This window comes from Thioalkalivibrio sp. HL-Eb18, assembly GCF_000364985.1.
Classification (GTDB): Bacteria; Pseudomonadota; Gammaproteobacteria; order Ectothiorhodospirales; family Ectothiorhodospiraceae; genus Thioalkalivibrio.
In genome coordinates this window covers 1-225,473 of record NZ_KB822960.1, presented here as the reverse complement: position 1 = coordinate 225,473, position 225,473 = coordinate 1, and the positions used below count along the sequence as shown (strand labels likewise).

222 protein-coding genes, 1 tRNA gene, 2 pseudogenes and 1 riboswitch (1 of these 226 running past the window's edge) are annotated in these 225,473 nt (G+C 66.8%); of the genes and pseudogenes, 113 read left to right on the top strand and 112 right to left on the bottom strand.

All coding sequences use genetic code 11. From position 1 onward, the window contains the following. Both rhuM and F813_RS0101115 read left to right on the top strand, forming a co-directional pair. Positions 1 to 523, top strand: the 3' portion of a protein-coding gene (gene rhuM, locus F813_RS0101120) for a RhuM family protein (RefSeq protein ID WP_017925243.1). It extends 491 nt beyond the left edge of the window; the window shows 523 of its 1,014 coding nt (coding positions 492-1,014); its start codon lies beyond the left edge, outside the window; it ends in the stop codon at positions 521 to 523. Positions 524 to 582: 59 nt separating this feature from the next. Further along, positions 583 to 1,353 (top strand): SDR family oxidoreductase, encoded by a 771-nt coding sequence (locus F813_RS0101115; protein WP_017925242.1) that lies wholly within the window; start codon positions 583 to 585, stop codon positions 1,351 to 1,353. Between the two features lie 115 nt (positions 1,354 to 1,468). Here F813_RS0101115 and F813_RS0101110 read toward each other — a convergent pair whose 3' ends face one another. After that, complete coding sequence (locus F813_RS0101110; RefSeq protein ID WP_017925241.1) at positions 1,469 to 2,470, bottom strand: c-type cytochrome; 1,002 nt, start codon at positions 2,468 to 2,470, stop codon at positions 1,469 to 1,471. Between the two features lie 12 nt (positions 2,471 to 2,482). After that, positions 2,483 to 3,145: a cytochrome c gene (locus F813_RS0101105; RefSeq protein ID WP_017925240.1), complete on the bottom strand. Its 663-nt coding sequence runs from the start codon at positions 3,143 to 3,145 to the stop codon at positions 2,483 to 2,485. A gap of 326 nt (positions 3,146 to 3,471) precedes the next feature. Here F813_RS0101105 and F813_RS0101100 point away from each other — a divergent pair, with 326 nt between their 5' ends. Further along, positions 3,472 to 4,017, top strand: coding sequence for a glycine cleavage system protein R (locus tag F813_RS0101100; protein ID WP_017925239.1), 546 nt, complete (start codon positions 3,472 to 3,474; stop codon positions 4,015 to 4,017). 174 nt (positions 4,018 to 4,191) lie between these two features. On the opposite strand, the gene F813_RS0101095 is transcribed toward F813_RS0101100, so the two are convergent. The 5 genes from F813_RS0101095 to F813_RS0101075 all read right to left on the bottom strand — a co-directional run bounded on the left by F813_RS0101095 (position 4,192) and on the right by F813_RS0101075 (position 9,293). Further along, positions 4,192 to 5,676 (bottom strand): RimK family protein, encoded by a 1,485-nt coding sequence (locus tag F813_RS0101095; RefSeq protein ID WP_017925238.1) that lies wholly within the window; start codon positions 5,674 to 5,676, stop codon positions 4,192 to 4,194. After that, on the bottom strand, positions 5,669 to 6,838 hold the full coding sequence (locus tag F813_RS0101090) for a GNAT family N-acetyltransferase/peptidase C39 family protein (RefSeq protein WP_017925237.1): 1,170 nt from the start codon (positions 6,836 to 6,838) through the stop codon (positions 5,669 to 5,671). Before F813_RS0101090 ends, F813_RS0101095 begins: the two co-directional genes overlap by 8 nt. Positions 6,839 to 6,917: 79 nt before the next feature. Next, positions 6,918 to 7,508, bottom strand: coding sequence for an RQC-minor-1 family DNA-binding protein (locus tag F813_RS0101085; RefSeq protein WP_012983596.1), 591 nt, complete (start codon positions 7,506 to 7,508; stop codon positions 6,918 to 6,920). Positions 7,509 to 7,549: 41 nt separating this feature from the next. After that, a complete protein-coding gene (locus F813_RS0101080) occupies positions 7,550 to 8,521 on the bottom strand; it encodes a hypothetical protein (protein WP_012983597.1) in 972 nt (323 codons plus the stop codon). Positions 8,522 to 8,624: 103 nt separating this feature from the next. Beyond that, a complete protein-coding gene (locus F813_RS0101075) occupies positions 8,625 to 9,293 on the bottom strand; it encodes a haloacid dehalogenase type II (protein ID WP_012983598.1) in 669 nt (222 codons plus the stop codon). 120 nt (positions 9,294 to 9,413) lie between these two features. Here F813_RS0101075 and F813_RS0101070 point away from each other — a divergent pair, with 120 nt between their 5' ends. The 11 genes from F813_RS0101070 (at position 9,414) to F813_RS0101020 (ending at position 21,501) form a co-directional block, all read left to right on the top strand. Then, the gene (locus F813_RS0101070) at positions 9,414 to 9,734 is read left to right on the top strand and encodes a BolA family transcriptional regulator (protein WP_017925236.1); all 321 of its coding nucleotides are present in this window, start codon (positions 9,414 to 9,416) and stop codon (positions 9,732 to 9,734) included. Positions 9,735 to 9,738: 4 nt separating this feature from the next. Further along, positions 9,739 to 10,950, top strand: a complete 1,212-nt coding sequence (locus F813_RS0101065) for an alkaline phosphatase family protein (RefSeq protein WP_017925235.1) — start codon at positions 9,739 to 9,741, stop codon at positions 10,948 to 10,950. 61 nt (positions 10,951 to 11,011) lie between these two features. Beyond that, on the top strand, positions 11,012 to 11,314 hold the full coding sequence (locus F813_RS0101060) for a hypothetical protein (protein ID WP_017925234.1): 303 nt from the start codon (positions 11,012 to 11,014) through the stop codon (positions 11,312 to 11,314). A 25-nt stretch (positions 11,315 to 11,339) separates the two neighbouring features. After that, positions 11,340 to 15,854, top strand: coding sequence for a DEAD/DEAH box helicase (locus F813_RS0101055; RefSeq protein ID WP_017925233.1), 4,515 nt, complete (start codon positions 11,340 to 11,342; stop codon positions 15,852 to 15,854). Positions 15,855 to 16,133: 279 nt separating this feature from the next. Continuing rightward, the gene (aroQ, locus tag F813_RS0101050; protein ID WP_012983603.1) at positions 16,134 to 16,577 is read left to right on the top strand and encodes a type II 3-dehydroquinate dehydratase; all 444 of its coding nucleotides are present in this window, start codon (positions 16,134 to 16,136) and stop codon (positions 16,575 to 16,577) included. A gap of 7 nt (positions 16,578 to 16,584) precedes the next feature. Then, positions 16,585 to 17,031 (top strand): acetyl-CoA carboxylase biotin carboxyl carrier protein, encoded by a 447-nt coding sequence (gene accB, locus F813_RS0101045; protein ID WP_017925232.1) that lies wholly within the window; start codon positions 16,585 to 16,587, stop codon positions 17,029 to 17,031. A gap of 32 nt (positions 17,032 to 17,063) precedes the next feature. Next, on the top strand, positions 17,064 to 18,413 hold the full coding sequence (gene accC / locus F813_RS0101040) for an acetyl-CoA carboxylase biotin carboxylase subunit (RefSeq protein WP_012983605.1): 1,350 nt from the start codon (positions 17,064 to 17,066) through the stop codon (positions 18,411 to 18,413). Further along, entirely contained in the window at positions 18,410 to 19,291 is an 882-nt protein-coding gene (gene prmA, locus F813_RS0101035) for a 50S ribosomal protein L11 methyltransferase (RefSeq protein ID WP_012983606.1), read from the top strand. The genes accC and prmA overlap by 4 nt, the downstream gene beginning before the upstream one ends. A gap of 78 nt (positions 19,292 to 19,369) precedes the next feature. After that, positions 19,370 to 20,107 (top strand): DUF3426 domain-containing protein, encoded by a 738-nt coding sequence (locus F813_RS0101030; RefSeq protein WP_012983607.1) that lies wholly within the window; start codon positions 19,370 to 19,372, stop codon positions 20,105 to 20,107. A 60-nt stretch (positions 20,108 to 20,167) separates the two neighbouring features. Continuing rightward, entirely contained in the window at positions 20,168 to 21,160 is a 993-nt protein-coding gene (dusB, locus tag F813_RS0101025; RefSeq protein WP_017925231.1) for a tRNA dihydrouridine synthase DusB, read from the top strand. A 2-nt stretch (positions 21,161 to 21,162) separates the two neighbouring features. Then, positions 21,163 to 21,501 (top strand): helix-turn-helix domain-containing protein, encoded by a 339-nt coding sequence (locus F813_RS0101020; protein WP_017925230.1) that lies wholly within the window; start codon positions 21,163 to 21,165, stop codon positions 21,499 to 21,501. A gap of 64 nt (positions 21,502 to 21,565) precedes the next feature. Here F813_RS0101020 and F813_RS0101015 read toward each other — a convergent pair whose 3' ends face one another. Next, positions 21,566 to 22,345, bottom strand: a complete 780-nt coding sequence (locus F813_RS0101015) for an inositol monophosphatase family protein (RefSeq protein ID WP_012983610.1) — start codon at positions 22,343 to 22,345, stop codon at positions 21,566 to 21,568. Positions 22,346 to 22,475: 130 nt separating this feature from the next. Between F813_RS0101015 and F813_RS0101010 the strand changes: the two genes are divergently transcribed. Further along, positions 22,476 to 22,793: a DUF2322 family protein gene (locus F813_RS0101010; RefSeq protein WP_012983611.1), complete on the top strand. Its 318-nt coding sequence runs from the start codon at positions 22,476 to 22,478 to the stop codon at positions 22,791 to 22,793. 58 nt (positions 22,794 to 22,851) lie between these two features. Here F813_RS0101010 and F813_RS0101005 read toward each other — a convergent pair whose 3' ends face one another. From F813_RS0101005 to F813_RS0100990, 4 genes are read right to left on the bottom strand one after another with little or no spacing between them, the layout of a single operon-like run. Then, positions 22,852 to 23,439 (bottom strand): histidine phosphatase family protein, encoded by a 588-nt coding sequence (locus tag F813_RS0101005; protein ID WP_012983612.1) that lies wholly within the window; start codon positions 23,437 to 23,439, stop codon positions 22,852 to 22,854. Beyond that, positions 23,436 to 24,002, bottom strand: a complete 567-nt coding sequence (gene ampD / locus F813_RS0101000; RefSeq protein ID WP_012983613.1) for a 1,6-anhydro-N-acetylmuramyl-L-alanine amidase AmpD — start codon at positions 24,000 to 24,002, stop codon at positions 23,436 to 23,438. The genes F813_RS0101005 and ampD overlap by 4 nt, the downstream gene beginning before the upstream one ends. After that, positions 23,999 to 24,325 (bottom strand): co-chaperone YbbN, encoded by a 327-nt coding sequence (locus tag F813_RS0100995; protein WP_081601268.1) that lies wholly within the window; start codon positions 24,323 to 24,325, stop codon positions 23,999 to 24,001. Before F813_RS0100995 ends, ampD begins: the two co-directional genes overlap by 4 nt. 31 nt (positions 24,326 to 24,356) lie before the next feature. Continuing rightward, positions 24,357 to 24,515, bottom strand: a complete 159-nt coding sequence (locus F813_RS0100990; protein WP_012983615.1) for an entericidin A/B family lipoprotein — start codon at positions 24,513 to 24,515, stop codon at positions 24,357 to 24,359. 451 nt (positions 24,516 to 24,966) lie between these two features. Between F813_RS0100990 and F813_RS0100985 the strand changes: the two genes are divergently transcribed. Further along, positions 24,967 to 27,021, top strand: coding sequence for a UvrD-helicase domain-containing protein (locus tag F813_RS0100985; protein WP_196793812.1), 2,055 nt, complete (start codon positions 24,967 to 24,969; stop codon positions 27,019 to 27,021). 256 nt (positions 27,022 to 27,277) lie between these two features. Here the strand turns inward: F813_RS0100985 and F813_RS0100980 are convergent, their stop codons facing one another. Beyond that, complete coding sequence (locus tag F813_RS0100980) at positions 27,278 to 28,999, bottom strand: potassium/proton antiporter (protein ID WP_017925227.1); 1,722 nt, start codon at positions 28,997 to 28,999, stop codon at positions 27,278 to 27,280. On the opposite strand from F813_RS0100980, the gene F813_RS0100975 reads away from it, so the two are divergent. Next, positions 28,998 to 30,038: a lipid A deacylase LpxR family protein gene (locus F813_RS0100975; RefSeq protein ID WP_017925226.1), complete on the top strand. Its 1,041-nt coding sequence runs from the start codon at positions 28,998 to 29,000 to the stop codon at positions 30,036 to 30,038. The genes F813_RS0100980 and F813_RS0100975 overlap by 2 nt on opposite strands. A 6-nt stretch (positions 30,039 to 30,044) precedes the next feature. Here F813_RS0100975 and F813_RS0100970 read toward each other — a convergent pair whose 3' ends face one another. Next, on the bottom strand, positions 30,045 to 30,971 hold the full coding sequence (locus F813_RS0100970; protein WP_017925225.1) for an MBL fold metallo-hydrolase: 927 nt from the start codon (positions 30,969 to 30,971) through the stop codon (positions 30,045 to 30,047). 169 nt (positions 30,972 to 31,140) lie between these two features. On the opposite strand from F813_RS0100970, the gene F813_RS0100965 reads away from it, so the two are divergent. The 3 genes from F813_RS0100965 to dut all read left to right on the top strand — a co-directional run bounded on the left by F813_RS0100965 (position 31,141) and on the right by dut (position 33,636). Beyond that, entirely contained in the window at positions 31,141 to 31,746 is a 606-nt protein-coding gene (locus tag F813_RS0100965) for a DUF502 domain-containing protein (RefSeq protein WP_017925224.1), read from the top strand. A 200-nt stretch (positions 31,747 to 31,946) separates the two neighbouring features. Next, a complete protein-coding gene (coaBC, locus tag F813_RS0100960) occupies positions 31,947 to 33,194 on the top strand; it encodes a bifunctional phosphopantothenoylcysteine decarboxylase/phosphopantothenate--cysteine ligase CoaBC (protein WP_017925223.1) in 1,248 nt (415 codons plus the stop codon). Continuing rightward, the gene (gene dut / locus F813_RS0100955) at positions 33,175 to 33,636 is read left to right on the top strand and encodes a dUTP diphosphatase (RefSeq protein ID WP_017925222.1); all 462 of its coding nucleotides are present in this window, start codon (positions 33,175 to 33,177) and stop codon (positions 33,634 to 33,636) included. Before coaBC ends, dut begins: the two co-directional genes overlap by 20 nt. Positions 33,637 to 33,654: 18 nt before the next feature. Here the strand turns inward: dut and msrA are convergent, their stop codons facing one another. The 13 genes from msrA to def all read right to left on the bottom strand — a co-directional run bounded on the left by msrA (position 33,655) and on the right by def (position 47,898). Then, positions 33,655 to 34,290 carry a peptide-methionine (S)-S-oxide reductase MsrA gene (msrA, locus tag F813_RS0100950; protein WP_017925221.1) on the bottom strand — a complete coding sequence of 212 codons (636 nt, stop codon included), beginning with the start codon at positions 34,288 to 34,290 and terminating at the stop codon, positions 33,655 to 33,657. Between the two features lie 11 nt (positions 34,291 to 34,301). Continuing rightward, a complete protein-coding gene (locus tag F813_RS0100945; RefSeq protein ID WP_017925220.1) occupies positions 34,302 to 35,462 on the bottom strand; it encodes a PQQ-dependent sugar dehydrogenase in 1,161 nt (386 codons plus the stop codon). Between the two features lie 25 nt (positions 35,463 to 35,487). Next, complete coding sequence (locus F813_RS0100940; protein ID WP_017925219.1) at positions 35,488 to 36,330, bottom strand: DNA-formamidopyrimidine glycosylase family protein; 843 nt, start codon at positions 36,328 to 36,330, stop codon at positions 35,488 to 35,490. 15 nt (positions 36,331 to 36,345) lie between these two features. Beyond that, a complete protein-coding gene (locus F813_RS0100935; RefSeq protein ID WP_017925218.1) occupies positions 36,346 to 37,323 on the bottom strand; it encodes a lysophospholipid acyltransferase family protein in 978 nt (325 codons plus the stop codon). Next, positions 37,320 to 37,658, bottom strand: coding sequence for a tetratricopeptide repeat protein (locus F813_RS0100930; RefSeq protein WP_017925217.1), 339 nt, complete (start codon positions 37,656 to 37,658; stop codon positions 37,320 to 37,322). The genes F813_RS0100935 and F813_RS0100930 overlap by 4 nt, the downstream gene beginning before the upstream one ends. Before the next feature lie 40 nt (positions 37,659 to 37,698). Then, positions 37,699 to 39,153, bottom strand: a complete 1,455-nt coding sequence (locus tag F813_RS0100925; protein WP_017925216.1) for a TrkH family potassium uptake protein — start codon at positions 39,151 to 39,153, stop codon at positions 37,699 to 37,701. 13 nt (positions 39,154 to 39,166) lie between these two features. Beyond that, positions 39,167 to 40,546, bottom strand: coding sequence for a Trk system potassium transporter TrkA (trkA, locus tag F813_RS0100920; RefSeq protein ID WP_017925215.1), 1,380 nt, complete (start codon positions 40,544 to 40,546; stop codon positions 39,167 to 39,169). A 57-nt stretch (positions 40,547 to 40,603) separates the two neighbouring features. Further along, positions 40,604 to 41,983: a sigma-54 dependent transcriptional regulator gene (locus F813_RS0100915; RefSeq protein ID WP_012983630.1), complete on the bottom strand. Its 1,380-nt coding sequence runs from the start codon at positions 41,981 to 41,983 to the stop codon at positions 40,604 to 40,606. Beyond that, positions 41,980 to 44,190, bottom strand: a complete 2,211-nt coding sequence (locus tag F813_RS0100910; protein ID WP_038059917.1) for an ATP-binding protein — start codon at positions 44,188 to 44,190, stop codon at positions 41,980 to 41,982. The genes F813_RS0100915 and F813_RS0100910 overlap by 4 nt, the downstream gene beginning before the upstream one ends. 280 nt (positions 44,191 to 44,470) lie before the next feature. Further along, positions 44,471 to 45,040, bottom strand: coding sequence for a DUF4390 domain-containing protein (locus F813_RS0100905; RefSeq protein ID WP_012983632.1), 570 nt, complete (start codon positions 45,038 to 45,040; stop codon positions 44,471 to 44,473). Positions 45,041 to 45,043: 3 nt separating this feature from the next. Continuing rightward, complete coding sequence (gene rsmB / locus F813_RS0100900) at positions 45,044 to 46,399, bottom strand: 16S rRNA (cytosine(967)-C(5))-methyltransferase RsmB (RefSeq protein WP_012983633.1); 1,356 nt, start codon at positions 46,397 to 46,399, stop codon at positions 45,044 to 45,046. Positions 46,400 to 46,402: 3 nt separating this feature from the next. After that, a complete protein-coding gene (gene fmt, locus F813_RS0100895) occupies positions 46,403 to 47,365 on the bottom strand; it encodes a methionyl-tRNA formyltransferase (RefSeq protein WP_012983634.1) in 963 nt (320 codons plus the stop codon). Then, entirely contained in the window at positions 47,365 to 47,898 is a 534-nt protein-coding gene (gene def / locus F813_RS0100890; RefSeq protein ID WP_012983635.1) for a peptide deformylase, read from the bottom strand. The genes fmt and def overlap by 1 nt, the downstream gene beginning before the upstream one ends. Positions 47,899 to 48,042: 144 nt before the next feature. Here def and F813_RS0100885 point away from each other — a divergent pair, with 144 nt between their 5' ends. The 10 genes from F813_RS0100885 to ubiA all read left to right on the top strand — a co-directional run bounded on the left by F813_RS0100885 (position 48,043) and on the right by ubiA (position 58,706). Next, entirely contained in the window at positions 48,043 to 49,212 is a 1,170-nt protein-coding gene (locus F813_RS0100885) for a LysM peptidoglycan-binding domain-containing protein (protein WP_017925212.1), read from the top strand. Positions 49,213 to 49,240: 28 nt separating this feature from the next. Beyond that, positions 49,241 to 50,374, top strand: coding sequence for a DNA-processing protein DprA (gene dprA / locus F813_RS0100880; protein WP_017925211.1), 1,134 nt, complete (start codon positions 49,241 to 49,243; stop codon positions 50,372 to 50,374). Next, positions 50,371 to 50,856, top strand: a complete 486-nt coding sequence (locus tag F813_RS0100875; protein WP_017925210.1) for a DUF494 family protein — start codon at positions 50,371 to 50,373, stop codon at positions 50,854 to 50,856. The genes dprA and F813_RS0100875 overlap by 4 nt, the downstream gene beginning before the upstream one ends. Before the next feature lie 141 nt (positions 50,857 to 50,997). Then, the gene (locus F813_RS0100870) at positions 50,998 to 53,553 is read left to right on the top strand and encodes a DNA topoisomerase I (RefSeq protein WP_017925209.1); all 2,556 of its coding nucleotides are present in this window, start codon (positions 50,998 to 51,000) and stop codon (positions 53,551 to 53,553) included. Further along, complete coding sequence (locus F813_RS0100865; protein WP_026148085.1) at positions 53,540 to 54,145, top strand: L-threonylcarbamoyladenylate synthase; 606 nt, start codon at positions 53,540 to 53,542, stop codon at positions 54,143 to 54,145. Before F813_RS0100870 ends, F813_RS0100865 begins: the two co-directional genes overlap by 14 nt. A gap of 17 nt (positions 54,146 to 54,162) precedes the next feature. Further along, complete coding sequence (gene hemF, locus F813_RS0100860) at positions 54,163 to 55,092, top strand: oxygen-dependent coproporphyrinogen oxidase (protein ID WP_017925207.1); 930 nt, start codon at positions 54,163 to 54,165, stop codon at positions 55,090 to 55,092. Positions 55,093 to 55,114: 22 nt separating this feature from the next. Next, positions 55,115 to 56,131: a porphobilinogen synthase gene (hemB, locus tag F813_RS0100855; protein ID WP_017925206.1), complete on the top strand. Its 1,017-nt coding sequence runs from the start codon at positions 55,115 to 55,117 to the stop codon at positions 56,129 to 56,131. Continuing rightward, on the top strand, positions 56,128 to 56,976 hold the full coding sequence (gene aroE, locus F813_RS0100850) for a shikimate dehydrogenase (RefSeq protein WP_017925205.1): 849 nt from the start codon (positions 56,128 to 56,130) through the stop codon (positions 56,974 to 56,976). The genes hemB and aroE overlap by 4 nt, the downstream gene beginning before the upstream one ends. Before the next feature lie 104 nt (positions 56,977 to 57,080). Then, positions 57,081 to 57,746: an OmpA family protein gene (locus tag F813_RS0100845; RefSeq protein WP_017925204.1), complete on the top strand. Its 666-nt coding sequence runs from the start codon at positions 57,081 to 57,083 to the stop codon at positions 57,744 to 57,746. A 90-nt stretch (positions 57,747 to 57,836) separates the two neighbouring features. Next, a complete protein-coding gene (gene ubiA / locus F813_RS0100840) occupies positions 57,837 to 58,706 on the top strand; it encodes a 4-hydroxybenzoate octaprenyltransferase (protein WP_017925203.1) in 870 nt (289 codons plus the stop codon). A gap of 5 nt (positions 58,707 to 58,711) precedes the next feature. On the opposite strand, the gene F813_RS14580 is transcribed toward ubiA, so the two are convergent. Next, positions 58,712 to 59,464, bottom strand: a complete 753-nt coding sequence (locus F813_RS14580; RefSeq protein ID WP_255324789.1) for a ComF family protein — start codon at positions 59,462 to 59,464, stop codon at positions 58,712 to 58,714. 36 nt (positions 59,465 to 59,500) lie between these two features. On the opposite strand from F813_RS14580, the gene F813_RS0100830 reads away from it, so the two are divergent. The 6 genes from F813_RS0100830 to F813_RS0100805 all read left to right on the top strand — a co-directional run bounded on the left by F813_RS0100830 (position 59,501) and on the right by F813_RS0100805 (position 64,977). After that, positions 59,501 to 59,959, top strand: coding sequence for a hypothetical protein (locus tag F813_RS0100830; protein WP_017925201.1), 459 nt, complete (start codon positions 59,501 to 59,503; stop codon positions 59,957 to 59,959). Continuing rightward, entirely contained in the window at positions 59,956 to 60,951 is a 996-nt protein-coding gene (bioB, locus tag F813_RS0100825) for a biotin synthase BioB (RefSeq protein WP_017925200.1), read from the top strand. The genes F813_RS0100830 and bioB overlap by 4 nt, the downstream gene beginning before the upstream one ends. A gap of 12 nt (positions 60,952 to 60,963) precedes the next feature. After that, complete coding sequence (locus F813_RS0100820) at positions 60,964 to 61,716, top strand: methyltransferase domain-containing protein (protein ID WP_017925199.1); 753 nt, start codon at positions 60,964 to 60,966, stop codon at positions 61,714 to 61,716. 10 nt (positions 61,717 to 61,726) lie between these two features. Further along, entirely contained in the window at positions 61,727 to 62,908 is a 1,182-nt protein-coding gene (gene bioF, locus F813_RS0100815) for an 8-amino-7-oxononanoate synthase (RefSeq protein WP_017925198.1), read from the top strand. A gap of 121 nt (positions 62,909 to 63,029) precedes the next feature. After that, positions 63,030 to 63,608, top strand: a complete 579-nt coding sequence (locus F813_RS0100810; protein WP_017925197.1) for a glycine zipper domain-containing protein — start codon at positions 63,030 to 63,032, stop codon at positions 63,606 to 63,608. 145 nt (positions 63,609 to 63,753) lie between these two features. Next, positions 63,754 to 64,977 (top strand): DUF418 domain-containing protein, encoded by a 1,224-nt coding sequence (locus tag F813_RS0100805; protein ID WP_017925196.1) that lies wholly within the window; start codon positions 63,754 to 63,756, stop codon positions 64,975 to 64,977. Positions 64,978 to 64,998: 21 nt separating this feature from the next. Here the strand turns inward: F813_RS0100805 and radC are convergent, their stop codons facing one another. Further along, complete coding sequence (gene radC / locus F813_RS0100800; protein WP_017925195.1) at positions 64,999 to 65,670, bottom strand: DNA repair protein RadC; 672 nt, start codon at positions 65,668 to 65,670, stop codon at positions 64,999 to 65,001. A gap of 189 nt (positions 65,671 to 65,859) precedes the next feature. Continuing rightward, positions 65,860 to 67,713 (bottom strand): dihydroxy-acid dehydratase, encoded by a 1,854-nt coding sequence (ilvD, locus tag F813_RS0100795; RefSeq protein ID WP_017925194.1) that lies wholly within the window; start codon positions 67,711 to 67,713, stop codon positions 65,860 to 65,862. 82 nt (positions 67,714 to 67,795) lie between these two features. Here ilvD and F813_RS0100790 point away from each other — a divergent pair, with 82 nt between their 5' ends. The 3 genes from F813_RS0100790 (at position 67,796) to argA (ending at position 70,003) form a co-directional block, all read left to right on the top strand. Continuing rightward, complete coding sequence (locus F813_RS0100790) at positions 67,796 to 68,068, top strand: heavy-metal-associated domain-containing protein (RefSeq protein WP_017925193.1); 273 nt, start codon at positions 67,796 to 67,798, stop codon at positions 68,066 to 68,068. A gap of 15 nt (positions 68,069 to 68,083) precedes the next feature. Beyond that, entirely contained in the window at positions 68,084 to 68,554 is a 471-nt protein-coding gene (locus F813_RS0100785; RefSeq protein ID WP_017925192.1) for a DUF192 domain-containing protein, read from the top strand. Between the two features lie 78 nt (positions 68,555 to 68,632). Next, complete coding sequence (gene argA, locus F813_RS0100780; protein ID WP_081601266.1) at positions 68,633 to 70,003, top strand: amino-acid N-acetyltransferase; 1,371 nt, start codon at positions 68,633 to 68,635, stop codon at positions 70,001 to 70,003. Between the two features lie 27 nt (positions 70,004 to 70,030). Here argA and F813_RS0100775 read toward each other — a convergent pair whose 3' ends face one another. Both F813_RS0100775 and dksA (F813_RS0100770) read right to left on the bottom strand, forming a co-directional pair. Continuing rightward, positions 70,031 to 70,909 carry a sterol desaturase family protein gene (locus tag F813_RS0100775; RefSeq protein WP_017925190.1) on the bottom strand — a complete coding sequence of 293 codons (879 nt, stop codon included), beginning with the start codon at positions 70,907 to 70,909 and terminating at the stop codon, positions 70,031 to 70,033. A gap of 23 nt (positions 70,910 to 70,932) precedes the next feature. Next, the gene (gene dksA / locus F813_RS0100770; protein ID WP_012983659.1) at positions 70,933 to 71,358 is read right to left on the bottom strand and encodes an RNA polymerase-binding protein DksA; all 426 of its coding nucleotides are present in this window, start codon (positions 71,356 to 71,358) and stop codon (positions 70,933 to 70,935) included. A gap of 141 nt (positions 71,359 to 71,499) precedes the next feature. On the opposite strand from dksA (F813_RS0100770), the gene F813_RS0100765 reads away from it, so the two are divergent. Genes F813_RS0100765 through murU form a run of 3 tightly spaced genes read left to right on the top strand, consistent with a single transcriptional unit; the run spans position 71,500 to position 73,972 of the window. Continuing rightward, positions 71,500 to 72,297 (top strand): phosphodiesterase, encoded by a 798-nt coding sequence (locus F813_RS0100765; RefSeq protein ID WP_017925189.1) that lies wholly within the window; start codon positions 71,500 to 71,502, stop codon positions 72,295 to 72,297. Beyond that, positions 72,294 to 73,280 carry an aminoglycoside phosphotransferase family protein gene (locus F813_RS0100760; protein ID WP_017925188.1) on the top strand — a complete coding sequence of 329 codons (987 nt, stop codon included), beginning with the start codon at positions 72,294 to 72,296 and terminating at the stop codon, positions 73,278 to 73,280. The genes F813_RS0100765 and F813_RS0100760 overlap by 4 nt, the downstream gene beginning before the upstream one ends. Further along, entirely contained in the window at positions 73,280 to 73,972 is a 693-nt protein-coding gene (gene murU, locus F813_RS0100755) for an N-acetylmuramate alpha-1-phosphate uridylyltransferase MurU (protein WP_017925187.1), read from the top strand. The genes F813_RS0100760 and murU overlap by 1 nt, the downstream gene beginning before the upstream one ends. Here murU and F813_RS0100750 read toward each other — a convergent pair. Genes F813_RS0100750 through F813_RS0100740 form a run of 3 tightly spaced genes read right to left on the bottom strand, consistent with a single transcriptional unit; the run spans position 73,957 to position 75,848 of the window. Continuing rightward, on the bottom strand, positions 73,957 to 74,442 hold the full coding sequence (locus tag F813_RS0100750; RefSeq protein ID WP_017925186.1) for a DsrE family protein: 486 nt from the start codon (positions 74,440 to 74,442) through the stop codon (positions 73,957 to 73,959). The genes murU and F813_RS0100750 overlap by 16 nt on opposite strands. A gap of 40 nt (positions 74,443 to 74,482) precedes the next feature. Then, complete coding sequence (locus tag F813_RS0100745; RefSeq protein WP_017925185.1) at positions 74,483 to 75,295, bottom strand: hypothetical protein; 813 nt, start codon at positions 75,293 to 75,295, stop codon at positions 74,483 to 74,485. Next, the gene (locus F813_RS0100740; protein ID WP_017925184.1) at positions 75,288 to 75,848 is read right to left on the bottom strand and encodes an RNA polymerase sigma factor; all 561 of its coding nucleotides are present in this window, start codon (positions 75,846 to 75,848) and stop codon (positions 75,288 to 75,290) included. The genes F813_RS0100745 and F813_RS0100740 overlap by 8 nt, the downstream gene beginning before the upstream one ends. A gap of 145 nt (positions 75,849 to 75,993) precedes the next feature. On the opposite strand from F813_RS0100740, the gene F813_RS0100735 reads away from it, so the two are divergent. The 3 genes from F813_RS0100735 to F813_RS0100725 are packed head-to-tail and all read left to right on the top strand — an operon-like array spanning position 75,994 to position 78,898. Beyond that, the gene (locus tag F813_RS0100735) at positions 75,994 to 76,437 is read left to right on the top strand and encodes a hypothetical protein (RefSeq protein WP_017925183.1); all 444 of its coding nucleotides are present in this window, start codon (positions 75,994 to 75,996) and stop codon (positions 76,435 to 76,437) included. Between the two features lie 2 nt (positions 76,438 to 76,439). Next, the gene (locus tag F813_RS0100730) at positions 76,440 to 77,876 is read left to right on the top strand and encodes a glutamate--cysteine ligase GCS2 (RefSeq protein WP_017925182.1); all 1,437 of its coding nucleotides are present in this window, start codon (positions 76,440 to 76,442) and stop codon (positions 77,874 to 77,876) included. An 8-nt stretch (positions 77,877 to 77,884) separates the two neighbouring features. Beyond that, positions 77,885 to 78,898 carry a M14 family metallopeptidase gene (locus F813_RS0100725; protein ID WP_017925181.1) on the top strand — a complete coding sequence of 338 codons (1,014 nt, stop codon included), beginning with the start codon at positions 77,885 to 77,887 and terminating at the stop codon, positions 78,896 to 78,898. 46 nt (positions 78,899 to 78,944) lie between these two features. On the opposite strand, the gene F813_RS0100720 is transcribed toward F813_RS0100725, so the two are convergent. The 5 genes from F813_RS0100720 to F813_RS0100700 all read right to left on the bottom strand — a co-directional run bounded on the left by F813_RS0100720 (position 78,945) and on the right by F813_RS0100700 (position 82,978). Next, positions 78,945 to 81,179, bottom strand: a complete 2,235-nt coding sequence (locus F813_RS0100720; RefSeq protein ID WP_017925180.1) for a hypothetical protein — start codon at positions 81,177 to 81,179, stop codon at positions 78,945 to 78,947. Positions 81,180 to 81,388: 209 nt separating this feature from the next. Continuing rightward, positions 81,389 to 81,598 (bottom strand): hypothetical protein, encoded by a 210-nt coding sequence (locus F813_RS0100715; RefSeq protein WP_017925179.1) that lies wholly within the window; start codon positions 81,596 to 81,598, stop codon positions 81,389 to 81,391. 144 nt (positions 81,599 to 81,742) lie between these two features. Then, positions 81,743 to 81,819: transfer RNA gene (locus F813_RS0100710), tRNA-Met, on the bottom strand. A gap of 64 nt (positions 81,820 to 81,883) precedes the next feature. Next, positions 81,884 to 82,189 (bottom strand): ferredoxin, encoded by a 306-nt coding sequence (locus F813_RS0100705; protein WP_017925178.1) that lies wholly within the window; start codon positions 82,187 to 82,189, stop codon positions 81,884 to 81,886. Between the two features lie 54 nt (positions 82,190 to 82,243). Further along, complete coding sequence (locus F813_RS0100700; RefSeq protein ID WP_017925177.1) at positions 82,244 to 82,978, bottom strand: YdiY family protein; 735 nt, start codon at positions 82,976 to 82,978, stop codon at positions 82,244 to 82,246. 106 nt (positions 82,979 to 83,084) lie between these two features. On the opposite strand from F813_RS0100700, the gene F813_RS0100695 reads away from it, so the two are divergent. Then, positions 83,085 to 84,269 carry a (Fe-S)-binding protein gene (locus F813_RS0100695; protein ID WP_017925176.1) on the top strand — a complete coding sequence of 395 codons (1,185 nt, stop codon included), beginning with the start codon at positions 83,085 to 83,087 and terminating at the stop codon, positions 84,267 to 84,269. Between the two features lie 55 nt (positions 84,270 to 84,324). Beyond that, positions 84,325 to 84,963, top strand: a complete 639-nt coding sequence (gene coq7 / locus F813_RS0100690; RefSeq protein WP_017925175.1) for a 2-polyprenyl-3-methyl-6-methoxy-1,4-benzoquinone monooxygenase — start codon at positions 84,325 to 84,327, stop codon at positions 84,961 to 84,963. A gap of 31 nt (positions 84,964 to 84,994) precedes the next feature. Here coq7 and F813_RS0100685 read toward each other — a convergent pair whose 3' ends face one another. The 3 genes from F813_RS0100685 to F813_RS0100675 are packed head-to-tail and all read right to left on the bottom strand — an operon-like array spanning position 84,995 to position 89,712. Continuing rightward, a complete protein-coding gene (locus F813_RS0100685) occupies positions 84,995 to 87,166 on the bottom strand; it encodes an HAD-IIB family hydrolase (RefSeq protein WP_017925174.1) in 2,172 nt (723 codons plus the stop codon). A 13-nt stretch (positions 87,167 to 87,179) separates the two neighbouring features. After that, complete coding sequence (locus tag F813_RS0100680) at positions 87,180 to 88,577, bottom strand: glycoside hydrolase 100 family protein (protein ID WP_017925173.1); 1,398 nt, start codon at positions 88,575 to 88,577, stop codon at positions 87,180 to 87,182. Between the two features lie 58 nt (positions 88,578 to 88,635). Then, positions 88,636 to 89,712 carry an EAL domain-containing protein gene (locus F813_RS0100675; RefSeq protein ID WP_017925172.1) on the bottom strand — a complete coding sequence of 359 codons (1,077 nt, stop codon included), beginning with the start codon at positions 89,710 to 89,712 and terminating at the stop codon, positions 88,636 to 88,638. A gap of 106 nt (positions 89,713 to 89,818) precedes the next feature. Here F813_RS0100675 and msrB point away from each other — a divergent pair, with 106 nt between their 5' ends. Then, a complete protein-coding gene (gene msrB / locus F813_RS0100670) occupies positions 89,819 to 90,214 on the top strand; it encodes a peptide-methionine (R)-S-oxide reductase MsrB (protein ID WP_017925171.1) in 396 nt (131 codons plus the stop codon). Between the two features lie 54 nt (positions 90,215 to 90,268). Beyond that, a complete protein-coding gene (locus tag F813_RS0100665) occupies positions 90,269 to 91,468 on the top strand; it encodes an MFS transporter (RefSeq protein WP_017925170.1) in 1,200 nt (399 codons plus the stop codon). 67 nt (positions 91,469 to 91,535) lie between these two features. On the opposite strand, the gene F813_RS0100660 is transcribed toward F813_RS0100665, so the two are convergent. From F813_RS0100660 to gshA, 4 genes are all read right to left on the bottom strand, one after another. Continuing rightward, on the bottom strand, positions 91,536 to 94,694 hold the full coding sequence (locus F813_RS0100660) for an efflux RND transporter permease subunit (RefSeq protein ID WP_017925169.1): 3,159 nt from the start codon (positions 94,692 to 94,694) through the stop codon (positions 91,536 to 91,538). Further along, positions 94,691 to 95,845 (bottom strand): efflux RND transporter periplasmic adaptor subunit, encoded by a 1,155-nt coding sequence (locus F813_RS0100655; protein ID WP_017925168.1) that lies wholly within the window; start codon positions 95,843 to 95,845, stop codon positions 94,691 to 94,693. Before F813_RS0100655 ends, F813_RS0100660 begins: the two co-directional genes overlap by 4 nt. A gap of 76 nt (positions 95,846 to 95,921) precedes the next feature. Beyond that, a complete protein-coding gene (locus tag F813_RS0100650; protein WP_017925167.1) occupies positions 95,922 to 96,938 on the bottom strand; it encodes a glutathione S-transferase family protein in 1,017 nt (338 codons plus the stop codon). 142 nt (positions 96,939 to 97,080) lie between these two features. Further along, the gene (gene gshA, locus F813_RS0100645) at positions 97,081 to 98,667 is read right to left on the bottom strand and encodes a glutamate--cysteine ligase (protein WP_017925166.1); all 1,587 of its coding nucleotides are present in this window, start codon (positions 98,665 to 98,667) and stop codon (positions 97,081 to 97,083) included. A 147-nt stretch (positions 98,668 to 98,814) separates the two neighbouring features. Here gshA and budA point away from each other — a divergent pair, with 147 nt between their 5' ends. From budA to F813_RS0100610, 7 genes are all read left to right on the top strand, one after another. Then, a complete protein-coding gene (gene budA / locus F813_RS0100640; protein ID WP_012983687.1) occupies positions 98,815 to 99,627 on the top strand; it encodes an acetolactate decarboxylase in 813 nt (270 codons plus the stop codon). Positions 99,628 to 99,751: 124 nt separating this feature from the next. Continuing rightward, the gene (locus F813_RS0100635; protein ID WP_012983688.1) at positions 99,752 to 100,639 is read left to right on the top strand and encodes a helix-turn-helix domain-containing protein; all 888 of its coding nucleotides are present in this window, start codon (positions 99,752 to 99,754) and stop codon (positions 100,637 to 100,639) included. 285 nt (positions 100,640 to 100,924) lie between these two features. Then, positions 100,925 to 102,028: a class I SAM-dependent methyltransferase gene (locus F813_RS0100630; RefSeq protein ID WP_012983689.1), complete on the top strand. Its 1,104-nt coding sequence runs from the start codon at positions 100,925 to 100,927 to the stop codon at positions 102,026 to 102,028. Positions 102,029 to 102,048: 20 nt separating this feature from the next. After that, positions 102,049 to 102,411: a group 1 truncated hemoglobin gene (locus F813_RS0100625; RefSeq protein WP_012983690.1), complete on the top strand. Its 363-nt coding sequence runs from the start codon at positions 102,049 to 102,051 to the stop codon at positions 102,409 to 102,411. A 19-nt stretch (positions 102,412 to 102,430) separates the two neighbouring features. Continuing rightward, complete coding sequence (locus F813_RS0100620; RefSeq protein ID WP_012983691.1) at positions 102,431 to 102,913, top strand: DUF302 domain-containing protein; 483 nt, start codon at positions 102,431 to 102,433, stop codon at positions 102,911 to 102,913. Positions 102,914 to 103,091: 178 nt separating this feature from the next. Continuing rightward, positions 103,092 to 103,511, top strand: coding sequence for a hypothetical protein (locus F813_RS0100615; RefSeq protein WP_012983692.1), 420 nt, complete (start codon positions 103,092 to 103,094; stop codon positions 103,509 to 103,511). Positions 103,512 to 103,607: 96 nt separating this feature from the next. After that, on the top strand, positions 103,608 to 105,293 hold the full coding sequence (locus F813_RS0100610; protein WP_017925164.1) for an alpha/beta-hydrolase family protein: 1,686 nt from the start codon (positions 103,608 to 103,610) through the stop codon (positions 105,291 to 105,293). Here the strand turns inward: F813_RS0100610 and F813_RS0100605 are convergent. Continuing rightward, positions 105,290 to 105,706, bottom strand: a complete 417-nt coding sequence (locus F813_RS0100605) for an ABZJ_00895 family protein (protein ID WP_017925163.1) — start codon at positions 105,704 to 105,706, stop codon at positions 105,290 to 105,292. The two genes, F813_RS0100610 and F813_RS0100605, sit on opposite strands and share 4 nt — an antisense overlap. Positions 105,707 to 105,800: 94 nt before the next feature. Continuing rightward, positions 105,801 to 106,166 (bottom strand): hypothetical protein, encoded by a 366-nt coding sequence (locus F813_RS0100600; RefSeq protein WP_012983695.1) that lies wholly within the window; start codon positions 106,164 to 106,166, stop codon positions 105,801 to 105,803. 168 nt (positions 106,167 to 106,334) lie between these two features. Between F813_RS0100600 and F813_RS0100595 the strand changes: the two genes are divergently transcribed. From F813_RS0100595 to fliL, 3 genes are all read left to right on the top strand, one after another. After that, positions 106,335 to 106,982: an outer membrane protein gene (locus tag F813_RS0100595; RefSeq protein WP_012983696.1), complete on the top strand. Its 648-nt coding sequence runs from the start codon at positions 106,335 to 106,337 to the stop codon at positions 106,980 to 106,982. 307 nt (positions 106,983 to 107,289) lie between these two features. Continuing rightward, positions 107,290 to 108,126: a zinc-dependent peptidase gene (locus F813_RS0100590; protein WP_017925161.1), complete on the top strand. Its 837-nt coding sequence runs from the start codon at positions 107,290 to 107,292 to the stop codon at positions 108,124 to 108,126. Then, positions 108,123 to 108,521, top strand: coding sequence for a flagellar basal body-associated protein FliL (fliL, locus tag F813_RS0100585; protein ID WP_012983698.1), 399 nt, complete (start codon positions 108,123 to 108,125; stop codon positions 108,519 to 108,521). The genes F813_RS0100590 and fliL overlap by 4 nt, the downstream gene beginning before the upstream one ends. 119 nt (positions 108,522 to 108,640) lie before the next feature. Here the strand turns inward: fliL and F813_RS0100580 are convergent, their stop codons facing one another. Next, a complete protein-coding gene (locus F813_RS0100580; RefSeq protein ID WP_012983699.1) occupies positions 108,641 to 108,937 on the bottom strand; it encodes a hypothetical protein in 297 nt (98 codons plus the stop codon). A 75-nt stretch (positions 108,938 to 109,012) separates the two neighbouring features. After that, positions 109,013 to 110,911, bottom strand: coding sequence for an ABC-F family ATP-binding cassette domain-containing protein (locus F813_RS0100575; protein ID WP_017925160.1), 1,899 nt, complete (start codon positions 110,909 to 110,911; stop codon positions 109,013 to 109,015). A 259-nt stretch (positions 110,912 to 111,170) separates the two neighbouring features. Between F813_RS0100575 and F813_RS0100570 the strand changes: the two genes are divergently transcribed. Further along, positions 111,171 to 112,094: a GGDEF domain-containing protein gene (locus F813_RS0100570; protein ID WP_017925159.1), complete on the top strand. Its 924-nt coding sequence runs from the start codon at positions 111,171 to 111,173 to the stop codon at positions 112,092 to 112,094. Between the two features lie 19 nt (positions 112,095 to 112,113). On the opposite strand, the gene F813_RS0100565 is transcribed toward F813_RS0100570, so the two are convergent. Together F813_RS0100565 and F813_RS0100560 are read right to left on the bottom strand one after the other, a co-directional pair. Continuing rightward, positions 112,114 to 113,055: a hydrogen peroxide-inducible genes activator gene (locus F813_RS0100565; protein ID WP_017925158.1), complete on the bottom strand. Its 942-nt coding sequence runs from the start codon at positions 113,053 to 113,055 to the stop codon at positions 112,114 to 112,116. Continuing rightward, positions 113,052 to 113,405, bottom strand: a complete 354-nt coding sequence (locus F813_RS0100560) for a DUF3301 domain-containing protein (protein WP_012983703.1) — start codon at positions 113,403 to 113,405, stop codon at positions 113,052 to 113,054. The genes F813_RS0100565 and F813_RS0100560 overlap by 4 nt, the downstream gene beginning before the upstream one ends. A 60-nt stretch (positions 113,406 to 113,465) precedes the next feature. Between F813_RS0100560 and F813_RS0100555 the strand changes: the two genes are divergently transcribed. From F813_RS0100555 to F813_RS0100540, 4 genes are all read left to right on the top strand, one after another. Beyond that, a complete protein-coding gene (locus tag F813_RS0100555; RefSeq protein WP_012983704.1) occupies positions 113,466 to 114,299 on the top strand; it encodes an inositol monophosphatase family protein in 834 nt (277 codons plus the stop codon). Positions 114,300 to 114,325: 26 nt separating this feature from the next. Continuing rightward, a complete protein-coding gene (locus F813_RS0100550) occupies positions 114,326 to 115,693 on the top strand; it encodes an adenylate/guanylate cyclase domain-containing protein (protein ID WP_017925157.1) in 1,368 nt (455 codons plus the stop codon). Next, complete coding sequence (locus F813_RS0100545; protein WP_017925156.1) at positions 115,693 to 116,835, top strand: hypothetical protein; 1,143 nt, start codon at positions 115,693 to 115,695, stop codon at positions 116,833 to 116,835. The genes F813_RS0100550 and F813_RS0100545 overlap by 1 nt, the downstream gene beginning before the upstream one ends. Positions 116,836 to 116,916: 81 nt before the next feature. Then, the gene (locus F813_RS0100540) at positions 116,917 to 118,131 is read left to right on the top strand and encodes a TraB/GumN family protein (protein WP_012983707.1); all 1,215 of its coding nucleotides are present in this window, start codon (positions 116,917 to 116,919) and stop codon (positions 118,129 to 118,131) included. Position 118,132: 1 nt separating this feature from the next. Here the strand turns inward: F813_RS0100540 and F813_RS0100535 are convergent, their stop codons facing one another. The 4 genes from F813_RS0100535 to F813_RS0100520 form a co-directional block, all read right to left on the bottom strand. Next, a complete protein-coding gene (locus F813_RS0100535; RefSeq protein ID WP_012983708.1) occupies positions 118,133 to 119,131 on the bottom strand; it encodes a zinc-binding dehydrogenase in 999 nt (332 codons plus the stop codon). A gap of 72 nt (positions 119,132 to 119,203) precedes the next feature. Next, positions 119,204 to 119,719, bottom strand: a complete 516-nt coding sequence (locus F813_RS0100530; RefSeq protein WP_051048340.1) for a Slp family lipoprotein — start codon at positions 119,717 to 119,719, stop codon at positions 119,204 to 119,206. After that, on the bottom strand, positions 119,700 to 120,272 hold the full coding sequence (locus tag F813_RS0100525; RefSeq protein ID WP_017925154.1) for a Slp family lipoprotein: 573 nt from the start codon (positions 120,270 to 120,272) through the stop codon (positions 119,700 to 119,702). The genes F813_RS0100530 and F813_RS0100525 overlap by 20 nt, the downstream gene beginning before the upstream one ends. Before the next feature lie 36 nt (positions 120,273 to 120,308). After that, the gene (locus F813_RS0100520; protein WP_017925153.1) at positions 120,309 to 121,190 is read right to left on the bottom strand and encodes an HDOD domain-containing protein; all 882 of its coding nucleotides are present in this window, start codon (positions 121,188 to 121,190) and stop codon (positions 120,309 to 120,311) included. A gap of 159 nt (positions 121,191 to 121,349) precedes the next feature. Between F813_RS0100520 and F813_RS0100515 the strand changes: the two genes are divergently transcribed. Next, positions 121,350 to 122,129 (top strand): dienelactone hydrolase family protein, encoded by a 780-nt coding sequence (locus tag F813_RS0100515; RefSeq protein WP_017925152.1) that lies wholly within the window; start codon positions 121,350 to 121,352, stop codon positions 122,127 to 122,129. An 82-nt stretch (positions 122,130 to 122,211) separates the two neighbouring features. On the opposite strand, the gene F813_RS0100510 is transcribed toward F813_RS0100515, so the two are convergent. The 6 genes from F813_RS0100510 to F813_RS0100485 form a co-directional block, all read right to left on the bottom strand. Continuing rightward, positions 122,212 to 123,507 carry a response regulator transcription factor gene (locus F813_RS0100510; RefSeq protein WP_017925151.1) on the bottom strand — a complete coding sequence of 432 codons (1,296 nt, stop codon included), beginning with the start codon at positions 123,505 to 123,507 and terminating at the stop codon, positions 122,212 to 122,214. A gap of 143 nt (positions 123,508 to 123,650) precedes the next feature. Continuing rightward, entirely contained in the window at positions 123,651 to 125,204 is a 1,554-nt protein-coding gene (locus tag F813_RS0100505) for a bifunctional GNAT family N-acetyltransferase/carbon-nitrogen hydrolase family protein (protein WP_017925150.1), read from the bottom strand. Between the two features lie 42 nt (positions 125,205 to 125,246). Next, positions 125,247 to 125,570, bottom strand: a complete 324-nt coding sequence (locus F813_RS0100500) for a hypothetical protein (RefSeq protein ID WP_017925149.1) — start codon at positions 125,568 to 125,570, stop codon at positions 125,247 to 125,249. Beyond that, positions 125,567 to 125,959 carry a PH domain-containing protein gene (locus F813_RS0100495; protein ID WP_017925148.1) on the bottom strand — a complete coding sequence of 131 codons (393 nt, stop codon included), beginning with the start codon at positions 125,957 to 125,959 and terminating at the stop codon, positions 125,567 to 125,569. Before F813_RS0100495 ends, F813_RS0100500 begins: the two co-directional genes overlap by 4 nt. 108 nt (positions 125,960 to 126,067) lie before the next feature. Then, a complete protein-coding gene (speD, locus tag F813_RS0100490) occupies positions 126,068 to 126,877 on the bottom strand; it encodes an adenosylmethionine decarboxylase (protein WP_012983717.1) in 810 nt (269 codons plus the stop codon). A gap of 111 nt (positions 126,878 to 126,988) precedes the next feature. Beyond that, entirely contained in the window at positions 126,989 to 127,417 is a 429-nt protein-coding gene (locus F813_RS0100485; protein ID WP_017925147.1) for an OsmC family protein, read from the bottom strand. Between the two features lie 222 nt (positions 127,418 to 127,639). Between F813_RS0100485 and crp the strand changes: the two genes are divergently transcribed. Then, positions 127,640 to 128,278 (top strand): cAMP-activated global transcriptional regulator CRP, encoded by a 639-nt coding sequence (gene crp, locus F813_RS0100480; RefSeq protein WP_012983719.1) that lies wholly within the window; start codon positions 127,640 to 127,642, stop codon positions 128,276 to 128,278. A 92-nt stretch (positions 128,279 to 128,370) separates the two neighbouring features. Here crp and trpC read toward each other — a convergent pair whose 3' ends face one another. The 13 genes from trpC to F813_RS0100415 all read right to left on the bottom strand — a co-directional run bounded on the left by trpC (position 128,371) and on the right by F813_RS0100415 (position 139,783). After that, positions 128,371 to 129,186: an indole-3-glycerol phosphate synthase TrpC gene (gene trpC, locus F813_RS0100475; RefSeq protein WP_017925146.1), complete on the bottom strand. Its 816-nt coding sequence runs from the start codon at positions 129,184 to 129,186 to the stop codon at positions 128,371 to 128,373. After that, positions 129,183 to 130,217 (bottom strand): anthranilate phosphoribosyltransferase, encoded by a 1,035-nt coding sequence (trpD, locus tag F813_RS0100470; RefSeq protein ID WP_017925145.1) that lies wholly within the window; start codon positions 130,215 to 130,217, stop codon positions 129,183 to 129,185. The genes trpC and trpD overlap by 4 nt, the downstream gene beginning before the upstream one ends. A gap of 77 nt (positions 130,218 to 130,294) precedes the next feature. Beyond that, positions 130,295 to 131,488, bottom strand: a complete 1,194-nt coding sequence (locus F813_RS0100465) for a multidrug effflux MFS transporter (protein WP_017925144.1) — start codon at positions 131,486 to 131,488, stop codon at positions 130,295 to 130,297. After that, positions 131,485 to 132,078: an aminodeoxychorismate/anthranilate synthase component II gene (locus F813_RS0100460; RefSeq protein WP_017925143.1), complete on the bottom strand. Its 594-nt coding sequence runs from the start codon at positions 132,076 to 132,078 to the stop codon at positions 131,485 to 131,487. Before F813_RS0100460 ends, F813_RS0100465 begins: the two co-directional genes overlap by 4 nt. A 114-nt stretch (positions 132,079 to 132,192) precedes the next feature. Beyond that, positions 132,193 to 133,680, bottom strand: coding sequence for an anthranilate synthase component I (trpE, locus tag F813_RS0100455; protein WP_017925142.1), 1,488 nt, complete (start codon positions 133,678 to 133,680; stop codon positions 132,193 to 132,195). A 92-nt stretch (positions 133,681 to 133,772) separates the two neighbouring features. Then, entirely contained in the window at positions 133,773 to 134,456 is a 684-nt protein-coding gene (locus F813_RS0100450) for a phosphoglycolate phosphatase (RefSeq protein ID WP_017925141.1), read from the bottom strand. Between the two features lie 25 nt (positions 134,457 to 134,481). Beyond that, positions 134,482 to 135,171 carry a ribulose-phosphate 3-epimerase gene (rpe, locus tag F813_RS0100445; protein WP_017925140.1) on the bottom strand — a complete coding sequence of 230 codons (690 nt, stop codon included), beginning with the start codon at positions 135,169 to 135,171 and terminating at the stop codon, positions 134,482 to 134,484. Between the two features lie 181 nt (positions 135,172 to 135,352). Further along, the gene (locus F813_RS0100440) at positions 135,353 to 135,676 is read right to left on the bottom strand and encodes a c-type cytochrome (RefSeq protein WP_012983727.1); all 324 of its coding nucleotides are present in this window, start codon (positions 135,674 to 135,676) and stop codon (positions 135,353 to 135,355) included. A 134-nt stretch (positions 135,677 to 135,810) separates the two neighbouring features. Then, positions 135,811 to 136,476 carry an energy-coupling factor ABC transporter permease gene (locus F813_RS0100435; protein WP_012983728.1) on the bottom strand — a complete coding sequence of 222 codons (666 nt, stop codon included), beginning with the start codon at positions 136,474 to 136,476 and terminating at the stop codon, positions 135,811 to 135,813. A 2-nt stretch (positions 136,477 to 136,478) separates the two neighbouring features. After that, positions 136,479 to 137,096 (bottom strand): class I SAM-dependent methyltransferase, encoded by a 618-nt coding sequence (locus tag F813_RS0100430; RefSeq protein ID WP_017925139.1) that lies wholly within the window; start codon positions 137,094 to 137,096, stop codon positions 136,479 to 136,481. After that, a complete protein-coding gene (locus tag F813_RS0100425; RefSeq protein ID WP_017925138.1) occupies positions 137,093 to 138,256 on the bottom strand; it encodes a 5-(carboxyamino)imidazole ribonucleotide synthase in 1,164 nt (387 codons plus the stop codon). The genes F813_RS0100430 and F813_RS0100425 overlap by 4 nt, the downstream gene beginning before the upstream one ends. Next, positions 138,253 to 138,768: a 5-(carboxyamino)imidazole ribonucleotide mutase gene (gene purE, locus F813_RS0100420; protein ID WP_017925137.1), complete on the bottom strand. Its 516-nt coding sequence runs from the start codon at positions 138,766 to 138,768 to the stop codon at positions 138,253 to 138,255. The genes F813_RS0100425 and purE overlap by 4 nt, the downstream gene beginning before the upstream one ends. Positions 138,769 to 138,871: 103 nt before the next feature. Next, positions 138,872 to 139,783, bottom strand: a complete 912-nt coding sequence (locus tag F813_RS0100415) for a fructosamine kinase family protein (protein WP_017925136.1) — start codon at positions 139,781 to 139,783, stop codon at positions 138,872 to 138,874. A gap of 71 nt (positions 139,784 to 139,854) precedes the next feature. On the opposite strand from F813_RS0100415, the gene F813_RS0100410 reads away from it, so the two are divergent. Continuing rightward, positions 139,855 to 140,235 carry a group III truncated hemoglobin gene (locus F813_RS0100410; protein ID WP_012983733.1) on the top strand — a complete coding sequence of 127 codons (381 nt, stop codon included), beginning with the start codon at positions 139,855 to 139,857 and terminating at the stop codon, positions 140,233 to 140,235. A 915-nt stretch (positions 140,236 to 141,150) separates the two neighbouring features. On the opposite strand, the gene F813_RS0100405 is transcribed toward F813_RS0100410, so the two are convergent. From F813_RS0100405 to rpmE, 9 genes are all read right to left on the bottom strand, one after another. After that, positions 141,151 to 143,211, bottom strand: coding sequence for a transglycosylase SLT domain-containing protein (locus tag F813_RS0100405; protein WP_026148081.1), 2,061 nt, complete (start codon positions 143,209 to 143,211; stop codon positions 141,151 to 141,153). Between the two features lie 142 nt (positions 143,212 to 143,353). Beyond that, positions 143,354 to 143,896 carry a pseudouridine synthase gene (locus tag F813_RS0100400; RefSeq protein ID WP_038059911.1) on the bottom strand — a complete coding sequence of 181 codons (543 nt, stop codon included), beginning with the start codon at positions 143,894 to 143,896 and terminating at the stop codon, positions 143,354 to 143,356. Further along, positions 143,896 to 144,558, bottom strand: a complete 663-nt coding sequence (locus F813_RS0100395) for a DUF1007 family protein (protein WP_017925133.1) — start codon at positions 144,556 to 144,558, stop codon at positions 143,896 to 143,898. The genes F813_RS0100400 and F813_RS0100395 overlap by 1 nt, the downstream gene beginning before the upstream one ends. Then, on the bottom strand, positions 144,555 to 145,502 hold the full coding sequence (locus tag F813_RS0100390) for a 5'-3' exonuclease H3TH domain-containing protein (RefSeq protein WP_017925132.1): 948 nt from the start codon (positions 145,500 to 145,502) through the stop codon (positions 144,555 to 144,557). The genes F813_RS0100395 and F813_RS0100390 overlap by 4 nt, the downstream gene beginning before the upstream one ends. Beyond that, the gene (mdh, locus tag F813_RS0100385) at positions 145,486 to 146,409 is read right to left on the bottom strand and encodes a malate dehydrogenase (RefSeq protein WP_012983739.1); all 924 of its coding nucleotides are present in this window, start codon (positions 146,407 to 146,409) and stop codon (positions 145,486 to 145,488) included. The genes F813_RS0100390 and mdh overlap by 17 nt, the downstream gene beginning before the upstream one ends. 115 nt (positions 146,410 to 146,524) lie before the next feature. After that, entirely contained in the window at positions 146,525 to 147,745 is a 1,221-nt protein-coding gene (locus tag F813_RS0100380; protein ID WP_017925131.1) for a malic enzyme-like NAD(P)-binding protein, read from the bottom strand. Between the two features lie 72 nt (positions 147,746 to 147,817). Next, positions 147,818 to 148,675, bottom strand: a complete 858-nt coding sequence (locus tag F813_RS0100375) for a M48 family metallopeptidase (RefSeq protein WP_012983741.1) — start codon at positions 148,673 to 148,675, stop codon at positions 147,818 to 147,820. Then, positions 148,672 to 149,496, bottom strand: coding sequence for a hypothetical protein (locus F813_RS0100370; protein ID WP_012983742.1), 825 nt, complete (start codon positions 149,494 to 149,496; stop codon positions 148,672 to 148,674). The genes F813_RS0100375 and F813_RS0100370 overlap by 4 nt, the downstream gene beginning before the upstream one ends. A 322-nt stretch (positions 149,497 to 149,818) precedes the next feature. Then, entirely contained in the window at positions 149,819 to 150,022 is a 204-nt protein-coding gene (gene rpmE / locus F813_RS0100365; RefSeq protein ID WP_012983743.1) for a 50S ribosomal protein L31, read from the bottom strand. A gap of 337 nt (positions 150,023 to 150,359) precedes the next feature. Between rpmE and rimO the strand changes: the two genes are divergently transcribed. Genes rimO through bioD form a run of 3 tightly spaced genes read left to right on the top strand, consistent with a single transcriptional unit; the run spans position 150,360 to position 153,358 of the window. Continuing rightward, positions 150,360 to 151,721, top strand: a complete 1,362-nt coding sequence (rimO, locus tag F813_RS0100360) for a 30S ribosomal protein S12 methylthiotransferase RimO (RefSeq protein WP_017925130.1) — start codon at positions 150,360 to 150,362, stop codon at positions 151,719 to 151,721. 27 nt (positions 151,722 to 151,748) lie between these two features. Further along, positions 151,749 to 152,645 (top strand): phosphoribosylaminoimidazolesuccinocarboxamide synthase, encoded by an 897-nt coding sequence (locus tag F813_RS0100355; protein WP_017925129.1) that lies wholly within the window; start codon positions 151,749 to 151,751, stop codon positions 152,643 to 152,645. Further along, a complete protein-coding gene (gene bioD / locus F813_RS0100350; protein ID WP_017925128.1) occupies positions 152,642 to 153,358 on the top strand; it encodes a dethiobiotin synthase in 717 nt (238 codons plus the stop codon). Before F813_RS0100355 ends, bioD begins: the two co-directional genes overlap by 4 nt. Here bioD and F813_RS0100345 read toward each other — a convergent pair. The 6 genes from F813_RS0100345 to tkt form a co-directional block, all read right to left on the bottom strand. Next, the gene (locus tag F813_RS0100345; RefSeq protein WP_012983747.1) at positions 153,286 to 154,089 is read right to left on the bottom strand and encodes a lipid-binding SYLF domain-containing protein; all 804 of its coding nucleotides are present in this window, start codon (positions 154,087 to 154,089) and stop codon (positions 153,286 to 153,288) included. The genes bioD and F813_RS0100345 overlap by 73 nt on opposite strands. A gap of 91 nt (positions 154,090 to 154,180) precedes the next feature. Next, positions 154,181 to 155,245, bottom strand: coding sequence for a class II fructose-bisphosphate aldolase (gene fba, locus F813_RS0100340; protein WP_012983748.1), 1,065 nt, complete (start codon positions 155,243 to 155,245; stop codon positions 154,181 to 154,183). Positions 155,246 to 155,314: 69 nt separating this feature from the next. Further along, positions 155,315 to 156,745 carry a pyruvate kinase gene (gene pyk / locus F813_RS0100335; protein WP_017925127.1) on the bottom strand — a complete coding sequence of 477 codons (1,431 nt, stop codon included), beginning with the start codon at positions 156,743 to 156,745 and terminating at the stop codon, positions 155,315 to 155,317. Between the two features lie 37 nt (positions 156,746 to 156,782). Further along, the gene (locus F813_RS0100330; RefSeq protein ID WP_012983750.1) at positions 156,783 to 157,961 is read right to left on the bottom strand and encodes a phosphoglycerate kinase; all 1,179 of its coding nucleotides are present in this window, start codon (positions 157,959 to 157,961) and stop codon (positions 156,783 to 156,785) included. Between the two features lie 138 nt (positions 157,962 to 158,099). Next, positions 158,100 to 159,098: a type I glyceraldehyde-3-phosphate dehydrogenase gene (gene gap / locus F813_RS0100325; RefSeq protein WP_012983751.1), complete on the bottom strand. Its 999-nt coding sequence runs from the start codon at positions 159,096 to 159,098 to the stop codon at positions 158,100 to 158,102. A 49-nt stretch (positions 159,099 to 159,147) separates the two neighbouring features. After that, positions 159,148 to 161,148, bottom strand: a complete 2,001-nt coding sequence (gene tkt / locus F813_RS0100320; RefSeq protein ID WP_017925126.1) for a transketolase — start codon at positions 161,146 to 161,148, stop codon at positions 159,148 to 159,150. Positions 161,149 to 161,506: 358 nt separating this feature from the next. Here tkt and metK point away from each other — a divergent pair, with 358 nt between their 5' ends. From metK to F813_RS0100300, 4 genes are all read left to right on the top strand, one after another. Then, complete coding sequence (metK, locus tag F813_RS0100315; protein ID WP_012983753.1) at positions 161,507 to 162,679, top strand: methionine adenosyltransferase; 1,173 nt, start codon at positions 161,507 to 161,509, stop codon at positions 162,677 to 162,679. Between the two features lie 32 nt (positions 162,680 to 162,711). Further along, a riboswitch (S-adenosyl-L-homocysteine riboswitch) is annotated at positions 162,712 to 162,793 on the top strand. 19 nt (positions 162,794 to 162,812) lie between these two features. After that, positions 162,813 to 164,225 (top strand): adenosylhomocysteinase, encoded by a 1,413-nt coding sequence (gene ahcY / locus F813_RS0100310; protein WP_012983754.1) that lies wholly within the window; start codon positions 162,813 to 162,815, stop codon positions 164,223 to 164,225. 95 nt (positions 164,226 to 164,320) lie between these two features. Next, a complete protein-coding gene (gene metF / locus F813_RS0100305; protein ID WP_012983755.1) occupies positions 164,321 to 165,175 on the top strand; it encodes a methylenetetrahydrofolate reductase [NAD(P)H] in 855 nt (284 codons plus the stop codon). 6 nt (positions 165,176 to 165,181) lie between these two features. Then, a complete protein-coding gene (locus F813_RS0100300; RefSeq protein WP_012983756.1) occupies positions 165,182 to 165,949 on the top strand; it encodes a 16S rRNA (uracil(1498)-N(3))-methyltransferase in 768 nt (255 codons plus the stop codon). Between the two features lie 17 nt (positions 165,950 to 165,966). Here F813_RS0100300 and F813_RS0100295 read toward each other — a convergent pair whose 3' ends face one another. Beyond that, a complete protein-coding gene (locus F813_RS0100295; RefSeq protein WP_017925125.1) occupies positions 165,967 to 166,458 on the bottom strand; it encodes a hypothetical protein in 492 nt (163 codons plus the stop codon). Beyond that, positions 166,455 to 171,131: pseudogene (locus F813_RS13470) on the bottom strand (Hpt domain-containing protein); the annotation flags it as partial. The pseudogene F813_RS13470 and the gene F813_RS0100295, both read right to left, overlap by 4 nt. Positions 171,132 to 171,221: 90 nt before the next feature. Here F813_RS13470 and F813_RS13465 point away from each other — a divergent pair. Continuing rightward, positions 171,222 to 172,253, top strand: a complete 1,032-nt coding sequence (locus F813_RS13465) for an IS110 family transposase (RefSeq protein WP_012983403.1) — start codon at positions 171,222 to 171,224, stop codon at positions 172,251 to 172,253. Between the two features lie 256 nt (positions 172,254 to 172,509). On the opposite strand, the pseudogene F813_RS0100280 reads toward F813_RS13465, so the two are convergent. The 5 genes and pseudogenes from F813_RS0100280 to F813_RS0100260 form a co-directional block, all read right to left on the bottom strand. Then, positions 172,510 to 173,358 (bottom strand): annotated as a pseudogene (locus tag F813_RS0100280) (Hpt domain-containing protein); the annotation flags it as partial. A gap of 15 nt (positions 173,359 to 173,373) precedes the next feature. Continuing rightward, positions 173,374 to 175,452 carry a methyl-accepting chemotaxis protein gene (locus F813_RS0100275; protein WP_038059901.1) on the bottom strand — a complete coding sequence of 693 codons (2,079 nt, stop codon included), beginning with the start codon at positions 175,450 to 175,452 and terminating at the stop codon, positions 173,374 to 173,376. Between the two features lie 35 nt (positions 175,453 to 175,487). Continuing rightward, positions 175,488 to 176,066 (bottom strand): chemotaxis protein CheW, encoded by a 579-nt coding sequence (locus F813_RS0100270; RefSeq protein ID WP_012983760.1) that lies wholly within the window; start codon positions 176,064 to 176,066, stop codon positions 175,488 to 175,490. Beyond that, on the bottom strand, positions 176,063 to 176,428 hold the full coding sequence (locus F813_RS0100265; protein ID WP_012983761.1) for a PleD family two-component system response regulator: 366 nt from the start codon (positions 176,426 to 176,428) through the stop codon (positions 176,063 to 176,065). The genes F813_RS0100270 and F813_RS0100265 overlap by 4 nt, the downstream gene beginning before the upstream one ends. A gap of 38 nt (positions 176,429 to 176,466) precedes the next feature. Further along, entirely contained in the window at positions 176,467 to 176,886 is a 420-nt protein-coding gene (locus F813_RS0100260) for a PleD family two-component system response regulator (RefSeq protein WP_017925122.1), read from the bottom strand. 193 nt (positions 176,887 to 177,079) lie between these two features. Between F813_RS0100260 and gshB the strand changes: the two genes are divergently transcribed. The 11 genes from gshB to F813_RS0100205 all read left to right on the top strand — a co-directional run bounded on the left by gshB (position 177,080) and on the right by F813_RS0100205 (position 186,012). Next, a complete protein-coding gene (gshB, locus tag F813_RS0100255; RefSeq protein WP_017925121.1) occupies positions 177,080 to 178,021 on the top strand; it encodes a glutathione synthase in 942 nt (313 codons plus the stop codon). A gap of 18 nt (positions 178,022 to 178,039) precedes the next feature. Continuing rightward, a complete protein-coding gene (locus F813_RS0100250; protein ID WP_017925120.1) occupies positions 178,040 to 179,092 on the top strand; it encodes an FAD:protein FMN transferase in 1,053 nt (350 codons plus the stop codon). Further along, positions 179,089 to 179,463: a NusG domain II-containing protein gene (locus F813_RS0100245; RefSeq protein ID WP_012983765.1), complete on the top strand. Its 375-nt coding sequence runs from the start codon at positions 179,089 to 179,091 to the stop codon at positions 179,461 to 179,463. Before F813_RS0100250 ends, F813_RS0100245 begins: the two co-directional genes overlap by 4 nt. Before the next feature lie 7 nt (positions 179,464 to 179,470). Then, on the top strand, positions 179,471 to 180,016 hold the full coding sequence (locus F813_RS0100240; RefSeq protein WP_017925119.1) for a Gx transporter family protein: 546 nt from the start codon (positions 179,471 to 179,473) through the stop codon (positions 180,014 to 180,016). Further along, on the top strand, positions 179,991 to 180,929 hold the full coding sequence (locus F813_RS0100235; protein ID WP_017925118.1) for an energy transducer TonB: 939 nt from the start codon (positions 179,991 to 179,993) through the stop codon (positions 180,927 to 180,929). The genes F813_RS0100240 and F813_RS0100235 overlap by 26 nt, the downstream gene beginning before the upstream one ends. A gap of 47 nt (positions 180,930 to 180,976) precedes the next feature. Then, complete coding sequence (locus tag F813_RS0100230; RefSeq protein ID WP_012983768.1) at positions 180,977 to 181,555, top strand: YqgE/AlgH family protein; 579 nt, start codon at positions 180,977 to 180,979, stop codon at positions 181,553 to 181,555. 18 nt (positions 181,556 to 181,573) lie between these two features. Then, complete coding sequence (gene ruvX / locus F813_RS0100225; RefSeq protein WP_017925117.1) at positions 181,574 to 181,966, top strand: Holliday junction resolvase RuvX; 393 nt, start codon at positions 181,574 to 181,576, stop codon at positions 181,964 to 181,966. Beyond that, positions 181,963 to 182,487 carry a bifunctional pyr operon transcriptional regulator/uracil phosphoribosyltransferase PyrR gene (gene pyrR / locus F813_RS0100220; RefSeq protein ID WP_012983770.1) on the top strand — a complete coding sequence of 175 codons (525 nt, stop codon included), beginning with the start codon at positions 181,963 to 181,965 and terminating at the stop codon, positions 182,485 to 182,487. Before ruvX ends, pyrR begins: the two co-directional genes overlap by 4 nt. Further along, complete coding sequence (locus F813_RS0100215) at positions 182,484 to 183,506, top strand: aspartate carbamoyltransferase catalytic subunit (RefSeq protein WP_017925116.1); 1,023 nt, start codon at positions 182,484 to 182,486, stop codon at positions 183,504 to 183,506. The genes pyrR and F813_RS0100215 overlap by 4 nt, the downstream gene beginning before the upstream one ends. Continuing rightward, entirely contained in the window at positions 183,503 to 184,798 is a 1,296-nt protein-coding gene (locus F813_RS0100210; protein WP_012983772.1) for a dihydroorotase, read from the top strand. Before F813_RS0100215 ends, F813_RS0100210 begins: the two co-directional genes overlap by 4 nt. Positions 184,799 to 185,106: 308 nt before the next feature. Next, a complete protein-coding gene (locus tag F813_RS0100205; protein ID WP_017925115.1) occupies positions 185,107 to 186,012 on the top strand; it encodes a dihydroorotate dehydrogenase electron transfer subunit in 906 nt (301 codons plus the stop codon). A gap of 65 nt (positions 186,013 to 186,077) precedes the next feature. Here F813_RS0100205 and F813_RS0100200 read toward each other — a convergent pair whose 3' ends face one another. The 3 genes from F813_RS0100200 to F813_RS0100190 are packed head-to-tail and all read right to left on the bottom strand — an operon-like array spanning position 186,078 to position 189,474. Then, positions 186,078 to 187,196 carry a PilT/PilU family type 4a pilus ATPase gene (locus F813_RS0100200; RefSeq protein WP_017925114.1) on the bottom strand — a complete coding sequence of 373 codons (1,119 nt, stop codon included), beginning with the start codon at positions 187,194 to 187,196 and terminating at the stop codon, positions 186,078 to 186,080. Positions 187,197 to 187,223: 27 nt separating this feature from the next. Beyond that, positions 187,224 to 188,396, bottom strand: a complete 1,173-nt coding sequence (locus F813_RS0100195) for a PilT/PilU family type 4a pilus ATPase (protein WP_017925113.1) — start codon at positions 188,394 to 188,396, stop codon at positions 187,224 to 187,226. A gap of 43 nt (positions 188,397 to 188,439) precedes the next feature. Beyond that, a complete protein-coding gene (locus F813_RS0100190) occupies positions 188,440 to 189,474 on the bottom strand; it encodes a type IV pilus twitching motility protein PilT (RefSeq protein WP_012983776.1) in 1,035 nt (344 codons plus the stop codon). A gap of 143 nt (positions 189,475 to 189,617) precedes the next feature. On the opposite strand from F813_RS0100190, the gene F813_RS0100185 reads away from it, so the two are divergent. Together F813_RS0100185 and proC are read left to right on the top strand one after the other, a co-directional pair. After that, complete coding sequence (locus F813_RS0100185) at positions 189,618 to 190,331, top strand: YggS family pyridoxal phosphate-dependent enzyme (protein WP_017925112.1); 714 nt, start codon at positions 189,618 to 189,620, stop codon at positions 190,329 to 190,331. Positions 190,332 to 190,345: 14 nt separating this feature from the next. After that, on the top strand, positions 190,346 to 191,164 hold the full coding sequence (gene proC, locus F813_RS0100180; protein ID WP_017925111.1) for a pyrroline-5-carboxylate reductase: 819 nt from the start codon (positions 190,346 to 190,348) through the stop codon (positions 191,162 to 191,164). Positions 191,165 to 192,040: 876 nt separating this feature from the next. Here proC and cysQ read toward each other — a convergent pair. The 3 genes from cysQ to F813_RS0100165 are packed head-to-tail and all read right to left on the bottom strand — an operon-like array spanning position 192,041 to position 194,198. Next, positions 192,041 to 192,874, bottom strand: a complete 834-nt coding sequence (gene cysQ, locus F813_RS0100175) for a 3'(2'),5'-bisphosphate nucleotidase CysQ (protein WP_017925110.1) — start codon at positions 192,872 to 192,874, stop codon at positions 192,041 to 192,043. A 57-nt stretch (positions 192,875 to 192,931) separates the two neighbouring features. Beyond that, a complete protein-coding gene (nudE, locus tag F813_RS0100170) occupies positions 192,932 to 193,477 on the bottom strand; it encodes an ADP compounds hydrolase NudE (protein ID WP_017925109.1) in 546 nt (181 codons plus the stop codon). A 7-nt stretch (positions 193,478 to 193,484) separates the two neighbouring features. Next, positions 193,485 to 194,198 carry a hypothetical protein gene (locus F813_RS0100165; RefSeq protein WP_017925108.1) on the bottom strand — a complete coding sequence of 238 codons (714 nt, stop codon included), beginning with the start codon at positions 194,196 to 194,198 and terminating at the stop codon, positions 193,485 to 193,487. Between F813_RS0100165 and F813_RS0100160 the strand changes: the two genes are divergently transcribed. Then, positions 194,197 to 194,970, top strand: coding sequence for an HAD family hydrolase (locus F813_RS0100160; RefSeq protein WP_026148078.1), 774 nt, complete (start codon positions 194,197 to 194,199; stop codon positions 194,968 to 194,970). The two genes, F813_RS0100165 and F813_RS0100160, sit on opposite strands and share 2 nt — an antisense overlap. Here the strand turns inward: F813_RS0100160 and F813_RS0100155 are convergent. Then, on the bottom strand, positions 194,963 to 195,202 hold the full coding sequence (locus F813_RS0100155) for a hypothetical protein (RefSeq protein ID WP_017925106.1): 240 nt from the start codon (positions 195,200 to 195,202) through the stop codon (positions 194,963 to 194,965). The genes F813_RS0100160 and F813_RS0100155 overlap by 8 nt on opposite strands. Continuing rightward, positions 195,199 to 195,852 carry a 7-cyano-7-deazaguanine synthase gene (locus F813_RS0100150; protein WP_017925105.1) on the bottom strand — a complete coding sequence of 218 codons (654 nt, stop codon included), beginning with the start codon at positions 195,850 to 195,852 and terminating at the stop codon, positions 195,199 to 195,201. The genes F813_RS0100155 and F813_RS0100150 overlap by 4 nt, the downstream gene beginning before the upstream one ends. Positions 195,853 to 195,896: 44 nt before the next feature. On the opposite strand from F813_RS0100150, the gene F813_RS0100145 reads away from it, so the two are divergent. Both F813_RS0100145 and F813_RS0100140 read left to right on the top strand, forming a co-directional pair. Further along, a complete protein-coding gene (locus tag F813_RS0100145) occupies positions 195,897 to 196,370 on the top strand; it encodes a TerB family tellurite resistance protein (RefSeq protein WP_017925104.1) in 474 nt (157 codons plus the stop codon). A gap of 15 nt (positions 196,371 to 196,385) precedes the next feature. Then, positions 196,386 to 197,048, top strand: a complete 663-nt coding sequence (locus F813_RS0100140; RefSeq protein WP_017925103.1) for a sulfite exporter TauE/SafE family protein — start codon at positions 196,386 to 196,388, stop codon at positions 197,046 to 197,048. Positions 197,049 to 197,078: 30 nt separating this feature from the next. Here the strand turns inward: F813_RS0100140 and F813_RS0100135 are convergent, their stop codons facing one another. The 4 genes from F813_RS0100135 to ppsA form a co-directional block, all read right to left on the bottom strand. After that, complete coding sequence (locus tag F813_RS0100135; RefSeq protein ID WP_017925102.1) at positions 197,079 to 197,531, bottom strand: DUF4426 domain-containing protein; 453 nt, start codon at positions 197,529 to 197,531, stop codon at positions 197,079 to 197,081. A 141-nt stretch (positions 197,532 to 197,672) separates the two neighbouring features. Then, positions 197,673 to 198,236, bottom strand: a complete 564-nt coding sequence (locus tag F813_RS0100130) for a YggT family protein (protein WP_012983788.1) — start codon at positions 198,234 to 198,236, stop codon at positions 197,673 to 197,675. A 108-nt stretch (positions 198,237 to 198,344) separates the two neighbouring features. After that, positions 198,345 to 199,169 (bottom strand): pyruvate, water dikinase regulatory protein, encoded by an 825-nt coding sequence (locus F813_RS0100125; protein WP_017925101.1) that lies wholly within the window; start codon positions 199,167 to 199,169, stop codon positions 198,345 to 198,347. A gap of 3 nt (positions 199,170 to 199,172) precedes the next feature. Then, positions 199,173 to 201,533, bottom strand: a complete 2,361-nt coding sequence (gene ppsA, locus F813_RS0100120) for a phosphoenolpyruvate synthase (RefSeq protein WP_017925100.1) — start codon at positions 201,531 to 201,533, stop codon at positions 199,173 to 199,175. Positions 201,534 to 201,685: 152 nt separating this feature from the next. On the opposite strand from ppsA, the gene F813_RS0100115 reads away from it, so the two are divergent. The 10 genes from F813_RS0100115 (at position 201,686) to F813_RS0100070 (ending at position 211,005) form a co-directional block, all read left to right on the top strand. After that, positions 201,686 to 202,180 (top strand): ATP-dependent zinc protease, encoded by a 495-nt coding sequence (locus tag F813_RS0100115; RefSeq protein ID WP_017925099.1) that lies wholly within the window; start codon positions 201,686 to 201,688, stop codon positions 202,178 to 202,180. Continuing rightward, on the top strand, positions 202,177 to 203,727 hold the full coding sequence (locus tag F813_RS0100110; RefSeq protein ID WP_017925098.1) for an inactive transglutaminase family protein: 1,551 nt from the start codon (positions 202,177 to 202,179) through the stop codon (positions 203,725 to 203,727). Before F813_RS0100115 ends, F813_RS0100110 begins: the two co-directional genes overlap by 4 nt. A gap of 1 nt (position 203,728) precedes the next feature. Then, positions 203,729 to 204,769: an alpha-L-glutamate ligase-like protein gene (locus tag F813_RS0100105; RefSeq protein ID WP_017925097.1), complete on the top strand. Its 1,041-nt coding sequence runs from the start codon at positions 203,729 to 203,731 to the stop codon at positions 204,767 to 204,769. An 84-nt stretch (positions 204,770 to 204,853) separates the two neighbouring features. After that, positions 204,854 to 205,321 carry a transcriptional repressor gene (locus F813_RS0100100; protein ID WP_017925096.1) on the top strand — a complete coding sequence of 156 codons (468 nt, stop codon included), beginning with the start codon at positions 204,854 to 204,856 and terminating at the stop codon, positions 205,319 to 205,321. A 328-nt stretch (positions 205,322 to 205,649) separates the two neighbouring features. Beyond that, positions 205,650 to 206,162 (top strand): DNA-deoxyinosine glycosylase, encoded by a 513-nt coding sequence (locus tag F813_RS0100095; RefSeq protein WP_026148077.1) that lies wholly within the window; start codon positions 205,650 to 205,652, stop codon positions 206,160 to 206,162. A gap of 137 nt (positions 206,163 to 206,299) precedes the next feature. Then, on the top strand, positions 206,300 to 207,628 hold the full coding sequence (locus F813_RS0100090; protein ID WP_017925094.1) for a hypothetical protein: 1,329 nt from the start codon (positions 206,300 to 206,302) through the stop codon (positions 207,626 to 207,628). 82 nt (positions 207,629 to 207,710) lie between these two features. Then, the gene (locus F813_RS0100085) at positions 207,711 to 208,646 is read left to right on the top strand and encodes a metal ABC transporter substrate-binding protein (RefSeq protein WP_017925093.1); all 936 of its coding nucleotides are present in this window, start codon (positions 207,711 to 207,713) and stop codon (positions 208,644 to 208,646) included. 89 nt (positions 208,647 to 208,735) lie between these two features. Continuing rightward, complete coding sequence (locus F813_RS0100080; RefSeq protein WP_017925092.1) at positions 208,736 to 209,344, top strand: ATP-binding cassette domain-containing protein; 609 nt, start codon at positions 208,736 to 208,738, stop codon at positions 209,342 to 209,344. Further along, on the top strand, positions 209,334 to 210,104 hold the full coding sequence (locus F813_RS0100075) for a metal ABC transporter permease (RefSeq protein WP_017925091.1): 771 nt from the start codon (positions 209,334 to 209,336) through the stop codon (positions 210,102 to 210,104). Before F813_RS0100080 ends, F813_RS0100075 begins: the two co-directional genes overlap by 11 nt. A gap of 40 nt (positions 210,105 to 210,144) precedes the next feature. Beyond that, entirely contained in the window at positions 210,145 to 211,005 is an 861-nt protein-coding gene (locus tag F813_RS0100070) for a class I SAM-dependent methyltransferase (RefSeq protein WP_017925090.1), read from the top strand. A gap of 253 nt (positions 211,006 to 211,258) precedes the next feature. On the opposite strand, the gene folE2 is transcribed toward F813_RS0100070, so the two are convergent. Continuing rightward, positions 211,259 to 212,203 (bottom strand): GTP cyclohydrolase FolE2, encoded by a 945-nt coding sequence (folE2, locus tag F813_RS0100065; protein WP_081601264.1) that lies wholly within the window; start codon positions 212,201 to 212,203, stop codon positions 211,259 to 211,261. A 115-nt stretch (positions 212,204 to 212,318) separates the two neighbouring features. On the opposite strand from folE2, the gene dksA (F813_RS0100060) reads away from it, so the two are divergent. The 12 genes from dksA (F813_RS0100060) (at position 212,319) to F813_RS14475 (ending at position 225,291) form a co-directional block, all read left to right on the top strand. Continuing rightward, positions 212,319 to 212,720, top strand: a complete 402-nt coding sequence (dksA, locus tag F813_RS0100060) for an RNA polymerase-binding protein DksA (protein WP_012983802.1) — start codon at positions 212,319 to 212,321, stop codon at positions 212,718 to 212,720. A gap of 63 nt (positions 212,721 to 212,783) precedes the next feature. After that, a complete protein-coding gene (gene zigA, locus F813_RS0100055; RefSeq protein ID WP_017925088.1) occupies positions 212,784 to 214,040 on the top strand; it encodes a zinc metallochaperone GTPase ZigA in 1,257 nt (418 codons plus the stop codon). Next, positions 214,037 to 214,684, top strand: coding sequence for a DUF1826 domain-containing protein (locus F813_RS0100050; protein WP_012983804.1), 648 nt, complete (start codon positions 214,037 to 214,039; stop codon positions 214,682 to 214,684). The genes zigA and F813_RS0100050 overlap by 4 nt, the downstream gene beginning before the upstream one ends. Positions 214,685 to 214,898: 214 nt before the next feature. After that, a complete protein-coding gene (locus F813_RS14290) occupies positions 214,899 to 215,351 on the top strand; it encodes a hypothetical protein (RefSeq protein WP_155995106.1) in 453 nt (150 codons plus the stop codon). A gap of 4 nt (positions 215,352 to 215,355) precedes the next feature. Further along, complete coding sequence (locus F813_RS0100040; RefSeq protein WP_017925086.1) at positions 215,356 to 216,315, top strand: YafY family protein; 960 nt, start codon at positions 215,356 to 215,358, stop codon at positions 216,313 to 216,315. A 250-nt stretch (positions 216,316 to 216,565) separates the two neighbouring features. Next, entirely contained in the window at positions 216,566 to 217,675 is a 1,110-nt protein-coding gene (locus tag F813_RS0100035) for a sugar-transfer associated ATP-grasp domain-containing protein (protein WP_017925085.1), read from the top strand. A 90-nt stretch (positions 217,676 to 217,765) separates the two neighbouring features. After that, on the top strand, positions 217,766 to 218,173 hold the full coding sequence (locus F813_RS0100030) for an HIRAN domain-containing protein (protein WP_012983808.1): 408 nt from the start codon (positions 217,766 to 217,768) through the stop codon (positions 218,171 to 218,173). A gap of 116 nt (positions 218,174 to 218,289) precedes the next feature. After that, complete coding sequence (gene cas1f / locus F813_RS0100025) at positions 218,290 to 219,267, top strand: type I-F CRISPR-associated endonuclease Cas1f (RefSeq protein ID WP_012983809.1); 978 nt, start codon at positions 218,290 to 218,292, stop codon at positions 219,265 to 219,267. Next, on the top strand, positions 219,264 to 222,632 hold the full coding sequence (cas3f, locus tag F813_RS0100020) for a type I-F CRISPR-associated helicase Cas3f (RefSeq protein WP_017925084.1): 3,369 nt from the start codon (positions 219,264 to 219,266) through the stop codon (positions 222,630 to 222,632). The genes cas1f and cas3f overlap by 4 nt, the downstream gene beginning before the upstream one ends. An 86-nt stretch (positions 222,633 to 222,718) precedes the next feature. Beyond that, a complete protein-coding gene (csy1, locus tag F813_RS0100015) occupies positions 222,719 to 223,993 on the top strand; it encodes a type I-F CRISPR-associated protein Csy1 (RefSeq protein WP_012983811.1) in 1,275 nt (424 codons plus the stop codon). Beyond that, entirely contained in the window at positions 223,986 to 224,954 is a 969-nt protein-coding gene (gene csy2, locus F813_RS0100010; RefSeq protein ID WP_017925083.1) for a type I-F CRISPR-associated protein Csy2, read from the top strand. The genes csy1 and csy2 overlap by 8 nt, the downstream gene beginning before the upstream one ends. A 16-nt stretch (positions 224,955 to 224,970) precedes the next feature. Continuing rightward, positions 224,971 to 225,291, top strand: coding sequence for a type I-F CRISPR-associated protein Cas7f/Csy3 (locus F813_RS14475; protein WP_231289533.1), 321 nt, complete (start codon positions 224,971 to 224,973; stop codon positions 225,289 to 225,291). Here F813_RS14475 and F813_RS13460 read toward each other — a convergent pair. Next, positions 225,182 to 225,473, bottom strand: a 292-nt coding sequence (locus F813_RS13460) for a transposase (RefSeq protein WP_038059897.1), incomplete at its 5' end; no start/stop codon positions are given. The two genes, F813_RS14475 and F813_RS13460, sit on opposite strands and share 110 nt — an antisense overlap.

The window sequence follows — 225,473 nt, the reverse complement described above, 5'->3', positions numbered from 1 at the left end:
CGACATCGTCGCCCGCTACGCCCAGACCTTCCTGCTGCTACAGCGCTACGACGAGGGTCTGCTGACCGAGCCCAGGGCCGAGAGCGGAGGGACACTGCCAACACCCGAAGAGGCGCGCGGCGCCCTCGCCACGCTCAAGAAAGACCTGGTCGCAAAGAAACAGGCAACCGAGCTCTTCGCCCAGGAGCGCGGCGATGGCTTCGAGTCGCTACTGGGCAACCTGGACCAGTCCGTATTCGGCGAACCGGCCTACCCCACGGTGGAGTCCAAGGCGGCGCACCTGCTGTACTTCGTGATCAAGAACCACCCGTTCTCCGACGGCAACAAACGCAGCGCCGCCTACCTGTTCGTCGACTTCCTGCATCGCAATCAGCGCCTCATCAGCCCAGCCGGCGAGCCCGTGATCAACGATGTAGGCCTGGCCGCCCTGACCCTGCTGGTGGCGGAATCCGATCCCGACAACAAGGAAACGATGATCCGCCTGATCATGAACATGCTCGCGCACGAGACCGAAACCGCATGACTCACGTCGCCCCGCCCACCGCGCCAACCGTGAGCAGCTAGACTCACCCGTGACCTTCCATGTCTGAGCACACTCCCCATCAAAGTGACTCTCGGGTCGCGCTGGTCACCGGCGCGGCGCGCGGGATCGGGCTCGGCATTGCCGAGCGCCTGGTGAGGGATGGCTGGCAGGTGGTGCTGGCCGATATCGATGGTCCCGAGTGCGAACAGGCCGCCGCACGTCTGGGCCCCGTCGCCCGGGCCATCACGCTGGATGTCCGCGACGAGGAACAGGTCCGCGAGGCCATTCGGCATACGGAGGAATGGCACGGCGGCCTCGATGCCCTGGTGAACAACGCCGGCATCAGCGACCCGCACTCCGGGCCAGTGGAAGAGCTGGAGCTGGCCGACTGGCAGCGCTGGCTGGATACCAACCTGACCGGTGCCTTCCTGCTCGCCAAGCACGCCCTGCCCCTGCTGCGTCGCCGCCATGGGGCCATCGTGAACATCAGCTCCACGCGCGCCCTGCAGTCGGAACCGGATACCGAGGCCTACGCCGCCAGCAAGGGCGGGCTGGACGCCTTCACCCACGCCCTGGCCATCAGTGCCGGACCCGACGTCCGCATCAACGCCATCCGCCCCGGCTGGATCGACACCCGCAGCCCCGACCCGCAACAGGCCCAGCTGCTATCCGCACAGGACCACGCCCAGCACCCGGCCGGGCGCGTCGGCGAGCCCGCCGACATCGCCGCGCTCACCGCCTTCCTGCTCGGCCCGGAGGCCGGCTTCGTCACCGGCCAGATCTGGACCAGCGACGGCGGCATGACCCGCCGAATGATCTACGCCGACTGACCTCCCCCGAAAGCAGCACGGCCCAGCCCCGAAGGCGGAAACGAAAACGCCCCGAAACGACGAGCGTTCCGGGGCGCTGTTGCCCTCCCGGCGAACCGGCCTGGGGAGAACTGCCTCAGTCAAAGGTTCGTGCGCGGAGGATCTCCGGACGCAGGAAGTCCTTCTCGCCAGTATTGTCGTGATCCCCGAGCAGGTGACCATCGTGCTCGCGCACGGTCCCGTAGAGGGTGTGGCCGTGGAAATTGGCGTGCTTTTCGCGGGTCTCGTGGACATCGCCGGTGTAACGCGGATCCTGCGGACGTTCATGACTGTTCATGTAGAACGCCACGTCCCAAGCCTCCTGGTCACTGAGCGAGTTCGGCTGCCCCAGTGGCATATTGTGCTTGATGAAGGCCGCCGCGGTGTTGATCCGTGACATCCCGGCACCCCAGTTGAAGGAGCCATCGCCCCACAACGGCGGGAAGACCACCTGGCCGTCCTGCTTCAGGCCCTGACCATCGTCGGCGTGGCAGATCGCACAGCTCTGGGCATAGACCTCCTTGCCGCGCTCATAGGAAGGCTCCTGTTCCGGCTCGTCCAGCGATCCATATCCCCGACCGTAGATCTCCTGATCCGGGTACATCGGCGCATCCTTGGCCATCCACTGCATGTACGCCGTGATCGCCAGCATCGTATCGCTGCCGTACTCCGGCGGCTTGCCATTCATCGAGTAGGTAAAACAGCCAACCACGCGTTCCTCAAGGCTGTTCACCTGCCAGTTCTTTCCGCGGTAGTCGGGCAGCGTGATGGCGGCCGGCCACAGGGCGCCGCTGAACGGCTGGCGCCCCGCGTCCATATGGCAGCTGGCACAGTTCATGTCGTTGAATACGTGCTGGCCACGCAGTTGCTGGGTATCGACAAAGAGGTCGTGCCCGCGCCGGATCACGTCCTGCAGCTCCGGATGCAGACTGGACTCTTCCAAATCCTTCAGGGTCGGCGGGATATGGACAAGCTGGTGATCTTCCGGCTCGGCATAGCCGAGGTCGAAAAGGGGCTTGTACTCGTCCCAGGCGGCGGTCGCAGCACCCGCCATCAGAACAACCGCCCCGGTACCCAGGGTGAGCTTGCGAATGGTCATGTCCGTACTCCCTTATTCCGACGTTACGCGCTGACGGGCCAGCCAGGCGGAAACCGCCCGGATATCCTCATCACTCATGCGCTTGGCAATGGCTGCCATCAGGCCCTGCGGGTCGTTGTCGCGCTCGCCCTCCTGCCATTGATGCAGCTGGTCGGCAATGTAACCGGCATGCTGACTCGCAATGCCTGGAAAGCTGTCACCGGCCCCGGCATTGCCCGGCCCGTGACAGCTCTGGCAGCTGACGATGTACTGGTTCCAGTCCCCTCGCAGCGCCAGTTCCTCGCCACGCGCCAGGGTGGCCTCATCGACGTCTTCGCCGCCCTGTGCCTCGGTAACCGGGAGCTGGGCGTAGTACGCAGCCACATCGGCAATACCCTGGTCATCCAGCATGTTGGCGAACGGGGCCATGGTGCTGCTCTCGCGGCGATCTTCCTGGTAGTCCTTCAGTTGCCGCGCGATGTAGCCCTCCGGCAGGCCGGCCAGTCGCGGCCAGGATTCCCCGTTAGGGATGTTCTGCCCGGAACCGTCCGCCTGGTGGCAGGAAACACAGGTCTGCGTCAGCCCTTCCCCGCGCTGCGGATCGCCCTCGAGCCCGTCTACTGCCTGTACCGTCGAGGCGCCCATCCCGAAACCGAGAACGAGGGCCAGGCTTCCGGCAAGCTGCTTGTTCGTCATATCGCGTTATCCTTAATCATGGTCCTGATGGTGTTACTGCATCGAAAGCGGCCGCCCCAAGCCTGCCCGATAAGCTAACAACACAATAAAAGAATATTCGAACAATGGGTTTTTAGACAGGCCGGCCGCCACAGAATCGCCAGTTTGTTGATATCGATCAACTCGAGGCCTTCCTGCCTCCCAGCCGGTCGATCCAGCGCCGGCTACCAGCGTCCTCGAAAGTCAAAGGTTCCGGTTTCGTCATCGCGACATACCCGTATACCCGCCGGCCGGAACCATGCCGTAGGATGACCCTACTGACTGGGAATGGCACAGGGAGTACTCGCATGAAGACTTCGGTGATTCTGACGGTGATCGGGCCGGACCGGCCGGGGCTGGTGAGCGCGGTGGCGGCCAAGGCGCGGGTGGCTGGCGGCAACTGGCTGGAGAGCCGGATGGCGCAGCTGGCCGGGCAGTTTGCCGGGGTGGTACTGCTGGAGGTGGAAGCCGAGGCGGCCGACGGGCTGGAGGCCGCGCTGCGCGACCTGGAGGGCGACGGGCTGCAGGTGCATATCCAGCGCGGCAGCGAGCTTCCGACGGCTGCGCGGCACACCGTGATGCTCGACCTGATCGGGCATGACCGGCCGGGGATCGTGCAGGACATTACCGCCGTGCTTTCGCGCCACGGCGTCAGCGTCGAAGCGCTGGACACGGCCTGCGAGCCGGGCTCGATGACCGGCGAGCCGATGTTTCGCGCGAAGGCTCGCCTGGGTGTCCCCGAGGGCCTGGACCTGCACACTCTGCAGGACGACCTGGAGGCCCTGGCCAACGAACTGATGGTCGACCTCGAACTCCACGACCCGCTGCAGGAACCGCCCGAGGCCGTGGCCTGACCGCCTCCCGACGCGGGTAGGCACCATCCTTCAGTCGTAGGGTGCCGTTGAACGCAGCGAAACGCACCACTCCCTGCGCGGCCCGACCCCCGATGCGATTCGCTTCGCTCATCGCATCCTGCGACGCGGCGACTGGCGGACTCTCGTTACCAATCAGCGCTTCTTTGAATCAGCTCAGGGTGCGGCGCGGTGGCGGCGCACGGCGTCGAGGCGGCGGACGAAGTCCTGCATCAGGGTGGTGTAGAGCGCGTCGCCGAGGATCTTGTCCTCGATGCCGGCGTCGAGGTTGGGGTTGTCGTTCACCTCGATCACCATCACGCCGCGCGGGGTCTGCTTGAGGTCGACTCCGTAGAGGCCGTCGCCGATCAGGTTGGCGGCCTTGACGGCCGTCTTGACCACCACGGCGGGCACGTCCGCCAGGGCCTGGGTGCGGAAGCCGCCCTCGCGCGGGCCGCCCTTGGCGTCGTGATTGACGATCTGCCAGTGCTTGCGCGACATCAGGTATTGCGAGGCGTACAGCGGCTGGCGGTTGAGCACGCCGATACGCCAGTCGAACTCGGTGTAGACGAACTCCTGGGCGAGGATCAGATCGCTCTCTTTCAGCAGGCGCCGGGCGATGGATTCCAGCTCGGCGCGGTCGTTCGCCTTGAACACGCCGCGCGAGAAGCTGCCGTCCGGGATCTTGAGCACCACGGGATAGCCGATCTGCTCCTCCGCACGCAGGATGGTCTCGCGGTTGAGGATCACCGTCCTGGGCGTCGGCACGCGATGGGCGGCGAGGCGCTCGGCCAGGTAGACCTTGTTGGTGCAGCGCAGGATGGAGTCGGCGTCGTCAATCACCACCATGCCTTCGGCCTCGGCCTTGCGCGCGAAACGATAGGTGTAGTGGTCGATCGCCGTGGTCTCGCGGATGAACAGGGCGTCGAACTCCGCCAGCCGGGGCAGATCACGTGCCTGGATCAGCTCGACATCCATCCCCTGCTCCTGCCCGGCGCGGGCGAAACGCTTGAGCGTGGCCGGCGTGGACGGGGCCATCGCCTCGTCCGGGTTGTGCAGGATGGCCAACTCGTAGCGCGCGCTGCGTGCCCCGCGGCGGCGCCGCCAGGGTTTGGAGAGGTAGCGCTCCAGCGCGGCGAAGAAGGCCGGCTCCTGCTCGGGCTCGAGCGCGTTCAGCGCGAACGGGCGCAGGGCGTGAATCTGCCAGCGCCCCTGCCGCCGGAACTCCACCCGGAACATGGGCGCGGGGAACAGGGCGAAGAGCTGCGCGGCGATCTCCTGCAGCGCCGGCTCGTCGCACTGGCCGAACAGCACGGTCAGCTCCAGCCGCTCGGGCTGCGCGGCCTGGCGGCTGCGGCCCAGCACGCGCGCCACGCGCTCGTCCAGCTCCCCGGTATCCAGGCTGTAGATGGACTTGCGCGACAGGTCCTGCAGGGTGCGCACGCTGGGGATCACCCGATGCCCGCGCGCCTCCGCCAGCAGCGAGCCGTAGTAGCCGGCCGACAGGTAGCGCTGGCTGCGGCACAGGTTGATCACCCGCAGGGTGGCCGGGTCGTCGGCGGCCGGGCCGCGCAGGTAGTCGTCGATGGCCATCACCAGCAGGTCGGGGAAGTGCGGCTTCCAGTCCGCCCGGCGCTCGACCAGGATGCGGTGCTCAGGCATGCGCCACCCCTGGCGTCTTGCGTGGGCCGATGATCACCGCCGCCTGCAGCCCCGCACGGCCGTAGCGCGCCATGCGCTCGAAGTCCGCACGCGCGATCGGCATGTTCACCGAATCCAGCGCGCGCTCACCCTGCTCGGCGTCCACGAACGGGTCGTGCACGTAGACAAAGCGCTCGTCGAAGCCGGTGACCGTGACCCAGTGCGGGAAGCGCTCGGCATAGAGCCGCACGCTGCTGATCAGCACCACCGGCACCCCGCCTTCGGCAGAGCGTGCCGCCAGCATGGCCACGCTCACCGGGCCGTGCACCACCGGCACCCCGAGCTGTTTCAACTCCTCGACCATGTCCTCCTGCACCAGCTGCATCACCTCCTTCTTCTCCGCGCTGCGTACGGAATCCGCGAACGCGACGCCGCGATCGCGCACCAGCAGCTCCACCTCGAACCCGCGATGCGCGGCCGCCAGCGCGAGGCCGTACGGTCCGCAACCGCCATGGCCCGAGGTCATGAAGATCGTGGTGGCATCGCGCCACAGGCGCAACTCCAGGCGCCGATCCAGCTTGAGATCCGGATCGACAGCGCGCATCGCCATCATCAGCGCGGCCGGACCGCAGGTAAACTCCAGCGTCTGCGCGTAGTACGGCGCACGCACCAGCGCTGGATCGGGGCCGGGCGCCAGCGATTTCTGCAAGCGCAGCGCATCCATATGGTCCTCGTAGTAGTCGTCGATGGTGCCGAAGTCGCGATAGCCGAGCCCGCGGAACAACGCCAGACTGGCTGCGTTGTCGCGCCGCACCTCCAGGCGCAGGTCGGTCCGCCCGTGCGCCCGCGCCGCGTCTTCCGCCGCCTCCACCAGGCGCCGGCCCAGCCCCCGACCGCGCGCCCGCGCGCTCACCGCGATCGAGTACAGCCGCGCCAGCGAAGTACCACGGCTGAACAGCAACATCACGTAGCCGAGCAAGCCCTCCCCGCCGGGACCCTCCGCCACCCGCGTGGCCGCATGCCCGCGCGTCAGCAGGTAGCGAAATTGCCGCCGCGAGATCCGATCGACCTCGAACGCCGCATCCTCCAGCGCCACCAGCGCTTCCAGATCCTCCAGCGTAGCCGGACGGATCACGGGCGATTCTGCGGCGGGCGCGACCCGTTGCTTGACCTGCTGGCTCACGCTCCTCTCCCGGCGGCTGCCCGATCTCCATCGTACTCCACGGCCACGCACGGAGTGACGGCAAGCACCGAGAAAAAGGCTACTCGGATCCAGTCGTTCTCGCTGCCTGGAGCTGCGCGATGACCGAACGAATGCGCTGACGAACTTTGCGATAGTCGATCTCCCCCCAGGCCTGCAACAGCGCGATGAAGTCGGGATCATGGGAGGCCTCGACGAGATCCAGCAAGCGCCAGATCATCGACCGGTTGCGATCGCGCAGCATCTCCACCTCGAACGGCGGGCCACGCCGGGCGTTCTCGGCCAGCTGATCGAACAGCTCCCGCGCGCGAACCTCCCGCTCGATGGCCCAGCCTCGGTCCGTGAACACCAGCAAAGGCAAGCGACCGTCGTACTCGATCGCCAGCCAGCCACCCACGATGGCCCGATCGATCCGCGCGAGGGTCTCGTCTTCGGAAAGGGAGCGGTAGAAACCATGCGCAGGGTTGTCATCCAGGCCGAGTTCCAGGACCTTCTTCGCCCGTGATCCCTTCAACACCTTGGCCAGCAGGTTCCGCCCACCGGACATGATCAGGTCGTCCGCCGCGCGGAGGATGGCGCGCAACTCCTCGTCCGAGAGGTCGTCCGAGCAAGGACGCAGTTGCAAGGAGACGCGATGACGGGAACGGCTCATGTCGCCTCAACCTCCAGAAACACCCCGTTTCCCCATTGACCTCAACCTGGGACTTTCCAGGTCACGGCCTGATCATAAAATGCACTCTTGCGGACCTCTCGGGTTCGCTCGAATGCCAGCAGGGAATCGGGCTCGTCCGGATCGTCGCGTTCTTCGATCAGGCCGAAGGGGTGAGCAAACCGCATAAAGCTCCGAAGGGGCCAGACATTACGCAGCACCTCCTGCGCGCTGAAGGGGCCGTCGTATTCGTCCGCCTCGTCCAGCGCCACCGGGAAGGCCCGCTCGAAGGCATCGATATAGAACGATACGGGGCGCCACTCATCGCCAAAACGTGCAAGCAGATACAGAGAAAACAGCGCCCCCTGCTGGACAGTCGACAGGGGCGGATACCCATCCTGGTAAGCCCAGTTGAACTCGCGGGTATGCCAGCGCAGCAGTTCGCGAAAGATTGACGCCCAATCCCCGCGCTCGATTTTCTGTTGCGTCGAGCGGGTCAGTTGCAGCCGCCCGCGGTATTTCCGCCCAAGCCCGCTCATCTGCACCAGCAACCGGGTCACATGCAGTTCCGGGAAATCATCCTCCTTGCGCCGCGACCCGGGGCGCCACTCCGGTTCCAGCCCCGCGGCTTCCACCGCGGCCCACGCATCTGCCACGACTCGAAGCGGAAGATTGCCTTTTGGAGTCAACGGGATGCCGCCCTCGGCACGAATGGTATCCGCCAGCACGCGGAACAACACACTCATCACGGTGGTCGGACATTCCGCTACACCCTCGGCAAAACTCACCAGCTCCGGGTGCTCGAACGGTGAATAAAGGAGTGCCCCCATCTGCTCGGGCGACAAGCCCGCGAAGTCGTCCAGCGGCCGGGCATTCGCCTCGGCGACGGCGGCGGCCACCATCGCATCCCTTTCGGCTCGGTCACCAGGGAAGTCCTGCGCCAGGGACTGCTCGATCGCCGCGACGATCGCGTTCATTTCATCCTCGCGCGGTGGGTTCGTACCGGATTTCTTCATGAATGGATACCTCGCGACGGCGGAGGCTGCCCGGCCGTATATGGATCAATCCTGAAGACAAGGCTAAACCGGATCGCCACTTCCAATCATCCATGCATCGAGACTAACGTAGCACCCCGGCCAGCCCATCGAGGCTGCCGATGGTGGCCGTGGGATCCCCGCCCCAAGGGTCGAACAGACCCTGCCTCGACCGGTCGAGCCATGCCGTGCGCATGCCCATTGCCTGCGCGCCGATCACGTCGAACGGGTTGCCCGAGATCAGCCAGGCATCCGGCGGCGACACATTCGCCCGCTGCAGGAAATGCCGGTACCCGCGCGGGTCCGGCTTGAAGCAGCCGATCTCGTCCACACTGACGAGATCCTCGAAGCGATCCTCCAACCCGGCGTTCCGCAGCAGCCCGCTGACCGTCTCGGCCGTCCCGTTGGAGAACGCAAACAGCCGGTGCCCATCCGCGCGCAGCGCATCCAGGGCCGGTCCCGCATCGGCAAACGCCGGGAGCTCTTGATACCGCCGCAACAACTCCGCCTCCTGCTCCGGTTCGAGCGCGATACCCAGGGCCTCGCAGCAATACTCCAACGCCTGCTCGGTGCAGGTATCAAAATCCGCATACGCCCCCATCAGCCCGCGCCGGAAGGTGTACTCCAGCTGCTTCTCGCGCCAGGCCCGTGCCAGCACCAGCGCCTGCGCGCCGATCCAGCCTTCAAGCGTCGCCGCAACCCCCTGTGTATCAATCAGCGTCCCGTACACATCGAACGCCAGCGTCTGTCGCATGTATCCCCCTTCGCTCCGGTCGCGAGCATGGCGCATCCCGTCCACCACATGGCAGTTCTGGACATCGCTGCCTGGCGGCGAAACACTGCGCGTGTCGAGTTCAATTGTCGGGAAATATCCATGAGCATGCAGGAGACCATTACCCGGAAGCTGGAGGAGCGCTTTGCGCCCGAGCATCTGGAGGTGGTGAACGAGAGCCACATGCACAACGTGCCGCCGGGTTCGGAGTCGCATTTCAAGGTGACGGTGGTGTCCGAGGCCTTTCGTGATCAGAAACTGATCGCGCGGCACCGGCTGGTGAACCAGGCCCTGGCTGACGAGCTGGCCGGCGGCATCCACGCCCTCGCGCTGCACACGCTGGACCCGGACCAGTGGTTCGAGCGCGCCGGCAAGGTCGCCGACTCCCCACCCTGCATGGGTGGCGACGGCGGCAAGGCCTGATCCCTTGCCGCTAACAGAGATCCCCGCGCCCGAATCGGCCGTCGACCACATCCTGCGCGCCCGGCTGGAAGCGCCGGGGCTGATGGACCTGCTCGGCCAGATCGAGGCCAGCCTGAACCCGGCGGCCAGCCACCCGCCACTGCCGGGCATATCCGAGCACCTGGGGGCGGACCGCCACATCGTGCTTTGGCTGATCGACGGCTTTGCCACGCGCTATCGCCGCCATACGCCGCTGCTGGGCGCGGACTACGTGACGGACCTCGAGACCGTGTTCCCCAGCACCACGGCCACCGCGATCAGCAGCATCCTGACGGGCCGCGCGCCCGCGCAGCACGGCCTGCTCGGCTGGCACACCCGCCTGTCCGCCGCCGAGCGCACGCTGACCGTGCTGATGGGCCAGGAGCGCGACCGTGAAGACCGCATCAACACGCTCGGCTACCGCGAGCTGACCGGCCGCGTGCAGCCGGACCGCCTCAGCGACCGGATCGACTGCGGCATGACCTGCATCGGCCCGGAGTGGATCGGCGGCACGCCGTACAACCGAATGATGAACGGGGCCGCGGATTTCATCGGCTTCGAGGACCTGTCCGAGCTGCCAGCGCGGGTGGCCGCGCATGTGAACGCGACGCCAGGGCCGCATTTCACCTACGTCTACTGGCCGGAGCTGGACCACCTGGGCCACGAATACGGCCCGGAGAGCCCGGAGGTAGAGCGCGACCTGAAGCAGCTGGACCTGGCCTACACCGCCACCTGCGCGCAGATCCAGCGCCCGGAGAGCGTGTTCCTGACCACCGCCGACCACGGCATGCGCACCATGGAGCGCCGGCTGGACCTTCGCGAGCACCCGGCGGTCCAGGCCTGTCTGCGCCACCGCCTGACCGGCGAGCCGCGAGCCGCCCTCGCCCACGTACGCGAGGGGCATAACGCGGACTTCCTGGTCGCCCTGCACACCGCATTCGGCGATGACATCGTCGTGGTACCCGCCGCCGACTGGCTGGAACCCGGCGGGCAGGGCCGGACCCTGGGCCACGGCCCGGAGCACCCCGAGCTGCGGGCCCGCGCCGGCGACTACCTCCTGCTGCCCGCGGAGGACGCCTACCTGGTCGACCCGCCGGCCGACGACGAGGGCCCATTCTTCCGCGGTGCCCACGGCGGCCTGTCGCCGGAGGAGCGGCATATTCCCCTGTTTCTTCGGAATATCGGCCAGACGCGGTAAACTGCGGGGTTTGCCCGCGGTCGAATGATCGCGGCTTGCCGTAAACCGATTTCGAGATCCCATGAACGACACCGCCGACCAGACCTACAACAACGCTGCTCAGCACCTGATCGAGCTGGCCAACAAGCTCGCTGATGACGGCCAGGCCGACGAAACCGGCGACGTCGCCGACGGCCTGCTGGCCGGTGCCGTGCACTTCTGGCTGTACAGCCGCCAGCCGTGCGGCGACCCGTTATGCGAGGATTGCGCCCCGTTCGCGGATGCCGAGAGCCGCCTGGCCATGCTGCACGAACTGATCGACGAACTGGCGCGCGACAGCGACTACTTCCACGCCACCACCGACACCACCGTCGGCCACGCCTGACCCGCACGACCGGGCACTCTCGCCGATGCCGGGCTCGCCCTTTCGTCCCGCGACCGACACCTGGTTTGGCGAGGCCTTCGGGCAGGCGACCACCATCCAGTCCCGGGGCTGGCCCGCGATCCGGGCCGGCCGCCACTGCCTGCTGATCGCCCCCACCGGCAGCGGCAAGACGCTCGCCGCGTTCCTGAGCGCGATCGACCGTCTGACCGGCGAGCCCGCACCGGATGCCCGTCGCGGCTACTCGGTGCTGTACATCTCGCCGCTGAAGGCGCTCGCCACCGACATCGAACGCAACCTGCGCGCCCCGCTAACCGGGATCACCCGGACCGCCGCGCGCCTGGGCGAGGCCTCGCGCGAGCCGGTGGTGCACATCCGCACCGGCGACACCCCGCAGGCCGAACGCCGCGCCCAGGCGCGCGAACCCGGCGATATCCTGGTGACCACGCCCGAGTCGCTGTACCTGCTGCTGGGCTCCAAGGCCGCCGAGAATCTCGACTCCATCCACACGGTCATCATTGACGAGGTGCACGCCCTGGCCGGGAACAAGCGCGGCGCGCACCTGGCCCTGTCGCTGGAGCGCCTGGCCGAACGCTGCGACCAGGACCCGCAGCGCATCGGGCTGTCCGCCACCGTGCACCCTGTGGAGGTGGCGCGCGGCTTCCTCGGGGGCGACCGCGAGGTGGACGTGATCGACGCCGCGGAGCCCCCCCGCCTGGATCTGGAGATCCTCGCCCCCGAGGAACCGCCCGCCGAGCACGCACCCGCCACCGTCGAGACACCGGAACCGGCAAGCCCCATCCCGTCCGGCTCCATTCTGGGCGCGGTCTACGGCCAGGGCACAGGGAAGCTCCCGGCGGCCGGTGGCGACCGCGCCGCACGCCTGGAGCCGCGCCTGCTGGCCGCGATCCTGGAGCACCGCTCCACCATCGTGTTCGTCAACAGTCGCGGACTGTGCGAGCGCCTGGTCCAGCGCATCAACGAGGCCTGGCGCGAACAGCAGCCCGAGGACGCCGAAAAGCCCGGAGACCTGGTCGCCGCCCACCACGGCAGCGTGTCCCACGAGCGCCGCGCCGAGATCGAGGGCCGACTGAAGACCGGGCGCCTGCGCGGCATCGTCGCGACCAGTTCGCTGGAGCTGGGCATCGACATGGGCGCGGTGGATCTGGTGATCATGGTCGAATCCCCCGGCGCGGTCGCCCGCGGGCTGCAGCGCGCCGGGCGGGCCGGGCACGGCGTGGGCCAGGTCTCGCGCTCGCTGCTGCTGCCGCGCTTCCGCGGCGACCTGCTCGAATGCGCGGTGATCGGCGAGCGCATGCAGGCCGGCGCACTGGAGCCAATCCATGCCCCGCACAATCCGCTGGACGTGCTCGCCCAGCAGATCGTCGCGATGGTCTGCGAACGCCCGCGCACGGTGGACGAGCTGCACGCGCTGATCCGCCGCGCCGCGCCCTGGCGCGAGCTGTCGCGCGCGCTGCTCGAGGCCACGCTGGACATGCTCTCCGGCCATTACCCCAGCACCGACTTCGCCGACCTGCGCCCCTGGCTCGCCTGGGACCGCGCCCGCGACGCGCTGACCCCGCGCCGGGGCGCGGCGCTGGCCGCGCGCCTGAACGCCGGCACCATCCCCGACCGCGGCCTGTACGGCGTGCATGTCGGCGAGGGCGGCCCCCGCATCGGCGAGCTGGACGAGGAGATGGTGTTCGAGCTGAAGACCGGCGAGAACGTGACCCTCGGCGCCAGCACCTGGCATGTGGAGGCGATCACCCGCGACCGCGTGCTGGTCTCCCCCGCCCCCGGCGAGGTCGGCAAGCTGCCGTTCTGGCATGGCGACGGCCCCGGCCGCCCGATCCAGCTCGGCCAGGCCATCGGCGCCGCCACCGAGCGGCTGGCGCACATGGACCGCGCCGAACGCACGGCCTGGCTCAGGGAACACGCGCCACTGTCGGAGGCGGCGGTCGAGACCCTCTGCGACTACATCGACGAGCAGCGCGAGGCCACCGGGCAGCTACCCTCGGACCGGCGCATCGTGGTCGAGCGCTTCCGCGACGAGGTCGGCGACTGGCGCGTCTGCATCCTGACGCCGTTCGGCGCGCGCGTGCACGCCCCCTGGGCGCTGGCCCTGCAGGGCGCGCTGACCAGCACCTCCGGCTTCGAGGTGCAGGTGATGTACACCGACGACGGCATCGTCCTGCGCCTGGCCGACAGCGAAGACCTGCCTGAACTCGACAGCCTGTTCCCGGACCCGGAGGAGCTGGAGGAGGCCGTCACCCGCGAGCTGGGCCACTCCACCCTGTTCGCCAGCGCCTTCCGCGAGAACGCGGCCCGCGCCCTGCTGCTGGTGCGCAACCGCCCCGGCCAGCGCACCCCGCTGTGGGCGCAGCGGCTGAAGTCGCAGCAGCTGCTGGCCTCGGTACGCGAGTACGCGAGTTTCCCGGTGGTGCTGGAGACCTACCGCCAGGTGCTGGCCGACGTGTTCGACCTGGACGCCCTGCGCGAGATCCTGCGCGGCGTGCAGGAACGGCGCATCCGCGTGCACGAGGTGGAGACGCCACAGGCCTCGCCGTTCGCGCGCAGCCTGGTGTTCGCCTATGTCGCGGCCTACATCTACGAGCAGGACGCGCCGATGGCCGAGCGCAAGGCCCAGGCGCTGACGCTGGACCGCGGCATGCTGGCCGAACTGCTGGGCCAGGCCGAGCTGCGCGAGCTGATCGACCCCGAGGCCCTGGCCGAGCTGGAGGCCGAGCTGGCGCACGCCACCGAGGCGACCCGGGTGCCGGACGCCGACGCCCTGCACGACCTGCTGCGCCGGCGCGGGGACCTGACCGCGAACGAGCTCGCGGCCGCCTGCGCCGAGGCGCCGGGACCGTGGCTGGAACAGCTCGCCCGGTCCCTGCGCGCGGTGGAGGTGCGCATCGCCGGCGAGCCGCGCTGGATCGCCGCCGAGGACGCGGCGCTGTACCGCGATTCCCTGGGCGTGGCGCCCCCGCCCGGCCTGCCCGCCGCCTTCCTGGAACCGCCGCAGCACCCGCTGGAACAGCTGCTGCGCCGCTACGCCCGTACCCACGGTCCGTTCCGCAGCGAGGACCTGGGCGCACGCTATGGCCTCGCGCCGGGCGCACTGCTGCCGGCGCTCGAGGGCCTGGAGCGCGCCGGCGTGCTGCTGCGTGGCGAGATCCGCCCGCAGGGCACGGGCGAGGACTGGTGCGAACTGGACATCCTGCGGCGGCTGAAGCGCCGCACCCTGGCCCGGCTGCGCGACGAGGCCGCGGCGGTGGATGCCCGCGCACTGGGCCGCCTTCTGCCCGCCTGGCAGGGCCTGACCGAGCCCGGCCGCGGCGCCAGCGCCCTGCGCGACACGTTGACCCAACTGGAGGGCATCGCCCTGCCCTGGTCCGCCTGGATCGCCCACGTGCTGCCGATGCGGGTGCGCGACTTCTCGCTGGATGCGCTGGACCGCATCACCGCCTCCGGGGAGTTCGTCTGGGTGGGTGCCGGCGCGCTGGGCCAGCGCGACGGGCGCATCCGCTTCCTCCGCCGCGAACAGGCGATGGTGCTGCTGGAGCCGGAGGCCGATGCCGCGGATACCCCGGCCAGCGACGACCCGCTGGCACAGGCGATCCTGGAGACCCTGGACCGGCGCGGCGCCTGCTTCTACATGGAGCTGGAGCGCGCGGCCCGCGAGGCGCAGCCCGATGCCCGCCAGGACATGATCGAGGCCGCGATCTGGGATCTCGTCTGGGCCGGGCAGATCACCAACGACACCTTTGCCCCACTGCGCAGCCTGGGCCAGCGCAAGACCTCCGCCCGAGGTCGCCGACGCCAGGGCCTGGCCGGCGGGCGCTGGTCACGGGTCGCGGATCTGATCGACCCCGGCGTGTCGCTGACCGAGCGCGCCCGCGAACAGGCCGAGAACCTGCTGGCCCGCTACGGCGTGGTCAGCCGCGAGATGGCCCGCGCCGAGGGCCTGCCCGGCAGCTTCGGGCGCGTGTATCCCGTCTACCGCGCGATGGAGGACGCCGGCAAGCTGCGGCGCGGCCACTTCGTCGAGGGCCTGACCGGCGCGCAGTTCGCCCGCGCCGGCGCGGTGGACCGCCTGCGCGCGCTGGAACGCGCGGCCGACGACACCCCCGAGCCGCAGTGGCTAGCCAGCGTCGACCCGGCCAATCCCTGGGGCCAGCTCCTGCCCTGGCCGCAGCCCCCGGAAGCGGCCGAGGGCCGCCTGCGCCGTGTCGCCGGGGCGCTGGTCGCGCTGGCCGGCGGCCAGCCGCTGCTCTATCTCGCCGCCTCGGGCCGCCAGCTGTTCGTCTGGGAGGCGATCCCCGGCATCGACACCGCGGAGGAACACGCCGCGCTGGTAACCGAGGCCATCCGCCAGCTCGCCGGGAGCCGCTGGCTGCCGAAGCGCCGCAGCATCACCATCGAGACCGTCAATGGCGAACCCGCCCGCCAATCGCCGTTTGCCGCCGCCCTGCGCGCCGGCGGCGCCATGGGAGAGGTCCGCGGCCTGCGCCTGGAATCACCGGCGGGGCGGCATTATTGATGCGATTCGCTGCGCTCATCGGCATCCTGCGGTGGCATGGTTGCAGGGTGCGCTGAGCCAAGCGAAACGCTCCGCTAGCCCGGGTTCTCGGGGCTCGATGCGGTTCCCCGGACGCATCGGCATCCAGCGGCCACGTGCTGCACGCGCCCGGACAAAAAACGCCTGTCTGGCTGGACACTCGCACCCCCGGTACGGCAGAATCCCGCTCATTCGATGCACCTTCCATTTTTGGTGCAATCGCGTCCATTCACGACAGGATCGCCGCCGATTCCGCCCATCATGCCTTCTATCCTGCTGCTCAACGGCCCCAACCTGAACCTGCTGGGACAGCGGGAGCCGGAGCGGTACGGGCACCATACGCTGGCGGACATCGAGGCCGACCTGACGGCGCACGCCCAGGCCGCCGGGGAGACCCTGGCCTGCTTTCAGAGCAACCATGAAGGCGAGCTGATCGACCGCATCCATGCGGCACGCAGCGAGGGCGTACGCCGCATCCTGATCAATCCGGGCGGCCTGACGCACACCAGCGTAAGCCTGCGCGACGCCCTGCTCGGCGTCGACATCCCGTTTTACGAGATTCACATCAGCAACATCCACGCGCGCGAGGCGTTTCGCCATACCTCGCGCCTGGCCGATGTCGCCGCCGGCACCCTGAGCGGGTTCGGCGTAATCGGCTACCGGATGGCGCTGGACGCGGCAATCGCGGCCCTCAAGGAGTCATAGACACCCCATGGATATTCGCAAGGTCAAGAAACTGATCGATCTGCTCGACGAGAGCGGCATCCACGAGATCGAGATCCACGAAGGCGAGGAGTCGGTGCGCATCACCCGCTCGCCGAGTGGCTCGGCCGTGGCCGCCGCCCCGGCAGCGATGCCCGCCCCGGCGGGCGAGGCCGCCGCCCCGGCGGGCGAGGCCGCGGCACCGGCGGCGCCGGAAGTGGATGGCCACCCGGTCACCGCACCGATGGTCGGCACCTTCTACCGCGCCCCGAGCCCCGGCGCGAAGCCCTTTGTCGAGGTCGGCCAGACGGTCGAGGTCGGCGAGACGCTGTGCATCATCGAGGCAATGAAGATGCTCAACCCCATCGAGGCGGATCAGGCCGGCACCATCCGCGACATCCTGGTCGAGAACGGCAACCCGGTGGAATACGGCCAGCCTCTGTTCATCATTGGCTGACGCCCCCGACTTCGCTGCCTACAGGTCCGAGCATGTTTGAAAAGATTCTGATCGCCAACCGCGGCGAGATCGCCCTGCGGGTCCTGCGTACCTGCCGCGAGATGGGCATCGCGACGGTCGCGGTGCACTCCAGCGCCGACCGCGACCTGAAGCACGTGCGCCTGGCCGACGAGTCGGTCTGCATTGGGCCGGCCGCCTCCGGCGAGAGTTATCTGAATATCCCCGCACTGATCGCCGCGGCCGAGGTCACCGATGCCGGCGCGATCCACCCCGGCTACGGCTTCCTGTCCGAGAACGCGGACTTCGCCGAACGCGTGGAGTCCTCGGGCTTTGCTTTCATCGGCCCGCGCGCCGAGACGATTCGCCTGATGGGCGACAAGGTCTCGGCCAAGCAGGCAATGCTGGATGCCGGCGTACCCTGCGTGCCCGGCTCCGGCGGCGCGCTGACCGACGACGCCGATGCCAACATGGCGCTGGCCCGCGAGATTGGCTACCCGGTCATCATCAAGGCCGCCGCGGGCGGTGGCGGCCGCGGCATGCGCGTGGTGCACACCGAGGGCGCACTACTGCATTCGATCTCGCTAACCCGCAACGAGGCCCAGCAGGGGTTCGGCAACGACACCCTTTACATGGAGAAGTACCTCGAACACCCACGCCACGTGGAATTCCAGATCCTCTCCGACAGCCACGGCAACGCCATCTGCCTGGGCGAGCGCGACTGTTCGATGCAGCGCCGCCACCAGAAAGTGATCGAGGAGGCCCCGGCACCGGGTATCACCGACGAGCAGCGCCAGGCCATGAGCGAGCGGCTGGTCCGGGCCTGCCAGGAGATCGGCTACCGCGGTGCCGGGACCTTCGAATTCCTCTACGAAAACGGGGAGTTCTACTTCATCGAGATGAACACCCGGCTGCAGGTCGAGCACACGGTGACCGAGCAGGTCACCGGCATCGACCTGGTGCGCGAGCAGATTCTCATCGCGGCGGGCGAACCGCTGTCCCTGACCCAGGATCAGGTGGAGATCCGCGGGCATGCGATCGAGTGCCGCATCAATGCCGAGAACCCGGCCACGTTCATCCCCAGCCCGGGCACCATCCAGCAGTATCACGCCCCGGGCGGGCTCGGCATCCGCATGGATACCCACATCTACAATGGCTATGCGGTGCCCCCGTACTACGACTCGATGATCGGCAAGCTGATCGCCCACGGGTTTGACCGCAAGATCGCAATCGCCCGTATGCGCGGCGCGCTCGGCGAGATCGTGATCGACGGGATCGAGACCAACATCGCCCTGCACAGCGAGTTGATGAACGACGCGAACTTCCAGAACGGTGGGACCGACATCCACTACCTGGAAAAGAAGCTGAAGTCGCTGACCGGATGAGTCTCGCCGAACTGCAGTGCCAGATCGCCCCGGAGCAGGCCGAGCCCCTGGAGGATGCCCTGTTCGAACTCGGTGCCGTCAGCGTGGAGCTGCACGACGGCGCCGACGAGCCGCTGTTCGAGCCCCCGATTGGCACCCATCCGCTGTGGTCCAGCGTGTGCCTGAAGGCCGTGTTCGCCGACGCCACCCAGGCCGAGCTGGCCGCCGCGTCGCTGGAGCGCCACCAACCGGCGCCGGAGTCCATCTCCGTGGTCGCGATCGAGGATCAGGACTGGGTGCGCGCGGGGCTCGACGGCCTGGGCGCCATCCATTGCGGGGGGCCGCTGTGGATCGTGCCCTCCTGGGAAAGCCCGCCCGACGTCGAGGATGGCGTGTTCGTGCATCTCGACCCGGGCCTGGCCTTTGGCACCGGCAATCACCCGACCACCGCGATGTGCCTGAAATCGCTGGCGGCGAACCCGCCACGCGATCAGGAGGTGCTCGACTACGGCTGCGGCTCGGGCATCCTCGCGATCGCTGCGTTGAAGCTGGGGGCACGGCATGCGGTGGGCACCGACATCGACCGCCAGGCCGTGCAGGCCACCTACAGCAATGCGGCGGCAAACGACATCTCCGAGGACCAGATCGAGGCCGGACTGACCGATCACCCGGTACCCGATGCCGGCTTTGACCTCGTGATCGCCAACATCCTGGCCAAGCCTCTGATCGATCTCGCCCCGGAACTGGCCTGCGCGGCCCGCCCGGGGGCGCGCCTGCTGCTGGCCGGCCTGCTGGAGCGCCAGGCCGACGAGGTCATGGCGGCCTACGCGGACGCCTTCGACATCGGGATCGAGGACACCCGCGAGGGCTGGGCCCTGCTCAGCGGGCGCCGGCGCTAGCGCATGAGCGCGCGCCCGGTCCGCGAGCATGTGCAAGGGTCCGTATTTCCCTGGTACGGCTGACCGGAGCCCCGCACGATGCTCGCCCGCTGTCCCCATTGTGGCGTTGCCCACACCCTGACCCGCGGCGAAGAGCTACGACTGGACCGGGCACATTGTGATGCCTGCGGTGCGGACTTTGCGCTGTTCGTGGCACTCGAGATCGGCGGCGCCGGCGAACGGGCAACCGGCCCCGGCATCTCGGCGGTACGCCACACTGCCTCCCTGGAGATCGAGCGCAGCCCCCGGCGCCAGGCACTGGAACTCGATATCGATACCCGCCCCGGGCAGACCACGGCATTTCCGGGACGACGCCCGGGGCGGACCTTCGCCGCCTTTCTGGCCCTTCTGCTGCTCGCCCTCCTCGCCCTGCAGCTCCTGCTGGCGCCGCCGGTACCCCCGGGGACCTGGAGCGCACTGGACGCCGCTCGCGCGAGCCTCTGCGCCGCGCCCCGGGTCGAGGATCTCTGCCCGCGATGGGAACCTGAGCGCGAACCGGAACGCATCCGCGTCTCCTCCCCCGACCTGCACCTCGCCAACGCGGGAGACCTGTCCATGCGCTTTGAGCTGGAAAGCCCGCTGCAACAGGCATGGCCGGTAATAGACGTTTGGCTGTCGGACCGACTGGGGACACCCCGCGGCCACTGGCGACTCCATCCGGCGGACGGCCATGCCAACCTTCAGGCACCGATGGCGGCAGGTCACCGCTATGCGATCGAGATCGAATTACCCGATACCGGGCCGCACATCACCGGGGCTCACATCACGCTGCACTGACCCCGCCCCACTCAACGCTGCTAGACTCTCGGGTTTTACCCTGCTGGTTCGAAATCCCGCATGCAGCTCGGCCCCCACCATCTCCCCGACCCGCCCGTGTTCCTGGCCCCGATGGCCGGGGTCAGTGACCGGCCGTTGCGCCTGATCGCGCGGCGCCTGGGGGCCAGCGCGGCCGTCTCGGAGATGGTCACCTCGGACACGCGCCTGTGGGGCAGCGACAAGAGCCGGCACCGGCTGGACCACCGCCAGGAACCCCGCCCGCGCATCGTGCAACTGCTGGGAAACGAACCCGAACCGCTGGCCGAGGCCGCGCGCGAAAACGTACGCCGCGGGGCGGACGTGATCGACCTGAACCTCGGCTGCCCCGCCAAGAAGGTCTGCAGCAAGGCCGCAGGCTCGGCCCTGCTGGGGGAGCCGGAGCGGGTACGCGAGCTGCTGACCGCACTGGTGGAAAGCGTCGAGGTCCCGGTCACGCTGAAGATGCGCCTGGGGCTGGATCGCGAGCGGATCAACGCCGAGACCATCGCGGGCATCGCGCAGGATTGCGGGATCGCAATGCTGACGGTGCACGGGCGCACCCGCGCCGACGCCTACCGTGGCACGGCCGACTACGAGGCCATCGCGCGCGTCGTACGGGCCGTCTCCATCCCGGTGCTGGCCAACGGCGATGTGGTCGACATCGGCAGTGCGCGCCGGGCGCTCGCGATCAGCGGCGCGACCGGACTGATGGTCGGGCGCGGGGCACAGGGGCGCCCCTGGCTCCCCGGCCAGATCCGTGCCGCCCTGGCCGGCGAGCCAGTGCCGGCCGACCCTGCATGGGATGCGCGTCTTGCGCTGATCGAGGAGCATTTGCGGGCATTGCATGCGCAATACGGCGAAATGCAGGGCGTACGTATCGCACGCAAGCACCTGGGCTGGTATCTTCAGCACATGGGTCTCGGGGAGGACCCAACCCGGGCGGCACGGGCTTCCCTTCTCGCCGCCACTACCGCTAGTGAACAGCTTGGGCGCCTGCGCGCCATTCTGTCAGGAATCACAAGCGAGGCTGCATGAGGATGGACGTACCCTCTTTCGAACAAGAACAAAGCGGGGAACCGGCATCATCGGGCAACCTCGCGTCGGGCTGCGTACTCGCCGAGTCGGTGCGCAATGCGCTGGACCAGTATTTCGAGACGCTGGACGGGCAGAGTAGTCACGACCTCTATGCGCTCGTAATGAACGAGGTCGAGCGCCCGCTACTGGCCTGCGTGCTGGAGCGCTGCAACGGCAACCAGAGCCGGGCGGCGGCGCTTCTGGGGCTCAACCGCGCCACGCTGCGCAAGAAGCTGCGTGCCCATGGCCTGATCAGCGAGAACGGCCACGGGAACGGGAACGGGAACGGCGCCCAGCGCTAACCCACCCCGCCGTACCCGGCACACGCCCGCCACCTGACGGGCGTGTGCGCAATCATCGACCGATCTATCCCTGCCAGCCGAGGCGCTGCAGCGCCGTGCGGTGCAGTTCCGGCGTCGCCGCCGCCAGCACGTTGGTGGTCTGCAGATCCAGTTCGCCACCCGACAGGTTGGTGAAGGTCCCGCCCGCCTCGCGCACGATCACGGCCAGCGCCGCGATATCGAGGATATTCACATCCGACTCGATGATCAGGTCGATGCTGCCGCGTGCCAGCAGGTGGTAGTGGTAGAAGTCGCCATAGCCGCGCGTGCGATTGACCTCGGCCATGATCCCGCCCAGCGCCGTCCAGCCTGCGGCATTCTGCGCAAGGGTCTTCAGGTTCCCGGTGGACAGCGAGGCGCGGCCCAGCTCGGTGGTCGGGGCGACGGCGATCTTTTCGCCGTTGAGGAAGGCGCCCTGGCCTTTTTCCGCCCAGGCGCGCTCGCCGAACTGCATGCCGTTGGACAGCCCGAGGATCAGCTCGCCCTTGTGCATCAGCGCGATCTGGGTGGAGAAGAACGGGTAGCGGCGTACGAAGCTCTTGGTGCCGTCGATCGGGTCGATCAGCCAGACATAATCGGAGTCCATGTCCGACTGGCCGGTTTCTTCGCCGTAGAAGCCGTGATCCGGGAAGCGCTCGCGGATCACCTGGCGGATCGCCTGTTCGCTTTCCACGTCGGCGCGCGTCACGGGCGTGTCGTCGGGCTTGGTCTCGACGTCGACGCCGGCGGCGTAGTAGTGACGGATGACCTTGTCCGCGGCATCGGCGGCGGCCTGGGCGGCCTCCATAAACGCGCTCTGCTGCATGCTGCTACCCCTTCAAAAAAAGGAGCCATCTTACCATGCCGCCCCCAGCGGCTCTGGCCAGTAAACGGTCGGCGGTTGTCCCGGCTCGGGCATGCCCCGATAATGCCGCCATCTTTTCGAGGAGTCCGACATGCCCAAGAACCTGCCCGACGTCAGCAATCTCGAACGCCTGGAACTGTTCGGCGAGGACTACAACCCGAGTGCGACCATCGAGAACGTGGACGGCCAGACCCTGTCGCTGCAGATCTACTACCAGCTGGCGCTGGACTACGGTGGCATCGGCCCGAAGGCCGCAAACTCCGGTTTGCTGATGTACGGCAGCCATGCCGACGATGCCCGCGCCCATCCGGGCAAGCACCCGAACATCGACCGCCTGTTCGAGATCCTCGACAAGGGCTACTATCTTTCGGTGAAGGCCGTACCCAAGCGCAAGAGCCGCGCCGGCTAGTTCTTCTGGAGGGCGCTACCCCGTTTCAGCGGGCAAAAAGGATCGCGCCTTCCGCGCATCACGGCAGGCGGTTGGTGTGGATCAGGCGCCAGCCGCGCGTCGGATGGCGGTGCAGCCGGGTCCGGCTCGCATACTCGCATTCCAGCTGGAACAGCCGCTCGTCCGGCACCCCCATCACCCAGCCGACCAGTGCGCGAATGACCCCGGCGTGCACGATCACCAGCACGCGTTCCGCCGACTGGCCCCCGACCGCGGTTTCGAAGGCCGTCTCCACCCTCCGGCGAAAGGCCCCCAGCGGCTCCGCCCCGGCCGGCCGCGAATGCACCGGATCGGCATAGAACGCCCGGTATTCCTCCGGCCGTTCGCGCTGCAGATCGACCCGTGTGCGGCCCTCCCAGTCGCCAAAGCCGACCTCGCGCAGGTCCGGCTCTAGATGCAGGGACAGCTCACGCTCGTCCACCAGGCGTTCGGCAAACGCCCGGCAGCGGCGCATCGGCGAGCTGACGACCGCCTGCCAGCCGTCGTCGTCGCGCACCGCGTGTTCCATCTGCGTCCACCCCTGCGCGCTGAGCGGATCGTCGCAGCCATGGCCACGATAGCGCTGCCCGCCCTCCGGCTCGCCGTGTCGCAACAGATCCACAATCATGCCGTGTCCTCGCTCAGGCAGCTCTCCAGGTGCGCCCAGTCGAAATGCGGTCCCGGGTCGGTCTTGCGCCCGGGGGCGATGTCGCAGTGTCCCACCAGCGCATCCGGAGCAATCGCCGGAAAGCGTTCGCGCAGCCAGCCGATCAGACGGGCCAGCTCGGCGTACTGCACCGGCGTGAACGGGTCGTCGTCGGTGCCCTCGAGTTCGATGCCGATGGAAAAATCGTTGCAGCGCTCGCGACCACGCCATTGCGATACGCCCGCATGCCAGGCACGCCGGGAGAACGGCACGAACTGGGTCGCCATCCCCTCCCGGTCAATCAGTACATGCGCGGACACGCGCAGATCGGCGATCTGCGCAAAGTACGGGTGGGCATCCGGATCGAGCCGATTCTGGAACAGCTCGGCTACGTGCGGACCGCCGAACTCGCCCGGCGGCAGGCTGATCGCATGCACGACGATCAACTCGGGTTCTATCCGCGCGGGGCGCGCGTCCTGGTTCGGGCTCTCGAGCACGCGAGCCGGCGGCCACCAGTCGCGATCAACGGTCACGGCTTCGGTCACGGGGCCTCCTCGGGTGGACGCTGCAGACAGGCCGCGAGGGCCTCGCGCAGTAACGGCAGGCGTGGCGGGGCCTCGAGACGGCCGTGGTAGGCACCGGCATTGAAGACGAACAGGGCCGGGAGGTGGAAGACCTCGAACTCGCGCACCAGTGCGGTATCCGTCTCCGCATCGACGACGAACAGGGCGGGCGCTTCAGACTCGGCCTGCCACTGCTCCAGCACCCGGCCCATGACCTTGCAGGCCCCGCAGCCCCGGCGAGTGAACAGGATCACCGCCGGGCCCGGGACCTCCAGGAGGTGTTGGTGGAGGTCGAACTGCGTCAGGCGGGGCAGGCCCGCCTGACGCGGGGACGGGTCAGTTGGAGTTGTCTTCGGCCTGTCGCTCAATGGATTCACCGGCATCCTGCACGTCTTCGCCAAACCCCTCCATAGTGGCGCAACCAGCGATGCCAAGCGACCCCAGGGCCACCAGCAGTATCAGCAGGGCGGCGGGAATGCGTTGGGTGAAATGCATGTGTGCTCCTTGTCTCTTTCGTGATTCGGTCCGTGATACTGACCGCCAAAGGGCACTCCCGGGGCGGTCACACTTTATGAGGCGCACGCACTGGGGTAGTTTACGCGCCGCCCTCTTTTCGTGAAGGAAGTCGCAACCCCGTGTCCGAGCCAGGGAAATACTGATCAATGTACACACTCGCGTTGGTATCCCAGGTTTTCCGAGACCAGGCGCCTCTGGCAGCGGGTCGTGGTTCTACCCGCCCGTGGTTGATGGATGCGGGGCGCAACGCAAGATCGAGGAACCTGGGATACCAACCCCACAACTTAATGAACGAAGGGGCTCGGCCGCCTGTTGCTGCCAAAAACGGGCGCGGGAACGGCGTTGCGGCTCCCTTGTGCAGAATGACTGCACGGCGGCCACCGCGCCGGGTTCCCACACAAAAGCGACTCGAGCGCGAGGGTGTCCATTGATCAGTGCTTCCCTGAATCCGCAACAGCAGGCGGCCGTGACCACCACGGACCGCCCCCTGCTGGTGCTGGCCGGAGCGGGCTCGGGCAAGACCCGCGTGATCACGGAGAAGATCGCGTACCTGATCGAGCAGCGCGGGCTCGAGGCCCGCCGGATTGTCGCGATCACCTTCACCAACAAAGCCGCGCGCGAGATGCGCGAACGCGTCCAGGGGCGCCTGTCGAAGGAACAGGCACGCGGGCTCGGCGTCTCCACCTTCCACACCTTCGGGCTGAACTTCCTGCGCCGCGAACTGGCCGCGTCCGGACTGCGTGCGGGCTTCTCCATCCTCGACCCGGGCGACTGCCGCTCGCTGCTGCGCGAGATCACCTACCGCGACGATACCGGCTCCGAGGTCGATGCCCTGATCGGCCATATCAGCCGCTGGAAGAACGACCTGATGACGCCGGAAGAGGCGCTGCACGAGGCCAGCCAGATGAGCGACGCCCCGGAGGCGATCGCCGCGGCCAACCTCTACCCGCGCTACGAGGATGCCCTGCGCGCCTACAACGCGGTGGACTTCGACGACCTGATCAAGCGTCCGGTGGACTGCCTGCGCGTGGATGCCGATCTGCGCAACCGCTGGCAGGACCGCATCCGCCACCTGCTAGTGGACGAATACCAGGACACCAACGCCGCGCAGTACCATCTGGTGCGCCTGCTGGTGGGCGTCAGTGACGGCCTGACCGTGGTCGGCGACGACGACCAGTCGATCTACGCCTGGCGCGGCGCCCGCCCGGAGAACCTCGCGCGCCTGCAGCAGGACTTCCCGCGTCTGGAGGTGATCAAGCTGGAGCAGAACTACCGCTCCACCAACCGCATCCTGCATACCGCGAACGCGCTGATCGCCAACAACCCGCACGTGTTCGAGAAACGCCTGTGGAGTGCACTCGGCGAGGGCGAGAAGATCGAGGTCATCGGCTGCTCCGACGCCGACACCGAGGCCGCGCGCGTGGTCTCCGAGCTGATGCGCCGGCGCTTTCGCCTGAATGCGGGCTGGGGCGACTTCGCGATCCTCTACCGCAGCAACCACCAGTCCCGGCTGTTCGAGAAGCTCCTGCGCGAGCAGGGCATCCCCTACCGCCTGAGCGGCGGGCAATCGTTCTTCGAGAAGGCCGAGATCAAGGACCTGGTCGCCTACCTGCGCCTGCTCGCCAACCCCGACGACAACACCGCCTTCCTGCGCGTGGTCAACGTGCCGCGCCGCGAGATCGGCCCGGCGACGCTGGAGAAACTGGGCCACTACGCCAACCAGCGCGGCGCCTCGCTGCTGCAGGCCGCGCGCGGGGCCGGCCTGTCGGAGTACATGGACGCCCGTGCGCAGGCACGCCTGGAACGCTTCACCGACTGGGTCGACGGCTTCCAGCGTCGCGGCGAGAACGAGGCCCCGGACGCGCTGCTGCGCGCCCTGGTCGAGGACATCGACTACGAATCCTGGCTGCTGGAGAACAGCTCCAACCCGCGTGCCGCGACTCGGCGCATGGAGAACGTGCGCGAATTCATCGACTGGATCGGGCGCATGGGGGGCGGCAGCACCACCGCCGAATACGGCGATGACGAGGCGGACGACGAGCAGGCCATGGACCTGGCCGACATCGTCAACCGCATCAGCCTGATGGACATCCTCGACCGCAACCGGGAGTCCCAGGACGGCGACGAATCCGTACAACTGCTGACCCTGCACACGGCCAAGGGCCTGGAGTTCCCGCATGTCTGCCTGGTGGGTTTCGAGGAAGAACTGCTGCCGCACCGGGTCAGCGTGGAGGACGATTCCATCGAGGAGGAGCGGCGGCTCGCCTATGTCGGGCTGACCCGTGCCCAGCAGTCCCTGCTGATCACCTACGCCCAGAACCGGACCCGCTACGGCGAGACCATCGAATGCGAACCCTCGCGCTTTCTGGACGAGTTACCCAAAGAACACCTCGAATGGCCGGACGCCAGGCCGCCGGATCCCGAGACCCAGAAGCTCACCGCCCAGGCCCACCTGGCCGGCCTGAAGGCCATGCTCGGCAAATAGTCCATCGGTGGGCGCGGGAAGAATCGCCCACTCCTGGGGCGCCCGGCCCATTCCGGACGCCCCAGCCCGCTCCCCCCTTCGTCTTCTCGACATTTCGCCGCGCGCGCGCAGCGCCTCAGGCGGCCTAAAAGTATGAAAATTGTCACACCCTGCTTCTGATTCTTATATCAAAGCCCCCAGCTCAAATGAACCTGCAAATGCGATCCATACGGGTTCAATGAGACAAGCCCCTGTCCGGCATCCGGCACCGCCGGTATCAGTGATGCAGCTTCAGGCCGACCCTGGTGATGCGGGCGCCGTCCATCTCGCGGATAACCAGGCGCATCGGGCCGAGATCGACGGCATCCCCAACAACCGGTTCAGCCTGGAGTTCACGGCGCAGGTAGGCCTCCAGGGTGTCGCCCTGGTGCTCGGGCGGGACCGGGGCGCCGTAGGCCATGCCGACCGCGCCGAGCTGGGCGTCGCCATTGAGGGCGAACTCCCCGAAAACGCTGCGCTCGGTCAGGCGCTCCGGCACCTCGTCCTGTGGGACAAACAGGCGGTCGAGGTCATGCAGGTCCGCCGGGGCCACCATGATGTAGAGGTGGTCGCCGGCGTGCAGATCCAGCAACTCCAGGGTGTCCAGCAGCTTGCCTTTGCGCAGATGGGCCACGACCCGCGCGCTGCCCGGAAGACGAAAATTGGACCATGCCTCGCGCACAACCGGCGTAGTTTCGGCCAGGCGGTAGCCGACCAGTTCCATCTCCTGTTGCCCGGGAATGTCCAGCTCGGTGCGCTGTACGCGCGCGGTGGTCGGTGGCAGCTCCAGCCCCAGCCAGCGTGCGGAGGGGGCAACCGTCCAGCCCTGCACCAGTAGCGAGATCAGCACCACGAAGAACACGACGTGGAAGAAGTAACCGGCCAGTTCCAGCCCGGCGAGCAGCGGGAACAGCGCCAGGATGATCGGTACCGCACCGCGCAGGCCGACCCAGGCGATAAAGACCTGCTCGCGCCAGGGGAAGCGGAACGGGAACAGGCACAGCCATACGGCCAGGGGCCGGGCGATCAGGATCAGGACCGCGGCGACCAGCCCCGCGTCCAGGGCGACCGGGGGCAACCCCGAGGGGGTCACCAGCATGCCGAGCATCAGGAACATGCCGATCTGCGCCAGCGAGGCGATCCCGTCGTGGAAGCGCTTGATGTTCTGCGAGGCCTCCAGCGGCCGATTGCCGATCAGCAGTCCCGCCAGGTAGACGGCCAGAAACCCCGAACCGCCCACCAGCCCGGTCAGACCGAAGATCGCCAGCGCCCCGGCCATCGCAAACAGCGGGTACAACCCACCCGCCATCGGCACCCGGTTGATCAGCGCCAGCAAGGCGACCCCCCCCGCCACACCGAACAGGGCCCCCAGCCCCATCTGCTGGACAAACTCGATGGCAACAACCACACCGAACTGCTGATCGGGCATCAGCAGCAGCTCGATCAGCACGATGGTCAGGAAGATGGCCATCGGGTCGTTGGAGCCGGATTCGATCTCGAGCGTGGCGCCGACACGGCTTTTCAGCTCGAGCCCGCGCGAGCGCAACAGCGAGAACACGGCCGCCGCGTCGGTGGACCCCACAATCGCCCCCAGCAGCAGCCCCTCCAGCCAGGACAAGCCCAGCCACCAGACCGCAAACACCCCGGTCAGCCCCGAAGTGACGAGCACCCCGAGCGTGGCCAGCCCCAGGGCCGGCTTCAGCCCGATGCGGAAATTGCGGGCGGGTGTGCGCATCCCGCCGTCAAACAGGATAATCGCGAGCGCCGCCGACCCGACCAGGTAGGCCAGGGTGATATTCTCCACCTCGAGACCGCCCGGGCCCTCCGGCCCGAGCAGCATACCGATCACCAGGAACACCAGCAGCAGGGGCACGCCCAGCCGCGAGGTGATCACGCTCGAAAGGATGCTGCCCAGCAGCACAATGGCCGCCAGGAAGATGATCTGGTTGGAGAGGTCCATGCGTCGATCATACCGGAAGCCCCCGACAACCCGCCCGGCCGGCACGGTACCCGTCCTGGCCTGCGGGCTGGTGGTCGCGCTGGGTCTCGCGGCGGCGCCGGCCGCCGCCGAGCGCGGCGTGGACGCTCTGCACTTCGAGTTCGAGAACGATTTGTTCGCCGGCGAGGACCGCTACTACACCAATGGGTTTCGCATCGGCTGGACACGCAGCGAGGAGCGCGTGCCCCCCTGGCTGCAGCGCGTCGCGGACGCCCTGCCCTATTTCGTGGATCGCGAGGAACGCGGGCGCCTGAAGTCGGCCATCCATTTGGGCCAGAACATGTACACCCCGGAGGACATCGAGCGCTCGCCCGCGGACCCGGACGACCGCCCCTACGCCGGGTGGCTCTATCTGAACTTCAGCCTGGCCGAGGATCACGGCGACCGCCTGGATCGGTTGCAGGTCACCGTGGGCACCGTCGGGCCCGCGTCGCTGGCCGACCGCACTCAGGAGAAGGCCCACAGCTGGTCCAGCGCGCCGCAACCACAGGGCTGGGACGACCAGATCGGAAACGAACCCACGCTGATGGTGGGCTACGAGCGCCAGCTGCGCGGGCGCTCGCATCGCGCCGAGGGCGGCTGGAGCTGGGATGTCACTCCGCACTGGGGCGCGACCGTGGGCAGCCCGTTCACCTTTGCCAACGCTGGTGCGATCGTGCGCGCCGGGCGCAACCTGCCGCGCGACTACGGCCCGCCCCGGATCAACCCCGCGCTATCGGGTTCGCACACCTTCGAGACGGCCGGCCCCGCGGGCGGCTATCTGTTCGCCGGGGTGGATACCCGGCTGATGGCCTACGACCTGTTCCTGGACGGCCCGCTGTTTCGCGACGGGCCCTCGGTGGACAAGCACCCGGCAGTGGGGGAGTTGACCGCCGGGTTCGTGTTCCATCTGGGCGGGGTGCGCCTGGGCTACACCCACGTCTGGCGTTCCCGCGAGTTCAGCGGCCAGGCCAAGGGTGCGGCGGAATTCGGCTCACTGCACGCGACCTGGCAGTTTTAGCGCTTGTCAGAACACCGCCGCCTCGACATCGGGGTAGGTGGTGGCCACCGAGCGGTCGATCTTGTCCTCGAACCCCGGGTAGTCATCAATGATGTGCGCCATGCGTTCGCGGACGAGCGGAACCGTCTCGAAGTCGGCCAGCCCCTGCTCCACGCCCTCCTCGATTGCATCCCAAAGGGTAACCAGGTAGCGCTGCAGACGCGGCAGGGTCTCCGATCCCTCGAGCCGTCCATGGCCGGGGACGACCACATCGGGCTCCAGCGCGATCAGCTCGTCCAGCAGCTCGATCCACTGCGCAACGTCACCATCCCAGACCGAGGGTGCGCGATCGCTGTACACCACATCCCCGGCCAGCAGGATCTTCGTCTGCGGCAGCCAAACGATCAGGTCACCCGGCGAATGGGCACCGCCGGAGGGCAGGATCACCACCTCCTTTCCGCCCAGGTCGCGCGTGATGCGCTCGTCCACGGGCGTATTCGGCAGCAGTGGTGTGGTATCGCCGGTCGCCCCTTCGGTCATCTCGCGAAAGTTCTCGACCCAGGTCTCGGCCTCCGCCTCCATGCGCTCGATGGCCTCGGGGCCGGCCATGATCTCCGGATCGTCTTCGGCGAAGGCATGATTGCCCAGCCAGTGATCCCCATGACTGTGGCTGTTCACGATCCAGCGCACCGGCTGATCGGTCACCTCGCGAATCGCCTCGCGCAGGGCCACACCCATGGTCTCGGACGAGCCCGTGTCGAACACGAGTACACCGTCGTCGGTCACCACGAACGCCATGTTCGCGTTCCAGCCGAGGTTCTCGCGGCTGGGGAAATCCCGCGCCGGCGTCATGACCGCATAGACGCCCGGAGCCACGGCCTCGGGCTGCATCTCGTAATCTTCGGGCACCGCCGGCTCGCCGGCCGACAATGAAGCGGTCAAGGCCGGCGCCATGGCCAAACCTGCCAGTACAACGCATAAGGGTTTCCATCCCAGCATCGCGGTCACTTCCCAATGGTCTTGTACACTCAAAAGTAGACCCGCCAGCGTTCCGAAAGTGCACGGCATCGCGCGTGGCCTCGAAACTGGTAGGATCGGGACTTCCCTGGGATGGAGACGGCTGGTGCGCAAGATTTCCCGGACCTTCCTGACCGGCCTGGCGGCAATCCTGCCGCTGGTCATCACCCTGGCCCTGCTCTGGTGGCTGGGCAGCACGGCCGAAAAGGTCCTCGGTGGTCTGCTGGGTGCGATCCTGCCCGATGCCCTGTACTTCCCGGGCCTCGGCATCCTGGCCGGCCTCGCTCTGGTGTTCGCGCTGGGCGTGCTGCTCCAGGCCTATGTGGTGCGTGGGCTGTTCGACTGGATGGAATCGCTGATGCAGCGCATTCCGGTCATCAAGACCATCCACGGGACCGTGCGCGACGTCACCAACCTGCTCTCCGGCGACATCCACAAGCGTTTCGGGCAGGCCGTGCTGGTGACCTTTCCCGGCAGCGACTTCAAGCTGGTCGGCTTTGTCACCCGCGAGGATTTCGATGGCCTGCCGGACAACCTGGGCGGCCCGGAGACCATCGCGGTGTACATGCCCATGAGCTACCAGATCGGCGGCTACACCCTGATGCTCCCGCGCGAACGCATCGAGCCGCTGGACCTGTCGCTGGAGGACGCCATGCGCTATGCCCTGACCGCCGGCGTCTCCGCGCGCCAGGAAAGGGGCAACGTTGACTAGGAGCCGGTCGAATTTGGGCGATCGTCGCGAGCATGGTGGGAGAGTGAGGCCACTTTTTCGGTCTCTCGAGGCGCATAGTGGGAACGATGTAACGATAGAGAGCGAAAAAAGGGGCCGCTCTCCCGCACGCGCCGCCGATCAGCCCCAAGTCCGACAGGCTCCTGGAGTTTCCCCGGGGCTAAACGGGTAGAATTCGCCGCATGACGGAACACGATTCCAAGCCACGGATACTGGTCGGCGTCAGTGGCGGCATCGCTGCCTACAAGGCCTGCGAGCTGGTGCGCGAGCTGAAGCGCGCCGGCTGCCAGGTGCGCGTCGTAATGACTGCGGGCGCACAGGCCTTCGTGACCCCACTGACCTTCCAGGCCCTGTCCGGCGCGCCGGTGCGCACCGAGCTGCTGGATGCCGAGGCGGAATCCGGCATGGATCACATCGCCCTGGCACGCTGGGCGGATCGCATCGTGGTCGCCCCGGCCAGCGCCAGCCTGATCGCCCGCTACGCCCAGGGCCTGGCCGACGATCTGCTGAGTACGCTGCTGCTGGCCACCACCGCGCCGGTCGCCCTGGCACCGGCGATGAATCATCGGATGTGGGCCCACCCGGCCACGCAGGCCAACGTCGCGACCCTGGTCGAGCGCGGCGTAACCCTGATCGGGCCGGACAGCGGCGACCAGGCCTGTGGCGAACAGGGCGAGGGCCGCTTGCGCGAGCCGGCCGTCATCGCGCGTGAACTGCTGCAACCGGCACACGCGCCGCTGGCCGGACGCCATGTGCTGATCACGGCGGGCCCGACCTTCGAGCCGATCGATCCCGTACGTTTTATCGGCAACCGCAGTTCGGGACGCATGGGCTTTGCCCTGGCCTCGGCCGCACGCGACGCCGGTGCAGACGTGACGCTGATCCACGGACCGACTGCCGAGTCCGTACCCGCGGGTGTCGAGGGAATTGCCACCGAGACCGCCGCCGCCATGCACGCGGCGGTGATGGAACGCCTGCCGGAAACCGATATCCTGATCGCGGCCGCGGCCGTGGCCGACTATCGCCCGTCCGCACCGCAGGACCACAAGGTCAAGAAATCCGACCCGATGATGCACCTGGCACTGGAGCGCACCCGGGACATCCTGGCCGAGGCCGCCAGCCACGCGGCCACCCTCCCCCGACGCCCATTCCTGGTCGGCTTCGCGGCCGAAACCGAGCATCTGCGCGAACACGCGGAGGCCAAACGTCGCGCCAAGGGACTCGACCTGATCGCCGCCAACCGGGTCGGCGAGGGCCGCGCCTTCGGCACCCCCGACAACGAACTGCTGTGCCTCTGGGAAGGTGGCGAACGCCGACTCCCCAACCAGCCGAAGACCCAGCTGGCCCGGGCATTGATCGACCTGATCGTCGAGCGCCTGGCCGAATGCGAAACGGATCAAGGAACCCCGCATGCCCGCCCCCGAGATTGACCTGAAGATCCTGGACCCGCGCATGGGCGCGGACTTCCCGCTGCCCGCACCGGCCACCGACGGCTCGGCCGGCGTCGATCTGCGCGCGATGATCGAGGCCCCGCTGACGCTGGAGCCGGGCGCCGCCGAACTGATCCCGACCGGGCTCTCGATTCATATCGAGGACCCGGGCTACGCCGGGATGATCCTGCCCCGCTCCGGGCTGGGCCACAAGCACGGTCTGGTGCTGGGCAACCTGGTCGGCCTGATCGACGCCGACTACCAGGGACCGCTGATGGTCTCCTGCTGGAACCGGGGCACCAGGGCGTACACCTTGGAAGTGGGCGAGCGCCTGGCGCAACTGGTGATCGTGCCGGTGGTACAGCCGCGCTTTCGCGTGGTCGAGGACTTCGAGGAGAGCGCCCGTGGCGTCGGCGGCTTCGGCTCCTCCGGCCGCGGATGACCGCGACCCGATGATCCCTCAGCCCGAGGGGTAGGACACGCCCAGCCCACCCAGGCCGCAGTAGCCGTTGGGCACCTTGGCCAGGTACTGCTGGTGGTAGTCCTCGGCGAAGTACCAGGCATCCAGCGGCTGGATCTCCGTAGTGATGGGGCCACGCCCTGCCGCGTCCAGCGCGGCCTGATAGCGCTCGCGGCTGACCTCGGCGGCCGCCTGCTGCTCGGCCGAGTCCACGTAGATCGCGGAGCGGTACTGCGTACCTACGTCGTTGCCCTGGCGCATCCCCTGCGTCGGGTCGTGGCTCTCCCAGAACACGCGCAGCAGCCGATCCAGCGAGACCCGCACCGGATCGAACACCACCCGCACCAGTTCGGTGTGCCCCGTCTGACCCGAACAGACTTCGCGGTAGGTCGGGTTCGGCGTGTAGCCGCCACCATAGCCCACGCTGGTCGAGTACACGCCGTCGGTCTGCCAGAACAGGCGCTCCGCACCCCAGAAACAGCCCATGCCCACATGCAGCACCTGCAGGCCATCCGGGTACGGGGGCGCAAGCGGCGTACCCAGCACCATGTGACGGGGCGGGACCGGCAGGGGGTCATCGCGCCCTGGCAAGGCCTCCTCGGGCGCGGGCAGGCGCGGCTCGGACATTGCAAACATTACGCGTTCCTTCAGTCGGTCGGGGTGAGCCGGATCAGCTCGCCCGGGTTGTGATCGGTGAGCACCCAGATCGCACCGTCGTGCACGCGCACATCGCGGATGCGGCGACCGAGATCGGGTAGCAGATCCACCTCTTCCACCAGCTCGCGATCTTCGAAGGTCAGCTTGCGCAGAGTCTGGCCTCGCAGACCGCCCACCAGCAGATCGCCATCCCAATCGGCAAAGGCCGGATCGCGCAGGATCGCCATGCCGGATGGAGCAATGGCTGGCGTCCAGTGATGCAGCGGCGACTCCATCCCCTCCTTCTCGGTAAGACCCTCGCCGACCAGCCCGCCAGAATATTCGCGGCCCTGACTGATCACCGGCCAGCCGTAGTTCAGGCCGCGTTCGATGATGTTGACCTCGTCACCGCCACGCGGGCCGTGCTCGTTCTGCCAGAACGTACCGGTCTCGGGATCGATCACCATCCCCTGCGAGTTCCGGAGTCCCCAGGCCCACAGTTCCGGCCGGGCCTCATCGTCGTCCGCCAGCGGGTTGTCGTCCGGGACCGAGCCGTCATCGTGCAACCGAACGATACTGCCGATGTGGGTAGACGTGTCCTGCGAATGATCGCGATCCCCGCGATCGCCGATACTGATATACACGTAATGGTCCGCGTCAAACACGATGCGCGAGCCAAAGTGACGCCCGCCACGCACGGCCGGCTCGGCGGAGAACAGGATCTCGACATCGTCGAGCGTGCCGTCGGCAAACTGACCTCGGGCGAGCCGTGTGGTCTGGCCACCATCGGCCTGGGCGGAGTAGGTGAAGTACAGCCAGCCGTTGTCTTCGAACTCGGGGTGCAGAGCGAGATCCAGTAGCCCGCCCTGGTTCTGCGCAACCAGATCGTCCGGCAGGCCGGACACCAGATCGCCACGCCCCTCGAAGTTCGACACATCCGGGAAGTGGCGCAACTGCCCCGGGCGTTCACTGATCAGGGCACCGCCATCCGGCAGGAAGGCGATCGCCCAGGGGTGGTTCAGTCCCTGCTGCACCACCTCGCCCCGCAACTCGCCATCCGCGGCGGAGAACTCCTCGGCCGCGATCCCGGCCGAGCCCCCGCAGGCCACCAGCAGGCCGCCAAACAGGGGCGCCGCCAGCAGGCGACCCGGGGTCCATGCATGCGCTGTCATGTTGCGCTCCTCCGCTGAAACCTGGTTATTGGTGGTCGCGGGGCCTGTCGAGGTTCCCCGGCTGGCAGGAGGGGCACCAGTAGGTGGCGCGCAGGTGCTCGCCCAGTAACGCCCGTTCCACTGGCGTCCCGCACGTCCGGCAGGCCTGGCCCCCACGCCCGTACACATGCAGGTACTCGTCCGTCTCGGCCCGCGCGCGCGTAATGCGCGGCCCTGGCTTCAGGTTGCGTCGCAACAGACGTGCGGAATCGCAGTAGATATCCAGCAAGTCGCGATCCGTGATCGCGCCGACCGGCGTCAGCGGGTACCGGCCTTGCAGGAACAGCACCTCCGACTTGTAGATGTTGCCAATGCCCGCCGCCAGCGACTGATCGAGCAGTACATCCAGGATCGGCCGCGCGGGATCACAGTTCGTGCGGATGCGTTGGACGACCTCATCCAGCTCCACAGTCGCATCCAGAAGATCCGGCCCTACCCGCGCGTCCAGTCGCTCCGGATCGGCTCGCCCCTCCGACAATAACTGCCAGGCGAGTTCGCGCGGATGGAAACAGACCAGCACTCGATCCGCCAGCCGCAGCACGGCCCAGGCCTGATGCTGCGGCTTGTGCCAGACGGCCCCGGGCGCGTACTGGTGCCAGGTCCCGTACATCCCCAAATGCGTGCGGAGGCGCCAGGCCCGGCCCGCGGCATCCTCCAGCGCGATCAGCAGATGCTTGCCACGAGCGCTCACCCTACGCACGGTCATCGCCCCATGCTCCACCAGTACCGCACCGCGCCGCGCGCGCGTCGCCACCGACTCCAGGGGGGCACCAGCCAACGCCGGACCAAGCACCCGGGCCAGCTTGTGGATGGTATCGCCCTCGGGCATCGCGGGAAGCGGAGATCAGCGCTTGCGGCTGGGGTAGAGCGGGGGTTCGCCCTCGGGGCGGGTGCGGAACAGGCGCATGGACCACAGGTACTGGGCCGGGGCCTGTTCGATGCCGCGCTCGATGGCCGTGTTCATGGCGCGTGCGTCCGCCGACTCGTCGTCGCTGGGGAAGTCGTCCAGCGGAGGCCACAGGCGCATCACGTACTGGTCGCGGGCGCTGTCGTACCAGGCGAAGCTGGGCAGCACGGCCGCCTTCGACATGCGCGCCAGACGGCCCAGCGCGGTGAGCGTCGCCTTGGGGACACCGAAGAAGTCGACGAACACCGCCCCCTCGGCCCCCAGATCCTCGTCCGGCAGGTAGTAGAAGAAACGGCCGCGGCGGAGCTGGCGAATGGCCGGGCGCAGGCCCTGCTCGCGGGCGAAGATATCACCCGAGTAGCGTGTACGGCTGCGATGGTTGATCCACTCCAGCACGGGATTCTTCATCGGCTTGGCGAACGAGACGCCGTCGTACATCTGGCTCATGCGCACGCCGCCGTAGTCCAGCGCCAGCGAGTGCGGGGCGAGGACGATCACCGGCGTACCGGCCGCCTGCAGGCGCTCGTAGTGCTCCAGCCCCTCGATGCGGATGCGCGCGGCGTGCTGGCCGGGCTTGCCGAACCAGAGCAGGCCGTAGTCCAGCACCGTCTGCGCCTGGTAGCGGTAGTAGGCCTCCATGCGCTTCTCGCGCTCGGCCGGGGTCATCTCGGGGAAACACAGTTCGAGGTTGCGCTCCACCACCGCGCGGCTGCGCCCGGCGCCCCTGCGGATCAGCCGCCCGAGCCCCCGGGCCAGCGCATGCACGGCCGGGCGCGGCATCTCCTGCAGCACCCAGGCCACGCCCAGCAGCAGCCAGCTGCCCCAGTAGCGCGGGGCGAAATGACGGGCGGTCAGCGGGGCCCGATAGGCACCTGCCTCATGGCGCGAGCGGGTCTCCCCGGCCTGTTCGCTCATGCACCCTCGCCCGCATCGAGCTGCTTGCGTGCGCGCTTCGCATAGACCTCCATCTCCTTCGCCGCCTGCAGGTCGCCCTTGTCGGTGGCGATGGCAATGCCGCGTTCGCAGGTGGACAGCGCGGCCTGCGGCCGCTCCAGGTCTACGAGGGTCTTGGCCAGCAGCTTCCAGGCGGCGGAATAGCCGCCATCCAGTTCCAGCGCGCGTTCCAGGTGCGGGATCGCGGCCTCTTTCTGGCCGTCGGTCGCCAGGGCGTTGCCCAGCGAAAAGCGCAGCATCGCGGAGTCCTGTCCGCCATCCAGCATGTTCTGGAAGCGTTCGATCATGTCACTCATGGGGCACCTCCATCGCCACGTGCCATTCAGTGACTGCAGGCTAACGCCGCCAGAAGGCCGGCGACAGAAGCACCAGCACGGTAAAGATTTCCAGACGCCCCATCAGCATCGCCAGCACCAGCACCCACTTGCTGAAGTCGTTGATCGACTGAAAGTTGGGCCCGACCTCGCCCAGCCCCGGGCCCAGATTGTTCAACGTCGCCGCGACCGCGGAAAACGAGGTCACCTGATCGAGCCCGGAGGCCATCAGCGCCAGCATCATCACCACGAACACCATCACGTAGGCGGCGAGAAAGCCCCAGACCGCCTGAACCACCCGGTCCGGCGCCTCTTTACCGTTCACCTTGACCGCAATGCGCGCATGCGGATGAATCAGGCGCTTGATCTCGCGCAGCCCCTGCTTGACCAGCAGCAGTACGCGCACCACCTTCATCCCGCCACCGGTGGACCCGGTGCAGCCACCGATAAAGGACAGGAAAATCAGCAGGACCGGCAGGAACCCCGGCCACAGATAGAAGGCATCGGTGGCATAACCCGTGGTGGTCGCAATGGAAACGACATGGAACACCCCGCGGCGCAGGGCGTCACCCGCCTGGTCGGTGAAACCACTCCACAGCATGTAGCTGACCACAATTACGGCAGCGGAACCGAGCAGCAGCAGGTAGGTACGCAACTCCTCGTCCCGCTGATAGGGCTTCCAGGTTGCGCGATGAAGCACCAGAAAGTGCAGCGCGAAGTTCATCCCGCCAAGGATCATGAACGCGATCGCGACCGTCTCGATCGCCACCGAATTGAAGTGGCCAATACTGGCATCGTAGGTCGAGAAACCGCCGATGGCCACCGTGGTAAAGGAGTGAGCAACCGCATCGAAGGCCTCCATCCCGGCGGCCCAGTAGGCCAATGCACAGGCCACGGTCAGACCCAGATAGATGTACCAGAGATTGCGCGCGGTCTCCGCGATGCGCGGGGTCAGCTTGTTGTCACGGATCGGGCCCGGGGTTTCCGCCTTGAACAGCTGCATGCCGCCCACACCCAGCAGCGGCAGGATCGCGACCGCCAGCACGATGATGCCCATGCCGCCCAGCCATTGGAGCTGCTGGCGATACCAGAGAATCGCGCGCGGCAGATCATCCAGTCCGGTGAGCACCGTCGCGCCCGTCGTGGTGAGCCCGGACATGGATTCGAAGACGGCGTCGGTAAACGAGACTGGCAGGTTGGGGTCCAGCACCAGTGGCGCCGCCCCGGCAATCCCCAGCCCCAGCCAGAACAGCACGACAAGGATAAAGCCGTCGCGTACCTGCAGATCACAGCGCGCCTTGTACAGCGAGCCCCAGAGGATCCCGCCAATTAGCAACAGCAGCGCGAAGGCCTGGAGAAACACCCAGGCAGTGGCTTCGCCGTAGAGAAACCCGATCGCCGCGGGGGGCAGCATGGTCAGGCTGAACAGGGTCAGCAGAACCCCGAGCAAGCGGGCGGTGGATGCGAGATGCAGCATCGGCCAGGGAGCCCTAGAAGAACAGGGCGGAGGGCTGGAACAGGCGCTGCACCTGCTTGACCTTGCGCCGGTCGGTCAGGAACAGGATCACGTGATCACCCGCCTCGATCACCGTGTCGTGGTGCGGGATGATCACGTCCTCGCCGCGCACCACCGCGCCCACGCTTGTGCCCTCGGGGAAGTCGATCTCCTCGATCTGCCGCCCCACCACCTGCGAGGTGCGGGCATCGCCGTTCACCACCGTCTCGATGGCCTCGGCGGCGCCGCGACGCAGGGTGTGTACGGTGGCCGTGCCACCCTCGCGTACGCGCGCCAGCAGTGCGCTGATCGTCGCCTGCTGCGGCGAGATCGCGACGTCGATGGTGCCGCTTTGCAGCAGATCCACATAGCTCGGGCGATTGATCAGCGACATCACCTTGCGCACGCCCCAGCGCTTGGCCAGCATGCCGGCAAAGATGTTCGCCTGGTCGTCATTGGTCACCGCACAGAAGACGTCGTTGTTCTCGATGCCGATCGATTCGAGGAAGCGATCGTCCGCACTGTCGCCATGCAGGACCAGCACATTGCTGGGCAGCGAGCGCGCCAGGTGGTCGGCGCGGTCCGGGTCGCGCTCGATCACCTTGACCCGATAGCGCTTGCTGAGCGTCTCCGCCAGGCGCTCGCCGATATTGCCGCCACCGGCGATCATGATGCGCTTGTACGGCTTTTCCAGCTTGCGCAGCTCCGAGGTGACCGCACGGATGTTCTTCTTCGCCGCGACGAAGAAGACCTCGTCGTCGGCCTCGATTACGGTGTCGCCATCCGGCTGGATGGAGCGGTTCTTGCGAAAGATCGCCGCCACCCGCGTGTGGATGCCCGGCATGTCGCTTTGCAGATTCTTCAGCTCGTGCCCGACCAGCGGCCCCCCGTAGTAGGCGCGCACACCGACCAGCGAGACCAGCCCCTCGGCGAACTCCAGTACCTGCAGCGAGCCCGGATGCTCGATCAGGCGGTGGATGTGGCGGGTGACGATCGCCTCCGGCGAGATCAGCATGTCCACCGGCATCGCGTCCTGGGCGAACAGCTCCGGGGTCTCGTGGTAGTCCCGCGAGCGCACGCGGGCGATCTTGGTTTCGACATTGAACAGGGTCGAGGCGACCTGACAGGCGATCATGTTCACCTCGTCGGAGTCGGTCACCGCGATGACCATCGAGGCATCCTGCGCCCCGGCGGCCTCCAGCACGCTGGGGTGCGAGGCGAAGCCGTTCACCGTCTTGATGTCGAACTGATCCTCCAGCTCGGCCAGGCGCTCGGCGCGGGCGTCGACGATGGTGATGTCGATGCCGTCGGCGCTCAGGGCCTCGGCCAGTGACTGGCCCACCTGCCCGGCGCCGAGGATGATGATGTGCTTCATGCGTCTCCCGTCCCGGAGATGTCAGGGCATCGTGCCTGGGAAACGAAGGCTGGCCTCTCAGCCGTCGGCCTTCACCCGTTTTGGATCGATGCCCAGTGCCTTGAACTTGCGATAGAGGTGGGTGCGCTCCAGCCCCACCCGCTCGGCCAGCCGTGTCATGTTGCCTTCCGAGCGCTCCAGTTGCTGGATCAGATACTCGCGCTCGAACTGCTCGCGCGCCTCGCGCAGCGGCAGGTCGGGGATCGCCAGTGCCCCATCCTCGAACTCCTCACCGCGCTGCGGCTGGCCGGTCAGGGTGCGCTCGACCTCGTCGCGGGTGATCTCGTCACCGGAGCCGAGGATCATCAGTCGCTGCACCAGGTTACGCAGCTCGCGCACGTTGCCGGGCCACTGATACTGCTGCAGCCGCTCCAGCGCCGGGCGCTGGAACAGCCGCATCGGCAGGCCTTCCTGCTGATGCAGATGGCGCATATGGTAATCCAGCAACTCCGGGATGTCCTCCGCGTGCTCGCGCAGCGGCGGGATCGCCAGCGGCAGGACGTTCAGCCGGTAATACAGATCCTCGCGAAACCGGCCCTGCTCCACCGCCTCGCCGAGATCGTGCTGGCTGGCGGCGATCACCCGAACATTGACACTGATCGGCTGATCGCCCCCGATCCGGGTAATGCGCTGGGTGTCCAGGGCGTGCAGTAGCCGGCCCTGTGTCTGCATGTCCATCTCGGCGACCTCGTCGAGGAACAGCACGCCACCGGCGGCTTGCTCCAGCAAGCCATAGCGCACGCGATCGCCCTGCTCGCTGCCGAACAGCTCGGCCACGGCCTCGTCGCCCGACAGCGAACCGACCGAGACAACAATGAACGGGCTATCCCGCCGCGCACTGCGCGCATGCAGCAACCGGGCAAAGGTCTGCTTGCCCACCCCCGGCTCGCCCGTGATCAGCACCCAGGTGTCGTGTTGCGCCATGCGCTGCACCTGGTCGCGCAGGTTCACCATCACCGCGCTGCCACCGACCGGATCGGCGACCGTGCCGGCATGGCGCTTCAGGCCCACGTTCTCGCGCTGCAGGCGGGCGGCCTCCAGGGCATTGTTGAGCGTGATCAACAGCTTGTCGATCGACAGCGGTTTTTCAATGAAGTCGTAGGCACCCAGCCGCGTGGCGTCGACGGCGGTCTCCACGTTGCCGTGGCCGGAGATCATCACCACCGGACAGGGCAGACCCTCGTCGTCGCCCCACTCCTTGAGCAGGGAGATCCCGTCGCCATCCGGCATCCAGACATCGAGGAGGATCAGATCCGGGCGGCGGCTGCGGCGCTGGGCCTTGGCCTCGGCCACCGAGCCGGCCAGCGCCACCTGGTAGCCCTCGTCCTCGAGGACATCCTGCAGCAGCATCCGGATATCCGGTTCGTCGTCGACGACCAGTACGTACGGTTCGCTCATTCCGGTTCCTCGTGGGCCAGGGCCTGCGGGGTATGTTCGACCGGGATGCGAATGCGGAAAACCGCCCCACCTTCACCCGCCGGTTCATTATGGCACTCAATCATGCCGCCATGTTCCTCGACGATCTTCTGCGCGACCGCCAAACCGAGACCGGTTCCACGCGGCTTGTCGGTGGTGTAGGGCTCGAAGATGCGTTCCAGCAGCTCGGGCTTGATCCCCGGGCCCGTGTCGGTCACCCGCAGCTCGATATGCGGCCCAGTCGGATCGTCCAGATAGGCAGTGGCAATATGCACCACGAAGGCCTCCTGGTCTTTGCCGGCCTCCAGCGCGTTCTTGATCAGGTTGTGCAGCAGCTGTCGCAGGCGTCCGGCGTCGCCCCGAATCCCGGGCAGGTCCGGCTCGAGGTCGGTCTGCACACGGGAATGGCCGTCGGAATCGACATACAGCTCGCAGACATCCTGGATCAGCTGGTTCAGGTCCACCGATCCCAGCTCCAGGCGCGGGGCCTGGGCGTAGTCGCGGAAGGCGTTGACCAGCGTCTTCATTGCCTCCACCTGCTGAATGATCGTGCCCGTCGCGCGATCCAGGACATCGCGGTCCGCCCCGTCCAGGACCTTGCCCAGCCGGCGCGACAGGCGCTCGGCCGAGAGCTGGATCGGGGTCAGCGGATTCTTGATCTCGTGCGCCAGGCGCCGGGCCACCTCGCCCCAGGCGGCATCGCGCTGCGCCTTCAGAAACTCGGTCATGTCATCGAACACGATCGCGTGCAGGCCGCGACTGGAGCCCGAGGTTGGCAGCCAGACGGCACGCGTCATCAGCACCTTGCGCCCGGAACGGGTAAACACGACGACCTGCCGCGACCACTCGTCTTCCTGGCGCGCCAGGGCATCGTTGATCGCCTCGAAGAACTGCCCGACCAGCGGACACTCGGCGCCCAGCTCGGAGATCGGACGCGTGCGGGCGCCCTGCAGGTCGCACTCCAGGATCTGGCCGGCGGCCTCGTTCGCGGTGCGAAGGCGCAGACTGCCATCCAGCGCGAGCACGCCGGAGCGCAGGTGCTGCAGGACACTCTCCAGGTAGGCGCGCTCGGCATCCAGCAGGCGGCGGTTGCGCTCGGCCTCGTCACGCGCCTCGTTCAGCGTGCGCGTCATGGCGTTGAACGACTGCACCAGAAAGCCCAGTTCGTCCGCCCGCTGCACCGCGAGCCGGGTGGAATAGTCGCCAGCGGCCACCAGCCGTGTCCCCTGCACCAGATCGGAGATCGGACGCACCATGCGCCGCGCCACCAGCAGCCCGGCCCACAGGGCCGCCATCAGCGAGATCGCCAGCGCCAGCGACAGGGTGAAGATAAAGCCCTGGATGATCGGGCCGCGCAGGTAGGCGAACTCGCGGTAGCCGGCAAAGGCGTCCTCCACGCGTTGCGACAGGGCCGACATGCGCGGGTCGACCGGGTAGATCCCCTGCAGGATGCGGTTCTCCGCCCCCGGCCTTCGACTGCTGGTGGTAGCCACCACACGGATGACCAGCGAGCCGTCGGTCTGCGGTTCCAGGCGCGAATACGGCTGCTCCGGGCGCACGCGCATCAGGATATCGGCCCCCGGGGGACTGGGCAGGCGGCGGATCGGGCTGTCGGTGGAGGAGGCAATGATGCGGTTGTTGGAGCCGACCAGCGTCAGTTCCTGGGCCCCAACCTGACGGCGGTAGTCATTCAACGCCAGCGGAACCAGGCCCTCCGAGACCCCTTCCAGCTCGCTCATCATCTCCTGCGTCTCGGTCGCCAGTTGGCGCACACGCAGATCCAGCGACGAACGCGACAGCTCCAGGGCATCCTCCAGCGCAGAGTCCACGCGCACGTCGAACCACGAATCCACGCCCTCGTTCAGGAACTCGAAGGAGAAGTAATAGACGACCGACACCGGCAGCACCGCGACCAGCATGACCCCCCCTACCAGCCGCAGCGTCAGGCGACTGCCGGGAACGCCCTGGCGATACTGAGCAACCATGCGGACGAACTGGTGGACGATCAGGCCACCCAGTACCAGCAGGATCGCGGCGTGGAATACCAGCAGCCACAGGAACAGCTGCTCGAAGCGGGCCTGGTCCTGCGCCGCCCCGCCCATGACCACCAGCGAGGTCAGCAGCAGCAGGAACAGCAGGCCCATGCCCAACAGGCCCCATGGGAAGCGTCTTAGGGAAACGCTGATCAATGTACACACTCGCGTTGGTAACCCAGGTTTTCCGAGACAAGGCGCGTCGTGCAGGGGGTAGTGGTTCTATCCGCCCGTGTTTGATGGATTCGGGGCGCAACGCGGGATCGGGAAACCTGGGTTGCCAACCTCAAGGGGCTCGGCCGCCCGTTATTGACAAAAACGGGCGCGGGAACGGCGTTGCGGCTCCCTTGTGCAGAATGACTGCACGGCAGTCGCCGCGCCTTGTTCGCACGCAAAAGCGACGAAGCAGCGGGCGTGTACATTGACCAGCGTTTCCCTAATCCAGTGACCATCGATGCCACTCCCGCCGGGTGGTGAGGTCACCGCGCAGACCGGCATCCAGCTGCAGCGGCAGGGGCAGCGCCGAATACACGAGCAACAGCCGCGCGGCCATGTTGTAATCCTCCGGCCGCTCGCGCACCGCCCCCGGGACGCCATGCATCGGCAGGCGCCCGAGTCGACGGGCCACATACTCCAGGGCATCGCCCAGGGTCGGCTTGAGCTCCATCCGGTCGTCGTTCACGTCGGTTACCAGGTAATACCGGTTCAGCGCAAAGTATTGCAGCTTGACCCGGCGTGTCTCGTGCTGCACGGACTCCCGCCCCAGCCAGCGATCCCGTTCGATCCGGGCCTCGGCCTCGAATTCCAGCGTGACCCCGTTGGCCAGCGCGTCCTCCAGCACCTGCGGCAGTCGCATGTCGAGCACAAGGCGCACCAGCAGGGTGTCATCGTCCATCCACATGTGCCGGGCGTCGCGGATCTCCAGGGCCTGCGCCGCACCCGGGACCAGCGCCAGCACAAGCGACCACGCCAGCAGCAATCCGATCGGCGACCGCCCCGCGCGCATGTCCTAATCCTTTGTTAACAACGCGTAGTAGAAGCCATCGCCGCCTTCCAGGCCCAGCGGCAGCGCCCAGCCGACCGAGCGTGCGTGCGCGCCGGCGATCGGTGGACCACCCTCGGGCTCCAGCGCTCGGGCATCCGGCATCCGCTCGAGAAAGCCTGCGACCACCGCGTCGTTCTCCTCCGACAGGAGCGAACAGGTCGCATACAACAGGCGTCCGCCGGGACGCAGCAGCCCCCAGGCCGCCTCCAGAATGCGCGCCTGCTCCGCCGCCAGGCGCGGGATGTCGTCGGCACGGCGCAGGGTCTTGATGTCCGGGTGACGCCGGATCACCCCGGTCGCCGAGCAGGGGACATCGAGCAGGATCGCATCGAAGGGCCGACCATCCCACCAGGCATCGGGATCGGCGACATCGGCCGCGGTCAGTTGCGCGGCGAAACCCAGGCGGTCGAGGTTCTCGCGCACCTGCACCAGGCGCTCGGCGTCGCTGTCCAGCGCAGTGAGCTGGAGATCACCACCCGCCCGTTCCAGCAGATGACCGGTCTTGCCACCCGGGGCCGCGCAGGCGTCCAGCACGCGTTCGCCCGGCTGCGGATCGAGCAGCACCGCCGCCCACTGCGCGGAGGCGTCCTGCACCGAGAGCCGGCCCTCGGCAAAACCGGGCAGCTGGGCGACGTCGGCGGGTTCGTCAAGGGTCAGGGCCGCCTCCAGCTGAGGATGCGCCTGTGCCGGGTGTCCCGCCGCGACCAGCGCCTGAAGGGCCTCCTCGCGCGAGGTGCGAGACAGGTTCACGCGCAGGGTCATGGGTGCGGGACGGGTGGCCGCCTCCAGCAACGTCTCCCAGTCGTCGGGCCAGGAGGCGCGGATCGTCTCCAGCAGCCATTCCGGAACGGCGAAACGCAGCGCCGGGTCTTCCCGGACCGCTGCCTCCAGCGCATCCTGCTCGCGCTGCGCGCGCCGCAGTACCGCATTGATCAACCCCACCGCACCGGGGCGATGGATGGCCCTCGCCAGCTCCGCGGTCTCGCGCACCGCCGCGTGGTCGCGGGTGGAGAAATGCATCAGCTCGGCCAGCCCCTGGGCCAGCAGCACACCGATCACCGCGTCCTTCTTGCGCAGCGGGCGCTCCAGGAACCCGTTCACCAGCGCCGACAGCTGCGGATACCAGCGCAGCGTAGTGTAGGCCAGCGCCTGCACCCAGGCCGCGTCGCGGGCGTTCAGCCCCTCGGTTGCGTGCTCGACCGCGCGCGTCAGGGAATGCCCCTGCAGTACGACCCCCTCGGCCGCCTCCAGCGCCCGCTGGCGCGGGGAGCGCGAGTCCACCCGCGAGGGTACGATGCGTCCGGCGCGCTTGCCTGCCATCGCCTAGCGCCCCGCGAGGCGCTGCCCCGCCAGCGCCGTAGTGTTGGCCCAGTCCGCGGCCGCAACCGGGCGCCTGCCCGGCAGCTGCACGGTCTCCAGACGCAGCCGGCCCTCCCCCGTGCCGACTTCCACCCCGTCGCGGCCCGCGGCGCGGATGGTGCCCGGCTCCGGGTCCGCCGGGCCGGGCAGCGGGCGCGCGGCATGCACGCGGATCACCTGCTCGCCCCAGCGCGCCTGGGCGACCGGCCAGGGGTTGAAGGCCCGCACCTGGCGATCCAGTTCCACCGCCGGGCGGGCAAAGTCCAGCCAGGCCTCGTTCTTCTCCAGCTTGTGCGCGTAGGTCGCGTCGGCATCGTCCTGGGGTTCCGGCTGCGAACGCCCCGCGAGGATCTCGGGCAGCCACTCCAGCAGCAGCTCGGCGCCCAGTGTGGCCAGCGTGTCGTGCAGCTCGCCGGTGGTCGTCGTCGCCGTGATCGGGGTCGAGCGACAGGCGTGCACCGGCCCCGTGTCCAGGCCGGGCGCCATCTGCATCAGGCAGACCCCGGTCTCGGAATCGCCGGCAAGGATCGCGCGGTGGATCGGTGCGGCGCCGCGCCAGCGGGGCAACAGCGAAGCGTGGATGTTCAGCCCGCCCCGGCGGGGGATTTCCAGCACCGCGCGCGGCAGGATCAGCCCGTAGGCCGCGACGATCAGGATATCCGGGCGCCAGGTGGCCAGTTCGGCCTGGGCCTCGGGCGATTTCAGGGATTCCGGCTGCCGCACCGGGATACCGGCCGCCTCGGCGGCGACCTTGACCGGGCTCGGACGCAGCTGACGCCCACGCCCCGCCGGGCGATCCGGCTGGGTGTACACGGCCACGGGCCGCGGGCCGCACTCGATCAGGGCCTCCAGCGCGGGGACCGCGAAGTCCGGCGTGCCGGCGTAGACCACGCGCGGCCTTGGAACATCCTTGTCGCTTTGCGTCATCAGACGGCGGGCGCCGCGGCCTTGTCTCCCGCGCCAGTCCGCGCGCCCTGCTTCTCCAGCTTTTTGCGGATGCGGTTGCGCTTCAGGCTGGAGAGGTAGTCCACGAACAGCTTGCCGTCGAGGTGGTCGATCTCGTGCTGGATGCACACGGCCAAAAGGCCGTCGATGTCGAGTTCGAAGGGCTCGCCATCGCGGCCGAGGGCGCGCACGCGGATACGATCCGCGCGTTGTACCTTCTCGTAGAAACCGGGCACCGAGAGACAGCCCTCGTCCATCTCCTCCTCGCCGGAGGTCTCGAGGATCTCGGGGTTGATCAGCACATGCGGCTCGCTCTGGTCATCGGAAACATCCGCGACCAGCACCCGCTTTTGCACGTTGATCTGGGTGGCCGCCAGACCAATGCCCGGCGCGTCGTACATCGTTTCCAGCATGTCGTCGACCAGGGTGCGGATCTCGTCGTCCACCGTCTCGACCGGCTCCGCCTTCAGGCGCAGGCGGGGATCCGGGAAATGCAGTATTTCGCGCTTGGCCATGAAAAACCTCAAACTTTGTACTGTACAGATGCCGCAATTCTGCTAACGTTGGACCGCATTATCCGCGGAATTGCGTCATCCGCATGGGGCCGGGCTATAGCAAAGGAAGGCTCGGGGAGCGCGCGGATCTGACAGGGGACAGCAATGTACAAGACCAGGGCGACCACGACCTTCGTTCTGCCGGGCATTTTACTCAGTGTAACGCTGTTGCTCGGCGCCTGCGCAGCCACCCAGACCGAAGAGGGAGCTGCTACCGCCGAGGACACCGAGGCCACGCAAACGGCCCGCAGCGAGGACACCTCCCGCGAAACCGCCCGGGCTGCCGAGACCCCGGAGCCGGAACCCGAAATCCGCGAATCCGCTCCCGAACGCTACGTGGTCCGCGAGGGCGACACCCTGTGGGACATCGCCGCGATGTTCCTGCGCGATCCGTGGTACTGGCCGGAGATCTGGCTGGTGAACCCCGAGATCGAGAACCCGCACCTGATCTATCCGGGCGACATACTCAGCATCTACTACGTGGATGGCGAACCGCGCATCACCGTGGATGGCGGCCCGCGCGTGCGCCCGACCAAGCGCCTTTCACCCGAGATTCGCGTAGTCGATCGCGATGAGGACGCGACCCCGATCTCCACCCTGCAGTCGTTCATGTTCCGCCCGCAGGTGCTGGACGACGAGACACTGGAGAACGCCCCCTACATCCTGGCCTCGCAGGACGAGCGCGTGATCTTCGGCCCGGGCGACCGTGTCTACGTGCGCAACGCCGAAGACACACAGCAATACGACCTCTATCACATCGTGCGTCGTGACGGAGAGCTGGTGGACCCGGACACCGGCGAGAACCTGGGCATCGCGACCCTGCCGATTGGCGAGGCGGAGATCGTCGAACCCGGCAACGTGGCGCGCGCGAACATCCGCAAGGGCGAGCGCGAGGCGATCCGTGGCGACCGTCTGGTCCCCTATGCCGACGAACAGGACATGCTGTTCGAGATCGGGCGCCCGCCGGAGGACACGGAGGGCACCATCATCTCGCTGTTCGACGCGATCAGCCAGATTGGTCAGCTGCAGGCCGCGATCATCAACCGTGGCGAACGCGACGGCATCGAGAACGGCCAGGTAATGACCGCCTACACCGCCGGTCGCCAGGTCCGCGACCCGGTCAGCGACCGGCCGAACGAAGTCGTGACACTGCCCGAAGAGTCCGTCGGCACGGTGATGGTGTTCCAGACCTTCGAGAAGGTCTCCTACATCCTGGTCACTGAATCGGAACGCACCCTGCGCGAAGGCGACAAGGTCCGCCATCCGTCGCGCTGACCCGCTCGCACGGGCATCCGCACCACCGATGACCGGCGACCGGGACCGGGCGGCGCATCACCGCGACTGGCTGGAACTGATCAACACCCCGGGGCTGGGACACCAGCGCCTGCTGCATCTGGTTGCGGCCTTCGGCAGCCCCGGTGCCGCCCTGGCCGCAACCCGTAGCGAATGGCGGCGTCACGGCGTCGAGCTGGACATCGACTCGGCGGCCCGGCAGGCAGGGGCCGATGCCGATCAGGCCTGGCTCGACCAGGACGAACGGCATCACCTGCTCTGCCGGGATGACCCCGACTACCCGCCGCTGCTGGCCGAACTCCCCGACCCGCCTCCCGTCCTGTACCTCAATGGTGACCCGAGCCTTCTGCATCGGCCGCAAATCGCAATCATCGGCGCCCGCGAGTGCACGCCGCAGGGCGAACGCCTGGCCGGCGAGTTCGCGCGCGAGCTCGCCGGTGCCGGCGTGATCGTGACCAGCGGCATGGCACGCGGCATCGACGGGGCCGCCCACGAGGGCGCCCTGGCCGCCCCCGGCGGCCGCACGATCGCAGTCGTCGCGACCGGCCCGGACCGCATCTACCCGGCGCAGCATCGCCGCCTCGCCCACCGCATTGCGGATCACGGCCTGGTCGTCTCCCTGTGGCCGACCGGCACGCGGCCGCTGGCGCGCAACTTCCCGCAGCGCAACCGGGTGATCAGCGGCATGGCCCTGGGCACGGTCGTGGTCGAGGCCGCGCTGAAGAGTGGATCGCTGATTACCGCCCGCTTGGCGGCGGAACAGGGCCGGCAGGTCTACGCGGTGCCGGGCTCGGTATTGAGCCCGGTCAGCCGCGGCTGCCATCGTCTGATCCGTGACGGGGCGCAACTGGTGGAATCGGCCGACGAGGTGCTGGAGGACCTGGCGGACTGGCTTGGTGTCGCCCCCGGGGAGACACCCGAAACACCGCCGGAACCGGCCCGGGAACCACTGGATCCGGAGCAGGAACGCGTGCTGAACGCGATGGGTTTTGACCCGATCCCGCTGGAAACCCTGCGGGATCGCACCAAATTGACCATCGAGCGCCTTTCATCCATGCTGGTTTTGCTGGAACTCAACGGCCGTGTGGCCGCCCTCGACCACGGGCGCTACCAGCGCCTCGACGCAGGATCCCCTGAATCATGAACGAAAGCGTGCTGGATGTGCTCATGTACCTGTTCGAGCACACCATGGACGAGGAATCCGACGAGGAGCCGGATCGCGCGGAACTGGAACGCCACCTGGTGGAGGCCGGTTTCGCCCGCCCCGAGATCGACCGCGCCCTGGGCTGGCTGGATCGCCTGATGAGCGAGGCCCCCCTGACCGGCCGCGGAGGCGACGGCGCGGCCCAGCGCATCTACGCGCCGGAGGAGCGCAAGCGCCTGGATACCGAGGCGCACGGCTTCCTGCTGCACCTGGAGCAAAACGGCCTGCTGACCGCCGGCACCCGCGAGCTGGTGCTGGACCGCGTAATGGAGCTGGACGCCGAGGAGATCGACCTCGACCAGCTGCGCTGGGTAGTGCTGATGGTGCTGTTCAACCAGCCCGACGACGCGATCGCCTACTCCCGCCTGGAAGAGGTGATGCGCGACGACGCCGGCCCCTCGGCCGTGGATTATCTGCACTGAATCCACCGTCCTCCGCAGACAATGCGGTAGCCACGAGCGTTTTCCTCATCTAGTCTTTAGCGCCCGTGAACCCGGTCGCTGCCATGCGACCGCGATCGCCCCGATACGGAACCCGCTGCCACGGAGACGGTCCCGAGCGACATGAGCAAGCACCTCGTTATCGTAGAGTCGCCCGCCAAGGGCAAGACCATCGAGAAGTATCTCGGCCCGGACTACCAGGTCATGGCTTCCTATGGCCATGTCCGCGACCTGGTCCCCAAGGAAGGCGCGGTGGATCCGGAAAACGGGTTCCGCATGAAGTACGACGTGATCGAGCGCAGCGAGAAGCAGATCGAGGCGATCGCCAAGGCGCTGAAGAAATCCGACGACCTGATCCTCGCGACTGACCCCGATCGCGAAGGCGAGGCGATCTCCTGGCATCTCTACGAGGTGCTGCGCGACCGCGGCCTGCTGGAAGGTCGCGGCGTGCACCGGGTCGTATTTCACGAGATCACCAAGAAGGCGATCCAGCAGGCCATTGAAGAGCCGCGCGATCTCGCCAAGCCGCTGATCGACGCCCAGCAAGCGCGCCGCGCGCTGGACTACCTGGTCGGCTTCAACCTCTCGCCACTGTTGTGGCGCAAGATCAAGCGCGGCCTGTCCGCTGGACGGGTACAAAGCCCGGCCCTGCGCATGATCTGCGAGCGCGAAAACGAGATCGAGGCCTTCGTCCCGCGCGAATACTGGACTCTGGATGCGAAGACCGAGCGCCAGGGTCAGCCCTTCACCGCACGCCTGACGCACCTGGACGGCAACAAGCTGGGCCAGTTCGACCTCAACAACGCCGATCTCGCGCACGATGCCCAGAAGCGCCTGACCGAGGCCGCCGGCGGCGAACTCAAGGTCGCCAAGGTCGAGAAGAAGCAGCGCCGCCGCAACCCGGCCGCGCCGTTCACCACCTCGACCCTGCAGCAGGAGGCCTCGCGCAAGCTGGGCTTTACCGCGTCGCGCACCATGCGCACCGCACAGCAGCTGTACGAGGGGATCGATCTGGGCTCCGGCGCAATCGGCCTGATCACCTATATGCGTACCGACTCGGTAGCCCTGGCCGGCGAGGCAATCGCCGAGATCCGCGGCCTGATCGAGGAGCGCTTTGGAGCCAACAACGTCCCTGACAGCCCGCGCCAGTACAAGACCAAGTCGAAGAACGCGCAGGAGGCCCACGAGGCCATCCGCCCAACCTCCGTGCGCCGCCTGCCGAACGAGGTCCGCGCCCGTCTGACCAGCGACCAGGCACGTCTGTACGACCTGATCTGGAAGCGCACCGTCGCCTGCCAGATGATCCACGCGACTTTCGACACCGTGGCCGCCGACCTGGTCCCGGGCGACAGCCGGCACCAGTTCCGTGCCACCGGCTCCACCCTGGTCGACCCTGGCTTCATCGCGGTCTACCAGGAGGGCCGCGACGACGCGCAGGATGACGACGAGGACAAGCGCCTGCCGGAGATGGCCGAGGGCGACACGGTCAAACTCGAAGAGGTCACCGCCGACCAGCACTTCACCGAGCCGCCGCCGCGCTACACCGAGGCCAGTCTGGTGAAGACGCTGGAGGAATACGGCATCGGCCGTCCGTCGACCTACGCGAGCATCATCTCCACGCTGCAATCACGCGAGTATGTGGAGATGGACGGCAAGCGCTTCATCCCGACCGATACCGGCCGGATTGTGAACAGCTTCCTGACCCAGCACTTCGACCGCTACGTGGACTACGACTTCACCGCGAAGCTCGAAGACGAGCTGGACGCGATCTCGCGCGGCGAGAAGGACTGGGTCCCGGTTCTGGAGGATTTCTGGGGCGACTTCCGCGACCAGGTCAAGGAGAAGGAAGAGAACGTCACCCGCGCCGAGGCGGTGCAGTCACGCGAGCTGGGCACCGATCCGCAGAGCGGGCGCCCGGTCAGCGTGCGCCTGGGCCGCTTCGGTCCAATCGTGCAGATCGGCACCAAGGACGACGAGGAGAAGCCGCGCTTCGCCGGGCTGCTGCCCGGGCAGAAGATGGACAAGATCACCCTGGATGAGGCGCTGGAACTGTTCAAGCTGCCGCGCGACCTCGGCGAGACCCCCGAGGGCGAGCCGGTGATGGTCAACATCGGCCGCTTCGGACCGTACGTGAAGTACGGCTCCAAGTACGCCTCCCTCGGCCCGGACGACGACGTCTGGACCATCGAGCTGCCACGCGCGCTGGAGATCGTCGCCGAGAAGAAGCAAAAGGACGCCGAGCGCTTCATCAAGAGCTTCGACGAGGAAGGCATCCAGGTGCTGAACGGGCGCTACGGGCCCTACGTCACCGATGGCAAGAAAAACGCCAAGATCCCCAAGGAAACCGATCCCAAGTCCCTGACGCTTGCGCAGTGCCAGGAGCTGATCGCCGCCGCGCCGGAGCGCAAGGGCCGCGGCCGCAAGGGAGCGTCCAAGTCGACCGCCAAGTCTTCCGGGAAGGCCGCTTCCAAATCGGCCTCCAACTCGTCGACCACGAAAAAGGCGGCCACCAGCAAGGCGGGCACGAAAAAGACCGCCGCCAAGAAGAGCACATCGAAGAAGGCTCCGGCGAAGAAGGCCACGACCGCCAAGTCCGGTAGCGCGAAATCCGGCAGCGGTGGCAACGCCGGCGACAGCCGCCTGAGTGCCCAGCCCTCCGGCGACCGTGGATCCGAATAACGCCCCGTTGCTATCCCCCGAGATTGAACCCGTCGCACAGTGCGTGCGCGACGGCGGCGTGATCGCCTACCCCACCGAGGCGGTTTTCGGTCTCGGCTGCCGCCCGGATAACCTCCAGGCGATCGATCGCATCCTCGAGATCAAGGGTCGCCCGGCCGCCAAGGGGCTGATCGTGGTCACTGACCGGCTGAAGCGCCTCGCGCCCTGGCTGGCGCCGCTGCCGGCCGAGCGCCGCGCCGAGATCGACGCCAGCTGGCCGGGGCCGACCACCTGGCTGCTGCCCGTCACCGATGCCTGCCCGCCGCTACTGCGCGGCGAACACGACAGCCTCGCGGTACGCGTCACCGCCCACCCGGAGACACGCGCGCTGTGCGCGGCCGCTGAAAGCGCGCTGGTCTCCACCAGCGCCAACCGCGCGGGCGCGGAGCCCTGTCGCAGCTGGGACTGCGTGGCCACGCAGCTCGGAACGGGCATCGACGCGATCCTGCAGGCAGAATGTGGCGGGCGCACCGCCCCCAGCGCGATCCGCGACGCCCGCACCGGGGCCTGGCTCCGGGGCGGCCCAGAGCCCGACACCAATACCGACAACTGAGTCAACCGGGACGCAGCATGAGCCAGGACAACGTCTCCATCGAACGTGTCATCGACTACCTGCAGAGCCTGCAGGACCGCATCTGCCAGGGCCTCGAGCGCCTGGACGGTCAGGCCCGCTTCGAGGAGGACGCCTGGGTGCGCCCGGCCGGCGGCGGCGGGCGCACCCGCGTACTGCGCGGGGGCGCGGTCTTCGAGCAGGCCGGGGTGAATTTCTCCCACGTGATGGGCGACAACCTCCCGGCCTCCGCCACCGCGCACCGCCCGGAGATGGCCGGGCGCTCGTTCCAGGCCACCGGCGTATCGCTGGTAATCCATCCGCGCAACCCGTATGTGCCGACCTCGCACGCAAACGTGCGCTTCTTCATCGCGGAGAAGCCCGGCGAGGAGCCGATCTGGTGGTTCGGCGGCGGCTTCGACCTGACGCCCTACTACGGCTTCGACGAGGACTGCATCCACTGGCACCGTACGGCCGAGGCCGCCTGCCGCCCGTTCGGCGAGCACCTCTACCCGGCGCACAAGAAGTGGTGCGACGAGTACTTCCACCTGAAGCACCGCGACGAACCGCGCGGCGTCGGCGGGCTGTTCTTCGACGACTTCAGCGAAGGCGGCTTCGAGCATGCCTTCGGCTACATGCAGAGTGTCGGCAACGCCTACCTGGATGCCTATGGCCCGATCGTCGAACGTCGCCACGCCACCGAATACGGCGAGCGCGAGCGCCAGTTCCAGCTCTACCGCCGGGGGCGCTATGTCGAGTTCAACCTGGTCTACGACCGCGGTACCCTGTTTGGCCTGCAGTCGGGCGGGCGCACCGAGTCGATCCTGATGTCGCTGCCGCCGCTGGTGCGCTGGGAATACAACTACCAGCCGGAAGCCGGCACGCCCGAGGCCACACTGTACGAACGCTATCTGAAGCCACGCGACTGGCTGGCCGAGGCCGCCGGCTGACGCGCCGACAAGGACGACCCGCATGACCGCACCCATCGCCCCCTATCCCGCCGGCCGCCCGCGGCGCATGCGCCGCGACGGCTTCTCCCGCCGCCTGATGCGCGAGCACCACCTGCGCGCGGATGACCTGATCCTGCCGGTGTTCGTCACCGAGGGCGAGGGCGTACGCGAGGCGGTGCCGTCGATGCCCGGCGTGGAGCGCGTCTCCATCGACCTCCTGCTGGAGGAGGCAGCCGCCGCCGTACACCTGGGCATCCCGGCGCTGGCGCTGTTCCCGGTGGTGCCGGGCGAGAAGAAGGGCCTGGATGCCGCCGAGGCCTGGAACCCCGAGGGTCTCGCCCAGCGCGCGGTCCGCGCACTGAAGCAGGCGCACCCGGAGCTGGGCGTGATCACCGACGTCGCCCTGGACCCGTTCACCACCCATGGCCAGGACGGCATCATCGACGACGACGGCTACGTGGTGAACGACATCACCGTCGAGGCTCTGGTGAAGCAGGCGTTGTCGCATGCCGCCGCCGGCGCCGACGTGGTCGCCCCCTCCGACATGATGGACGGGCGTATCGGCGCGATCCGCACCGCTCTGGAGGACGGCGGGCACGTGCACACGCGCATCCTCGCCTACTCCGCCAAGTACGCCTCGGCCTTCTACGGGCCATTCCGCGACGCGGTGGGCTCGGCCGGTAATCTGGGCAAGGGGGGCAAGGAGACCTACCAGATGGACCCGGCCAACGGCGACGAGGCCCTGCACGAGGTCGCGCTGGATCTCGCCGAAGGCGCCGACATGGTGATGGTCAAGCCGGGAATGCCGTACCTGGATGTGGTGCGCCGCATTCGCGACGCGTTCCAGCGCCCGACCTTCGTCTATCACGTCTCCGGCGAATACGCGATGCTCAAGGCCGCCGCCGAACGCGGCTGGCTGGACGAGCGCGCCTGCGTACTGGAGGCCCTGACCGGTATGAAGCGCGCCGGGGCCGACGGCATCCTCACCTACTACGCCCGCACCGTGGCCGAATGGCTGGCGGAGGACGCGGCCCGATGAGCGAGCCGCGCCCCGATCGCTATGGCGTGGTCGGCAACCCGATCCGCCATTCGCTGTCGCCGCGCATTCACGCCCTGTTCGCCGAACAGACCGGGCAGCACCTGACCTACGAGGCCCTGCTGGGCACCCCGGGGCAGTTTGCCGAGGAAGTCTGGGCGTGGTTCTCCTCCGGGTTCCGGGGCCTGAACGTGACCGTCCCGTTCAAGGAAGAGGCCTTCGCCCTGGCCCGGGTGCTGACCGATCGCGCCCGGCGCGCCGGTGCCGTGAACACCCTGTGGCGCGACGACGAGCGCCAGCTCCACGGCGACAACACCGACGGCATCGGCTTCTGCCGCGACCTCGACCGCCTGGGTGGCGAGGTGCCCGGCCGGCGCGTCCTGATCCTCGGGGCCGGCGGCGCGACCCGCGGGCTGCTGCAGCCCCTGCTGGAGCGCCACCCCGCACAACTGGTGATCGCCAACCGCACCGCGTCGCGGGCCGAAGGGCTGGCCGAGGACTTCGCCGACCTGGCGATCGAGACCGAGCTCTCCGCCTGCGGCCTCGACGTCCTGCCCGCCAGCCCGTTCGACCTGGTCGTCAACGCCACCGCCGCCGGCCTGTCCGACGCGGGCCTGAACCTGCCCGCGACGCTGGTGCACCCGGACAGCCTGGCCTATGACCTGGTCTACGGCCCTGGCGCCGCCCGGTTCCTCGACTGGGCCCGTGCCGCCGGCTGCCAACAGACGGCCGACGGCCTGGGCATGCTGGTCGAGCAGGCCGCCGAGGCCTTCGCGATCTGGCGCGGCATCCACCCTGACACCGCCCCGGTATTGCGCCAACTGCGTCACGAAAACGACGCCGCCTGACGCCCGGTTCACCTTCCGTTCAAGCAACGGCGCAATCCTGTCCCCGAGCGCGCCCATGGGCGCAGACTGAAACCCGGGAGTTCCTTCCCGGCTGGGGGGCAAGAATGATCTCGCGCATTGGTGTTCTGTTACTGGTCGGTTTTCTGACCTTCGCCATCGGCTGTACCACTACGGATCCCTATACCGGCGAGGAGCGCGTATCGCGCACGGCCATCGGGGCCGGCGTGGGCGCCGCGGCAGGCGCCGTGGTCGGCAGCATCACCAGCCGCCGCAACCGCACCCAGCGCGCGATGATCGGGGCCGGCATCGGGGCCCTGGCCGGCGGCGCGATCGGCCACTATATGGACCGCCAGGAGGCCGAGCTGCGCGAACAGCTCGAAGGCACCGGCGTCAGCGTGACCCGCGACGGCGACAACATCATCCTCAACATGCCGGGGCATATCACCTTCGATATCGATCGCACCGACATCAAGCCGGAGTTCGAGGACGTGCTGGATTCGGTCGCGCTGGTCCTGGCCGAATACGACCAGACCGGTATCGAGGTCGCCGGGCACACCGACATTACCGGGCGCGTCGAGTACAACATGGACCTGTCCGAACGCCGCGCACAAAGTGTCGGGCGCGCCCTGCTCCGGCGCGGCGTCCAGTCCGTGCGCGTCGACACCATCGGCTTCGGGCCGCATCAGCCCATCGCGACGAACGAGACCGCGGAGGGCCGCGCGATGAACCGGCGCGTCGAACTGACCCTGTTCCCGCTGACCGCAGACTGAGCGCCGGCTACCAGCGGGGTGCATCGGGGATTGTCCGGCCCGGCCCCTGCGGCATCCATCCGGCGCGCCGGGCTGGTAAGCTTGGCCGCCATGGACGCACGTGCACGCCTGTGGGAACTGGCCCGACTGGTCCGCCTGGACCGGCCCGTCGGCATCTATCTGCTGCTGTGGCCGACTCTGTGGGCGCTCTGGATCGCGGCCGAGGGCTGGCCACCGGGTTCGCTGATCTTCATCTTCGTGGCCGGCGTCGTGCTGATGCGCTCGGCCGGCTGCGCGATCAACGACTACGCGGACCGCGACTTCGACGCCCATGTCGCCCGCACGCGCGACCGCCCGCTGGCACTCGGTACCATCACCCCGAACGAGGCACTGGCGACCTTCGCCGTGCTGGCGCTGACCGCCTTCGTGCTGGTGCTGTTCACCAACCTGCTGACCATTCTCTATTCACTGGTCGCGGTGGTGCTGGCCGCCACCTACCCCTTCGCCAAGCGCTTCCACCACTTTCCACAGGTGCACCTGGGCGCGGCCTTCGCCTGGGCGGTGCCCATGGCCTTTACCGCAGTTACCGGGGACCACCCGCCACCGCTCGCCTGGCTGCTGTACGTGACCGTGCTCGCCTGGACCGTGGTGTATGACACCTTCTACGGCATGGTGGACCGCGAGGACGACCTGAAAATCGGGGTGAAGTCCACCGCCATCGCGTTCGGCGAGATGGACCGGCTGATCACCGCCGGGCTCCAGGTACTCGTCTGGCTGGGGCTGTACCTGATCGGGCAGCATGCCGGGTTCGGTGGTTACTACACGGCGGGGCTGGTGATCGTGGGCATGCTGATGTTCTACCAGCAGTTCCTGATCGCCGAACGCGAGCCGGCCGACTGCCTGCGGGCGTTCAAGAACAACCACTATCTCGGCGCCGTGGTCATGCTCGCGATGATCACGGACTACCACCTCGGCACCTGACCGCTTCACGCGCGGGCGAGCGCCAGGCCCTCGACCGACGCGGCTCCCGCCGCCCGCAGCGTGCGGGCCAGCGCATCCAGGGTCGCCCCGGTCGTGACCACATCGTCCACCAGCAGCACCCGCTCGCCCGCCAACTCTGCCTTTACGGCAAACGCATCGCGCAGATTCCGACGCCGCTGAGTACCGCTCAGCGTCTGCTGCGAAGGCGTGGCCCGTACGCGGCGAACGCATGCGGTATCCAGCGGGAGCCCCAGGACCTCGGCGACGCACCGCGCCAGCGGCTCGCACTGATTGAACCCGCGTTCGCGCAGACGCGAGGGGTGCAATGGAACGGGCACCACGCGGGTGGGCAACGGCGTCAACGCATCCCGGCGTTCGCGGGCCGCCTGTGTGGCCAGGTCCACGAGGATCCGTTCGGCCCGGGCTTGACCACTGCGCTTGTAAGCGAGCAGCACCCGATCCAGCGGCCAGGCATAGGCCCATGGTGCCCGCAGGGCGTCTACAGCCAGCGGGCGGCGCTGACAGGCGGGGCAGGCCACCGTCGCCGGCATGGGCGCCGCGCAACCGGGGCACGGCGCCTCCACCCGCACCAGGTCCTCGCGGCAGGCAGGACAGATGGCCCCACCGTCCGGCAACGGGGTCAGACACAAGCCGCAGTGGTCGGGGTACAGCGCCCGGGCCGCCCAAGCGCCCAAGGCATGCAGCGCGCCCGATTGCCGCCCGGCTCGCCTTGGCTTGGCTGAAGGGGTATGAGCCATGATGGTATGCTTCCGCTTTTGCATTCAGGGTAGTCCATGGCGACCAAGACCGTCTCCGCACGCAGTTCGCGGCGCTCCGCCGCGATGTTCGACATCGGCAATCTGATCAGCGTGTCGATTGCCGGCATCCCGCTGTTTGTGGTCAGCAGCGAAGGGGTCGGAGTCGGCTTTATCATTGCCGCGATCATGGGCATCGTGCCGCTGGTACTGTGGTTTGGCGCCTCCATGCTGGTCTACGCCCTGAACAAGCACCATCCCGATCCGCGCGTGGGCCATTTCACGCAGTGGGCGGCCTATCGCTACTACGCACTGATGGGCCTGCTGATCGGGGTCGCCACCTTCTTCCCGCCGGATCTGGCCTACTACCGCGCCTACTGGGCCGTGGCCGCCGCCATCCTGCTGCCATGGACGGTCTACGCCCTGTTCCGCATCTACCGCGAACCCTGGGCCGACGTCGCCATCCCCGCGGAAGCCGACAAGGAGCCACACTCATGAGCGAACCCCGCCACGACTGGAATACCGACGAGGTCGAGGCCCTGCTCGGCCTGCCGCTGAACGACCTGATCTTTCGCGCACAGACCGTGCACCGCGAGCACTTCGACCCCAATGCGGTGCAGGTGAGCACACTGCTGTCGATCAAGACCGGGGCCTGTCCGGAGGACTGCGCCTACTGCCCGCAGAGCGCGCACCACGACGTGGAGCTGGAGCGCGAACGCCTGCTGCCGCTGGAGGAAGTGCTCGAGGCCGCGCGCAACGCCCGCGCCCAGGGTGCGACCCGCTTCTGCATGGGGGCGGCCTGGCGCAACCCCACCGACAAGAACCTCGAACGCGTGATCGAGATGGTCCGCGCCGTCAAGGACGAGGGACTGGAGACCTGCATGACCCTCGGCATGCTGAAGGCCGAGCAGGCGAAACGCCTGTCCGAGGCGGGGCTGGACTACTACAACCACAACCTCGACACCTCGCCGGAGTTCTACGGCCACATCATCTCCACGCGCACCTACCAGGACCGGCTGGAGACCCTGGAGCACGTGCGCGAGGCCGGCATGAACGTCTGCTGCGGCGGCATCCTCGGCATGGGCGAGTCGCGCCGCGACCGCGCGCGCCTGCTGCAACAGATGGCCAACCTGCCGAAGCACCCGGAATCGGTGCCGATCAACCAGCTGATCCAGGTCGAGGGCACGCCGCTGCACGGGATCGAGGACCTCGACCCGCTGGAGTTCGTGCGCACGATCGCCACAGCCCGCATCCTGATGCCGGCCTCCTACGTGCGCCTGTCCGCCGGACGCACCGAGATGTCCGACGAGATGCAGGCCCTGTGCTTCCTCGCCGGCGCCAACTCGCTGTTCTACGGCGACACCCTGCTGACCACACCGAACCCCGGCGAGAACCACGACCTGGCACTGTTCGAGCGCCTCGGCCTGCGCCCGGAGACCAGCCCGGAAGCCCCCGCGGAATCGGACCGGCCCGCCTCCGCATCGGCCTGAGGCAATCGGCCGGTGGCGGGGGACTTTCCCGATCATTTCTCGGCGGTGGCGGCGGATTATGCCCGCCACCGTCCGGATTACCCCGCCGAGCTGTTTGACTGGCTGGCCGCGCACACCCCGCGCCACGAGCGCGCCTGGGACTGTGCCAGCGGCAATGGTCAGGCCGCGCAGGGCCTGCAGCCGCACTTCCCGCAGGTGATCGCGACAGATGCCGCCCCGGCCCTGCTGGCCGCCCTGCCGACAACGACCGGGATCGACCGCGTCGCCTGCGCCGCCGAGGCCTGCGCACTGGCCGATGCCTCGGTGGATCTGGCCTGCGTCGCCCAGGCCGCGCACTGGTTTCGCCATGCCGAATTTCATCACGAGGTTGCACGCGCCCTGCGCCCGGGCGGCCTGCTGGCGATCTGGGGCTACGGCATCCTGCGCGCCGAGGACCCGGCGCTGGACCGCCTGCTGACCGACTTCCACGACGCCACTCTGGCGCCCTGGTGGCCGGAAGAGCGCAATCACATCCGCAGCCACTACCGCGACCTGCCCTTCCCCTGGCCGGAGATCGAGACGCCCGAGTTTCGGATCGACCGCGAGTGGGACCGCGACACCCTGCTCGGCTATCTCGGCACCTGGTCGGCCATCCGCCGCGCGCAGGCGGCCGGCCAGGCCCCCCTGGCCGCACTGGAGCCGGCCCTGCGCGCACTGTGGCCGAACGCGGAGATCACCGCCCGCGTGCACTGGCCGATCTTCCTGCGTGCCGGGCTGCGGCCGTGAGCGACTCACCATGAGCAAGTCGCTGCAGGCTTTCCTGCAGGCCCGTCTCGACGGGGTACGTACGGACAGACGCTGGCGCCGTCTGCGCACGCTGGACGGTCCGCAGCAGCCGGAACAGGTCATCGACGGCCAGCCGGTCGTCGCCTTCTGCTCCAACGACTACCTGGGCCTGGCGGCCGACCCGGCCGTTGTTGCGGCTGCCCGCGAGGCCCTCGACCGCTACGGGGTCGGGGCCGGCGCGGCCCATCTGATCAACGGCCACACCCGCGCCCATGTGGAGCTGGAACAGGCGCTGGCGCGCTTCACCGGACGCGAGCGGGCGCTACTGTTCTCCACCGGCTACATGGCCAATCTGGCGCTGGTACAGACGCTGGCCGGCCGCCACGACACGGTGTTCGAGGACCGCTGGAACCATGCCTCGCTGATCGACGCCGTACGCCTGGCCGGCGCGCGCAGCCAGCGCTATCGCCATGCCGATCCCGGGCACCTGCGCGAACGTCTGGAGCAGGCCCCCGATCGTGGCCACCGCCTGATCGTGACCGACGGGGTGTTCTCCATGGACGGCGACATCGCCCCGCTGCCGGAGCTGGCCGCCCTGGCGCGCGAGTTCGACGCCTGGCTGATGGTCGATGATGCCCACGGCCTGTCGGTGCTGGGCGCGACCGGCGGCGGCAGCTGCCAGCACCACGGCCTCGGCGCGGACGACGTACCGATCCTGATGGGCACGCTGGGCAAGGGCTTCGGCACCGCCGGGGCCTTCGTCGCCGGCTCGGAGGCCCTGATCGAGGCCCTGATCCAGACCGCGCGGCCCTACATCTACACCACCGCAATGCCGGCCGCCCTGGCCGCCGCAACGCTGGCCTCCGTGCGTATCGCCGAGGCCGCCGAGGATCGGCGTGCGCACCTGCAGGGCCTGCTCCAGCGCCTGGGCGCTGGCCTGGACCGGCTCGGCCTGCAGCACCCGCCCCCGGTGACCCCGATCCAGCCGGTCCACATCGGCGACACCCGCCGCGCCAGTGCCGTGGCCGAAAGGCTGCTGGCCGCCGGCTTCCTGGTGCCGGCGATCCGGCCACCCACGGTCCCCGAGGGCCAGGCACGGCTGCGCATCACCCTGTCCGCCGCCCACACCGAGGCTCAGGTCGATGCCCTGCTCCGCGCACTGGAACAGGCCCTCGAGCAGGTAAGCCCGTGAACCAGCGCACAACTCGTTATTGACGTCCTTCACGTTTCCGGGAACCGCCATTCCCCGTTAAAGAACCGTTCAGCAACCCCGCGCGAGTCTGGAGCCGAGCACGGTCGAAAGGAGACGGACCATGGCACGGAAACGCAACCATTCCCGACGCGGTGTACCCACTCATCTGAAGGCGCTGGCGGCCGCGATGCTGTTCGGCTTCGCCGCCGACACCCTGGCCTCCCCGCCGCCCTGGGCACCAGCCCACGGCTGGCGCGCGCAGAACGACCCGGGGTATGCCGGCTACCACGGCTACAGTTACGACCGCTGGGAACACGACTACGGCGTGATGGACGGGCGCTGCAACCGCGACGCGATCGGCGCGGCGATTGGCGGCGGTGCCGGCGCGGTCATCGGCCACCGGGTCGGCGACGGCGATCCGGTGGCCATCCTGATCGGGGCCGCCGGCGGCGCGGTCCTGGGCGGCATGATCGGGCGCCAGATGGACCGCTCCGACCAGGCCTGCATGGGTCATGCACTGGAACTGGCCGAGCCCGGACAGCCCGTGCACTGGGACAATACCCATGGTCAGCCAGTGCACATGACGCCGGGGCGCGTTCGCGACAGCGGCTGCCGCGACTTCGAGATGACGATCGACGGCGAGCGCCATACCGGCATGGCCTGCCCGGACGAACCCGGCCACTGGGAGATCCGCGGATAAGCGCGCCATTGCCCCGAGTGCCCCGGGGGCCTTGAACGCCCCCGGGCACCATCGCCTATCCTGCAGGGCCAACCTGCCCTGACCCGGCCGACGATGCCTTCCGTCCGGCCACCTAAGGGCCGCACAGCACGGAATGGCTCACTCCATGGCCCGGACCCTGCCCGCCAATACGTCCCCGTCCGCACCGGAACGCGTGATCGTTCTGGATGTACTGCGCGGGGTCGCGATCCTCGGCATCCTGGTGATGAACATCCAGTCCTTCGGGCGCATCTCGAGCGAATACATAAATCCAATGGCACTGGGCCCCCTCCCGCTGGGAGACTGGGTCACCTGGGTCGTGGTCCACGTGCTGGCGGACGAGAAATTCATCAGCATGCTGACCCTGCTGTTTGGTGCCGGGATCGTGCTGATGGCCTCGGGCTCGCGCCATCCGGCCGACACCTTCGAACAGCGCTTTCGCCGCCGCATGGGCTGGCTGTTCCTGATCGGGCTGGCACACGGGCTGATCCTGTGGCCCGGCGACATCCTCGCGGCCTATGCGGTGTGCGGGCTGGTGGCCATGCACTTTCGCGACCACCCGCCGATGACGCTGCTGGGCCTCGGGGTCGCGCTGATCGGCGGGCTGACCGCGCTCTGGCTCGTGCTGAGCGCGATCCTGATCTTCCTTGTTCCCGAGCACTGGCTGCAGACGCTCAACGAACGCTACTGGCAGCCCGGCGCCGATGTCGTCAGCGACGAGCTCAACCGGATGTCCCTGCACTGGCTGGCGGCGACCGGCGAGCGGGCGACCGGTGCACTGACGGCTCAGTTGTGGATGTTTTTTTCCGAGCGCCTGTGGCAGATGCTCGCGATGATGTTCATCGGCATGGCCCTGCTGCGGCTCGGCTTCCTTCACGGGAGCTGGTCGCTGGCCGGCTATCGGCGCGTCGTGCTGCTCGGACTGGGCATCGGCATCCCGCTGGTACTGGCGGGGTTGTGGTTCAACACGGCCGTGGAGTGGGATCTGCGCTACTCGATGTTCCTGGGCCGCATCGCGAATCTGTGGGGCAGTGTCGCGATCGCCCTGGCCTGGGTGTCCCTGGTCATCCTGCTGGCCCACCCCGACGGGCGTCGGCGGATCCTGCCCGGCGTCATCCACGCCCTTGAGGCGGTCGGCCGCCTCGCGCTGACCAACTACATCGGCCAGTCGATCCTGGCCGCGATGATCTTCTACGGGATCGGGCTGGGCCTGTTCTCGCAATTCGGCCACCTCGAACTGCTCGGCATCGTACTGGTGATCTGGGCCGTGCAGGTCACCTTCTCCCTGCTGTGGCAGCGCTACGTCGGCGCCGGGCCCATCGAGACCCTCTGGCGGCGCCTGGCGCATTAATTCACCCGAGCCTCCCGAACGCTACAGGAGCCCCCGTTCGGCCATGGATATCGGGGCGTCGGCAATCACCACGTGATCGAGGACCCGCACATCCACCAGCCCCAGGGCCTCGGTCAAACGCCGGGTGATTGCGATATCCGAGCGCGAGGGCTCGGCCACCCCGGACGGGTGGTTGTGGGCCAGGATCACCGCGGCCGCGTTGTGATGCAGCACGCGGCGCACGACCTCGCGTGGGTGCACAGCGGCGCCGTCAATTGTGCCGCGGAACAGCTCCTCGAAGGCGATCACCCGGTGGCGGTTGTCCAGAAACAGGACCGCGAAGACCTCGAAGGGATAGTCGCGCAGGCGCGCTGCGAGGAACTGGCGGGTGGCGGTCGGCGAGGTCAGCGCATCGCCACGTTCCAGGTCGGCCGCCAGGTGCCGCCGCCCCATCTCGAGCACCGCCTGCAGCTGGGCATACTTGGCATCCCCCAGCCCCGGTGCCGCGCAGAAGCCCGCCTGATCGGCCTGCAGCAGGGGCCGCAGCCCGCCGAAACGGCTGAGCAGATCGCGCGCGACATCGACCGCACTCTTGCCGGCCACGCCGGTGCGCAGAAAGATCGCCAGCAGTTCCGCATCCGAAAGCGCAGCCGCGCCGCGTTCAATCAGTTTCTCCCGCGGGCGCTCGGCCGCGGGCCAGTCGGTAATCGCCATCCCCACCTCCCTGTGGTTCGGTCGTTTGGTTCTCGCCGACTCGGTCATCCCGACCGTAGCGCAGAACCGCAGGATGCGTTGAGCAAAGCGAAACGCATCGATTCGGACACCAATAACAAGCATGATGCGTTTCGCTATCGCTCAACGCATCCTACGACCTAGACCCGCGACCCTGCCGGTGGCCCTTGGTCAGTCCTCGAAGCGGGAGATGTCGCGCACCGCGCCGAAGGCGGCGGAGGTCGTCATCAAGGCGTAGGCACGCAGGGCCTGGGAGACCGGGCGGTTCCGCGACTCGGGCTTCCAGGCCTTCGCGCCGCGGGCCTCCATCGCCTCGCGCCGGGCCGCCAGGGTGGCGTCGTCGACGTCGATGCGGATCTCGCGCCCGGGGATGTCGATCACGATGGTGTCGCCCTCCTCGATCAGGCCGATCGCGCCGCCCTGCGCGGCCTCCGGGGAGACGTGGCCGATGGACAGCCCGGAGGTGCCGCCGGAGAAGCGCCCGTCGGTGATCAGCGCGCATTCCTTGCCCAGCCCCTTGGACTTCAGATACGAGGTCGGGTAGAGCATCTCCTGCATCCCGGGACCGCCCTTCGGGCCCTCGTAGCGGATGATCACGACATCACCGGCCTGCACCTGATCGCCGAGGATCGCCTCGACGGCCGCGTCCTGGCTCTCGAACACACGCGCCGGCCCGGAGAACTTCAGGATGCTCTCGTCGACGCCCGCGGTCTTCACGATGCAGCCGTCCGGGGCCATGTTGCCGTAGAGCACGGCCAGGCCGCCGTCCTGCGAGTAGGCGTGTTCGATGTCCCGAATGCAGCCGTTCTCGCGGTCGATATCCAGGCTGTCCCAGGTCTTGTCCTGGCTGAACGCGACCTGCGTGGGCACGCCGCCCGGCGCAGCCTTGTACAGGGTCTCGGAGGCAGCGGCGTGGCGCATCACGTCCCACTGCTCCAGCGCCTGGCCCATGGTGTCGGCGTGGACCGTCGGGACATCGCGGTGGATCAGTCCGCCGCGGTCCAGCTCGGCGAGGATGCCGACCACGCCCCCGGCGCGGTGCACGTCCTCCATGTGATAGAGCTGAGTGGCCGGGGCCACCTTGCACAGGTTCGGCACCTTGCGCGACAGGCGGTCGATGTCCGCCATGGTGAAGTCGACCTCGCCCTCGCGCGCGGCCGCCAGCAGGTGCAGCACGGTGTTGGTGGAGCCGCCCATCGCGATGTCCAGGCTCATCGCGTTCTCGAAGGCCTCGAAGGTGGCGATCGAACGCGGCAGCACGGATTCGTCATCCTGCTCGTAATAGCGCTTCGCAAGCTCGACCACGCGTCGACCGGCCTGTTCGAACAACGACTTGCGCCCGGCGTGGGTGGCCAGCAGCGAGCCGTTGCCCGGCAGCGACAGGCCCAGGGCCTCGGTCAGGCAGTTCATCGAGTTGGCGGTGAACATGCCGGAGCAGGAACCACAGGTCGGGCAGGCGGAGCGCTCGATGGCCTCCACCTCCTCGTCGCTGGCGCTGGAGTCAGCGGCCTTGACCATCGCATCCACCAGGTCGAGGTGGATCACGTTGTCACTGCCCGGGACCTTCACCTTGCCGGCCTCCATCGGGCCGCCGGAGACGAACACCACCGGGATGTTCAGGCGCATCGCGGCCATCAGCATCCCGGGGGTAATCTTGTCGCAGTTGGAGATGCACACCAGCGCGTCGGCGCAGTGGGCATTGACCATGTACTCGACCGAATCGGCGATGATCTCGCGCGAGGGCAGCGAATAGAGCATCCCGCCGTGGCCCATCGCGATGCCGTCATCCACCGCGATGGTGTTGAACTCCTTGGCCACGCCTCCGGCCTTTTCCACCTCGCCGGCGACCAGCTGGCCCAGATCCTTCAGGTGCACGTGCCCGGGCACGAACTGGGTGAAGGAATTGGCAATGGCGATGATCGGCTTGCCGAAGTCGCCATCCTTCATGCCGGTGGCGCGCCACAGGGCGCGGGCGCCGGCCATGTTGCGGCCGTGGGTGGTGGTGCGAGAACGGTAGACGGGCATGATCGGGTCTCGTGAACGTTTATGCAGAAGCGGAATCGTACATAATGAGTCGTACAAACCCCAGTATCCCGAGGTCCAGGCAATGAAAATCGAGGTCGAGAACATCAAGTGCGGCGGCTGTGCCAGCTCCATCCGCAAGGGCCTGATGCAGGTCGAAGGCGTCACTGAAGCCAAGGTCGACGTGGAAGGCGGCGCCGTGGAGGTCCAGGCCCCGGACAGCGCCCGCGAGGCGGTCGCCGCGAAGCTGGCCAGCATGGGCTACCCCGAGGTGGGCTCGGTCTCCGGTCTGCGCTCCGCCAGCGCCAAGGCCAAGTCCTTCGCCAGCTGCGCCGTGGGACGCATGAGCGGCGACTAGCCGGCAACAGGCCAGATGCGCTCATTCCCGCGTATCGCGCCCGCCCTCGTGGCGGGCGCAGCTTTGCTGGGGGTCCTGCTGCTGTGGGGCGCGGCCCAGGCCGGTTCCGGCCTGCCCGTCGCCGAACTCAAGGTCGGCGAGCGCACGCTGACCATCAAGATCGCCGCCAACGAGCCGGCCCGCCGTCAGGGCCTGATGTACCGCGAGGAACTGGCCGACGACCGCGGGATGCTGTTCGTCTGGGACCGCCCGGCGCGTTACGCGATGTGGATGCGCAACACCTACATCCCGCTGGACGTCGCGTTCATCGATACCGACTACCGCATCACCAACATCGAGACCATGGAGCCGCAGACCACCACCCTGCACGAAGCCGAGCGCGACGTGCTCTACGCGCTGGAGGTCAACGCGGGCTGGTTCGCGGAAAACGATGTCAGCGCCGGCGACCGGATCGACGACCTCCCGTGCGCGCTGGGCAAGAAATAGCTCAGATCTCGCACTGATGCGCCCGGCGCGCGCTTTCCCTACACTGTCCGACAAGCCCATCCGCGCGCGGACACGCCCGTGAACCCTCCCGCCACCGCCAGTGCCACGCCCGGCGCGCCCAGCGAAACCCGGGCGGCCCCGCACCCCTCGGAACTCGACTGGTTCCGCGGGGCGGTGCCGTATATCGCCGCGCACCGGGGTCGGACCATGGTCATCGCGCTGGCCGGCGAGGCCGCGCTGGCACCGGAATTCCCGGAGCTGATGCGCGATATCGCCAAGCTGCACGCCCTCGGTGTGCGCGTAGTGCTGGTCTATGGCGTCCGCCCGCAGATTGAGGCCCGGCTCGCCGAGCGCGGTCTGACGCCGCAATACGCGGAGGGCCTGCGGGTCACCGACGCACCGGCGCTGGAGGCCGTGCTGGATGCGGTCGGCCGGCTGCGCCTGCAGATCGAGGGGCTGCTCTCGCGCAGCCTGGGCCAACCGGGCACCGGCAATGCGCGACTGCGCGTGGCCAGCGGCAATTTCGTCACCGCGCGCCCCCTCGGCGTGCGCGGCGGCGTGGACTTTCATTACACCGGCGAGGTACGCGGGGTCGATACCGAGGCCCTGCGCAACCTGCTGGACCGGGAACAGGTGGCGCTGGTCTCGCCGCTGGGCTACTCGCCCACCGGCGAGGTGTTCAACCTCTCCGGCGAGGACGTGGCGACCCAGGTCGCGATCGCCCTGAACGCGGACAAGCTGATTTTCCTGACCGAGGCGGGGGTCCTGCGCGACCCGCAACACGGGGTTCTGGGCCAGCTGACCGTGCCCGCCGCGGAACGGCTCCTGGCAGAGTCGGACGATCTGCCGGAGGAGCTGGCCAATCACCTCAAGAGCGCGATCGATGCCTGCCGCCAGCGCGAGATGCGCGTGCACCTGGTGGACCGTCATGACGATGGCGGGCTGCTGATCGAGCTGTTCACCCGCCAGGGAATCGGCACGCTGGTCTCGCGCGAACCGCTGGAAAGGCTGCGTCAGGCAACGATCGACGATGTCGGCGGTATCCATGCCCTGCTGCAGCCGCTGGAGGCCGAGGGCATCCTGGTCCATCGCGCGCGCGAGCACCTGGAACTGGAGATCGAGCGCTTCCAGGTGCTGGATGCCGACGGTCTGATCATCGGCACCGCCGCGCTGTATCCGTTTGGCGAGGAGGCGGCGGAGATCGCCTGTCTGGCCCTGCACGCCGACTATCGCGGCAGCGGCCGGGGCGACCGCCTGCTGGCGGCGATGGAGTCACTGGCGCGGGAACAGGGAGCCCGACAGCTGTTCGTGCTGACGACCCGCACCGCGCAGTGGTTCCAGGAGCGCGGCTACACGACCGGTCGGGTCGATGATCTGCCACCCGAGCGGCGCGCACACTACAACCAGGCGCGAAACTCCCGGGTCTACACGAAGCGGCTCCAGCCCTGACCTCTGCTGCCTGCCGCAACAGCGTCGTCAGCGGCGACGGCGGGTGACCTCCTCGTTCGAATCCCCCTCGGTTTCGGGCCGGCGATTGATCGGATAGCTGTCGGCGGGCCCGACGAAGGGCTGGATCAGCATGCGGTCGAGCCGCTCCCAGGCGGGGTCACGGAACTGGTTGAGCCCGATGGTCATGCCGTCATGCCCGTCCTGCGGCTGCGCGCGGTAGGTCCCCATGATCCGGTCCCAGAGCGAGAGATTGAATCCAAAGTTGGAGTTGGTCTCGTGCGGATACCAGGAGTGGTGGACGCGGTGAAAGTCCGGCGTGACGACGAACCAGCGCAGCACCCGGTCCACCGCCGCCGGCATGCGCACATTGGAGTGGTTGAACAGGGCCAGCGAACTGAGGATCACTTCGAAGATCAGCACCGCCAGGGCCGGGGCGCCGATTGCGACCACCACCATGGCCTTGATACCGAACGACAGCAGGATCTCCAGCGGGTGGAAGCGCAGGCCAGTGGTCAAGTCGAAGTCGAGATCCGCGTGGTGCATGCGATGCAGCCGCCACAGCGACGGGATGGCATGAAACATCACATGCTGCGCCCAGATCGCGAAATCGAGGACCACGACCGCAATCAGGACGACCAGCCAGAAGGGCAGATCCAGCACCTGCAGCAGTCCCCAGCCCTGGGTCTCGACAAACAGCCCCAGACCCACCAGCCCCGCCGGAAACAGGAACCGGGTCAGCAGCGTGCCGGTAATCACCACACCCCAGTTGTTCGACCAGCGATAGGCCTTGCCCACCGACAGGGGACGCCGCGGCCCCAGGATCTCCCAGGTCGCCATGATCGCCAGAACGGACAACAGGATGCCGATTCGAATAATCGGCTCCTGCGCCAGAAACCAGTCCGCCATGCGTCTTCCAGCTGCGCCCCTGTCTACTGACCGAAACGCGCCTCGTTGCGTTCATGGGCCTCCTGGGCCGCCACGCTCAGGGTCGCGATCGGACGGGCCTCCAGGCGGGCGATCCCGATCGGCTCCCCCGTCTCCTCACAGTAGCCGTATTCACCCAGATCAATACGCGCCAGGGCCGCATCGATCTTGTTCAGCAGCTTGCGGTAGCGATCCCGCGTCCGCAGCTCCAGCCCGGCGTCGGCCTCGTGGGTCGCGCGGTCGTTGGGGTCCGGTTCCTGCCAGCTCTCGGTGCGCAGGTGCTCGAGCGTCTGCTCGGACTCCTCGATCAGCTCGGCACGCCAGGCTTCGAGCTTGGCGCGAAAGTAGTCCAGCTGACGCGGATTCATGTAGGGTTCGTCCTCGGACGGACGATACCCGGACTCCAGGATGGTTTCGGCTTCTTGGCTCATATTGGCCCCTCGCCGGACCGTCTTCCGACCCCATGTCGGAACGGACCCGGCACGACGACAGGTACACCCGATCCAGTATAGGGCACTTCCCCGCACGCACGGCAAACGCCGCGCAACTATCGCCGGACTTCATGGGAATCCATGCACACCATGAGAACCACGCAGCGCCTGATCCAGATCAGTGACACCCACCTGGGCCGCGACCCTGGCCCGATCCGGGCCGGATATCCGGACAGCGACACCCAGCTGGAGCGAATCCTCGATGCCCTGCCCCGGGAACCGGCGGCGGATGTCCTGCTGCTGAGCGGCGATCTGGCCGAGGACCCGGAACCCGTCACCTACGCGCGGCTGACGAAGCTGCTGCGCGCGCGACACGAACCGATGCTCGCGCTCGCCGGCAACCACGACGATTCGAACACCCTGCGCGCGGCGCTGGAGCCCGGAACCTGCCAGGTCCATGGCGAGATAATACTGGGGCCCTGGAAACTGATCGGCCTGGATTCCAGCACCCCCGGCGAGGCGGCCGGACGTCTGGACGCGGCAGAGTGCGAGCGTCTGGAGCGAAGCCTGGCGGCTGATCCGGACCGCCCCACCGTCGTCGCCCTGCACCATCCGCCCGTGACCATCGGCAGTGCCTGGATGGATCGGATGCGGCTGCTGGAGCCAGAGACGCTGTTCGCAGTGCTTGACCGCCATCCGCAGGTACGCGCCTGCCTGTTCGGGCACATCCACCAGGACTTCCGGACCCGGCGGGGTTCGATCGAGCTCCTAGGCTGCCCTTCGACCTGCGTGCAGTTCACGCCGGGCTCCGAAGCGTTCGCCGTGGATGCGGCCATGGAAGCCGGCTACCGCATCCTGGATCTGCACCCGGATGGGCGATTCGATACACAGGTGGTCCGCGTACCGGGGACCCGTATTGCCATGGAACCCTCGGCATGAATACGCCAGACGCTCGCACCCAGGCCCTGCAGCGGTGGCTGGAAACCCTGGCCGGGGATTTCGAGGATCTGCGGCTGCTGCGTGCGGATGCGAGCTTTCGCCGCTATTTCCGCGCACGGCGGGACGGGGTATCGGTCGTGATCATGGACGCCCCGCCCGAACGCGAGGCGACCCGGCCCTTCGTGCGGATTGCGCGGCTGCTGGAGAACCTGGGGCTGCGGCCGCCCCGAATACTCGAACACGACGCCGACTCGGGCTTTGTGCTGCTGGAGGACCTGGGGGACCGTACCTTCACCCAGGCCCTGGCTGAAGGGGCGGACGAATGGCCGCTGTACCAGCGCGCCCTGGATACACTGGCCATGCTGCATCGGCGCTGGCCCGAGCAAGGCCGCGCTGATCACATCCCCCCCTATGACCGCGAGCGCCTGCTGGCAGAAACGGCCCTGTACGCGGACTGGTACTGGCCTCGACTGAACGACCAGGCGATGCCGGAACCCATGCGTGCCGATTTCGACGCCGCCTGGCATCAGGTACTGGATGCCCTGCCGAGCCTCCCTGACACCCTGGTACTGCGTGATTTCCATGTCGACAACCTGATGCTGCCTCCCGGCAACGAGCAGGCCTGCGCGCTGCTGGACTTCCAGGATGCGGTCATCGGCAGCCCCGCCTATGACGTGGTCTCGCTGCTGGAGGATGCGCGCCGCGAGGTCTCGGCCGACACAGTCACCCGCGGCCTTGAGCACTATCTGGCGAACTCCGACATTCCCCGCGCGTCGTTCATGGCGCACTATCACGTGCTGGGCGTGCAGCGCACGGTGAAGATCCTGGGTATCTTCGTGCGCCTCGCCGAACGCGACGGCAAGCCCCGCTATCTGGAGCACCTGCCGCGTCTGCACGGGCTGCTGGAGCAGGGCCTGCGCCACCCCGAACTGGGGCCGGTCGCTCGCTGGTTCGCCGCCCACACGAACAGGCAGCACGCCTGATGCGCGCGATGATCCTGGCTGCCGGACGTGGCGAGCGCATGCGGCCGCTGACCGACCATTGCCCGAAGCCACTGCTGCCGGTCGCCGGGCGCCCGCTGATCACCTACACCCTGGAGCGCCTGGTCCGAGCCGGCTACGGCACAGTGGTAATCAACACCGCACACCTGGGCGCACAGATCCGCGAGACGCTGGGGGCCGAATACGCAGGCACGCGACTGTTGTACTCCGAGGAACCGGAAGGGGCACTGGAAACCGCAGGTGGCATCCGCCAGGCCCTTCCCCTGCTGGGCGACGCGCCGTTTCTGGTGGTCAATGGCGACGTCTGGTGCGAGCACCCGCTCCACCCTCCCGCCCAACCAGTGCTCGCGGAAAGGGGCCTGCTCGCACACCTGGTGCTGGTGGACAACCCGCCGCACCACCCGGAGGGCGATTTTCGGCTGTCCGGCGGGCGGGTGTCGCTGGATACTGGCACGCCGCTGACCTTCAGCGGCATCGGCTGGTATCACCCCGCGCTGTTCGCGGGCCTGCCCGAAGGGCGCCGCCCACTGGGGCCCCTATTGCGCGAGGCCATCGACGGCGGGCGGGTGAGCGGAGAACACTACGCGGGCGACTGGCGCGACATCGGCACGCCCGAGCGCCTCGCGGCGCTGGAGGCGGATATCGACCGGCGCCGCGATTACGGCTTGATATAGGTGTAGCCCGCGCGCTGCAGCCGAGTCAGCTCGCCGATTCCCGAGGGCACACGGTCCTCGGGCTGGGCATCATGCAGATCGTCCAGCGCGATGCCGCGCTTGTCCAGGGTGTTGCCGCAGACGAGGAACCGCACATCCTGCATCTTCAGAGTGTCCACGGTACTGCGAAGGTCAGGATCGTCCTTGGCGTGCTGCAGCAGGCTGACCCCGCCACCGTGCATAACAACCTTGATCTCCAGGCGATCCACACCACTCCCGTCGATATGGTTCTGCAGATTGCGCAGGGCGTTGAGGTGCAGGGCCGGGTCATCGGCGTTGATGTGGTAGACCACCTGCAGCTTGTCGTCGGCCTCGGCCAGCTCGCCGGCGCGCTCGGACGAGAACAGGGCCCAGGTGCCCCCCAGCGACAGGAGAAAAAGCGCCCCGGCCAGGAGCCAGCCGGGGCGCGCGAGAAACGAGAGTGGTTTCATCTCCGGGGCGGGGCCTCGGGTCTACCCGTGACGTCCAGGTTCATACCTTGATGTAGATCCAGCCTTCGGCCTGGCGACGCGCGGCCTCGGCTACGCCGGAATCGATCTGTTCGGCCTGCGGGAGGATGTCCACCGTGCCCCCCTCCTCGCGCGCCAGGCGGTCGAGGGTCTGGGCACAGGCCGTGAAGCGCAGACTCGAATATTCCTCGCTAAGTGCAGCGACCCGCTCGGGGTACGGGGCTCGGTCCGTGCGCAGGAAGTCCATCGCGTTGTTGTGCACCACGACCTGCACGTTCAGCTCGCGGCCATCGGCCGCCGCGTCGCGGTACATCGCCTCGATGTCGTCCAGCAGCTCGGCCATCGATTTCGGATCAGCCTCGTTGATATGCAGCAGGATCTGGTCGGTCTCGGTCGCCGCGACGACCTGCGGGGCAGAGCCGCCAGTTTGATCACGACCGGCAATCTGCGCCGTCTCGCCGGCATCACCACTGATCCAGGCGGTCGGCTCGCCGCTGCCGAGGAAGCCGGCATCGCGTGTAATCTCGTAACCTGCCAGGGATCCCAGCACCAGCGCCACGACCCCGGCCGCCATCGACGGGAACCAGTGGCTGCGCGAGGCTCGAGGGATCCGGCAGCGCCCGGCATCGGACTGGGCCACGGGCACGTCCTGATAGGCCATGCCCACCAGCTCCTTGAGCTGGTGCATGTCGCAGACCTCGCGGCTCAGCCGTTCGCTGGAAGAGATCAGTTTCAGTGTATTGAGACGATCCTCGGGCGAGAATTCGCCATCGACGAACGCATTGAGAATCTCCTCGCTGGGGCGATCCTGCGCATTGAGACGGTGTTCAGCCATGCCGATTCCTCACTACCTGAAGATGGGGTCCATCGGCCGCTTGCCCCTGGTCGGCCTGCTGCTCCAACAACACCTTTTTCAGTTGCGCCCGAGCCCGGCTCAGGCGGCTCATTACGGTCCCGATCGGCACATCCAGCACCTCCGAGACTTCCGAATATGCAAACCCTTCCAGGTCCACAAGCGACACCACCTGCCGGTGATCCGCGCTCAGCTGCGCCATCGCACGGTGGACATCCGACACCATCCGGTTGCGTTCGGTCTGCATCTCCGGACAGTCCTCACAGGGCAGCTCCATGCTGTCCACGTCCACCGTATCCTTCTGCCGCCACCCCCAGTCCCGATAGCAGTTGGTCATGATACGGAACACCCAGGCCTTCAGGGCGCTCTCGTCCTTCAGCGATTTCAGCCGGGTCAGGGCCTTCATCATCGCTTCCTGCACCAGGTCGTCGGCCAGGGCGGCGTCGTGACACCAGGCAAAGGCCATGCGGTACATCTGCGGTCGAAGGTCACAGACCTTCTGGCGCAGCCGCCTCTGTGCGAACCAGGTCGCCATGTTGTATTTCCTCCATCCGCAGGGCCGTACGTGCGGCCTTGCTTGTTCTTGTACCTTGTAGGACGCTACCCAACGCAGCGCTATTCCGGACCACACAGCGTCCCCTTTGTGGACTGTGTCCCGAATCCCAGCTTCAGGATACCCAATGCCCTTCGATCCGCAACAACTGGAAGCCTCTTTTGCGTTCGACCCCGAGACCACCCGTGACCTGCGCGAGCGCTGGTCACGTCTGATCACCAATGCCGTCTGGGGCGACCTGAAGACCGGGACCATCGGGGCAGTACCCCGTCTGCGCAAGCGCCTGCTGGAGCTGGGCGAGAACCTGCGGTCGCTGCTGTCCGACCGCGCCTGGATCCCGCACGAACGTGAACGCGTGAAGGGGGCGATGGCGGCTGCACTCAACCTGCGTGACAGCCTGCAGCAGACCGACCGTGCGGCGAAGCTGCTGAACGGGGGCGAGGATTTCGCGGCCTTCGAGGCCGACTACCTGGCCTTTCGCAAGGCGCTGCTGACCTTCCTCGAACAGCACGAACAGGTCTGGGGCGACCTCCTGGAAAGCCTCTACGACGACGCGCCAGACGAGGACTAACTTTGGGCCAGGAGATCGCCGACGAGCACTTCGACGCAAGGGACTACGAGCGCTTCCGCGCCGCCCTGGGCCGCGAGACGGCGCTGCTGCACGAATGGCTGGAACAGCAGTCGGATGGCCCGGTGGCCCCGCCACGGCTCGGGTTCGAGATCGAGGCGTGGCTTTGCGACGCGGCCGGCCACCCCCTGCCGGTCAACCAGGGGGTCCTCGAATCCATGGACAGCCCGCTGGCCACGCTGGAACTCGCCCAGTTCAACCTCGAACTCAACTCGTCGGTCTTCCAGATAGGCCCCGGGTGCTTTGCCGCGATCCTCTCGGAGCTGAACGAGACCCTGCGCCAGGCGCGCCGCGCCGCACGCCACCACCAGGCTGAACTCCTGATGGCCGGCACCCTCCCGACTCTCCAGCCGGCGGACCTCGGCCTGCACCACATGTCGCCCCAGGCGCGTTATCGCGCGCTGAATACGGCAGTGCTGGAACAGCGTGCGCAACGACCGCTTCAGCTCGATATCGTCGGGCGCGAGCATCTGCAGCACGCCCACCGCGACGTGATGCTGGAGGCCCTGGCCACCTCGTTCCAGGTCCACACGGAAACGCGTCCCGCGATCGCTCACCGCGCCTACAACGCCAGCCTGGTGGCCAGCGCCCCGGTACTGGCCGCGGCCGGCAATACCCCGTTCGTGTTCGGTCATGACCTGTGGTGCGAGAGCCGTATCCCGGTGTTCGAGCAGTCGGTCGAGGTGGGGGGCTTTGCCGACAGCGCGCGCGGCCCGATTCGCCGCGTGACCTTTGGCACGGGCTATCTGCATCACTCGATCGGCGAACTCTTTACCGAGAACCTGGAGCACTTTCCGGTCCTGTTGCCGGCCAGGCTCGATGCCCCGCCGCGGGAGCTACGGCACCTGGCCCTGCACAACGGGACGATCTGGCGCTGGACACGACCCATCGTGGGCATCGACGAACGCGGCCGCCGCAACCTGCGCCTGGAGTTCCGCTGCCTGCCGGCCGGGCCAACACTGATCGACATGCTGGCGAACACGGCGTTCGCGATGGGGCTGACGGAGCACCTGATTCACGAATCGCCCGACGGCACACTGGGCACACCCTTCTCGGAGGCACGCGACAACTTCTACAATGCCGCGCGCTACGGACTGGACGCCCGGCTGCGCTGGGGACACGCGGAGCCGGAGCCGGCCCCCCGGCTGATCCGACGGCACCTCCTACCCCGAGCCGCCGCGGGACTCGAGCGTCTGGGGGTGGACCCCGCCGAGTCCAACAGCCTGCTCGGAATCATCGCGGCGCGCACCGCCACGCGGCAGACCGGGGCCCAGTGGCAACGCGACTGGGTCGAACGTCACGGCCGAGACTGGTCCGGTCTCGTACGCGCCTATCGCGGCTGGCAGAACACCGGCTCGCCGGTCCACACCTGGGGACTCTGACTCAACCCATGACCCAAGACCTGCCTGAACTCCACGAACTGCCCGATGGCTTTCTCGACGCCACCCCGCAGAACCTGCACGAGTGCGTGCCGGAGCCCACACTGATCCACCTGGAGGGGCAACGCCGCCCGGCGGTCGCGGTCGTCCTGCTGCTGCATGGCAACGAGCCCGTGGGCCTGCAGGCGGTCCAGCAGCTACTGCGGTACTACACCGGGAAGCCCCTGCCGCGGGCCCTGACGCTGATCATCGGCAACCCGCGGGCCGCGGCCGTCAGCCAGCGCCATCTCGACGAGCAGCCGGACTTCAATCGCATCTGGCCCGGCACCGAGCAGGCGGGATCGCCCGAAGCCGAGCGCTTCGCCGAGGTCTGTCGCCGCCTGGAACAGCGCGGACTGTTTGCCGCGGTCGATCTGCACAACAACACCGGACGCAACCCGCATTACGCCTGCATCAACCGCCTGGACCCGGCCTTCATGAACCTGGCGGCGCTGTTCGGGCGCACGGTGGTCTATTTCACGCGCCCGCGCGGCGTTGCCTCGATGGCCCTGGCGCGGATCGCCCCCTCGGTGACGCTGGAATGCGGCCCGCCGAATGACGAGTCGGGCATCCAGCACGCCTTCGAGATGCTAAATGCGGTACTGCACCTCGATCACTTTCCGGAACATCCACCGCGTGCCGGCGATATCGAGATCTTCCACACCGTGGCCCAGGTGCGGGTGCGACCCGGGCTGCAGGCCGGGCTGGACGCGCAGCACGATGTTCGGCTCGAACCCGACCTGGATCGCCTGAATTTCCAGCTGCTCCCGGCCCGTTCAACGCTGGTACATGTCCGCCCGGAGGTGGACAGCCCGCTGGTCGCGATCGCAGAGGATGGAAGCGAGGTCACGGCGGACTATCTGGAGACGCGTGGCGACGAGATCCGGCTCAAGCGCGCCGCCATGCCATCGATGCTGACGCTGGACTCACGGGTGATCGCGCAGGATTGCCTGTGCTACCTGATGGAGCCTCTGGCCCTGCCATGAGGCTAGAGATCCACCCCTGACGCATCAGGGACAGACCCCGCTGTTCCTACTTCTTGCTACTGGTGCGGCGCTTGGTCGCGGTGGCACCGGTCTTGCCGTCGTTCAGGCTGATGATCTGCGTCTTGCTCGTGCGATGGCGGTAGATCTCGCGCAGGTAGCGAATCGCCTGTTTGACGTTCTCGCGACTCAGACGGATGTCGTTGATCGAGACAAAGCTCTTCTCGTCGCTGCACATCTCGCGATACTTCTTCTCGTACATCGGCTTGATCGCGTACCAGTTGGTATCAAGGATGCGCGTCGGATTCTCGAATTCATTGAGCATCTCGTCCACGCACTGCTCGTCGAATTCCTCGGCCCGAATCAGGTCCAGGACCGCATGGTCGAGGGTGTCGTCGAAGCGGGTCTTGTCATTGGCGAAGCAGCGCTTGATGTACGCCACGAACAGGGTCAGAAAGTCGTCCGAAAGACAGGGGCTCTTCACCACCAGCGTGGTCAGCGACAGGTTGGCCGAGGCCCCGATGACCAGGGCATAGCGCTTGAGCGTGGTGTTCGGGAACAGCCCGTTCAGGTGGGTCTTCAGCCGGTTCAGGTCCATGTAGGACAGCTTGTAGTCCTTCGGCAGCGACAGGATCGTGACGATGGACGAGCAGTTCTTGAAAAAGTGCAGGTCGCGCAGATGGACCGCATCCATGCTCGACTCCTTGTACTTCTTCAAGGCCTCCCGGTAGCGCGGGGCATCGATCGGCAGCAGGCTGATGCCCTCGATCGCCTCGGTCTGCTTGTTGAAATGCGGCAGATCGATGGACCGGTAAAACAGGTCGTCGATATCCAGCGAGCCCTGCCCGACCGGGGCCTGCTCACCGGTCGCCACCTCGGACTCCGCGTAAGCCACGGCCACCGGCCCCGCCAGGCTCATGAACAGGTCATTCGCATCCAGGCGGATCGTCTCGCCGATGTCGACCCCCGCGCGGCGGAAATAGTCTTCGTCGTAGTCAGTGGTGACCGCCTGCGCGGTCAGGATGTTGAAGATCTGCTGGGAGATGTACTGGTTGGCGTACTTCTCCATGGCGTTGACGTCGACATTGCGGATATTGCCGTCGTCGGTCTCCTCCGCGTAGCGCATGATGTCGTTGGAGATCAGCATCATCGCGTTCCAGGGACGGATGCGGTGCATCATGTCCTCGTCGCGCGTCTCCTCGGCCTCGAAGTTGTAGGAGAAGTCCCATTCCTCCGCGAGATACTTGCACAGCAGGCGCCCGGCATTGATGTGCAGCGCCTCGGACATCTCCACCCGGTTGTCCTGGATGTTCGGCAGGATGCAGATGCCGGCGGCAAAGATCGGCTCGAACACGAACGAGTGGTCGCGGTTGGCCTTGTCGCGCTTTTCCAGCTTCGGGTCGAAGGTCTTGCGCATGTAGGAGTACTGCTGCGCCAGCCCGAATTCCGAGGCCATGCCGGAGCCCGTACCGCCACCCGCGCTGAAGATGTAGAAGTACAGCCGCGACTGGTTCGCCTTGATGCCGCAGGAATCGATCAGATAGGAGTGGATGAATTTCCAGTCCTCGTTGGAGAACTGATCGGTGTCCTTGTTGAGGATGATGCGCGCGAGGTACTGACCCAGGATGGGCGCGTTACCGGCCCCGCCGGCATGCACCTCGGACAGGTCCATGATCTTCATCTTGTTGTAGTTGTCGATGAAGTTGTCCTGTCCGGCACGGCTGGAGAAGCGGATACGCCCCTCGATGTCCTTGTCGAGATCGCCCAGCATCACCATCGGCTCAATCAGGAACACCGGCTTCACGGCATTGGACGGCGGCAGGTTCAGGCTCTTGCGGATCCAGCGCAGCGGCCGCATCTCCTTCTCGCGCCCCCCGTTCTCCTCGTTGTCCAGCTCGCGCATGTATTCCGAACGCGCGCTGTGGACCAGCGCCGCCACGTCCAGGGCCACATTGGAGCCGCAGCGCCCGACGCCGATCAGGCACACCGACGGGAAGCACTGCTGCTTGTGCTCGTCTGCAGCGCCGCCCTTGGTCAACCGAGGGAAAACCGTGCTGCGCAGGTGATCGAGATTCTCGAGAATCCGATCGAGGTCACGCTCGGTAAAGTAGTGTGGCTCTGCGCGATCCTGGGTGGTGCGCATCGACGCGCGACTGGCACCCGCGGCCGGCATGGCCATGCGCGGCCGCGATGGTGGCGCCGCCACGACCCCTTCAGTCAGGGCGTTGTCCGCATCCTCGGGCGGGTTCTCCGGCGTAGTATCGCTGGGCTTGGACGTGGACATGCCTGTACTCCTGTGTGAATCGCCAAAAGTGAGCGCTGGTTCCTTGCGCCTCGCACTAAAGCATGGCGAGGGCGGGGTTTCAACCAGACAGGAGCCACGGGCCGACTGGCCACGTATGGCAAGGGATCACGCGACAGAGAAGCGTTCGACGAGCGAGCAGGCCGTCACCCTAAAGACGGACGACGCGGGGAAGCATCATCCAGGAAAACTCAGCCGTCGCGCTCGACGCGCTCGAGCACCTGGGAGACGTGGTCACCCTTGCGGTAATTCGGCAGATCACGCTGCATGTCGGCCAGGGCCTTTTCGCGCGCCTGCTCACTGTCATACCAGCGGTAGGACTCCCAATCGGGACCCAGCAGGTGCGGCATACCCATGGTGCTGCCTTCCGGCAGGCGGATGCGGATTCCGTAACGTTTCATGGAGTTCGTCCGATATTGATCGCAATGAGCCGGGCCGGCCGGAGCGCAGTCTAGCCGAGCCCTGGAAGGCCAGCAACAAACCGACGCAGCACCCCCAGAACAAAAAAGGGGCTGCCGAAGAAGCAGCCCCTTTCGGGAAGACGGTGGTGGCTACGCCCTGATTCGAACAGGGGACCCCATCATTATGAGTGATGTGCTCTAACCAGCTGAGCTACGTAGCCACGCGGGCTGCGAATTCTCCGGAGCCGCCCGCTCAAAGTCAAGTAGATGCGCGAAGCGAGCGGGTCAGATCTGCAGGCGCTCGACCACCCGTCCGTTCTTCAGGTGCTCCTCGAGGATCTCGTCGATATCGTGCTCGTCGTGATAGGTGTACCAGATACCCTCGGGATACACGACCGCGACCGGGCCCTCGTTGCAACGGTCCAGGCAGCCTGCGGTGTTGACCCGCACCTGTCCCTTGCCGTGGATCCCCATCGCCTTGGCGCGATCCTTCGCGTAGGCGCGCATCTCGGTCGCCCCGTGGTCCTCGCAGCAGTTGCCGTCTTCGCGGCAGTTGGTGCAGAAGAAGATGTGGCGTTCGTAGTAGCCCATCGTGTGCTCCGTCATTCAATCAACGCATCATAGCGCGGGATGCGAAAAATCCGGTTACTGGAAGCGATAGACCAGACTCACGTCGGTAATGGTGTCGGTATTCTCGGTGCCCGGCTCGACATCGGTGTTGTGCTTGACCGTGAAACTGGTGCGCAGCGCCAGCCGGCTGGTCATATCCGCGGTGAGCGAGAGGATGTTTTCAATCTCGGTGTTGTCCGAACCATAAAGGATCAGCAGTTCGTCGGTCAGGCGCGCATTCTCGGAAAAATCCCAGCGAAAGTTGCCCCCAAAGCGGGCCACGGGCTCACGTTCGGTGCTGCCCTCGGTACGCTGCTTGTACTGCCGCATACCGCCACCCACTTCGGCGTCCAGCTTGACCGTCTCGCGATCCACCAGCCGGCGACCGTAACCGCCGGTAAGCGAGCTTTGATACACATAACTGCTGAACCGATCACGCTCGTAGCGTGCAGCGCCGAACAGGTAATCGTGTTCGCCCAGCTTGCGGTCCAGCTGGTAACTGCCGACATAGCGCTGCCCGGTCGTATCGTCGTCTTCCTCGTGGTAATACCCGTCCAGACGAATCCGATTGCGCCATTCTTCCGCCGTGTGTTGCGAGCGGAAGCGGGCGTTGGCCGTAGTCGACTCGGTGTTACCCGTGGTCTTGGAAGCCCCGAGCTCGATACTGGTCTCCCAGCCTTCTGCATCCCAGGCGATGGCGGGCAGGGCTGGTATGCTCACCAGCATGAACAGGGCAAGCGAGGAACGAACAGGGTTGGAAAAACGCGGCATGGAACCTCTCCCGGGACAGAGTAATGGGGACGAAACCCTAGCAAAGCCCCTTGGTGCGTCGGACCAACCGCCCCGGTTTCAGGGTCTTTCCGCGGCGGACCAGTGCGTGCACTGCGGGCTGTGCCTGCCGCACTGTCCCACCTATGCCTGGCACCGCGTCGAAGGGGACTCTCCGCGCGGGCGCCTGACCCTGATGCAGGGGCTGGCCCAAGGCCGACTGGAGCCGCAGGCGCACCGGCTGCGCGAGCACCTGGAGGGCTGTCTCGGCTGTCGCAGCTGCGAGGCCGTCTGCCCGGCACGCGTGCCGTTCGGTGCCTTGATGGATCGCGCGCGCGAGATCCTGGAGGAGAACCCGGAGGAGGACCGCCCCGCCACCGCCCGTTGGCGCCAGTCCCTGCAGGCCTCGGCCCTGCGCCACGAACCCCTGCGCGCCCTTGGTGGCATCGCTGCCCGCGCCGCGCGCAAGACCGGGGTCCAGCGCTGGCTGCGCCCCGGCCAGCCGTTGTGGCGCACCCTGGACCATACTCGTGCCTCGCTGGCCCCGGCGCCGCGGCTGGCGGACACCGTGGCCCCGGAACACGCCGATGCTCTGCTGTTTACCGGCTGCATGGATCGCTTCTTTACCGGGCCGGACCTGGAGGCCGCCCTCGCCGTGCTGAACGCGCTCGGGTTCCGGGTCGCAGTACCGCGCGGACAGGTCTGCTGCGGGGCGCTGGAACAGCATGGCGGGCGGCCACAGACAGCGAGCGCCCTGCAACAGCGCAACGAGGCGGCCCTGACCGGCGAGACACCCGTGATCGCGCTGGACAGCGGTTGCGAGGCCACGCTGCGCGAAATCCCCAACGGCCGCCTGGGGGGACGCAGCATGAGCTTGACCCGGTTCCTGAGCGAACACATCAAGGCCGAGCCCGTGCCTCCGACCTGGCGCACCAGCCCGGTACGCGTCGCGCTGCATCTGCCCTGCACCCTGCGCAACGTGACGCGCGAGACCCGCAACCTGACCGCACTGCTGCAACGGCTGCCAGGCGTCACCCTGACGGACGTGTCCGGCGCCCCGAACTGCTGCGGTGCGGGCGGCACCGCGATGCTCGCGCTGCCGGAGATGTCCGACGGGCTGGGCGCGGCCACCCTGGATGCGCTGACCGCCGATGCCCCGGAGATGATCGTGAGCCCGAATGTCGGTTGCAGCGTCCACCTGCGCGCCCTGGCCGAAGATCGCGGGGGGCCGTCCGTCCTCTCGCCGGCCCGCTTTCTCGCCAGCCGGCTAGATTCCAGCGCCTCCGCGACCTGACGACCACAATCGCTTGCGTTACGCTTGAACCATTCCCTGCAAAACGGGCATTACCATGCGCAAACTCAGCCCCCTGGATCACCTGATCGGCCAGGCCGATGCCTTCGTCAAGGTCGTGGCCGGCCATGCCCGTTCCACCGGCCGCCCGTCGCCCGGGGGCGATGACTGGCCGCACCTGGAAGCGGAAGACCGCCAGCTGTCGACCCGCCTGATGCGGGTCAACCATGCCGGCGAGGTCGCCGCCCAGGGGCTGTACCAGGGGCAGATGCTGACCGCGCGCAATCCACAGATTCGCGAGCACCTGGACCAGGCCTCGCGCGAGGAAGGCGACCACCTGCACTGGTGCGCGCAGCGTGTGCACGAACTGGGCGGCCACACCAGCCTGCTGGGGCCGTTCTGGTATATCGGTTCGTTCGGGCTCGGCGCCGTGGCGGGACTGGCAGGGGATGCCTGGAGTCTGGGCTTTATCGACGAGACCGAGCGCCAGGTCGAACGCCACCTGGACCGCCACCTGGAGCGCCTGCCAAAGAGCGACGAGACCTCCGCGCGCATCCTCGAGCAGATGAAGCAGGACGAGGTCGAACACGGAGCGCATGCGATGGCGATGGGCGGCAAGCCACCCCCCTGGCCGGTACGCAACGTGCTGATGCCGCTCACCTCAACCGTGATGACACGCACCGCCTACTGGATCTGAGACCTGCTCCGGAACGCTGGATCCGCCTGCGCTATTCGTCGGCCGGGATGTCGCAGCGGTTGGGCAGGTCGAAGTGCTCGATGCCCTCGAGGATGCCACGCGCATAGGTCGCGTCGGCAAAGAAGATGCGCTGGAATCCGCGCAGCCCTTCCAGCTCCGGCTGGTGATTCCCGACCACGACCCCGAGCAGCCGCCCGCGCAGCATGTCCTCGTCATTGCCGGAGTCCCCGGCGACCAGCACATGTTCGAGCGGGATGCCCCACTTGTCGGACAGGTAGCGCACCGCGAGCCCCTTGGAGGCACGCACCGGGAGCAGATCCAGATAGCGCTTGTGCGAGTAGATCACACGCGCGTGCAGGTCTTCGCGGTACAGGCGGGTCTCGATACTCTCGGCATCCAGCCCCCCTGGAGGATCAACGAAAAAGCTCACCTTGAACGCCCGCTGGTCCTCCTCGGGCTGCAACTCCAGCCCGGGCACCTTCAGCAGGCACTCGCGCAGGCGATCGGGCTCCCAGCGATGACTGATATGCCGCGCCCAGCCGCGATCCTCGGTGCGCTCCGTCCCGTAATGGATCTCGCTGCCCACCGAGGTGATCCAGACGTCTGGCGCGGGCACGCCGTGCTCTTCCAGCACGGCCGCGGCGGAATCCAACCGCCGGCCCGTGGCCACGCCGAACACCACCTGCTTGCGGTGGCGCTTGAGCCAGGCGACAAAGGCCCGCGTGGCCTTGTCGTCGCCCAGCAAGGTGTTGTCGATGTCCGTAATCACGGCACGATCGGCCTTGGCCAGCCGGCCGGAGGTCGAGCGCTGTTCGCGCCGTGTCTGGCGTACCTCCTTGCTGAGCGCCTTGACGAGCTTTACGTACTTCTCGGCGTGACCATCCCAGGAGTAGTGCTGGCGCACGCCCTTCAGGCCCGCGCGCGAATAGCGCTGCCAGCGCGGGCGGTCCGCGAGGATGCCCTGGATCGCGTCGGCGATCCCTTCCGGGTCCAGCGGGTCCACCAGCAACCCGTTGTGGCAGCGCGAGATGATCTCTTCGGGGCCCCCGTCGTTGGTGGCGACGATCGGGGCCCCGCTGGCGGCAGCCTCGATCAGGGTCAGGCCAAACGGCTCGGTCAGCGCCGGATTGACGAACACCCCCTTGCTGGACGCGACCAGGCGGTAGAGGTCGGGCACGTCCTCGGAGCTGTGGTGCTTCGGATAGGCCACACGGCCGTAGAGGTCATGGCGGTCGATGCGCAGCAAGAGATCGGTCAGTACGTCGCGCGCGCCCTTGTCGAGGTCGCGGATGTCATCCCGATTACCGGCCACGATCACAAGATTGGCGTTCTCGCGCAGCCACTCGTTGCCGGCGTAGGCCTCGACCAGTGCGCGGATGTTCTTGCGCTCGTCGGCCCGGGAGAGCGCCATGATCAACGGGCGCTCGGGCTTTTGCAGGAACCGCCGGATCTCGGGCCAGATCGGTGGCTTGCGCTGGCCGCGTTTGGGCGGATAGAAGCGCTCCAGGTCGGTCCCGGGCGGGATCACCTCCATGCGCTCGGGCTGGTAGTTGTCGTAGGTCGCGTACTGCTCCCCGATCTCCTGGCGGGTGCTGGCGATCACCCGATGGGAATGGGCCAGGGCCTCTTCCTCGGCGTGGATGCGGGTGGTGATGTTGTAGCGCGACTCGATGTCGTCGTCGGACATCCCGCCCTCGCGCAGGCGCTCGCGCTTGACCCGCCCCAGGGAATGCCCGGTCTGGAGCATCGGCGCGCCCAGCAGGTTGGACAGGCGCACCGCCACATGCCCGGCATCGGCGTAGTGCCCGTGAATCACATCCGGGCGCAGCCCGACCTCGCGGATATGCCCAAGGGCGTTGTCGGCGAAGCAGTCGAGATAGGGCCAGAGCTTTTCCTTGCGCAGGTAGCGTTTAGGCCCGCAGTCCAGACGCACAATAAAGGCGCCATCGCCCAGTGGCTCCTCGCGTTCGGCGTAATCGTCCGCGACCCGGCCGTCGACAATGCGCCGTGTGAGCAGGTCGACCCGGCCCACCTGCGGGTGTCGCGCCAGTGCCCGCGCCAGCTCGACCACATAGAGTGTTTGTCCGCCGGTGTCGGCGTCGCGTCCCAGTTCCAGATCCCGGCCCCGGATCAGGCCGTGGACACTGACCAGGACAAGGTACAGGCCCTCGCCGTCACGGGCCTTGCTCTGGGTCTTTTTCATCGACGCACATGCCTCATGGCAATTCCGGTTCGGGGCTGTCGAACAGGCTCATGGTATCGGGGTTGTCGAGCAGGGCCTGCGACACCAGCACGGCGGTCGCCGACCAGGTCTGCTGGTAGTTTGCGCGCCGACCGATCAACCGACCGTGACGACCGTCGTAGTACTCCGGCCAGTCATCGCGATGCAGCCGCTCCGCCGCTACCGCATGCACGCTGCGCGCGAGATCCGGGCGCCCGACCCTCAGGGCGGCGCCCGTAAACGCCCACAGCAACGCCGGCCAGTTGCCGCCATTGTGATAGGACCACGGCGTGTTCTTGGGGTCGGAGCCGGTCAGCAGGCGCCATTCCTCTCCGCTCATCGCCGGGTAGCAGATCTTCACCGGCATGGTCCCGATCAAGTCCTCGAAGCGCTGCTCGAAGGTCTGCATGATCGAGCGCGACTGGCGCTCGTCGGCCAGGCCAAACAGGACCGCCAGCAGATTACCGAAGCTGAAGAAGCGAAAATCCATGCGCCCCGGTCCCAGGTTGCCGACCAGATACCCACTCTCCGACGGCAGCCAGTCCACCAGCCAGTCGGGGATGCTCTCGGGATAGATGTTCAGCGCATTCTCCGACTCGTGGCCGAAGTGCTCGGTGCGGTAGCGGTGGATATCGTTCAGGCGTTCCAGGTCCAGCCAGTAGTAATGGCGGATGTAATCGGACAGCTGGTGGGTACGGATCGCGGACTGTTCGCACAGTTGCTCGGAGTCCGTGTCGCAGGGTTCGAGCATCGCCAGCGAGGCCTTCAGCATGCCGTAGAACAGCGCCTGAATTTCCAGCGGGTGGCCGAACACGCCCATGCGCCGATCGATCATGAAGCTGCCATCCGGCACCAGCAGGGTCGGGAAGACCTCGAAACGGTCCTGCAGACAGATACTGAGGATCAGCCGGATGCCGCGCTGCACATCCTGGCTCTTGATGAAATCATGATCGCCAGTGCGGTTCTGATAGGCGCGCAGCAGCAGCACCCACCACATCATCGAGTCCACCGGGGCTACGCGACCGATCGCGCGGTCACCGAAATCCGCGGCCAGGGCCTCGCGACCGTTTTCGTCGGTGAACACGCGAAAGCTCGCCGGCATCACGCGCGGCAGGCGGCGGTGACCTTCGATCTCTTCCTGGGTATCGCGAATCTGCAGGATCAGCGAAAGGAAGTCGCGCACCACCTCGGGCTCGTCGTTCAGCAGATAGACGAGCCCGGAGGGCACGAAATCGCGGATAAAGCAGTCGGCGTAGTTATCCGCGGGCGCGCGGGCATCCAGGCTGGCGACGGTTCCCACCGCGCGGCCTTGATAACGCACCTCGGCATCACGAAGAAGCTGGAAGGCGGACTCCAGCGTCGGGTTTCGGGCATCAGGCGGAAGCTGGTTCATACCCCTGAGTCTAAGGGAGACACGGGTCGGATGTGCACCGCCCCAGAGAAACCACGGTTCAGGCCTCCGGGTGCACGGGCATGGGCGGCTCGGCGGCCGGACGGGCGAACAGGTATCCCTGGCAGTAGTCGACCCGGTCCCTGAGCCAGCGCCACTCCTCCACCGTTTCGACCCCCTCGGCGACGGTCTGGATCTCGAGTTCGCGCGCCAGTTCGACGATCTTGCCGAGAATCTTCTGCTGATAAATATCGCGGTCGATGCCACTGACCAGCTGGCGGTCGATCTTCACATAGTCCGGGCGCAGTTGCGAAAGCATGTTCAGCGACGCATAACCCGCGCCGAGATCGTCCAGTGCCACCTGGAAACCGGCACGGCGATAGCGATCGACGATGCGCGAGAGGTGATCGACATCGGTCACGTAGTCACTCTCGATCACCTCGAACACGAAACCGCTCGGACCATCCCCGGTCGGACGCGACAGGATCTCACGCACCGTCGTCTCCAGACAGAACGCCGGGTCGTAGATCGCCGTGGGGTTAAAGTTGATGAACAGCCGACTCCCGATCCCGCGCTCGGTGGCGCGGCGAATCGCGTTGATCCGCGCCGAACGGTCGAGATGAAACAGCAGCTCGGCCGCCCGCGCCGTCTTGAACAATTCATTCGGCGGGATCACGTCGCCAGCGGGTGTGCGTGCACGCACCAGTGCCTCGTAGGCGAACACCTCTTCGGGTTCGGCGGCGTGCACGATTGGCTGAAAATGAAAATCCAGCGTGTCGTTTGCGAGGATCGCTGCCAGATCGCGGGCGTTGTGGCGCGCGATCAACGTGGACAGCAGGTGCGTGTCCTGCAGGTGGGCGAGGCTGAAGATCTCGTTGTCCGGGACGAAGGTCGCCCGACAACCGGATTGTTCCGAACCGCTCAAGGCCTGCTCAAGGCGCACCAGGGTGTCACCCAGACCACCGTTACTGTCCACCGGCATCGCAAGAATGCCGGAGACGGGCTCGCTGCAGGGCAGTTGCTCTTCCACCATGCGGCTGCGCAAGGCGGCGCGGGTATGCGCCAGGACCGGCGCGAGATAGAGGGTGCCGGATTCCGCCGGCAGGAGATCGATTCGTTCGCAATCCGGGCAACTCACGACCACCTCCAGCGGTCCACCGTGTCCAGGTCGAGAACACCCGGGCGGTGCTACGATCCCGGTCATTCTCGGTTTCTACGCACCATAGCACCACCCGGAGGCTGCAATGAATAACCCAGATCATCGCGACGACGACCTGCGCGCGCGCCTGACACCCGAGCAATACCGGATCGCCCGCGAAGGCGGAACCGAACGGCCGTTCACTGGGGTCTATCACGACCACAAGGCGGACGGCGTCTATCACTGCGTGGCCTGCGGTGCCGCGCTGTTCGACTCCACCACCAAGTTCGACTCCGGCAGCGGCTGGCCCAGCTACACTGCCCCCGCGAGCGAGGACGCCGTGGACGAACACCGCGACCGTTCACTGGGGATGGAACGCACCGAGGTGCGCTGCGCCCGCTGCGACTCGCACCTGGGGCACGTCTTCCCCGACGGCCCGGCACCTACCGGCCTGCGCTACTGCATCAATTCTGCGGTCCTGGACTTTCATCCGCGCGACTGACCCCACCATTCCGACCGGGCCATGACGGCCCGGACGATCCTTGAAGGGACTCCCATGTCCGGCCAGACCACCCCGCGCGAGCGCGCGAATGTCCTGATCCTCGCCCTCGGGCAGGCCCTGTTCCTGATCGCCGCGGTGACCGTGATGACCCTGAGCGGCGTGGTCGGGGACCGCCTGGCGAGCGATCCCGCGCTGGCCACCCTGCCGGTCGCCGCGATGATGGTCGGCACGCTGGTCACCACCCTGCCGGCCTCGCTGTTCATGAAGCGCTTCGGGCGGCGCACCGGCTTCCTGCTGGGCACCAGCGTGGGCGGGGGCGGCGGTGCGATGCTGGCCGCGGCCGGGGTCTTCGCCGAGACCTTCTGGCTGTTCGTACTCGGCAACCTGCTGCTGGGGGCCTACCAGGCGTTCGCGATGTACTACCGCTTTGCCGCGGCCGATGTGGCCAGCCCCGCGTTTCGCCCGCGCGCGATCTCGCTGGTGATGGCCGGCGGGGTCGTGGCCGCCTTCCTCGGCCCGTGGAACGCGCACCATGCCCAGGCCCTGCTGCCGGGCACGCCGGAGGCCGGCCCCTACCTGGTCCTCGGCGCCCTGGCCCTGCTGGCAATGGCGCTGCTGGCCTGGTTGCGCGTGCCCGCACCACCACCGGAGGAACGCGGCTCCGCCCGACCGATGCGCGAGATCCTGTCGCAGGGCCGCTTCCTCGTGGCCCTGACCGCCGCCGCCCTGGGCTATGCGGTCATGGTGCTACTGATGACGGCGACCCCGCTGGCCATGCGCCAGGCGGGCTTCGACATGGGCCAGATCGCGCTGGTGATGCAGTGGCACGTACTGGGCATGTTCGCGCCCTCGTTCGTGACTGGCCACCTGATCACCCGCCTCGGGATTACGCGCATCCTGGCACTCGGTAACGCGCTGGTGCTGTTCAGCGTGGCGATCGCCGCACACGGGGAGACACTGGGGCATTTCTGGCTGGCGCTGTTCCTGCTGGGGGTAGGCTGGAATTTCCTGTTTATCGGTGGCAGCACGCTGCTGACGACCACGCACACCGCCACCGAGAAGGGCAAGGTCCAGGGCGTGAACGACCTGACCATTTTCACGCTGGTCACCGCCGGCTCGCTGCTGGCTGGCGCACTACTGCGACCACTGGGCTGGGACGGCCTGAACCTGGCCATGCTGCCGGTCGTCGCGCTGCTGACCATCGCCATCGCCTGGCTCTGGTTCGACGACTCCCGCTCCCCGGCTCGCACCTGACACGCCGAACGCTGATCAGCCGTTGCCAGGCCAGCCGCAACAAGGCAGGCGGCCCGGCAACCGGAAATCAGGGTTCGGCGCGTGGGGCGGATGAGGCTCGGGCGCCGCGGCGTTCGCCGTCGACGTCGGTGACTTCGGCGTCGAGGTCGTGCAGGCGGCGGGTGGTCGCCAGCGGCGAGGTGGTGCCGCGCGCGACCAGGCTGTAGGCCGCCGGGATCACGAACAGCGTGAACAGCGTGGCAAACAGCACCCCGGAGAACACCGCCACCCCGATCACGAAGCGCGTCTCCTCGCCCGGCCCGGAGGCCAGGATCAGCGGAATTGACCCGGCCACCGTGGTCAGCGCCGTCATCAGCACCGGCCGCAGACGCATACGGGCCGCCTCGACCACGGCAGTGTCGAAATCTCGCCCGCGGTCACGCAGCTGGTTGGCGAACTCGACGATCAGGATACCGTTCTTGGCCGCCAGCCCGATCAGCATGACCATCCCGATCTGGCTGTAGATGTTCAGCGTCTGGCCGGTCAGGTGTAATCCGAGTAATGCCCCGACCACGGCGAGCGGGACGGTCAGCATGATCACGAACGGGTGCACGAAGCTCTCGAACTGGGCCGCCAGCACCAGGAACACGACCAGCAACGCCAGCGCAAAGACGAACAGGATCGCCTCGGAACCCGCACGCAGGTCCAGCGACTCGCCCTTGTAGTCGATCCCGGCCTCCGCCGGGAGCAGCTCGGCTGCCTTGGCATCGAGGGCATCGAGGGCCTGACCGAGCGTCATCCCGTCCTGCAGGCCGGCGGTGAGGGTGACCGCGCGGGCCCGGTTGTAGCGCTCCAGCGACGAGGGCCCGGCGAACTCCTCGTAGGTGACCAGACTCGACAGCGGCACCATGGAACCCGCCGCCGAACGCACGTAGAGGTTGTCGATATCGCCCGGGGTGCGGCGCTGGTCGGTCAGGCCTTCGATGATGACGTCGTACTCCTCGCCACGATCGACAAAGGTGGTCACATCGCGCCCGCCGAGCACGATGTCCAGGGTGCGCCCAACATCGCGCATGGACACGCCCAGATCTCCGGCGCGATCGCGGTCCAGGCGCACGTTGATCTGTGGCTGCGTGGGCTCGTAATCCAGGTCCACGCGCGTCAGGCCGTCGATACCCTCGGCGGCCTCGCGCATGATCTCGCCCCATTCCTCGAGGGTGTCGTAGTCGGGTCCGGAGATCACGAACTGCACGGGCGGACCGATGCGTCCGCGCGAAAGCCCCTGGCGCATGACGACCCGCGCCTCGACCCCCGGCATCTCCTCGAAAATCCCCCGCACCTCGTCGATCACCTCCTGCCCCGACATGTCGCGGTCGTCCCAGTGTTCGAGGATGGCGATCACAAAGCCGTTGTTCATCAGCTCCGAGCCACCGAAGCCGCGCGGCGTGCGCACCAGGGCCCGACGGATGGGGCCGTCCTCGATCAAGGGTTGAATGCGGGTCTCGATCTCGGCCATCTGGCGGCTCATGTAGTCGAAATTGGCCCCCTCGGGGCCGTCGACCATCACGAAGAAGGCACCGCGATCCTCCTGTGGCGCGAACTCCTCGGGCAGGGTCTCGAACAGATACCAGGCCGCCGCGAGCACAAGGGCGAGGATCGGCACGATCAGCCAGGCCCCCTTCAGTCCGGTCTGTAGCGCGCGTCCGTAACCGCGTTCCAGATAAGAAAAACCGCGGCTGATAAAACGCGCCGCGCCGGTATCGTCGTCGCCCTTGTGCATCAGGCGTCCGGACAGCACCGGTGCGAGGGTGAGCGCGACAAGGCTCGAGAAGAACACCGCGATCGCCATCGCAATCGCGAACTCCGTGAACAGGCGCCCGACTGTCCCTTCGAGGAAGGCCAGGGGCACGAACACCGCGATCAGTACCGAGGTGGTCGCGACGATCGCGAACCCTACCTGCCCGGCCCCGCGGTAGGCCGCCAGCAGGCCGGGTTCGCCCCGCTCGATGCGCCGGTGGATGTTCTCCAGCATCACGATGGAGTCATCCACCACCAGCCCGACCGCAAGCACCAGCGCCAGCAGGGTCAGCAGGTTGACCGAAAACCCGAACAGGTTGATGCCGATAAACGCCGCCGTGATCGCCACGGGGACCGTCACCGCCGGGATGATGGTCGCCCGCCAGCTCCCGAGGAACAGCCAGATCACGAACACGACCGCCGCCGTCGCGACGGCCAGGGTGATATAGACCTCGCGGATCGCCCCCTCGATGAACACCGACTCGTCGTAGGTGGTCACCAGCGAGGTGCCCTCGGGCAGGCTGTCCTGCAGATCGGCGGCCAGGGCCTTCACCCCGTTGGCGACATCCAGCACGTTCGCGTTCGACTGGCGGATAATCCCCAGGCCGATCATGTCCTCGCGGTTGCCGCGAAACTCGCTGCGCTCGGTGTCGGCACCAATGTTCACGTTGGCGACGTCGCTCAGGCGGACCAGCTGTCCGTCCTCGCCGCGCTTGAGCACGAGATTGGAGAAGTCCTCCGGGGTTCGGTACTGGCGATCGACCCGCACCGTGAACTCGCGCTCGACCGACTCCAGGCGCCCGGCCGGAAGCTCGACGTTCTCCTCCTCCAGGGCATCGGCGATATCGGTGACCGTGAGTTCGCGCGCGGCCAGGGCCTCGCGGTCCACCCAGATCCGCATTGCATAGCTGCGTGCACCGCCACGACGTACCAGCGCCACACCATCCACCACCGAGATGCGATCGATCAGGTGACGCTCCGCGTAATCCGCCAGCTCCAGCTGATCCATCGTGGTACTGGACAGGTTCAGCCAGAGGATCGGGTTGGCGTCGGCATCCGCCTTGGTGACCTCCGGCGGGTCAATATCCTCGGGCAGGTCGCGCATCGCGCGGCTGACGGCTTCGCGCACGTCGTTGGCTGCCGCGTCCAGATCGCGGTTCAGGTTGAATTCGATGGTAATGCGGGACTGGCCGTCCTCGCTGGTGGATTCCACATAGCGGATGCCCTCGATCCCCGCGACCCGGTCTTCCAGCCGCTGGGTGACCTCGCGCTCGATGATGTCGCCACTGGCGCCCGGGTAGACGGTGTCAATCGTGACCACGGGCGGGTCCACGTCGGGGTATTCACGTCGCGGCAGGTTGTCGTAGGCGATCAGGCCGAAGGTAATCAGCAGCAGGTTGAAGACAATCGCCAGGACCGGACGGCGATTGGCGACATCCGAGATAATCATTGCGCGTCACCGGCCTCGCCGGTTTCCAGGAACTCGGGCACGCGCGGCGGCAGTACGCGCACGGACTGTCCGTCCCGCACCCGGGACACGCCCTCGGAGACAACCACATCCCCGGTTTCCAGCCCGGAGAGCACCTCGGCAAAACCCGGCATGCGGCGCCCGATGCGGATGCGCACGCGTTCTACCGTACCGTCATCCAGATGGCGGAAGGTGAAGTGCTGATCCGCCACCTGTTGAACCGCCCCCTCGGGGATGGCCACCCGCTCCACCGGATCCAGGGCCAGGCGCATGTTGACCAGCATCCCCGGACGCAGAATGAACTCGGGGTTGTCCACGGTCGCGCGCACCGTCAGCGTGCGGGTGGCCACATCAAGACGGTTGCTTACCGCCGAGACCTGTCCTTCGAATGCCCCGATCGCACTGCGGCCAAAGACCGTGCTGCCGAGCGTGATCGCGGCTGCATGCCGCTCGGGGACCGCAAAGTCGACCCTCACCCGCTCGATATCGTCCAGCTCCACAATCGGGGTGCCGGGGCTCACCAGCGAGCCAGGACTCACCAGACGCAGGCCCAATCGGCCGGAAAACGGGGCTCGGATCGTGCGGTTGGCGACACGCGCCTCGGCAGCCGCCAGCCGGGCCTCGGCCTCGTTCAGGCGCGACCGCTGCTGGTCCACCTGCTGCTGCGTCACCACGCCATCCGCCACGCGATCGCGTACGCGTTCCAGTTCGCGCTGCGCCTCATCGACCTGGACCCGTGCCTCGCGCAGGGCGGCCTCGGCCTCGTCCGCGTCCAGACGCACCAGTATCTGGCCCGCCTCGACCTCGTCACCATCATCGAACAGGACGTCGACCACACGCTCGGTCACGTTCGCCGACACCGTCACGGACTCGTTGGCCCGGACCGTCCCCAGGGATTCCACGATGGTTTCGAACGTCCGCGGCTGCACGGTGGAGGTCCGTACCGGGGTGCGACGGTCGCTCGCCTCGGGGGCCCCGTCAACGGCCTGCGCACGGTCGCTCGCCTCGGGGGCCCCGTCAACGGCCTGCGCATCGCCATTGGCCTGCGGGAACTCACCCTCGAATCCGTACCAGACGGCCACGCCCAGCGCGAGTACAGCTACCAACCCCAGCAACCAGCCAATCGCCTTCACCCAGCCAACCCCTCGATACAAAGCGGGCCCGGGCAAACCCGGGCCACGGTGATCCTCGCCAATAGTGTAACGACCGTCACATTTCCGCGGCGTTCCGGAGTTCGACCGGGAGGTCTCCCAGCGACCGACCGTGCGGCACGCTGTAGTCGATCACCGGGCCCTTCGGCACGATGCCGGTGGGGTTCAGCATCGGGTGGCTGCCGTAGTAGTGCGCCTTGATGTGATCCATGCGCACGGTCTCGGCCACGCCGGGGCGCTGATAGAGCATGCGCAGGTAGGCCGACAGCGCCGGGAAGTCGATGATGCGCTGGCGGTTGCACTTGAAGTGGCTGTAGTAGACCGGGTCGAAGCGCACCAGCGTGGTAAACAGCCGCCAGTCGGCCTCGGTGATCCGGTCGCCCACCAGGAACGGCTGGCGTGCCAGGCGCTCCTCCAGCCAGTCGAGGGTCTCGAACAGGCGGTCCCAGGCCGCGTCGTAGGCCTTCTGGCTGGTCGCGAATCCGGAGCGGTAAACCCCGTTGTTCACATTCTCGTAGACGCGCTCGTTGACCGAATGGATCTCCTCGCGCAGGTCCTCCGGGTAGAAATCCAGCGTATTGCCGATGATGCCGTCGAAGGCGCTGTTGAACATGCGCACCAGGTCTTCCGACTCGTTGTTCACGATCCGGTCGGTCCGGGTGTCGAACAGCACCGGCACGGTGACGATGCCCGTGTACTTCGGATCGGTGCGGGTGTAGAGCTCGTGCATGTAGCGTGAGCCGTGCACGCGGTCACCGGTGCAGCCGTCGCAGTCATCAAAGGACCAGCCGGCATCGCCCATGTAGTGATGCACCACCGACAGCCCGATATGCGGCTCCAGGCCCTTGAGCTTGCGCAGGATCAGCGCGCGATGCGCCCAGGGGCAGGCGTAGGAGACATACAGGTGATAGCGCCCGGACTCCGCGGGGTAGCCGCCCTCGCCCAGCGGGCCCGCGGAGCCATCGGCGGTGACATAGTTGCGATACTGCTGGTCCTGGCGCACAAACTCGCCGTTTTCGTCGGACTCTTCTTCCAGCCAGCCCTCGCGCAGTTCGCCGTTGATCAGGAGACTCATGGGGTTCCCTCTGTAGCGGTCCAGCCGCCACCGTTACGGATGATGGGTTCGATTATCCTGTCGATAAAATCGAAAATAAATCGCGTTATTTCCGCCCGAGAGTTCGAAAATACCGAATCGACGGGGGGAGGGATCGCGAGGCTCAGGAGGCCCGCAGCGTGCCGTCGAAGTAGCGGGCAAGAAAGGTATCGAAGTCCAGGGTATCGGCCGCCTCGATCGCCGCCTGCTCCGCCAGGCTCTGGCGCGCCAGGGCCTCCAGCGTCTCGGCGCGCGGCAGCGGGCCGTTGAAGCGAAATGCCTCGCGGTGCTGCGCGGACAGGCGGCTGGCGTAGCGGTAGAAGCCCTCCTCGCGCGCCATCATGTCCTCCAGCATGCGCGCCGAGGGAGTCAGATCGGCCTGCTCGACCTTGCCCCACTGCTCGCTCAATGCACGGCGGTATGGGTCGCCCGGCAGTTCCTGATCGAGGATCGTGGCGACCGGGCGCATCAGGGACAGCAGCTCGCGCGCCCAGTCCTGCAGCGCGACCTCGCCATCGGGGCGGCGCAGCGCAAGCCCCGGGCGCCGGCCGTAGTGCGCCACGTCCAGCAGGTTGGCATCGATTGCATCCAGCTCGCCCGGCTCCAGCAAGGGGCTCGGCTGCAACAGGCAGGCCAGGGCGAACACCTCGAGAAAACGCAGCTGGGTCTCGTCCACCCCCAGCGGGTGCTGGGCGTTGATGTCGACCGAGCGCAGCTCGACGTACTCGATCCCGCGCGCCTCCAGCGCATCGGTGGGCTTCTCGAAGCGCTCCAGCGGCTGCTTCGGGCGCACGGTGGAGTAGTACTCGTTCTCGATCTGCAGGATGTTGGCATTCAGCTGGCGGTACTCGCCGTCGACCTTCACGCCGATGCGCTCCCACTCGGGGCTGGGCGTGTTGATCGCGCAGCGCAGCGAGTCGACGTAACCGCCAAGGGAGTTGTAGTCCGCCTTGATGCCGGTGTCCGCCTCCTTGCGGTTGGTGTAGCCGATGTCACCCATTCGCAGGCTGGTGGCGTGCGGGAGGTAGGAGGTGTCATCGTCGAAGTCCTCCAGCACCGCGCCGTGACCCTCGAGGAAGGAATTGCACACGGCCGGCGAGGCCCCGAACAGATACGGCACCAGCCAGCCGAAGCGCAGCAGGTTGCGGATCATGCCCATCATGCGCTCGTCGCGGAACGCACGGTCGTCCTGCTCGCCCAGCACCTGCGCAAGTGCCGGCCAGAACTCGGGGCGCGGGGAGTAGTTGAAGTGCACCCCGGCAATCACCTGCATCTTGCGCCCGTAACGGTGCCCCAGCCCGATGCGGTAAACGGTCTTCATGCGTCCGGCGTTGGACGTGCCGTACTGCGCGACCGGGATCGCGTTGTCGTCGGCCGTCACGCAGGGCATGGAGGTCGACCACAGGGTCTCGTCGCCGACATTGGCCGCGGCGAAGGCCTGCAGGTCGTGCAGAAAACCCAGCGTCTCGCGCACATCGTCGAATGGCGGGGTGACCAGCTCCAGCAGGGCCTCGGAGTAGTCCGTCGTGATATTCGGATGGGTCAGCGCCGAGCCCAGTGCGACCGGGTGCGGGGTCAGGGCCGGTGACCCCTGCGGGCCGACGCGCAGCGTTTCTTTCTCCAGACCAATGCGCCCGTGCAGGCCTGTGCCCGCCAGGCGCTCCGCCAGCTGCGCGACCAGTCCCTGCAGATTGCGTTCGTCGGTTCCCACTGGGGTGCGTTTCCTGCCTGTCTGCAAACCCGGCGAACATACCGGAATGCGCCCCCGGGGTCACATGCAACCGGCACGGGGTTGCGGGAAGCCCGACGCCCGCGCAACCTTGCCGACAACCATTTGTGCTGACCGGAAGCCACCGAGATGTCCCGTAACGATTTACCCAATCACCTGATGGAACGCCTGAGCGCCCGTGCCCGCCGCGAAGGCCAGGACCCGCAGGCCCTGCTCGAGCGCTGGCTGGATACGCCGGCGAGCGCCGCCAGCCTGTATGTCTCGGCCCCGGTAAACGCCCTGGTCGAGGGGCTTTATCGCGAGGACACGACGATCGCCGACATCCTCGATCGTGGCGATTTCGGGCTGGGTACCTTCAACGACCTCGACGGCGAGATGGTGGTCCTGGATGGCGAGGTCTTCCAGCTGCGCTCGGACGGCCGGGCCTACGCGGTCACCCCGGAGACGCGCACGCCCTTCGCCTGCGTCACGCGCTTTCGCCCGTGGAGCGAGGAAACCATCGACACCCCGATGGACTACGATGGGCTGCTCGCCCTGTTCGACCGCCTGATCCCGTCGCACAACATGGTCTACGCGATCCGGCTGGACGGCGTGTTCGATTACGTACGCACCCGCTCGGTCCCGCGCCAGGACGCCTACCGGCCGCTGGTGGAGGTTGCCCGCGAGCAGCCGGAATACGAATTCGAGGGCATTGAGGGTTCGATGGCCGGCTTCTGGACCCCCGAGTTCATGCAGTCGGTCGCGGTGCCCGGCTACCATCTGCATTTCGTGGACGCCGACCGCCGCTGTGGCGGCCACCTGCTGGAGGCCCGCCCGCGATCCATCCGCATCGCCCTGCAGCACCTCCCGCGCGTGGATCTGGGCCTGCCCATGACACTGGACTATCTGACCGCGGACCTGTCGCGAGACACATCCGAGGACCTCAACGAGGCCGAACACTGACCCAGCCGCCATCGCATTGCCCTGAAACTACCACCCAAGGCCCGCCTTAACCTGGATAGCCGGCTCGCCGTGGCCTATAAGCTAAAGCTGCGGGGTGCAGGCGATGTCACAACAAACGGCCAGTATGCTCGACTTCTTTGCGCGGGGGCGTGATGCGCCGTTCCTGCGAGAGGTGCGGGCGCGCCAGGACCCTCCGGTCCCGATGATCGAGAACGCCCACCCGCCGGGGCGCATGAGCACGCCGCCGGTGCACGAGTTGATGATTAGCGACACCCGCGGGGCGCCCTTTCGCTTTCGGTGCGACATCGGCGCCGGGGCTTTTTCCGGCTGGGCAGACCTGAAGGAGTTCGTGGTGATCCCACCGAACGTTCCTACTTACTGCCAGATGCACGACCCCGCCAGGATGCGTTTTGTCGGTATACCAGCGGGACTCGCCCGCGCCTGTCTGGAACGCGACTCCGATGACCCGCTGGACTTTGGCCCCCTTCATACCCGCACACAGGCCGACCCTCTGGTGAGTCAGGCCCTGGCCGCCCTTTGGCAGGAGATGGGCCGGCAGGATCCGGCCGCACGTCTGTTCGTGGAGAGCATGATCGCGGTGCTGGTCGTGCGCCTTGCCCGCCTCGCGGATCAGCACCAGGAGCTGGAGGCGCGCCGCGCCGGCCTCGCGCCGCACCAGTCGGCACGTGTCATCGAGTACATGCGCGACCATCTGGATCACCGCGTCACACTGGGCGATCTGGCCACCCTGACGGGGCTGTCGCCCTGGCACTTCGCGCGCGCCTTTCGCGAGACGCACGGCTTGCCGCCGCATCGGTACCTTACGCGCCTGCGTCTGGAACGGGCCCGCGACCTGCTGGCCGACAGCCAGCTGAGCGTGACCGAGATCGCCAGCGCCACTGGGTATTCCCCGCAGCAGCTGGCCCGCCACTTCCGCCGTGCCTTCGGCGTGGCCCCGGGCGTCTACCGGCGCCTCCAGGCGGGCAGCGCCGCCCAGGGAAACACTGACTAATCTACACGCTCGAGTCGCTTTTGCGTGCGTTTAATGCGCGGTGACCGCCGTTCAGTCATTCTGCACAAGGGGACCGCAACGCCGTTCCCGCGCCCGTTTCTGATAACAACGGGCGGCCGAGCCCCAGCTTTCAATGGTTTGCGGGGTTGGCCCGCCAGCGTTACCCGCCCGGCGGGACATTTGCCGCAAGAAAGCGCCACCCGGCGCAAGTTTGTGGCCGCGCGGGGCGGCCCCACCCCCTAGGCTCAAGACAAAGCCATCCGGCGCCATCCCCGAGCCCGGTCCATGTCTTCCGACCCACAAGCCAGTGCAGCCCCCACAAGAGCAACGCCACGGACCGCCGAGGCCTTCGGCGAGCACCTGATCGACATCCTCAACCACGGTGCATTGTGCCTGATGGTCTCGATCGGGCATCGCACCGGGCTGTTCGACCGGATGCGCGAACGCCCCGCCGCTACTGCAGAGGAACTTGCCACGGCCGCGGGCCTCAACCCGCGCTACGTACGCGAATGGCTGGGTGCGATGGCCACCGGCGGCTTAGTTACCGTGGAGCCGGAGGGTCCGCGCTTCGTCCTGCCTGCGGCGCATGCCGCCTGCCTGACCCGGGCCGCCGCGGCCGACAACCTGGCCGTGTTCGCCCAGTACATCGGCCTGCTGGGCGCCGTGGAAGACCGGATTGTCACAGCGTTCCACACTGGCGCTGGCGTGCCCTACGAACACTACACGCGGTTCCACGAGGTCATGGCCGAGGACAGTGGCCAGTCGGTCCTCTCCTCGCTGGAGAGCGACATCCTGCCCCTGGTACCGGGCCTGACCGACCACCTCGAGCGCGGGATCCGGGTGCTCGATGTCGGCTGCGGCCGCGGCCGCATCATCCACCGCCTGGCGACGCTTTATCCGCGCAGCCACTTCACCGGCGTAGATCTCTCGACTCAGGCCATCGAGCACGCCCGCGTCGAGGCAAAGGCGGACGGACTGACCAATCTTGAGTTCGTCGAGGCGGATGCGGCCGCACTGGATCGTCACGTCGAAAGCCGGTCATACGAACTGATCACCACCTTCGACGCCATTCATGACCAGGCCGCCCCCCTCGCAGTGCTGCGGGGCATCCACCGCGCGCTCGCACCCGAGGGGATCTACCTGATGCAGGACATTCGCGGCTCCGGCGCAATCCACGGTGATCTCGATCACCCGTTGGGCCCCTTTCTCTACACCGTGTCCTGCATGCACTGCATGCCGGTATCACTCGCTCAGGGCGGCCCGGGGCTGGGCGCGATGTGGGGTGAACCCCGGGCCCGTGAGTACCTGGCGCGCGCCGGCTTTCACGACATCCAGGTCCATCGACTCCCCCACGACCCGCAGAACAACTGGTACGTGGCCACCCGATAACCCCGCGAGGAGGGATCACCATGACCGACACAAGTCTCTACGAACGCCTGGGCGGCGAGGCACGCATCCACGAACTCGCCAGCACCATCTTCGACAAGCACACGCAGAACACCACCATCCGCAACCGCTACGTCGACGCGGATCGCAATGACGTGATCCGTCTGGTGACCGAATTCATCTGCAACGGCACCGGTGGGCCGCAGGCCTACAGCGGGCGCGACATGCTGACCACCCATCGCGGCATGAACATCAGCGAGGAGGAATTCGTCGCGGTGGTCGACGACATCGTCGAGGCCCTGGATGAACACGGGGTCGGCCAGCGCGAGAAGGAGGAACTGCTGATGATCTCCTGGTCGCTAAAGCCCGAGATCGTGCGGGTCTGAAATCCCGGAGGAACGAACCATGAAGACCTACTCACCCTTCACAGCCCTTGCACTGTCTGTCGCGGCCGCCGTGACCCTGGCCCTGACCGCTCCGGCGGTCGCCGCCGAACCCGACGACCACTTCATCATTCACGACACCGAGCAATCGCGCGAGGAACTGGCGCGAACCATCCGCGAGTTTGCCGAAAACGAGGAGGACTGGATCTTTCTGGCCGAATTCGGCCTGGCCGGTGGCGACATCACGGCCCTGAAGGTCTGCTATCTACCCTTGGGGCCCGACATCCTGGATGCCGGGATGCATGTCGGCGCGATGATGCCCTGCGGCCATATCGGGCTGTACGAGGAAGACGGTGCGACCAAGCTGTCCATGCTGCACCCGAAATTCATGACCACGCTGCAGCCGCATCCGAGCCTGGAGCGGGCAGTGGAACGCGCCGAGCCGGCCTTCGAGACGTTGCTGAACCATGCCCTGGGGCCTGGGGCCGCGCCCGCAAGGCAATGAGCCGTAGCCGGACGCCAACGATCCGCGGCGGTGCGGCCCACGCCTGGCCACAGGCACGGGTCTCCGGACAGAGACGGTCCGGAGACCCGCCAGCCGCAATAGTCCTGAAGGAGACGCTGGTTTAATTGCGCAAACCGCCTGTCACAGAACCGTCACCTTCGCGTTGTACGCTGGCGCGATGAAGCACTCACGTTCACGCCACTGGGCCGGGGCCGGCGCCGATCTCTGGCTTCTGCTGCAAACGGTCGACGGAGTGGAAAAGGCACAGCGACTGGCCCGGGTCGCCGGCTGGGTGCTGGCGCTGGCCGGTGCGGTCGTCGTCGCACTCGGTCTGCTGATGCAGCACACCCCGACGATGCTGGAGGGGACCCTGGTCGCACTGCTCGCCGTCATCGGCGGCTGGCTGCGCAGCCGCATCGCCGCCATGATCCTGATGTTGCTGATGGCGCTTGGACTGGCCACCGGCCTGGCAGCCGGAGCGGCGACAGGAGGCCTGCTGCTGCAGGTCGCCCTGTTCGGCATTGCCCTGCGCATGGTCGAAGCGACCTTTCGCTTTCGCCAGCGGCATCCGTTCGAGCAGCGCCATAACGGTCAATAGATCCCAGAGCAAACGGGGCTTCGCCGCGGAGACTTGAACCGGTCCCGTGGGCCAGACAGGATGAGGCTTTCCATCCGCGAAGGAACCGCGCACGCGATGTCTGTCGTCGCCCGTCTGCAAACCCGCCTGCGGCGCTTTATCTGGCCCGGCTGGGCCACCCGTGTCCTGGGATCGCTGTCCATCCCGGGGCTGATCCTGGCCACGCTGTTCTTCGCCGCCTCGCTGACCCCGAGCCTGATCCCGCGTACCGACGATGTACAGGGCATCCTGTCCGGTCTGTCGCTGGCCGCGGGCTACGGGTTGGGTGTGTTTTTCCACTGGCTGTGGTCCTACCTGGAGCTGCCCGAGCCCAGCGAGCGCGTACACAACACCCTGGTGCTGATCGCCGGCGGCGGGGCCGCGCTGATCGTGCTGGCCTTTCTGTGGCAGGCCACCGAATGGCAGAACACCATCCGCGAGTTGATGGATCAGGAGCCGGTGGACGGGGGCTTCCCGGTCCGCCTGGGGCTGATCGCCGCGGCGGTGTTCGCAGCGACCCTGGCCGTCGCCCGACTGTTCCAGTTGCTGGTGCGCTTTCTCGCGCAGCACCTGCGGCGTTTCATCCCCCGCCGGCTATCGAACGTAATCGGTGTCGTGGCGGCCGCCGCAGTGTTCTGGGCCGTGATCGACGGCGTCGTCCTTGAATACGGCCTGCGCACCGCCGATCGCAGCTTCCAGCAGTTCGACGTACGCGAGTACCCCGGGGCCGAGCAGCCAGCCAACCCCGACCGCACGGGCAGTGCCGAGTCGCTGATCTCCTGGGAAGAGGGCCTGGGTCGTCAGGGCCAGCGCTTCATCAGCGACACCCCGGCTGCGGCTGACATCGCGGACTTCACCGGTGAAAGGGCCCTGGATCCGATCCGAGTGTATGTCGGGCTGAATGCGGCCGAGGAAATCGAGGAACGCGCCCGCCTGGCCCTGCAGGAACTGCTGAGGGTGGATGCCTTCGACCGCTCGGTTCTGATCCTCGCCACGCCCACCGGACGCGGCTGGGTGGACAACCGCGCGATCGCGCCGGTGGAGTACCTGCATAACGGCGACATCGCAACCGTCGCCGTGCAGTACTCCTACCTTCCGAGCTGGCTGTCACTGATGTCGGAATCCCAGTACGGTCACGAGACCGCCCAGGCCGTGTTTGCGGAGATCTACAGCTACTGGAAACAGCTCCCCGCGGATGCACGGCCGGAGCTGTACCTCTATGGCCTGAGCCTGGGGGCGCTGAACTCCGAACGCGCGGCGGACCTGTACGACGTGATCGGCGACCCGTTCAACGGTGCGCTGTGGGCAGGGCCACCCTTCCGCAGCGAGACCTGGCGTGACATCACGCGCCAGCGTCAGCCGGATTCCCCGGCGTGGCTACCGCGTTTTCGCGACAGCTCGGTGGTGCGATTCACCAATCAGGAGAATCACCTGGACATCCCCGGCGCCTCCTGGGGCCCGATGCGCATCGTCTACCTGCAATATGCCAGCGATCCGATCACCTTCTTCGAACCACAGGCGCTGTATCGCAAGCCGGAGTGGATGCAGTCACCGCGCGGCCCGGATGTCTCGCCGAACCTGACCTGGTACCCGGTCGTCACCATGATGCAGCTGGCCGTGGACGTGGCCATTGGCGATGCCGCACCGCGCGGCTACGGACATGTCTATGCCACCGAGCACTACATCGACAGCTGGCAGGCGGTGACGGCCACGGAGTGGTCGGAAGACGAACTCGAGTGGCTGAAACGCCATCTGACCGACTAGTCGGAAGCCCCTTCTGGAATCAGGCCCCGCTTGCGCAGGTTGCGTCCAGTGAGGTTCACCAGCGCCACCACGAATCCCGCATAAAGCAGCGCGAAGAAGGCCGCTATCCCGAGGGCCACGGCGTCGAGTGCGATACCTTCGGCCCATACCAGCACTAGCGTGAGGGGGAACTGCGTACCCCAGAGCACGGCCACCATCACCGCGATCACCCACCGCTTCTCGGAGGGTGACAGATAGCGCCCGTTTCTGCGCCCGAAGGCCTCACATGGCCACATGACCGCCAGTACGAGAATCGCGATGCCGAGCGCCGTACCAAGCTCGTCCAGCCCGAACCAGGCAACCACCGCCATCGCAGCGATCGACAGCGAGAAATAAAGCAGTACGAAACGTAGAAGCAAGTTCTTGATGGACATCGTCTCCCCTCCATGGGACGTCTGGAAACCGCACGCCCTTGTGCGGCCTGGATGCACGCCGGAGTCCCCCGACATGCACCATCATGACATGCAGCTACTCCTTGGAAAACGCGGCGTCTTCGATAATCACGGGATAGGTGTAACCCGCGCCGAAGTCGCGATCCAGGATCAGGGTCCCGGTCACCGAAACGCGATCGCCCACCTCGGGCAGCTCCGTCGAGGTAATGGTGATGTAGTCACCCTCGTGGCCGGTGCCATCCACGAAGTGGATGAAGTTGCGGCCCATGATGTCCTCTTGCACCCGCCCAACGATACCTTCCAGACGTACCTGTTCGCCCTCCAGCTCGGACGGGGCCTGGTTCAGCTGTTCCACCGTATGCGGCTCGTCTGCCTGCACCACGGCACCCGCCACCAGCATCACCGCCAGCAGCAGCCCCGCGATTCCCGTTTGCTTGCGCATTGTTTGACCTCATTGCTTGCAGTGTGCAGCCACTCGGGCTGCTCGAAAGGGCGATTCTGGCATAGAACCCCTCATGCCAGCGCCCAGCGCGACGGAAACTGTGCCACCATTCCCCGCGCGCGGGAAATCCGAATCCTGTCGCGTTCACAACAAAAAGGGAGCATCGCCATGCACAACAAAAGCCGCTTCGGGATTGCCCTTGCGGGGGTTTTTTCTCTCCTGGCAATGGCCGGGTCCGCCCAAGCCAGTCCGTTCCACGGTTCGTACGTCGGCGGCCAGCTTGGCTGGGTGGGATACGACATTGACTACCGCGAAGCCGACGACGGCGGTATCTCCGGTCTCAGCGCCTCCGGCCTGACTGGCGGGGTAATGACCGGCTGGGGCACCGTCCTGGACAACGGGCTCTACCTGGGTGTCGAGTTCGACGCTCAGACCGAGGATGCCGATCTGACAGTCCGGATTGACGATGCGGAACTCGGGGTCGACAGCAAGTACAGCTATGGCATCACCGGCCGGCTCGGCACCACCGTCAACGACAGCGTCCTGCTCTACGGGCTGGCCGGCTACCAGCGCTCCCGTTTCGACTACCGTCTGACCGAAACCGACGAGGACCTGTCCCTCCGCTTCAAGGACAGCATCAACGGAGCCCGGATTGGTGTCGGCGTCGAATACCAGCTGGACAACCGCCTGTTCATGCGTGCCGAGTACTCCTACACCTTCTACGAGAGCGAACGCTATCGCATCGAAGACGAGTTCACCCTGCGCTTCGACCCCGACGCCCAGCGCTTCACGCTCGGCCTCGGCTATCGCTTCTGACCCCGCCCCCGTCGCGTCCGATCCGGGGCGCGACGGGTCCATCAGGAGGCCTGAGCCGCCTTCAGCCGGAGGGCTGCCACACGGTGCTTCAGACTCTCCACGGTGTAGTGGACGACCAGATACAGGCAGGACACGACCACAGGCGTAGTGCTCGGGTCCGAACTCGACGCCCTCCCGACCGCAGATGCCCTCCAGGCACCCCGCGCTCCGGCTCACACCCCCTCGGACCACCGAGCAAGCCCCCAGGGAAAGCATACGCCGGCCTAACGCGGCGGCAGTCGGGCCACAAACATGCGACGATTAACCCATGCACGATACGCCCCACTATCCGTTGCGCGGCCTGCTCAAACGGCTGATCGAGCCCTTTGCGACCGGCCATGGCGGCCGCGTGCCACTCGGCCCCGATGAATGGGAGACCCTGCGCCGCCAGGTTCCGTTCATCGCGACGCTCACGCCCGAGGAAGCCGAACGCCTGAAGGGGATGGTGGAAGAGCTGCTGGGCACCCGCGAGTTCGTGGGCATCGAGTCCGAGCCGACCCCCGGCCAGTGCCGCATGATCGCGGCCTACGCGGCACTGCCAGTCCTGGAGCTGGGGCTCGCCCCCTACCGCGACTGGCGCACGCTGGTGCTATACCCGGACACCTTCGTGCCGGAACACGAATGGGTGGACGAGGATGGCATCGTGCATCAGGGGGCCATGCCGCAGTCCGGCGAGGCCTGGGAGCGCGGACCGGTCATCCTGTCCTGGGCCGATGTCGTTCGCGACGGTGCCGTCGTGGTGCACGAGATGACCCACGTGCTGGATGCCGGCAACGGCGACGTGAACGGCTTTCCGCCGCTGGCGCGCGATCACTCCGCCGCAGACTGGACCCGCGACTTCACCGCAGCCTACGAGGCACTTGTCGAGGCCGTGGAATACGACGTCCCGGAAGACCAGCTACCGCTGGACCCTTACGCCGCGACCGCCCCGGAGGAGTTCCTGGCCGTGGCCGCGGAGGCCTTTTTCTTCGAGCCGCAAGGGCTGCGCGAGGCCCTGCCGGCGGTCTATGATCATCTGGTCCGGTATTTTCGCCAGGAACCGCACCGTCGCGCGGCGGCCATCGCCACGCAAGGGACCCACTTGCCACACGAGATCTCCGCATGAAGACCCTGTCACCAAGCCTTTTCCTGCTCACCATGCTGTGGTGGATCATCCCCGGCAGCGCTGTCGCGGTCGACGACCTCGACAGCCGCTACGTGACCCTGGAACCCGTGGTGGTCAACATGGAGTCCTCCGATCGCGCCCGTTACCTGCAAGCCAAGATTCAACTCGAGGCGGCGGAGATGGAGGATGCCCGCGAGATCCGTGGACATATTCCGGCCGTGCGCGACCGGCTCATTCGCATCCTGGGGGGGCGCTCGCCCGACAGCCTGCGCGGCAGCGCGGCCCGCGAAGACCTGCGCCAGGAGGCGATGGAAGAGCTCAACGAGCTGCTGGAGGAACTGACCGGCGCCCCGCGCATCGAGGCCCTGTACTTCTCGGACTTCATCCGCCAGTAGTAACGCGCGCCACCGGCCGGACAAAGAAGACCCCGGCAGCCAAGATCTGCCGGGGCCCAAGCTGCCCGACGGAGGACCGGGCCGGGGTCCCGCCAGGGACCCAGTTCATCCTGCCAAGATCAGTGCGGCCGGTGCAGCAGCGGCATCTCGCCACGCTCGACCATGTGCCGGATCAGGGTTGCCCGGCCAGGTTCTTCCTGCTCCAGCTCGGCAGCGCACTGTGAATCCTGGTGCGTGGCCTCGGCCAGCAGCACCTCGAGCTCACGCAGGTCCACCTTCGGCTGCTGCAGATCCTCCGGCTTCGGGTTTTCCACCATGTGGGTCTCCCAGAACATGCGCGGGTGCCAGCAGTGCAATTGCGCATCCGGGTGCTGAAAGAGTTCGACACAACGACGATTGAGTTCCTGTGCATTCATTGCGAATGACTCCTCGTGCCGGTGTATTCACTCTCCTGTATAGACCCCCGAATACCCGAGTGCAAGGCTCGGATATTAGACCTGGCCCACAGAATACCCGCGCGCTGACTCGAGCGCCTCCAGCGCCTCCATCCATTCAGCCTCGGCGTCCTCCAGACGCGCACGCAACTCGCCCTGCTCACGGGTCAGCTCGGCCAGCCGTCCCGCATCATCTCCGGTGTACAGTGCGGGATCGGCCAGCTCGCCCTCGATCGCCTCCAGCTGCTGCTGCAACTCACTACAGGCCTGCTCCGCCGCATCGGCCCGCTTTTGCAGTGGACGCAGCGCCGCGCGCGCCTGGGCGGCCTGCTGGCGACGCTCCTTCTGCGAACGTGGCGCTTCCGGCGCGGACGGCGCGGAGGCGACCGGCACCTCCCGTTCGCGCTGCAGCTCGCGCGCGTAGTCATCCAGGTCGCCGTCAAACTCGGTCAGACAGCCATCCTCGACCCGCCAGAAACGGTCGCAGACACGCGCCAGCAGTTCGCGGTCGTGCGCCACCACGACCAATCCGCCGGCATAGTTCTCCAGTGCCTCCGCCAGGGCCTCGCGCATGTCGAGGTCCAGGTGGTTGGTCGGCTCGTCGAGCAGCAACAGCGCGGGTGCCTGCCAGATGAGCATCGCCAGCACCAGACGCACCCGCTCGCCGCCGGAGCACTGTCCGACGGGGTTGTCCGCGCGCTCGCCGGGAAACCCCATGCCGCCCAGGAAGTCACGCAGGCGCTGTTCCGGTGCGTCGGCATCCAGCCGTGTCATATGGGTCAGGGGCGAGGCCGCCAGGTCCAGCTGCTCGCGCTGATGCTGGGCGAAGTAGCCTACCCGCAGGCCGGGGTCGACCCGCCGCTCGCCCGCCGTCGGCGCGAGCGTTCCTGCGAGCAGGGACAGCAGTGTCGATTTCCCGGCGCCGTTGGGTCCCAGCACCCCGATACGATCCTCCGGGCGCAGCCGCAGGTCGGTCGCCCGCAGGCGGCAGGTCTCGCCGTCGCAGACCTCCGCCGCCTCCAACGCCAGCAGTGGATCGGGCAGGCGCCCCGGCGTCGGAATCTCCAGGTGGATCGGGCGCGCGGCGCGGATTACCGCCACCTCGTCCAGCCGCTCGAGGCGCTTCAGCCGGCTCTGGGCCTGGCGCGCCTTGCTCGCCTTGGCGCGGAAACGGCGCACGAAGTCCTCCAGGTGCGCACGCTCGGCGGCGACCTTCGCCGCCGCCGCCTCGCTTTGTGCCGCGACCTCCGCGCGTCGTTTCTCGGCCTGGGTGTAACCCCCGCTGTAAAGCTCGATCCTTCCGCGCTCGATATGCGCGATGTGCGTGACCACCGCATCGAGGAAACGCCGGTCGTGGGCGATCACGATTACGGTGCCCGGATAGCGCGCCAGCCAGCCTTCCAGCCAGACGATAGCCTCCATGTCGAGGTGATTGGTCGGCTCGTCCAGCAGCAGGAGGTCCGAGCGGGTCATCAGGGTCCGTCCCAGACCAAGCCGCATCCGCCAGCCACCGGAGAAGTCGCTCATCGGGCGATCGGCATCCTCCGGCGCAAACCCGAGACCGGCCAGCAGGCGGCGCGCGCGGGCCTCGGCGGACCAGCCATCGACCGCATCGATGGCCGCATACAGCCGCGCGTGTTCCGCGCCGTCCTCGACCAACTCCAGCTGCCGCTCCAGGTCGCGCAGCTCGGCATCGCCATCGAGTACATAGTCAACCGCTCGACGAGGGCTGCCCGGGACCTCCTGCGGGAGGTGGGCCACCACCCACTCCGCCGGAACCTCGACATGGCCCGCATCCACGGAGAGTTCGCCTTGCAATGCGGCCAGCAACGAGGACTTGCCGCAGCCATTCGCCCCGGTAAGCCCTACGCGCCAGCCGGCGTGAACAGTCAGATTGCTGTGCTGCAGCAGCACCTGCCGGCCACGCCGCAGCTCGATGTCGGAGAGTCGGATCATGGGCGTAGTGTAGGGAAACGGGTACCCGCGCACACACGGGGGTTCGCGTTTAAAGCCCCTCCCGACCCATGCGTCAATTTATTGCCACCCTTTGCCGCCGGAGGCGGCTCTGCCTTGCCACCCCGGCAGGCAGGCGCCGATTTTCTGTCACCGCGCCCAAGCGAATAGATCCATCATTCTGTTTATTAAAGGCTTTCATCAAGTGGCACAAAATTCGCTTCATCTTGACCCCAAGACTTCTGGATACGGCGAGGCTGCCATGAATCGCGACGGAAACGCAGGGAATCTGCGCCTGGTATCGGGCAAGGGGAAATCCACCGAACGCCCCGAGGCCCCATTTGACGCGCTGGCCTTCGTCCAGTCCCTGACCGCGACACTGGAATTCGACGCCGTCCTTCAGCGCCTGCAAGAACAGCTCCATACCCTCCTGCAGCATTCCGGGTGGATCTTCTACACCGATGGCGACGACCAGTCCTGGTCGGGCGGCGAGGATGACCGCCACCGCATCGAATACGGGCTTAGCTACAACGGCGCCACCATGGGCTCCTTGATCCTGATGCGCGGACGCCGTTTCAGTGATGCAGAACAGCAGCAGATCGAGGCGCTGCTCGGGCTGGCGGCCCCCGCCCTGCACAATGCCCACCGGTTCCGGCGACTGATGTCCAACCTGGAGAGCGACGAACTCACAGGACTGGGCAACCGCCGCGCCTTCGAGATCCAGGGCGCCAAGTGGCTGGCCGACTGCCGCCGCCAGGACCGCCCACTGTCCGTGCTGGCCATCGACCTGGACCACTTCAAGCGCATCAACGACGACTACGGCCATGCGGTAGGCGACGAGCTGCTGCGCCGCGTAGCGGACACGCTGCGTGCGGCCACACGTCAGTCCGACCTGCTGGTGCGTATGGGCGGAGAGGAATTCCTGGCCGTCTTGCCGGGGGCCGACCTGGCCTGCGCCATGGAATGCGCGGAACGCATCCGCACGGCGATTGCGAATATCCGCGCCACCGCGACCGCCGATGATGCATCAGCCCTGCAATGCGAGGGCATGGTCAAGGTCACCGCCAGCATCGGCGTCGCGAGCGTGGGCCGCAGCACAACGCTGCAGGCCCTCTATCAGAAGGCCGACGAAGCGCTGTACGCCGCCAAGCAGTCCGGACGCAACCGCGTCCTGGCGGGCAACTGACCCCCAACCGAAGCTGTACTCAGGGGTTCTCGCCGGGCTGAATGAAATCCACACAGGTGAGCGCCGTGGCCAGGATGGCCTGACGCAGGGCCTCGATCGCCTCCGGCCGCGGGAAACTGGTACGCCAGGCCAGCGCTACCCGGCGGCTGGGCGCCGGGTCCTCGAATCGACGCACGGCCAGCAGGCGCTGGGCGTAGCGATCGGCCCCCACCGCCGTACACGGCAGAATGGTCACGCCCATACCCGAGGCCACCATATGGCGAATGGTCTCCAGCGAGGAGCCCTCCATATTGCGCGGCGTACTGCCATCGGCGGTGACCGTCCTCTGGCAGGCAGGACAGCGCTCCAGCACCTGATCACGGAAGCAGTGCCCGGCACCGAGCATCAGCAAGGTGGCGTCCGCCATGTCCTCGAGGGTCAGCGTCTTCTTGTCCTGCAGGGGGTGGCCGCCCGGCAGCACCGCGACGAAAGGCTCGTCGTACAACGGCAGCGTGACCACCCCCGGCTCTTCGAACGGCAACGAGATGATGATCGCGTCCAGTTCGCCGTGCTTCAGTCGCTCGCGCAATCGGTCGGTGTAGTTCTCCTCGATCACCAGCGGCATTCTGGGTGCACGCTCGCGCAGCACCGGGATCAGCTCGGGCAGCAGGTACGGGCCAATGGTGTAGATGGCCCCGAGTCGCAGGGGACCCGCCAGCTGGTCCTGACTCTGCACCGCCACCGCACGCAGATGCTCCACCTCGGTCAGCACCCGACGGGCCTGGGTCACGATTTGCTCGCCGGCCGGGGTCACGCTGACCACGCCACGGCCACGCTCGAACAGCGTAACCCCCAGTTCATCTTCAAGTTTGCGAATGGCGACGGACAAAGACGGCTGACTGACATGACAAGCCTCGGCCGCTCGACCAAAATGGCGCCGGTCGGCCACCGCAACGACATAGCGCAGCTCGCTCAGCGTCATCGTTCGGGGCCCCGATGCCCCGCACCGTTATCGCCATCCACCAGGCGCCCGTCATCGGGCAGGTCGAGGGTGACATGGCGCAGGCGACGGCCGTCCAGCGAGATCTCGCCGACATGTCGGCTGGCCCCATCGGTGGCGAATTCAAAGCGGTATTGCCGCCACCAGGCCAGGCCTCCGGGCCGGCGTCGAATGGACTGGCGCGTGCGTACCACGCTGCCATCCAGCAACTGTACGCCGGCCTGTTCGCAACTGCGCCGCGCGATCTGTCGCACCCGTTCGTGGGTGCGCCAGGAGTCGTTCACGTAAAAGGCCACCAGAACCAGGGCGAGGATTATCAGCAAAGCCGTCATGGACGGGTATGATACCCACATTCCATTTCTTGCCGACGACCGCCCTGCACTCGACGTCCCATGTCCATCAGCATAAATGCATTCAATCAACTCGCCGGAGAGCTCCGTTCTGTTGGCCAGAGCGAGCTGCTACCCCGCTTCGAGGCCGGGATTGCGGTGGACTACAAGGCCGATGGCTCGGTGATCACGCAGGCCGACCATGCCGTCGATGCACGACTGCGCGACCTGCTGGGGACCGCGATCGCAGGCGAACCCGTACTGAGCGAGGAGCAATCGCGGCAGGAGCAGGCCCGCGTACTCGACCAGGCACCCGCCTTCTGGCTGGTCGACCCGCTGGACGGCACCAGTAACTTCGCCGGCGGCATGCCCTTTTTCGCGATCTCGATTGCGCGCATCGAGGGCGACCGCGTCACCCACGGCGCGACCTACGACCCGGTACGGGACGAACTCTTTACCGCAAAAGAAGACGGGCCCCTGCTGCTGAACGATGCGCCACCCCCGACAGCCGCCCGCGCGCCGGCCAGCCGCCTGGACAAAGCCATCGCCCTCGTCGACTACAAGCGTCTGGACCCCGGTCTTGCGGCGGCCATGGCCACCGACGCCCCCTACCGCTCGCAGCGCAACCTGGGGGCTTGCGCCCTGGAATGGGCCTGGTTGGCGGCCGGGCGCGCCGATCTGTACCTGCATGGAGGACAGGCCCTGTGGGACAGCGCCGCCGGGACCCTGATGCTGGCCCGCGCCGGTGGCACGATGAGCAACCTCGAGGGAGAGGCGGCGTTTGACCGTTCCCTGGACAAGCGCTCGGCCATCGCGGCCCGTTCGGCCGCGTTGTTCGATCAATGGCAGGCGTGGACCGCCCCACGCCGACAGCTCTCCATGGCGTCTCTCTCGTGAAATCTCGAAAGCCAAACAACGGGCGTTTGTCGGCGGGCGATTTCACCCCCCGCTACCTCCCCATCGCCTGGAAGATCGTCGCGGTCGTCGCCATCCTGACCCTGCTGGGCATCGGCACCCTTTCGGTGGTGGTGCTGAACCAGGTCACCAATGTCCTCAACAACCAGATCCAGGCCCAGGCCGAACTGACCCTGGCGCCCGTCGCCCGCACCTCGGCCGAACTGATGCTGGCCGAGGACTACCTGACCCTGGAGACCCTGCTGAACTCGCTGGTCGAAGACGGTCGCGTCGAGTCGGTCACCGCCTACGCCATCGATCGCGGCGTGATCGCCTCGGCCGGCACCCCGCCCTCTCCCGGAGGAGGCATCAGCGAGGGGGTGTGGCCACTGGCGGGCCCGGTAGAGCCCTACCAGCGCGAGGTGCACTTTCAGGATGTCCAGGTCGGGTACATCGAGGCGCACATCGACACGACCCCCATGCAGGAGCTGATCCGCAACACCATCAATGCGGGGATTGCGACGGCGATCGGGGTCTTTCTGCTCAGCCTGATCCTGGCGATCGACATCAGCAAGCGCCTGGTGCGTCCGCTGGAGCGCCTGGCACATGCCATGCGCGAACGCATACGCCATCCAGTCGACGAGCACGGGCGCCCCTTGCCGATGGTGCACGAGGACGAGATCGCCCAGCTGACCGACGCCTTCAACAACATGGCCCAGGACCTGCTGCGCAAGGACCAGGTCGAATCGGCCCTGCGCCGTTATGTCTCCGACGCGATCGCGCAGGACATCCTGGAGAATCTCGACCGGATCGAGCTCGGAGGGCGGGCGGTCGAGGGCTCGGTGCTGTTCGCGGACATCAAGGGCTATACCGCGCTGTCGGAACGCTGCACCCCGGAAGAACTCGGCCGCATGCTGAATGAATTCTTCGGTCCGATGGCGGAATGTATTGCCCGTCACGGTGGGACGGTAGACAAGTACATGGGCGACTGTACCATGGCGGTGTTTGGCCTCGGCGGTGACGAGAACCATCGCCAGACGGCCGCACGAACCGGACTCGCGTTGCTGGAAACGGTCGCCGCGATCAACGCCGAACGCGAGGCCCGGGGCGAGGAACGCGTCGAATTCCGCATTGGCTTGAACGCGGGCGAGATGCTGGCCGGCAACATGGGCGCACAGGATCGCATGCAATTCACCGTGGTCGGCGACACCGTCAACGTGGCGGCTCGCCTGGTCACGGTCGCGCCATCCGCCGGCATGGTAACCACGCAGTGCTTCATGGAGCATGAGCAGGTGAAAGGGCAGTTTGAAACCGAACACTGGGGGACGCACGAGTTACACGGCGTCAGCGAACCCGCCGAGGTGATTCGTATCCTCGCGGTGGCGGACGCCCATTGATGAGACTCCCCGGCGCGCGACCAGGCCTGCTGCTGGCCACCCTCGCCCTGCTTTTTTTCCAGGGCTGTGCCGGCATGCAGCCCTTCATGACGGCGGAAGACCAGATTGAAGCCGCCGTCGAGGAAGGCGAGTACCAGCGCGCCCTGGAGCTGATCGACGAGCACGAGCCCGAGCCAGCCGCCGAATGGGCCTCGCGCCGCGAGCAGATCGAGATCATGGCACAGGAAGCAGCGGAACAGGCCATGAAGGACGCACGGGCTGTTTCCGCCGAGGGCGCGGTCGCGGAGGCCCTGGGAATCCTGGAAGACGCCGAGTCCCGCCTGCCCGAAAGCGAGGAGCGTGCCCGCTTCATTGACCAGCTCGAGCGCCAGCGCCAGGTCGGCCTGCGCACCCTGCAGCAGCGCCACGATGTCCTCGAGGCCCGCAACCTGGTTCAGCAACTCCGCCTGCTGGAGATCATGCGTCCCCTGGTTCCGGATACCGATCAGCTGCCCGCGGACCCGGACGCCCTGAGCGAACGGGCCCCCGCCCTGGCCGAGGCCCTGGAGCAGTATGCCGACGACAGCGAGGGGCGCGAGCGCCTGGACCTGCTGCGCCTGGCACAGGATTTATCCCCGGTCAGCGAACGGGCCGCCCGCATCCGCGAACTCCAGGAAGAGATGCGCACGCGCGAGGAAGACAAGGACCGCGAAGAGCAGGCCGAACGCCTGTCCGCGATCAACGCGCAGCTGCGTCAGGCACTGCAGGCCGGCGAATTGCAGCGGGCCGCCCAGTGGTGTCGCAGCCGAGACATCCAGTTGGACGAGGACGCCTCCGGCCCCGACCAGGCCGCCCAGCGGGCGCGCATCTCCCTGTGCGATGAGTGGCGCGAACAGCGCGACCAGCGCGCCGAGCACCTGCTGGAAGAGGGTCGCCGCCAGTACACGGCCGGCCAGATCCAGGAGGCGGTCAACACCTGGGAAGAAGGACTTGCGCTGGCCCCCAGTCATTCCGGGCTGGCCACCGCGCGCGAGCGGGCCCTGCGCGTACTCGAGCGGCTGGACACCCTGCGCATCCCCGAGGCCCCGGCGCCGGTCGACCCGGAGGCCTCCCCCATCCCCGACACCGAGGATGCCGAGGGGGACGAGGAGTCGGAGTCCTGATATCCACAAGCTGGCAGGTCGTCCCCATGCGGCGACCCTGCTAGGATTGCCGCGCCCGCCTAACCGGAACCACCCCCTGCGATGAGTGCTTCTGTCCACGAGTTGATCACCGACGAACCCCACCGCGTCCTGCAGCTGGGCGATACCGAGGTCGTGGTACTGGGCACCGCGCATGTATCCCGCGCCAGCGCCGACAAGGTGCGTGCCCTGGTCGACACCGGCGAGTTCGATGCGGTGGCCATCGAACTGTGCGAGAGCCGCCAGCGCGCGATGCTGGATCCCGACGCGGTCGGGCGCATGGATCTGTTCAGCGTAATGCGCCAGGGGCAGGCCCCGATGATCGCCGCGAGCCTCGCGCTGGGCGCCTACCAGCAGCGCCTGGCGGAACAGTACGGAATCGAGCCCGGTGCCGAAATGCGCGCGGCAATGGACGTGGCGCTGGATCGCGGCCTGCCGCTGGCGCTGATCGACCGCGACCTCGGCCTGACGTTGCGGCGCACCTATCGCGCCGTGCCCTGGTGGCAGCGCATGGGCCTGATCGGCGGGCTGTTCGGCTCGGTTCTCTCGCGCGAGAAAATCGACGAATCGGAGATCGAACGGCTGAAGGAAGGCGACATGCTGGAGTCCACCTTCAGCGAATTCGCCGAACAGTCGGAGGATCTCTATCGCACGCTGATCCACGAGCGCGACCAGTATATGGCGGCCCACCTGCGGCGTCTGGCCGAGTCCGGCAACCACCGCCGCATCCTCGCCGTGGTCGGTGCCGGGCACCTGTCCGGGATCGCGACCCAGGTGGAAGACGAGCTGACGCCGCCCGATGCCATCCTGGACTCCCTCGACCAGCCACCACCCAAAGCGCGCTGGCCCAAGATCCTGCCGTGGGTGATCGTCGCCGTGATCCTGACCGGCTTCGTGATCGGTTTCCTGCGCAACCCGGACATCGGCCTGCAGATGGTGATGGACTGGGTGATGATCAACGGCGGCCTGGCCGCCATTGGCGCGATTATCGCGCTGGCGCATCCGCTGACCGTGCTCACGGCGGCGCTGGCTGCACCCCTGACCTCGCTGAACCCGACCATCGGGGTGGGCTTCGTCGCGGCCGCGGCCGAGCTGTTTCTGCGCAAACCACGGGTCGACGACTTTGCGCGCCTGCGTCAGGACACCACCACCCCGCGGGGCTGGTGGCGCAACCGGGTCTCGCGCGTGCTGCTGGTCTTCCTGCTAACAACGCTCGGCTCCGCGGCCGGCACCTATATCGGTGGCGCGCGCATATTCAGCCACCTGTTCGGTAGCTAACCTACTCCGGGATCCGCAGGACCAGCTTGCCGCGACGCCCGCCGGCCTCGATGCGCCGGTGCGCCTCGGCCGCCTCGGCCAGTGGCAGGCTGTCCTCTACATTGACCTGCAGCCGTCCGCTGGCCAGGCGCGCGAGTCCCTCGGCCACCAGCGTAGCCTGGTGCTTCAGGCGCCGACGATCCCCTTCCAGCATCGGGGTCAGCATCAGCTCCAGGCTGATACTGGGGTTGCGCAGACGCGCCGCGTTCCAGTCCACGTCATCCGGCGGCGCCAAAAGGGTCACCAGGTCACCGCCGTAGGCCACCTGTGCCAGCCCGTCGCGAAAGACCGGCCCGCCCACGGTATCCAGCACGATGTCGAAACCGCGACCGTCGGTGTAGGCCCGGATCGACTCCTCGGCATCGGGCCGGGCCAGGTCGACCACGTCGCCGCCCAGGCCGGTCACCAGGCGCCGAGCCTCCTCGCGCCGCACCAGTCCCAGGACCCGGGCGCCGGCCGCGCGTGCGATCTGCACGGCCATCTGCCCCACCCCGCCTGCAGCGGCATGCACCAGCACGGTCTGCCCGCGCTGCAGATCGGCACGCTCGAACAATGCCTCCCAGGCCGTGAGCCAGGTCAGCGGCAGGGACGCGGCCTGCAGGTCCGTCACCGCGGCCGGCACCGGCACCACGGCCGCCTCCGGGACTACCACCTGCTCGGCATAGGTACCCGGGTCCGCCCCCACGCCACCAAAGCAAAAGGACACGCGCTGCCCCGGGCGAACATGGCGCACACCACTGGCGCAGGACTCGACCACACCGACGCCGTCACAACCGGGCGTGTTGCGTGGCGCGCCGGGCACCAGCATGCCTCGCGTCCGAACCTTGGTGTCGACGGGATTCACCCCAGCCGCCAGCAGCCGAATCTTTACGTCGTCAGTCCCTTCAAGCTCGGGCTCGGGGACCTCCCTTAGTTCCAGAACATCCGCCCCACCGGGCTCGTCGAAAACGATGGCTCGCATCGAGCGACTCCTCGTGTTTGAACATGCCTTGTGGATTTTGATACCGCTTCGGGAAGTCTTTCCAGCGACGCGCTAGAGGCCAATCCCGATACCGATCCCGAAACGTACGCCCGACGAAGGTCTAGGAGGCTCCGGGTCTGGCCACAGATGGACCGAGTAGGCGTCCAGCAGCGGGAAGACGTAGGCCAGCTCCCCGATCGAGCCTTCCTCGGTCCCCGAAACCGTCCCCACCGCCGTAACGCGCCGACCCGGGCGGTAGTCGACCGGATCGGCAAATCCATCGAGCTTGAGGCGAAAACGCCCCGTATTGGCCTGCCGTGTCTGGGGCTCCTGGCGCTGCAACGGGTAGCTGACCACCTCGAGTACCGTGCTGTCCGCACGATTGTCGACCCGCGCGATCACCCCGCCCCAGACCTGGTCCTCGGCGGGCAGGTTGTCGGCCGTCACGCTGCGCGGGGGCACCGGATCACCCACCGCATCGGGGATGTCCAGCGGGCCGGCGGCACAGCCCGCCAGCAGTACCGGCGCGCACATCAGCGCCAGCGCAGCGACCCGGCTTCGCCATGCGTTACCAGTACCAGGGATCATATCGCCAGGGGTCGTGACGCCAGTGGTAGGGGTGCGGCCGCCAGTACGGGCCCATATAGCCCGGCGGGCCCCAAGGGTCGTAGTAATACGGATCGCGCGGCGGGGGGCGCTTGGCCCACAGGTGTACCGTCTGTGCCTCGATGCGGACGAAGCGATAGTCGAACTCGCCAATTGAGCCGTCCTCTATGCCGCCCAGTCGCCCGCGCACCGTGACCTCGCGCCCCTCCTCGTACACCTGGGGATCGAGGAAGTCGTCGATATAGGCGCGGAACCGCCCTTCCGACTGGTCGACCTCGCGCGGACGAGCCTCGCGACTGAGCGGGCGCGCCACCACCTCAAGTCGGGTGCCATCCCGGGTGTTCTCGACCTTTGCAATGACACCGCCCCAGACCACAGCCTGACCCTTGGTCGCCTCGGGATCGGCGAGGACCTCGGCGCGGGTCAGGGGCTCCTCCGGCAGGGGCTCGATCCCTTCGGGGATGCTCGCACAGCCCACGAGCAATCCGCCCAGCAGCAAGGTGGTCAGCGCAGAAAAGTGACGCAGAAGGTTCATGCCTCTAGGACCGCCCGCAGCACACCAAGGTTCGCATCACTCCGGGCCTGGCGCACAAAGCGCCTCGACATCCACGATCTCGTGCTGGGCCGCCTCCACGGCCCGCAGCAGGTCCTCCGGCTCCAGCCCGACGGCCTGCCAGACACCCTCGTCCACCGGTGGAGCATCGGCCCAGTCGCGCGAGTCAATCTCGGCCAGGTGGGCCCCCGTATTGGCGAGATGCACCAGCATCACTGCCAACCGGTGCACCTCGGGCGCCGACTGCGGGTGGTGGTGTCCGGCCACGCAGGCCACCAGCCCCTCCGGCAGCCCCCAGTGGGCGGCCAGCGCCCCGCCCAGCTCCGCGTGGTCGAAACCCAGTTGCTCACGCTCGGCCCGCTGTGGACTCGGGCCCGTCCCGATATCCAGACTGGAGAGAAACGCACGGTGCGCCGCCTCCGGCGACTGGGTGAACAGCAAGAGCTTGCCCAGGTCATGCAACAGCCCGGCGAGAAAGACGCTACCGGCCTGGCGCGGCAGAACCCGGTCGGCCAGGTGGCGGGCGATGACCGCACAGTAGGCGGAATGGCGCCAGAACACCTCCAGCGGCAGACGCTCCTGGTCGGGGATGCTGCCAGTCGCGCGGGTGATCGCACCGGCGACGACCAGACGCTTAAGGGTGTCGCGTCCGAGCAGGCTCACCGCCCGTTCCACGGTATCGACGCTGCGCGTCTGCGCGTACGCCGGGCTGTTGGCCAGGCGCAGAACGAGGGCCACCAGACCGGGGTCACGTCCCAGGGTCGCGGCGATCTGCCCCGGGGTACTGGTGTCATCCTCCAGCAGGCGCGCGACCTCGAACACGACCTGCGGCATCGCCAGCAGCTTGTCGGCCGACTGGACGCGCGCCTCGAGGCTCTCCGTTGCGTGCATCTCGGACATCCTGATTCTCCATGACAGGGCCGCCCGCCCCGCTGTGTCTACTGTAGCCCCATGCCTCCCGTCAGGGAAACGAAGCGCGGGCAAATCGCGGCGGAACGAACCATAATCAGGTACTCGGGTCACTAATGGTTGCTTGTACCCCACAACGGAGGTTGTCCCATGGCGTTTCGACTGACCGCTGCACTACTGGCCTTTACCCTCCCCGGCCTGGCGCTGGCCGGCATCCAGACCGAGGAGGTCACCTACGAACATGATGGCGAGGAGATGACCGGCTATCTCGCCTATCCCGATAGCGACGGCCCCCACCCGGGCGTCCTGGTGGTCCATGAATGGTGGGGCCACAACGAATACGCCCGCGACCGGGCCGAGCAACTGGCACGCGAGGGCTATGCCGCCTTCGCACTGGACATGTACGGCAGCGGCAAGAGAGCCGACCACCCATCCGAGGCGGGGGAGTTCGCCGGGCAGATTCGCGGCAACCGCGACCTGATGCTGGGCCGCTTCGAGGCCGCCCATGACTGGCTCAAGGACCACGATGCCACAGCCGACCAGGCACTGGCGGCGGTCGGCTACTGCTTCGGCGGCACGGTGGTGCTGGAGGCCGCGCGCGCCGGCATGGACCTGTCCCTGGTTGCCAGCTTCCACGGCGCACTGGTAACCGACCACCCGGCCGGCACGGGCGACGTCACGGCCGAGGTCCTGGTGTTCAACGGTGCGGCCGACCCGATGGTTCCGCCGGAGCAGGTGGCGGACTTCCGCGAGGAGATGGACAACGCCGAGGCCACCTATACCTTTGTCGACTTCTCCGGAGTGGTGCACAGTTTCACCAACCCCGGGGCCGATGAGATCGCCGAGAAGTTCGACATGCCGGTGGGCTACGACGAGCGGGCTGACCGCGACTCCTGGAAGCACCTGCTGAGCGCCCTGGAACGCATGTAATTCGAACATCTGGCAGTACTTGAGCGTGGCGGGCCCGTTGCCCGCCACGCTCAATTTACGCTACCCGGGCCCGCTGATCCGATCAGAAGTTGCGGAAAAAAATCAGCGTCCCAAGCCCCACCACCACGGCCACCATGACCAGAATCGCCAGCTTCAGCCAGCGCCAGCCACGAGAAGGCGCCGGACGACTGCGGCGTTTGCGCGATGAAGGCCTGGCCGCCGGCGTATCGGCGGCCAGTGCCGGTGCGGGCGACATCGGTTCGTTGGTACGGGCCACCAGCGGTTCTTGCGCCCCCCCGCGCGCAGCAGCGGCGTCACGCTCCTGCCCCGACAGAGACGCCACCGGATCCGGCGACGTCGACCCCAGCTCCAGTTCGCGAATGCGGGCTCGCAGGGTCTGATTGCGTTCGCGTGCCTCCTCCAGCTCCTGCTCACGACGGGCCAGCCGTTCGGCAAGGGCCGAGGAGGAGCCATCCTGCTCCGAACAGCGCGCCTCCAGGTCCGCCCGTGCCCGCTCGGCTGCGGCGGCACGCTCGCACTGCTGATTGCGCTCCTGACGCAGCCGGGACGCCTCTTCCAGGGCCTGATCCCGCTCCTTCTGCACGGTCTCGCGCAAGCGGTCCAGCTCCACCAGCTCGTGGTCCAGCCGGATATTCTCGTTCTCGAACTCGCGCACCCGGGCACGTAGTATTTCCAGCTCCTCGACCTGCTCGGGCGAGTCCGGAGTGGCCGTCTCTTCTCCCGGGTCTTCGCCCGCGATCAGCTCGGCCGCCTGCAGCTCGGCCAGCTGGCCTTCGCTTTCCTCGGCGCGCTGCAAGGCGGCCGTCGCCTCGTCGTGCGCTTCGCTCAGCGCGGCACGCAGGCGTTCGATCTCGCGCTGCGCCTCGCGTTCGCTGGCGGATTGCTGGCGGAGCATCAACTCGCGCCGCAGCCGGTCCACTTCCTGCCGCAGTAGCTGGTCACCGCCACCCCCAGGGGTCAGCGGCAGCAGGTCATTGACCACCTCGCGCACACGACCGGGCACAAAGGGCTTCATCAACACGGCGTTGGCGCCCAGTTGCAGCCATTCGCGACTGGCTTCCTCGTCGCTTTCCTGGCCGGTGATGATGGCCACCGGAAGATCGGCCGGGAGCCCTTCGGCGCCATCGCGAATACGCAACAACAGGTCCTGGCCATCCAGCCCCGGCATGGACAGGTCCGTCAGCACCAGACCGATATCGGCATTGCGCTGCAGGAGAGACCAGGCCTCTTCGCCATCCGCGGCCTCGTAGACCACACGCTCACCCTGCAGGATGCGCTGCAGGGCGATCCGGATCACCTTGGAATCATCCACCACCAGAATGGCGGTGCGGGTCGTTGCCGATTGTTGTTCACTCATCAAAGTCCCCCGGGGCACGCCACGTGCCGCGCTTCCCTGCACGACCGGACTCGAGTCCCGCTCTGAAGGTTACGCATGCACCCGCCCCGGCGCCAGCGCACGCTGCGGTCCGACGAGAACCGGGTCACGTTTTTGCGCGCCGCTCAAACGGGCTTCGACTTCCACTGGACCGCATACAGATCCCGCCGCCGGTCGCGCAGGTTGCGCACCGAGCCGTGGTTGCGCAGTTCCTTGAGGTTGTCGAGGTCGAGATCGACGATCAGGGTCATCTCGGTATTCGGCGTCGCCTCCGCGGCCACCGCGTCGTGCGGGAACGCAAAATCGGACGGCGTGAACACCGCCGCCTGCGAGTACTGCATGTCCATGTTCTCGACCCTGGGGAGGTTGCCGACCGAACCGGACATGACCACGTAGCACTCGTTCTCGATGGCGCGCGCCTGGGCACAGCGGCGGACTCGCAGGTAGGCGTTCTTGGTGTCGGTCCAGTACGGCACGAACAGGATCTGCAGCCCCTTCTCGGCCATTACCCTGGGCAGTTCCGGGAACTCCACGTCGTAGCAGATCAGGATGCCGATCTTGCCGAAGTCGGTGTCGAATACATGCACCTCGTCCCCGCCCTGCAGCCCCCAGTAGGCGACTTCGTCCGGGGTAACGTGGATCTTGTACTGGCGGTCCCAGGTGCCGTCGCGCCGGCACAAATACGAGACGTTGCGCAGGACATCGTCGGTGTATTCGGGCATCGACCCGGCGACGATGTTGATGTTGTAGGCGAGCGCCAGGCGCACCATCTCCTCGCGGATCTGCTCGGTGTACTCGGCCAGGTGCCGCACGGCCTCGGCCGGGTACTCCTGGTTGAACGCCCCCATCAGCGGGCCATTGAAGAACTCCGGGAACAGCACGCAGTCGGAGCGATAGCCGGAGACGGCATCCACGAAGTATTCGACCTGCTGAAACAGCGAGTCGAGATCCGGCGTCGGGCGCATCTGCCACTGGACCACGCCGATACGCACATCCGAACGGCTGCCCCCGATCAGCTTCTCCTTCTCCTCGTAGTAGATGTTCAGCCACTCGATCAGGGTCGCGTAGGCGCCGGATTTCTCGTCGTCCGGGAGGTAGTTGGTGATGATCTTGCGAACGTGGAAGTCGTTGGCCAGCTGAAAGGTCAGGATTGGGTCGGTGATCTCGTGGTTCTTGACCTTCTCCACGTACTGCTGCGGGGTCAGCTCGTCCCGGTACTGCTCGTAGCCCGGGATGCGCCCACCGGCCACGATCGCGCGCAGGTTGAGCTTCTGGCACAGCTCCTTGCGCGCGTCATACAGACGGCGCCCGAGGCGCAGGCCGCGATAGTCGGGGTGGACAAAGATATCGACGCCGTACAGGGTGTCACCATCCGGGTCATGGGTGGTCAGAAACCCGTTTCCGGTGATCTGCCAGTAGCTGTGCTGGTCACCGAAACGCTTGTACTCGACGATCAGGCTGATCGCGGCGGCCACCACCTTGCCCTTGTCCTCGATGCAGATCTGGCCTTCGGGGAAGCGGGAAATCTGCGACCGGAACTGGGCCTCGCTCCAGGCGCCGTCGAGGTCCTCGTATACCCGTTCCATGATCTCGCGGATATCGTCGTAGTCTTCCATCCGCGTCGGCCGCAGCGTCAGGCGGTGCGGCGCGTTGGGGTCGGCGTCTTGCTGATTGCTCACGCGTTGGATGCTCCGTGGTGGTGGGGCCACCCGCCGGCCGGTTCAGAAGATCCAGGCCAGCAGCAGCCAGAAAAAGACAAAGAACAAGAAAAAGCCGGGGATCATGAACTGCAACTCGCCGATCAGCCCCTCCCCGGCCGCCAGCGCGAACACCAGCATGACCAGCACCGAGACGATTGCGGCCACCAGGGCCGCCATCTGCAGCCCCATGCCGTCGTCGAAGGTGGTCGCGACCCACTCGGACAGCCCCGGCAGGGTGACGGCCGCGCCCAGTACGATCAACGCCACCAGCAATGTGGCCAGGGCCGAGGTCCCCAGCAGGATGCGCAGGGCCAGGCGGCCGTCGCGGCGATCGCCGGCGCTCACGCAGCCGCCTCGCGACGATCACGCACATAGTCCCGCACGCGGTGCGGGTCCGGGATACCACTGACGCGGAACTCCGGATTGTCGCCGGTGGTGTACACCGCAATCTCGCCGACCCGGAAGATCCGGTTCCAGAAGCTCTGGTCGACCTTCACGGTGCGAATCTGTCCGATATCCAGGTCCACATGGGACTTGCTGAGCAGGCCCTCTTCCAGGTGCACCTGATCGGCATCAATGCGCAGGCGCACCGAACGCGTCTGCAGATACCACCACAGCAGGATCAACAGCCCCAGGCCAAAGGCGGCAATCAGCAAAACGCTGAAAATGAAACCGAACGGGTGATTGCGAAACATCGCCGGGTGGGCATCGATCGCGGGTGCACGGCTGGACATGGGACCTCCGGTTCGCGGACAGGTCCCGACAGTGTGCCAGATGGAACGCCCGTCGCGGGTGTCTCCAAGCGATGCTGCCGCGTCGGCCAAGGAACGCGGCATCGCGGATCAGGCAGGGCGGCTCATGTTCTTGCCGTAGAAGATCTCCATCATCTCGTGCTTGAGCAACTTGGCGATGCGCTTGGCCTCCTTGGCCGAGTAGTCATCCTTGCCCAGGCCGAACAGGTAGCTGTCGAGATCGAAATCCTTGAGCACCATCTTGGTGTGGAACAGGTACTCTTGGTACACGTTCACGTCCACCATCTGGTACTTCTCTTTGGTATCGCGCGAGAGGAAGTCCTGGATGGAGTTGATCTTGTGGTCGATGAAGTGCTTCTTGCCACGCACGTCACGGGTAAAGCCGCGCACGCGGTAATCCATGATCACGATATCCGACTCGAAGCTGTGGATCAGGTAGTTCAGGGCACGCAGCGGGGAGATGCGCCCGCAGGTGGAGACATCGATGTCCGCGCGGAAGGTGGCAATGCCCCCCTCAGGGTGCGCTTCGGGATAGGTATGGACCGTGATATGGCTCTTGTCGAGGTGCCCGACTACGGTCTCCGGCAGCGGGCCCGGTCCCTCTGTGTACCCGATCATCTCGGTCGCCACCGGCTCTTCAGAGATCAGCATCGTCACCGAGGCGCCCTGCGGGTCGTAGTCCTGACGCGAGATATCCAGGATATTGGCCCCGATCAGGTGGGCCACGTCCGTCAGGATCTGCGTCAGACGCTGGGCGTTGTAGGCCTCGTCGATGTACGCAATGTACTCGTCCCGATGGCGTTCGCCGGAGGCGTAGCAGATGTCATAGATGTTGAAGCTCAGGCTCTTGGTCAGGTTGTTGAACCCGTGGAGCTTGATCTGCTTCTTGTGACGGGGCATGGCGTTTCCTCTTGCCCGGTGCGCAGGGAACGGCGGATTGTAGACGTAGCAGCCCGTCAGGGAAACACGCCGCGCCTGCTGGCGGAAATTTCCGCTACCCGCGCGGGTGACTCAGCGCGGTGCCGGGCCCTCGACAATCTCGAAGTCGTGGGTAACCCTGGCCGCCGCACCAAGCATCAGCGAGGCCGAACAGTATTTCTCCGCGGACAGCTCCACCGCCCGCCCCACCTGCTTTTCCGACAGTCCGTTCCCGTAGACGCGAAAGTGGACATGAATATCGGTGAACACCTTCGGCACCGTCTCCGCCCGCGTACCGTCCACCGTGACCTCGCAGTCGAGGACCTCCTGGCGCCCCTTTTTGAGCATCGCCACGACATCGAAACTGGTGCATCCACCCAGCCCCAGCAGCAGCATCTCCATCGGACGAACCCCCAGGTTGCGACCGCCGGCATCCGGGGGGCCATCCATCACGATCGCGTGACCGCTGCCGGTCTCGCCGACAAACGCCACCTGCTCCAGCCACTTCACCCTGACCTGCATGCGCGTCTCCTTTTGCCCACAATTTCGGCCCGTTTGGAAGGCCCTGTGTGGCCTATACTCAACAAAAAATGCATGAACTTTGAGATACAAAGCACAAAATCAAATCTCGCTCGACGAATTTTGTGACTCGATCCCGACACCCGCGTCCCGCTCGCGGAGGGCTGAATTACACTGAAAACCGTCCTCAACAAGCGAGACGTAAAAGCCATGGATGCCATGACTATGAATAACCCGTTCGTCTACCGCCCGGCACAGCCGTCGCCGGCACTGGAGCGCTTCCTCGGTTACTGCCACCGCCGGCACTATCGCAAGCGCACGACGATCATTCACTCCGGCACGGTACCGGATACGTTGTACTACGTCGTCAGCGGCTCCGTTTCCGTGTTGGGCGAGAACAACGGGCACGAGCTCGTTCTGGCCTACCTGAACAAGGGCGAATTCTTTGGCGAACTCGGCATGTTCGAGGATGACCCGCGCTCGGCGACGGTCGTCACCCGCGAGGATACCGAGACCGCCGAGATCCCCTACACCCAGTTCCGCGAGATCGTGCAGCGCGACCCGGAGATCCTGATGCTGCTGACCAGCCAGATCGCCACCCGCCTGCGCCAGACCTCGCGCAAGGTGATGGACCTGGCCTTTGTCGACGTTACCGGCCGCATTGCCCACACCCTGCTGGATCTGGCACGCCAGCCCGACGCCATGACCCACCCGGATGGCATGCAGCTGCGTATCACCCGCCAGGAGATCGCGCGCATCGTCGGCTGCTCGCGCGAGATGGCCGGGCGTGTCCTGAAGGACCTGGAGGAACGCGGACTGATCACCGCCCACGGCAAGACCATCGTCGTGTTCGGCACCCGCTGAACGGCATCCCGGCAAAAACCTGCCCGCAGCGAACGCGGGCGGGCACCTCGCCCGCAAGCAAACCGCGGACGACCGGACGACCGGACGAAGTATCAGTCCTCGCCGCGGAACAGCCGGCCCAGCGCCAGCCCTGGATCCTCGGTGCGCATGAAGGCCTCGCCCACGAGGAAGGCATTCACCCCCGCCTCCTGCATGCGCGCCACATCCTTGCGGGTATGGATGCCGCTCTCGGTGACCAGAAGCGCCGATTCCGGCACCTGGTTCTTCAGTTCCAGCGTGGTCTCCAGGCGCGTCTCGAAAGTACGCAGATCGCGGTTGTTGATGCCGATCAGGTCCGCCCCGATCTTCTTCGCGCGCTCGAGCTCTTCGGCATCGTGCACCTCGACCAGGGCATCCATGCCCAGCTCGCGGGTCAGGAAGTACAGCTCATGCAGCGCGGTGTCATCCAGCGCGGCGGCGATCAGCAGCACGCAGTCCGCCCCCAGCACCCGCGCCTCGTAGACCTGGTAAAGGTCGATCACGAAGTCCTTGCGCAGAATCGGCAGCTTGCAGGCCACGCGCGCATCGCGCAGATCGCCGTCACGCCCCTTGAAGAAGTCCACGTCGGTCAGCACTGACAGGCAGGTGGCCCCGTGTTCCTCGTAGCTGCGGGCGAAGGCCTCGGGGTTGAAGTTCGGGCTGATCTGCCCCTGGCTGGGGCTGGCCTTCTTGATCTCCGCGATCACGGCGGCGCGGCCGGCATCGATATCGCGCTGCAGCGCCGCCCGGAACCCGCGCGGCTCCGGGGCCGACCCCATCCAGCCACGCAGCTCGCGCAACGGCCAGAAGGCCTCGCGTTCCTTCACCTCCTCGCGCTTGCGCTCGAGGATCCGCTTGAGAATATCGGGTACATCTCGGATCTCGCTCATGCCGGGTCCTTGTCTGCCAGTCGTGCACTCGCCTCTTGCAGGCGCTCCAGGCGCTCGCGCGCGGCGCCACTGTCGATCGCGGCCGCCGCCCGCTGCACACCGCCCGCCAGCGAATCGGCACCGCCACCCGCGTAGATGGCGGCGCCAGCGTTCAGCAGCACGATGTCGCGCGCGGCGCCGGGTTTGCCCTCCAGGACGTCACGCAGCATTGCGGCCGAGGCCTCCACACTGTCCACCCGCACCGCATCCAGCGCGGTGACGGCCAGACCGAAATCCTCGGGCCGAACCGTATATTCGCGGATCACGCCGTCCTTCAGCTCGGCTACCCAGGTCGGCGCGCCGATGCTGATCTCGTCCAGCCCGTCCTCGGCGTGCACCACCAGCACATGCTCGCTGCCGAGGCCCTTCAGGGCCTCGGCCAGCGGGCGCACCCAGGCTTCGGAGAACACGCCCAGCACCTGATTCGGCGCCCCGGCGGGATTGGTCAGCGGGCCCAGCACGTTGAACAGCGTGCGCACGCCCAGTTCCTTGCGCGGGCCGATCGCGTGTTTCATCGCACCATGATGGGCCGGGGCGAACAGGAAGCCGACGCCGACCTCTTCGATGCAGGACCCAACCGCCTCCGGCGACAGCCCGAGATGGATCCCAAGATGCTCCAGCACGTCCGCGGAGCCGGACTTCGACGACACCGAACGGTTGCCGTGCTTGGCGACCCGCACGCCGCCGGCCGCCGCAACCAGCGCCGAGGCGGTGGAGATATTGAAGGTGCCGGAGGCATCGCCGCCGGTGCCGCAGGTATCGACCAGCCCGGTACGCGGGACATCCACGCGCGTCGCCAGCTCGCGCATTACACCGGCCGCCGCGCGGATCTCCTCGATGGTCTCGCCCTTCATGCGCAGGGCCACCAGCAGCCCGCCAATCTGGGCATCGGTGGCCTCGCCGGTCATCACGGCCTGCATAACAGCGGTCATGGCCGCCTCATCCAGGTTCTGGCGTTCGATCAGGGCCGCTATGGCTTGCTGCACGGTCACAGGGCTGCTCCTGTCGGGGAATCGGGAGCGCTAGTGTAACGCCCGCTCCCGCGCGGCACGAACCAGGGAAACGCGGATCAGCGTTTTCCCGGCCGGTCCCCGATGAACCAGACGAAGGCGGCGAACAGCCAGATTGCGGCCGCACCGGCGACCAGGTGCAACAGGACGTCATCCAGCCAGTCGACCACGAAGAGCGTGAGCAGGGCCGCAAACCCGAGCTGGATAAAGGCCTGCATCGCCGAGGCCATGCCGCGGGCGCCCGGATAGCAGTCCAGCGCCAGCAGGGTCAGCGAGGGCATCCCCAGGGCCAGGGCAAAGCTGTACAGGGCAAACGGCAGGGTCACGGCCGCCACCGAGGGCTCCGGGTCCAGTGCTGCCCAGCCCACCAGCGCGAGCGAAATCCCGGTGAGCAGCAAGCCGATCCGTACGGTGATCTCGGGCGCCCCGCGCCCGGCGCTCCAGCCGGAGGCCACGCCCCCCAGCATCAGCCCCACGACCATCGGCGCGAACAACCACCAGAAATCGCGCTCGCCACCTCCGAGATGGACATAGATCAGCGCGGGCGAGGCCGCGACGAACAGGAACTTGGCCCCGAACAAAGTGGTATGCACCAGTACGGGCTGCAGGAACTGCATATTGCGCAGCGTGCCCGCGTAGCGCCCGAGCACCAGCCGCGGCCGGCTGGACACGCGCCCGACCGGGGGCAGGGTCTCCGGCAGCCACAGACGCGCAGCGAGTAGCAAGACCACCCCGTAGAGCACCAGGAATGCGAACACCGAGCGCCAGCCAAACGCGGATTGCAGATAGCCGCCCAGGATGGGCGCAATCGCGGGCCCCATCGCGAACATGATCGTCACAATCGCGAATACACGCCGCGCATCAATGGGATCGAAGCGATCGCGCACCAGGGCACGGCTCACCACCACTCCGGCCGCCGCCGCGAAGCCCTGGCCGACACGCAGCCCGATCACCTGCCAGTACTCGACCGCCACCACCAGCAGCGCGGATGTCGCGACATAGGCCACCAGCGCCCACAGCACGACCGGGCGCCGGCCCAAGGCATCCGACAGCGGCCCGGCCACCAGCGTGGCCAGGGCAAAGGCGACCAGATAGGAGGACAGCGTCGCCTGCATCGCCGCTCCGTCGACGGCCAGGTCCGCGGCCATCGCCGGAAACGACGGCAGGTAGGTATCCAGCGAGAACGGCGCCAGCAGCGCCAGGGGTGCGACCAGCAGCGCGAAACGCAGCCGGGTGCGTTGGTGCGGCGTCACGCCGGCTGGGGCAGGCGGCGCAGGAAGTTGTCGAGGAGCTCGTGCCCCTGCCGGGTCAGGATGGATTCGGGATGAAACTGCACGCCCTCGACGTCCAGCTCACGGTGGCGCAGGCCCATGATCTCGTCGCGGGAGCCGTCCTCGCGCTCGGTCCAGGCGGTGACCTCCAGGCAATCGGGCAGCGAGGCCGACTCCACCACCAGGGAGTGATAGCGCGTGGCCTCCAGCGGATTCTCGAGGCCCGCAAAGACCCCTACCCCGGTGTGATGCACCGGGGAGGTCTTGCCGTGCATGATCTCGCGGGCCCGCACCACGCGCCCGCCGAACACCTGGCCAATCGCCTGATGCCCGAGGCAGACCCCGAGGACCGGGATCTGCCCGGCAAAGCGGCGGATCACATCCATCGACACACCCGCCTCGTTCGGGGTGCAGGGGCCGGGCGAAATCATGATCCCGGCAGGTGCCAGCTCGGCGACCTGGTCGGGCGTGATCTGGTCGTTGCGATGCACCTCGACCTCGGCCCCCAACTCGCCCAGATACTGGACCAGATTGAAGGTGAACGAGTCGTAGTTGTCGATCATCAGGATCATGCCGGGATTCCCTCCGCCGCACCGGACCGGTACAGATCGCAGACTAGCGCGAGTGCGCCCGGCGTGCCCGACAACCGCGCTCGCGCTGCCCGTTCTGCGCTGGTCATCACGCCCTCAGCCACGGTGCCTGCGCGGCCCCAGTCCGCCCAGCGCCAGTTCGGCCGCGCGCACGACCGCGCGCCCCTTGTTCAGGGTCTCCTGCCACTCGTTCTCGGGCACCGAGTCATGCACCACCCCGGCGCCGGCCTGGATGTGCAGCTCGCCGTCGTGCAGCACCGCCGTGCGTATCGCGATCGCGGTATCCATGTTGCCGGACCAGGAGAGGTAGCCGACCGCACCGGAATACGGCCCGCGCTTGACCGGCTCCAGCTCGTCGATGATCTCCAGCGCGCGGATCTTCGGCGCGCCGGAGACCGTACCGGCCGGGAAGGTCGCGCGCAGCACGTCCATCGTCGAGTGCCCCGGAGCAAGCTGCCCCTCCACATTAGAGACGATGTGCATCACGTGCGAGTAGCGCTCGATGCTCATGGTGTCGGTCACCTCCACCGAGCCGATCTCGCAGACTCGGCCGACGTCGTTGCGCCCGAGGTCGATCAGCATCAGGTGTTCGGCGCGCTCCTTCGGGTCCGCCAGCAGCTCGACCTCCAGCGCGCGGTCCTCTTCCTCGGTACGCCCGCGCGGGCGGGTTCCGGCGATCGGCCGCACGGTCACGCGGTCGTCCTCCAGGCGCACCAGGATCTCCGGCGAGGCGCCGACCACGTGGTGGTCGTCCAGGTCCAGGTAGTACATGTAGGGCGACGGGTTCAGCGCCCGCAGCGCACGGTAGAGATCCAGCGGGGGTGCCGAGAACGGCACGCTCATGCGCTGTGCCAGCACGACCTGCATCACGTCGCCATCCATGATGTATTCCTGCGCCCGCGCCACGGCCGCCTTGAAACCCTCGGCCGACCAGCCCGGCACATACTCCGGCACCGCGTGCGGGTGCGGCGGGTCCTCCGGCGGCACCAGCGGCTCGCCGATCCGGCTCTCCAGCGCATCGAGGCGTTCGGCCGCCACGGCCTGCCCGTCGGGGCGCGAGGTATCGGCATGCACCACCAGATACAGCCGCCCGGAGAGGTTGTCGTAGACCACGACCTCCTCGGAGACCATCAGCAGGATGTCCGGCAGGCCCAGGGCATCGGGCTTTTCCGGGCCTTCCAGACGCGGCTCGATCAGGCGTACGGTCTCGAAGCCGAAATAGCCGACCAGGCCACCGGTGAAGCGCGGCAGGCCCGGCAGGTCGGCGACCTTGAAGCGCGCCTGGTAGGCCTCGATCCAGGCCAGCGGGTCAGTCTCGGTGGTTTGCTCGACCACATCACCGTCGGTCTCCACCGTGATGTCATGGCCGTGCACCCTCACCCGGGTCCGCGCCGGCAGGCCGATAAAGGAATACCGGCCCCAGCGCTCCCCGCCCTGCACCGACTCGAACAGGTAGGAATACGGCCGGTTGGCCAGCTTCAGAAAGATGGACAGCGGGGTCTCGAGATCCGCCAGGACCTCGCGCACCAGCGGGATGCGGTTGTAGCCCTCGCGGGCCAGTGCGTCGAACTGTTCGGGGGTCATCACAAGGGTTCCTGACAAGAGAGGGGCAGACGGCACGGCAGATCAGTCGCCGTTTCGCCATCGCCTCGCTGTCCGGCCCATTGCGATCATACTCAGGCCGCCCGCGCGGGCAGCAAGTCCGGCAGTTCGTCCAGCCGGTCGAGCACCGCGTCGGGGTTCTCGTCGCGGATGTCGTCGCCGTGATTGTAGCCGTAGGTCATGCAGACGATCTGGAAGCCGGCCGCGCGTGCCGCCTTCACGTCGCTCTTCGAGTCCCCGACCATCAGCGACTCGGAGGGGTCGACACCCAGCTCGTTCGCCGCGTGCAGCAGCGGCGCCGGGTCGGGCTTCTTCTGCGGCAGGGCGTCGCCGGCGACCACGATCTCGAAGTCGTCGAGGATGCCCTTTTCCCGCAGCAGCGGCACGGTGAAGCGCTCGGCCTTGTTGGTCACGCAGCCCAGGCGGTACCCGGCGGCCTTCAGCTGGTCCAGCCCCTCGCGCACCCCCGGGTACAGCGGCGAGCGCCCGGCAGTGTTCTCCTGATAGATGCGCATGAAGACGGGTAGTGCGCGCTCGAAGGCCTCCGGGTCCGGTTCGCCGTCGAGCGCATTGATCAGCGCCCGCTTGACCAGCCGTTCCACCCCATTGCCGACCCAGTTGCGCACGGCCGCCTCGCCGCGCTCGGGCAGGCCCAGCTCGCGCATCATGGCATCCACGCTATAGGCCAGGTCCGGCACGCTGTCGATCAGCGTGCCGTCCAGGTCGATCAGGATCATGCGGGGGCGCTTGAGGGACATCCCGGTCTCCGTCGGACGTGGCGAATCAGGCCTTGGCCAGTTCGTCGCGCATCTGCTGGATGATGCTGTTGTAGCGGTTCGCGTCGGAGTCGCTGGACGCGCCGAAGATCGCGGAACCGGCGACGAAAGTATCGGCACCCGCGGCCTTGATCTCGCGGATGTTGTCGGCCTTCACGCCGCCGTCGATCTCGAGGCGGATGTCACGCCCGGATTCTTCGATCATCTTGCGCGCGGCGCGCAGCTTGTCGAGCGTGGCCGGGATGAACTTCTGGCCGCCAAAGCCCGGGTTCACCGACATCAGCAGGATCATGTCGACCTTGTCCATCACGTATTCCAGGTAGGACAGCGGGGTCGCCGGGTTGAACACCAGCCCCGCCTTGCAGCCCTCGGAGTGGATCAGCTGCAGGGTACGGTCGATGTGGTCGGAGGCCTCCGGGTGGAAGGTGATGTAGCTGGCACCGGCCTGGGCGAAGTCCGGGATGATGCGGTCCACCGGCTTGACCATCAGGTGCACGTCGATCGGCGCGGTCACGCCGTGCTTGCGCAGGGCATCGCAGACCAGCGGGCCGATGGTCAGGTTCGGCACGTAGTGGTTATCCATCACGTCGAAGTGGACGATGTCCGCGCCGGAGGCCAGGACGTTGTCGACTTCCTCGCCCAGACGGGCGAAGTCGGCGGAAAGGATGGACGGGGCAATGAAATCGGGTTGTGCCATGGGAAGCCTCGCAGGAATCGCTGGGATAGCGGGACCGACCATCGGCCACGCTCTCGGAACCGCGAAACTTTACCGGATGCCGCCATGCCAGGCAAAAGGCGGCTCATGCGACAGGCCCTCCAACGCAAACGGGCCGGGGGAAGCCCCGGCCCGTCGGCTTGCCGCTTCGTCGTGGCCCGAATCAGTTGAATTCGGACTCGATGAAGGCGGCCACGTTGGCGATGTCGTCATCGCTCAGCGCCTGGGCATGCGGGCGCATCAGACCGGTATGGGAACCGATCTCTTCACCGGCGCGGTAGCGCTCGAGCTTGTCGGTCACGTACTCGGCGTCACGACCGGCCAGCGCGGGGAAGATCGCCTGCCCCTTGCCTTCGGCGCCATGGCAGCTCAGGCAAGTGGACTGGTACTTGGACTGGCCAGCCTGGATGTCGGCCGCCTGCGCGGCGGAGGACAGCATCAGCACACTCCCTGCGATCCCGGCCAGAACGAACAGCTTGGTTTTCATTGTTGTGGTCTCCTCGTTTGCAACTCACCAACGGGGTTGCGGCCCCATCTGAAGCGAACGTTAGCAAGGCTTCCCTGAACGGTGCATTAACATAAAAACCGATAGGGATATGCCGATTCCGTCGCGTCCCGCAGTCAGCGCCCGTGCACGTAGCGCTCGTCCGACCAGGTCGCCAGCCACTCCGGGCGCACCATCACCAGGCCGGTCACCACCATCCCGTTGAGGACGGCCTCGGGCAGCACGAGCAGGGCCAGATAACGCACGTAATCGCGGTAGATATCGCCCCAGGCCAGGTCGGTGAACAGCCCGTAGATCACCGCCGAGCTCAATACCGTGGCGGCCACCGTCAGGGCCCCGCCAAGGAAGGCAACCCCGTACAGATAGATGAACATGTGCCGCGGCAGCCAGGCCTCGGTCGCCCGCAGCAGGCCCCAGGTCACGGCCACCGGCAGCACGCCCGCCAGCAACACCGTCAGCGGAAAGGCCGCAAGCGGCAACGCCCCCAGCAGGGCCAGCCCCGCCACCACCAGAAACACCATCAGGATGGCCAGCTGCCAGCCAAACATCAGCGTAATCGTGGCCATGCCGAGAAAATGCAGCGCCAGTCCCTCAAGGGTCTGCGCGCGCAGTCCCCAAATCAGCAGCAGACACAGCGTGGCGATCACAAAGAGCTGCGTACGCCCCGGGACGAAGAAGGCCTCCCAGGGCATACGCCGCAGCATGAACAGCAGCCCCGCCCCCAACAGCAGGGCGGACAACACGCGGAGCGCAACCGGGAGCTCGCCCGCGCCCTCGACCATGGTCAGTCGGGCTCGCGCTCGGCGGCCGCAACCGTATACTCGCGGCCCTGCTTGACCTTGTCGTAATTGCCGAACACTTCCTTGAACCCCTTCTCGATGAAACGCCGCAAACCCGTGATGGTTACGACATAGATGCGACCACCGGGGTTCATCTGCTCGTGGGCATCCAGCAGGTAGGTGTAGAGCATCTCCCGCCCCACCTTGGCCGGCAGGTTGGAAACCACGAGATCGAAGCGGCGATCGCGGATCTGGGCCAAACCATTGCTGGTCACACACTCGACGTTGGTGATGCCGTTGAGTTCGGCGTTGCGCCGGCTGTATTCGACTGCGAGGAAATTGGTGTCCACCAGCGTCGTGATGCCCTGCGGGGCCTTGCGCGCCAGGGTCAGGCCGATCGGGCCATAGCCGCAGCCCAGGTCAAGGCAGTCATCACTCGGACGCACCTCGATGCGATCCAGCAGCATGCGCGTGCCATCGTCGATCCGGCGCGGCGAGAAAAGCCCCCAGGTCGTGCGAAAACGCAGAGGCTCGCCCGCCAGGGTATCGTCGAATTCCAGGTCGCGCTTGAGCTCCGTCTGGCGCGCCCGGCGCGAACGGCTGTCCGGGAATGTCTCGGTCACGCGGACACCCCGACCGCGCGCGCCAGAGCCTCCCACAGCCCCTCGGCGGTGGAGGCCGAGGCCATCGCATCTTCCTCGCCGGGTACTCCCAGTACGCACAAATGCCCCATCTTGCGTCCGGCCCGCGCCTCGCTCTTGCCATACAGATGCAGGCGCGCCCGCCCGGCCTCCAGCACACCGGACCAGTCCGGGCTGCCGTCCGTGGGCCACAGGTCCCCCAGCAGATTGACCATCGCCACGGGGGTGGTCAGGCGCGCCGGGGCGAGCCCCAGACCACAGATCGCACGCACCTGCTGCTCGAACTGGGAGACGGTGCAGGCGTCCAGCGTGTAATGACCGGTGTTGTGCGGGCGCGGAGCGATCTCGTTGACCAGCAGTTCGCCGCTCATCGTCAGGAAGAACTCGACCGCCAGCACGCCACAATAATCCAGGCGATCGGCGATCAACTGGGCGATCGCCACCGCGCGCCCGGAGAGATCCTCGTCGACGCGCGCCGGTACCCGGCTCAGGTGCAGGATCCCGTCTCGGTGGACATTCTCGGACACCGGGAAGGCCTCGCTGCGGCCATCCGCAGTGCGCGCGACGACGACCGACAGTTCGCGCTCCAGCTCCACCCGCTCCTCCAGTACGCAGTCCACGCCACCGAGTTCTGCGTGCGCGGAAGCCAGATCGCCCATGTGCTCCATCGGGCGCTGCCCCTTGCCGTCGTACCCCAGCCGGGCGGTCTTCAGGATCGCCGGGAAGGAGGGCGCACCGGTGGCGTCCTCGCCACCATCGCCACCGGCTGTCACCGGACGCCACGGCGCGACCGCCACCCCGATCTCGGCGAGAAAGCGCTTCTCCTCCAGACGGTCCTGGGCCACGCCCAGCGCGCACAGGCCGGGCCGCAGGCAGGCGTTGGCCTCCAGCCATTCCAGCGCCGGCCGCGGGATATTCTCGAACTCGCAGGTAATCACCGCGCACTGGCCGGCCAGGGCCGACAGCGTCTCGGCATCCTCATAGGGCTGACACAGGTGGCGCGTTGCGATCTGTCCGGCGGGGCTGTGCGGGTCGGGATCCAGCACCCAGACCGCATAGCCCATCTCGCGCGCGGCGCGCACGAAGTAGCGACCGAGCTGCCCGCCGCCGAGCAGCCCCAGGGTGGCAGGAGGCAGGATCATGATGCGGCCGGCGGCAGGATCTGGTTGAGCACCGTATCGCGCTGCGCACGGCGAAAGGCATCCAGGCGCTGGCACAGGACGGGGTCGTTGTTGGCCAGCATCGCGGCCGCAAACAGCGCGGCATTGGCTGCGCCGGCTTCGCCAATGGCAAAGGTCGCGACCGGTATCCCCTTCGGCATCTGCACGATCGACAGTAGAGAATCCTGCCCCTGCAGGTGGCGCGAGACGACCGGCACACCGAGCACCGGCACCGAGGTCTTGGCCGCCAGCATCCCGGGCAGATGCGCGGCGCCCCCGGCCCCGGCAATGATCACGGCCAGGCCCCGTGCGCGGGCCTGTTCGGCATATTCGAACAGGAGATCCGGGGTGCGGTGGGCGGAGACCACCCGTGCCTCGTAGGGCACGCCCAGTTCCTCCAGCACATCCACCGCGCATTCCATCGTCGCCCAGTCGGAAGTGCTGCCCATCACCACGCCTACACGTGGGGCGGTATTGTCGTTGTTGGCCGTCATGGACGGAACCTTAGCCGCCCCGCCCCGGGGCGACAAGCCCGCGTCGAGGCCGAATCTCCAGGACGCGGGGCTGACACCCCGCGATCCACCGCTCGTACGCCGCTCATCCCAGTTCCGCCAGCAGCTGGCGGATCATGCGCTCGGCCTGCGAGCCGTAGCCGCCACCAAACAAGTGATCGTGGTTCAGGATGTGGTAGAGGTTGTAGAGCGTCTTGCGCACCGGGTAGCCGGCATCGACCGGACGCATCTCCTCGTAGGCGTCGAAGAAGTCCTGCCCGGGATGGCCGAACAGCTCCATCATCGCCAGATCCGCCTCCGGATCCCCGTAGTAAACGGCCGGATCGAACAGCACGGCCGCCCCATCGGACTGGAAGCCCCAGTTGCCACTCCACAGGTCCCCGTGCAGCAGTGAAGGCTCGGGGCGGTAGTCGCTGAAAAACCCGCCCAGATTCGCTTCCAGGGACTCCAGCGCCTGGATCAGCGAATGCGCGGCCCCGCGCTCGCGCGCCAGACCCCGCTGGAAGCCCAGGCGCTCGTCGCGATAGAACGATACCCAGTCATCGTGCTGGCGGTTCGACTGCGGCGTCGAGCCGATGTAGTTATCGTGATCCAGCCCGAAGCGCGCGGCCGTCTTCATGTGCATGTCGGCCACCCCGTGCCCCAGCGCAACGCCGTCGCGCCGCCCGCCCAGGTCCAGCTCCTCCAGCACGATGAAGCAGGCACTCCCCGCCTTGCCCGTACCGATCACTGCGGGGATCTTCATCCGCTCGCAACGGGCCAGCTCCTCGAGGCCACGCGCTTCGGCCGCAAACATCGCCTCGGCCATCGCACCCCTGTTGAGCTTCACGAAAAAGGTCCGGCCATCGGTCCCGGTCACGCGCTGGGCCTGGTTGATCGAGCCCCCGGAACAGGCCTGGCTTCCTGTCGGCTCGAACGCGCTTGCGGTATGGTCCGTGATGCACTGGGCCACCGCCGCCGTGATGGCGTCAGGGCCCGCAGAATCCAATCGGTTCATCCTCGGTATCCGGCTTGCTGATCCATGTGCAGGTTAACGGTTGCCGCAGCATACGTCAGGAGACCAGCCCCATGGCCTTTCGCAAACTCGAGCCGCTGTGCGACAAGATCGGCGCCGAACGCATCCGCACGGTCATCGACGACTTCTATCGCCGCCTGTCCAGCGATCCCGAGATCGGGCACCATTTCGAACGCATCCAGGACTTCGAGGACCATGTCCGGCGCATCTCGGATTTCTGGTACATGAACCTGGGCGGACGCCTGGAGCAGCCGCCCACCATCGACATGGTCGGCAAGCATGCCCCGCTGAACCTGACCGAGGCTGATCTGGCGGTCTGGATGCGCCACTTCAAGGCGACCACCGAGGAGCACCTGGAGGCACCACTGGCAGCCCAGTGGCAACAGCTGGCGGATGGCATCGCCAGTCGGATGCGCGAGGACATCATTCGCTAGCGTCTTCCCACCCGCCTGCCCTGTTGAGGCTGGCCCTGGTTCGTCCTCTGGAGTTAACGGTGGCTTTGGCCATCCGTCTGCCTTGTTTGGCTGGTCCTGGTTCGGCATCCGGTGTTTACGTGCTTTCGGTCCGCCGCCTGCCAAGCGCTCTCTCGCGAGCGCACCGCGAGGTACTTTCTTGCTTGCCCAAGAAAGTACCCAAAGAAGGGCACCCGGATTCCGCCCGGGGACCTTGCTCCAGGGCCCTCGGGCCGGCGGCGCTGAAACTCGCTGCGCCTTCGGCTTCGCTCAAACAGTCAGCGCCTTCTCCCGGCCCGAGGACCCCTCCGCAAGGGGCTTCATACGGGGGGATAAGGTCAAGACAACGGCGGTCCTGACGTTTGTGCCAATGGATGGAGGCAAGGTGTTCCAACATCCTGGGCACGCGCGGCCTTCGGCCCTGGCGTGCCGCGCCCGCCAGCGGGCGCCAGGCCCATGTAGGATGCTGATGAGCGCGGCGAATCGCATCAGGGTTACCCCGGCGTCGGAACGGTGCGTTTCGCTGCGCTCAACGCACCCTACAGCTCGGGGCTTAGGACAGGTACGGGGACACCGTCGGTTTTGACCTACCCTCCCGGTATGAGCCCCTTGTGGAGGGCGTGACAGGCCGGACGATTCAAAATAGAAACGGGGCGCTGACTGTCTGAGCGAAGCGAGTTTCAGCGCCGCCGGCCTGGCGCGGCCGGAGCAAGGTCCCCGGGCGAATCCCGGGCGTGTTTCTTGGGTACTTCTTTGCACGAGCAAAGAAGCCCGTTTTTGATTAAGAACTGGCGCGGCGCGCTCGCGAGTGAGCGCAGGCAGGCGGCCGGACGAAGCCACCGTAAACACCGACGACGAACCAGGGCCAGCCTCAGCGCGTGAAGCAGCCCCCGACCGTCAACAGGCGTTTTCGGTGTAGCCGGGTGCGTCGCAGAAGGCGCGCCCGAGCGCGAGGTCCTCGCGCATGTTGCGTAGCGCCCGAAGGTGGTCCTCGCGGCTCGCCGCGAGCTTGGATTCCGGCGTCACCGGGAACAGCAGCTGCGACAGCGACGGCGGGTCCTGCCCCAAGCGCACCGCATAGACGATTTGGTAGGCATACACCCGGCGCACGTAGTCACGCGTCTTCGAGAACGGGATCAGCTCGGCCCAGATGTCCGCGTCCATCTCGCCGTCGTCCGGCAGCCAGGAGCGCACGCGATGGGCCCCGGCATTGTAGGCCGCCGTGGACAGCAGGCTGTGCCCGCCAAAGCGGTCCAGGTTGCGCCGCAGGTAGTACGTGCCCAGGGTCGCGTTGGTCGCCGGGTCGAGGATGTCCCAGTCGGAGTTGACCCGGACCCCGGCGCTGGAAGCGATCGAGCGCCCGGTGGCCGGCATGATCTGCATCACCCCCAGCGCCCCGGCCCCGGAGCGCACGTCGTGCAGAAAGGCGCTCTCCTGGCGGGCAATCGCCATCGCCCAGGCCGGGTCGATGTCCTGTTTTTCCGCGCCCGGGACGATTACGGAATCGAAGGCCAGCGGGAAGCGCAGCTCGATGTCGTCCCAGTTGCGGGCCCGCGCGATGGTGAAGATCGCGCGGTCGTACCAGTTCCAGTCGGCGAACTCGGCCGCCGCGGCCTCGAGCTCGGGAGGCTCCATGCTGGCGACGGTGCGGGTCCATTCGCGGCGTGCCTCAGCGTAGCGGTCCAGCGCCACCAGCTCGCGCATGCGCTGCATGGACGGCCGCTCCATGATCGATTCGCGCGCGCCATGGGCCAGTTGCAGGGGCTGGTGCGCAATGCGGTAGGGCTGCCCCAGACGGTCGGCCGCCAGGAATCCGTGAAAGTTGCGCTCACGCGCCGCCCGTTCGTAGAAGAAGCGCGCTTCGTCGGCATCGCCCAGCTGCTCCAGTGCACGGGCATACCAGTACTGCCAGGCAGTCTCGTCACGGGCGTCGCGGCTCATGGCACGAATCGCGCTTTTGACGGTCTCCCAGTCACGCTGGTGCAGAGCAGCCCGCACCTGCCACTGGCGCAACTGATCGTCGAACACCTCCGCGTCCAGCTCGTCCATGACGGCCAGTGTTTCGTCCCGATAGCGCAGCGCCAGACGCAACGCAAGCGCGTGCTCGATCTCGCGAGCGGTCTCCGTCGACAAGCCCAAGCGCTCGCTCCGTTCCTCCCAGCCCTTCAAAGCGGCATCCAGGTCCTGCGGAATCCAGCGCTTGAACGCCTGTTCCAGCATCGCCTCGGCGGAGCGATGCTCATCCGCGCGGAAGTCCACCTCGACCACCCGCGACGGTCGCGATTCGAGCTCCAGCCAGCGCTCCGCCCAGTCGCGATCGGAGCTCGCCAGATAGCGGCGCAGGTAGCTCGCGAGCCCGGTCTGGCGCGCCTGCATTGCCAGCGCAAAACGGTCCCAGGCCAGCTCTTCGGTCAGCCCGCCGGCATCGCGCCAGGCCTTGAGCGCCGGGTCGCAGGCACTGGGGCGGGACTGACCGTGCAGCCAGATGGATTCCATGTCCTCGATCGCCGCGGAGGTATTGCCGGTCTCGATCAGCGCCTTGCGCCGCTGACAGTCCTGTGTCACGGAGAGGTCGCGGCCGTCGTCGGCAAAGTCGAGATAGCGCGACCAGGCCTCCTCACGGGCCAGATAGGAGAGGTAGTTGCTGCGCAACTGGCCGGCCAGCGGGGTGTCGTCGTGCTCCTCGATAAAGGCCCGCACCGCATCGGGGTCCGCGCGCCCCAGGTCGCGCGCCAGTTCGCGATGATCCAGATAGGGCGTCAGCGGATAGCCCTCGAGCGTACTGCGGGCATTGCGGTAGGCCGTCATGTCGCCACGGCTCAGGGCACGTTCGGCATGCAGGAACAGGCTGCGTTCGAAGACCATTCCGGCCGGGGCCGGGTTCGCCGCCGGGGCCCCGGCGGCGAAGGCCATGACCAGGCCGGTCAGACCCGTTGTGAGTATCCTGGGCAGGCGCATCGGGTTGCGTTCTCGCTTGTCTGATCCGCTCATATTCCGCACGACCTGTGGCGGGCGCAATGGTCTTGTGGTGATTTCGCACCGGCCGGGCCGCATTCCGCGACAATCCCGCGTTGCACCGGTGCGGTGCCTGTGACCGGTTTCACTCGCGTTCGATCACGGAAAAGGCTCCGCGTTCCACTCCGTCCAGGGTCCAGGAGGCCACCCGGTAGCGCACCAGGCGCAGGGTCGGATGCCCCACCGCGGCGGTCATGCGCCGCACCTGGCGGTTGCGCCCCTCGTGCAGGGTCAGCGCGAGCCAGGTGGTCGGGATGGACTTGCGAAAGCGCACGGGCGGGTCGCGCTCCGGCAGGTCAGGCGGTGTCATGCGCTCGACCTTCGCCGGCTGCGTGCGCCCGTCCTTCAGGTCCACCCCGGTACGCAGGGCCTCCAGAGCGGCGTCATCGGGCTCGCCCTCTACCTGTACCCAGTAGGTCTTGCTGGTCTTGTGCCGCGGCTGGGTCAGCCGCGCATTCAGGCGCCCGTCGTCGGTCAGCACCATCAGCCCCTCGCTGTCGCGATCCAGACGCCCGGCCGGGTACACCCCGGGGATGTCGATGTAATCCGCCAGCGTGGGGCGCCCTTCCGGGTCGGTGAACTGCGGCAGCACGCCCCAGGGCTTGTGGAACAAAACGATTCGGTGCATCAATCGCAGCGCACGGTCACGCGCTCGGCGAAATGGCGGCCCAGGTCGTAGTCCACCGTGGCGCCATAATCGAGCATCATGGCCTTGGCGACGAGCTGCGGATCCGGGCGGGGACGCTCCAGCTCCGCCCGGCAGTCGGGAGACGCCAGACCATCGGCCTCGACCATGCGTGTACCGGCGGGTTCCTCGTGCAGGATTTCGATGAAATAGGTTGGGTCGTAGACCTTGTACTCAAGCACCTCGCGTGCGGCGTCCACGGGCTCGTCCAGGGCCAGGCGAAAGCGGAAGAACAGCAGGCCATCCTCCATGCGCATCGACGGATCGGGCTCGGCCTCGACGCCGATTGCCCGCCCGCCGGCCTCGACATGGCTGTACCACTCGTATTCCTCGAGGTTACCGAGGATCTCGCGGGCCAGCGCCTGCAACTTCTCGTCTTCGGTCGCGCCCTCCTGGTGCGCCAGGGCGTCCTCGTATAGGTACTGCCCGTAGGTTGGATCGAAGCGCCAGCGATGCAGCATGTGGGTGATGCGCCCCTCATCGTCGCGTTCCAGCGTGATCTCCAGGTCGATCCAGGCATGCGGATGCGCCTGGACCGGCGCACTGACCAGCAGCCACACCAGACCCGCGGCAAGGATGGCGTAGAGAAGGGAACGTGGGCTCATGCAATCTCCGGGGTCGTGGACCGCCAGGCACCGGCGGCCGCCAGCAGGCAACCATGATAATCGCGAGCCACCCCGAGCTCCGCGAGCCAGCGCGCGGCATCGGGTTTCGGCCCGGTGGGGTGCAGTGCCTCGAGCCGCGGCAGGTCGGGGATGCTGTCCACCAGACCGGTCAGGCGGCGCGACAGGCGCAGCCGGTCCGACTGCCCGGCGATGCGCGCGGCTACCGTGTCGGCCCGGCGGATATTGCAGCGCGCCACGGCCTGCGGATCGGCGAGTACCGTCTCCAGATCGCCCAGGCGGCGCAGGATCCGCGCCGCGGTCCTGGGGCCCACGCCCTCGATACCCGGGATGTTGTCGCTGGCATCGCCCGCCAGGGCGAGCATGTCGGCAACCTGTTCCGGACGGATGCGAAGGCGCTTCTCGATCGCGCGGCGATTCAGCGCGGTCCCGCGTTCCGGGTCGTGCAGCCGGTCCTGATCACCGAGGATGACCTGGGTCAGGTCCTTGTCCGCGCTCTTGACCTCGATGCGGAAACCCGCGGCCCGGCCGGCACGCGCCAGGCTGGCGATCAGGTCATCGGCCTCGTACTCGGGATGGGCCAGGGTCCGGAAGCCGAGCTGCCCGAGCAGTTCCCGGATACGCGCGAACTGCTCGCGCAACTCGGGCGGGGCCGGCGGGCGGTGGGCCTTGTATTCAGGGTCGAGCCGATGGCGAAAGCCCTGACGCAGGCTCTCGTCGAAACAAAAGGCGATCGGACCGGGGGCGCAGGCGGGGAGCCACTGGCAGAGCGAATGCACCAGCCCGTGTACGGCCCCGCCGGGCCGCCCGAGCGGATCCGGGTCCAGCCCGCGCGCGAACCAGGCACGAAAGACAAAGATGCTGGAGTCGACCAGCGTCAGGGTCGGGCACGGCGGTCCCGCGTGCGACTCAGTGCAGGCGTTCAAGGTCCTTGCGCACCCCGGCGATGGACTGGTCGAAGCCCGCGCGCTCGTCGGCGTCCAGCGCCAGCTCGATCACCCGCTCCATGCCCCCCTGGCCGAGGATGCAGGGCACGCCCATCGCCACGTCACGCTCCCCGTATTCCCCTTCCAGCAGAGCCACGGTCGGCAGGACGCGGCGACGATCCAGGGCGATTGCCTCCACCATCTCGGCGATCGCCGCGGCGGGTGCACCATAGGCGCTGGAGGTCTGCTTCAGGGCGAGGATCTCGGCACCCCCGTGGCGGGTACGCTCGACGATATTGTCCAGCGTTGCCTGGTCCATGAAGTGGTGCAGCGGCACGCCGTTGACACTGGAATAGCGCAGCAGCGGCACCATCGCATCGCCATGACCGCCCAGCACCAGGGCCTGGATGTCGTGGGTGGACAGCCCCGTCTCCAGGGCGATAAAGGCCGCCATGCGCGAGGTGTCCAGGACCCCCGCCTGCCCGAAGACCCGATCGCGGCTCCAGCCGGTCTTCTGCCAGGCGCGGTAGGTCAGCACGTCGACCGGGTTGGACACCACCAGGATGCGGCTCTGCGGCGCATGGACGAGGATGTCCTGCAGGATCTGATCGAGGATCTCGACGTTCTTGTCCAGGACATCGGAGCGCGACATACCCGGCTTGCGCGGCAGCCCGGCCGTGACGATCACCAGTTCCGCCCCGGCGATTACCGAGGGTTCGTGACTGCCGCTCAGTCGCGTATCGAAGCGCAGCAGGGGTGCGGTCTCCTGGATATCCAGTGCCGCACCGGCCGCCGCACCCTCGCGCACGTCCAGCAACGCGATCTCGCGGGCGACATCGCGCCGGGCCAGAAACTGGGCAGTGGATTCGCCGACGCGTCCGGCTCCGATGATGGCGATTTTCTGCATGCTTCCCTCGTCTGACGGGGGGTGGAGTTTGGTTACCGGAATGAACCACCTGCGGTGGTCGATTCCGGCGGCACGCCTCTGTGCCGCAAGGAAACGCTGATCAATCAGCGGTTCCTTAGCGGCGGGCGACGCCGCTGTCGCGCGCCGCCTGGGCGACTGCCTGCGGCACGGTATCGATCAGGCGCGGATCGAACGGGGTCGGCAGGATGTAGTGCGGGCCGAACTCGAGCGCCTCCAGGCCATAGGCGTCCAGCACCGCCTGCGGGATCGGCTCGCGGGCGAGCGCGGCCAGCGCATGCACGGCCGCGACCAGCATTTCGTCATTGATCCGGCGCGCGCGCACATCCAGCGCACCGCGGAAGATGAACGGGAAGCCCAGCACGTTGTTGACCTGGTTGGGGTAATCCGAGCGACCTGTCGCCATGATCAGGTCGTCGCGCGTCTCGAGCGCCAGTTCCGGACCGATCTCCGGATCCGGGTTGGACAGCGCGAAGATCACCGGCTTTGGCGCCATGGATTTCAGCATCTCGGGCGTCAGAAGATCGGGGCCCGACAGCCCGATGAAGACATCCGCCCCGTCGCAGGCGTCTTCCAGCGTGCGCGCCTCGGTATCAACGGCGAAGATCTGCTTGTATTCGTTCAGGTCGTTGCGCTGGCTGTGGATCACGCCCTTGCGGTCCACCATGAACAGGTTCTTCTTGCTCGCCCCCAGGCGCAGCAGCAGCTGCATGGAGGCGATGCCGGCCGCGCCGGCGCCCACACAGACAATCTTCGCGTCACTGAGCTTCTTGCCCTGGATCTCCAGGGCATTGACCAGACCGGCCGCGGTGATGACCGCCGTGCCGTGCTGGTCGTCGTGGAAGACGGGGATATCCAGGCGCTCGGACAGGCGGCGCTCGATCTCGAAGCAGTGCGGTGCGGCAATGTCCTCGAGGTTGATCCCGCCGAAACCGCCGGCAATGCGGGCCACGGTGTTGATGAAGTCCTCCGGCTGCGGCGCATCCACCTCGATGTCGTAGACGTCGATGTTGGCGAAGGCCTTGAACAGCACGCCCTTGCCCTCCATAACCGGCTTGGCCGCCAGCGCGCCGACATTGCCCAGCCCCAGCACGGCTGTGCCATCGGTGATCACCGCGACCAGGTTGCCCTTGCCGGTATAGCGGTAGGCCAGTTCCGGATCGGAGGCAATCGCACGCACCGGCGCGGCCACGCCCGGCGAATAGGCCAGGGAGAGATCATCCTGGGTCGCCGTGGGCTTGGTGATATGGATGGCCAGCTTCCCGGCCGGCTGCTGTTCGTGGTAGTCCAGCGCGCGCTGGGTGAAATCCTTGGTCATGGTAATGCGAGGCCTTCTTGGCAAGTGCGTGGGGACGGGAGCCGCAGCGCCCGTTCCCGCGGTGAACCGTGACTAATTGACCGGATGCGTCGGGACCGATCGCCGCTGTGCCTGCTCGTAAAGCGGGCGGAATTCGTCGGCCATGCGGGTCAAATCGCGCTGGCGCGACTCGGGCGCCGGGTGCGTGCTCAGGAACACCGGATGGCGTCCGTTGGCCTGCTCCGCCATCTTGCGCCACAGGCTCGCGGCTGCGTCCGGATCATAACCGGCCCGCGCGGCCAGTTCGATCCCGATGCGGTCGGCTTCCGATTCCATCCGGCGGCTGTGGGGCAGCTGCACCGCGAGCGCGGCCCCGAGCGCGGCGCCAGTCAGCGCGACGGGCGAACGGTCGCCGGTCATCGCATAGCCCGCCACCGCGAGATTGCTGGCCAGGGCCACGGACATCTTCTCGGCCGTGTGCGCAGACAGCGCATGGGCGATCTCGTGGCCGATGATCTGCGCCAGCTCGTCATCGGTCAGCTCCAGCTGCTCGATGATGCCGGAGTAGATCGCCATCTTGCCACCGGCCATGGCGAAGGCGTTGACCGTGTCCGGCGCCTCGATCACGCGAATCTCCCACTCCCAGTCGGCGGTCTCGGGGCGGTACTGGACCGCCTGCGCCACCACGCGCTCGGTGATCTGCTGCACGCGCGCGGTCATCTCGGGGTCGGCGTCCACGCGCCCCTCCTCGCGCGCCGGGGCGAGCATCTCCACATAGGCGGTGCGCGAGGCATCGATCGCCTGATTCTCGGAGACCAGCATCAGCTGCGAGCGCCCGGTGACCGGATTGGTGGTGCAGCCCGGCAGCGCGACGGCCAGGCCCGTGCCGATCAGCAGCGTCAGGGCCAGCGCCGCCCAGCGACGGGGAAACAGGCGGGACAGGGCGTTCATCGATCAAGTACCTCGAGATCAAAGGGGTGGCGGATCCGCATCCGCCCTCGCTCCCTCCAAGGATACACCGTGCCGCGTGCAACAACGGTGTTACCCAGCAGTGAGCGGGGTTCCATATCCTCGAAAAAATCGCGATCATCCCCGGAGATCAGCAGGTCCAGCAGTCCGTCCAGGACCAGGACCCAGTGCGGGTCGCGCACGCGCACGTCGATCACCTCGCCCTGGACCCGCAACCGCCCCTGCGAGCGCTCGCGCGGTGGCTCCAGCCAGCCGACCGGGAGGGCCTCGAGCCGCTCCAGCCAGAGCCCTCGCGGCGCTTCCCGTGCCGCGGCCTCGGCCCCGTAATAGCACTCGTCCAGGGGCCCCGGTTCCGGCCCGGGGCGCGGCATCGCCAGGCCATCCCCAATCAGGCTGGCCGCCAGCAGCGGCCCATCGTCGATCCAGGCATGCATGCGCAGGCGGCCATAGGCGTCGCGGGCCGGACGCCCCGGCAACAGCACCAGGCGCTGACCGACGCCGCGCAGGCGTTCCTCCAGGGACTCGCTCAAGTCCAGCCCGAAGCCGACTGGCAGCAGCTGTGGCGCAACCGGCGGAAGCGGGGCCACCGGTGCCAGACCCAGCAGACGGATGTGTCGCCCGTCTTCCAGTTCCAGGGCATCCGGCGCCCACACACGCTCGACCGTCACGCGCTGCAGATCGCGCGGATCGTGGTCCTCCAGCGCACATTGCGCCGCGGCCACCGGCGCGAGCAGCCACGCCGACAGCGAGACGAAACAAACGAGGGCGCCCCGCAGGGCGCCCTCGTTGCTTGGCACAAGCATCCGCTGGACGCCCTGCCAGAAACCGCCTCGCGCCATCGGGCGCGAACGCACTCTAGGGAGACGCTGGTCTAATCGCACGTCCGCGTTGACACCCCAGGTTTTCCGAGACAAGGCGCGGTGCGCAGCCGGTAGTGGTTCTACCGGCAAGGGCCGCAACGCCGGATCGGGGAACCTGGGGTGCCAACCCCGAAGGGGCTCGGCCGCTTTTGCGCGAGAACGGCGTTGCGGTTCCTTTGTGCAGAATGACTGCACGGCAGTCACCGCGCCTTGTTCGCACGCAAAAGCGACTCGAGCGCGGACGCGCGATTAGACCAGCGTCTCCCTAGAATGCGAAGCGGCGGTTGAACTTGTCGACCTGACCGGCGGTGTCAACGATCTTCTGCTTGCCGGTGTAGAACGGATGGCACTGCGAGCACACGTCCACGTGCATCTCGTCCTTCGAGAGAGTGGAACGGGTCTCGAACTGCGTGCCGCAGCTGCAGATGACCTTGACGTTGTGGTAGTTCGGATGAATGTCGGCTTTCATGGTCGGCTCACGCGTGTTCTGGCGAAAAGTGCGATAGCATAGCCGCCTTCGCGGGGCTGTTGCAAGGTCCCGCGTTAAGGCCGGGAGGCGGGGCCTGTGTACGCAAGCCCCTGAAGATAGCGCCCCTTCGAGGCATTCCAAACGGCCTGTGGATAACCTTGTGGACGAATTGTCGGCGCCGGCAGCAACCAGGGCCAGAAGGGGCAGCGCAACCCGCTCCCGACCGACAACCCGACCACGCAACCCGTTAAATCAAAAGAACAATCCGGGATTACACCGGCTGACGCACCAGGCTCCGGGCGCGCCCGGAGCCGCTCCCAGAAGGCGAAAACGTACTGTGAATAAAAGCAACACCCCGTCTCCCGACAACGTGCAGCGCGTGGGCTTTGTCAGCCTCGGCTGCCCAAAGGCCCTGGTCGACTCCGAGCAGATCCTGACGCGCCTGCGCGCCGAGGGTTACGAGATCGCCGCCGACTACGACGGCGCGGACCTGGTGGTGGTCAATACCTGCGGCTTTATCGACGATGCGGTGGCCGAATCCCTGGACGCGATCGGCGAGGCCATGGATGCCAATGGCCGAGTCATCGTGACCGGCTGCCTGGGCAAGGACGCGGAGCGCATCCACGAGACCCACCCGGGCGTGCTCGCGGTCACCGGCCCGCATGCCTTTGATGAAGTCGTGGGCGCGGTGCACGAGCACCTGCCGCCGCCGGCGACTCCGTTCGAGTCGCTGGTGCCACCGCAAGGTATCCGCCTGACCCCGCGCCACTATGCCTACCTGAAGATCTCCGAGGGCTGCAATCACCGCTGCAGCTTCTGCATCATCCCCAGCCTGCGGGGCGACCTCGTCAGCCGCCCGATCGGCGAGGTGCTGGCCGAGGCGGAGCGCCTGGCCGCGGCCGGCGTGCGCGAGATCCTGGTGATCTCGCAGGACACCTCGGCCTATGGCGTGGACGTGAAATACCGCACCGGTTTCCATGGCGGACGCCCGATCCGCTCCGACATCGCCCACCTGGCCGAGGCACTGGGCCAGCTCGGCATCTGGGTGCGTCTGCACTACGTCTACCCCTACCCGCACGTGGATCGACTGATCCCGCTGATGGGCTCGGGTGAGGACGGCGGGATCCTGCCGTATCTGGACATGCCGCTGCAGCATGGCCACCCCCGGGTACTCAAGGCGATGCGCCGCCCGGCCGCCGCCGAGCGCGTGCTGGAACGCATCGCGAGCTGGCGCGAGCAGGTCCCCGACCTGACCCTGCGCTCGACGTTTATCGTGGGCTTTCCGGGGGAGACCGAGGCCGAGTTCGAGACGTTGCTGGAGTTTCTGCACGAGGCGCAGCTCGACCGCGTCGGCGCCTTCGCCTACTCGCCTGTGGAGGGTGCGGCCGCGAACGAACTGGCGGACCCGGTACCGGAGGCCGTGCGCGAAGAACGTCTGGCGCGCTTCATGGACGTGCAGGCCCGGATCAGCGCCGAGCGGCTGCGCCGCCGGATCGGCAGCCAGCCGGTGGTGCTGGTCGACGAGGTGCACGCGGACGGGACCGTGATTGCCCGCTCCGCCGCGGAGGCCCCGGAGATCGACGGCGTGATTCGCGTGGCCGGGATCGACCCGGAGTCGGTGGATATCGGGGACTTCATCGAGGTCGCGATCACCGACGCCGACGAGCACGACCTGATCGCCGAACTGCCGGACGACTGAACCCAAACCGACCGAACGGAAGCACTGATGAGCGACGCCCTGCTGGAAAGCCACCTCCCCGATCTCGAACGGGTCCACCGCGGCAAGGTGCGCGACCTGTATGCGGTCGACGCCGACCACTGGCTGATGGTCACCACGGATCGCCTTTCGGCCTTTGACGTGGTCCTGCCCACCCCGATCCCGGGCAAGGGGCGCATACTGACCGCGATCACCGAGTTCTGGATGCGCAAGGTCGAACGCGAGCTGGGCATCCCCAACCAGTTGACCGGCATCCCGCTGGAGCAGGTGGTCCCCGACCCGGCGATCCGGGCGCCACTGGAGGGTCGCAGCCTGGTGATTCGCCGGCTCGAGGCGCTGCCGGTGGAGGCCGTGGTGCGCGGCTACCTGATCGGGTCCGGCTGGAAGGACTATCAGGCCAGCGGCGCGGTCTGCGGCATCCCGCTGCCGGCCGGCCTGGAACTGGCCTCGAAGCTGCCGGAGGCTATCTTCACCCCCAGCACCAAGGCCGCCGTCGGAGATCACGACGCCAACATCGACTTCGCCACTGTGGTGGAGACGATCGGCGAGGAACGGGCCCGACAGGTACGCGATGCCGCACTGGCGATCTACGCGATGGCGCGCGACTACGCGGCCGAGCGCGGGATCATCATCGCGGACACCAAGTTCGAATTCGGTGTGGACGCGAACGGGACCCTGCACCTGATCGACGAGGTCCTCACCCCCGATTCCTCGCGCTTCTGGCCGGTCGATCAATACGCGCCGGGTCATAGCCCCGAGTCCTTCGACAAGCAGTACGTGCGCGACTATCTCGAGACCCTGGACTGGGACAAGACCGCCCCCGGACCCGAGCTGCCGACCGAGGTCGCGGAGCAAACGGCCGCGCGCTACCGCGAGGCCCTGGAACGCCTGACCCGCGACGCATGATCGGCGTGCCACAAGGCCTGTTCGTTACCGGGAGCGATACCGGGATCGGCAAGACCTTTGTCGGCTGCGCCCTGCTGTCAGCATGGCGCGCCGAGGGCCTGGCCCCGCAGCCGCGCAAGCCGGTGGAATCGGGCTGCCCCGAGCGCGACGGCACGCTGTTCCCCGAGGATGGCGCCGCCCTGACGGCGGCGGCCGGCCTGCCCGCGACGGCCGTGGAGCAGGTGACACCCTGGCGGTTTCCCGATGCGCTGGCGCCCGATCAGGCCGCCGCGCGCCAGGGTGTGCGGCTGACCGTCGCGGAACTGGTGCAGGCCTGCGAGGCACCGGGTGACGGCCCCCGACTGGTGGAGGGCGCGGGCGGGTTCTATTCCCCGCTGTGCGGCGACGGCCTGAACGCCGACCTGGCGCAGGCCCTGGGCCTTCCGGTCCTGCTGGTCGCCGAGGACCGGCTAGGGGTGCTGAACACCTGCCTGCTGACACTGGAGGCCCTGGAACGTCGTGGCCTGCAACTGGCCGGGATCGTGCTCAACCGGCGCCGTGCCGATACCGATGCCCTGCTGGACAACGCCGGGGCGCTGACCCGGTACACGGCCGCGCCGATCCTGTCGCTGCCGGAGGGGATAGCCCCACAGGACGCGACTCAGAAGCTCTCGATCTGGAAGTCGTCCTGGCGGATGCCGCCCTCGCCCGGCGTCACTTCGTCCAGGGTCTGATCCGGGCGCATGGCACCATTCCCGCTCTCCGGCTCGGCGGCCTCACCGGACTGACGGAACGAGGCCAGCAGATCACGCAGCTCGCGCGTCCCGGCGTGATCCACACGTCGGCTTTCGATGATGTGCACCGGCCGCTGCGCCTCGCCGTAGTACGCCTCGTTGAAGTCGTCGCGCACAGTCAGGCGCGAGCCGGAGAGGCTCATCCCCAGGTAGGCCCCACGCGAGCGGGAATAGGTCAGAAAGTCGGCCGTCGGGGTGGAGCCACGCCCGGCCCCGACCGGACCGGCGGCAACGGAGGCGTCGGCGCCGAGACGAATGGCGGAACCGAACATCGAATCAACTGCATCCTGGGTACGTGCGACCATCACGACCTCGGCGGCATCCCCCCCGAACTGCATGCCAAAACTGATCGACCCCAGCGAATAGAAGGCAACCGGTGAGTAGTCGCCCTTGTCCTCGTCCCAGGCGAGGAACACACCCATGCCCCCGGAGCCCCCGATCAGGAAGGCACCACGCCCGATACGCGGAAAGATCACGACACCTCGAGCGGTACGCAGGTCTTCCTGCAGGTGTTCATATTCGGGGTGCGTGGCCAGACGCTCCAGCGTGACCTTCGCCCGATCGACGATGTCCTGCGGGTCAACCTCGCGGCTGAACGGGTTGGCGTGGGCAGTGGCGGACAGCGCAGCCACCACCAGCGCGGTCAGGCAAAGATGGATCAGTCGCTGCATTGGATAAACGCTCCGGATTGATCGGAATTGGCGACATGATCGCATAAAAAAAGGGGGCCGAAGCCCCCTTTTCCGTGCTGCGATCCGCAGATCAGTTGACCTTGGGATCCAGCTCGCCGCTCTTGTAGCGAGCGACCATGTCGTCCAGCGAGACCGGCTTGATCTTGGACGCCATGCCGGCGCACCCGAAGGCCTCAAAGCGGGCCTTGCAGATGTCCTTCATGGCCGCGGTGGAGGCCTTCAGGAACTTGCGCGGATCGAATTCCTTCGGGTTTTCCGCCAGGAACTTGCGCACCGCGCCGGTGGAGGCCATGCGCAGGTCGGTGTCGATATTGACCTTGCGCACGCCGTGCTTGATGCCTTCCTGGATCTCTTCAACCGGCACGCCATAGGTCTCGCCCATGTCGCCACCGTAGTTGTTGATGATCTGCAGCCATTCCTGCGGCACCGAGGACGAACCGTGCATGACCAGATGGGTATCCGGGATGCGGTTGTGGATCTCCTTGATGCGCTCGATGGCGAGGATGTCCCCGGTCGGCGGACGGGTGAACTTGTAGGCGCCGTGCGAGGTACCGATGGCGATCGCCAGGGCGTCGCACTTGGTGTTCTTCACGAAGTCGGCCGCCTCGTCCGGATCGGTCAACAGCTGGTCGTGGGACAGCTTGCCTTCGGCACCGGAACCGTCTTCCTCACCGGCCATGCCGGTTTCCAGCGAACCCAGGCAGCCCAGTTCGCCTTCCACGGACACGCCGCAGGAATGCGCCATCTCGGCGACCTTGGCGGTCACGTCACGGTTGTAGTCGTAGCTGGCCGGAGTCTTCATGTCGGGCATCAGCGAGCCGTCCATCATCACCGAGGTGAAGCCGGACTGGATCGAGCGCAGGCAGACCGCGGGCTCGGAGCCGTGGTCCTGGTGCAGGACGATCGGGATGTCCGGGTACTGCTCGGCGGCGGCCTCGATCATGCGACGCAGGAAGGGCTCGCCGGCGTACTTGCGCGCACCGGCCGAGGCCTGAATGATCACTGGAGAGTCGACCTCGGCGGCCGCTTCCATGATCGAATGGATCTGTTCCATGTTGTTCGCGTTGTAGGCCGGCATGCCGTAGCCATGCTCGGCGGCATGGTCCAGCAGTTGGCGAAGGGAGATCAGTGCCATGGGTTCCTCCTTAACGGGATCGGACTGACGTAGTAAAAAATCTTGGGATTGTCAGGGGGCCGCGTCGGCTCACAGCTCGTCGCCAACGCGCACGATCTTCATGGCGTTGGTGCCGCCATGCTCGCCCTGCAAATCACCCTTGGTAATGATAACCAGCCCGCCATCCTGCACGACGCCCTCGGCCCGGAGCAAGTTGACCGCCTCACGGTTCAGGCTCTCGTGGCTTTCGGGGATCGGTTCCAGGATCCGGGGATATACCCCGCGATAGAGCGTCATACGGCGGCTGGTGGACTCGTGCTGGGTGAGCGCGTAGATCGGGATACCGGAGCTGATACGCGACATCCACAGGGCCGTGGAACCGGATTCGGTCAGCGCAGCAATGGCCGCCACGTCCAGGTGATTGGCCGTGTACATCGTGGCCATCGCGATGGCCTCGTCCACGCGGCCAAAGGTCGAATCCATGCGGTGATCCGACTGGCGCGCGGCGCGCTGACGCTCGGCGGCCTCGCAGATCCGGTCCATGCTCTCGACCACGCGCGCCGGATAGCGACCCGTCGCGGTCTCGCCGGAGAGCATCACCGCGTCCGTGCCGTCGAGCACCGCGTTGGCCACGTCGAAGACCTCGGCTCGCGTCGGGATGGGGTTCTGGATCATGGTCTCCATCATCTGGGTCGCCGTGATGACCAGACGATTGAGGGTGCGCGCCCGCGAGATCAGGGTCTTCTGCACGCCGGGCAGCTCGGCATCACCGATCTCCACGCCGAGGTCCCCGCGCGCGATCATGATGACCTCGGAGGCGGCGATGATCTCGTCGATCACCTCCAGGGCCTCGGAACGCTCGATCTTCGCGCAGATACCGGCCTCCCAGCCGGCGTCCTTCAGCAGGCTGCGCGCCAGGTGCAGGTCCTGCGCGGAACGCGGGAAGGAGACGGCCAGGTAGTCCACCTGCAGCTCGGCCGCCAGACGGATATCCTCGCGGTCCTTGTCGGTGATCGCGGGGGCGGACAGGCCGCCGCCCTGGCGGTTGATGCCCTTGTTGTTGGACAGCTCGCCCCCGACCACGACGGTCGTCTCGATGCGCGCCCCGTTGACGGCGGTCACCTTGAGCACAATGCGTCCGTCATCCAGCAGAAGGATGTCGTCGGGACGCACGTCCTGCGGCAGCTCCTTGTAGGTCAGCCCGACCTGGGTCCCATCCCCGGCGTCGCGATCCAGGTCCCCGTCCAGCGCGAAGGATGCGCCCTCCTGGAGCTGGACCCGGCCTTCGCGAAAGCGGTCGATGCGGATCTTCGGGCCCTGCAGATCGCCAAGCACCCCAACGCAGCGACCCGCCCGATCCGCCGCGGCGCGCAGGCGTGCGAGGCGGGCACGGTGGTCATCCGGGTCGCCATGCGAGAAGTTCAGCCGAACCACATCCACGCCGGCCCGGATGATGGCCTCCATGGCCTCGTCGGTATCCGTGGCCGGCCCGAGGGTGGCCACGATCTTGGTACGTCTCATCCGCGTCGCTCTCCGTCAGCGGAGAGCGCGCCGGGCATCAGCCGCGGGCGCGCTCTTCCAGGATGGCGACGGCCGGCAGGGTCTTGCCTTCCAGGAACTCGAGGAAGGCACCACCACCGGTGGAGATGTAGCTGATGCGATCGGCCAGGTTGTACTTGTCGATCGCGGCCAGGGTGTCACCACCGCCGGCGATGGAGAACGCATTGCTCTCGGCAATGGCCTCGCCCAGGGCCTTGGTACCGGCGGCGAACTGGTCGAACTCGAACACGCCGACGGGGCCGTTCCAGACGATGGTGCCGGCGTTGCGCAGGGCCTCGGCGTAGGTCGCCGCGGTCTCGGGACCGACGTCGAAGATCATGTCGTCATCGGCCACGGCATCGACCGACTTGGTCTCGGCCGGGGTCGACTCGGAGAATTCCTTGCCCACGGTCACGTCGGTCGGCACCGGGATCTCGCCGCCCTTGGCGCGGGCCGCCTCCATCAGGCGCTTGGACTCGTCGACCAGGTCCGCCTCGTACAGTGACTTGCCGACACCGTGGCCCTGGGCCGCGATGAAGGTGTTGGCGATGCCGCCGCCGACGATCAGCTGATCCACCACGTTGGACAGCGACTCCAGCACGGTCAGCTTGGTCGAGACCTTGGAGCCGCCGACGATGGCCACCAGCGGGCGCTTCGGGGTCTCCAGGGCCTTGCCCAGGGCCTCCAGCTCCTTGGCCAGCAGCGGACCGGCGCAGGCCTGCGGGGCAAACTTCGCCACGCCGTGGGTCGAGGCCTGGGCGCGGTGGGCCGTACCGAAGGCATCCATCACGAACACGTCGCACAGGGCCGCGTACTTCTTCGCCAGCGCCTCGTCGTCCTTCTTCTCGCCCGCATTGAAGCGGACGTTTTCGAGCAGGATGACCTCGCCCGGCTTGGCGTCCACACCGTCGAGGTAGTCCCGTACGAGACGCACCTCGCGGCCCAGCAGACCGGCCATGTGCTCGGCGACCGGGGCCAGGGAATCCTCTTCGGAGAACTCGCCCTCGGTCGGGCGGCCGAGGTGCGACATCAGCATCACCGCGGCGCCGGCGTCCAGCGCCTTCTGCACGGTCTCCAGGCTCGCACGGATACGCGCGTCGGAGGTGACCTTGCCGCCTTTCACCGGCACGTTCAGGTCCTGGCGCACCAGCACACGGCGGCCATTCAGGTCGAGATCGGTCATCTTGATGACAGACATAGGAGTACCTCTCGAAATTCGGTTGAAAAGAAAAAGGCTTCGGGCGAGCCCCGTTCGGGGCTCGCCCCAGGCCTCTGGTCCCCGGTCAACCCGGGACAAGGAAAACGGCCGGGCCCGCGAGGACCCGGCCGTCAGGCCTTACTTGGCGACGTGCTCCACCATGCGCAGCATGTTGCAGGTGTAGCCGTACTCGTTGTCGTACCAGGCCACGACCTTCACGAAGGTCGGGTCCAGCTGGATGCCGGCGCCAGCATCGAACACGGACGGGGCGGTGTAGCCACGGAAGTCCGTGGAGACCACCAGCTCGTCGGTGTATCCCAGCACGCCCTTCAGCTCGCCCTCGGAGGCCTTCTTCATGGCCGCGCAGACGTCGTCGTACTTGGCGTCGCCGTTCAGTTCCACGGTCAGGTCGACCACGGAGACGTCGGAGGTCGGCACACGGAAGGCCATGCCGGTCAGCTTGCCGTTCAGTTCCGGCAGCACCTTGCCCACGGCCTTGGCCGCACCGGTGGAGGACGGGATGATGTTCTCCAGGATGCCGCGGCCGCCGCGCCAGTCCTTCATGGACGGGCCGTCAACGGTCTTCTGGGTCGCAGTGGCGGCGTGCACGGTGGTCATCAGGCCACGCTTGATGCCCCAGGTGTCATTCAGCACCTTGGCCACCGGGGCCAGGGCGTTGGTGGTGCAGGAGGCGGCGGAGACCATGTTCTGGCCCGCGTAGTCACCGTGGTTCACGCCATAGACGAACATCGGGGTGTCATCCTTGGACGGCGCGGACATCACGACCTTCTTGGCGCCGGCGTCCAGGTGCTTCTGGGCGGTCTCGGCGGTCAGGAACAGGCCGGTGGACTCGATCACGATGTCGGCGTTGATGTCGCCCCACTTCAGCGCGGCCGGATCCTTCTCGGCGGTCAGGCGGATGCGGTTGCCATTCACCACCAGGTGGTCGCCGTCGACGCTGATGTCACCCTCGAAGCGGCCGTGCACGGAGTCGTAGCGCAGCATGTAGGCCAGGTACTCCGGATCCAGCAGGTCGTTGATACCGACCACCTGGAGGTTCGGGAAGTCCTTGGCGATGGCGCGGAAGGCCATGCGGCCGATACGACCGAAGCCGTTAATACCAACCTTGATCGACATAGGATGTCTCCTCTTTTCTTGCTTATGCGAAATCGATGCGGACGTAAGCTTAGCCGTTCAGCACGTCACGGGCGATCTGGGCGACGTTCTCCGGCTTGAAGCCGAAGTAGTCGAACAGGGCGCCACCCGGGGCCGACTCGCCGAAGCGATCCATGCCGAACACGGCGCCGTCCAGACCGGTGAACTTGTACCAGCCCGCAGTGGCGCCCGCCTCGACCGCCACGCGCTTGCGCACGGCGGCCGGCAGCACGGCCTCCCGGTAGGCGGGGTCCTGCTGCTCGAACAGCTCGACGCAGGGCATGGAGACGACGCGCGCCTTCTTGCCTTCGCCGGCAAGCTCCTCGGCGGCCTTGACCGCCAGCTCGACCTCGGAGCCGGTCGCGATAAAGATCAGGTCCGGGGTGCCGTCGCAGTCCTTCAGGATGTAACCACCACGGGCGATGTTGGCGAGCTGTTCGCCATCGCGCTCCATGTGCGGCAGGCCCTGACGCGACAGGATGAACGCGGAGGGGCCGTCGGTGCGTTCGATACCGGCCTTCCAGGCGACGGCGGTCTCGACCGCGTCGCAGGGGCGCCAGACGTTCAGGTTGGGGATCAGGCGCAGGCTCGGGGTCTGCTCGATCGGCTGGTGGGTCGGGCCGTCTTCGCCCAGACCGATGGAGTCATGGGTCAGTACGTACATGACACGCTGGCCCATCAGCGCGGACATGCGGATGCCGTTGCGGGCATAGTCGGAGAAGATCAGGAAGGTGCCGCCGTACGGGATGAAGCCGCCGTGCAGGGCGATGCCGTTCATGATCGCGGCCATGCCGAACTCGCGCACGCCGTAGTAGACGTAGTTGCCCGCGGCATCGTCCCTGCTGACGCCCTTGGAGCCGGGGTACATGGTCAGGTTGGAGCCGGCCAGGTCGGCGGAGCCGCCCAGCAGTTCCGGGACGGCCGGCGCCATGCCGGCGATCGCGTTCTGCGAGGCCTTGCGCGAGGCGACCTTCTCGGCCTTCTCGACGGTTTCCTTGATGTAGGCGTTGGCCTTTTCGCTCCAGTCGGACGGCAGGTCACCCGCCATGCGGCGCTCGAACTCGGCGGCCAGTTCCGGATGCGCCTGCTTGTACGCGGCAAAGCGTTCGTTCCACTCGGACTCGGCCTTGGCGCCCTTGTCCTTTGCACTCCAGCCTTCGTAGATCTCGTTCGGGATCTCGAACGGGGCGTGGTTCCAGCCGAGCTCCTTGCGGGTCAGCGCGACTTCGTCGTCGCCCAGGGCAGCGCCGTGACACTCTTCCTTGCCACACTTGTTCGGCGAACCGAAGCCGATCACGGTGCGGCAGCAGATCAGGCTCGGCTTGTCGCTGTTCTGGCGTGCCTCTTCGATCGCGGCCTTGACCGCATCGGCGTCGTGACCATCCACACCACGTACCACGTGCCAGCCATAGGCTTCGAAACGGGTCGGGGTATCGTCGGTGAACCACCCCTCGACTTCGCCGTCGATGGAGATGCCGTTGTCATCCCAGAAGGCGATCAGCTTGCCCAGGCCCAGGGTGCCGGCCAGCGCGCAGCTTTCGTGGGAGATCCCTTCCATCATGCAGCCATCGCCGAGGAAGGCGTAGGTGTGATGATCAACGATGTCGTGCTCGGGCTGGTTGAAGTGCGCGGCCATCATCTTCTCGGCCAGCGCCATGCCCACCGCGTTGGAGATCCCCTGGCCCAGCGGGCCGGTCGTGGTCTCCACACCCGGGGTGTAGCCGTATTCCGGGTGACCCGGGGTCTTGGAGTGCAGCTGACGGAACTGCTTGAGCTCGTCCATAGGCAACTCGTAGCCGGTCAGGTGCAGCAGGGAGTAGATCAGCATGGAGCCGTGGCCGTTGGACATCACGAAGCGGTCGCGATCGGGCCAGTGCGGGTTGGCCGGGTTGTGCTGCATGTAGTCGTTCCACAGCACTTCGGCGATATCCGCCATCCCCATTGGGGCGCCCGGGTGGCCGGAATTGGCCTTCTGGACGGCATCCATCGACAGGGCGCGAATGGCATTGGCAAGCTCTCTACGGGTCGGCATGCTGAACTCCTGCTCTTTCGAAATAGTGTTGGGTTCGGCTGGCGGCGATCAGCGGCGCGGGGCGCCAGCGGCGGCCAGACCCGGACAGGTCGACCGATCGAGGGCACACAGATCCTGCCGGCGCTCAAAGACACGGAATGGCCCGAGCAGCCCCAGCAAAGGCGATGCATTTTGGCCACTTTCCGCGATCGGGGCAAGTCGGTGCCAGAGCGCACCAGAACGCGGTCTCGACGGGATTCGTGCGCCCCGGGGCCCCACAAACACCGGGAGGGGGGCTTAGAAAATCTCGTCGAGTTGCGTTACAGTACGGGTCGTTTTGCGCAAAACTAAATCGAAACGACCCACAAAGGAACGCCTAATGTCCAACGATTACATCTTCACCTCGGAATCGGTTTCCGCGGGCCATCCCGACAAGATGGCCGACCTGGTCTCCGACACCATCGTCGACGCCATCATCGAGCAGGACCCGCATGCGCGTATCGCCTGCGAGACCGCCACCAAGACCGGCATGGTCATGCTGCTGGGCGAGATCACCACTGGCGCGCAGATCGACTACGAAAAGCTGGTGCGCGAGACGGTCTGCGAGATCGGCTACAACGATTCCGACGTCGGCTTCGACGGCAAGACCTGCGCCGTGCTGAACGTGCTGGGTGAACAGTCCCAGGACATCGCCATGGGTGTGGACCGCGACGTCTCCGACCGCGCCACCCAGGGCGCCGGTGACCAGGGCCTGATGTTCGGCTACGCCGCGCGCGAAACCGATACGCTGATGCCCGCCCCGATCTTCTACGCCCACAAGATGGTGCGTATCCAGTCCGAACTGATGAAGAGCGGCAAGCTGCCGTGGCTGCGCCCGGACGCCAAGTCCCAGGTCTCGCTGCGCTACGAAGACGGCAAGCCGGCCGGCCTGGACGCGGTGGTCCTGTCCACCCAACACAGCCCGGACATCTCGCAGAAGGACCTGAAGGAAGCGATCTACGAAGAGATCTTCAAGAAGGTGCTGCCGAACGAATGGCTGAGCCAGGTCTCGGATGACAAGATTCACATCAACCCGACCGGCAAGTTCGAGATCGGGGGCCCGGTGGGTGACGCCGGTCTGACCGGCCGCAAGATCATCGTCGACACCTACGGCGGCATGGCCCGTCACGGTGGTGGCGCGTTCTCCGGCAAGGACCCGTCCAAGGTGGACCGTTCCGCCGCCTACGCCGGCCGCTACGTGGCCAAGAACATCGTCGCCGCCGGCCTGGCCGACAAGTGCGAGATCCAGGTTTCCTACGCCATCGGCGTGGCCGAGCCGACCTCGATCACCGTCGACACCTTCGGCACCGGCAAGGTCGACGATCGCAAGATCGAAGGCTTCGTGCGCGAAGTGTTTGATCTGCGCCCGTGGGGCCTGATCCAGATGATGGATCTGCTGCGCCCGATCTACAAGGCGACCGCCGCCTATGGTCACTTCGGCCGCGAAGACGTCGACCTCCCCTGGGAGCGCACCGACAAGGCCGAGGAACTCAAGAAGATGGCGGGCCTCTAAACAGACCCCTATTTGGTAAGCGAAATACCCATCCGGCTGAGGAGCGCTGCAGCGGTTTAACCGTCAGGCTCAGCCGGATGTCCCCCTGAAACGTGAACACGGCGCTCATCCAGATAACCGGAGAAGTTGATCCATGAATGCTGTGATGAACGACAAGAAAACGACCGATTACGTCGTCAAGGACATCAACCTTGCCGAATTCGGCCGCAAGGAAATTGCGATCGCCGAGACCGAAATGCCCGGTCTGATCCAGACCCGCGAAGAGTTCGCGGCCTCCAAGCCGCTGAAGGGCGCCAAGATTGCCGGCTCCCTGCACATGACCATCCAGACCGCGGTTCTGATCCAGACCCTGGAAGCCCTGGGCGCCGACGTGCGCTGGGCCTCCTGCAACATCTACTCCACCCAGGACCACGCCGCGGCCGCGATTGCCGACAACGGCACCCCGGTCTTCGCCGTGAAGGGCGAGACCCTGGAAGAGTACTGGGACTACTGCCACCGCATCTTCGAATTCGACGGCGGCGCCAACATGATCCTGGACGACGGCGGTGACGCCACTCTGCTCCTGCACATCGGTGCCAAGGCCGAGAAGGACCAGTCCGTCATCTCCAACCCGGAGAACGAAGAAGAGATCGCCCTGTTTGCCTCGATCAAGGATCGCCTGGCCAAGCAGCCGAACTGGTACTCCGAGCAGCTCGCCAAGATCAAGGGCGTGACCGAAGAGACCACCACCGGTGTCCATCGCCTGTACCAGATGGCGAAGGACGGCGAGCTGGCCTTCCCGGCGATCAACGTCAACGACTCGGTCACCAAGTCCAAGTTCGACAACCTGTACGGCTGCCGCGAGTCCACCGTGGACTCCATCAAGCGCGCCACCGACGTGATGATCGCGGGCAAGATCGCCGTGGTCGCCGGTTATGGTGACGTCGGCAAGGGTGCCGCCCAGTCGCTGGCCGGCCTGGGTGCCACCGTGTGGATCACCGAGATCGACCCGATCTGCGCCCTGCAGGCCTCGATGGAAGGCTTCCGCGTGGTCACGATGGACGAGGCCGCCGACAAGGCCGAGATCTTCGTTACCGCCACCGGTAACAAGGACGTGATCACCGAAGATCACATGACTCGCATGAAGGATCAGGCCATCGTCTGCAACATCGGTCACTTCGACTCCGAGATCGCCGTGGCCGCGATGCGCAAGTACGAGTGGGAGAACATCAAGCCGCAGGTTGACCACATCATCCTGCCGAACGGCAACCGGATCATCATGCTGGCCGAAGGCCGCCTGGTGAACCTGGGCTGCGGCACCGGCCATCCGAGCTTCGTGATGTCCAACTCCTTCACCAACCAGACCCTGGCCCAGATCGAGCTGTGGACGAAGGGTGACCAGTACGACAAGAACGTCTACGTGCTGCCGAAGCACCTGGACGAGAAGGTCGCGCAGCTGCATCTGAAGAAGCTGGGTGCCAACCTGACCCGTCTGACCGACGAACAGGCCAAGTACCTGGGTCTGCCGGTGGATGGCCCGTTCAAGCCGGAACACTACCGCTACTGATCGGCCAGCCTCACATTTCAATTCGTTGTTAATGTGAACGCCGGGGCGGGCCGCATGTTCGTGCGGTCCGCCTTCTTTTTGTCTGGAGGACAAACATGTCTGACCAAAAACGCGTCTTCAGCGTTGAATTCTTCCCGCCCAAGGACGAGGCCGGGGCCGAACGGCTGGCCAAGGCCCGCAAGCGTCTGGGCGCCCTCAAACCCGAGTTCTACTCCGTAACCTTTGGTGCCGGCGGCTCGACCCGTGACCGCACCCTGGAAACGGTCAAGGACATCATCAACAAGGACGGCATCCCGGCCGCCCCGCACGTCTCCTGTATCTCCTCGACCAAGGGCGAGCTGCACGAGCTGCTGTCGACCTACCGCGACATCGGCGTCAACCGTATCGTCGCACTGCGCGGCGACCTGCCGTCCGGCACCAAGAACTCCGGCGGCGACTTCCGCTATGCCTCCGAGCTCGTCGAGTTCGTGCGCGCCGAGTTCGGTGACCAGTTCAAGATCGAGGTGGCGGCCTATCCGGAGTTCCATCCGCAGGCCCCGAACGCCGAGAAGGACCTGGAGAATTTCAAGACCAAGGTGGACGCCGGCGCCGATGCCGCGATCACCCAGTACTTCTACAACGTGGACGCCTACGAGGCCTTCATGGAACGGGTGGAGAAGATGGGCATCACTATCCCGATCATTGTCGGGATCATGCCGATCACCAACTACACCCAGATCGTGCGCTTCTCCGAGATGTGCGGCGCCGAGATCCCGCGCTATATCCGCAAGCGGATGGAGGCCTATGGCGACGACAAGGAGTCGATCCGCAAGTTTGGCATCGAGATCGCCACACGCCTGACCGACGACGTCCTCGACAAGGGCGCCCCGGGCATCCACTTCTACTCCATGAACCAGGCCGGTCCGACCGAGACCATCTGGAAAAACCTGGACCTGGACAACCGTCGGTAACACCCGATGCGCTGCCCCCGGCTTCTGATCAACGACACGGATCTGGCCGCGGGGCAGTCTATTCCCGCTTCGCAGGACCGGCTGCACTACGCCACCAATGTCCTGCGCCTCAAGAACGATGCCGCCTGCCGGGTGTTCGACGGCCAGGGCAACGAATTCCATGCCCGCCTGGAGGTCACCGGACGTCGTTCCGGCACCTTCCATCTGGGTGACCGCGCCGCCGCCCCCACCACACCCGCACGCCCCATTGAGCTTCTCCAGGGCATTGCCCGAGGCGACCACATGGACCTGGCGGTACAGAAGGCGGTGGAGCTGGGTATCAGTGTGATCCGGCCCGTGCTTTGCGAGCGCAGCCGTTCGGCCGCCGCCCACCGAGGGCTGGACAAGCGCCAGGCCCACTGGGCCGGGATCATCCAGGCGGCGGCCGAACAATGCGGCCGTAACGAGCTACCACTTCTGGTGCCACCCGCCACACTGGACGAGGCCCTGGACGCCAGCTCACCCGGCCTCGACCTGGTCGCGGACGAGCAGGGCCCACCCCTGTCCGGGGCGCTCGACTCGTTCGGGAAGGGGGGCACGTCCGGGCGGGTACGGATACTGATCGGACCCGAGGGGGGGCTGACCGACGAGGAACGCATCCAGGCGCGCAACGCCGGGTTTCAAGCGGTCGCCATGGGCCCCCGTACCCTGCGCACGGAAACGGCCGCGATCAGCCTCTTGACCCTGGTGCAATGGAGGCTCGGGGATCTCGACGGTGGGGCCGCCCTCACCTGACGTTCGAGGCAGTCGGCCTATGCCGTTTCCGGCTGCGAGAGCTCGAGCAAGCGATCCTCGATCGCATCGAGTCGCAGCAGGTGGCTGGTTACCCCCGACGCCTTTACCCGCCACGCCCACGGAGAGGCGTCCGCCTCGTCAACGGCGTAGATGTTTTGCGGCGTGATGCGCACTGGATGTGGCGTGCCACGCACCTCCAGCGCATAGAACGGCAGTCGCTCCGGCTGGGTAATCGCCTGCATGACCAGCAAGCGGGTAAACCGGCGCTGCGCATCCTCGACTGGGTGTTCGGGATACAACAGACGGTGGACATTGACCACGGGCACCTGGACGTCCTGCCAGATCAGCGTGGGCTCCAGCCAGGGGATGTCCGCATGCTCGTGATCGGTCTGCACGGCACCTGCCCGAGTGGTGACCTCGAGAAAGGCGCTACGCGGCAACAGGATGGACCCGGTGTCCAGCTGCACGATCACCGATTCGACCGACGGCTCGCGGGCCTCTTCGCTCATACGGCGACCTCCTCAAGGTGACGCCGGATTTCGTCCAGCAGGTCATTCTCCAGATACGGCTTGCCCAGATAGCCATTGACACCCAGCCGCGAGGCACGCTCGCGATGCTTCGTGCCACTGCGTGATGTGATCATGATAATCGGGACCTGACTCAACTCCGGATGGTCGCGGACATGGGCAGCGAACTCGAACCCGTCCATGCGCGGCATCTCCACATCCAGCAGGATCAGCTGCGGTCGCCGCTCCTCCAGCATCGTCACGGCATCGAGACCGTCGCGGGCCGTGACCACATCGTACCCATGGCGGGCGAGCAGACGCGCGGTAACCTTGCGGATGGTGATCGAGTCATCCACGACCATGATACGCGGGGCACCGGCAATCTCCGCCGGCACGCCCGCCTCGACAGTGCCCGCCGTGGCCGCCGCGAACCGGACCAGCATGCTCAGGTCGAGGATCAGCATGACCGAGCCATCGCCCTGCAGGGTGGCACCAGCGACCCCGGGGATACGACTCAGGACCGGGCCTACCGATTTCACAACCACTTCCTGGCTCCCCAGCAACCCGTCGATCCGCAACGCCACGCGCTGATCGTCGGCGCGCACCAGCAACAGCGGGAACGCGTGGTCCGGCAGATGGCTGGCACTGGCCTGTGTCTCGACACCCATCAGGTCACCCAGGGCCCGCACGGCGTAGTCCTGACCGGCGTAGGGATAGCTCACATGCCCGTCGCCGCCGGCCACGACCTCTTCAGCATGCGCCCGCACGACGCCCTCCACGGACGCCATGGGCACGGCGAAGATCTCCTCGCCCACCTGCACCAGCAATGCCTGCGAGATCGCCAGCGTAAACGGCAACCGCATGGTAAAGCGCGAGCCTCGTCCGGGCGTCGAATCGATCTCCAGCGTGCCGCCCAGTTGCTTGACGTCGCTGTTCACCACATCCAGCCCCACCCCGCGACCGGCCACCTGCGACACTTCCGTGGCAGTGGAGAACCCGGACTGCAGGATCAACTGCAGGGCCTGGGCATCGGTAATCTCGGCATCGGCTGTCAGCAGCCCGCGCTCCACGGCGCGCGTGCGGATAGCATGGGCATCGATCCCGGCGCCATCGTCCGTCACTTGCAAGCGGATCTCGCTGCCTGACTGCTCGAGCGACACCACGATCTGGCCCGTTTCCGCCTTGCCGGCCGCGCGACGCGCCTCGCTGTCCTCAATACCGTGCGCAATTGCATTGCGCAGCAGGTGCTCGAGCGGGGCGACCAGCCGTTCCAGCAATGCGCGGTCGAGCTCGGCCCCCTGCCCGGAAAACTCCACACGGACCGACTTGCCCATGTCGTCGCCGGCCTGGCGTACCACACGCCGCAGACGCGGGGCCATACGCGCGAAGCGCACCATGCGCTGGCGCATCAGCTGGTCCTGGAGATCGGTCCCCACGCGACGCTGCTGCAGCAGGATACCGCCGGCATTCTGCAGCTCGTCACCCACGTCCTGCTTCAGGGCCTCAAGGTCACTGACACTCTCGGCCAGCGCGCGCGAGAGCTGCTGAATGCCGGAATAGCGGTCCATCTCCAGCGGATCGAAATCCACCGCCTCGTCACCGCTCTCCTTCTCGACCCGGAACAGAATCTGCGCCTCGGTCTCGATCTCGAGCTTGCGCAGCTGCTCGCGCAGACGAGCGATCGTCCGCTCCAGTTCATCGACCTGACCTTCGACACGACCCACCGTCTGCTCGAAGCGACGATGGAAGGTCGCGAGCTCACCGGCATGATTGACCAGCGCATCCAGCACCTCGGCATCCATGCGCACCTGGTCCTGGATACGGCGTGCATCCACCGGCGCGGGTTGCGCGACGGTCTCCGGCTCGTCGTCCGGTAGCAGGGCCGCGGGCTCCGCGGGCTCCGCGTCCTCGGCCTCACGGCTGGGAGCTGGTTGGCTCTCGAACTCTTCGCCGCCACCGGATGCCCAGTCGCGCAAGGCCGGCAGGGTCTCGCTGGCCTCTTCGTTCGTCTGCCAGCTACCGACCCCGCGCTCGACCAGATGCTGGACATCGGTCAATGCACGCTCGACCAGCCGGAAGAATCCCTCGCGGGGCTCCAGTCCGGTCTCGGTCTCCATGCCCAAGGCACTTTCCAGGGCATGGGCAATCGCCCCGACCACCTCGAAACCAGCCATCCGGGCACTGCCCTTCAGCGTATGTACCTCGCGCTGGAAGGCATTCTGATCCGGCCCCGGACGGCCGCCGGCCTCGCGCCACGATGCCAGGGCCGCGAACGCAGCCTCCAGGATATCGCGGGCCTCTTCGATGAATACCTCGGCGAACTCCGGATCGATCTCTTCCTCCGGCTCCACCTCCAGCCCGGCATCCGGCTCGCCCGCCAGCCCGGCGTCGCCGGGCTCGGCGCCCACCGCTTCGGCCTCCGCTGGCTCGGACGTCGAAGGTGTCGCGTCGTCGACATCCGGTTGCGGTGGCTCAAGCGCCGATTCGTGCGCATCCGACTGTGGCGGCTCGGGGACCTGCTCGGCGGCATCCTCGTCGGTAGCGCGCAGCAACTGCTCGGCGGTCGCATGGTCGAGGAGCTCGTAGACCTCGGGCGACCACTTGGGCGGTGCGTCGGTCTTGAGCGGGTCGGGATGCTCGTCGGCCACTGCATCCGCCACGTAGCGCTCGAGTTCGGCAAGCAGGGTCTGGGCGCGCGCCGCCAGCGGCCACTCCATCTCGCGATGGATGCGCACGATGCGCTCAAACGGGCCGCACACGGCGTAGATGCCACGGATGTCGGCCGTTCGGGCACTCCCGTTCAGGGTATGCAGTGCGCGCTCGAGCTCGTGATTCGGCACCCTGTCGGGCCGGCTCCCGGACGCGTCGATCCATTCACGAAGGGTAGCCAGATGGGTACGGGCCTCGGCCGAGAACACCTGCCAGAGTTGCGGGTCGGTGCCCGCGTCCTCGGGCAGCTCGAGCGCTTCGTCGTTTGTTTCCAGCGCGGGTTCCGCAGGGATAGGCGGCTCGAGGGCAGCCTCGGGCGCATCCAGCTCCTGTGCATCCAGGTCCAGCGGCTCCGCCGCCTCCAGTTGGTCTTCCGGGGCCTCCGGAATGGGGGCTGCCGGCCATTCGGGTTCGGCAGAGCCAGCGGAGTCCAGGGCCTCCATGCTGCGCGCGAGCGCGGCAAAATCGTCCTCGGCACCGGCCGGCATCTCGGCTGATTCCTCCGCCGGCTCCATCTCGCCGGACAGCAGTGCCTGCAGGCGCAAGGCGATATCCAGTACCGGGGTATCCGGGCCGGTATCGTCACGGACTTCTGCCACCAGGCCCGGCAGGACCGCAATCGCATCCTCAAGTGCCTGGATGGTCGCGAAGTCCGCCTCTTGCCCGCCTTCCAGCAGGCGATTCAGGAATGACTCCACGACCCAGGCAAATTCCCCCAGACGCAAGGCCCCCGCCAGGCGGCCGGAACCCTTGAGCGTATGAAAGGAACGACGGATCACCGTCAGGGCATCCATGTCGGAGGGCGCGGCCTGCCAGCGCGGGAACTGCTCGCCGAGGCTTTCGATCTCCTCGTCGGCTTCCTCGAGGAAGATATCGAGAATCTCGGGATCGATATCCGGCCCCCGAACCTGCGAGGACAACACGGACTCGTCGTAGTGCAAACGTTCTGCACTCGAGACATGCACCGGCGGGGCCGGAGCGGTTTCGGATACTGCCGCCGGCTCGGGAATATCCTCCTCGGCCTCAGCAAAAACGGCCAGCGGCTCTTCCTGCCCCGTGACCTCCTCGATATCGTCACCCGGTGAAAGTTCTTCCCCGCTTGCACCCAGGGACACATCGGTCAGCGAAACGGGGCGCTCGACCGCATCGCCACCGGAGATCGCGCCCAGACGCTGCAGTGCGGCCACACCCCGCTCGTGGACACTATCCAGCTCGCGCCAGGGCTGCCCGGAGGACTCCAGCGCCAGCTCGATCGAGCTCAACACCTCCGCCAGCGCCCCGACCTCGTCCTCACCCAGGTCGCGTGCCGCCAGCCCGGCGTCAGCACGAGCCTCCAGATAGCGGATCAACGGCTGCAACAGGGCCTGCAGGGCCTCGAAACCGCCGATCGACATCGCACCGTCGACCCGCTCCAGCGCGCTGCGGGCCTCGTGCAGCCCGTTATCCGCGCCTTCTCCGGAGAGGTATCCGAGCAAGGTATCGCGCACGCGCCGCACGTCCACCAGGGCCTCCTGGTAGACCGCCGCCGCCAGGTGGCGATCAAAGTCGGCACGCGGGCCGCTGGCCGCACGCCGACGCAGGCCCGATTCGAGCAGCGACTCCAGTGCCAGTAGATGCTCGGCCAATTCCATGTCGACCTGTTCGTCGGATTGCCCGGCCCGCTCCGGCGTCAGGGCCTCCATCAGGGCATCGGTGTGGCGCTGGCCCGCCTCCAGACCGAGCAGACTCAGGGTCGAGCCGATCCGCTCGACCTGTTCGCTCAGGCTGGCCAATTCCTCTTGGCCGCGCTGTTCCGAACGCATCAGCACGTCCAGACGCTCGCGCACCTCGGCCAGGTCGTCTTCCAGGGCGGCGCGCAGATTCTGATAGACCGCCTGGCCGACCCCTCCGCCGTCGTCGCCTTGCAGCGCGTCCAGACCGAACACTTCGCGCACCGCGCGCGCCTGTTCGCCATCGGAACTTGACCCCAATGGAATGGACGCCCCCGCCCTATTACGGCATCGCGATGTGCCAGAGTGGGGGTGTGAACTCTCACTCGAAGCGACGGAGGCGTCCAGATGCAGGTTACAACACTCGGCATTGATCTCGCGAAGAACGTGTTTCAGGTCCACGGCGTGGATGCGCAGGGCCGGAAGGTGTTTTCGAAGGCGATCACGCGGAAGAAGCTGCTTGCGTTCCTGGCGCAGCTGCCGGCGTGCCGGGTGGGCATGGAGGCCTGCGGGAGTGCCCATTACTGGGCCCGTGAGTTGCAGGCGTTGGGGCACGAGGTGCGGCTGATGGCGCCGCAGTTCGTGAAGCCCTACGTGAAGACGAACAAGAACGACCGGGCGGACGCCGAGGCGATCTGTGAGGCGGTGACCCGCCCGAACATGCGTTTCGTGCCGATCAAGACGCCCGACCAGCAGGCGGTACTGGCTTTGCACCGGGTGCGCGAGGGCCAGATCAAGGCGCGCACCGCGCAGGCCAACCAGTTGCGCGGCTTGCTGGCTGAGTTCGGGATCGTGGTGCCCCAGGGGATGACGACCCTGTTCCGCGAGCTCCCGGGGATCCTGGAGGACGCGGAGAACGGCTTGCCGGATCTGTTCCGCACGCTGCTGGCCGACCGGCTCGACGAGTTGCGGCGACTGGACCAGGCCGTGAAGGAACAGGAGCGCCAGATCCAGGCCTGGCATCGAAGTCATGCGGTCAGCCGGCGCCTGGCCGAGATCCCGGGGATCGGATCGATCAGCGCGACCGCCTTGGTCGCCGCGATCGGCAATGCCCGGCACTTCAAGAACGGTCGCCAGCTGGCCGCCTGGATGGGGCTGGTGCCCAAGCAGCACTCCAGTGGCGGCCAGTCGAACCTGCTGGGGATCAGCAAGCGCGGCGACCGCTACCTGCGCATGCTGCTGATCCACGGGGCGCGGTCCGCCCTGTTGGCGGATCAGCGCCGCGGCGAGGGCGGCGACCCTTGGCTCGAAGGGTTACGCCAGCGGCGCGGTTCCAACGTGGCCACCGTGGCCCTGGCCAACAAGAATGCCCGCACGGTCTGGGCCCTGATGGCCCATGACCGGACGTTTGACCCCGGCTTACGCGGCGCCGCCGCGTAAGCCTGAAAAAACGGAGAAGCGAACGCGTTATTACGTACCCAACCCTCGATTGCGCAAGCGATTGAGCATGATGGCAACGGGAGCGATCCCGGTGGGGGCCAGTCCGATCATTGCGAAGCACCTCGAGTGCGCGACCTCGCTGGGACCCTCCACCCGCGGAATCCATCCGGGACCGTGGCGAATGAAAGCCGCACACGCAGTCCGAATGTACGGGAGCAATCGTCGCCCCGAAACCATCTACTCAAACGCTTGGCAAACCGGGGGCGTCCATGTACGCAATGTGGAACAGCAAGGTCTTGATCAGGTCATCCGGGATGGCGTGATCGGGCTCCGAGCCATCGTCGTTCGATTCGCAATGCTCGCTGAGGATGCCCAGGTATCGCCCGAGCTCGCGGTCCACACGCCCGATCAGGCGGCGAATATCGGTACTGGCCTCGAGGCCCTCATCCGCGAGCGACTCCAGGATGCCACCGGTAATCCAGAACAGGCGCCGGAGATCCCCCGGGGGGACCATTTCCTCGATCTGCTGTGCCACGGGCTTCAGGCGGCGAGCCGCCGCGATCACATCACCGCGAACCAACTCGAGGAGCTCGCGCTGAAAGCCCCGACGGGCCTCTTGCAGGCGCCGTGCGCGCTCCTCAGGCTGTAGCGCCTCACCACCGGCCCCGACTCGACCGTCGTCCACCACCTGCAGATCCGGCATCAAGGCCGCGACGTCCATCAGCAAGGTGGCGCCCCGCGCTGCACGCAGCTCGTTGAGCAACGGGACCAGGATCATCGGCGAAGGCAGTTCCGAGTCGCCCTCCTGCTCAAGGTAGTCGGGCAACTGCAGCGCGGCGCGCAAGAGCGCCTCGGTTGCCTCCGGGCTGGGCGGCTCGGCTCCCTGCTGCAGATCCATCACCTGCAACATCTCGTCGCAGATCAGGACCACGCTCTCGACCTGCACCATGGTCAGGGTGCCGCGAATCTGCTCCAGTCCCGCCCGGGCCTCGTTCAGGCAGTCGTCACAGGCCGGGTCCTCGGCATAGCGCCGCAGGGCGTCCTGGAGCTCGACAAAGAGTTTGTCGAGCTCGTCGCGGACCCAATTCAGTGCGCTGGGTGCCATATCTGCGGCCCGGCGTCAGGCGCGCTGCTCGTTCGGGACGGTTTCCTCGGACGACGCATCGGGCTCGGCGGTCTCGTCGCCAGGCTCGGGCAGCGTCGGGTCGGGGAGCTTGAAGTCCGACACCGAGGACTGGAGCTGCGCGGACAGTTGCGCCAGATCGCCGATGGCGGCCGCGGTGGACTGGGTACCCTGAGTGGTCTCCGAGGTGATCTCGCGGATCTGGCCCATGATCGAGGTCACGTTGCGCGCCATCTCCGACTGCTGGCGTGCCGAGTTCGCGATCCCGTCGATCAGATCCGCCAGATCGGCAGACACCTGCTCGATCTCGGCCAGCGCCTCGCCCGCCGCCTGGGCCATCTCGGCCCCGGACACCACGTTGGCGGTACTTTGTTCCATCGACGAAACCGCCTCGCTGGTATCCGCCTGGATCGCCTTGACCAGACCCTCGACCTGACGCGTCGCGCCGGAGGAGCGCTCCGCGAGGCGCTGGACCTCGTCCGCCACCACCGCGAACCCGCGACCTGCCTCGCCTGCGGCGGAGGCCTGGATCGCAGCGTTCAGCGCGAGCACGTTGGTCTGCTCGGCAATATCATTGATCAGCCCGATGATGTCGCCGATCTCCTGCGAGGACTCGCCCAGGCGCTTGATTCGTTTTGCCGTCTCCTGGATCTGCTCGCGGATGGTATCCATGCCTTCGATCGAGCGGCGCACCGTGGCCGCGCCCTTGGACGCGATCTCCACCGAATTTCGCGCCACCTGGGCCGACTGCCCGGCATCCTGCGCGACCTTGTCGACCGACTCGCTCACCTCGTCGATTGCATCGTTCGCCTGCTGGATCTCGCGGGCTTGTTCCTCGGACTTCTCCGCCAGCCCCAGCACCTGCGAACGGGTCGCGGCCGAGGATTCGCTGATGTCCGCGGCCACCGTGTTAATGGTCGCGACCAGGGTACGCAGGTTCTCGATCGCGTAGTTCATCGAGTCCGCGATCGCCCCGGTGAAGTCCTCGGTCACGGTCGCGTTGACGGTGAGGTCCCCATCGGCGAGGTTCATCATCTCGTCCAGCAGGCGCAGGATGGCCTGCTGGTTGCGCTCGTTCTGCGCCTCAGTCTCGGCCAGCTCGCGCTTGGTGTCGCGGTAGAGGAACAGCCCCATCGCGATCAACAGCAGCAGCGCCAGACCACCCAGGGCGAACCCGACCAGGGCAATCACACCCGCCTGCTCGGCCTCGCGGTTGAGCGCAGCCTCGAGACCACCGGTCACATCCAGCATGGCCCCAGAGCGAGCCTCGACCGAGGAGGCGGCCGCATTGATCTCGAAGATCTGCGACGAGGTATCCAGCACCCCCTCGACCGCCTCGCTGAAGGCGATGAACAACGTCGCGATCTCCTGCAGCGTACGCTGGGTCTCGGCGTCATCGACGCGCTCGATACCCAGGGGTTCGAAGCCCTCGATCAGGCCATCGAGCACACGCCCGTACAACGTGGCATCGCGCTCGAACCGCTCGATCGCGGTAGCCGCTGCGGCGCCACCCTGCAACACCTGGTTGAGGTTATTGGCGATGCGCTGAATGAGCATGGTCTGGCGCGAGGCCGCATAAACCTGCTCCGGCGACTCCCCGATCTGGACCATGCGCCGCACCACGTCATCGGACAGACGTGCCAGCTCGGGCGAGAAGGCCTCCACCGCCTCGGAAAACTCCGTCACCTGCTCAATGTCATCGGAGCCCACGATGACGGTGGTGACATCATCACGATAAAGCGACCACTCGCGATTGACGTCCGACAGTTCGCTGGACACTGCCTCGGGCAGCGGCAGCAGACCGTCGCCCCCATCGCGCAACCGCTCGAACTGATCGTCGAAGCGGTTGCGCAACTCCGTGATATCGGTAATCGCCTGTTCGGAGCCCCCGGCCGCTTCCAGGGTACCCGTCGCCAATCGCTGCGAAAGCAGCTGCATCTCGCTGGCCAGGGCGACACGGTCGCGATACTGGCTTTGCTCGAATTCGTGGTAGGTAAAAGCCACGCCCGTCGCGATCAGGGCCAGCACCAGCACCCCCCCGAGGACGATATTGCGCAAGCGTCGACTCGATCCCATACGTCATACCCCCTGTTGCAGCCCGCCGGCTCCGCTTATACAGCGGTCGCGGTCTGTTCGGTATTCGATGCCCCAGCCAGCTCCATGCCGGCAAAGCGATTGGTGTCATTCAAAAGCAGATCCAGATCCAGCACCGGGTGCAACCGGTGCCCAAGGTCGAATCCACCGGTAATAAAGGGACGCACACGGTCGGGCACCGACACCTGCAGTCGCCGTTGCGACGGAATGCAGCGCCGCATGCCCTCGACCTGACTCACCAGCAAACCGGCCATACCGTGTCCCTGGGGGGCCACTACGACACGCTGCCCGGCCGCATCGTGCGGCAAGGGAACGTCCAGCAACAGCTTGCCCATGTCGAATACCGGCAGGACCAGCCCGCGCAGATTCCCCACACCCAGCACGGCCGGGTCCGCCAGCGGCACTCGAGTCAACGACAGCGGATCGGCCACCTCGGCGATCGAATCCATGTCGACCAGAAAACGGAAATCGGCGACACGGAGCAGCACCCCGCGCCAGCCCGTGCCGATATCCCTTCGCAGTTCGCGGTTCACGCGACGCCCTTCGCGATCGAGACTCGCGAGCAGGGCGTAGGGCGTGGACCGCTCGATCTTCATGCGTTCAGGTACTTACCGATGGTTTGCAGCAGGTCCTTTTCCGCCACCGGTTTGGTGATGTAGTCCCGGGCCCCCTGGCGCATGGCCCAGACCCGGTCCGTGGCCTGGTCCTTGGTGGACACCACGACCACGGGCACATGCGAGGTCTCGTCGGATTTCGACAACTCGCGGGTGGCCTGGAAGCCATTGAGCCCCGGCATCACCACATCCATCAGCACCAGATCCGGGACCTGCGCCTTGGCCGCAGCCACGCCCTCCTCGCCGCTTTCGGCCGTGGTCACGGCATGGCCATGCTTCTCCAGCATGGTGCGCAGGACATGGATCTCGGTCGGGGAGTCATCAACGATCAGGATGCGGGCCATGGGTCGTTCCTTGTCGGCATCTTGTGGTGCGGCGGGGTTCAGCTTCCTGCCGGGCGAGTGTACTGGCGCATCGCACCCAGGAGGTCATCCCGGGTGAAGGGCTTGGTCAGGTAATCCTCGGAGCCAACCACGCGGCCCTTGGCCTTGTCGAACACGCTGTCCTTGCTCGACAGCATGATGATCGGCGTGGCCCGGAACCGTTTGTTGTTCTTGATCAGCGCGCAGGTCTGGTAGCCATCCAGACGCGGCATCATGACATCGATAAAAATGATATCCGGGTTGGAGTTGGCCACCTTGGACAGGGCCTCGAAGCCATCCACGGCCGTAATGACGTCCGCACCGTGCTTTTGCAGCAAGGATTCGGCCGTGCGCCGAATGGTCTTGCTGTCATCGATGACCATGACTTTCAGCCCCTGAAACTCGGCAGCCGAGTCCGCTTCTGCCAATGCGTTCGCCACCCTGCTCCCCCTGAAGGCTCTCTGCGCCCCCGAATCTATCGGAAGCTCGACCCCGTGACAAACAGCACACAATGATATTGCCTGCCCCCGCGAGCAGCGCAAGGAGTAGAAGCGGCCCTGCCTCGACGGGGATCCATGAGCGCCGCAATGACATGGCATACTCGAGCCACATTCTGACACTGCGGAACCGCTCGTGGCGCATGACATCGCTGTCCTGATGGACCCCATCGCCGGCATCAAGCCCTGGAAGGACACCACCTTCGCCATGCTGCTCGCCGCCCAGGCACGCGGGCACCGCCTGCACTACCTGGAACCCGGCGATCTGTGGATCGAAGAAGGGCGCGCATATGTCCGCAGCCGCCCGGTGGCGGTGCGCGACCAGCGCGAGGACTACTACACCCTGGGGCCCGAGCAAGAAGGCGACGCCAGTCGCTTCGATCTCCTGCTGATGCGCAAGGACCCGCCGTTCGACCTCGAATACATCTACGCCACCTACGCCCTGGACCTGGCCGAGCGTGACGGCGTGCGGGTAGTCAATCGGCCCGGGGCCCTGCGCGATGTAAACGAGAAGGCCTTCGCCACGCATTTCGTCGACTGCGGGCCGCCGACCCTGATCACCCGCGACCGCGCGCGCATCCGCGCCTTCCTCGATCACCACGGCGACATCGTGGTCAAACCACTGGACGGCATGGGCGGGGCCTCGGTATTCCGCATCCGCGAGGGCGACCCCAACCTCTCGGTCATCCTCGAGACCATGACCGAATTCGATCAGCGCACCATTGTCGCCCAGCGCTTCCTGCCGGAATACACCGCCGGCGACAAGCGCATCATCCTGATCGGGGGCGAACCCTACGACTATGCACTGGCACGAATCCCGGCCGAGGGCGAGACCCGGGCCAACCTGGCCGTCGGCGGGCGCGGCGAGGCCGTACCCCTGACCGATCGCGACCGCTGGATCTGCGCGCAGATCGCCCCCGAGCTCAAGCGCCGAGGCCTGGATTTCGTCGGTATCGACGTGATCGGCGACTACCTGACCGAGATCAACGTGACCAGCCCCACCGGCGTACGCGAACTCGATGCCGCCTGCGGCGACGACCTCGCCGGCCAGTTCATCGACTACCTGACCCACCCCTGATCCCGCGAGGTGATGCCCATGCCGATCCCGTTTCTGCGCGCCCGCCAGGCCCTCGTCGGACCGATTCTGCTCGCCGCGCTGGCCCTGGCCGGCTGCGACCGCGACACGCCGGACACCGAGACCCTGAATTTCTTCGCCTTTGGCACGATCGTGGACGTCACGCTCTACCCCGCCGGGGCCTACGACCTGGAGGCGCTGGAATCCGAGCTGCAGGCCGAACTGGAGATCCTGCATACCTCCTGGCATGCCTGGGAGCCCGGATCACTCGGGCGCACCAATGAACTGCTGGCGCTTCGGGCCGAGTTCAGCGCCCCGCCCTCTGTCCTGCCACTGATTGAACGTGGCAAGGAAATGGAAGAGCTGAGCGACGGCCTGTTTAACCCGGCGCTGGGCAAGCTGATCGCCGCCTGGGGCTTTCATCAGGACGAGCCCGAGGGCCCGCCACCGGACGACGAAACCCTGGAGGCGCTGCTCGAAGATCCGCCCAGCATGCGCGACGTCGAGCGCAATGGGGTACGTCTGCGCGGCCAGCACGCGGACCTGCAGCTGGATTTCGGGGGGCTCGCCAAGGGCCTCGCCGTCGAACGCATGCTCGACCTGCTGCAGGACCAGGGTGTGGAGGCCGCGATCTTCAACGCCGGTGGCGACCTGATGACCCTCGGGCGCCCCACGGATCGGGCCTGGCAGGTCGCGATCCGCCACCCGCAGGGTGGCATTCTCGGGAGTATCGAGCTTGATGCAGGCGAAGCACTGTTCAGCTCCGGCGACTACGAGCGCGGCTACGAATGGGACGGCGAACATATCCACCATGTGATCGACCCGCGCAGCGGACGCCCCAGTAAAGGCATCCACGGCGCCACCGTGCTGCACAGCGATCCCGCGCTGGCCGATGCCGCCGCGACCACGCTGATGATCGCCGGCCCCGAGGAATGGCCGCGCTATACCCGCAAGATGGGTATCGAGGCCGCCCTGGTGGTGCTCGACGATCGCATCGAGGCAACCCCGGCGATGGTCGAACGGGTGCGCATGGAAGACAGCCAGCCCGCGCTCGAGGAGCGCGCTCTGCCGTGACGTTTTCCCATCTGCGCTGGGGCGACGGGCTGATCGCCGCCCTGGCCAGCGCCACAGTGGTCGCGGCCTTTGTCCTTGCCTACCTGCCGGATACGGAGGCCTCCATGCTGGTCATCACCCAGACCGGCGAGCCGCCACGGCAGGAACCCCTGGACCGCACCCGCGAAATCGAGATCCACGGCCCGGCCGGCATCACCCGCGTGCAGATCGAGCCGGGCAGGGCGCGCTGCGCCGAATCCCCCGGCACGCGCAACATCTGCGAGAACAGCGGCTGGCTGCAGCGCCACGGCGAGGTCGCGGTCAGCCTCCCCAACCGGCTGACCCTGCAGGTCCAGGGTCGCGGCCCCAGCCATGACAGCCTTCACTACTGAGCCCGGCGTGACCATCTCCACCCCCGACACTTTGACACAACGCGACCGCACCATCGCCGCGCTGGCCGCCATCGCCATCGGTGTCCAGGTCCTGGAGGCGGCGATCCCGAGCCCGGTGCCTGGTATCAAGCCGGGGCTGGCGAACATCGTGACCCTGATCGTCCTGCTCACTCTGGGCTGGCGCGCGGCGGTCGCGGTCACCCTCATCCGGGTCGTCGGCGCCGCCCTGCTGCTCGGCACGCTGCTGAGCCCCGCCTTCTGGCTGTCGCTGGCCGGGGCCCTGGCCGCCCTGGCCGCGCTCGGTCTGCTGCGCCCACTGGCGCCACGCCATATCGGCGCACTGGGCCTCGCCATCGCCGCCGCTATGGCGCACATCACCGGTCAGTTCCTGCTGGCCTGGGGCGTGATCATCCCGCACCCGAACCTGCCACTGGTGCTACCCCCACTATTGCTGGCCGCCCTGATTGCCGGCAGCGTGACCGGTATACTGGCCGCACACGTGCTCGCAGACCCCCGGATCCAGCGCCATGTCCGTCTCGCACGGCACCCTTGAACCCGAATCTCCGCAGCGTCGCGGCCAGCTGGGCCCGATGCTGTTTCTGGCCGTGGTCGCGCATGCCCTGATCATCCTCGGCATCGGCTTCGCCGTTGACCCACTGGACACGCCTTCCCGCGAGCCCCTGGACGTGACCTGGGTGACCGACCCGGACGCACAGGAGCCAGAGCCGGAAGAGGTCGAGCGCATCGCCACCGAGGACCAGGCCGCCAGCGGCGAAGGCGAGGAGGTGCAGGAGGCGCTGTCGCCGGAGGCCGAGGCCGAGGCCGAAGGCATCGGCGAACCGGAGCCCGAGGGGGTCGAGGCCCCGCTGCCGGACGCGGGGCCGCTGGTCATGGAGCCCGCCCAGCCGGAACCCGAACCGGAGCCCGAGGCCGTGGAGGCCGAGACGGACGAAGCCGCGCCGACAGCCCCCGAAGTCGCCGAACCCGAACCGATCGAGTCCCCTCAGGCGGAGGAACGCCCGTCGGCCGCCGCGCTGATGAACCGGGGCCTGGACACCGCGCGCGCGGCCCCGGCCGAGGAGCGCCGCGAATTCTCCACCCGCGCCACCCGCACCCGCTACCTCGACAGCCTCGCCGCGCGCAGCGCGCCGGAGGCCGCGTATCTGCAGGCCTGGATCAACAAGGTCGAGCGCGTCGGCAACCTGAACTACCCCGACGAGGCCCGCCGCCGGGGCCTGTCCGGCACACTGGTGCTGTCGGTGCGCCTGAACCCGGATGGCGAGCTGATGGATATCGAGATCGCCCGCAGTTCCGGCGAGCCGGTGCTGGACCAGGCCGCGATGCGCATTGTGGAGCTGGCCGCCCCTTATGCCCCCTTCACCGAGCAGATGCGCGAGGAATATGACGAACTCGTGATCACCCGGACCTGGGCCTTCCGCCGCGACCAGATGGAGCAGATTCGGTAGGCCCCGGGTTCCTTGCGGCATAACGGAGCAGCGCCGATACTGAACACATGACGCAAGCTCCTTCCAGCTCGAGCGCGGCCAGCCTGCGCGATCACTTCCTGATCGCGATGCCGAGCCTGAACGATGGCTACTTCAGCCATGCGGTCACCTACATCTGCGACCACGACGCCGAAGGGGCCCTGGGGCTGGTCATCAACCAGCCCACCGAGTTGTCGCTGCGCGACCTGCTGCAGCACGTCGATCTCGAGCCTCGCGACGAGCTGCCGGAGATCCCGGTCTACCGGGGCGGCCCGGTCCAGCCCGAGCACGGCTTCGTGCTGCACACTGGAAAGCCCGAGTGGCGGGGCAGCCAGCCCATAACCGACTCCATCGTACTGACCACCTCGCGCGACATCCTGGAGGCCATCAACGAGGGCCGCGGCCCGCACCGCGTCCTCATCGCCCTGGGACACGCCGGCTGGGGGCCGGGGCAACTCGAGAGCGAACTGGCCGATAACGCCTGGCTGACCACCCGCGCCAATGCCGACATCCTGTTCGACCACCCCAGCGCCGAGCGCTGGGCCGGGGCGGCCAAGCTGATCGGCATCGACGTCAACCTGATCAGCTCCGCGCCCGGCCACGCCTGAGGCGGGCCCGGCAACGTCATGGGGCTTCTGGCCTTCGACTACGGCCGCCGGCGGATCGGGATCGCAGTGGGCGAGGAACTGACCGGCGCGGCGCGCGGGCTGCGCACACTCAACACCGATTCACCGGAGCTGTGGCCCGTGATCGACAGGCTCGTAAGCGAGTGGACGCCCGAGGGCTTTGTCGTCGGCTGGCCCACCCAGGCGGACGGCAAACCCACCCCGCTGGCGAAACACATTCGCGCGTTCGGGGCCGCCCTCGAAGCGCGCTACAACCAACCGGTATACTGGTACGACGAGCATCTGACATCGCACCTGGCCCGCGAGCGCAGCGGGCGGGGACGCCACGACCCGGGGCTGGATGCCCACGCTGCCGCGGTCATCCTCGAAGGCTGGTTTCAGGAGAACGCATGAAGACGCCGGACGTCCCAACCCTGCTCGACCGCATGGCCGACCAGACGCGCCAGTACCTGGCCAGGCACGACATCGACAACCCGATGGTGGTCGGCATCCACTCCGGTGGAGTCTGGATCGCCGAGCACCTGCGCGAGCGCCTCGGGGTGGAGAGGCCGCTGGGCAAGCTGGATATCAGCTTCTACCGCGACGACTTCTCGCGCATCGGCATGCATCCACAGGTCCGCCCGTCCGAACTCCCGGAGGACCTGGACGGCGTGCATGTCCTGCTGGTGGACGATGTGCTCTACACCGGGCGCACGATCCGCGCCGCCCTGAACGAACTGTTCGACTACGGGCGCCCCGCCTCGGTCACCCTCGCCGTGCTGGTCGAGCGCGACGGGCGCGAACTGCCGATCGCCGCCGCGATCGTCGGGGAACACATGGAGCTCGGCACCCGCGAGCAGATCAAGCTGCGCGGCCCCGAACCCCTGCGCCTGGAGCGCGTCACCCTGGAGACCGATGGGGACGCCGACGCATGAGCGATACCGTGGACACCCCGGTCCTGGCCGGGGCCACCCGCCTGCCGGAACCGGGCCCGCTGCCCAATCGCCTGCAGCTGACCGATGACGGCCAGCTGCGCCACCTGCTGACCATCGAGGGCCTCAACCGCGATCTCCTGAACGAGATCCTGGATACCGCCGAGTCGTTCGCGAACATGAACGAGAAGGCAGTGAAGAAGGTCCCGCTGCTGCGCGGCAAGACCATCGTCAATCTGTTCTTCGAGGCCAGCACCCGCACCCGCACCACCTTCGAACTGGCCGCCAAGCGCCTGTCCGCGGACGTACTCAACATCAACATCAGCACTTCCTCGGCGGTCAAGGGCGAAAGCCTGCTGGATACCCTGCGCAACCTCGAGGCGATGAACGTGGACATGTTCGTGGTACGCCACGAGGAGAGCGGGACCGCGCATTTCATCGCCCGCCATGTCGCCCCCGGCATCAGCGTGCTGAACGCCGGCGACGGCCGCCACGCGCACCCCACCCAGGCGTTGCTGGACATGTTCACCATCCGCCGGCACAAGGGCGACTTCACCAAGCTGAAGGTCGCGATCGTGGGCGACATCCTGCACTCGCGCGTCGCGCGCTCGCAGATCCACGCGCTCAACATCCTGCAGACCGGCGAAGTACGTGTGGTCGCACCCTGTTCGCTGTTGCCGGCGAATGTCGACCAACTCGGCGTGCACGTCTACAACGACCTCGACGCCGGCCTGAAGGACGTCGACGTGATCATCATGCTGCGTCTGCAGCGCGAGCGCATGGAGCACGCCCATCTGCCCTCCGAGCACGAGTACTACCAGCTGTTCGGCCTGACCTCGCGCCGTCTGCAACTGGCGCACCCCACCTGCCTGGTGATGCACCCGGGCCCGGCGAATCGCGGCGTGGAGATCGAGTCCGCGGTGGCGGACGGGCCGCACTCGGTGATCCTGCAGCAGGTGACCTACGGCATCTCGGTCCGCCAGGCCGTGATGTCCATGGTGATGGGGGCGCATCAGTCGTGAGTGTACTGATCGAAAATGTACGAATCATCGATCCGGCGGACGACTACGACGCGGTCGGGGCGCTCTGCGTGCAGGGCGCCGAGATCCTGGCGCGGGGCCAGATACCGGACGGCTTCGAGCCACGCCGGCGCATTGATGGCAGCGGGCTGTGGGTGTTCCCCGGCCTGATCGACCTGTCCGCGCGTATGCGCGAGCCCGGCGAGGAGCACAAGGCCACCATCGCCAGCGAGACGCTGGCCGCTGCACGCGGGGGCATCACCAGCGTCGTGATTCCCCCGGATACCGATCCGCCAATCGACTCCCCGGCCGAGATCGAACTGATTGCGCGCCGCGCACGGCAGGCCTGCGGCGTACGGGTCTATACGCTGGGCGCTCTGACACAACGTCTGGAGGGGCAGCAGCTGGCCGAGATGGCGGCGCTGCAGCAGGCGGGGGCCCGCGGTGTGAGCAATGCCCACAAGCCGCTGGCCAGCCTGCTGGTGCTGCGCCGAGCTCTGGAGTACGCGACCACCTTCGGCCTGACGATCGTGCTGCCCGCCCAGGACCTGTCGCTGACCGGCTCGGGCTGCATGCACGAGGGCGCCGTCTCCACACGCCTGGGCCTGTCCGGGATCCCGGAAGCCGCAGAGACCGCCGCGCTGGGCGCCATCCTGGCCCTGGTCGAACAGACCGGGGCGCGCGTGCATGTCGCGCGCCTGTCGACGCGCCGCGGGGCCGAGATGATCGCCAAGGCACGCGCCGAGGGACTGCCGATCACCGCCGACGTCGCTGCCCACCAGTTGTTCCTGACCGAGGTCGATGTGGCCGAATACGACCCGAACGGCCATGTGATTCCGCCGCTGCGGGCCCAGCGCGACCGCGACGGTCTGCGCGCGGCCGTCGCGCGCGGCGAGATCAGCGCCATTTGCTCGGACCACCAGCCGCACGAGGCGGACGCCAAGCTGGGACCGTTCGCCGGAACCGAACCGGGCATCTCGGCCCTGGAGACCCTGCTACCTCTGACCCTGCGCCTGGTCGAGGATGGCCTGCTGAGTCTGGGCGAGGCGCTGGCGCGCGTGACCTCCGGACCTGCCGAGATCCTGGACTTCGAACAGGGCCGACTGGGCGCCGGCGCGCGGGCCGATTTCGTGCTGTACGATCCCACCGCGCTGCAGGAGATGCGCAAGCAGGACTGGCTGAGCACCGGGCGCAACTCGCCGTTTTTCGGCTGGACCTTCACCGGCCAGGTTCGCGAGACCTGGGTGGCGGGCCGCCCAGCCTGGACCCAGCCCACTGAGGGAAACACTGAATAATGTACACGCTCGCGTTGGCACCCCAGGTTGTCCGAGACAAGGCGCGTCGTGCAGCGGGTAGTGGTTCTACCCGCCCGTTCTTGATTGATTCGGGGCGCAACGCAGGATCGGGGAACCTGGGGTACCAACCCCACAACTTAATGAACGAAGGGGCTCGGCCGCCCGTTGTTATCAAAAACGGGCGCGCGCACGGCGTTGCGGTTCCCTTGTGCAGAATGACTGCACAGCAGTCGCCGCGCCTTGTTCGCACGCAGAAGCGACTCGAGCGCGAGCGTGTACATTATCCAGTGTTTCCCTAAGGACACCGCATGCCCCCCACCGACGCCGAACGCCCCCACCGCGGCACGATTTTTCAGGAGACGGCCCGCATCCTCGAGCACCAGGATGCCGGGGCCGGGCAGTGGATCCTGCGCGCCGAGGCACCGGAATGCGCGCGCCGCGCCGCCCCAGGGCAGTTCGCCCATATCCAGTGTTCGCCGAATCTGCCGATGCGGCGCCCCCTGTCGATCCAGCGGGTCGACCGCGAGGCCGGGTGGGTCGAGTTCCTCTACAAGGTCGTGGGCGACGGCACGCGCGCGCTGTCACAACAGCCGGTCGGCGATTCCCTGAGTGTACTGGGGCCGATCGGGATCCCGTTCCGGCTGACCCCGGAACGCCCGCTGCGGCTACTGCTCGGGGGTGGCGTCGGCATCCCGCCGATGATCTTTCTGGCCGATCACCTGCGCCGCCAGGGTGAGGCGGGCCAGACCCGCGCGATCCTCGGCTCCGAGGTGCCGTTCCCGTTTCGCGCGAAGCCCTCGGAAATCCTCTGGCCAGGGCTGCCGGACGGCGCGATCGCGACCCTGCCGCTGCTGGAAGACTGGGGTGTGGCCTGCCGCCTGACCTCGAAGGCGGGCATCCCCGGTGCCCATGACGGCTTCGTGACCGACCTCGCCCGGGCCTGGCTCAAGACGCTCTCGCCTGTGGAGCGTGACCAGGTCGAGCTCTATGCCTGCGGCCCGCACCCGATGCTCGAGGCCTGCGCGGAACTGGCGGCGGAATTCGGCCTGCCCTGTCAGGTCTCGCTGGAGGAATTCATGGCCTGTGCGGTGGGCGGCTGCGCCGGCTGCACGGTACCAGTGCGTACCCCCGAGGGTGTGGCCATGAAACGGGTCTGCGTGGACGGGCCGGTGTTTGCGGCCGCCGATGTCTTTCCGGAACCGGAACGCGCCTGAGGGGAAAGCCCGGGCCGGAAGACCCTGGCCCAACTTTGGCAGGGGCTTCGCCGGCAAGCCGGCTCCTACTTGCCGGGAAGCTGAAGGTCTTCCTCGGCCTCGTCGGTCGCTGAGACGCCGCCGCCGAAGTTGAGACGCCATTCAAGATCGGCACGCGAGTCCGCCTTGTTCAGGGCCTCGTCCAGCATGACCCGACCACCCTTGAACAACTTGACGATCGCCTGATCGAAGGTCTGCATGCCCACCGAGCTGCCCTTGGCCATGATCTCCTTGATCTCGCTGATCTTTTCGTCGCGGATCAGTTCGGAGACATACGGCGTGTTGACCATGATCTCCAGCGCCGCCACGCGCTGACCGTCCTTGGTCTGCAGCAGGCGCTGGGCGATGATCGCGCGCAGGTTCAGCGACAGGTCCGAGAGGATCTGCGGGCGATTGTCCTCGGGGAACAGATTGATCACGCGATCCAGAGCCTGGGTGGCATTGGTCGCGTGCAGGGTCGTCAGCACCAGGTGGCCCGTATCGGCGTAGGTCAGGGCCGCGCGCATGGTCTCGCGGGAGCGAACCTCGCCGATCATGATCACATCCGGCGCCTCGCGCATCCCCTCCTGCAGGGCGTGATCGTAGCTGGGGGTATCGATCCCCACCTCGCGCTGGCCGACGATCGAGCGCTTGTGCGTAAAGAGAAACTCGATCGGGTCTTCGACGGTGAGGATGTGACCGCTGGAATGGGTATTGCGGTGGTCGATCATCGAGGCCAGCGTGGTGGACTTCCCGGTCCCGGTCGCGCCGACAATCAGTACCAGCCCGTCATGGTGCGAGACGAATTCCTCCAGCACCGGGGGTAGCCCGAGCTGCTCGATGGTCGGGATGGACATGCGGATGAAGCGGATCACCATCGCGACCTCGCCGCGCTGACGATAGACGTTCACACGAAAGCGCCCGAGTCCGGAACGCGAGATACCAAAGTTGACCGCCGTCTCGCGCTCGAAGATCTCCGCTTGGTGTTCGGTCATCATCTCGCGCGCGATGGTCTCCGCCTGGCCGGGGGCGAGAGCCTTGCGCGAGATCGGCTGCAGGACTCCATCGACCTTGATGCTCGCAGGCGCACCGGTCAGGAAAAACAGATCCGAGGCGGCCTTTTGCGCCATCAGACTCAGGTACGGTTCGATCTGCAGTTGACTCATCACTGATCTCCCGAGCGGCAGCAGCCGCTAGCGGACACTGTAGTCCTCGGGGCGCTCGTCCACGGACAGGCCCTCGCCCGTGTCCGCCACCGCCGGGGCACCGTCATCCTGTGCCCGCTGCGAGTCGAGCTTGATGCGCAGCCGCAGGTCGTTCACCGAATCGGCATTGCGCAGGGCCTCCTCGTAGCTGATCTTGCGGGTCTCGTAGAGGTCGAACAGGGCCTGGTCGAAGGTCTGCATGCCCTGCTCGCGGGACCGCGAAATCAGCTCCTTCATCTCGTGCACGGCACCCTTCAGCATCAGGTCGGCCATCAACGGGGTGTTGATCAGGATTTCTACCGCCGGCACACGGCCCTCGCCATTCTCCTGCCGCACCAGGCGCTGCGAGATCACCGCCTTGAGGTTCAGCGACAGGTCCATCAGCAACTGCTCGCGCCGGTCTTCGGGGAAGAAGTTGATGATGCGATCCAGCGCCTGGTTGGTGCTGTTCGCGTGCAGGGTGGAGAGGCACAGGTGCCCGGTCTCGGCAAAGGCGATCGCGTAGTCCATCGTCTCGCGGTCACGGATCTCGCCGATGAGGATTACGTCCGGGGCCTGGCGCAGGGTGTTCTTCAGCGCAATCTCGTAGCCCTCGGTGTCCACGCCCACCTCGCGCTGGGTGATGATGCTCTTGTCGTGCTCGTGGACGAATTCGATCGGGTCCTCGATGGTGACGATGTGATCCGCGGAGGTACGGTTGCGATAACCGATCATCGCCGCCAGCGAGGTCGACTTGCCTGACCCGGTACCGCCCACGAAGATCACCAGCCCGCGCCGCTCCATGGTGATCTTCTCCAGCTGCGGCGGCATCTGGATGTCCTCGAACTTCGGGATCACCGTGTTGATCACGCGCAGGACCATGCCCGGGCTGCCGCGCTGGGTGAAGACGTTCACGCGGAAGCGCGAAACGCCCTGCAGGCCAATCGCGAAATTGCACTCCTGATGGCGCTCGAACTCAGCGGACTGCTTGTCGTTCATCAGCGCACGCACCAGCGCCTGGGTATGCGAAGGCGTGAGCTTCTGCTCGGTCATCGGCACCACACGGCCGTCGATCTTGGCCGCCGGCGGCATGCCGACTGTAATGAACAGGTCCGACCCTTCGCGGTCCACCAGGGCGCGGAGCAGGTCGTGCATGTACTTGATCGCCTTGTCACGATCCATAGTGCTTGTCTCCCCTTGCCGTCCCCCGAGCGGGGGCGCGGGTTCAGAACGAATCCGGGTTGGCGGCCTTGCGCTTGGCGTCCTCGCGGCTGATCACGCCCTGCGCCAGCATGTCTTTCAGGCACTGATCCAGCGTCTGCATGCCGGTGCCGGCGCTGGTCTGGATGGTCGAGTACATCTGCGCGATCTTGTTTTCGCGGATCAGGTTCCGGATGGCCGGGGTGCCCAGCATGATCTCGTGCGCGGCGATACGCCCGCCGCCGATCTTTTTCATCAGGGTCTGCGCGATGACCGCGCGCAGCGACTCGGACAGCATCGCCCGCACCATATCCTTCTCGGCCGCCGGGAACACATCGACGATACGGTCGATCGTCTTGGCGGCGGAGCTGGTATGCAGGGTGCCGAACACCAGGTGCCCCGTCTCGGCCGCGGTCAGCGCCAGGCGGATCGTCTCGAGATCGCGCAGCTCGCCGACCAGGATGGTGTCCGGGTCCTCGCGCAGTGCGGAACGCAGTGCCTCGGAAAAGCCGTGGGTGTCGCGGTGCACCTCGCGCTGATTGACCAGCGACTTCTTCGACTCGTGCACAAACTCGATCGGGTCCTCGATCGTCAGGATGTGTCCGTAGTCGTTCTCGTTGCGGTGGTTGACCATGCCCGCCAGCGTGGTCGACTTGCCCGAGCCGGTGGGGCCCGTGACCAGCACGATCCCGCGCGGATAGTTGGAGATGTCCTCGAAGATGCGCGGTGCCGCCAGCTCTTCCAGCGTGAGCACCTTGGAGGGGATGGTACGGAAGACCGCCGCCGCGCCCCGGTCCTGGTTGAACGCGTTGACACGAAAACGCGCCAGTCCCGTGACCTCGAACGAGAAGTCCGTCTCCAGGAACTCCTCGTAGTCCTTGCGCTGGCGGTCGTTCATGATGTCGTAGATCAGGCCCTGGACCTCCTTGTGGTCCATGACCGGCACATTCACGCGACGCATATCGCCGTCTATGCGCACCATCGGCGGCATGCCCGCCGAGATGTGCAGATCCGAGGCCCCGTTCTTGACCGCAAAGGCCAGCAGCTGCGTGATATCCATGCATCCCCCTGTACAACCGGAAGCGAGCCGCCAGCCCCAGCGCCCCGCCCCGGGCGACGCCCTGTCGGGCCCCGCAGCGTGTGACGGACACCGCCCGTCTGGCGGCGGTGCCCTTACGTTTCACCGGACTATATCATAGGGCCATGAACGCACCAGACCACGCATTCAGGGCCGTTCGCGAACGCATCGTTCGCGCCTGCGAGCAGGCCGGACGCGACCCCGGAAGCGTGCGCCTTCTGGCCGTATCCAAGACGCGTACGGCCGACGACATCCGCGCGCTACACGCCCTCGGGCAGACGGCGTTCGGCGAAAATTATGTACAGGAGCTTGTCGACAAGTTCGACACACTCGAGGCCGGTGCGGATCCCCTCGGTCTCGAGTGGCACTACATCGGCGCGCTGCAGAGCAACAAGACCCGCCCCGTGGCGGAGCGCGCTCACTGGGTACACACCATCGACCGCGAGCGCATTGCCCGCCGCCTGTCGCAACAACGCCCGGAACACCTGCCGCCCTTGCAGGTCTGCCTGCAGATCAATGTCTCGGGCGAGAGCCAGAAGGCGGGTGCCCCACCGGAGGCCGCCGCCGCGCTGGCCGACACCGTCGCGAATCTGCCCGGGCTGACACTGCGCGGCCTGATGACCCTGCCGGCCGCCGAGAGCGATCACGATCGCCAGCGCCAGCCGTTTGCCCGCCTGCGGGAGCTGAAGGACGATCTCAATGCACGCGGACATAAGCTGGATACGCTCTCCATGGGCATGTCCGCCGATCTCGAGGCCGCGATCCTCGAGGGCGCCACCCTGGTCCGCATCGGCACCGCCCTGTTCGGGCCCCGCAACACACCCGCAAGAAACGATTAAAAACAGGAGTCCGCATGACGGAACACCGCTTCGAAGTCGGCTTTATCGGCGCCGGCAACATGGGCGAAGCCCTGCTGCAGGGCCTGGTCCAGTCCGGCCACAATGCCGAGCACATCGCCATCGCCGACAAGAGCGCCGAACGTGTGCGCGATCTCCAGGCCCGCTACCCCGGGCTGCAGACCGCGAGTGCCGAGACACTCGCCGAAGGCAGCGCCACGCTGGTGCTCGCGGTCAAGCCGCAGACCCTGCCAGACCTGGCGCCCACGCTGCGCGAGGCCGTTACCCGCGGGCAGCCCCTGGTGATCTCGGTCGCCGCCGGCATCACCACGGCCCAACTGGCCCGCTGGCTGGGTGACGACACCCGTCTCGTCCGCGCGATGCCCAACACCCCGGCCCTGGTCGGCGCCGGCGTAACCGGCCTGTTCGCCGCCCCCACGGCCACCGCCGAGGACCGCGACACCGCCACCCGTCTGCTGGAATCGGTGGGGCGGGCGATCCCGGTGGCGGACGAGGAGCTGATGCACGCGGTCACCGCGACCTCGGGCAGCGGACCGGCCTATGTCTTTCTGATGATCGAGGCGATGCAGGAGGCCGCGCAATCGCTCGGGCTACCGCCCGACACTGCCCTGGAGCTGACCCTTGGCACCCTGGCGGGTGCGACCCGGCTGGCTGCCGAGAGCGACGAACCGCCCGCCGAGCTGCGCCATCGCGTGACGTCGCCGGGCGGCACGACCGAGCGGGCCCTGCAGGTGCTGGAGGACGGCGACCTGCGCGGGCTCATGCGCCGCGCGATGGCGGCCGCCGCCGAGCGCTCGCGCGAACTCGGGCAGTAGGGAATCGCCCCGTCACTTTTCAGGCGAGCCTAGTTCATCGTCCAGCGTTTACGCGCCTTCGGTCGCCCGCCTACCGTGTTGTGGCTAGGCCCGGTTCGTCGTCGGTGAGTACGTGCCTCCGGTCCGCATGCTGCCATGCGCTGTCTCGGCAGCGCGCCCCGAGGTACTTCTTTGCTCGTGCAAAGAAGTACCCAAGAAACACGCCCGACTGCCGCGACCCCGGCCCGCTGTGCGGGCCGGGGTTTCCCTCGCTCCGAGGCTTTTCGCGGGCGGCGCTGAAACTCGCTGCGCCTTCGGCTTCGCTCAGACGGTCAGCGCCTCTTTTCCCGCGAAAACCCTCTCCACTCGGCGCGACGACAACGGGGAGGAAGGTCAAAACAACGGCCATTCCAACGACGTAGCTAATGGATGATGGCTAGGTCTTCGGACATCTTGGGCACGCTCTGCCTTCGGCCATGGCGTGCCGCGCCCGCATGCGGGCGCCGGGGGACTTCCGGCGGCATGGCCTGTGGGGGGGAGGCGATAGTGCGGGGATACCGTTGGTTTTGACCTTCATCCCCCGTATGAAGCCCCTTGCGGAAGGGTGCTCGGGTCGGGAGAAGGCGCTGACTGTCTGAGCGGAGCGACAGCGCAGCGAGTTTCAGCGCCGCCGGCCCGAGGGCCCTGGAGCAAGGTCCCCGGGCGGAATCCGGGTGCGCCTCGACGGGTACTTTCTTGGGCAAGCAAGAAAGTACCTCGGGGTGCGCTGCCGAGACAGCGCAGGCAGGCGGCCCGCCGAAGCCACCGTAAACTCCAGCGGCCGAACCCGGCCCAGCCTAAACGACGCTGAGGACCAACCAGGGCACATCAAGGCCCGCTAGCTGGCGCGGGAGAAGGCTAGTCGTCGGGGAGGCCGAGGCGGCGCAGCCAGCGCGCCGGATCACCGGCGCAGACCAGAAACTCGGGGTTGAGCATGCTTTCCTTGGTGTTGTAGCGAAGCTCCTGCCCGTGGAGATCCGTCACATGCCCGCCCGCGGCCCGCACGACCGCATGCGCCGCCGCAGTATCCCACTCGCTGGTCGGCCCCAGCCGCGGATAAATATCTGCGGCCCCCTCGGCCACCATGCAGAGCTTCATCGAGCTGCCAAGACTCACCAGGTCGTGCGGCCCAAGGCGTTCCAGCACCGCTTTGAGGCGCTCGGCCCCGTGTGAACGGCTGCCCGCCACCAGCGGGTGCTCGGTATCGAGGCGGTCGCGCGCCACCTCGATGGCGCGCGGGGCCTCCGAGCCATCACGGCGGATGGCGCCGCCCCCAACGTGGCCCGCATACAGACGCTGCAGGACCGGGCTCCAGACCACGCCCATCAGCGGCTCGTGGTCATGGATCAGGGCAATGTTGACCGTGAATTCACCCGTACGCTTGACGAACTCGCGGGTCCCGTCGAGGGGATCGATCAGCCAGTAGGTCCGCCACTGCTTGCGGCGTTCGAACGGTACGTCCTGCCCCTCCTCGGACAACACGGGCCACTCCGGCGCGATCTCGCGCAGGCCCTGGGCAATCACGCGATGCGCGGCCAGATCGGCCTCGGTCAGTGGGGAGCGATCGTCCTTTTCGGTGACCGCGAAGCGGGTCTCGTAGATCTCGAGAATGGCTCGGCCGGCATCCTCGGCCAGACCACCCACTTCCTGCATCAGGGCGGTCAGAGCCGCGTCCCTGGGCGGTTCGTTCATCGGGGCATCCTTGTGGTTCTACTGGTACGGGATGCGCGTACCTTGGCAGAACCCGGGTCAGGCGTCGAGAAAATCGCGCACCATGTAGAGCGCCGCGATGGAGCGGGCCTCGGTGCAATCCTCGCGGGTGACCAGCTCCCCCAGCCGGTCAAGCGACCAGGGGACCACCTCGATGTCCTCCGGCTCGTCACCCTCCTCGCGCTGTGGGTAGAGATCCTCCGCCACGATCAGGTGGGTCTCGTGCGACATGTAGCCGGGCGCGACGGTCAGCGCGCCGAGATGGGTCAGGCGATGACCGCCATACCCGACCTCCTCCATGATCTCGCGGTTTGCCGCCACCAGGATGTCCTCGCGCGCCTCGATGCGGCCCTTGGGCAGTCCGAGCTCGTAGCGGTGGGTACCGGCCGCGTATTCGCGAATCAGCAACACGGTGCGATCCGGCTGGACCGGAGCGACAATGACCGCGCCGTTACCCCGGCTGATCAGGCGCTCGTAACAGGTGCGCGCCCCGTTGCTGAACTCGAGGTCCAGTTCCTCGACCTCGAACAGCCGACTTCGGGCCACCGTGCGGCGGCCCTGGACATCCGGTTTGTCTCGACTCATAGACGTTTTATTCGGCGTTGCGCAGCCGTACCTGGGTTCTCAGCTCGCCCTCGAACAGAGTGTCGAGGATGATGCCATGGTCGGACTCGACGACGTCGAAGCCTTCCTGTGCCTCGGGATGGGTCTCCTCCAGACGCAGGTCCAGATCACCCCAGTTTACGGCCATGGTCACGCGCATGGGGAAATAGCCATCCAGGAAACGCCGCACGAACGGACCGTTCTCCATCTTGTACACACCCTCCCCCTCGTGTTCGATCACGCGCATGCGCGCGGTGATGCAGACTTCGGAGTCCTCTCCCACACCGCGCAGGTCGACGCGATCGCCCAGCGCCTCGGCCTGAAGAATGTTGGTCGTGGATTCGACCTGAAGCTCGTCGATCCGCTCTTCATTGTAAACAAGCACCATGCGCCGGATCGGCGCGATATCGCTGTGACACTGGCGCAGATCCACCCAACCGTCCTCCAGCGAAGACGAGCTCAGCGTGATCTGATTCTGGTGGTGATGAGGAACCTGCTCCGGCTCCTCGGTCAGAAACTTGATCTCCGGGCTGGTGGTCTGGGTCTGGTCCGGCGATACCGTCTCGCCCCACAGGCTGTCGTCCTCGAACGGGTCGTAATCGGGGTCGTCCGGGTCCATCGCCTGCACGGAAAACGGCAGCAACGCCAGGGAGACCAGCGCCAGAAACAACTGGCCAGAGGCCAAACGGGATTCAGGTACCATGGGAGCCATCGCAATCACCCTCTTTGAGGTTCCGTTCGCTGTGGACCCCAAAAACCCCGAAAAAAATCCGAATCCTCAGGAATCATCGGTGCATGTCGACTGGTCGCGCATCGACACCGTGCTGTTCGATATGGACGGTACACTGCTGGACCTGCACTTTGACAACCGCTTCTGGCGCGAGCTGATTCCCGCCGAGTACATCCGTTGCCAGCCGGATGACCCGGAATGCGCCCGCCGGCGCCTGGAAGACGAGATGCAGCGCGTGCGCGGCAAACTCGAATGGTACTGCGTGGATCACTGGACCCGCTTCACCGGTCTCGACGTGCTCGGGCTGAAGCGCGAACTGGCCCACCACGTCACGATCAAGCCGCATGCCGAGGCCCTGCTGGACGCACTGCATCGCTCCGGCCGCCAACGCGTACTGGTGACCAACGCCCATCCGAAGGTCTACCACTTCAAGCATCAGCTCACGCGGATCGGGGATCACCTGGACACGATCGTCTCCGCTCACGATCTGGAGTGCGCCAAGGAGGACACCGACTTCTGGGAGCGGCTGCAGCGCATCACCCCCTACGATCCAGCACGCACGCTGCTGGTCGACGACAACCTGCTGGCCCTGGCCAGCGCGGCCCGGCAGGGGCTGACGGAGCTGCGCGGCATGCGCTACCCGGACGAGCGCGGGGAGCCAATGGACTCGCGGGAGTTTCTGTTGCTGGAATCGCTGGCCGACCTGCTGCCCGGACTGCCGGGCCGGGAACCGCCCGTTACTTGACCGGAGTCGGCAGGTTGCGGATCAGGTCCAGCCGGATCTGAACGTCACGCCCCTCGCACTCGCCATCCAGCCAGTGATATCCGTCCGCCTCGCGCACCTCGCGCGGGGTCACCTTGCCCCACCAGGCCTGGCTGGAGTCGGGCTCGACCCAGTTCAGCTGCAGGGTCTCGCCTGTGAAAATGGCGATCTCCAGGCGCTCGATCACATGCTTGGGGAGGACGGATTCGGTCATCGGGGTGGTTCGCGGTAGTCGGTGGGATCCGGCACGCTCGCCGAGGCAAAGGCCGCGCGGCGCGCCTGGCACTGCGGGCAGCGCCCACAGTGACGTGATTGTGCCAGAAGGCAGCTCCAGGTGCGGGCCCAGTCGACCCCCAGCGGATCGGTGGTGCGAATGATCTCGGCCTTGGACTGCGCGATCAGCGGGGCCTCAATCACCAGTCCCGGCACCAGCTCGTCCGCCAGCGCCGCGAGACGCCCGATAAAGGACGGGCGCGAGCCCGGGCCATGCCCCTGGTCCTCGCGATTGAGCGCCAGCAGGATACGCCCCGCCCCCTGGTGCTCGGCGAGGTTGATCGCCAGCGCCAGCACCAGCAGGTTGCGCTGAGGGAGCGGCACATGCGCGACCCACTCCGAACGTTTGGCAAACGCCTGTCGCAGCGCGCGCAGGTCCATCTCCACGGGCTCGACCCCATAATCGACGCCCAGCGACCGGATCGCGGTCCGCTCGCGTTCGGCATTGCGCTGGCCATAATCCACCCACAGGGCCCGCAGCGGGCGGGACTGCGCATGCCGCTGCACCAGCAGGGCGCTGCTCTCGATACCCCCGGACAGCAGGAGCAGATCGGGGGGCGATTCACCCGTGTACTTGTCCGTGGCGTGCATTCGGGCACCATACGCAAAGCACACGCCCGCAGAAAGGAACCCTGATGATCGACGAGCTGCGCCGCCGCTGGCAGCACCTGATGCGCACGGATCTGAGCGACACCGAATCCGGCGACAATGAACACCGCCTGCAGCGTGCGGCGGCCGCGCTGATCATGGAGGTCTGCCGCGCCGACTTCGAACTGCACGAGGTCGAGTTGGACTCCGTACGCGCCAGCCTGGTCGAGCTGTTCGAACTGGATACGGACACCGCTGACGGCCTGCTCGAAATCGCGCGGGAGAAGAGCAACGAACTCGTATCCATCCATCCGATGGTGCGCGAGGTCAACGCGGCCTTCGACGCCGACCAGAAGGCCGACATCATGCGCGCACTGTGGCGCGCCGCCTGGGCCAACCAGGACCTGCACAAGCGCCAGGAGGCCGTGATCCGGCATCTGGCCGATCTGCTGTATGTCCCGCACTCGACATTCATCCGCACCAAGCACGAGGTCCTGGGCGATGCCGCCGATCCGGACTGACAGGGAGCGGCGCTGATGGGCGACCCGGGCACGCTGCTCGCGGCCCTTGCAGTGGGCATCCTGGGAGGCGTTCACTGCCTCGGGATGTGCGGCGGGATCGTGGGCGCGATCTCGCTCGGACACGGCCGACGGGGTCCGGGGTTCGACCTGCTCCTGGCCTACAACCTCGGACGCATGGGCAGCTATGTGATCGCCGGGGCCCTCGCCGGCTGGCTGGGCGCCACCCTGCTGGGTGGCCTGCCGGCCGGCCAGGCGATCCTGCAGGGGTTTGCCGCCATCTTCCTGATCCTTTTGGGGCTGTACATCGGCGGCTGGTGGCCGATACTGGCGCGCCTGGAACAGGCCGGCGGTGTGGTGTGGCGCCGCATCGAGCCCTTGGGTCGACGGTTTTTGCCCGTGCGCAATGCCGGCCAGGCCCTGCTGGTGGGCGGGCTTTGGGGCTGGCTGCCCTGCGGCCTGGTCTACAGCGTGCTGGCCTGGTCGCTCGGCGCCGGCGGGGCCACCGAGGGCGCACTGCTGATGGCAGCCTTTGCCCTGGGCACGTTGCCGAACCTGCTACTGATGGGGGTCTTCGCGGCGCGTATGGCTGCGTTTGTGCAAAAACGCTGGGTTCGCGCCCTGGCGGGAGCCGCGATCCTGCTCTACGGCGGCTGGATGCTGCTGCGGCTGGCAATGTAACCCCCGCCTCCCGGCGGGGGTATCAATGGCTCAGTCGGCGAAGAACTCGCGGCTGAAGCTGATGGGCAGGGTCCGCTCGCTGCCTTCCGGCGTTACCTCGAGTGCGAACTCGAGGGTCTCGCCGCGGCGAACGGTCACCTCGGAAAGCTGATAGATGGCATCGCCATCCTGGATCTCCCGAAAGCGCAGGTTGCGCATCTGGTCGTTCATATTGGTCGCGGTACCGCTGAGATTCGCGGAGACGGCCTTGAGCCCGTCGTCGGTGCGTTCCATCACGGTGACGTTGAGCATTGCGCGGTTGGAACTGCGGCGCACGTCGTAGGCCTGGGCGACCTCGGGGGAGAGGAAGGTGGTGTTGATGACGTTGTAGTACACCACGTAGTTATCGAATTCCGCCTCGTTGGCGGACGCGATCGAGCTGCCGAGGACAACCGCCGCCAGGGCGACGATGAAGCCGGTGATGACCCGATGCACTCTTACCATGGCTGACTCCTCTGCCGTTGCGGGAATGCAGAGGCGGCGCCGCCGGCATGGCTGACACCACCCCCTGTCTTCGAGTCTAGCGCCTTTTCGTCTGGATGAAACCGCCAAAAAAGGAGGGTTTCAGGGTCCGGATGATCTCGATCAAAAAGAGCGCACCAGAATCAGCAAGATGTACAAGCCGACCAGTGCAACCATCGGGGAAAAATCTATCGCGCCGGCCTGCGGCAGGGTCCGGCGAAGGGGACCGAGGATCGGTCGGTTGACGTCACCGACCAGTCGCAGGATGGGGTTGTGGCCCCCACCGCCGCCGCCAGCCTGTATCCAGCTCATCACGACCTCGACGATCAGGGCGATGATGAAGACCCAGATCACGGTGGTCAGGACCTCTCGGATGGCGACGTAGAAGATCACACCAAGACCCACATCCGCCCCGAGGATCGCCGCACGCAACCACAATTCGACGCACTTGAGCGCAACAATCAGCACGATCGCAGCCAGATCGACCCGGCCAACCGAGGGGATCACCCGCCGCAGGATGCGCAACGGCGGGTCGGTCAGCATCACGATCGTCTGCGAGATCGGGTTGTGGTAGTCCGCCCGCACCAGCCCGAAGATCGTGCGCAGGATCAACAGGATGATGTAGATCCCGAAGACGACACTGATCAGGAAGATGGCGATCTCTTGTCCGGGTCCGGCGGCGCTCATGCGGGCTCCTTGCTGCAGTTCGGCGAAAAGTCCGCGACATTCTCCGGCATGCCCGGCGGGATGCCAAGGGAGACGCTGGCTGAATCCAGCGTTCTTCCGGGGATTCGCTCAGTTACCCTGAATCCGGTCCAGGGTATCGCGCACCTGGGTCGCGATCTCCTCGATGGACAGCTCGGTGACATCCAGGTGGGGGATGTTCCAGGTCTCGAGAAACTCCTGGATCGCGGCGCATTCCGCCCGACACTGGTTAAGGCTGGCGTACTGACTCCCTGGCCGGCGGCCCTCGCGGATCTGGGACAGGCGTTGAGGGGTAATGGTCAGCCCGACCATGCGCTGGCCAAGGCCGCGCAGGCTACGCGGCATGTGCGGCGTGTCGTGCTGACCCAGATCTTCGGGCACCAGCGGATAGTTCGCCGCGAACAGACCGTAGTTCATCGCAAGATAAAGACTGGTGGGCGTCTTGCCCGAACGCGAAGCACCCAGCAGCACCACATCGGCCACGGACAAATCCTGAGTAGACAGGCCATCGTCGTGCGACAATGTGTAGTTCAGGGCCTCGATCCGTCGATCATAGCGCGTCACATCCCCCATGCCGTGCGCGCGCCCGGACACCGACTGGGCCGAAACACCGAGCACCTCCTCCAGCCGCCCAACCTGCTCCCCGAACACATCGATGACCGGGACGGGGCTGTGGCGCAGCTCCTGGCGCAGGTCCACATTGGCCAGGGTGGCCACGGCCACCGCGGGCTGCGGCCCGGCCTCGATCCGCGCGAACACGCTGGACAGCCGGCCCGGGGTCTGCACGAAAGGCAGCCGGTGCCAGGCCGGGTCCAGATCCGGGAACTGGGTGAACAGCGAACGCGCCAGCGTCTCCGCGGTGATCCCGGTCCCGTCGGAGATCAGATATACCTGCGGGCACCGCGGATCCGCCATGAATTACCCCTTCACCTTTGCCAGCTGTTCCCAAGTGGAGAGTAGTGCATCCGGGTTCAACGACAAGGAATCGATGCCCTCGTCCATCAGCCAGGCGGCCATCTCGGGGTAGTCGGAGGGCGCCTGACCGCAGATGCCCACATACTTGCCGGCCTCCTTCGAGGCGCGGATCGCCATGGTCAGCAACGCCTTGACCGCGTCGTCCCGCTCGTCGAAGGAATCCGCCACCAGACCGGAATCGCGGTCCACCCCGAGCGTGAGCTGGGTCAGGTCGTTGGAGCCGATGGAAAAGCCGTCGAAGTGCTCCAGAAAACGTGCGGCCAGCAGGGCGTTCGACGGGATCTCGCACATCATCACGACCTTCAGGCCGTTCTCGCCCCGGCGCAGGCCCTCCTCGCCGAGCACGCGGATCACGTCCTCGGCCTCGGTCAGCGTGCGCACGAACGGGACCATGATCTGCACGTTGTCCAGCCCCATCTCCTCGCGTACGCGGCGAAGGGCCTCGCACTCCATCGCAAAGGCGGGACGGAAGGTATCGGAGCGATAGCGCGAGGCGCCGCGGAACCCGAGCATCGGATTCTCCTCCTCCGGCTCGTAACCCTTACCCCCGATGAGATGGGCGTATTCGTTGGACTTGAAGTCCGACAGGCGCACGATCACCGGCTCCGGGGCGAAGGCTGCCGCCAGTGTGGCAATGCCCTCGGACAGCTTGCGCACGAAGAACTCGCGCGGGCCGTCGTCAAACCCGCGCAGGCGCTCGGCGATGCGTTCCTGCACATCGGCATCCAGCCGCTCCGGGTCCTCGGCGTAGTCCAGCAACGCCAGCGGGTGCACGCCGATGGTGCCGTTGATGATGAACTCGAGCCGCGCGAGCCCGATCCCGGCGTGGGGCAGCTGCGCGAAGGCATAGGCGCGCCCCGGATTGGCCACGTTCAGCATCAGCTTGACGGGCAACTCCGGCAGCTCGCCGACATCGGTCTTCTTGACCGTATAGTCGAGCCGGCCGGCGTAGACATGGCCGTCGTCGCCCTCGGCACAGGAGACGGTGGCCTCCATGCCATCGGACAGGGCCTCGGTCGCGTTCGCACAGCCCACCACCGCCGGGATGCCCATCTCGCGGGCGATGATCGCCGCATGGCAGGTGCGTCCGCCGCGATTGGTCACGATCGCGGCGGCACGCTTCATCACCGGCTCCCAGTCCGGGTCGGTCATATCCGCCACCAGGATGTCGCCCTCCTCCATGGTGTGCATGGAATCCGGGGAATCCAGCACGCGCACGACCCCGGCACCGATCTTCGAGCCGATTGCCCTTCCGGTGACCAGCGGTTTTTCGTTGTGCGCGGCCAGCTCGTAGCGCTCGCCTGCACCGAGCTCGACACGGCTCTCCACCGTCTCCGGGCGCGCCTGCACGATAAACAGCTCGCCGGTCTCGCCGTCCTGGGCCCATTCGATGTCCATCGGTCGACCGTAGTGCTGCTCGATCGCGACCGCGTAGCGGCCAAGCTGCTCGGCATCGGCATCGCTCAGACAGAAACGTTGGCGCAGATCTCGCGGCGTGTCTTCGGTGCGCGTGCCGCCCTCGTCCAGGACCATACGGATGGCCTTGGTGCCCAGGGTGCGGCCGATGATCGCGCGTTTGCCGGCCGCCAGGGCCGGCTTGTAGACCTGATATTCGTCCGGGTTCACCGCGCCCTGCACGACGGTCTCGCCAAGCCCCCAGGCGCCCGTAATGAAGACCGCGTCACGGAAGCCGCTTTCGGTATCCAGGGTAAAGATCACACCGCTCGCACCGACATCCGAGCGCACCATGCGCTGCACCCCGGCGCTGAGGGCGACCTCGTCGTGGGCGAAGTTGTTGTGCACGCGGTAGGCTATCGCCCGGTCGTTGTAGAGGCTGGCGAAGCACTCGCGCAACCGCGCGAGCAGCGCATCGATCCCGCGCACGTTCAGAAACGTCTCCTGCTGCCCGGCGAACGAGGCCTCGGGCAGATCCTCGGCGGTGGCCGACGAGCGCACGGCGACGGGCACGTCTTCGCCCAGCTTTTCGTAGTGCTCGCGCACCGCCTGTTCCAGTTCGTCCGGCAATGGCGCCGCCTCGATCCAGCCGCGCACCTCGCGCCCCGCTTCACGCAGGGCCTCGATGTCGTTGATGTCGAGATCGGCCAGGCGTTCCTTGATGCGGGCGGCCAGGTTCTCGTGCTCCAGATGCGCGCGGAAGGCATCGGCCGTGGTCGCGAACCCGCCGGGCACGCGCACACCCGCGCGGCCCAGCTCACGCAGGAGCTCGCCCAGGGAGGCATTCTTGCCACCCACCCTGGCCACATCGTCCATACTCAGATCGTCGAGATCGACTACCCAGTGCATTGCGCCTCCTGAAAAGGTTTGTGAACTGCCTAACATGGGTGAGTGGCACCACCGAGATAGAATGAATCTATTTTTGACCCAATGCCCCAGGAGGCCACGTGTCCATGCGCCAGATCCTTCCGCCCAGCTTAACGAAAACCGCCTTCTGGGGAATGCTGCTGGGCCTGGCCCTCGCCCTGCCCCTCGTGCATGCCAAGGAAGAACCATCGTCCCTGGCCATTCTGGGGACCATCGAAGATGTGGAAATCGCGAACGAAGGCATCGTGCTGGAGGCGCGTCTGGACACGGGCGCGACCTCGTCATCCCTGAACGCGCTCAACAAGGAAAAATTCGAGCGCGACGGCGAGGAATGGATCCGCTTCGATGTGATCGACCCGGATGACGAAGACGCCTACATCACCCTGGAACGTCCGGTTGAACGCAACGTCCGTATCCGCCGCCACAGCGGCGAAAGCCAGGAGCGCCCGGTAATCTTGATGGAGTTCTGCATCGGCGACCAGCGCATCAAGGGCGACACGACCCTGATTGACCGCACTAACCTCACCTATCAGGCCCTCATTGGCCGCGCGCATCTCGCCGATCATATTCTGGTCGACTCCGGCGCCGAACATACCCATCGGCCCAACTGCGGAGACGACGATTCGTGAGACGCTTTCATCTCCCGATCCTGATCGTGCTGTTGAGTACGATTGGGCTCGGGATCTTTGCGTACAAGGTCATCGCCCTGGACATGCCCGTCATGCCGGGGGCATCGGCCGAAACCTGGCAGATCGAGGCACGCGTTCGTTATCAGCCCACCGGGGGTGCGGCGAATGTGCAGTTGCGCATCCCGGATCGGCTGCCCAATTTCGCCATCCTGGACGAAGGCTTCGTCTCGCGCGGCTATGGCCTGAATACGCTGCGCGGCCAGGACGACCGGATCGCCCAATGGACCACACGGCAGCCGCGCGGGGAGCAGGTGCTGTACTACCGAGCAACCCTCTATCGCGACAGCGATGACCGCTCGGATGCCGACTACCCCGGGCCCGTTGCGGCCCCGGAGTGGACGGAGCCCTACCGATCCGCGGCACACGCATTGATCGAGGATGTCCGCAGCCGGTCGTCGGATATCCAGACCTTCGCGTCGGTGCTGGTCAACGACCTCGCCCACGCCGCGCCCGCATCGAATGCCGCGGTATTCGCCGATGACGGCGGCGACCGCGTACAGCGCAGCCAGACGCTGATCGAGCTCCTGGCCACGGCCCGCATCCCCGCGCGCATGGTCACCACGTTGCACCTGCGCGACGGTCGCCGCGACATACGGCCAGAAACCTGGATCGAGGTCCACAACACGCGGCGCTGGGTGCCCATCCACCCGCTGTCGGGCGAAATCGAATATCCGAACGATGTGGTCGTATGGGCTCATGGCTCCGCGCCCCTGCTGGAGGTCTCCAACGGACGCGACGCCGAGGTCCGCTTTGCCGTCTCGCGTGGCGTACAGGACGCGCTGACCACCGCCCAGCGATTCGGCGAGACCGTGAACGCGCAGCTGATGGAGTTCTCCACCCTGAATCTCCCGCTGGGAACCCAGAACACCTACCGCGTGCTGCTCATGGTCCCCCTCGGGGCCATGATCATCGTGTTCCTGCGCAATGTGATCGGCGTCCAGACATTCGGGACGTTCATGCCGGTACTGATCGCACTGTCCTTTCGCGAGACACAGCTACTGGCCGGGATCATCCTGTTTACCCTGATCGTGTCGCTCGGTCTGGCCGTGCGTTTCTATCTCGAGCACCTGCGATTACTGCTCGTACCGCGACTGGCCGCCGTGGTCAGCGTGGTCATCATGCTGATGCTCGGGATCAGCATCCTCTCGCACCAACTGGGGTTCGAGCGCGCACTCGCGCTGTCGCTGTTCCCGATGGTCATCCTGGCCATGACGATCGAACGCATGTCCGTGGTCTGGGAGGAGCACGGACCCTCGGACGCGATTACGCAGGGCATCGGCAGCCTGGCCGTGGCCGCAGCCGCCTATGGACTGATGGCCAATCGCCACCTGGAACACCTGCTGTTCGTGTTCCCTGAACTGCTTCTGGTACTGCTGGCGATGACCCTGCTGCTCGGACGCTATACAGGCTATCGCCTGAGCGAGCTGTTCCGCTTTGGCCGCATGCAGGAAGCCATGCAGCCCTCCAAACGCTCGGAGGATCGCTAGCATGGGCTGGCTGCCACGCTTCGTGCTCCCGCGGACCCTGCGTGCGCAGGGCATCATCGGGATGAATGCGCGCAATGCGCGCTTCATCGCCCAGTACAACCACCGACGCTTCTACCCGCGGGTGGACGACAAGCTGGAAACCAAGCGCCTCGCCCTGGATGCCGGCCTTTCGGTGCCCGAACTCTACGGCGTCGTCCGCTCGCATCATGAGATTCGCAAGCTCGACCGGCTGCTGCGCGCCTATCCGAACGGCTTCGTGATCAAGCCAGCGCATGGGGCTGCCGGCGACGGCATCGTGGTGATTACCGGCTGGCGCGGGGACCGGCTGCGACGTGCCAGCGGCCGCACGATGGAGCTGAGCGAACTGCATGATCACTGCTCCAACATCCTCTCCGGGATGTACAGCCTGGGCGGCCGCCCGGACGTGGCGATGATCGAGCAGCGGGTGCGATTTTCCTTGGCGTTCGATCCGGTTACCTATCGTGGCGTGCCCGACATCCGGACCGTCGTCTACCGGGGCTACCCGGTCATGGCCATGATGCGCCTGCCCACCCAGGACTCCGACGGCAAGGCCAACCTGCACCAGGGTGCCGTCGGCACCGGGATCGACCTGGCCTCCGGCAAGACCATCGGCGGGGTGCAGCACAATCGACCCATCTGGGAACACCCGGATACCGAGCATTCGATTGTCGGTCTGGAGATCCCCGGCTGGGAGGACCTGATGCAGCTGGCGTCGGGCTGTTACGAGCTCAGCAAACTGGGCTACCTGGGCGTAGACGTCGTGATCGACCAGGACCGAGGCCCTCTGATCCTCGAGCTTAACGCCCGCCCTGGGCTCGCCATCCAGATTGCCAATGGCGAAGGGCTCGAGAGCCGACTGCTCGCCGTCGACGCCCACCTGGTCGGACGCGAAGGAACCGAGTCACCCGAGCAGCGTGCCCACTGGGCCGCCAAGGTCTTCGCTCGCTCCGAGGCCACGGAAGTGGCTCCGGCGGAATTGGCCCCGCAGGACGCCCAACAGACCGCCACGGAGGCGCGCTAGTCGGCAGCCCCCGAACCCTCGACTGAGGCACGCGTCTGTCGCGTCCCCGGGAGGCCCGCCTCACTTTTCGCTATCCTAGGGCCCATGACCACCGCACATTCCCACAGCCCGACCGATATCGAACAAGCTCTTGCGGACGCCGAACGCGTGTGTGCCCGGCGAGGGGCCCGGCTGACCGAGCAGCGCCGTCGCATCCTCGAACAAATCCTGCGTACCGACGGCGTGATCAAGGCCTACGACCTGATTCACGCCCTGTCCTCCGACGACCACAGCATCAAGCCGCCGACGGTCTACCGAACACTGGCGTTCCTCCTGGAACAGGGCCTGATCCACCGCATCGAGAGCCTCAACGGCTTTGTCGCCTGCTCTCACCCCGGCGAGCGCCACGAGTCCGCATTGATGATTTGCGACGGCTGCGGCCAGATCACCGAGTTTCACACACCGGAGCCGGCCACCCAGGCACTTGAGGCCCGGGCCACCGACCAGGGCTTTGCCATCGAATCGCGCATGGTCGAGCTGCACGGACGCTGCGCGGACTGTCGCAACGTCTGAGGGAAACACGGATCAATGTACACACCCGCGTTGGCACCCCAGGTTTTCCGAGACAAGGCGCGGTGCGCAGCCGGTAGTGGTTCTACCGGCCCGTTTTTGATGGATGCGGGCCGCAACGCGGACTCGGGGAACCTGGGGTGCCAACCCCACAACTTAATGAATGAAGGGGCTCGGCCGCCCGTTGTTATCAGAAACGGGCGCGGGAACGGCGTTGCGGTTCCCTTGTGCAGAATGATGGCACGGCAGTCACCGCGCCTTGATCGCGCGCAAAAGCGAGTCGAGCACGAGCGTGCACATTGATCAGTGTTTCCCTGGGCGGTCCGGGATGATGGCCGAGCCCGCTCACCTTCAAGCCTTTCCACCGGTCCTGAACGCCCACACTCGCGCCGTCGTGCTGGGCAGCTTCCCCGGGGTGGCCTCCCTCCAGGCGCAGGCGTACTACGCGAACCCGCGCAACCAGTTCTGGCCGATCATGGCCACGATCCTCGGCGAACCCTTCCCTGATCTTGAATACCCCGAGCGCATCCGGCGTCTGCTCGAACACCGCATCGGCCTGTGGGATGTCTACGGCGCCTGTCGGCGCGAAGGCAGCCTTGACAGCGCGATCCGTGCCGCCGTACCGAACGACCTCACTCGGCTGACTCGGGAAGCGCCAGAACTGCGCCTCGCCCTGCACAACGGCGCGGAGAGCGCCCGCCGTCTGCACGAGGCCCGGACCCTGGGCATCGAGGCCCTTCGCCTGCCATCGACCAGCCCGGCCAACGCCCGCTGGAGCTTCGAGGCCAAGCTCGAGGCCTGGGCCGAAGCGCTGGCATCCGCCGGGATTCCCGGGCACCCGTAGCCCCTCCTGCCCCCTGACAAGAAGGTCGGGGTTGCGCCCTGCAATGTTATCTTATAACGTTCCGCACTCGTGTAACGATATAACAACCGATTCACGCTGAAGTCTTCGGCGTGTCTGTACATGTTTGGGAGTCCGTCATGCCACACAACACGCACCTGCTCCGCCCGGCCCTGGGCGGACTGACCGCCCTGGCGCTCGCCGCACCGACCGGCGCGGGCGCCCAGCAGTGGGAGACCCGCGCGGGAGACCGCAACTGGGGATTGGATATCTCGTTGATCCTGGAAGGCATCTACTACAACGAGATGTCCCGCGGGATCCGCGAACCGGCTGGCTTCTCGGACGGCCATGACCATGGTGACGACCACGGACACGGGCATGACCACGGGTTCGACGACGGCTTCAACCTCGGACACAACGAACTGGCATTCGAGGCCAATCTCGGCGACCTGTTCGACGGGTTCCTGATGCTCGGATTCGACGAGGACCACGTCGAAGTCGAAGAGGCCTACCTGACCACGCGAGCCCTGCCCGGCGGTTTCCAGGTCAAGGCGGGCAAATTCCTGTCGGACATCGGCTACATCAACAGCCGCCACGGCCACGACTGGGACTTCGTTGACCGCCCGCTGGTCAACGAATACCTGTTCGGCGACCACGGCCTGCAGGAAACCGGCGTTCAGGCCACCTGGCTCGCCCCGACCACGACCTACACCAAACTCGGGGTAGAACTCCTCCAGGGCGATGACAGCTTCATCCCCTATCAGGGCTCGGGCGGCTCGCACACCACCAACGACGGCGACGAGATTCGCTCCTCGTTCTCCAGTGTGTCGGGTCCGCGCCTGATCACTGCCTTCGCCAAGTTCGGGCCCGATCTGGGGCCGGATCACGCGATGCAGTTCGGCGCCTCCGGTGGCTACGCCCGCACCTGGCAGGAAGAGACCGAGCATGGCTCCGGCCTGGAAGAATGGGATGGCGACGCCTGGTTCGCCGGTCTGGACGCCGTCTACAAGTACAGCTCGGGGCGCGCCTACGGCCACGGCGACTGGCGGCTGCAGGGCGAGTACTTCTATCGCGAGATCGACGTCGACTACCAACGGCGCGAAGACCAGACCACCGTCGCCGGCAACGCCCAGGGCAGCGGCAAGGCGCGCCAGGACGGTCTCTATATCCAGGGGGTCTACGGTTTTGCCCCGCGCTGGGAGGCCGGTCTGCGTTCCGAGGCCCTGGGCCTGACCAATCGCGGCCTGCCGACCAACGAAGGCAGCGAGCGCAACTTCGCGGAGCCGTCGTTCGGCACCAGCTATCGCCACTCCGCCCAGGTCACCTTCCGCCCGGTGGAGCCGGTATTCCTGCGCGCGCAGCTGTCGCAGAACGACTTCGTCGACGAGGACGGTGATCGCGACCGCGGGCTGGAGTTCATGCTGCAGCTGAACGTGGCCCTCGGCGCGCACGGCGCCCACCGCTTCTGATCAGTATGGCCTTGCTCAGGGTCGGCAGGACCGTTGATGCCCTGCCGGCCCATCCGTACCCCGATATCACCAGGAGTCCAGCATGCCCTTTAGCAAGACTCGCACCCGGATCACCCGGATCACCCGGACACTCGCCGCCGTTGCCTCGGTGGTGGCACTCACCTTCATCCTGCTACCCGCGCAGGCGGCCGCCGGGCTGAACATCGTGGCCACCACATCCACGCTCGGCGCGCTGGCCCGCGAGATCGGCGGCGACGAGGCCGAGGTCCGAGTGCTCGCGCCGCCGGACCGCGACGCCCATTACCTGGATGCCCGGCCCAGCTTCATGGCCGCCCTGCGTCGGGCCGACCTGCTGCTGGAGATCGGGGCCGGCCTCGAGGAAGGCTGGCTGCCCGCCGCCCAGCGTGGCGCCAACAACCGCGCAATCAACTCGGGACAGCCGGGCCACTTCCGCGCGGCCGACAAGATCGAACTGCGTCGGTCCATCACCATGGACGGTCCGAACATGGGTCACGTGCATGAAGAGGGCAACCCGCATTTCAATGCCGATCCCCTGCGCATGGCCGAGATCGGTATCGCGCTGGCCGAACGCATGGGCGAACTGCGGCCCGATCACGCCGAGGCCTTCATGGAGCGCGCCGAGGCAGCCGCCGAACGGTTACGCGAGCACGCCGAGACCCTGGCCGAACAAGTCGAGCCGGACCAGCGCATTGTCGTCTACCACGAAGACCTCGACTATCTGGAAGAGTGGCTGCCGGTGGAGATCGTCGGTTATCTGGAGCCGGCCCCGGGCATCCCGCCGACCGCGCGTCACCTGCGCAGCCTGGTGGACGAACTCGAAGGCACCGAAGGCACTGTCCTGCACGCGATATTCCATCCTGAGCGAGGCGCCGAGTTTCTGGAGCGCCACCTGGGGTGGCCGACCCATGCCGTCCCCCTCGATCCGCCCGCGGACGCAAGCCTGGATGGCTACCTGGAGCTGATGAGCACCTGGGCAGAGGCGCTACCGCAGCGCTAGCCTCAGGTTTGCGTCTCCATATCGGTCGGACCCGGAAAAACGCTTTCCGGGTCCGTTATCATTGGCGCCCCCCGTATCCGCGACCCTTTATGCCCTCCGAACCGTCACAGCCTGCCCTGCACGCCCGGTCCGTTTACCTCGGGTTCGACCGGCCGGTCCTGGGGCCGCTGTCGCTGGAGATCCCGGCAGGTGCGCGCTGGGCTCTGACCGGACCCAACGGGGTGGGCAAGTCGCTGCTGCTCAAGGCCATCACCGGGCAGGCCCGGGTCCATGGCGGACGCCTGGAACTCGCCCCGGCGACGCGCGCCAGCCTGCTGGCACAGGATCACGCCCGGCCTCAGCCCTGGCCCCTGTCCGGGCGCGACTGGTTTCGCGCGATGGGGGCCATGGCACCCGGGCACGCCGGCGTCCGGACCCTGCTGGATCACCGACTGGACCGCCTGAGCGGGGGCCAGTGGCAACTGCTGCGCCTGGCCGCCGTGCTGAACAGCCACATCGAAGACCCATCGGCGCAGCGGCTGATCCTGCTGGATGAACCCGCCAACCACCTGGATGCCGAGGTGCGCACCGACGCGGTGGAACTGATCCAGGCGATCCCGGCCGAGACGACCCTGCTGATCACCAGCCACGACGATGACTTCCTGCAGGCCCTCGGCCTGGAGAACCATCCCCTTGTGGAGTACCTGGATGCCGGGTGACCTGCTGCTGACACCCTTCATTGCCGGCGTGCTTGTCACCATGGTGCTGGCGCTCGCCGGGGCGGGTCTGTTCCTGCGCGGCTCGGTCTGGCAGGCCCTGGCTCTGGGGCAATGGGCTGCGGTCGGTGGCGTCCTCGCCTCGGTTCTGCACTGGCCGGTGCTGCCCGTGGCCCTGCTGCTGGGGGGCGGCGTCATGGCGCTGCTGCAGCGCAGCCGGGATCGGGAGCGGCTCCCACTGGCCGTTTTTCTCGCCGGCCTGGCGGCGGTCACGCTACTGGCCGCCAACTTTGCCCAGGCCAGCCTGGCGGCCGCTGCCTGGGCCGAAGGCCAGCTCTACTTTGCCGGTCCCAACGAGCTCTGGGCCGCGAGCGGTCTGGGCCTGCTGACCCTTCTGATGGTCCCGGTGCTGCTCCGCGTATGGCTGCATGCCCAGATCGCACCGGATGTGTCGGCGGCCAGCAGGCCGGCTGTCTGGCAGCATCTCGGCGAAATCGTCTGGCTGGTCGCCGCCATCGTGCTGGGGAGCATGGTCCTGGGCCTGCCGGCCGCCCTGGCCAGCCTTCTACTGCCCGCCTGGGGTGCGGCCTGGCTCGCACGCAACCTCACCGGGCTGGTGCTCTGGGCGCAGGGCATCGCCCTGATCGGTTTCCTGGTCGCCTGGACCATCAGCCTGCCGCTGGATCAGCCCTTTGCACCGGTGCTGGTCCTGGTCAACGTCATGCTCGCGCTCGGCGCCCGCCTCGCCGCCATGCTGCGCTGACCCGACGCGTTCCACCCCACCGCAAGCAACGACTGACGCCATGACATCCAACACCGCCCACTCGTCATCCATCAGTGCGAATGGCACTTCGCCGATTTTCCAGGCCATCGAGAAGGCGCAGGGCGACCAGCCCTGGGGCAGCTTTCTTGATGCCGGGACGGGTCGCAAGTCCATCGAGTGGATCAGTCGCCTGGACACCGAGCGCTGGACGGCGGTGACGGCCTCCCAGGAGATGGCGCGCACGACCCGCAAGGCAGCGGGCACGGCGCGGCGCCGGCAGGACCGCATCCTGGTCGGCAACTGGATGTCGGATCAGCTTCTGTTCGGTGAACGCTTTGACACGGTGCTGCTGGACTACTTTATCGGGGCCATCGAAGGTTTCGCGCCCTACTGGCAGGACCGCGCCCTGCACCGGTTGCGGCCGCACGTGGGCGACCGGCTGTATCTGGTGGGCGTCGAACCTTACGTGCTGGTGGAACCGAAAGATGAAGCCGGCGCGCTCGTGAGGGAGATCGGACGCCTGCGTGACGCCTGCCTGCTGATTGCGGGCAACCGGCCCTATCGCGAATACCCATCATCCTGGGTCATGCGCCAGCTTGGAATCGCGGGATTCCGGGTTCTGGATGTCCGCTATTTTCCCATCCACTATCGCGAACGGTTCGTCAACGGCCAGCTCGACCTGTGCCTGCGGCAGCTGCCGCATTTCAGCGACGAGGGTCTGGCCAAGGCCATGCACCACCAGATCGAGGTCCTGCGTGAACGCGCCCTGCCTTTGGCCCGCAGCCAGGAGGGGCTGAAACACGGCGCAGACTACCTGATCGTGGCCGAACCGATGGCCGACCGGCATCGCGGCCTGCACGACCCGCTGCAGCCTCATCAGACCCTCCCGAACCCGGAGTAGCCTCAAGCCGATACCGGCTCACCAAACGGCACACAGCATTACTGACCGAGCATGTTGACACCAATACGCAGTTGCGTATGATTCTCATTTAGATGCGCAGCCCGGACAGCTGTGTGTCGCCAGGACGAAAGGCGGCTTTCTGCCTTTGGTCTCTCCAACCTCCGTAAGCGTTGCCGCCGGATATGCAATCCGGCGGCTTTTTTATGCATCGTCGTCACCGCCAGGCATGCCGGTCCGCAACGGGCCGACGGCTTCAGCGACGGTCGGTCACCCTTCGTTCAACACGGGCGACCGCGTCATGCGCATGCAGACTCTCGCGATGGCGAACGTGGATGCGATAGCCGCGGGCGGAGTACTCCGGGCGCAGGGTGCTGTCCAGGCGCCGTACGGCGTCTTCGCAGAACATCAGGTTACGGCCGTTGGCGAGCGCGAAGGCCTTCTCGTCGACACGCTTCACCGCCGTTTGCAGGGCTGTGCCCAGCGTCTGTTCCACACCATCGATCAGATCGGGCAGGGGCAGCGTCGATATCAGCGGATCCAGACCGACCGTAACGGTTGCCTCGCTGCGCTGGCTATGGGGCGTCGCGACAATCCCCTCGGCCCGGCCCAGCCATTCGCGCACGGTTGCCGCATCCACGGCCGCTCGCGTGAAGTCGCGGTCGAACTGCTCCTGGATCGCCTGCCGCGCCAGGGCGGCGGAGCAGGGACAGGTGGAGGAATAGCCCACCTGAACCTCCAGTTCCAGGGACACAGCCCCGGACTCGCTGCGTGCAGCGATCCGGAACGGGTAGCGCTTCCAGCCCGCGGACGCACTGACCAGGGCCGGCCGTTCCAGCGGCAGCTCCCCGGCAAGACGGACCTCCGCCACGCTGGACAGGCCACCGTGCGAAGCCAGAAACGCCTCGAGCACATCACACAGCCGCGCAACGTCCAGCTCGCGGGACTCCAGCTGCCGCAGGGCCCTGTAGAGCCGTGACATATGGATACCGCGCGCGCCCGCGTCATCGAGGCTCACCCCCGCGCTGGCCCGGGCGACCACTGGCTGGCCGGTCAGATACAGCGGAAGGGTGATGTCTTCCATACCCACCCAGTCGAGTGCGGAGGCGTGCGTAGCAGCCGACGCGGCAATATCCGGTAGCGGATCGGTCGCGGAGGTTTCCGTATCCGGTGAGACCGGAGACACACAGGTAGAGGACATAAGACACCTTGTTGCAGGCGGGTCGACCCCATCACAGGACGGTGGCCGATCCGTGTTGTCGGGGCTCAATCGAAACGTTATGGTATAACATCCTTAGCGCAACCGACGGAACCCCATGACCCGCGACGAACTGCTGGCCATGCCTGCCGAGGCCTACATGAGCGAGGCCCAACTCGCGTACTTCCGCGAGCGCCTGCTCGAAATGCGCGACGAGATCCTGGCCGACATCGAGGGTGCCCGAGATGGGCTGCTCGACAACGAGCGCACCCCGGACGAACTGGACCGCGCGGCAATGGAGGAGCCCCGGCTCCTCTCCATGCGTGTACAGGAACGCGAGGGACGCCTGCTGCGAAAGATCGACCAGGCCCTGGATCGTATTCAGACCGGCGAATACGGCTACTGCGAAGTGAGCGGTGAACCCATCGGCCTGCCACGCCTGCTGGCGCGTCCCACGGCGACCCTCTGCATCGAAGTCAAGGAACGCCAGGAAAAGACCGAGCACGTAATCGTTCGCTGAGGCCGCATCCCCATTCGACTCGGGCGCGCTCCAGCGGCCCGAGCATTTCCCCTGGAGGTAGCAATGAAACGTCTTCCCGTCACCGTCCTCTCCGGCTTTCTCGGCGCCGGCAAGACCACGCTGCTCAACAACATCCTGCACAACCAGTCGGGGCTGCGCGTCGCGGTCATCGTCAACGACATGAGCGAGGTCAACATCGACAGCGCCCTGGTGCGCGGCGGCCAGGATGCCGTCACCCGTACCGATGCCCGCATGGTCGAGATGACCAACGGCTGCATCTGCTGCACGCTGCGGGACGACCTGCTGGTGGAGGTGCGCCGCCTCGCCGAATCCGGGCAATACGACTACCTGGTCATCGAATCCACCGGCATTTCCGAGCCCATGCCCGTGGCCGCCACCTTCGCCTTCCGCGACGAGAACGGTCAGTCCCTGGATGATGTCGCCCGCCTCGACACCATGGTGACCGTCGTCGACGCCGGCGCTCTGCTGAAGGACTATGCCTCCACCGATTATCTAGGGGATCGGGGTGAATCACTGGGCGAGGAGGACGAGCGCACCGTCGTCGACCTTCTGGTGGATCAAATGGAGTTTGCAGATGTCATCATCATCAACAAGGTGGACCGCGCGACGCCCGATGAACTCGCGACCGTTCGCGGCGTGGTCCGCGGCCTGAACCGCGAAGCGCATGTGATCGAGGCCACCCATGGCAACGTTCCCCTCGAACTGCTTCTGGGCACCGGCCGCTTCGACTTCGACCGCGCATCGCAGGCCGCTGGCTGGGCGCAGGAGATGATGGGCGGACACACGCCGGAAACCGAGGAATACGGGATCTCGAGCATCGTGTATCGGGTGAATCGCCCGTTCCACCCGGCCCGCTTCTTTGACCTGCTGCACCAGGAGTGGCCCGGCGTGATCCGCAGCAAGGGCTGGTTCTGGCTGGCCTCGCGCCCGGACTGGGCCGGCACACTGTCACAGGCCGGCGGCGCGCTGACGCATCACGCCGCCGGCTTCTGGTGGGCCGCGGTACCACCGGAGAAACGCCCCACTGACGAAGACTGGTGGGACACTGCCATCGCGCCGGTGTGGGACGAACGTTTCGGCGATCGCCGCCAGGAGATCGTACTCATCGGTATCAACATGGACGCGGACGCCATGCGCCAGCGTCTCGATGCCTGCCTGCTCACCGATGACGAAATGGCGGCGGGCCCGCAGCAATGGCAGCACTTCGAGGACCCGTTCCCGGTCTGGAGTCTTGCGGACGAAGCCGATACCGCGACATCACCCGAAGAATCCCGGACCGGAGAGGTGTCATCCGCATGAGTCCGAAAAACCAATCCGCACATCGCCCCGGGCCCTCCAGTCGTCATCGCTTCGTCGACCAGTCCAGGGAGCTCCTGGGCATCCACCGTGAAGAGGTCAATGCACTGATCTGGAGACGACCACTGGACCTGGCCCTGTCGACTCAGTCGGAAGCCCTGGCCAGTACCGAGCCGGGTATGCTGCTGGATATCCGCTGCCGTCCCGACCAGGTACGGCTCCGGCTCCTGGAAGCCACCGGACAGCCCCCGTTCCAGGTCCATCTGCTGGGCCGGGACATTGAGCATCTCGCCCGCGCATTCGCCATCGTTGCGAGCGCGGTCAGCATCAGCATTCAGCTTGAAGTCCTCGATCATCAGCCCTGCCGCCTGTTCCATGTGGACAACAATGTCCTTCGCATGTTATGCACCTATTTCGGGCCCGGGACCGAGTACGCGGACGAGCGACATCTGAACCGCGAACGACTGCAACAGAACGACAACGAGGGCGTGCTAGGCGGGCGCCCCCCGTTAATCACCGAAGCCGGACAGGCCATCCTGATGAAGGGCAAACGCTACGCGTCGGAAAATGGGCGCGGCGCGGTGCATCGATCGCCACCCGTTCCCGCGGGCCAGCGCCGCCTCGCGCTCCGTCTGGACTATCCATAGCGTTTGTCTCCGGTATCGCGCGGGACCTGCCCCACTGAAAGCTGCAAGCAGCAACCTCCCGGGCGCGAGGGGCCGGAGTCGCCGCTCTCCCCCATGGCAGCCCCAGAGGCGGACCTGTGTTGTTCACAAAAAGCCGGAAAGCCACTTGACCCGTGCGTCGTCTTTCGTCAACCTTCAATTGCGAACGCTTCTCATTTCCTTTAGGAGGTCTCGAATGTTCACCCTGGATGCCTGGCTGGAACGCACCCACCCTTCGCTGCGGATCGTCGACAGCGCCTCACGCCGCGTCATCGCCCAGTGGCAGGGAGACGATCTGCACCACCTGTTCGAATCCGGCACGATCGCGCCGGACGAATGCTGCGGACCACGCTCCCGGAAATCCGAACATGAAACGATTCGCGAGCTCATACTGGAAGCATGTCTGGAAGGGCTTACCGTGTGCCGGCGCAATCGGCCGCGCGTCTCACAGTGCGCAGCTTCGGCGACGTCTCAGTGCCCGCTCGAACAGCTCGCGACCAGTGAAGCACCACACCAACCCGACGGCCGGTCCCGAAACCTCCAGCTCATTGGCTCGACCCGAAGCGTTCCGGTCCGCCACAAGGCCCATGATATTGCGCAACGACCATCGTTGCGCTTAGCGTTCCGAAAATGCCCTTCCCCCTACTGACCCGGTGAACCGCGCCGAACGCATCTTTCATCTGCACCGCCTGCTGCAGGCGCGGCGCCCGCCGTCGCTGGCGAACCTGATGGAACGGCTCGAGGTCTCGCGCGCCACCATCAAGCGCGACATCGAGTACATGCGCGATTTCATGCAGGCGCCGATCGAATACGACCCGCAGGCCAACGGCTACCGCTATGCCCAGGACGCCCCGGCCTTCGAACTGCCCGGGCTGTGGTTCAACGAGTCTGAATTGCTGGCACTGCTGACCATGGAGCAGTTGCTGGAGGACGTGCAGCCGGGTCTGCTGGCACCCACGCTGGGCCCGCTGAAGGAACGCATCCGCGAGCTCCTCGCCAGTGGGGGGCACCAGCCGGACGCCGTGCGCCGTCGCATCCGCATCCAGCCACTGGCGCAGCGGGGCGGGCGCAGCGAGGGTTTTCAGGCCGTGGCCGCCGCCACGCTGGACGAACAGCCCGTCGCAATCGAGTACCACGGCCGCGCCCGCGACACTGCGACCCAGCGTGTGGTGCATCCACAGCGCCTGCTCTACTACCGCGACAACTGGTATCTGATCGCCTGGTGCGAGCAGGCACAGGACCTGCGGACCTTTGCCCTGGAACGGATCGGCTCGACAACCCCGGCCGAGGGCACCTACCGCGACATCGACGAGGCCACGCTGGACGCCCACACCGGCTCGGCCTTCGGCATCTTTACCGGCCCGGCGCAGGAATGGGCCGAGCTGCGCTTCACCCCGGAGCACGCCCGCTGGGTGGCCGACGAGGCCTGGCACCCGGACCAGATCGGCGAATACGAAGGTGACTCATACCACCTGAAAATCCCCTACGCAGACCCCACCGAGCTGGTCCAGGAAATCCTGCGCCACGGAGCCGGCGTTGAGGTGCTTGCGCCCGACAGCCTGCGTACGCGCGTCGCCGAAGCCCTCAGGGAAGCGGCCCGCCAGTACCCGTAACGCCCTGCGGTTGGGGATCGACGAGCCTGCCGCGTTCCCTCGAGATCACAAAATCCGCAACACCCGCGATCCACAAAGGCGTTCTGTGAACTTTGATCGAGACGGCAACGTCTCGCGCCTCCTAGCATTCGCCATGTACATGGACAGCGTCTAGAAAAGACGAAGGGATTCAGGGGTGTTACGCACATATCACTCATTGAAAAGGCGTTATGGCCGCTATCGGCTTTACCGGGTGCATCGCAGGGAAGCGATGAAACTGCTGCGGCCGATTGAGAAACAAAAAGGGCGCCTGCCCCGTTCCGTCCGCCGCCAGACACGGGAATACGCCGCCGAAGTGCTCGGCTGGAGCGGCTATGCCGACTGGCTTCAGGTGTACGCGGCCGTGGCCGGGGAATTTCGCGAGGGCTGGATTCCCGGCAACTACTACAGTCAGATGGTATTGCCGACCATCAACCGCAAGGCGGGTCAGATCTCCAGTGTCCGGTCACTGTCGCGCCATCTCTTTCGCAGCCCGCACTTTCCCGATCGCGCCCACGTCATGAACGGTCGGCTGATCTCTCCGTCTTTTCGCCCGATCCCGGACGACGCCTGGGAGCGCACGCTGTTCCGCCATTCCAGTCGTGTCGTGTTCAAGCCGGACGGCGGCCGCGAGAGCAGCGGAGTGATGTTGCTGGACGCCCGGACACTGGACCGGGATCGCCTGCGCAAGCTGCCCGACGGCACCCTGCAGGAGTTCGTGGTCCAGCATGAACTGTTCGACCGCATTGCCCCCGGGTTTGTAACCACGCTGCGCATCACCACTGTCCTGCATCCCCATGGCCAGGCTCGCGCCCGCGCCGCATTCCTGCGCACAGGCATCGACCCCAACCAGCACGCTCCGCAGGCGGCCGACTTCTGTATTCCGCTGAATCGTGCCACGGGGGAACTGGAAGAACTGTACATCCCCGTCTCGGCCGAAACCGGATGCCTGGGCGCCTTCGGCTATCTCCCCGACTGGACCGAGACAGAACGCCACCCCGTATCCGGCATCATGTTCGCGGGTCTCGAGATCCCCGCCTTCCGTGAGGCCGTCTCGGTCGTGGAGAAACTCCACAACCGGATCCCCCATGTCGGCTGCATCGGCTGGGATGTCGCCATCAGCCGTCAGGGCGAGGTTCGCCTGCTCGAGTGGAATGCACGATTGCCGGCCATCACCTTCGCCGAAGCCGCCATGGGTCCCTGTTTCACCGGCCTCGGCTGGGAACACCTCTGGCGCCCGCCGGAACAACGCCCCGTCCCCGCAACTCCTCCCCTGCAAGACCCTCCCGGCAACAAGGTCAAGGCCCCCATGACTGCCAAGGCCCGGCCCAAACCCGCCTGAGCGAAAACGCCCTCAGGTCCGGTGGCTCATCCTGTGAGCCACCCCCGGTGCTACAACGGATCCCAGACCCAGACAAGAACGGAGTCCGAGATGCCCAACAAGACCCAGCAGGCCCGCCCGATCCCCGCCCTGCGCGGCTACTACGCCAAGCGCGGGCGCTACAGCGCGACCGCGACCACCGAAGAACTGCTGCAGACGATCCCCCTGGCCGGCTTCCGCCACCACGACGCCCCGAAGCTGTGGAACGCCCTGAAGCGCGGCCAGGCCCTGACCCTGCGCCGGGAACGGCTGAACCCGCATGACGCCAAGGCCGTCGCCATCGACTGGGTCGACCACCACCTCGGCTACCTGCCGCGCGACCGCAACGGCCTGGCCGCCGAACTGCTGGACCGCGACGAGCCCCTGGTCGCCCGCATCCTCGAAAAACGCGATCACGCCGACCGCCACAAGCAGCTGGAACTGGGTCTGTATCGGATGCGCCGCGCCTGCGGCGTGTGACACCCACAAGCAATGAGGACCCTTCAGACCCATACAACAGGACAATACCTTTCAGAACGAATGGAAAAAATGGGGCCCTAGTGGCACGGTAGTCGCTGTGGGCAACAGGGGTAATCATGGACGACTTATCGCCGAGCGACCTGAAGACCATCCTTCACTCGAAACGGGCCAACATCTACTACCTGCAGTACTGCCGGGTGCTGGTGAACGGTGGCCGTGTCGAGTACGTCACCGACGAGGGGAAGCAGTCCCTCTACTGGAACATCCCGATTGCCAACACCACAACACTGCTACTGGGAACGGGAACCTCCATCACCCAGGCCGCGATGCGGGAGCTGGCCAAGGCCGGGGTGCTCGTCGGCTTCTGTGGCGGAGGGGGAACTCCGCTGTTCAGCGCAAACGAAGTGGATGTAGAGGTTGCGTGGTTCAGCCCGCAAAGCGAATACCGGCCGACCGAATACCTCCAGCAATGGGTTCAGTTCTGGTTCGACGACACCCGCAGGCTGGCCGCCGCCCGTCGCTTCCAGCTCGCTCGCCTGGAGCGGATCGAAGCCATCTGGCTGCGCGCCAGGACGCTGCCGAACGAAGGCTTCGATGTCCCCGAGGATCAGCTACGCACGCTCCTTGAGCCCATGGAGAGCGCCATCCGCGCGGCCGCGACCAACACCGACCTGCTGACCCTGGAGGCACGACTGACCAAACAGCTGTTCGGCCTGGCCTCGCGGACGGTGGGCTATGGCGAATTCACCCGTGCCAAACGCGGCTCCGGGACCGACCCCGCGAACCGGTTCCTCGATCACGGCAACTATCTTGCCTACGGGCTCGGCGCGACGGCGACCTGGGTGCTCGGCATTCCGCACGGCCTGGCGGTACTTCACGGGAAGACGCGCCGCGGCGGGCTGGTGTTCGATGTGGCCGACCTCGTGAAGGACGCCGTGATCCTGCCTCAGGCCTTCATCTCCGCCATGCGCGGCGACGAGGAACAGGACTTCCGCCAGGCCTGTGTGGATCGGCTGACCCAGGTCGAGGCACTGGACTTCATGATCGACACCCTGAAGTCGGTCGCCCAGGAGGGCGGGATGGGCACCGCATGAACGTCCTGTTCATTTCCCAGTGCAGCAAGAACGCCCTGTGTGAAACCCGGCGCATTCTCGATCAGTTCGCGGAACGCCGCGGCGAACGGACCTGGCAGACCCCCATCACCCGGGAAGGGCTCGACACCGTCCGGCGCATGCTTCGCAAGAGCGCGCGGCGCAACACGGCCGTTGCCTGCCACTGGATCCGTGGACGCAACCAGAGCGAGGTTCTGTGGATTGTCGGCAATGCGAGCCGGTTCAACCTCCGCGGCGCGGTTCCGACCAATTCGACGACCCGCGATGTGCTGCGCAGGCACGACGAAAACGACTGGCACACCGGAGAGGACATCAAGCTGCTGGCCGCCATGGCCGCACTGCTGCATGACCTTGGCAAGGCGTGCGCGGCTTTTCAGAACCGGCTTACCGCGCGGGGCAACCCCGGACGCAACGACTACCGCCACGAATGGATCAGCCTGCGAATGTTTCAGGCATTCGTGGGCGACGACGATGACCGGGGCTGGCTCGAACGCCTGAAGGACACGGCCCCGACCAGTGATCAAGACTGGATAGACGGTCTTCTGCGCGACGGGCTGGATCAAAAGGGCGGCTCCCCCTTTCGGACACTTCCACCGCTGGCAGCGGCGATCGGCTGGCTGGTGGTTAGCCATCACCGTCTTCCGCTGCTTCCGGACGACGACGGTCGCCCGGGCGGAAAGATCAGCGGATTTCGGACCGAAACCCTGCGAGGGCTTCCGGACATCATCGAGGCCAACTGGAACGAACAGCCCGGCGAAACCCGTCAGGCAGCCATAAGGCCCTATTGGGAATTCCGCCATTCGCTCCCCACGAGCAGCGAGAAATGGCATCTGCGGGCCCGGCACATCGCCGAACGGCTACTGGACCGACGGGCACACGCCGGAGATAACTGGCTCGACAGGCCCTATGTCATGCACGTGGCCCGCATGAGCCTCATGCTTGCCGACCATCACTATTCCAGCGTTACCGACCCGAGAAAGCGACTCAGGGGTGATCCGGACCACCGGCTGTACGCCAACACCAACCGCGAAACCGGACGGCTCAACCAGCCACTGGATGAACACCTGATCGGGGTGGAGGCCCATGCGCGTGCCATTACCGGCGCCCTCCCCGGGGCCGAGCAGCACCTGCCCCGCATCGCCCGGCACAGGGGCTTTCGCAAGCGTGCGTCCGACCCCCGATTCCAATGGCAGAACCGGGCATTCGATCTCGCCACCTCGCTGCGGGAACGCGCATCCGCCCAGGGTTTTTTCGGCATCAACATGGCTTCCACCGGGAGGGGCAAGACCCTGGCGAACGGCCGCATCCTGTATGGACTGGCCGATCCCGAGCGAGGAACACGCTTCTCCATCGCCCTGGGCCTGAGGACCCTGACGCTGCAGACCGGACAGGCCTATCGCCAACTGCTCAACCTGGGTGAGGATGAGCTGGCCATCCGCGTCGGTGGAGCCGCCAGTCGCACCCTGTTCGAACACTTCGAGGAACAGGCCGAACACCACGGATCGGCCTCGGCCCAGGAATTGATGGACGAGGACGGCCATGTCTACTTCGACGGCGACTTCACGAACCATCCGGTCCTCCGTCGCCTGAGCCGCGACCCGGCCACACGTTCCCTGATCGCCGCACCCATCCTGGCCTGCACCGTGGACCACCTGACGCCCGCGACCGAGAGCCTGCGTGGCGGCCGTCAGATTGCGCCCATGCTGCGGCTGATGAGCAGCGACCTGGTGCTCGATGAAATCGACGACTTCGGGCTGGAAGACCTGCCGGCTCTCACACGCCTGGTCCACTGGGCAGGACTCCTGGGCTCCCGGGTGCTGCTGTCGTCCGCAACGCTTTCACCCAGCCTGGTGGAAGGGCTGTTCGAGGCCTATCGCGAGGGACGGCGGGAGTTTCAGCGCAACCGCGGTGAACCCGGGCGTCCCGTCAACATCGCCTGTGCATGGTTCGACGAATATTCCGCCCAGCACCAGGATTGCGCGGACCAGCCGCAGATCGCGGCCGCCCATCGCCAGTTTGCGCAGGCCCGCAAGGCCCGGCTGGCCCGCGAACCGGTTCGCCGCAGTGCCACACTGGCCCCGGTTGCCATTACGAGCACCGAATCGCGCGAGGAGACCCGACACCAGTATGCGGACGATCTTCGTGAGCATGCACTGGAACTGCATCGGCAACACCACGCCACGGACCCCGAAAGCGGAAAGCGGATCAGCTTCGGACTGATCCGGCTGGCCAACATCGAACCCCTTGTCGATATTGCGCGCCATATCTTCCGGGAAGGCGCCCCGGAAGGACACCGCCTCCACCTGTGTGTCTATCACTCGCGTTTTCCGCTGGTGACCCGGTCGGAAATCGAAAGAAACCTCGACACGCTGCTGAACCGGAAAGCCCCCGATGCGGTGTTCCAGGCACCGGCGGTGCGCCGGCTTATCGACTCCAGCCCCGAACCGGACCAGCTGTTTGTCGTGATCGGGTCGCCCGTGACGGAGGTGGGGCGCGATCACGACTACGACTGGGCCGTCGTGGAGCCATCCTCGATGCGTTCGATCATCCAGCTTGCCGGGCGTGTCCGGCGTCACCGGGAGCCGGCCAACAGTTGCCCCAACATCATTCTGCCGCGGAAAAACCTGAAGGCGCTGGAAACCCCGAACAAACCGGCCTTCTGCCGTCCCGGCTTCGAGAGCGAGACGCACCGGCTGCGCAGCCATGATCTTCAGGAGCTTCTACGCCAGGAAGAATACGCCCGGGTGGACTCCATCCCCAGAATTCTCGAGCCCGAACCACTGCAGCCGACGGGTTACCTGGTGGACCTCGAACATGCACGCCTTCGCGACACGGTCGCACCCCGAGACACCGGACCGTCACCCGAGACCCTGTCTCCCAGAGAACGCCGGGCATGCAAGTCCGACAGCCCCCCGCCGCTGAACGCCGCATCCTGGTATCAGGTTTCCCGCGCCAGCCTGACCGGCACGCTCCAGCGCATCCAGCCATTCCGCGAGGCGTCCGCGCTGGAGGAGATCGAACTGGTCCTGATGCCGGATGACAGTGGCGAAGACTGGCAGCTGCAGCAGATCTGGAGCGCCCCGGGGAAACGGGGAAAGTCGGTCTATATCGATGTCGAGAAGAGCCTTCTCCTGCGCGAAGACCTGGAGGACAACATCGGCCCCCGAACCGACGTCTGGATCACGAGCCCCTACATGGATGCCCTCACGAGCCTCGCCGACGAGCTGGAGATGCCTCTCGAGGAATGCGCCCGGCGCTTCGGGACCGTCTCGGTGCCGAAGCACGAAAGCGGCTGGCGTGTTCACGACACCCTTGGTTTCACCGTGCGGCATCCGGCCAGGCAATAAGACGGAGACGACGAAACACTTCACCCATCACAAGATTCAACCCCGGAACCCCAATATGCATTCAACCGGCACAGGAGCAGCCTGACATGGAAAACGTGGAGGTCAAAGCGCTCCGAACTCTGATCGAGAGATTCCTGAATGAGCGTCTGCAGACCAAGATCGAGAAACTACAACCGGACGACCCGAAACGGGACGAGCTACAGCAACACCACCTGCGCGAGAACTGGGTGGCTGATGCCGCACGCCGGGTCGGCCAGTTGCAGATCGTCACGCACAGCCTCAAGCCGGTTCATCCGGACGCCAAAGGCACCAACCTCTACCGGCCACCGCACAAGATTCCGGATCATCCCGAGATCGGCAGCCATCTGCTGGGAAACGATTTCGACGAAGACGTCGTCGGTAATGCCGCCGCCCTCGACGTGTACAAGTTCCTCAAGCTCGAGCACGAAGGCAGAACGCTGCTAAGCCGCGCATTGGAGGGGAATGAGGAGCTGGCTGTCGCCTTCAGCGACGACCAGGACCAGGGCCGCGAATGGATGCGGGCCTTCGCTGCCATCGCCCGGCCCCGTGACACGGAGGCCTCCCACACCCTCGCCAAACAGGTTTTCTGGCTGGTCGGAGAGGACCCCACCAGAAACCAGGACTACCACCTTCTGGCCCCCCTGTACGCGACATCCCTCGCCCATCGGGTGTACCAGACCATCAATGAGCACCGGTTCTCGGACGAAGCCAAAGCCGCGCGCAAGGCTCGGCGCGAACGCGCATACAGCGACAGGGGCTACCATGAATACCCGCGCCTGGCCGTACAGAAACTCGGTGGCACCAAACCGCAGAACATCTCCCAGCTCAACAGCGAGCGTCGCGGGCAGAACTATCTGCTCGCCTCCCTGCCGCCCAACTGGATCAGCCGCGATGTGCGCCCGCCACTGCATGTCGAGTCCGTGTTCCCCCGACTGTTCGGCAGACGGCGCGGAGCCCGCGACACCTCCAGAGAACTCCAGCGCTTTCTGGCCACGGACCCACCGGCCAATGCCGACACGCGCCACAAACGCGACCAATACCTCGAGACGCTGATCGACGAACTGCTGCTGTTCGCCTCCGAGCTGCACTCCCTGGACCCCGGGTGGAGCGCGTCACCGGAGTGCCGGCTGAACCGTGCCGAGACGCTATGGCTGGACCCGTGGCGCGGCGAAATCGACGAAGACTTCGCGCAGTGGCGCGCAAGCGATGAATGGGTCGAGGAAGTCAGCCACCGCTTCGGTAACTGGGTAAACGCACAACTGGACCGGCAGTTGCCCGTGGGCGACCCCGAACACCGCCACTGGATGGACTCCCTGCGCGAGGTACTTTCCCATGCTTGACGAACCCCAGCACCTGCTGGAAATCCCCCGATTGCGGGTGCAGAACGCGAACGCCATCTCCAGCCCCATGACCTGGGGCTTCCCGGCCATGAGCGCTTTCGTCGGGCTGATGCACACCCTCGAGCGCTCACTGGTCGATCGCGGCGTGGACATCGTTTTTGATGCCGTCGGTGTCATCTGTCACCGGATCGAGCCCCAGATCACCGAAGACACGTTCCCCATCACCTTCCGGCTGACCCGCAACCCCGTTGGCAAGGATGGAGCGACCGCGGCCATTGTGGAAGAAGGGCGAACCCACCTGGAGATCACCCTCGTATTCGCCGTGCGTGGCGATGCCGGGCCCGATGTGGCGCAAACCGCAGAGCATCTCGTCCATCAGCTGCGTATCGCCGGCGGAACCGTACAGCCCCCCCTGCACGACAAACAGCGCCGCTGGCCGTCCCGGATCATCCCGATGTCAGACGATCCAGCGAAGAGGCCGAACGAATACCGGCGGCTGCTCCGGCGCTGGTTGCCCGGCTTCACCCTGGTCGCTCGCGATGACCTCCTGCAAGGCCATCTGCAGAATCTGCGGCAGGAAGATCCTGAATGTTCCCTGCTGGACGCCTGGCTCGATCTTGCGCGCCTGAATATGGAGTGCCGAACCCAGCCGCCGGAAAACGGCGAGGAGGAACCCCGTGCCCAGTGGGAGGCTCGCCTCCCGCGGGAGACAGGCTGGTTCGTACCTATCCCCGTCGGCTACGGGGCTCTCGGTCCGCTGCTAGACCCCGGCACCGTAAAGGCAGCAAGAGACCTCGAAACCCCATTCCGTTTTGTGGAAAGCCTGTACTCGATCGGGCAGTGGCTAAGCCCCCACCGCCTGACTACGCCGACACAGCTCCTGTGGTACCCGGACAGCGACCCGGACCAGGGGCGTTATCGCCTGCAAAACGACTTCACCCGACACAACACCCCCGCCTGATTCGAGAGGAAACGACATGGCCAAAAACGCTGAACTCCACACCGCTTCCGTCCTCGCCTTTGAACGCAAGCTCGACCCGTCCGATGCCCTGCTCTTCTCCGGGCAGTGGGATCACAGGGACAACCCCCAGCAATGGGCACCCGTGCCGGTACGGGAAAAATCCGTTCGGGGCACCATCTCCAACCGCCTGAAGGCGAACAAGCAGGATCCGGCAAAACTGGACCTGATTAGCAACGAGAGTCAGCCAGTCGCAGAACCCGCTCGGGCACGGGCCGGCAGTGCACGGCGGCGACCAGCAGTCGCGCCGGCAACGTCGCCAGATCAAAGCGTCGGTTGAAGCGGTAGGCGAATGCCGCGAGGTAACGGGCTGCGTACTTGGCGAACGCAAATGCATGGTAGCTCCCGCTCAGGCTGGTTTTGAGGTTGCCGAGCACGGTGTTGATCCATTGGAATTCGGGAAGATCCTGGGGTTTGCGCCCGGCCACGACCGTCGGCTGGTGCCGGCAGTCGGCCCTTGCG

Coding starts and splice junctions, on each gene's coding strand:
- F813_RS0101115 (WP_017925242.1), top strand. CDS start 583: ATGTCTGAGCACACTCCCCATCAAAGTGACTCTCGGGTCGCGCTGGTC.
- F813_RS0101110 (WP_017925241.1), bottom strand. CDS start 2,470: ATGACCATTCGCAAGCTCACCCTGGGTACCGGGGCGGTTGTTCTGATG.
- F813_RS0101105 (WP_017925240.1), bottom strand. CDS start 3,145: ATGACGAACAAGCAGCTTGCCGGAAGCCTGGCCCTCGTTCTCGGTTTC.
- F813_RS0101100 (WP_017925239.1), top strand. CDS start 3,472: ATGAAGACTTCGGTGATTCTGACGGTGATCGGGCCGGACCGGCCGGGG.
- F813_RS0101095 (WP_017925238.1), bottom strand. CDS start 5,676: ATGCCTGAGCACCGCATCCTGGTCGAGCGCCGGGCGGACTGGAAGCCG.
- F813_RS0101085 (WP_012983596.1), bottom strand. CDS start 7,508: ATGAGCCGTTCCCGTCATCGCGTCTCCTTGCAACTGCGTCCTTGCTCG.
- F813_RS0101080 (WP_012983597.1), bottom strand. CDS start 8,521: ATGAAGAAATCCGGTACGAACCCACCGCGCGAGGATGAAATGAACGCG.
- F813_RS0101075 (WP_012983598.1), bottom strand. CDS start 9,293: ATGCGACAGACGCTGGCGTTCGATGTGTACGGGACGCTGATTGATACA.
- F813_RS0101070 (WP_017925236.1), top strand. CDS start 9,414: ATGAGCATGCAGGAGACCATTACCCGGAAGCTGGAGGAGCGCTTTGCG.
- F813_RS0101060 (WP_017925234.1), top strand. CDS start 11,012: ATGAACGACACCGCCGACCAGACCTACAACAACGCTGCTCAGCACCTG.
- F813_RS0101055 (WP_017925233.1), top strand. CDS start 11,340: ATGCCGGGCTCGCCCTTTCGTCCCGCGACCGACACCTGGTTTGGCGAG.
- aroQ (WP_012983603.1), top strand. CDS start 16,134: ATGCCTTCTATCCTGCTGCTCAACGGCCCCAACCTGAACCTGCTGGGA.
- accB (WP_017925232.1), top strand. CDS start 16,585: ATGGATATTCGCAAGGTCAAGAAACTGATCGATCTGCTCGACGAGAGC.
- accC (WP_012983605.1), top strand. CDS start 17,064: ATGTTTGAAAAGATTCTGATCGCCAACCGCGGCGAGATCGCCCTGCGG.
- prmA (WP_012983606.1), top strand. CDS start 18,410: ATGAGTCTCGCCGAACTGCAGTGCCAGATCGCCCCGGAGCAGGCCGAG.
- F813_RS0101030 (WP_012983607.1), top strand. CDS start 19,370: ATGCTCGCCCGCTGTCCCCATTGTGGCGTTGCCCACACCCTGACCCGC.
- dusB (WP_017925231.1), top strand. CDS start 20,168: ATGCAGCTCGGCCCCCACCATCTCCCCGACCCGCCCGTGTTCCTGGCC.
- F813_RS0101020 (WP_017925230.1), top strand. CDS start 21,163: ATGGACGTACCCTCTTTCGAACAAGAACAAAGCGGGGAACCGGCATCA.
- F813_RS0101015 (WP_012983610.1), bottom strand. CDS start 22,345: ATGCAGCAGAGCGCGTTTATGGAGGCCGCCCAGGCCGCCGCCGATGCC.
- F813_RS0101010 (WP_012983611.1), top strand. CDS start 22,476: ATGCCCAAGAACCTGCCCGACGTCAGCAATCTCGAACGCCTGGAACTG.
- F813_RS0101005 (WP_012983612.1), bottom strand. CDS start 23,439: ATGATTGTGGATCTGTTGCGACACGGCGAGCCGGAGGGCGGGCAGCGC.
- F813_RS0100990 (WP_012983615.1), bottom strand. CDS start 24,515: ATGCATTTCACCCAACGCATTCCCGCCGCCCTGCTGATACTGCTGGTG.
- F813_RS0100975 (WP_017925226.1), top strand. CDS start 28,998: ATGCGTCGATCATACCGGAAGCCCCCGACAACCCGCCCGGCCGGCACG.
- F813_RS0100980 (WP_017925227.1), bottom strand. CDS start 28,999: ATGGACCTCTCCAACCAGATCATCTTCCTGGCGGCCATTGTGCTGCTG.
- F813_RS0100970 (WP_017925225.1), bottom strand. CDS start 30,971: ATGGCGCCGGCCTTGACCGCTTCATTGTCGGCCGGCGAGCCGGCGGTG.
- coaBC (WP_017925223.1), top strand. CDS start 31,947: ATGACGGAACACGATTCCAAGCCACGGATACTGGTCGGCGTCAGTGGC.
- dut (WP_017925222.1), top strand. CDS start 33,175: ATGCCCGCCCCCGAGATTGACCTGAAGATCCTGGACCCGCGCATGGGC.
- msrA (WP_017925221.1), bottom strand. CDS start 34,290: ATGTTTGCAATGTCCGAGCCGCGCCTGCCCGCGCCCGAGGAGGCCTTG.
- F813_RS0100945 (WP_017925220.1), bottom strand. CDS start 35,462: ATGACAGCGCATGCATGGACCCCGGGTCGCCTGCTGGCGGCGCCCCTG.
- F813_RS0100940 (WP_017925219.1), bottom strand. CDS start 36,330: ATGCCCGAGGGCGATACCATCCACAAGCTGGCCCGGGTGCTTGGTCCG.
- F813_RS0100935 (WP_017925218.1), bottom strand. CDS start 37,323: ATGAGCGAACAGGCCGGGGAGACCCGCTCGCGCCATGAGGCAGGTGCC.
- F813_RS0100930 (WP_017925217.1), bottom strand. CDS start 37,658: ATGAGTGACATGATCGAACGCTTCCAGAACATGCTGGATGGCGGACAG.
- F813_RS0100925 (WP_017925216.1), bottom strand. CDS start 39,153: ATGCTGCATCTCGCATCCACCGCCCGCTTGCTCGGGGTTCTGCTGACC.
- trkA (WP_017925215.1), bottom strand. CDS start 40,546: ATGAAGCACATCATCATCCTCGGCGCCGGGCAGGTGGGCCAGTCACTG.
- F813_RS0100915 (WP_012983630.1), bottom strand. CDS start 41,983: ATGAGCGAACCGTACGTACTGGTCGTCGACGACGAACCGGATATCCGG.
- F813_RS0100905 (WP_012983632.1), bottom strand. CDS start 45,040: ATGCGCGCGGGGCGGTCGCCGATCGGATTGCTGCTGGCGTGGTCGCTT.
- rsmB (WP_012983633.1), bottom strand. CDS start 46,399: ATGGCAGGCAAGCGCGCCGGACGCATCGTACCCTCGCGGGTGGACTCG.
- fmt (WP_012983634.1), bottom strand. CDS start 47,365: ATGACGCAAAGCGACAAGGATGTTCCAAGGCCGCGCGTGGTCTACGCC.
- def (WP_012983635.1), bottom strand. CDS start 47,898: ATGGCCAAGCGCGAAATACTGCATTTCCCGGATCCCCGCCTGCGCCTG.
- F813_RS0100885 (WP_017925212.1), top strand. CDS start 48,043: ATGTACAAGACCAGGGCGACCACGACCTTCGTTCTGCCGGGCATTTTA.
- dprA (WP_017925211.1), top strand. CDS start 49,241: ATGACCGGCGACCGGGACCGGGCGGCGCATCACCGCGACTGGCTGGAA.
- F813_RS0100875 (WP_017925210.1), top strand. CDS start 50,371: ATGAACGAAAGCGTGCTGGATGTGCTCATGTACCTGTTCGAGCACACC.
- F813_RS0100870 (WP_017925209.1), top strand. CDS start 50,998: ATGAGCAAGCACCTCGTTATCGTAGAGTCGCCCGCCAAGGGCAAGACC.
- hemF (WP_017925207.1), top strand. CDS start 54,163: ATGAGCCAGGACAACGTCTCCATCGAACGTGTCATCGACTACCTGCAG.
- hemB (WP_017925206.1), top strand. CDS start 55,115: ATGACCGCACCCATCGCCCCCTATCCCGCCGGCCGCCCGCGGCGCATG.
- aroE (WP_017925205.1), top strand. CDS start 56,128: ATGAGCGAGCCGCGCCCCGATCGCTATGGCGTGGTCGGCAACCCGATC.
- F813_RS0100845 (WP_017925204.1), top strand. CDS start 57,081: ATGATCTCGCGCATTGGTGTTCTGTTACTGGTCGGTTTTCTGACCTTC.
- ubiA (WP_017925203.1), top strand. CDS start 57,837: ATGGACGCACGTGCACGCCTGTGGGAACTGGCCCGACTGGTCCGCCTG.
- F813_RS14580 (WP_255324789.1), bottom strand. CDS start 59,464: ATGGCTCATACCCCTTCAGCCAAGCCAAGGCGAGCCGGGCGGCAATCG.
- F813_RS0100830 (WP_017925201.1), top strand. CDS start 59,501: ATGGCGACCAAGACCGTCTCCGCACGCAGTTCGCGGCGCTCCGCCGCG.
- bioB (WP_017925200.1), top strand. CDS start 59,956: ATGAGCGAACCCCGCCACGACTGGAATACCGACGAGGTCGAGGCCCTG.
- bioF (WP_017925198.1), top strand. CDS start 61,727: ATGAGCAAGTCGCTGCAGGCTTTCCTGCAGGCCCGTCTCGACGGGGTA.
- F813_RS0100810 (WP_017925197.1), top strand. CDS start 63,030: ATGGCACGGAAACGCAACCATTCCCGACGCGGTGTACCCACTCATCTG.
- F813_RS0100805 (WP_017925196.1), top strand. CDS start 63,754: ATGGCCCGGACCCTGCCCGCCAATACGTCCCCGTCCGCACCGGAACGC.
- radC (WP_017925195.1), bottom strand. CDS start 65,670: ATGGCGATTACCGACTGGCCCGCGGCCGAGCGCCCGCGGGAGAAACTG.
- ilvD (WP_017925194.1), bottom strand. CDS start 67,713: ATGCCCGTCTACCGTTCTCGCACCACCACCCACGGCCGCAACATGGCC.
- F813_RS0100790 (WP_017925193.1), top strand. CDS start 67,796: ATGAAAATCGAGGTCGAGAACATCAAGTGCGGCGGCTGTGCCAGCTCC.
- F813_RS0100785 (WP_017925192.1), top strand. CDS start 68,084: ATGCGCTCATTCCCGCGTATCGCGCCCGCCCTCGTGGCGGGCGCAGCT.
- F813_RS0100775 (WP_017925190.1), bottom strand. CDS start 70,909: ATGGCGGACTGGTTTCTGGCGCAGGAGCCGATTATTCGAATCGGCATC.
- dksA (WP_012983659.1), bottom strand. CDS start 71,358: ATGAGCCAAGAAGCCGAAACCATCCTGGAGTCCGGGTATCGTCCGTCC.
- F813_RS0100765 (WP_017925189.1), top strand. CDS start 71,500: ATGCACACCATGAGAACCACGCAGCGCCTGATCCAGATCAGTGACACC.
- F813_RS0100760 (WP_017925188.1), top strand. CDS start 72,294: ATGAATACGCCAGACGCTCGCACCCAGGCCCTGCAGCGGTGGCTGGAA.
- murU (WP_017925187.1), top strand. CDS start 73,280: ATGCGCGCGATGATCCTGGCTGCCGGACGTGGCGAGCGCATGCGGCCG.
- F813_RS0100750 (WP_017925186.1), bottom strand. CDS start 74,442: ATGAAACCACTCTCGTTTCTCGCGCGCCCCGGCTGGCTCCTGGCCGGG.
- F813_RS0100745 (WP_017925185.1), bottom strand. CDS start 75,295: ATGGCTGAACACCGTCTCAATGCGCAGGATCGCCCCAGCGAGGAGATT.
- F813_RS0100740 (WP_017925184.1), bottom strand. CDS start 75,848: ATGGCGACCTGGTTCGCACAGAGGCGGCTGCGCCAGAAGGTCTGTGAC.
- F813_RS0100735 (WP_017925183.1), top strand. CDS start 75,994: ATGCCCTTCGATCCGCAACAACTGGAAGCCTCTTTTGCGTTCGACCCC.
- F813_RS0100725 (WP_017925181.1), top strand. CDS start 77,885: ATGACCCAAGACCTGCCTGAACTCCACGAACTGCCCGATGGCTTTCTC.
- F813_RS0100720 (WP_017925180.1), bottom strand. CDS start 81,179: ATGTCCACGTCCAAGCCCAGCGATACTACGCCGGAGAACCCGCCCGAG.
- F813_RS0100715 (WP_017925179.1), bottom strand. CDS start 81,598: ATGAAACGTTACGGAATCCGCATCCGCCTGCCGGAAGGCAGCACCATG.
- F813_RS0100705 (WP_017925178.1), bottom strand. CDS start 82,189: ATGGGCTACTACGAACGCCACATCTTCTTCTGCACCAACTGCCGCGAA.
- F813_RS0100700 (WP_017925177.1), bottom strand. CDS start 82,978: ATGCCGCGTTTTTCCAACCCTGTTCGTTCCTCGCTTGCCCTGTTCATG.
- coq7 (WP_017925175.1), top strand. CDS start 84,325: ATGCGCAAACTCAGCCCCCTGGATCACCTGATCGGCCAGGCCGATGCC.
- F813_RS0100685 (WP_017925174.1), bottom strand. CDS start 87,166: ATGAAAAAGACCCAGAGCAAGGCCCGTGACGGCGAGGGCCTGTACCTT.
- F813_RS0100680 (WP_017925173.1), bottom strand. CDS start 88,577: ATGAACCAGCTTCCGCCTGATGCCCGAAACCCGACGCTGGAGTCCGCC.
- msrB (WP_017925171.1), top strand. CDS start 89,819: ATGAATAACCCAGATCATCGCGACGACGACCTGCGCGCGCGCCTGACA.
- F813_RS0100665 (WP_017925170.1), top strand. CDS start 90,269: ATGTCCGGCCAGACCACCCCGCGCGAGCGCGCGAATGTCCTGATCCTC.
- F813_RS0100660 (WP_017925169.1), bottom strand. CDS start 94,694: ATGATTATCTCGGATGTCGCCAATCGCCGTCCGGTCCTGGCGATTGTC.
- F813_RS0100650 (WP_017925167.1), bottom strand. CDS start 96,938: ATGAGTCTCCTGATCAACGGCGAACTGCGCGAGGGCTGGCTGGAAGAA.
- budA (WP_012983687.1), top strand. CDS start 98,815: ATGTCCCGTAACGATTTACCCAATCACCTGATGGAACGCCTGAGCGCC.
- F813_RS0100635 (WP_012983688.1), top strand. CDS start 99,752: ATGCTCGACTTCTTTGCGCGGGGGCGTGATGCGCCGTTCCTGCGAGAG.
- F813_RS0100630 (WP_012983689.1), top strand. CDS start 100,925: ATGTCTTCCGACCCACAAGCCAGTGCAGCCCCCACAAGAGCAACGCCA.
- F813_RS0100625 (WP_012983690.1), top strand. CDS start 102,049: ATGACCGACACAAGTCTCTACGAACGCCTGGGCGGCGAGGCACGCATC.
- F813_RS0100620 (WP_012983691.1), top strand. CDS start 102,431: ATGAAGACCTACTCACCCTTCACAGCCCTTGCACTGTCTGTCGCGGCC.
- F813_RS0100615 (WP_012983692.1), top strand. CDS start 103,092: ATGAAGCACTCACGTTCACGCCACTGGGCCGGGGCCGGCGCCGATCTC.
- F813_RS0100610 (WP_017925164.1), top strand. CDS start 103,608: ATGTCTGTCGTCGCCCGTCTGCAAACCCGCCTGCGGCGCTTTATCTGG.
- F813_RS0100605 (WP_017925163.1), bottom strand. CDS start 105,706: ATGTCCATCAAGAACTTGCTTCTACGTTTCGTACTGCTTTATTTCTCG.
- F813_RS0100600 (WP_012983695.1), bottom strand. CDS start 106,166: ATGCGCAAGCAAACGGGAATCGCGGGGCTGCTGCTGGCGGTGATGCTG.
- F813_RS0100595 (WP_012983696.1), top strand. CDS start 106,335: ATGCACAACAAAAGCCGCTTCGGGATTGCCCTTGCGGGGGTTTTTTCT.
- F813_RS0100590 (WP_017925161.1), top strand. CDS start 107,290: ATGCACGATACGCCCCACTATCCGTTGCGCGGCCTGCTCAAACGGCTG.
- fliL (WP_012983698.1), top strand. CDS start 108,123: ATGAAGACCCTGTCACCAAGCCTTTTCCTGCTCACCATGCTGTGGTGG.
- F813_RS0100580 (WP_012983699.1), bottom strand. CDS start 108,937: ATGAATGCACAGGAACTCAATCGTCGTTGTGTCGAACTCTTTCAGCAC.
- F813_RS0100575 (WP_017925160.1), bottom strand. CDS start 110,911: ATGATCCGACTCTCCGACATCGAGCTGCGGCGTGGCCGGCAGGTGCTG.
- F813_RS0100570 (WP_017925159.1), top strand. CDS start 111,171: ATGAATCGCGACGGAAACGCAGGGAATCTGCGCCTGGTATCGGGCAAG.
- F813_RS0100565 (WP_017925158.1), bottom strand. CDS start 113,055: ATGACGCTGAGCGAGCTGCGCTATGTCGTTGCGGTGGCCGACCGGCGC.
- F813_RS0100560 (WP_012983703.1), bottom strand. CDS start 113,405: ATGACGGCTTTGCTGATAATCCTCGCCCTGGTTCTGGTGGCCTTTTAC.
- F813_RS0100555 (WP_012983704.1), top strand. CDS start 113,466: ATGTCCATCAGCATAAATGCATTCAATCAACTCGCCGGAGAGCTCCGT.
- F813_RS0100545 (WP_017925156.1), top strand. CDS start 115,693: ATGAGACTCCCCGGCGCGCGACCAGGCCTGCTGCTGGCCACCCTCGCC.
- F813_RS0100540 (WP_012983707.1), top strand. CDS start 116,917: ATGAGTGCTTCTGTCCACGAGTTGATCACCGACGAACCCCACCGCGTC.
- F813_RS0100535 (WP_012983708.1), bottom strand. CDS start 119,131: ATGCGAGCCATCGTTTTCGACGAGCCCGGTGGGGCGGATGTTCTGGAA.
- F813_RS0100530 (WP_051048340.1), bottom strand. CDS start 119,719: ATGATCCCTGGTACTGGTAACGCATGGCGAAGCCGGGTCGCTGCGCTG.
- F813_RS0100525 (WP_017925154.1), bottom strand. CDS start 120,272: ATGAACCTTCTGCGTCACTTTTCTGCGCTGACCACCTTGCTGCTGGGC.
- F813_RS0100520 (WP_017925153.1), bottom strand. CDS start 121,190: ATGTCCGAGATGCACGCAACGGAGAGCCTCGAGGCGCGCGTCCAGTCG.
- F813_RS0100515 (WP_017925152.1), top strand. CDS start 121,350: ATGGCGTTTCGACTGACCGCTGCACTACTGGCCTTTACCCTCCCCGGC.
- F813_RS0100510 (WP_017925151.1), bottom strand. CDS start 123,507: ATGAGTGAACAACAATCGGCAACGACCCGCACCGCCATTCTGGTGGTG.
- F813_RS0100495 (WP_017925148.1), bottom strand. CDS start 125,959: ATGTCCAGCCGTGCACCCGCGATCGATGCCCACCCGGCGATGTTTCGC.
- speD (WP_012983717.1), bottom strand. CDS start 126,877: ATGCCCCGTCACAAGAAGCAGATCAAGCTCCACGGGTTCAACAACCTG.
- F813_RS0100485 (WP_017925147.1), bottom strand. CDS start 127,417: ATGCAGGTCAGGGTGAAGTGGCTGGAGCAGGTGGCGTTTGTCGGCGAG.
- crp (WP_012983719.1), top strand. CDS start 127,640: ATGAATAACCCGTTCGTCTACCGCCCGGCACAGCCGTCGCCGGCACTG.
- trpC (WP_017925146.1), bottom strand. CDS start 129,186: ATGAGCGAGATCCGAGATGTACCCGATATTCTCAAGCGGATCCTCGAG.
- F813_RS0100460 (WP_017925143.1), bottom strand. CDS start 132,078: ATGATCCTGATGATCGACAACTACGACTCGTTCACCTTCAATCTGGTC.
- trpE (WP_017925142.1), bottom strand. CDS start 133,680: ATGACCCCCGAACAGTTCGACGCACTGGCCCGCGAGGGCTACAACCGC.
- F813_RS0100450 (WP_017925141.1), bottom strand. CDS start 134,456: ATGTCCCTCAAGCGCCCCCGCATGATCCTGATCGACCTGGACGGCACG.
- rpe (WP_017925140.1), bottom strand. CDS start 135,171: ATGGCACAACCCGATTTCATTGCCCCGTCCATCCTTTCCGCCGACTTC.
- F813_RS0100440 (WP_012983727.1), bottom strand. CDS start 135,676: ATGAAAACCAAGCTGTTCGTTCTGGCCGGGATCGCAGGGAGTGTGCTG.
- F813_RS0100435 (WP_012983728.1), bottom strand. CDS start 136,476: ATGGTCGAGGGCGCGGGCGAGCTCCCGGTTGCGCTCCGCGTGTTGTCC.
- F813_RS0100425 (WP_017925138.1), bottom strand. CDS start 138,256: ATGATCCTGCCTCCTGCCACCCTGGGGCTGCTCGGCGGCGGGCAGCTC.
- purE (WP_017925137.1), bottom strand. CDS start 138,768: ATGACGGCCAACAACGACAATACCGCCCCACGTGTAGGCGTGGTGATG.
- F813_RS0100415 (WP_017925136.1), bottom strand. CDS start 139,783: ATGAACCGATTGGATTCTGCGGGCCCTGACGCCATCACGGCGGCGGTG.
- F813_RS0100410 (WP_012983733.1), top strand. CDS start 139,855: ATGGCCTTTCGCAAACTCGAGCCGCTGTGCGACAAGATCGGCGCCGAA.
- F813_RS0100405 (WP_026148081.1), bottom strand. CDS start 143,211: ATGCGCCTGCCCAGGATACTCACAACGGGTCTGACCGGCCTGGTCATG.
- F813_RS0100400 (WP_038059911.1), bottom strand. CDS start 143,896: ATGCACCGAATCGTTTTGTTCCACAAGCCCTGGGGCGTGCTGCCGCAG.
- F813_RS0100395 (WP_017925133.1), bottom strand. CDS start 144,558: ATGAGCCCACGTTCCCTTCTCTACGCCATCCTTGCCGCGGGTCTGGTG.
- mdh (WP_012983739.1), bottom strand. CDS start 146,409: ATGCAGAAAATCGCCATCATCGGAGCCGGACGCGTCGGCGAATCCACT.
- F813_RS0100380 (WP_017925131.1), bottom strand. CDS start 147,745: ATGACCAAGGATTTCACCCAGCGCGCGCTGGACTACCACGAACAGCAG.
- F813_RS0100375 (WP_012983741.1), bottom strand. CDS start 148,675: ATGAACGCCCTGTCCCGCCTGTTTCCCCGTCGCTGGGCGGCGCTGGCC.
- F813_RS0100370 (WP_012983742.1), bottom strand. CDS start 149,496: ATGCTTGTGCCAAGCAACGAGGGCGCCCTGCGGGGCGCCCTCGTTTGT.
- rpmE (WP_012983743.1), bottom strand. CDS start 150,022: ATGAAAGCCGACATTCATCCGAACTACCACAACGTCAAGGTCATCTGC.
- F813_RS0100355 (WP_017925129.1), top strand. CDS start 151,749: ATGAGCGACGCCCTGCTGGAAAGCCACCTCCCCGATCTCGAACGGGTC.
- bioD (WP_017925128.1), top strand. CDS start 152,642: ATGATCGGCGTGCCACAAGGCCTGTTCGTTACCGGGAGCGATACCGGG.
- F813_RS0100345 (WP_012983747.1), bottom strand. CDS start 154,089: ATGCAGCGACTGATCCATCTTTGCCTGACCGCGCTGGTGGTGGCTGCG.
- fba (WP_012983748.1), bottom strand. CDS start 155,245: ATGGCACTGATCTCCCTTCGCCAACTGCTGGACCATGCCGCCGAGCAT.
- pyk (WP_017925127.1), bottom strand. CDS start 156,745: ATGAGACGTACCAAGATCGTGGCCACCCTCGGGCCGGCCACGGATACC.
- F813_RS0100330 (WP_012983750.1), bottom strand. CDS start 157,961: ATGTCTGTCATCAAGATGACCGATCTCGACCTGAATGGCCGCCGTGTG.
- gap (WP_012983751.1), bottom strand. CDS start 159,098: ATGTCGATCAAGGTTGGTATTAACGGCTTCGGTCGTATCGGCCGCATG.
- tkt (WP_017925126.1), bottom strand. CDS start 161,148: ATGCCGACCCGTAGAGAGCTTGCCAATGCCATTCGCGCCCTGTCGATG.
- metK (WP_012983753.1), top strand. CDS start 161,507: ATGTCCAACGATTACATCTTCACCTCGGAATCGGTTTCCGCGGGCCAT.
- ahcY (WP_012983754.1), top strand. CDS start 162,813: ATGAATGCTGTGATGAACGACAAGAAAACGACCGATTACGTCGTCAAG.
- metF (WP_012983755.1), top strand. CDS start 164,321: ATGTCTGACCAAAAACGCGTCTTCAGCGTTGAATTCTTCCCGCCCAAG.
- F813_RS0100300 (WP_012983756.1), top strand. CDS start 165,182: ATGCGCTGCCCCCGGCTTCTGATCAACGACACGGATCTGGCCGCGGGG.
- F813_RS0100295 (WP_017925125.1), bottom strand. CDS start 166,458: ATGAGCGAAGAGGCCCGCGAGCCGTCGGTCGAATCGGTGATCGTGCAG.
- F813_RS13465 (WP_012983403.1), top strand. CDS start 171,222: ATGCAGGTTACAACACTCGGCATTGATCTCGCGAAGAACGTGTTTCAG.
- F813_RS0100275 (WP_038059901.1), bottom strand. CDS start 175,452: ATGGGATCGAGTCGACGCTTGCGCAATATCGTCCTCGGGGGGGTGCTG.
- F813_RS0100270 (WP_012983760.1), bottom strand. CDS start 176,066: ATGAAGATCGAGCGGTCCACGCCCTACGCCCTGCTCGCGAGTCTCGAT.
- F813_RS0100265 (WP_012983761.1), bottom strand. CDS start 176,428: ATGGCCCGCATCCTGATCGTTGATGACTCCCCGACCGAGATCCATGTC.
- F813_RS0100250 (WP_017925120.1), top strand. CDS start 178,040: ATGCCGATCCCGTTTCTGCGCGCCCGCCAGGCCCTCGTCGGACCGATT.
- F813_RS0100235 (WP_017925118.1), top strand. CDS start 179,991: ATGTCCGTCTCGCACGGCACCCTTGAACCCGAATCTCCGCAGCGTCGC.
- F813_RS0100230 (WP_012983768.1), top strand. CDS start 180,977: ATGACGCAAGCTCCTTCCAGCTCGAGCGCGGCCAGCCTGCGCGATCAC.
- ruvX (WP_017925117.1), top strand. CDS start 181,574: ATGGGGCTTCTGGCCTTCGACTACGGCCGCCGGCGGATCGGGATCGCA.
- pyrR (WP_012983770.1), top strand. CDS start 181,963: ATGAAGACGCCGGACGTCCCAACCCTGCTCGACCGCATGGCCGACCAG.
- F813_RS0100215 (WP_017925116.1), top strand. CDS start 182,484: ATGAGCGATACCGTGGACACCCCGGTCCTGGCCGGGGCCACCCGCCTG.
- F813_RS0100205 (WP_017925115.1), top strand. CDS start 185,107: ATGCCCCCCACCGACGCCGAACGCCCCCACCGCGGCACGATTTTTCAG.
- F813_RS0100200 (WP_017925114.1), bottom strand. CDS start 187,196: ATGAGTCAACTGCAGATCGAACCGTACCTGAGTCTGATGGCGCAAAAG.
- F813_RS0100195 (WP_017925113.1), bottom strand. CDS start 188,396: ATGGATCGTGACAAGGCGATCAAGTACATGCACGACCTGCTCCGCGCC.
- F813_RS0100190 (WP_012983776.1), bottom strand. CDS start 189,474: ATGGATATCACGCAGCTGCTGGCCTTTGCGGTCAAGAACGGGGCCTCG.
- F813_RS0100185 (WP_017925112.1), top strand. CDS start 189,618: ATGAACGCACCAGACCACGCATTCAGGGCCGTTCGCGAACGCATCGTT.
- proC (WP_017925111.1), top strand. CDS start 190,346: ATGACGGAACACCGCTTCGAAGTCGGCTTTATCGGCGCCGGCAACATG.
- cysQ (WP_017925110.1), bottom strand. CDS start 192,874: ATGAACGAACCGCCCAGGGACGCGGCTCTGACCGCCCTGATGCAGGAA.
- nudE (WP_017925109.1), bottom strand. CDS start 193,477: ATGAGTCGAGACAAACCGGATGTCCAGGGCCGCCGCACGGTGGCCCGA.
- F813_RS0100160 (WP_026148078.1), top strand. CDS start 194,197: ATGGGAGCCATCGCAATCACCCTCTTTGAGGTTCCGTTCGCTGTGGAC.
- F813_RS0100165 (WP_017925108.1), bottom strand. CDS start 194,198: ATGGTACCTGAATCCCGTTTGGCCTCTGGCCAGTTGTTTCTGGCGCTG.
- F813_RS0100155 (WP_017925106.1), bottom strand. CDS start 195,202: ATGACCGAATCCGTCCTCCCCAAGCATGTGATCGAGCGCCTGGAGATC.
- F813_RS0100150 (WP_017925105.1), bottom strand. CDS start 195,852: ATGCACGCCACGGACAAGTACACGGGTGAATCGCCCCCCGATCTGCTC.
- F813_RS0100145 (WP_017925104.1), top strand. CDS start 195,897: ATGATCGACGAGCTGCGCCGCCGCTGGCAGCACCTGATGCGCACGGAT.
- F813_RS0100140 (WP_017925103.1), top strand. CDS start 196,386: ATGGGCGACCCGGGCACGCTGCTCGCGGCCCTTGCAGTGGGCATCCTG.
- F813_RS0100135 (WP_017925102.1), bottom strand. CDS start 197,531: ATGGTAAGAGTGCATCGGGTCATCACCGGCTTCATCGTCGCCCTGGCG.
- F813_RS0100130 (WP_012983788.1), bottom strand. CDS start 198,236: ATGAGCGCCGCCGGACCCGGACAAGAGATCGCCATCTTCCTGATCAGT.
- F813_RS0100125 (WP_017925101.1), bottom strand. CDS start 199,169: ATGGCGGATCCGCGGTGCCCGCAGGTATATCTGATCTCCGACGGGACC.
- ppsA (WP_017925100.1), bottom strand. CDS start 201,533: ATGCACTGGGTAGTCGATCTCGACGATCTGAGTATGGACGATGTGGCC.
- F813_RS0100115 (WP_017925099.1), top strand. CDS start 201,686: ATGCTGCTGGGCCTGGCCCTCGCCCTGCCCCTCGTGCATGCCAAGGAA.
- F813_RS0100105 (WP_017925097.1), top strand. CDS start 203,729: ATGGGCTGGCTGCCACGCTTCGTGCTCCCGCGGACCCTGCGTGCGCAG.
- F813_RS0100100 (WP_017925096.1), top strand. CDS start 204,854: ATGACCACCGCACATTCCCACAGCCCGACCGATATCGAACAAGCTCTT.
- F813_RS0100095 (WP_026148077.1), top strand. CDS start 205,650: ATGGCCGAGCCCGCTCACCTTCAAGCCTTTCCACCGGTCCTGAACGCC.
- F813_RS0100090 (WP_017925094.1), top strand. CDS start 206,300: ATGCCACACAACACGCACCTGCTCCGCCCGGCCCTGGGCGGACTGACC.
- F813_RS0100085 (WP_017925093.1), top strand. CDS start 207,711: ATGCCCTTTAGCAAGACTCGCACCCGGATCACCCGGATCACCCGGACA.
- F813_RS0100080 (WP_017925092.1), top strand. CDS start 208,736: ATGCCCTCCGAACCGTCACAGCCTGCCCTGCACGCCCGGTCCGTTTAC.
- F813_RS0100075 (WP_017925091.1), top strand. CDS start 209,334: ATGCCGGGTGACCTGCTGCTGACACCCTTCATTGCCGGCGTGCTTGTC.
- F813_RS0100070 (WP_017925090.1), top strand. CDS start 210,145: ATGACATCCAACACCGCCCACTCGTCATCCATCAGTGCGAATGGCACT.
- folE2 (WP_081601264.1), bottom strand. CDS start 212,203: ATGTCCTCTACCTGTGTGTCTCCGGTCTCACCGGATACGGAAACCTCC.
- dksA (WP_012983802.1), top strand. CDS start 212,319: ATGACCCGCGACGAACTGCTGGCCATGCCTGCCGAGGCCTACATGAGC.
- zigA (WP_017925088.1), top strand. CDS start 212,784: ATGAAACGTCTTCCCGTCACCGTCCTCTCCGGCTTTCTCGGCGCCGGC.
- F813_RS0100050 (WP_012983804.1), top strand. CDS start 214,037: ATGAGTCCGAAAAACCAATCCGCACATCGCCCCGGGCCCTCCAGTCGT.
- F813_RS14290 (WP_155995106.1), top strand. CDS start 214,899: ATGTTCACCCTGGATGCCTGGCTGGAACGCACCCACCCTTCGCTGCGG.
- F813_RS0100035 (WP_017925085.1), top strand. CDS start 216,566: ATGAAACTGCTGCGGCCGATTGAGAAACAAAAAGGGCGCCTGCCCCGT.
- F813_RS0100030 (WP_012983808.1), top strand. CDS start 217,766: ATGCCCAACAAGACCCAGCAGGCCCGCCCGATCCCCGCCCTGCGCGGC.
- cas1f (WP_012983809.1), top strand. CDS start 218,290: ATGGACGACTTATCGCCGAGCGACCTGAAGACCATCCTTCACTCGAAA.
- cas3f (WP_017925084.1), top strand. CDS start 219,264: ATGAACGTCCTGTTCATTTCCCAGTGCAGCAAGAACGCCCTGTGTGAA.
- csy1 (WP_012983811.1), top strand. CDS start 222,719: ATGGAAAACGTGGAGGTCAAAGCGCTCCGAACTCTGATCGAGAGATTC.
- csy2 (WP_017925083.1), top strand. CDS start 223,986: ATGCTTGACGAACCCCAGCACCTGCTGGAAATCCCCCGATTGCGGGTG.
- F813_RS14475 (WP_231289533.1), top strand. CDS start 224,971: ATGGCCAAAAACGCTGAACTCCACACCGCTTCCGTCCTCGCCTTTGAA.